This is a genomic window from Sphingomonas crocodyli (assembly GCF_004005865.1).
In the GTDB taxonomy this organism is placed as follows: Bacteria; Pseudomonadota; Alphaproteobacteria; order Sphingomonadales; family Sphingomonadaceae; genus Rhizorhabdus; species Rhizorhabdus crocodyli.
This window is the reverse complement of record NZ_SACN01000004.1, coordinates 56,993-270,341: the sequence shown is the minus strand read 5'-3', so window position 1 is coordinate 270,341 and position 213,349 is coordinate 56,993. Positions and strand designations below refer to the sequence as shown.

Here is a 213,349-nt window from a genome sequence, read left to right as displayed (position 1 = left end):
GCCTTGCGGAGGCTCCGCCTCCGTCCCCTGATCCAACACCTTGGTTGACGCGGGATGGAGCAGCCCGGTAGCTCGTCAGGCTCATAACCTGAAGGTCGCTGGTTCAAATCCAGCTCCCGCAACCAAAGCACAAGCAAACACAACAGCAATAAGCCCCAGAGCACTAAGCTCGTGGGGCTTTCCGCGTTTTGGGGCTCAGCGGTAGGGCATGCGATCCTTGGCCGCGTTGCCGACCACCGTGTGGGCGTAGCTCACCGGGCGAGCGCCGACGGTGTCGAGCGCGGCGACATCTTCGGCGCTGAGCACGAGATCGCTGGCGGCGACATTGTCGCGGACCTGATCGGGGTTGCGCGATCCGAACAGCACGCTGGTGATTGCGGGGCGCTGCAGCACCCAGGCGAGCGCGACCTGTGCAGGGCTGGCGCCCAGCCGGTCGGCGATCGGGCGGAGCACGTCGATCGCGTCGAACAGGCGATCGCGGCCGATGCTGTCGGGCACATGCCCGCCCATACGACCTTCGCCGCCGCCGTCGCGACCATATTTACCGCTGAGCAGCCCGCCGAGCAGCGGACCCCAGATCAGCAGGCCAAGCCCGGCATCGGCGGCCATTGGCATCACTTCCTCGTCAAGGTCGCGCGTCAGCAGCGAATAATGCGATTCCATGATTTCGAAGCGGTGCAGCGCCTCGCGCGCGGCGACGCCATGCGCCTTGGCGAAAAGCCAGGCCGGGAAGTTGGAGCAGCCCGCATAACGGATCTTGCCCGCACGGACCAAATCGTCGAGCGCACGCACCGTCTCTTCGATCGGGGTGGCCGGATCGGCGAAGTGGATCATGTAAACGTCGATATAGTCGGTGTTGAGCCGCTTCAGGCTCGCCTCGACGCCCGCGATGATATGCGCGCGCGAGGCGCCAAGATCATTGGGTGTCTTGCCCATCCGGCCACCGACCTTGGTGGCCAGCACCATATCGCCGCGGGCGATGCCTAGATCTCGCAGCGACTGGCCGACGATCTGTTCGGATTCGCCCGCGCCATACATGTCGGCGGTGTCAATGAAGTTGATCCCGGCCTCATGCGCCGCGCCCACCACCGCATTGGCTGCCGTCTGGTCGAGCGCGCCGAGCGTCTTCCAATTGGCGCCACCGCCGAAGGTGTTGGTGCCCAGGCAAAGTTCCGAGACGAGCAGGCCCGAACGGCCGAGGCGGCGGTAACGCATCGCGATTCTCCCTAGATGGTTCTGGGCGAGACTATTTCTGGCTCCACGAGCCGCCGTCGAGCGTGACCAGATTGCCTGTCATATAGGCGGAATCCTCACTGGCCAGGAAAGCGACGGTGCGGCCGATATCCTCCTCCGGGCGACCAAGGCGGCGGAGGGGGAGTTTGGCGGCGACGCGCTCCTGCACATCGGCCGGCATGTCGAGATCCATTGCGGGCGAGAGGACGAAGGGAACGACCGTGTTCACGCGGATATTATCCGGTCCCCATTCGACCGACGCCGCGCGGCCGATCGTCTCGATCGCGGCTTTGCATCCGGCATAGACGCCATAGTCCGCCGGCACGCGCAGCGCGCCGCTGGCGAAATTGATGATCGACCCGCCACCGGCGGCCTTCATATGCGGGTGGCAGAAACGCATCAGCGCGAGCGTTGCGACCGGACCGGAGGTCCACAGTTCCTGCACCACATCGTCGTCGATATCGAGCAGCCGTGCCGATCGCATTTCGGGCGCCTGTGCCGCGTTCACCAGCGCGTCGATCCGGCCGAATGCCTCGACCGCCTTGTCGACGATCGCACGCAGCGCGGCGCGATCGGTGATGTCGGCGGAGAAGGGCACGGCCTTTGCGCCGCGCGCCTCGATTTCCTTGGCTACGCTTTCGAGCTTCGACAGGGTCCGTCCGACGAGCAGGATCGACGCGCCTTCGCTCGCCATAGCCAGCGCGCATCCTGCGCCCGCGCCTTGTCCTGCCCCGGTCACGATCGCGGCCTTGCCCGTCAGCCTGCCCATCACCCTCTCCTCTATGTCTGCGATTGAACTAGCTCTATTGTCGCAATCCATGCAAGCGAGCGGCTTGACGCGCGTTCCGGCAACGTCGAAACGCGAGAATAATAGTCGCATATGCGAACTGAATGGATGGGAGGACCGAATGGCCGACGTGATGAAGCAGGTTCTGTTGAAGGCGCGCCCGCAGGGTTTTCCTAAGGCCAGCGACTTTACCACCGAAACCGCGCCGATCCCGACGCCCGGCCCCGATCAGATGCTGTTGCGCACGATCTGGCTGTCGGTCGATCCGTTCATGCGCCTCGGCCTCGATGAAAAGCCGCTCGGTGGAAATAACGGCGTGCCGCTCGATTCGGTGATGATCGGCGACGCCGTGTCGGAGGTCGTCGAATCGAATCTTGAGGGCTATGCGCCCGGCGACTTCGTGATCTGCCGCAGCGGATGGCGCGAATATGCCGTGGTCGGCGCTGGCACGCAGAACCTGCGCAAGATCGAGCCGGCGAAGAATGCGCCGCTCTCGGGCGCGATCGGTGCGCTCGGCATGCCGGGGCAGACCAGCTATGCCGGCATGGTCACGGTCGGCCGGGTCAGGGAAGGCGAAACGGTCGTGATCTCGGCCGCCGCCGGTGCGGTCGGCATCATCGCGGGGCAGATCGGCAAGCTGAAGGGCGCGCGGGTCGTCGGCATTGCGGGCGGTGCCGAAAAGTGCGCCGCGGTGGTTGCGGCGGGATTCGATGCCTGCGTGGATTACAAGGCGGCGGACTTTGAGGAGAAGCTCAAGGCGGCCGTGCCCGATGGCATCGATCTCTACTTCGACAATGTCGGCGGCGACGTGACCCACACCGTCCTGCCGCTCGTCAAATATGGTGCGCGCTGGGCGTCGTGCGGCTTCATCTCCAACTATGACGTGCCCGATTACGGGCCCGGCCCCGATCGCATGCCGTGGCTGCTGCGCATGATCATGCTCAAGGGGCTGGAGATTCGCGGCTTCAACGGTGCGATCGTCGGTGGCAAGCCCGCGCTCGATCAGATGCGCGCCTGGGTCGAGGATGGCAGCATCAAGATCAAGCAGACCGTGTTCGACGGTATCGAGAAAGCGCCGGTTGCGTTCGAGAGCCTGTTCAAGTCGAACGCCAATGTCGGCAAGGTCGTGATCAAGGTCGCCAAGGACGCCTGATCCTGTAGCCCTCCTCGGGAAACTCCGGGGAGGGCCGACCTATCTCAGTCTTTCGGCTCCATCTCGATCGCAACGATGCTCGTCGAACAGGATCGGTCGAAGAAGGGCACGTCCGGTGCGGGCAGTTGTGCGAGCACGGCCTGCAGATCGTCGGTCTCGATCTCGTAAAGCGCGACATAGGGGTTGTTCAGCCCCTTCTGCTGCACCGCCTTGAAGCGCCGCGCGGATTTGACCGCCGGGCAGGCGAGCAGATCGGGGACATGGGTCTCATCATACCATGCGTTATAGGCGGCGTCCTCGCCGGGGCTGGTCGGTCCGTTCATGGCCAGCAGGATGTAACGCGCCATTTCCCTCTCCCTCGATGCTCTCGCGCGGGAATAGGGCAGGCCCGGTTCGCGATACAAGAGACCTCTTCGCCATCGCGAATGGACAAGCAATCGAGCGGATCGGCATATCGGAACGGCTTATCCGCCGATTGACTTGATGCGCGCGGGTCGTCTACCGCATTGAACATAAGCCGACACAAAATTCGGCATTTCGAACTTAGGCGGGGTGTCCGAGACTATGCAATCGCCCACGATCACGCTTGCTGAACAGACGTCGCAATATATCGACGGCGCTTATGTCGCCGGCCAGGGCGCGACCTTCACCGTGGAAAATCCCGCCGATCAGAGCGTGATCGCGACGATCGCCGAGGTCTCGGTCGATCAGGTCGGGCAGGCGATCGACGCGGCGCGTCGCGCCTTCGACACCGGCCCCTGGGGCAAGATGGGCCGTGACGAGCGCGTCGCGATCCTGCGCCGCTATGCCGATGCGCTGGCCAAATATGCGGGCGACATCACTGACGTGGTGGTCGCGGAGGCGGGATGCCTGCGCAATTCGCCGATCATGTTCGCGCAGGTGCCGTCGCCGCTGCAGCATGCGCACGACATTCTCGATCTGATGCTGGCGCTGCCCGAGATGGAGGAAAATCCGCTGCCGCTGCGTGAGCGCGCCAATGCCTATGGCATGGTCTCGCAGAGCATGCGCCGCTACACGCCCATCGGCGTCGTCGCGGCGATCGCGGCCTATAATTATCCGTTCATGACGGCGTTGTGGAAGGTGATGCCTGCGCTCGCGACCGGCAATACCGTCATCCTGCGTCCCAGCCCGCTGACCCCGATTTCGGCGCTGTTCTTCGCCAAGGCGGCGGAGGATGCGGGCCTGCCCACCGGCGTCGTCAACGTCGTCCTCGAACATGGGCTGGAAGGCGCGCGGTTGATGACCACGCACAAGTCGGTCGACATGGTCGTGTTCACCGGATCGACCGCGGTCGGCAAGCAGGTGATGATCCAGGCGGCCGACACGATGAAGCGGCTCCAGCTCGAACTCGGCGGCAAGTCGGTCCAGCTGTTCCTGCCCGATGCGGTCGATCAGGCGGGCAATGCTGCGGCGACGGTGTGTTTCGCGCATTCGGGCCAGGGCTGCGCGCTCGGCACCCGCATCCTCGTGCCAGAAGCGGATAAGCCGGCGGTGCTTGAAGCGATGAAGAAATCGCTCGCCAATGTCGTGCTCGGCGACACGCTCGATCCCAAGACCACAATGGGCCCTGTGATCAGCGCCGCGCAGGTCGCGCGGTGCGAGCATTTCGTGAAGCTGGCAACCGATGCCGGCGCGAAGATCGTCGCGGGCGGCAAACGCCCGGCCGGGATCGACAAGGGTTATTTCTTCGAGCCGACCGTCCTCGACGTCGCCGACAACAGCAATCCGGCCGCGCAGGAGGAGATCTTCGGCCCCGTCGTGTGCGTGATCGGCTATCGCGATCTCGATCATGCGGTCGAGATCGCCAATGACTGCGACTACGGCCTGTCGGGCTTCGTGTACGGCAAGGACCGCGCCAAGGCGGTCGAGGTGGCGACGCGGATCAAATCGGGCACCGTCAACGTCAATGGTGGCATGCTCAGCGCCTTCGCCTCGTCGGGCGGGCAGCGGCTGAGCGGTATCGGCCGCGAACGCGGCATCGAAGGTCTGCGCCTGTATCAGCAGGTCTGCGGCCTCAACATCATCGCCTGATCATCGGGGGCAGAATCATGATCAACGAAATCTTCGCCGGCGTCCGCATCGTCGAACTCGCCCAATATGTGTTCGTGCCCGGCGCCAGCGTGCTGATGGCCGATCATGGCGCCGAGGTGATCCATGTCGAGCCGACCGGCACGGGCGATCCCTATCGCACGCTCAACATCGGCGACGGACGCGAGGTGGGCACCGTCAATCTGGCGATGGAACAGAATAATCGCGGCAAGAAGTCGATCGCGCTCGATCTCAAGAAGCCTGAGGGGCGGGAGGCGATGCTCAAGCTGATCGAGACCGCCGACGTCTTTCTCACCAGCCTGCGCCCCAAGGCGATCCGGGGCCTCGGCCTCGACATCGACGATCTGCGCAAGGTGAACCCCAAGCTGATTTATGCGCGCGGCAACGGCTTCGGCTTCAAGGGCGCCGATGCCGATCGTCCGGGCTTCGACGCCTCGGCCTTCTGGGCGCGCGGTGGTCTAGCCTATGCCTTCACGCCTCCCGGCCAGCCGCTGACCCCGCCGCGTGCGGCGTTTGGCGACCATTCGGGCTCGGTCGCGCTCGCCTTCGGGATTGCCAGCGCGCTCTACAAGCGCGCGATGACGGGTGAGCCGAGCGTCGTCGATACCTCGCTGCTGTCGACCGCGACGTGGATGCTGTCGGCCGACATCACCTATTCGCAGTCGCCCGATTATGTTGCGCACAATCCGAACATCCATCGCTTCCCGCTGATGTATGCTTACCCCACCAACGATGGCCGCATGATCCAGCTGATGCTGCTCGATCCGCAGCCCAAATGGCCGGGCCTGTGCAAGATGATCGGGCGCGAAGATTTGATCGACGATCCGCGCTTTGCCGACAACAAGTCGCGCATGGCGAACGGCTCCGCTTTGGTCGAACAGATCGCCGCCGAGATTATCAAGCATGGCTGGCTCGATCATTGGAAGCCGATCTTCGAAGCGTGGGATGCGCCGTGGGAGCTGATACAGACGATCGAGGATGTTCGCGCCGATCCGCAGGTCCATGCCAATGGCATGATGTTCAACATGAAGGCGCCCGACGGCACCGAAGTCAGCGTCATCGCCGGCCCGACCTCGTTCGACGGGCAGGCGGGGCCGCGCGCGCCCAAGGGATCGCCCGGCATGGGCGAGCATACCGAGGAATTGCTGCGTTCGGCCGGCTATGACGATGCCGCGATCGCCCGGCTCAAGGCGGAGGGCGTGGCGCAATAAGCCACCCCATTTGCGCCTGACCATGCACGGAGGAGAGGACGATGCTGGGTGGCCCGCGGATCAAGCATGTCGACGATGTCGAGGAACATGAGGTCGTTCGCATAGAATATGCGGATGGCCGCTCGGCCTCGGTCCATGAGCGTTTCATGGAGATGAGCCCGCGCTTCATGAGCTTCTGGAACCGTTGGGATCCGGGCATGATCCAGCGCAAACACGGCCATCATGGCGATCATGTCGTCTTCATCCTGAAGGGCGAGATGATGGTCGGCGACACGCTCTGCACCGCCGGCAGCCACATCTATCTGATGCATGGCGATACGTTCGGGCCGTGGATCGCCGGGCCGGAGGGGTGCGAGACGCTGGGCATCATCGCGGGGGAGGGATCGTCCTTCTGCGCGGAGCAGGACATGGCCGACTTCCTCGATCTGCTCGCGTCGAAAGGCGCGAAGCAGGGGGCGGTGCCGGCGATCAAAAACCCGCCGCCGTGGAAGCCGCGCGGCATCGTCCTGCCCGGCCCGATCAAGGACGCCTGATGAGCGATATGCAGCGGGTCGCCCCGCCCCTTACCACTCGCACTGCCGATTTCTGGAGATCGGGCGCCGATGGCGTGCTGCGCATCGCGCATTGCCGCGCCTGCAATTTCTACATGCATCCGCCGCAGCCGCTGTGCCGGCGATGCCATTCGACGGATGTCGGCTTCGATCCGGTGTCGGGCAAAGGCACCGTCCATAGTTTCACGATCAATCGCTATCAGTGGAAGCCGGGCATGCCGCCCCCTTATGTCATCGCCGATGTCGAGCTGGAGGAGCAGGCGGGGCTGTTCGTGCAGACGAACATCGTCGGGGTTGCGGTCGAGGATGTGGCAATCGGCATGAAGGTGGCGGTCGAGTTCGAACAGGCCGAAGAGGCTTTCATTCCGGTGTTCCGTCCATGATCGAAGGCAAAGCTCTAATCACCGGAGTCGGTATCTCCGATTGCGGGCGGCGGCTCGGCCGCGATCCGTGGAGCCTGACCGCGCAGGCGGCACTTGCGGCGATCGCCGATGCGGGGCTGACGCCGGCCGAGATCGATGGCGTTTCGACCTATCCCGGCGCGCTGGCCTCGACACCCGGCATGTCGGGCGCGGGGGCGGACGATATGCGCTCACTGCTCGGCCTCAACCTGCGCTGGTATAATGGCGCATCCGAACTGCCGGGGCAGCTGGGCGCGATCGTCACCGCGATGGCGGCGATCGGCGCGGGCCTCGCCAACCATGTCCTGTGCTTCCGCACCGTCTGGGAATCCTCGGCGCAGACTCAGATCGGCAGCCGCTCCGAAACGATGCGCAGCGGCGTGCAGCGCGAGCGCAGCCAGTGGATCGACCCGATCGGCGCCAGCCATTCGACCTATGGCGGCCTGACGATGCAGCGTTACATGTACGAAAGCGGCACGACCCGCGAGCAGATCGGCCAGATCGCTGTGGTCGCCCGCGCCAATGCCGCACTCAATCCGGCGGCGGTCTATCGCGATCCTATGAGCCTCGACGATTATCTGGCGTCGCGGATGATCTCGGATCCTCTGTGCCTCTACGATTGCGACGTGCCGATGGACGGATCGGTCGCCTTCATCGTCTCGCGCGCGGATCTCGTGAATGACGCCAAACGCGGGATCAACATCGCTGCGATTGGTTCCGCGCCCGGTTTCGATGAGGCGGCGGCGATGATGTGGTCGCGCACCGATCTCAAGCCTGCCGATGTCGACATGGCGCAGCTTTACGACGGCTTCTCGGTCCTCACCCTGCGCTGGATGGAGGCGCTGGGCCTGTGCCCGCGCAACGAGGGCGGACGCTTCATTGAGGGCGGCCACCGGATCGCGCGCGACGGCGAACTGCCGCTCAATACGAATGGCGGGCAATTGTCGGGCGGCCGCATGCACGGCTTCGGCGCGCTCCACGAAGCCTGCGTCCAGTTGCGCGGCGAGGCGGGCGAGCGGCAGGTGCCGAAGCGACCGCAGGTCACGGCGGTCAGCAGCGGCGCGGAAGCCTTCACCTCCTGCCTGTTGCTCACCCTCTAATCCTCCATCGTCATCCCCGCGAAGGCGGGGACCCATCCAGTCTCTCCGCGGGTGAAGACACCGGATAGGCCCCCGCCTTCGCGGGGGTGACGGTGATGTTCAGGCCGTGTGCGGCCCGCTGATGCTCCGGAAAATATGGACGGTGCGCGCGATCGACGCGGTGCCCGAACGCGGACCCCAGGCGACGCCCGAAGGGCTCTTGCCCTCGGCGCGGTCGAAGAATTCCTGCAGCGTCGGCTTCAACTCGGCATCGTCGACCTGGATGCCGCCAAGGATCAGCTGGTCGCCGGGGCAATAGCGCACCGGCGGCACCTGCACCTCACACAGCCGCCCGCGCCGCATGCCGACATAGCCGGGCGATTCCGACACTTCGACGCTGTGAACGTCGTCGTACCATTTGTGATATTCGGCCTCATGCCCCGGCGTGAAGTTGGCGAGCAGGAACATCAGGTGGCTCAGCGGGCCCGGCGTGTAGTTCGTGCTATACTTCCACGGATGATACATGCGGTAGCTGTAGGTCCGCTCGGCATCGTCCGCCGCCGTGATCCCCGCCTCGCGCACGTCGGCCAGCAAAGGGGCGATCGCCGGCAGGTCGATCGAGGGATCGGCGAGCGTGAAATTGTAGAGCGTCGCGTGGGTCCACGGCTGGATGATCGGCATCAGCTGGTGCGGCGAGCAGGTGAAACGCTGCACGTCCTTGAACCCGCGCAGCTTCCTGACCGCGGGAACATGCACCTCCTCGAAATGCCGCTCGGCATCGGCCTCGCGGCCCTTGGCAATGTTCGTCAGATGTAGGGTGACATAATCCTGCACGTCGGCCTCTCCCGCCTGTTTGCAGATGACGCTAGACCGCGTTCTGCCCCTGGCCAACCACTAGCCGGGGGCAGAACGGTATCGCGGAAAATCAAACTCCCAGCAGATCCCACCCGCCGCCGTCGACGACGGCGGTGCCAAGCCGCGTGCAGAAGCGCTCGATGATCTGCGGTTCGACGCGCAGCGTGATCGTCCACATGAAGAAGCCGTAGGAGACCGACTGGCGATAGAGCGCCCAGGCTTCGTCCCATGCGGGCGGATTGCCGCCGTACTGCTTCACGCGGTCGAGATAGAAGCGCAGCAGATCCTGCTCGTTCTTGCGCCGATCCTCGACATCGAGCGCGGCGCCGACATGGTAGGCGAAATCGAGCGACCAGTTCGCGCGCTGCAGCACCTGCCAGTCGATCAGGCCGATCTTGCCATCCTGTTCGAAGACGTTGCCCGCATGCGCGTCACCGTGGACGAGGCAGCGTTCGTACTTCTCGTCACGCTCGGCTAGCGCCTTCATCGATGCGAGCACGCGCGCGCCGTCGCGATAGGCGTCGGGCAGGGCGTCGCCGCGCGACCCCTTAAGCAGGTCGGTCAGCTTGCCGGCTTCGAGCCAGGGCAGGCTGGCCAGTTGCGCCATGCGCGGCTTCGCCCAGGGGAAGGGCGCCAACTTGGCGTCGCCCCAGCTCGCACCGTGCAGCCGCGCGATCTGATCGACGCTGCCCGCCGCCTGATCGGCGGTATAGGCCGACATCGCGGTCAGGAAATGCCCGCCCGCCGGGATCAGATCCTCCATGATGATGATGCCGGCCAGCGTCTCCTCGTCGAGCCCGGCATAGAGGCAGCGCGGCGTGTTGAGCGACATGACCGGCGCGCAATCGCGGAAGAAGCCGATCTCGTTCACCTGCGTGCCCTGCTTCAGATATTCGCCGAGCAGTTCGGGTTTGAATACGCCCTTCAGGCAATATTGATCGGGCAGCCCCTCCGGCCGGTTCGCGCCGTAGGTGACCTTGAAGCGGACCTTGGTGGCCGAAGGGCCAAGCTCCTCCAGCACCTCCACTCCGGTCACGTCGACCGGGCCGTTGGCCTGCGACAAGGCCCAGCTGAGCCAGGCAGGCGAAAGCGCTTCGTCGAGCTTGAGCGGCGCTGGGTTCGGCATCCTCTTGGTCCCCTTATCTGTCTTATCAGGCGATTTCTTCGATCACGTCGGCAGGCGCATCGATCCCCAGGGATCGGGCGAGCTGGATCGTGATGATATTGTTGTTGGCGTTGTTGCCGGGGTCCGATGACTTTTCCATGATCAGCTTGCGCGCCATGATCAGAGCGAGCTTGTAGCCAGCCAGAACCTCGTACCACTGGATTTCGGACGTATCGATGCCGGTGCGGCCACGGAAATAGGCCAGCGTCTCGTCGCGCGTGCCCAGCCCTTCGAGCCGCGTGAGACCTAGATTGACGCTGTGGAACGCGTCGAAGAACAGCCACCAGCCAAGATCGAGCAGCGCACCGCCCAGCGACAATTGCTCCCAATCCATCACGCCCGAAATCCGGAAGTCCGGCCCGATCATCATATTGCCGATCCGCGCATCGCCCCAGCTGAGGCCGACCGGCGGATTCTTCGGCTTGTTGGCGATCAGCCACGCCTCGGTCTCGGCGATGATCGGCACGTGATCGGCCTTCGACCAGCGGCACTCGTCGAGCGTCATTTTGAAATGCGCGTCGAAATCGCCGTCGTCGGGATTGTCGGCGAGGAAGGCGACCTTATCGAGCGGGGTCAGCGCTATCTCGCAAAGCTGCTCCATCGCCGATTCCCACGCGGTGCGGCGCTGCGCGACGGTGGCATCGAACAATTTGCCCGCGCTGTTATAGGGCGGGAAGGTGACGGGCACGAAGCCGTCGAGCTTGCCCATCAGGAAGTAAGGCGCGCCGAACGGCTCGGTGCCACCGTCGAAATGGAGCGGGGTGGCGACGCGCACCTTCCCGACTTCGGTCAGCACCTGCATCAGGCGATATTGATCGGCGATGCGCGGATCCTTGAACAGCTGATAGCCATTGGGCGCGATGCGCAGCACCATGCCGCGCTGCTGCGCAACGCCATCCTGCGTCCAGCGCGCGTCGAACAGGATCGTCTCGTTCGAATTGCCCGCGCCGACCGGCAGCTTGAGATTCTCGATCTCGACCGGCACGCCGCCGGCAACATGCTGGCTCACCAGTTCGCGAAGCTGCGCGGCGGTCTCGGCCAGGTCACGGCCGATCGTCTCGGCCACGTTCGACTGTTTGAAGCTGGGATTGGTGGGACGATATTCCTCGGTCGCCGACATGCGCAGCCGTTTCCCTTCGATCTGGCGCGAATGTGCGCCGTTTGAGAGTGCAGAAAAGCGGCCGTCCCGGGAAGGGGCGGCCGCCTTTCGGTTTGGCGTATCGGGCGGTGCTTATTGGCCGATACGGAAGAAGTTGAACGCGTTGCCGCAGATGATGGCGTGCTTGTCCGCCTCCGGAATGCCCGCCATGTCGCGCGCGATCACCGCCGCCGAATCCGGGAAGGTCGTTTCCGAATGCGGATAATCGGACGACCACATGATGTTCTTGGCGCCGGGCATGTGCCGCGTTTCGACCGCGACACGATCGTTGATGAACGACGTATAGACGTTCTGATCCATGTAGAAGCTCGGCGGCTCCTTCAGCGGGCTCTCGGTCCAGTAACGCTGCTTTTCCCAGGTGCGGTCCATGTAGTGCGCCGCGAACGCCATCCAGCCCGATCCGCTCTCGATCGCGCCGAATTTGAGCTTGGGGAAACGCTGGAAGATGCCGCTGAAGATCAGGATCGCGATCGGCTCGGCCATCGCGAACTTGCTCATCACCATGTCGGCGAGGATCTTGTCCTTCTCCGCAAAGCGCACGATGCGCCCGCCCAGGTGGACGGTCAGTGCGATGTCGTAATCGCAGGCCGCGGCCCAGAATTTGTCGAACGACGGATCGTCATAGCGCAGCTCGCCGAACGGATCGCCGGTCAGCGCGGCGGCCTGCGCCCCCATGCTCTGCGAAGCGCCGGTGGCCGACGGGGCGGCGGTGTCCTTCGTGCTCTGCGGGAAGCCGGGAATGTTGACCGTGGTGAAGCCCAAGGCGACCGCTTCCTTGAGCATCGCCAGCCCTTCCTCGGCCGACCGCATCGGCAGATAGGCCGCACCGCACAGGCGGCGGCGATCATAAGCGCAGAAATCGGCCAGGAAGCGGTTATAGGCGCGGAAGCTCTCGATATAGAGTTCCATGTTGAGCGTGCCGAGCGGGCCACCGCCGTAGAGGACCGCCGCGTCCATGCCGTCGAGGTCCATGTCGGCGAGGCGTGCCGCCGGTTCCCAGCCGCCCGAGCGCACGTCCGACAGGCGGCCCTCCAGCTTGAAGTCCTTGCCCTTGCGGCCGGCCTGCTGCCCCATCAGGTTCAGCTTCTTGCGGCTGCCTTCGAAGATCACATAGTCGGCATCGTCGGCATGTTCGATCTTGGGCGCGAGGTCGCGCAGATGCTTGGGTAGATATTCCTGCCAGAAGCTGGGATGCGGGTTCACATGCGCATCGGCATCGACGATCTTGTAGGTGAAGGGCTTGTCCTTCGCGCCCCGATCGAGGGTTTCGACGTCGGCTCCCGTACCTGCACTCATCACGACTCTCCCAAGTCAGAATATTCACTATATCGAATGATGTGTCATGTTTTCATACATGATCGCATTTGGTCAAGCGCAAGGCGTGCATGATCGATTTGCGGTGGGGAAGCATGGACGCCTGATCAGTTTCGGGCCGATTTGCGGTCAATTGGCGACGGGCGCGAACATCGGCAGCCACACATCCTCATCCTGTTCGAAGCGCACCTCGACAGCCATGCCGATATACACCGCCTCGGGATCGATATCGACGATGTTGGTGGTGACGCGCAGGCCCGGCTGTTCGGGTAGCGCCACGACGGCGATGACATAGGGCACCTTCATGCCCTTGCCCCACGGCTTGATGTTGATCGTGAAGGTTTCGACCTCGGCCTTGCCCGACACCGGCTCGGACGTCAGCGCCTCGCTCAGGCAATTGGTGCAGCGCGGCTGGGGCGTGTGAACCCAATATCGGCAATCCCGGCATCGGAGCAGCAGCAGGTGGCCGTCCCTGCCGCCTTGCCAGAAATGGCGGTTCTCGTCTGTCAGGATCGGCAGGGGGCGCTGATAGCTATCGGACATATCCTCGCCTCCCTTATCGCCGCGTCAGCAGCATGCAGCCGGCCTGCGGTCCGCCGCCGGCGGAGGCGATGGCGACTTGCGGGTCACCCGGCACCTGCCGCTCGCCGGCTTCGCGCCGCAACTGGATCACCGCCTCGCGCACGAAGCCGAAGCCGTGGGTGCGCCCGGCCGACAGCTGTCCGCCATGCGTATTGAGCGGCAGTTCGCCGTCGCGCGCGATCCGATGCCCGCCCTCGACGAATGCGCCACCTTCGCCGATCCCGCAGAAGCCCAGCGCCTCGAGCCAGGTGAGCGTGAGGAAGCTGAACCCGTCATAGAGTTGTGCGACGTCGACGTCGGTGGGCTTGAGCGCGGTGCGGCTCCATAACTGCCGGGCCGCATCGTGCGCGCCCATATGCGGCATGTCGGTCTGGTCCCAGCTTGCCGCGCTGTGGAGCGCGCCCGCCATCGCTTCGATGGTGATCGGCGTCGACCGGAGATCGCGCGCGGCCTCGGCATTGGACAGGATGAATGCGATCGAGGAATCGGTCGGCGCATCGCAATCGAGGATGCACATCGGCGTCGAGATCATCCTGGACGCCAGATAATCGTCGATGGTGATCGGATCGCGGAAGATCGCAGCCGGGTTCAGCGCCGCATTGGTGCGGCCGTTGACCGAGATCGCGCCCAGCTGTCGCCGCGTCGTTCCGTACAGGTGGAAATGGCGCTGCATCGACATGGCGACATAGTTGATCACCGTCAGCGCATCGAAGGGCATCAGATATTCGAAGCGATCGCCAACCCGCTGGCGCTGCGCGCTCGGCCCGGCCGCCTGTTGCCAGTAGAGCGATCCGCTGCCCTCTTTGAGCGTGCGGAAGACGATGACGTGACGGGCGTAACCGGCCTTGATCGCGGCCACCGCGTTCAGCAACCCCGCCTGCTGCGCGCCACCCTCGCCACCGCCATTATACCAGTCGAGCCTGAGCTTGAGCGCCTCGATCAGTTCGTGCGTGCCGACGGGGGAGAAGTGGGCGAGGTTGCCGGTCAGCTTGCCCGGATAGGTCGACAGCCCGTCGATATCCTTGCGATCGAGCCCGGCGTCGGCGAGCGCCGCGATCACCGCATCGACCGTCATCGCGATCCCGCTGCGATCGACCTTTCGGCCCACCGCCGACTGCCCGATCCCCGAAATGACGACGTCGACCATGCGCTTCGTCTCCCTCTCCGGATCGATTTCCTAATCGTGTTTTTCGAAATCGCAAATCACGCGCCTCGATCGCGAATCGTCCGTGGGTTCGGAATATCGAAAGAGGGGCCTTCATTTGTGGGGTGGGCGGCTTGCCCGTCGCATAGTCGTAACTTATAGCAACATCGTTTCGAAATAGCGAAAGATGACGATGTCTCGGCTTTCTCCCGCGGTTGCACGTACGGTTGCCGTTCTCAACTTCTTTGCCGATCATCCGGGGCAGGCCTTCACGCTCACCGACATCGTCTCGTCGCTCAAGATCAGCCGCGCGACCTGCCATGCTCTGCTCGCGGCGTTGGTCGAGGCGGGCTATCTCTATCGCAGCAATTCGAAGACCTATCTGCTCGGCTCCGCGCTCGCGCGCCTGGCCGAGGCCGCGCGCGGCAGCCTGTCGCCGCTTCAGGTCGCCGCGCCCGAAATGCGCGCGCTGGCCGACGAATTCGACGTGATCGTCGCAGCCATCTTCCTCGAAAAGGATGAGGCCGTGGTGCGCGAGCGCGCATCGTCGGTCTCACATCTCGGCTGGTCGATCTTTCCGGGCACGCGCATTCCGCTGCGCCCGCCCTTCGGCAGCGTGTTCGTCGCTTGGTCGAGCGATGCGGAGGTCGACGCCTGGGTCGATCGCGCGCTCCCGCCCCCCAGCGATGACGAGCGCCGCAAGATGCGCGAAAGCATCGAGTTCGTCCGCCGCTGGGGCTTCCAGATCGCGCTGCGCAAGGTGCATGTGATGAACGAAGGGCATGCCCAGTCGCTCGTCTATCGCACCGACCAGACCGATTATCTGGTGAGCGAACTCGATCCACAGCGCGAATATAATCTCGGCTCGGTCTCGGCCCCGGTGTTCGATCCGCGCGGCAAGATCGCGTTCGTGATCGGCGTGATGGGCTTCATCCGCCCGATGAAGGGCAGCGAGGTCCAGCATGTCGGCCGCCGCGTCCGCGAAGTCTGCGATCGCGTCACCAATTTTATTGGTGGGCGTATTCCCTAAGCCTGCCAGGCCTCGACGATCGTGTCGGTGGGCGCGATCGTCGCCAGCATCGACAGGGTATTGGTCATCACCGCCTCTGCATAGTCGCGCGGGAAGCCGGCGACCGCGTCCTGCGGCAGGATCACCTGATAGGCGCGGTTCACCGCGTCCATCGTCGTGTTGAGGATCGCGAAGCTCACCGATACGCCCACGAGAATGATCGTCGTGATCCCCGCGTTGCGCAGCAGCGAGTCGAGCGGCGTCCCCGTCATCGGGCTGATCCCGTGATAGCGCGGCAGCACGATGTCGCTGGGGTCATGCAGTTCGGGCAGCGGCGCGTCGCCCGCCGTGGCGTCCCCGCCGCGCACCTTGGCTGCGGTCGCGAACAGCTTGGCGTTGACGTTCTGGCCGAAGCGCCCAGCCAGATTTTCCGCCGTGCAGTGGATCACCGGCGCACCCCGCGCCCGCGCTGCCGCGACCAGCTTGGCAGCATTGCGGACGAGGCCGACACGCTCGGCCTCCTCGCTCAGCGCGGGCCAGGGTGCCGCGGCGCCCATCACGCCGCTCTGCGCCTCGACCAGCACGACGGCCACTTTGCCGGGGGCCAGCAGGCCGGGAAGCCGCGAACTCATCTCAGCAGGCCAGCGGCTGGAGGGGCACGCGATCGGCGGCAAGTGCACGCATCGCCTGATAGGCGGTGTGGACCGCGTCGCCGATCCGCCCGACCTTGCGGCTGTCGCCGACGAGATAGCAGCGCACGCCGGCGGCCACGAGATCGTCGGCGACCTTGTTGAGCGGATCGCGGCCCTGCGCCATCAGCAGGCGGGCTGCCTCGATCACGCGGGTATCGCCATCCTTGCCGCGTACCGTCACTTCGCCATCGGTGATGCGGACGATCTCGCTTTCGGCGACCACCTCGATCGCCGGATTGGCGTTGATCCGCGCGACGAGGCCGAGCCGGTAAACGATCTCCGCCGACCGCGCGAGTTGATGCGCGCCCGATCGCGTGACCAGCACGACGCGCGCGCCATGTTCGGCCATATATTCGGCCGCCTCGCAGCCAGTCTCGCCGCCGCCGTAGACGATCGCGGTGCCGCCGGCCGGCACGCCGGGCAGGGCATGGCCCATCAGCAGTTCATAGGCATCGAGCACCATCGGATCGTCGATCCCGTCGATCGACATCGGCCGCGTGGTGGTGCCCGCCGCGACGAAGACGAGGTCGGGCGCTTCGGCGGCGATCTCGTCGGCGGTCACGCGATGGCCGCGGCGAACCGCAACCCGGCTCTTGGCCAGACGGCGGACCAGATAGTCGCGATACCAGAACAATTTGTCCTTGCCCGGCGGGGTCGCCGACGCGATCAGCCCGCCGCCCAGTTCGTCGCTCGCCTCGTGCAGCGTCGTCTGGAACCCCGCCTGATCGAGCATCAGCGCAGCCGCCATGCCTCCCGGTCCCGCGCCGACGACCACGGCCTTGCGGCCAAGGCCCAGATCGGCGGCGAAGTCCGCATCGAGTTCGCTGCCGGTGCGCGGATTTTCGGCGCAGACGATGCGGTGGAGATTGTCGGGCGCGATGCACCAGTTGCAGCTCGTGCAGGGTCGGATCTCGTCGCGCAGGCCCGCTTCGGCCTTCTTGGGCCATGCCGGATCGGTCAGCGACGGGCGGCCGAGCGCCACGAGATCGCAATCGCCCTCGATCAACGCCGCTTCGCCCGTCTCCGGCCAGCGGATCTGGCCGACGCCAATCATCGGCACATTGGCGGCTTCGCGCAGCTTCTTCGCATAAGGCAGGCGCCAGCCTTCGGGCGCCGACATCGGCTCCATCACCTTATCGAATGCTTCGGGGCCACGCCCGGTCGATGCGTGGAGCATGTCGGCGCCGGCGGCGACGAGGTGCGGTACGATCAGCGCATTGTCCTCGACCGAAAGGCCGCCCTTCAGGAATTCGTCGGCCGAGATGCGGAAGCACAGCGGCTTGTCGCCGATCGCGGCCTTCACCGCCTTGATGACGGCGGTGGGGAAGGCGAGGCGCCGTTCGAAATCGCCGCCCCATTTGTCGTCGCGCTGGTTGCTGAAGGGCGAGAGGAATTGCGACAGCAGATAGCCGTGCGCACCGTGCAGCTCGATCCCGTCATAGCCCGCTTCGGAGGCGAGCGCGGCCGAACGGCCGAAGGCTTCGACGAGGTGCTGGATCTCATCGTCGGTCATCTGCGCGACGACGATCTTGTTCGGATCCTTGCGCGAACGGACCTCCATCGGCCCGCGCACGACGCCGTCGGCCAGATAGCTGCCCTTCGCAAAGCGCCCGCCATGTTGCAGCTGCAGGAACGCCTTGGCGCCCGCCGCGTGGATCGTTTCCACCAGCCGATAATGGCCGTCCAGATTGCGGCGGCTGTCGAGCGAGAGCTGATGCTCCTCGGTGCGGCCGGTCTTCGGATCGACGCAGGTGAACTCGACGATGATCAGCCCGAAGCCACCCAGTGCGCGCTCGCGATAAAAGGCGATCTGCGACGGCGTGACGGCCCCGTCGACCCCGCCCAGCGACGTCGACATCGGCGCCATGACGAGGCGGTTCTTCAGTTCGACCCCGGCGACGGTGAAGGGGCTGAACAGATGCGGATAATGCGGATTGGTCATGGCGATCAGCGCCTCTCATTCTTGATCAGGTCGGCGCCCTTCTCCCCGATCATGATCGTGGGGGCGTTGGTGTTGGCGGCGGGCATATCGGGCATGATCGAGGCGTCGATCACCCTGAGGCCCGACACTCCCCGCACCTTCAGGGCCGGGTCAACCACCGACCGCGCGTCTCCGCCCATCCGGCAGCTGGAAACGGGGTGGAAGCCGATGCCGGCGCGGGCGCGGATATAGTCCTCCCACTCGGCATCGCTCTTGGGCGGCTGTTCGGGCAGGTGGCGCCCGGTGACGTGCTTCGCGAGCGCGGGCGCTTCGAACACCGTCTCGCACTGCTTCATCGCGGCGATCATCGTCGCCATGTCCTCGGGCGAACCGAGCAGGCGGTGATCGACGACCGGCTTTACCGCCGGATCGGCGCTGCGCAGGCGGATTTCGCCGCGACTCTTGGGCGGGGAGCAGTTGACGAAGATCGTCACCCCCGCGCGCTTGTGCGGCTGGCGCGTGTGGCTGTCGACCGCGACCGGCCCGAACGACAGCTTGATGTTCGGATGGTTCATGCCGGGATCGGAGCGCGTGTTCGCGATCGCCTGCACCGGGGGCGAGGTCAGCGGACCGGTGCCCATGAACAGATATTGGAGGAAGTGGAGCGGCAGCTTCATCGAGGTCGCGGCGGTGTTGAGCGTCTCGACATCCACAAAGCGGCTCTGCGGCACGCTGGCATGCTCCTGCAGGTTCTTGCCCACCTCGGGCGCGTCGGCGACCACGTCGATGCCCAGTTCGCGCAGCTCGTCGGCCGGGCCGATGCCCGAACGGAGGAGGAGGGCGGGCGAATGGATCGCGCCCGCGCTCACCAGCACCTCGCGCTTCGCCGTCACCTCGCGCACGACATTGCCGTCGCGATAGCGGACGCCGGTGGCGCGCTTGTCGCCGTCGAACAGCACCTTGTCCGCCAGTACGCCGGTCAGCACGGTCAGGTTCCGGCGCCCCTTGATGGGCTTCAGATAGGCTTCGTAGGTGCTGCTGCGCCGCCCGCTTTTCTGGCTGAAATAGTTGTGGAAGACGCCGTCGACGTCGCCCGCGCAATAATCCTCGATCCGGGTCAGGCCGGTTTCGGCGCACGCCTGGACGAAGGCTTCGGTCATTTCGTGCGGCGTGCGGATCGGCTCGACGCTCAGCGGGCCGTCATGGCCCATGCTGTCGCTGCCGGTGTCCGGCCCGCCATAATTCTCGGCCTTCTTGAAATAGGGAAGAACCTCGTCCCAGCTCCAGCCGGTGCAGCCATTCGCGGCCCAGCCGTCATAATCGGTCTTCGAACCGCGGATGTAGATCGTGCCGTTGATCGCCGAACCGCCGCCCAGCATCTTGCCCGAGATCCACAGCACCTGCCGCCCGTTGATCGAAGGATCGGGCTCGGTCAGGTACATCCAGTCATAATCGGGATTGCCCATCAGCTTGACCGATCCGACCGGCATGTTGACCAGCAACGTATCGCTCTTGCCGCCCGCTTCGAGCAGGACGACGCTCACGTTCGGATCCTCGCTCAGGCGGTTCGCCAGCACGCAGCCTGCGCTACCCGCCCCGATGATCACATAATCCGCCTCGAGCATCCCGTTCCCCACCCGCGAATATTGTTTCGATTGGCTTGGCCATACCGATCGGTTCGGTCAAGGCGCGGCTTGTGGGCCGCACGGCCGATGCGGTAGCCCTCTGTCGATATGGGGGACTATGCAATTTGGGAGGGGCGATGACCGCCCGTTACGACGCGATCATCGTCGGGGCCGGGCATAATGGGCTCGTTTGCGCTTTCTACCTCGCCCGCGCGGGTCTGCGCGTGCGCATCGTCGAGCGGCGCGATGTCGTCGGCGGGGCCGCGGTTACCGAAGAATTCCATCACGGTTTCCGCAATTCTGCGGCGAGCTATACGGTCAGCCTGCTCCAGCCGAAGGTGATCGCCGACATGCGGCTGGCCGATCACGGCTATCGCGTGATCGAACGGCCGATCTCCAATTTCCTGCCGCTGGACGACGGCTATCTCAAGCTCGGTGGCGGCCTCGCTCGCACCCAGGCCGAGTTTGCACGCTTCTCGGCGAAGGATGCTGCGGCGCTGCCGGCTTATTATGACGCGCTGGAGGGCGTGGCCGATGTGCTGCGCTCGCTCGCGCTCCGGGCGCCGCCCAATGTCGGCGGCGGGCTGCGCGCGTTGATCGAGGCGGCACGGCAGGGGCGGGGGATCGCCAGCCTGCCGATCGAGCGGCAACGTGACCTGCTCGATCTCTTCGCCAAGTCGGCGCGGACCTTCCTCGACGGCTGGTTCGAAAGCGATCCCGTAAAGGCCGCTTTCGGCTTCGATGCGGTCGTCGGCAATTTCGCCAGCCCCGATACGCCGGGGTCGGCCTATGTCCTGCTCCACCATGTCTTTGGCGAGGTGAACGGAAACAAGGGCGCGTGGGGCCATGTTGCCGGCGGCATGGGCGCGATCACGCAGGCGATGGCGAAGGTCGTCCGCGCGATGGGCGTCGAGATCAGTCTGGAGGCGCCGGTGGCGAAGCTGCTCGTCGACGGCGGCCGCGTCGCGGGTGTACGGCTGGAAAGCGGGGAGGAGATTGTCGCGCCACTGGTCGCCGCCAATGTCGGGCCGAAATTGCTCTACGAGCGGCTGGTCGACCCCGCCGATCTCGACGCCGATTTCCTGCGCCGCATCCGCAGCTTTCGGGCGGGGTCGGGCACCTTCCGCATGAACGTTGCCTTGTCCGAACTGCCGCGCTTCTCGGTGCTGCCCGAACCCGGCGAGCACCATCGATCGGGCATCGTGATCGCGCCCAGCCTCAATTATATGGACCGCGCCTATCTCGACGCTAAGCGGGATGGGATATCGCGTGAGCCGATCGTCGAGATGCTGATCCCCTCGACGATCGACGACAGCCTTGCCCCGCCCGGCGGCCATGTCGCCAGCCTTTTCTGCCAGCAATTCGCGCCCGTCCTGCCCGACGGCCGCAGCTGGGACGACGAGCGCGAGACGGCGGCGGACCTGATCCTCGACACCGTCGAGCGCCATGCGCCGGGCTTCAGGGCATCGGTGATCGCGCGCCAGATCCACTCGCCGCTCGATCTGGAGCGCAAGTTCGGTCTCGTCGGCGGCGACATTTTTCATGGGGCGATGAGCCTCGACCAACTCTGGTCGGCGCGCCCGGTGCTCGGCCACGGTGCCTATCGCGGGCCGATACGCGGTCTCTATATGTGCGGTGCGGGGACGCATCCGGGCGGCGGCGTTACGGGCGCGCCGGGGCACAATGCCGCGCGGGAGATTTTGCGGGATCGCAGCGTGCTTGGGCGATTGCGGATCTTCTAAACCGTCATTCCCGCGAAGGCGGGAACCTATCCAATCTCTCCGCGAGAGAAGGCTTCGGATGGGCCCCCGCCTTCGCGGGGGTGACGAAGAGTTAGAACAGCCCCGCAGCCCCGCTCGCCACAAACCAGCCGTTCGCGAAATCGACGTCGTCGGCCTGCTGGCGCTTGCCATAGCGCATCGGGGTGCCGTCGATCGACTTGACCATACCGCCGGCTGCGCGGAGCACCGCGTCGCCGGCCGCCGTGTCCCATTCCATCGTCCGGCCGAGGCGCGGGTAGAGATCGGCCAGACCTTGGGCCACCTGACAGAATTTGAGCGAGGAGCCGACCGAGATCAGCTGGCCGACCTTGTAGCGTTCGAGAAATTCCTTGGTCTCGTCGGTCATGTGCGATTTGCTGGCGACCACGTCGATCGGCCCGTCATTGGCCGGGCGCACGGTAATGTCGCTCCACGCCCCGATCACCCCATCGGCAACCGGCGCCATCCGCGCGCCCGCGCCGGCAGCGCCCGCCCAGATCGTCCCGAGCGCGGGCGCATAGACGACGCCCGCGACCGGCGCGTCGCCCGAGATCAGCGCGATGTTGACGGTGAACTCGCCGTTGCGGTTGATGAACTCCTTGGTCCCGTCGAGCGGATCGACCAGGAAGAAGCTGCCCCCACATTCGGGGATGCGCCCCGCCGCGGCTTCCTCTTCAGCCACCACCGGCACATCGGGCGCGACCTGTGCGAGCGCCGCGAGTATAACCGCCTCGGCGCGCGCATCGGCCTCGGTCACCGGCGATCCGTCACCCTTGGTCTCGGTGGTGCAGGCGCCCGCCTCATAGACCGCCATGATCTCCTTGCCCGCATCCACCGCGATACGGACGATCTGGTCGAGGAGCGCGCTCATCCGAGCAGCTTCTCGACGATCAGGTCGGCGGCCTGTTCGGGTGACAACTTGGTCGTATCGATCCGGATCTCGGGCGCGTCGGGTGCCTCATAAGGGCTGTCGATCCCGGTGAAGTTCTTCAACTCGCCCGACCGCGCCTTCTTGTACAAACCCTTCACGTCGCGCGCCTCGGCCTCGGCCAGCGGCGTGTCGATATGCACCTCGAAGAACTCGCCCGCCGCGACCATCGAACGGACCATGTCGCGCTCGGCGCGGAAGGGCGAGATGAAGGCGGTGATGACGATCAGGCCCGCATCGGTCATCAGCTTGGCGACTTCGCCCACGCGCCGGATATTCTCGACGCGATCGGCATCTGTGAAGCCCAGATCCTTGTTGAGCCCGTGGCGCACATTGTCGCCGTCGAGCAGGAAGGTGTGGCGGTTCATCCGCGCCAGCTTCTTTTCGACTAGGTTCGCGATCGTCGATTTGCCCGCACCCGAGAGCCCGGTAAGCCACAGCACGGCGGGCTTCTGGTTCTTCAGGTTCGCATGGTGCGCGCGGTCGATATCGTGTGCCTGCCAATGGACGTTCTGGCTGCGGCGGAGCGCGAAGTGGAGCATGCCCGCCGCCACCGTCGCATTGGTCATCTTGTCGATCAGGATGAACCCGCCCAGCGCGCGCGAATCCGCATAGGGTTCGAACACCAGCCCCTTGTCGGTGGTCAGGTTCGCGACCCCGATCGCGTTGAGATCGAGCGTCTTGGCCGCAAGCTGTTCGAGCGTGTTGACGTTGATCTGATATTTGGGCTGCGAAATCGTCGCGCTGACGGTCTGGGTACCGAGCTTCAGCCAATAGGCGCGGCCCGCCAGCATCTCCTCATCGGCCATCCACACGATCGTCGCCTCGAACTGGTCGGCGACCTGCGGCGGAGCATCTGCGGCGGCAATCACGTCGCCGCGCGAGCAATCGACCTCGTCGGCCAGCGTCAGCGTGACCGACTGGCCCGCGCCGGCCTCCTCCAGATCGCCGTCATAGGTGACGATCGACTTGACCGTGCTGGTCTTACCCGACGGCAGGATGCGCACCGGATCGCCCGGCTTGATCGTGCCGGTCGAGATCTGCCCGGCAAAGCCGCGGAAATCGAGGTTGGGGCGATTGACCCACTGCACCGGCAGGCGGAACGGCTTCGCGCGATCGCTGTCGGCGTCGACGGGCACCGTCTCCAGATGCTCCATCAGCGTCGGCCCCTTATACCAGGGGGTCTTGCCCGAACGCGTCGTGATATTGTCGCCCTTGAAGCCCGAAATCGGCATCGCGGTGAAGGCGGTGATCCCGATTTCGGCCGCGAAGCTGCGATAGCTCATCACGATCCGGTTGAAGACGGCCTCGTCATAATCGACCAGGTCCATCTTGTTCACCGCCAGCACGATGTTCCGGATGCCGATCAGGTGCGCGAGATAGGAGTGCCGCCGCGTCTGGGTCAGCACGCCCTTGCGCGCGTCGATCAGGATGACGGCGAGGTCGGCGGTCGACGCGCCCGTTACCATGTTGCGGGTATATTGTTCGTGGCCCGGCGTGTCGGCGACGATGAACTTGCGTTTCTCGGTGGCGAAGAAGCGATAGGCGACGTCGATCGTGATCCCCTGCTCGCGCTCGGCGGCGAGGCCGTCGACCAGCAAAGCGAAGTCGATCTCCTGCCCCTGCGTGCCCACGCGCTTGCTGTCGGCTTCGAGCGCCGCCAGCTGATCTTCGAAGATCATCTTCGAATCGTAGAGCAGGCGGCCGATCAGGGTCGATTTGCCGTCGTCCACCGAACCGCAGGTGATGAAGCGCAGCAGGCTCTTGTTGCGATGCGCCTCGAGATAGGCGTCGATATCCTCGGCGATGAGGGCGTCGACGACGTAGGTGGGGCTCTCGCTGCTGGCCGGTTCGGTCATCAGAAATACCCCTCTTGCTTCTTCTTCTCCATGCCGGCGCCGCCGGCATCCTTGTCGATCGCGCGCCCCTGCCGCTCGGACGTGGTGGTCAGCAGCATTTCCTGAATGACCTCGGGCAGGGTCGCCGCGGTGCTCTCGACCGCGCCGGTCAGCGGGTAGCAGCCAAGCGTGCGGAAACGGATCGACCGGTCGACCGGCACTTCGCCTGGCTCCAACGGGAAGCGATCGTCATCGACCATCAGCAGCATCCCGTCGCGCTCCACGGTCGGGCGCGGTGCGGAGAAATAGAGCGGGACGATCGGAATGTCCTCCAGATGGATGTACTGCCAGATATCCAGCTCGGTCCAATTGGAGATCGGGAAGACGCGGATGCTCTCGCCCTTCGCCTTGCGGGCATTGTAGAGGTTCCACAATTCCGGGCGCTGGTTCTTGGGATCCCAGCGGTGCGAAGCCGTGCGGAACGAAAAGACCCGCTCCTTTGCGCGGCTCTTTTCCTCGTCGCGGCGCGCGCCGCCGAAGGCCGCGTCGAACCCGTATTTGTCGAGCGCCTGCTTCAGCCCTTCGGTCTTCCACATGTCGGTGTGGAGCGCGCCATGATCGAACGGGTTGATCCCCTTCTCGATCGCTTCGGGATTCTGGTAGATCAGCAATTCCATGCCCGCGTCGCGCGCGGCCTTTTCGCGCAGCTCGTACATCGCCTTGAACTTCCAGGTCGTGTCGACGTGGAGCAGGGGGAAGGGCGGGGGCGCCGGATAGAAGGCCTTCTTGGCCAGATGCAGCATCACCGCCGAATCCTTGCCGACGCTGTACAGCATCACCGGCTTTTCGCATTCGGCCACCACCTCGCGGATGATGTGGATGCTCTCGGCCTCAAGCCGTTCGAGATGGGTCAGGGTTTTCATGCTCGTTTCCATGCGCGCGACGCTATGCCGACGCCGGCGCGCAAGGCGATGGCGCGCTTCGGATTTTCGGACATAACGGAAAAGCTGTTCACAGGCCGACCCATATGGGCGGACCTGCGCGCGCAGGAAGCGGCCTTATCTTAGCGGCTGGAAAGCTGCCCTATTCCTCTTTGGTACCCGCACTGCCGATCGACTGCTCGATCAGGCCGTTTCGCGCCATGATCCAGAACAGGATGATGCCGGGCAAAGCGGCGACGGTCGTGAGCAGGTAGAATTCGACATAACCCATCGCCTCGATCATCGCGCCGGCGGTGGTTCCGGTCACGAAGCGACCGACCACGGAGGCTGCCGCCGAAATCAGGGCGAATTGCGACGCGGTGAAGCGCAGGTCGCACAAGGCGGAGAAGTAAGCGATCACGGTGACGCCGCCGATCCCGCTCGCGAAATTCTCGAACCCCATCGTCGCCGCCATCGCCAGATTGGACGGATGGCCGGAGGCGGCAAGGCCCGCGAAGCTCAAATTGGTCAGCGCCATCAGCCACAGGCTGAGCATAACCGATCGCTTGAGGCCCATCCGCGCATAGAGAATGCCGCCGACGAAGATGCCGGCCAGGAAGGTCCAGAAGCCGACGCCAACATCATAGATGGCGATCGCGTCGTTGCTGTAGCCCATGTCGTTGAACAACAGGCGGACGGTCAGGTTCGCCAGCGTGTCGCCGATCTTGTGGAGCAGGATGAAGGCGAGGACGAGCCAGGCGCCCGATCGCTGGAAGAACTCCGCGAACGGCCCCCAGATCGAAACCACGCTCGCGCGCAGGCCGCGCCGTTCGGTCGGTTCGCGGTGGCGTTCGGGTTCGCCCATCACCAGCGCGGTCAGCATCGCGGGCAATGCGAACATCGTGCAAGCGAGATAGCCGCCAGCCCAGCCCACGCGCGCGGCGAGCAGCAGCGCGAGTGAGGCGGCCAGCTGCGATCCGATCCGCCAGCCATATTGGCTCATGCCCGCGCCGACGCCCAGTTGGTGGGGTTTCAGCATCTCGATGCGATAAGCGTCGATCACGATATCGAAGGTCGCGCCCGCCAAGCCGACGAGGATCGCGGCGACGGCGGTGCGCGTCAGGCTCGCCTGCGGATCGACCAGCGCGAGATTGGCGACCGCCGCGATCACCAGCACGCCCGCGAGCAGCATCCACGACACGCGCTGCCCCATCCGCCCGATGATCGGCAGCTTCACGCCGTCGACCATCCACGCCCATAGCGGCTTGAGATTATAAACGAGGAAGGCGAGCGAGAAGGCGGTGACGGCCTTCTTGTCGATCCCCGATTGCGCGAGCCGGGTCGTCAGCGTCGCGCCGATCATCGCGTAGGGAAAGCCGGAGGATATGCCGACGCACAAAGCCGCCAGCGCCTCGGGCGCGGTATAGGGCTTTATGGCGTTCAGCCAGCCGCGCTTCTGATCGATCGCGGCCGTGCCGCCGTCCCCCGGTTCGCTCATGCACAGACCTTAGCGCCACATCGGCGCTAGGGAAGGGGTCAGTAGAGGCTCAGCCCCTTCGGCACGCGCTTGGGCGCGCCTTCACCGCCCAGCTTCGCCTCGACCGCGTCGAGCGCGAGGCCAAGGTCGCGCTGCTTATAGGGTTTGGCGAGGCATCCGATCGCGATGGCGGGCGCATCGGCGGGGCAGCGCGCGGTGACGAACAGCAACGGCACGCCCGCCGCCTGCGCCGCCAGCGCGACGTCGCGTCCGTTAGACGCGCGCGACAGGGTGAAATCGGACAGGATCAGGTCGATCCCGCCGCCTGCGATCGCATCGCGCGCATCGTCGGCATTGTCGACCGTCGCGATCACGACATAGCCATGTTCGGACAGGAAATGTTCGGTGTCGAACGCGACGAGGGGTTCGTCCTCAACGATGAGGAGCCGCCGATATTTGCGCTCGCGTCGCCCGAACAGCATCCACTCTCCATTTTTGGCCCGTACCTGCCCTTGACCGGGGGCAGATTTCGCCCGACCACTCGTTCTTTCTAATCGGAGACGCCCGTGGCCAAGCGCCTCACCATGTTCATCCTCCTCGCGATGATCCTCGGCATCGCTGTCGGCATCACGCTCAATCAAACGATTGCCGATCCCGCTACGATCAAGAACGTCACGGGCTATATTTCGATCCTCACCGAGCTGTTCCTGCGGTTGATCAAGATGATCATCGCGCCGCTCGTGTTCGCGACGCTCGTGGTCGGCATCGCACATATGGGCGATACATCGGCGCTGGGGCGGATCGGGCTGCGGTCGATCCTGTGGTTCCTGTCGGCCAGCCTGGTGTCGCTGACGCTGGGCCTGATCATGGTCAACCTGCTGCAACCCGGCGTCGGCCTTGGCCTGCCGCTGCCCGATGTGAGCGCGACCAGTGGCGTCACGCAGGCCGATTTCACGCTCAAGACCTTCATCACCCATCTCGTGCCCAAGAGCTTCTTCGAAGCGATGGCGAATAACGAGATCCTGCAGATCGTGATCTTCTCGATCTTCGTCGGTGTCGCGATGACGGCGATCGGCGACAAGGCCGCGCCGCTGCTGCGCGGGGTAGAGGCGCTGGCGCAGGTGATGCTCCAGATCACCGATTATGTGATGCGCTTCGCCCCCTTCGCGGTGTTCGCGGCGGTCACGTCGGCGCTGGCCGAACAGGGGCCGGGCATCCTGATCACCTTCGGCAAGTTCATGGGCGGCTTCTACCTGACGATGCTGGTCATGTGGGGGCTGCTGCTGCTTGCCTGCTTCCTGGTCGCGGGCGGGCGCGCGAAGTTGCTGGTGCGCTACATCCGCGAACCGATCCTGCTCGCCTTCACCACCGCCTCGTCGGAGGCGGCTTTTCCGCGCACGCTGGAGGCGCTCGATCGGTTCGGCGTGCCGCGCCGGATCGCCAGCTTCGTCCTGCCGCTCGGCTATTCGTTCAACCTTGATGGGACGATGCTCTATTGCACCTTCGCGACCGTCTTCATCGCGCAGTCCTACGGCATCGATCTGAGCCTTGGGCAGCAGGTGACGATGCTGCTGATCCTGATGGTCACGTCAAAGGGCGTGGCGGGCGTGCCGCGTGCCAGCCTGGTCGTGATCGCCTCGACCTTGGCCTTCTTCAAGATTCCGGAGGCGGGGCTCCTCCTGATCCTCGCGGTCGATCACTTCCTCGATATGGGCCGTTCGGCCACCAACGTCGTCGGCAATGCGGTGGCGAGCGTGGTCGTGGCCAAGTGGGAAGGCGCGCTCGAGGTCATCGAAGCCCCCGAGATCGAACCACCCCACGCCCCCAGCGACACGATCCACGGCGGCCGCCGCGGGCTGGAGCTCGACGGATCGCAATACGATTGACGGGGCGTCCTTCGATACGCCGCTTCGCCATGCTCAGCGGCTACTCAGGATGAGCGGATTTGCTTTTCACCCCTCATCCTGAGCAGGGCTGAGCGAAGTCGAAGCCCGTCCGTCGAAGGACGCTCAGATAACCTTCAGATAATCGAAATAGGCGCCCACCGGCGGGCCATCCATTGCGGCCATCAGCGGGCCGAAGACGTCCTTGGGCAGCTGGCCGCTCGCGCCCTTGTGATGCTCGATCGAGGCCCACTTCTCGTTGAACAGGAAACGGCCTTCATTGCCGGTGTCGCGCAGCATCTCGACGCCCTCGCACCCGTCGATCTTCCGCACCGCATCGGCCAGCGCATAGAGCGAGGCTTCCATCTCGGCGGCCATGCCGGGCTTGGCGTTCATCTCGTAAAAGCGCGAAACGGTCATGGCAGTCTCCCTTGTTACGGGTGCGATCCTATCAGATGTCCTGCGTCAGTCGCCCGTAAAGTTCGGGGCGGCGATCGCGGAAGAAGCCGAAGGCGGCGCGGTGGCGTTTGGCCAGCGTGATGTCGAGTTCGGCCACCAGAACGCCCGTCTCGGTCGCGCCGAATTCGGCCAGCATGTCGCCGCGCTCGTCGCAGATGAAGCTGTGGCCGTAGAAATGCGCGCTGCCGCCGTCGGGGCCGGTCTCGGTGCCGATCCGGTTGCTGGCCACGACGGGCACCACGTTCGACACCGCATGGCCGATCATCGCGCGCCGCCACAGCCGGCTGGTGTCGAGATCGGGATCATGCGGCTCGTTGCCGATCGCGGTCGGGTAGAACAAAACCTCGGCGCCCATCAGCATCATCGCGCGCGCCGTCTCCGGATACCATTGGTCCCAGCAGATGCCGACGCCCACGGTCGTGCCCTCGGCCGGCCACACCTTGAAACCGGTATTGCCGGGGCGGAAGTAGAACTTCTCCTCATAACCCGGCCCGTCGGGAATGTGCGTCTTGCGATAGACGCCCGCGACCTTGCCTTCGGGATCGATCATCGCGAGGCTGTTATAATGGTGCGGGCCATCGGCTTCGAAGAAGCTGGTGGGGATATGGACCTTCAGCTCGCTCGCCAGCGTCTGCATCGCCAGCACCGCCTTATGCTCGGCGGTCGGCTTGGCGCGCGCGAACAGGCCTTCATCCTCGACGCGGCAGAAATAATGGCCTTCGAACAATTCGGGCGGCAGGATCACCTGCGCGCCCTTGCCCGCCGCCTCACGGACGAGCTTGCTCACCTCGGCAATGTTCGCGTCGATATCGTCGGACAGCGCGAGTTGGAGCGCGGCTACCTTGATCTTGCTCATGCTGCGGGCACCTGCTGACTGATGCAATGGAAGCTGCCGCCTCCGGTTAATATGTGGTCGGCGCGGAAGCCGACGACGTCGCGGTCGGGGAAGATCGCCGCGATCGCCGCCACCGCCGCCTCGTCATTCTCCGCGCCGTAGAGCGGCACGACGACGGTGGCATTGCCGATGTAGAAGTTCATGTAGCTCGCCGGGATCACTTCCCCGTCGCGCAGGACTTCGCCCGGCGAGGGGATCGATACGACCTCCAGCCCGAAAGCGTCGGCGCGGCCGGCGGCATCCTCATAGATCGCGGCATTGGGATCGTCGGCATCGGCCGGCGTCGGGATCGCGATCCGCCCTTCGCCCACGAAGCGCGCGAGATTGTCGACATGGCCGTCGGTATGGTCGTTGGCCAGGCCATCGCCCAGCCACAGTAGCCGATCGATGCCCAGATCGGCCTTCAGGCGCTTTTCGATATCCGCGACGCCCATATTGGGGTTGCGATTGACGTTGAGCAGGCACTGCTCGGTCGTCACGCCCAGGCCGGTGCCGTCGACGTCGATCGCGCCGCCTTCGAACACCCAGTCGCCCTTGCGCACGGGCCAGCCGGTGCGCGCCGCCAGACGGGCGCCGATGCTCTCGTCGCCCTCCAGTGCATATTTCCCGCCCCACCAGTTGAAGCCGAAATCGGTCGCCGCGCGCCCGGCGGCGCCCGTGACGATGATCGGCGCGGTGTCGCGCAACCAGATGTCGCCGAACGGTTCGACGATCACGTCCGCCGCATCGCCCGCCAGTTCGCGCGCGCGATCGGCCGAGGCCTCATCGGCCGTGACCAGCACGACCCGCTCGCCCTTGCCGCCCGCATGGACGGCGCGCGCGAAGGCGATCACCTCGCCCCGCGCGGGCTCAAGGTCGTCTTCCCAAAGTTCGGGATGGCTCGGAAAGCCGATCCAGACGCTGTCATGCGGCGCCCATTCGGCTGGCTGGCGATAGTCTGTCATGCCGCGCAAATAGCGATGCGATGTGACGGGTGAAAGGGGGCGAAGTGGTGCGAATTGTCCTTGCACACCCGCTGCCGCTTTTTCCATGAAGGGTGCGGGGAATATTACGGGCACTTCCATGATCGCGATTTTCCCGGCGGGCGCTGCCGCGCTCGCCATCGTGTCGGGTGCGGCGCTGGCGCAGTCGGCCGATTTCGATGCGGCCAAGGTCTTTGGTGCGCGTGAGGCGATATCGAACCTCAGCCTGTCGCCGGATGGCAGGAAGATCGCCTATATCGTGCCCACAGTTGGCGCGGGGTCTGCGCTTTACACCATCGATCTCGATTCGACCGAACCTGCCAAGCGCGCGCTGGCCGACAGCGGCGATCCGGATCGGCTCCAGAGGTGCAATTGGGTATCGAACACGCGGCTCGTATGCACAGTCTATGGCGTGATCGATAAGGCCTATCTGGAAATCCTGCCCTTCACGCGTACCTTCGCGGTCGATGTCGGTGGCGGCAATCCGAAGATGCTCAGCAACCGTGAAAACGCAAACTCGCTCTATCAGTCGCTGGGCGGTGGCGATGTCGTCGATTGGCTGCCCGATGAAGACGGCATGGTGCTGATGACGCGCAATTATGTGCCGCAGGCCAAGATCGGATCGCTGATCGAGAAAAAGGCCGAAGGGCTGGGCGTGGATCGGATCAACACGTCCACACTGTCGAGCCAGCGGGTCGAACCCGCCCGCGACGGGGCGGTCGAATATATAAGCGATGGTAAAGGCGTCGTCCGCATCGCGGGTTATCAGCATATTCGCGGCGAAACCGGGCAGGCCAGCGGCATCATCAACTATTTCTTCCGCATGAAGGGCCAGCGTAACTGGATCCCCTTCGGCCAGTTCGACAGCGTCAAAGACACCGGCTTCAATCCCTATTCGGTCGATGCGGAACGCGATGTCGTTTATGGCATGATGAAGAAGGACGGCCGCTGGGCCGCCTACGAAATGCCGCTCGACGGATCGGACAAGGCGACGCTGATCTACGCCCATCCCGATGTCGATGTCGGCGGTTTCCGCTACGTCGGTCGGCAGCGTCGAGTCGTCGGGGTCAGCTATACGACCGACAAGACCAGCGTTCATTATATCGACCCGGCTATCGAGAAGTTGCGCATTTCGCTGGAAAAGGCCGTGCCGGGCAAATCGCTGAGCGTAGTCGACGCCAGCCGGGACGAGAGCCGGCTGTTGTTGTTCGGCGGCAACGATACCGATCCGGGTGCCTATTATCTGTTCGATCGGCCCAGCCGTCAGCTGGCCAAGGTGCTCGATGTCCGGCCGCAACTCACGGGCAGGGCGATCGCGGAGATGAAGTCGATCAGCTACAAGGCGGCGGATGGGACGATGATCCCCGCTTATCTCCAGATCCCGGTGGGCATGGAGGGCAAGAAGGTGCCCGCCATCGTCATGCCGCATGGCGGCCCGTCGTCACGCGACTATTGGGGTTTCGACTGGCTGTCGGCCTTCTTCGTCGCACGCGGTTATGCGGTCATCCAGCCGCAGTTTCGCGGATCGAGCGGCTATGGCGACGCCTGGTTTCAAAAGAACGGTTTCCAATCGTGGAAGGTCGCGATCGGCGACGTCAACGATGCCGGCCGTTATTTGATCGGTCAGGGGATCGCCGATCCCGGCAAGGTTGCGATCTTCGGCTGGTCCTATGGCGGCTATGCCGCGCTTCAGTCGGCCGTCACCGAACCGGGCTTGTTCAAGGCCGTGGTCGCGGTCGCGCCCGTGACCGACCTTAACGAGTTGAAGGAAGAAAGCCGCAACTGGACCAACTTCCGCATCGTTTCCGATTATATCGGTAGCGGCCCGCATATTGCCGAAGGGTCGCCCGCACGTCATGCCGATCGGATCAAGGCACCGGTCCTGCTGTTCCACGGCGAGAAGGATCGCAACGTCCGTATTGGCGAATCCCGCCTGATGGACTCGCGGTTGGCATCGGCGGGCGTCCCGCATGAGTTCGTCGCTTATCCCAAGCTCGACCATTATCTGGAGGACTCTGCCGTGCGTGAGCAGATGCTGCGCAAGTCGGACGAGTTCATCCGCAAGGCGATGGGGATGTAGGCGATTCCACGCCAGGCGTTTCGCCCGGCGAAACGGCTGTGCCTGACGCAACAAAAGATGCGTTGACCTGACGGCCCCTGTGCTGCAGCGCAATCCGCGCTCTGCAGGAGGGCCATATGACCAAGGAACGTCTGGAGGAGGGCGAAACACGCTCCCTCTCAAACGCGCCGCAACAGCCGGAACGCACGCTCGAACGTGCGCTCGGGTTGCAGATTCGTCAGTTGCGTCGGCAGAATGATCTGTCGGTGTCCGATCTGGCTGCGGCGTCGAGTATCTCGACCGGCATGTTGTCGAAGATCGAGAATGGCGGCATTTCCGCCTCGCTATCGACCTTGCAGTCGATCGCGGGGGCGCTGAACGTGCCGCTGTCCTCGTTGTTCGCCTCGTTCGAGGAGCGGCAGGACTGCTCCTATGTACCCGCCGAAAAGGGCGTGTCGATCGAACGGCGCGGCAGCAAATCGGGCCACGCTTATCAACTGCTCGGCCATGTGCTGAACGGCGATGTCGTGGTCGAACCCTATCTCATCTCGCTCAGCGAAAATGCGCATCCGCATACCGGTTTCCGGCATGGCGGGGTCGAGATGATCTACATGCTCGAAGGATCGGTCAGCTACCGCCACGGCGCGGAAAGCTACACGCTGACCGAAGGCGACACGTTGTTGTTCGATTCCTCGGCGTTGCACGGCCCGGAATCGCTGATCACACCGTCGAGCCGCTATCTCTCCATCATCGTCTATCCGCGCAACGCGGGCTGAGATGGCCGGGCGTCGCAATGTGAAGCATTGCGACGCAGACGGCGGGCCGATCATTCATATTGCCGCCGCGCTGATCGACGATGGCGCGGGTCGCCTGCTGCTGGTGCGCAAAGCCGGTTCGCGATGGTTCATGCAGGCTGGCGGCAAGATCGAGCCGGGCGAACCATCACTGGCGGCCGTGATACGCGAAGTGCGTGAGGAGATCGGGCTTATCCTCGATCCTGACGACGCATCGCATCTCGGCTGCTTCGTTGCGCCTAGCCCGCGCATCTCGTAAAGGCCGAAGTCTTTCACGTCCGCATAGCGGGTCACATCCCCGCGGTTCTGGCCGAGATCGAAGAGGCTCTCTGGGTCGAGGGGGATGTGGCGGAAAGAATGCCGCTCGCGCCGCTGACGCGCGACCATATCCTGCCGCTGTTCCGCAATCTGAAAGCCTGAAAACAAAAGGGGCGGCCCCGAAGGACCGCCCCCTTGTTCGCCGATATCAGGCCGAGGCCGGATCAGCGCGAATAGAATTCGACGACCAGGTTCGGTTCCATCTTCACCGGATAGGGAACCTCATCCAGGGTCGGGACGCGGACGAACGAAACCTTAGCGGCGCCGTCGGCAGCGATATATTCGGGGATGTCGCGCTCCGACAGGCCCTGTGCTTCGATCACCAGCGCCATTTCCTGCGCCTTCGAACCCAGCGAGATTTCATCGCCCGGCTTCACGAGGCGCGACGCGATGTTGCACTTCACGCCGTTGACGCGGATGTGGCCGTGGCTGACCAGCTGGCGCGCGGCGAAGATCGTCGGCGCGAACTTCGCGCGGTAAACGATCGCGTCCAGGCGGCGCTCGAGCAGGCCGATCAGGTTCTGCGAGGTATCGCCCTTCATGCGCGATGCTTCGACGTAGCTCTTCTTGAACTGCTTCTCGGTCACGTCGCCATAGTAGCCCTTGAGCTTCTGCTTGGCGCGGAGCTGCAGGCCGAAGTCGGACATCTTGCCCTTGCGGCGCTGACCATGCTGGCCGGGGCCGTACTCACGCTTGTTGACCGGGCTCTTCGGGCGACCCCAGATGTTTTCGCCCATCCGGCGGTCGAGCTTGTACTTGGCGCTGTTGCGCTTCGACATATGTCTTTCCTTCAATCGCTACTACGTGGCCCGACGCCTGATGACGCCGGGGTTCTTCCCAGTATTCCGCGCTGCTTGGACCTTGTGGGATCGGCAGGGCCACCGCTTCACTGGGGTACGGGGCCGATTGCGAAGCGGCGCCTATGACGATGAAGCGCCGGATAGTCAAGCGCGAAGGGTTCCGCTAAGCCCCGCGCCATGACCGAAGAAACCCCCGCAAAGCCCGAGATCGTCCCCGCCGCCGATTGCACCCAGATGAGCGAGGTGCGCGCCGCGATCGATTCGCTCGACACGCTGATCGTCAGCCTGCTGGGGGAGCGGATGCGCTATATCGAGGCGGCGGCGCGGATTAAGCCCGATCGCGGCGCGGTGCGCGATGAGGTGCGCAAGGCCGCGGTGATCGCGCATGCGGTGAAGGTGGCCGACGATCGCGGCTTCCCGCCCAAGCTCGCCTATCAACTCTACGACATGCTCGTCGAAGGATCGATCGCGCACGAATTCGCGGTTTACGACGCCACGCGCGAGGGCTGATCGGCCTTCACCTCCGGCACGGGCGCGTCTTCCTCACGCGTCCGGATGCCATAGCGTTCGGGCCAGCTGCCATTGTCGGGCAGGTGGTAGGTGCCGAACAGCTTGTCGACGAAGGGCACCATCGGCGCATAATTGCGGTTGATCGGCCCCAGCCGCGCGTGATGCCAGTGGTGAAAGCGCGGTGACGACAGCACCTTCTCGAACCAGCCGAGCCGCCAGCGCAGATTGGCGTGGATGAAGAAGCTCCAGATCTTGCCGCCGATCAGCAGCAGCAACGGCGCGATCTGCCCGCTCGACGTGTTCGGGTTGCCCAGCCCCAGCAGATAGACCGGCACCAGCCCGCACAGCCGGGTGAAGATAATGTCGACCGGCGATGCGCGCGTGTTGACCAGGAAATCGAGATGCGTCGGCTCGTGATGGACCGCGTGGAAATACCAGAGCGGCCCCCATTCGTGGCTCAGCCGATGGCCCCAGTAAAAGCCGACCTCGCCCACCAGGAAGGTTGCGAGGATCGTCGCCCACATCGGCAGGCTGCCGATCCAGCGCAGATAGGCATCGGGCATGATCTCGTGCGATCCGGCGATCGCCCAGCTGATCGGGATGGCCAGCACCAAAGCGGCGGCGATGCCGTTGAAGAAGTAATAGCCCAGATCCTGCAGGATGGCCGGGCGCCAGATCTTGTTGGGGCGCAGCGCGAACAGCCGCTCGAGCGGAACGAAGATGACCGACAGGATCACCAGCCACGCGCACAGCGCGAGCACTTCACGAAATATCGGCTGGATGTTCGACATCAGCGGATCAGACCTTCACACCGCCTTATAGACAAAGGGCGCGACCACGTCGCGCCCCGTCATTGCCCTGCGATGGGCGGAAGCGTTCAGGCGGCGAGCGCGGGGCGCGTCGTGGCCAGCTTGCCGCCGCGACGGCGCAGCGCACCGCCGACCGCGCCGAAGCCGATCAGCATCATCGCCCAGGTCGTCGGCTCGGGCGCGTCGGTCATCGAAATGCCGTCGAGCAGCGAGAAGGGCGGCTGACCCTGCGGACCGCCGGTCGCCAGGAAGCTGAGCACCTGGGTCGAATTGCTGGCGGTGAAGTAGAAGTCGACCTTGCGCCAGTCGGTGAAGCCCTGGTCCGGGTTCACCACGAAACCCGTATCCTTACAGAAGGAGCAGGCCGGCAGGTTTTCGATATTCGCTTCGGTGTCGTCGAACTGCTCGTTCGGGCCCGAATTGGTCGGGATCACCGTGTCGCCCAGGCCGACGCGGAAGCCTTCGAAGGTCTCGCCGGTAAAGCCGTACTGCTGGGCCGCGGCCCAGTAGAAGGACACCTTGTACATGTTACCGACGGTCAGGCCGTTGATCGTCTGGCTGATCGGCAGGGTCAGGTTGCCGATGTCCGACGTATCGACCAGGTTGCTGTCCATCACCAGGAAGGCGCCGCCCGCCGGGCTTTCGCCGACGAAGCCGTTGTTGACGGCGTTCATGGGCTGATTGGGGCCATTGAGGCTGAAACGATCGCCGGGGCCGGTGCCGCCGCTGAAGTTGGTCAGCGCGCCGATCGAGGCGTTGTCGGCCTGACCGGCCTGGAACACGAAATTATAGCCCGATGTGACCCAGCCGGTCGGCGTCACGCCGCCGGTGCCGCCCAGGACGGCGCCGCGATCCGAAAGCGCGCCGATCTGGTAGTTGCCGGCGGCGACGCTGTCGCCCGCATTGCCCCACGTGCCGTCGGCGATCAGGCTCAGGTCGGTGAAGTTGCCGTTCACGACCCATTCCGCAGCCTGGGCCGATCCCGCGATCGTGAAGGCAGCCATCGCGGCCATGATGGCCCGCTTGATACCCGTCATAATCAGTCCCCGAACCCTAAGCTGCACAAATAATATCGGGGCTGTGGATAAACGAAAATGCCGCAACGCGCAATCCCGGCGCCTAAAACCAAAGGCTGATCGGAAGCCGGGTTCCGCGCCGCCAGCCGCCATTTTTCGGCCATTATCGGGCACTGGACCAGTCGAACGCACAAGTCCCGAAAGATAAGGCCTATTTTTATTCGACTGTCGGAAATCTTTACAGTTTCTCTTCGTTTTTCGGATCAATCACTTCTGAATAGTTAAAATAGCATGCTTAACTTTCGCGGTGAATCGTTTGCGAAGATCCGCGATGTAACAATTCGTCACATTCTGATTTGGGCACTTCTGCACCCTGATTCGAACCGGTTCCGAATCAGTCGCGTGTGCGGGGGCGCTCCAGCGTGCTCAGCACCCCGCGCAAAGTGCGCACCTCCTGCGCATCCCAGGCGGGTTTGGTCAGCAGCGTGCGCAGCATCCGGCGCGTCGTGGGGATGCGATCGGGCGGGAAGAAATAGCCCGCGCCGTCGAGCATGCGATCGAGATGCGCGATCAACCCGTCCAGTTCCTCCTGCGACGCCGGCGGATCAAGGTCGACCGCGGGCGGCTGGGCAAGCGAAACCCCCTTCGACCATTCATAGGCGACCAGGATCACCGCCTGCGCCAGGTTGAGGCTCCCGAACTCGGGATTGATCGGCACGGTCAGGATCGTGCGCGCGACCGCGACGTCGTCGGTCTCCAGCCCCGATCGTTCGGGCCCGAACAGGATCGCGCTGCGCCCCGGTCCGGCGTGGATCGCTTTCGCGGCCTCGTCGGGCCCGACGACCGGCTTCGTCACGCCGCGCTTGCGCACCGTGGTTGCATAGACATGCGCGCAATCGGCGGTCGCCTCGGCGACGCTGTCATAGACTTTGGCTGCCTCCAGCACCTGATCCGCGCCGGACGCGGCCGGCCCCGCATCGGGGTTCGGCCAGCCGTCGCGCGGGGAGACGAGCCGCATCTCGGTCAGCCCGAAATTGAGCATCGCGCGCGCGGCCTTGCCGATATTCTCGCCCAGTTGCGGGCGGACGAGGACGATGACGGGAGGCGGTGCGCTCACTGCTTGCCCGCCTCGGTCACCGCGCCCGCGAAATCCTCGAAGTCCTTTGCCTCGCGGAAATCCTTATAGACGCTGGCGAAGCGGATATAGGCGACGCTGTCGAGCGCCTTGAGGCCTTCCATCACAAGTTGGCCGATCGCGGCGGTGCTGATCTCACTCTCGCCGCTCGTTTCGATCTGGCGCTGGATGCCGGTCACGAGCCGCTCGACCCGCACCGGATCGATCGGGCGCTTGCGGCAGGCGATCTGGATCGACCGCTCCAGCTTGGCGCGCTCGAACGGCTCGCGCTTATTCTCGCTCTTCACCACGGTCAGCTCACGCAGCTGGATGCGCTCGAAGGTGGTGAAGCGCGCGCCGCACCCCTCGCACTGCCTGCGCCGGCGAATAGCCGCCCCGTCGTCGGTAGGGCGGCTATCCTTAACCTGGCTGTCTTCGTGGCTACAGAAAGGGCAGCGCAATCAGAGCTCCGGGTAGATCGGGAAGCGATCGCACAGCGCCTCGACGCGCGCCTTGACGTGCATCTCGGTCTGGCCGTTGCCCTCTGGGCCGTTCTTGGCGACGCCTTCGACGACATCGGCGATCATGTCGGCGATCTCGCGGAATTCGGCGGGGCCGAAGCCGCGCGTCGTGCCCGCCGGGCTGCCGACGCGGATGCCCGAGGTCTTGACCGGGGGCAGCGGATCGTTGGGCACGCCATTCTTGTTGCAGGTGATGCTGGCGCGCTCGAGCGCCTCATCCGCATCCTTCCCGGTCACGCCGACCGGGCGGAGATCGACGAGCGCCAGATGCGTGTCGGTGCCGCCCGAAACCAGATCCATGCCACGCTCCTTGAGGCGCGCCGCCAGAACCTTGGCATTTTCGACCACGGCCGCCGCATAGGTCTTGAACTCGGGCTGCAGCGCCTCGCCGAACGCAACCGCCTTGGCCGCCACGACATGCATCAGCGGGCCGCCCTGCAGGCCGGGGAACACCGCCGAATTGATCTTCTTCGCGATCGCCTCGTCATTGGTGAACACCGCGCCGCCACGCGGGCCGCGCAGCGTCTTGTGGGTCGTGGTGGTCACGACATGCGCATGGCCGAACGGGGTCGGATGCACACCGCCGGCGACGAGGCCCGCAAAGTGCGCCATGTCGACCATGAACAGCGCACCGACCTCATCGGCAATCGCACGAAAGCGCGCGAAATCGATGTGGCGCGGATAGGCCGAACCGCCGGTGATGATCAGCTTGGGGCGATGCTCCTTGGCAAGCCGTTCGACCTGATCGAAGTCGATGCGGTGATCGTCCTCGCGCACGCCATATTGGATCGCGTTGAACCACTTGCCCGACATCGCCGCCTTCGCGCCGTGGGTCAGGTGGCCGCCCGCATCGAGGCTGAGGCCCATGATCGTGTCGCCGGGCTTGGTGAGCGCCAGCATGACGGCGCCGTTCGCCTGCGCGCCCGAATGCGGCTGGACGTTCGCGAACTCGCAGCCGAACAGCGCCTTGGCGCGATCGATCGCCAGCTGCTCCACCTCGTCCGACGGGTGGCAGCCCTGATAGTAACGCTTGCCCGGATAGCCTTCGGCGTACTTGTTCGTGAAGACCGACCCTTGCGCTTCCAGCACCGCCTTGGAGACGATGTTTTCCGAAGCGATCAGCTCGATCTGCTTCTTCTCGCGCGCGATTTCGTGTTGCAGGCCGCCGAACACGGCCGGATCCGCGTCGGCCAGACCTCGGGTGAAGAACCCATCAGGCTGGACCTCGGACAGATTGGCTGTGGGGTTCGTGCTCATGCGGGCTCCTTTGCGAAGCTGGGGTTGGAAAGCTTGTCGCGACGGCCGGCGTGGCGGCCACCCGCGAACGGGGTTTCGATGAAGGCGGTGATGCAGGCCTTGGCCTGCTCGATGCCGATCAGGCGCGCGCCCAGCGCGATCACGTTCGCATCATTATGCTCGCGCGACAGCCGGGCGGAAAGAACTTCGGACACCAGCGCGCAGCGTGCAGCCGGGTGCCGGTTGACCGCGATCGAGATGCCGATGCCCGATCCGCACAGGGCGATGCCCTTAATGGCGCGGCCGTCGGCGACCGCCTCGGCCAGCTTGTAGCCATAATCGGGATAGTCGACCGAACTCGTATCGTCCGGCCCCAGATCGAGCACGTCGTGGCCCGTCTCGCGCAGCCAGCCGACAAGGCTCGCCTTCAATTCGAAGGCGGCATGATCGGATGCGATGGCGATTGTGTCGGCCATGACGGTGTCCTGCTGAGTCGGTTTCGCGGCCCCTCTAGGGCGTTGGGGGCGTTGATGCCACCGTCTTTGGCTTTCTATAGTGGAAGCTCAGCCTTTGGAGTGTCGAATGCGTCACAGTCAGCCCGCCATTCTCGCCGCCGTCCTGCTGCTCGCCGCCTGCGCGCGCGGCGAGAAGGCCGAGCTTCCGGCGAACGGAGTCGTCGCCGAAAATCTTGCGGTCGAGGTGCAGGAAGAGGCCGCGGCGGCGGACAATGCGACGCAGGCCGCGCTTCCCACCGACGCCTGGATCGGCAAGTGGATCGGCGTCGAAGGGCTCGTCCTCGATATTCAAAAGGCGGGCGAGCCGGGCAAATATATGCTCGGCGTCACCCTGCTCGACGGGACCAAGAGCTATGAAGGCACCGCTGACGGCGACCTGATCCGCTTCACCCGCGATGGCCGCCCCGAAAGCGTCCGCGCCGCGACCGGCGACGAAACCGGCCTCAAATGGCTCGCCGGCAAGCAGAACTGTCTGATGATCCAGCAGGGCGAGGGTTTCTGCCGGGACGATCTGACGCCGGCTCCTGCTAGCTGAACTTCTTCTCCCCTCCCTGCCAAGGGAGGGGATTGAGGGGTGGGTGTGCGCGTCTGCGCGCCTGAAGACTCTGCAACCCCGCCTTGAAAATGCCCGGAAACAGGCGTAGCGGCCCCGCCCCATGACCTCCGCCCCGATCAGCCCCGAGGATTTCGCCGCGCGCGCCCGCGCCATCGCCGAGACGATGGCGGGCCATGCCGCGCATCATGCGCTCGATATCCTGACCAACGATGTGCTGCGCGGGCTGGGCTATGGCGAAGGGATCGACATCTTCGAACGCGCTGTCAGCCACTGGCACGCCGCCGCCGATCCCTATCCCTATCGCGGCCCGTGCCCCGATTGCGAAGCCGCGGCCGACAAGCGCGCGGCCGCCTGAATCCCTCTCATCGTCATTGCGAGGAGACGCAGGCGACGAAGCAATCCAGGCCCAAACCGGAGATCGTCGCGAACCTCTCGTCTTCAGAACTGGATTGTTTCCCCCCGGATCAAGTCCGGGGTCGCAATGACGAGAATAGGGAGTGAGGGGCAGCCTTCGGTTTGAAAGCAAGCCGCGGGAAGCATCGCGGCTTGATCCGGCCCATCCTGTGCGCACATTGAAACCGTGCCGAAGGATGAGTCCATGAACGCCATCACTCTCGACCCCCGCTGGGCGCGGATCGTCGCGCGCGACGCGGAGGACGATTTCGTCTTCTCGGTCGCCAGCACCGGCATCTATTGCCGCCCCGGCTGCCCTGCGCGCACGCCCAGCCCGAAGAACATCGCCTTCCACGACAGCCCCGCTGCCGCCGAGGCCGCCGGCTTCCGCGCGTGCAAGCGCTGCCTGCCCGATCAGCCGCCTCTGGCCGAACGCCACGCCGCCTTGATCGCCGAAGCCTGCCGCCGGATCGAGGCGGCCGAGGAGCCGCCGGTCCTCGCCGAACTTGCCGCCGCTGTCGGCCTCAGCCCGCACCATTTCCACCGGCTGTTCCGCAAGATCACCGGCCTCACGCCCAAGGGCTATGCCGATGCCCACCGCGCCGAAAAAGTGCGCGGCGCCTTGCAGGGCGGCGCTACCGTCACCGAGGCGCTCTACGAAGCCGGCTTCGGATCGAGCGGGCGTTTCTACGCCGCCGCCGACGGTGCGCTCGGCATGGCCCCGTCTCGTTTCGCCAAGGGTGGGCAGGGGGCCACGATCCGTTACGGCATCGGCCCCTCGTCGCTCGGCCTCGTGCTGGCGGCGGTCAGCGATCGGGGCGTCTGCTCGATCCTGCTCGGCGATGATGAAGGTGAACTCGAGGCCGAACTTGGGCGCCGTTTCCCCCGCGCCGCCCTCGTCGCCGATCCCGATCTGGGCGATACGGTCGCCGCCGTCACCGCGCTGGTCGAGGCGCCGGGGCGCGGGCTTTCGCTCCCGCTCGACATTCGCGGCACCGCTTTCCAACAGCAGGTCTGGGATGCGTTGCGGGCGATTCCGGCTGGCGAGACGCGCAGCTATGCGGATGTCGCCCGCGCGATCGGCAGCCCGCGTGCCGTCCGTGCGGTGGCGGGCGCCTGCGCCGCGAACAAGCTTGCGCTCGCCATTCCGTGCCACCGCGTCGTCCACGGCAATGGCGACGTCAGCGGCTATCGCTGGGGCACGGAGCGCAAGCGCGCGCTGCTGGCCCGCGAAAAACTGTCATAATCGACGCGATCGTCAGGAACTGATTCACATTAAGCCGCGTTCGACCCGGAAATAGGGAGTCGCCGCGCATGTCCTACGAGCTTTTCTTTCGCGAACCGGCTTCGGGCCGACTGATCGCCCGTCGCGCGCTGATTTCGTGCGATGATGATCAGGTGGCCCTGCGCGAAATGGCGCGGATGGTCGACAGCAGCGATGTCGAACTGTGGGATCATGGCCGCCTCGTCGCCGCGCTTCCCGCCGCCCGCCGTGGCGGCGCCACGATGCGGGCTGGGGCCGTAAGCCTGTGGGATCGGCTGAAAAGCTGGATCGGCGGCGCCCCGCTCAAGGGTCAGACTGCCTGATTTCGCGCTCGTGAAAGCCACGACCTTTGTGGCTTTCACCGTTACATGACGCTCGACTTGACTCTCGCTTGGCTGGAAGGTGTATAAGAACAAATAGAGAACAATCAGCCGTGTGAGTCGTCCTGTTTCATGTCCGCGTCCGATCATCTGCTGGCCTCGCTGCGCGCCCGGGTCGATGCGATCGAAGGCGCGAAGCCGCGCGAGACGAGCCGCTTCACCCTTGGCCATCCTGATCTCGATACCCGCCTTGATGGCGGCCTGCCGCTCGGCCGGCTCCATGAACTGTTCGCGGCCGAGCCGGGGGATCAGGCGGCGGCGATCGCCTTCGCGCTGATCCTTGCGATGCGTGGCGGCAACGGTCCGGTCGTCTGGGTGCGGCAGGATGATGCGGTGAAGGCTGCGGGCCGGCTCCATCCGCCGGGCCTCGTCGATCTCGGTTTCGATCCGTCGCGGCTGGTCGAGGTGCTGGCGCCCGACGAAAAGGCTCTGCTCCGCACCGCGGGCGATGCGGTGCGCTGCACTGATGTCGCCTTGCTGCTGATCGAGCCGGGTCGCGCGCCGCGTGCGATCGATCTCACCGCCACCCGGCGCCTCTCGGTTGCGGCTGAGGCTTCGGGTGTCACCGTCCTGCTGCTGCGCGGTTCGGGCGAACCCGCGCCCAGCGCCGCGCACAGCCGCTGGCGGGTCCGCGCGGTTCCCGCCGTTCCGCTGGCGGCCGATGCCCCCGGCCACAGCGCGATCGACCTCACCCTGCTCCGCCATCGCGGCGGTATCGCCGAATTCAGCCTCACCCTGGAGTGGAACCGTGACCAGCTCGCCTTCCGGGAGCCGGCGCTATCTGGCGCTGTGGTTCCCGTTCCTGCCCACCGACCGGCTATCGCGTGAGGGCGTTCATGCCCTCGCCACGGTGGAAAAGGTCAAGGGCGCGATGCGGCTCGCCGCCGTTTCGGCCGAAGGACTGTCGGTCGGCCTGGCCCCCGGCCTGACCCTCGCCGACGCCCGCGCCCGCATCCCCGGCGTCGCAGTGGCGGATGCCGATCCCTATGCCGACGGCCTCTGGCTCGAACGGATCGCCGATGGTTGCGATCGGTACACGCCTATGGTCGCGATCGACGGCGCGAACGGCCTGCTGCTCGATATCAGCGGCGCGGCGCATCTGTTCAGCGGGGAGGCGGGCTTGCAGGCGGACCTTCTTGCCCGCCTCGATCGGCTGGGGATGACCGCGCGCGCCGTGATCGCCGACACGCCCGACGCCGCCCACGCGCTCGCCCGCCACGGCGACGATATTGGCGCGCTCCCCGTCGCCGCCCTCGAACTCGATTCGGCCGAAACGGTCGCGCTGCGCCGTGCGGGCCTCAAACGGATCGCCGATCTTTCCGCACGTCCCTCCGCCCCGATCGCCGCGCGCTTTGGCGAGGCCGCGACCGATCGGCTCGCGCGGGTGACGGGCGCACGCGACATCCGCATCAGCCCGCGCCGCCCCGAACCCGCTCTGGTCGTCGAACGCCGCTTCGCCGAACCGATCGGCCACACCGATGCAGCGCTCGCCGCAGTCGAGGCGCTGGCGGGGGAGGCAGCGGGGATGCTCGAAGCGCGCCATCGTGGCGGCCGTCGGTTCGAGGCGCGGCTGTTCCGCACCGACGGCCTCGTCCGCGCGCTCCGGATCGAAACCGGCCTGCCGACGCGCGACGTGCCGCTGCTGATGCGGTTGTTTCGTGAGCGGATCGACGCGCTCGACGATCCGATCGATCCCGGCTTCGGCTTCGATCTCGTTCGCCTCGCCGTTCCCCGGGCCGAACCGCTCGCCCCGCTCCAACTCGCGCTCGAAGGCGGCACAATCGCCGAGGACGAACTGGCCCGCCTGATCGATCGCCTCTCCACCCGCCTCGGTCGCGATCGCGTGCGTCGCCACGCCCCACAGGATGCGCATATTCCCGAACAGGCGAGCTTCGCCTTTCCCGCTGCTGCCCCGCGCGCGATCGGCCCCTGGCCCTTGCCTGAACCGGGCGAACCGCCTTTACGCCCCGTCACCCTGTTCGATCCGCCCCAGCGCATCGATGTCACCGCCGGTGTCCCCGACGGCCCGCCCCAGCGCTTTCACTGGCGCCGCGCCGCGCATGAGGTGGTCCGCGCCGAAGGGCCGGAGCGGATCGGCGCTTTGTGGTGGCGTCGCGCCGACAATAAAGGCCGCACCCGCGATTATTACCGGGTCGAAGACAGCCACGGTCGCCGCTTCTGGCTGTTCCGTCACGGCCTCTATGGCCGCGAGACGGCGATGCCCGACTGGTATCTCCACGGCCTGTTCGCATGACCCGCTTCGCCGAAATGGTGGCCGCCACCAATTACAGCTTTCTGCGTGGGGCTTCTCCAGCTTCGGATATGGTGGCCGCGGCGCTGGGGCAGGGGCTGGCGGGTCTCGGCATCGCCGATCGCAACACCGTGGCGGGCGTGGTCCGTGCCTGGGATGCGTTGCGTGATGCCCGAAAGAAAGCGGAGGCCGCAGGCAAAGCCTTCATCCCCTTCAAACTCGCCTCGGGCGCGCGCCTCGTCTTCTGCGACGGCACGCCTGACATCGTCGCTTATCCCGCCACGCGCCACGGCTGGGGCCGGCTCTGCCGCCTGCTGACGACGGGCAATCGCCGCGCGATCAAGGGTGATTGCATCCTGCGCTTGGGCGATTTGCTCGATCATCTCGACGACCTCCTGCTGATCGTGATGCCAACCGAAACCTTCCTGCGCGAAGGCGAGGAAGGGGCACGTCCGCTACCGCCCGAGAAGATGGAAGGGGAGGAGGCTCGTCCCCGCCTATCGCTCGTCAGGCCAGCCCCGGATTTCGATCAATCGTGGGGCGAGGCACTTGAGGAGACGCTCCACCGTCTCAAGCGCCACGCGCCCCGCCGGATATGGCTTGGCGCCACCATCCCTTATGGCGGACGCGATCGGCGGCGGCTGGCGCGCCTCGCCACGATCGCCGGGGACACCGGCGTGCCGCTTCTCGCAACCTGCGACGCGCTCTATGCGACGCCCGATCAGCGCCCGCTCCACGATGTCGTCACCTGCATTCGTGAGGGCGTGAAGCTGGCCGATGCAGGCACCAAAATCGCCGCCAATGCCGAACGGCATATCAAGCCCGAAGCCGAGATGGACCGGATATTTCGCGATTATCCCAAAGCGGTTGACGAGGGGGCGAAGCTGCTCGACCGGATCGAATGGGACATCGGCTTTCTCAAATATGAGTATCCGCATGAGCCGGTGCCGGAGGGCTGGACCCCGCAGCGCTGGCTGATCCACCTCGTCATGCGGGGCGCGCGGGAACGTTATCCGACCTTCACCAAGGCGCATCGCGATCTGATCCGTACCGAGATCAGACTCGTCGGCACGGTGGGCTATGCTTATTATTTCCTGACCGTGCATGACGTTGTGCAGTTTGCGCGCGGTGAAGGGATATTGTGTCAGGGGCGCGGATCGGCGGCCAATTCGGTAATCTGCTACACGCTGGGCGTGACCGCGATCGATCCGGTCGAAAACAAGCTGCTTTTCTCCCGCTTCATCTCCGAAGACCGCAACGAGCCGCCCGATATCGACGTCGATTTCGAACATGAGCGGCGCGAAGAGGTGATGCAGTATATCTTCGATCGTTATGGCCGCCACCGGGCGGGCATAGCCGCGACGGTGATCCACTATCGCCCGCGCAGCACGGTGCGCGAGGTCGGCAAGGTGCTGGGGCTGAGCGAGGACATCACCGCGCGCATCAGCTCCACCGTGTGGGGCAGCTATGGCTCGCGCATGGAGGAGGGGCGCTACGAACAGGCGGGCCTCGATCCGGGCAATGTCGAGATCGCCCGGCTGGGGATGATCGTCGCCCAGCTGCTCGAATATCCGCGTCATTTGTCGCAGCATGTCGGCGGCTTCGTGCTGACCGAAAGGCGGCTCGACGAACTGGTGCCGATCCACAATGCCGCGATGGACGATCGCACCTTCATCGAATGGGACAAGGACGATATCGACGCGCTCGGCCTGATGAAGGTCGATGTGCTCGCGCTTGGCATGCTCACCTGCATCCGCAAGGCGTTCGACCTGATCGATCGGCATGGCGCCCGCAAATATGCGCTGCATACGATCCCGGCGGATCAGCCGGACGTCTATGACATGCTATGCAAAGGCGACAGCATCGGGGTGTTCCAGGTCGAAAGCCGTGCGCAGATCAACATGCTGCCGCGCCTGCAGCCGCGCACGCTCTACGATCTTGCGGTGCAGGTCGCGATCGTGCGGCCTGGGCCGATCCAGGGCGGGATGGTCCACCCCTATCTCAAGCGGCGCAAGGAGCAGCGGCAGCCCAATCCGCCGAAGATCACCTATCCCGCGCCGTCGCGCGAACATGGGGAACCGGACGAACTGGTCGATGTGCTGGGCAAGACGCTGGGCGTTCCGCTGTTTCAGGAACAGGCGATGAAACTCGCGATCGTCGCGGCGAAGTTCACCGATGCCCGCGCCAACCAGTTGCGCCGCGCGATGGCGACCTTTCGCAACGTCGGGACGATGCCCGAGTTCGAAACCGAGATGATCGAAGGGATGGTCGGGCGCGGCTATCCCCGCGATTTCGCGCAAGCCTGCTTCGCGCAGATCAAGGGGTTCGGCAGCTATGGCTTCCCTGAAAGCCATGCGCAGTCCTTCGCGTTGCTCGTCTATGTCTCGTCCTACATCAAGTGCCGCTATCCGGCCGCCTTCGCTTGCGCTTTGCTCAATTCGCAGCCGATGGGATTCTATGCCCCCGCGCAGATCATTCGTGATGCGCAGGAACATGATGTCGAAATCTTCGAAGCCGACATCAATTCGAGTTTCTGGGACAACAGCCTGGAACCTGTCGGCAACATGCTCGCGCTGCGCATCGGGTTGCGGCAGGTCGATGGGTTTCGGGAGGATTGGGCGAAGGCGATGGCCGAGGCCCGCGTCGTGCGCCCCTTCACCAGCGTCGAGGAACTGGCCCGCCGTGCCGGGTTGCCGGGGCGGGCGATGCGGTTGCTGGCGGATGCGGATGCGTTCCGGTCGATCGGGCTCGATCGGCGCAAGGCGCTGTGGGAGGTGCGGCGGCTGCCGACGGGGGCGCTCCCCCTGTTCGATTTCGCGCGCGCGGCCGAATTGGGGGCGGAGCCGGACATGGCCTTGCCCGACATGCCACTGAGCGAGGAGGTGGCCGCCGATTATCAGGTGACGCGCCTGTCGCTGAAGGGGCATCCGATGCAGTTTCTGCGGCCGCTCTTCGCAGGGGAGGGGGTGCTGTCCTGCAAGGAGGCGGACCAGGCGAAGAACGGGAGGCGCGTGCGGGTAGCGGGCGTGGTGCTGGTGCGGCAGCGGCCGGGCGAGGGGAAGGCGATCTTCATCACGATCGAGGACGAGACCGGGATCGTCAACGTGCTGCTCTGGGCGCGCATCTTCGAAAACCAACGACGTCAGGTCATGTCGGCGCGGCTGATGGAGGTTGAGGGCGAGATCCAGCGCAGCCCCGAAGGCGTCGTCCACCTGATGGGCGCGACCGTGATCGATCGCACCGTCGAGTTGGGGCGCCTGTCCGAGGACCATCAGCCGATGATCGAGCCGCTGCGCGCCGACGTCTTCGCCCATCCGCAACTGCCGCGCCATGCGGTACCGCGCGGCCGCCATCCGCGCGACGTGCGGATATTGCCGCCGTCGCGTGATTTTCATTAGTTTGATCCGGTACCGCCCCAAGGTTCAGCTTCGCTGAACCTGCCTCAAGAGCCTATTTGCTTTCGAACTTGTCCTGTGGCGGCAGGCCGGCCCGCGCGCCTTCGGGGCTTTGCAGCCAGCGCAGGGCAGGCTTGTCGTCGTTGAAGACGGCGCGCCAGAAGGCGGTGGTGATCGCGATCACGGTGTCGCGGATATGCGGGGTCGGTTCACGATCGCTGCTGCCCGCGGAGAAGCTCTGGCCGGCGAACATCGCATGGGTGCCGCCTTCCATCACGAGCAGGAATTTGTCGCCCGGCGGCATCAGCCGATAGGGCGACTGGCGCTGCAGCGCGGTCACCGCGATCACGTTCGGGATCGCATCCTGCGTGCCCGTTACCGACAGGAACGGGATGCGGATGTTAGCAAAGGCCGCCTCGGGCGATCCGGTGAGCGGTGGCGAGGGGCTGAAGCCCACGGCGGCGCGAATGCGCGGATCGGCCAGAGGGGGCTCGAACGGCGTCGGGAAGCTCTGACCCACCACGGCCAAAGTGGTCTGCGCGCCAAAGCTGTGGCCGGCCATGCCGATTCGGGTCGGATCGATCCGGCGCAGCTCGCACCTTCCTTCGAATGGCTTGCGGCCGACTTCGTTGAGCGCGAATTGCACGTCGCGGGCGCGGGCGGCAAGCTGGGTGCTGTTGAGCGCCGACTTGAAGTCGGGCTTGCCGAACAGGGCGCTGTCGCTGCCCGCATGCTGCAGGTTGATCACCGCAAAGCCCTGCGTCGCCCAGGCATGCGCCCACATCGTGCCCGCTTCCAGCGAACCGCCCAGGCCGTGGCTGAAGACGATCAGCGGCACCTTGCCGCGGCCGGCGGGCATCCGGATCCGCACCGGCACTTCGCGCGACCGCGCGGCATCGAGCCACACGGCGTCGCACAGGGTGATCGGAAGGATAGCCGCCTGCGCCGCGACCGGCAGGATCAGGGCAGAGAGGATCAGGCACGCGCGTAACAATCGCATGACGCCACTCTAGCCCGAAATCGGACGGATTCGGCAAGCCACAAGCTGGACCGCGGACAAAGAAAAAGGGCCCCGCCGAAGCGGAGCCCTTTCCTGTCCCGAAGGAACCCGTTCCTTAGAAGGAGAAGCGGGCGCCCACGCGGATCGCATAGAGCGACTGACGCGTGTAGATCTGGTCGCTCGGTGCCGACTGCGGCATCGAGTAACGATACTGCTGACAGGCCTGCGCCGTGGTGGTCGCAGCCGTGCCGGTCATGCCCGGCGCCGTCTGCGGCGTGGTCAGGCACTGCACGCGGGCAGCGACGATGTTGTACGGGAACTGATACTCGCGGATCTGACCCCAGTTCTTGTTCAGGAAGTTGGTGAAGTTCTCCACGTCCGCGAACAGGGTGATGCGCGACTTGCCGCCCAGGAATGCCGGGATTTCCTGCGACAAGTGCAGATCGATACGGGTGAACCAGCGCGAGTTGAACTTGTTGCGCGGTGCGATCTTGCCACGGTACTTCTTCAGATCCGAGGAGTTGATCAGGTTCTCCATATAGGTCTGGGTCGCCAGGCTGTCATAGGTAACCAGCGGGTCGTTCGTGCCCGTCGGTACATAGAGCAAGTAGCGCGAGTTGCTGCCGGCCGTGCCGAAGATCGGGCTGCGGGCGTTCGACAGATCCTGGAAGGTCCAGCTGTACGGACGGCCGATGCGGGTTTCACCGAACAGCGCGACAGTCGTCTTATAGTCGCCGAAGAAGGCGTGCTGATAGTCGACGCTATACTTGAACGCATACTTCACTTCGTCGTTCGAAGTGCCGTAGGCCGCGCCATTGGCATCGAGGAACGCGCCATTGCCATAGTTCGACGACGCGGTCGACGACGTGGCGGGGGTGGCGTCCTTGATGTTCTGGTAGGTGAAGCTGAACATGTGGCTCAGCCCGAAGTCCCAGCTCTTGTTGACGCGGGCGACGGCGACGTAGCTGCGGCCCTTCTTGGTGTTGGTCAGGAACAGATCCTGATTGGTATCGGTGAAGGCGATGCCCGGAACATTGGCATAGCGAACACGGCCATCCGGGGTCCGCAGCGCCGTCGGCACCACGCGCAGATCGGTGAAGTAAACCTGGTTCTGCACGGCCGAGTAGAACAGGTCGGCGCCGAAGTTCCAGGTGCCGAGCGTGCTGCCCAGATCGGCGTCATAATCGGCCGAGAAGGTGGCACGCAGCTGCGAAGGAACCTTGAAGTTCGGATCCAGCGCGTTGGTGGGCGCCGCCGCAGAGCTGGTTGCGCTCGACAGAAGGGTATTCGCCGCCGTCGGGATCGTGGTGCCGTTCACGCCGTTCAGGATCGCATTGCCCTGCGCCAGCGTGGCGCCGTTGATGCCGCCGCTGCTGAGACGACGAACGTCGATGCTGTTCGACAGGAAGCCGGTGTTCGAGAAGCTGTTCGAGACGTAAACGTCCGGCGAACCGCCCGAGAAGACACCGACGCCGCCACGGAGGCTCAGACGCGCGGTAGGCTTGAAGTCGATGCCCAGACGCGGCTGCCACACGCCACGGCCCGAAATATAAGCCGTGTTGGCGAAGCCGAAGCGGTTGACGAAGTTCGAGTTGAGCGCCGGACGGCTATGACCACCGAACGTGTCGTAGCGCATGCCGTAGACGATCGTCAGCATGTCGTTGACGCGCCAGTTGTCCTGGATGCCGAAGGTGTAGGACTGATAGCGGAACTGCGCAGCCGCGTCGTCTGGGTTCAGCGACGGCACGGCGTTCTGATAACGCAGGCGCTGGGCATTGCCCGCCTGGAAATCGGCGATCGAGTCGAAATAATAATCGCCGGCGGTGCGCTGCACGAACAGGTTGAAGATCTTCGTGTCCTGAATGTCGGCGAACACGCGGATATCGTGATCGTCCTTCTTCAGGCGCGCCTGAACGAGACCGCCATAGGTGCGGCTGGTGAGCGTGTTCGACTGACGCGAGACATCCGGACCGATCGAGACGCTGGCGAAGCCCGACTGACATTCGGTCGCGACCGCATCGGCAGCGCCGGCAGCATTGCGATCCGAGGTCGGCGCGGTGCAGACCTGCATCTGGGCGAAGCCGCGACCCAGGATCGGATCCTGAGCGCGCTTATAGTCCTTGTAGAAGCCGCGGACTTCGGTGGAGAAATCGTCGCTCCATTCGGAGTTGATCTGCGCGACGCCGGTGTGCAGCCGGTTCCCCGAAATATAGCCGTTCGATTCGAGGCCGAGGCCCTGGGCACCGGTGGTGAAGGCGTTCTGGACGAGCTTAATCGAGTCCTTGTTGTAGGTGTAGGTCAACGAGGCGCGGTGCTGATCCGACAGGTTGGCGTCGAGCTTGGCAACGAGGCGATCGTCGCGATCGTCCGAGTTCTTGAGCACGCCGCCGGCTTCGTAATTATAGCGGCTCTGTGCGATCGACGTGACCTGATCGACCTGTGCCTGGGTCAGGTTCGAGATCGAGGTGCCGCCATTGTTGTCGCGCGGACCTTCGGGGATCGGGGTGCCCGCGCGAACGCGCTCACCGGCGACCATGAAGAACAGGCGGTCCTTGATGATCGGGCCCGAAATCTCGGCGCCGTAATTCTCGACCTTGAAGTTCGGCAGGGTGACACGGCCGGTCGGCGCGCCGGGGCCCGCCTTGGTCTTCTTGCCGGTCAGTTCGTCGGCCGAATAGGAATAGAAGCCGGTGCCGTGGAACTCGTTGGTGCCCGACTTCAGAATGACGTTGATCGCGCCGCCCTGGAAGTTGCCTTCGCGGACGTCATAGGGCGCGACCTTGGTCTGGAACTGGCCAATGGCGTCCAGCGGGATCGGCGAGCGGCGGCTGGGAAGACCATCCGGGTTGAGGCCGAAATTGTCGGTGACCGGCACGCCGTCGACCGAGAAGCGGTTGAAGCGCGCGTTCTGGCCAGCGAACGAAACGGCGCGGCCACCCGACGGGGTGTCATCGAGGCGCGCGAACGGATCGCGGCGCATCAGGTCGCGGACGTCGCGATTGATCGACGGGATCTTGGCGATCTCGCGCTCGGTCAGCAGCGTTGCCGGGCCCTGCGAAACGGTGCGCGCACCCGGCAGCTTGGCCGCGGTCACGACGATGGCGTCGCCTTCGGAGACGAGGTCGACCGGCAGATCATAGGGCTGGCCAATGACCGTGAAAATGTCGGTGACGGTGGTTTCCGGCTTGCCGGGAGCGGCGATGGCGACGTTGAACGGGCCACCGACGCGCAGACCGGCGGCGGTGAAGGTGCCGTTCGCATCGGTCGTCGCCGTGCTCTTTGTGCCCGACGGAATGTGCGTGATGGTGATCGCAGCGTTGCTGACAGCAGCGCCGCCTTCAGTAACCGTACCACGAATCGTGGAGGTCGTTTCCTGCGCCATAGCCGGCGCGGTCGCCACGATGGCGACGGCGATTGCGCCCGCGGCGCAGCCCAATGAGAAATTACGCATTTTATGTTCCCCTGTAGTCCCGAACGACGCGCAACGTTGTGCAGTGCAACAATTTTCTACGTTCGAAGTCGGGCACCCTGCGACAGGCTTACTGCCCTAGGTCCGTGGCCCTAGTGACGATATGTGACAGGTTTGTGGCAAAAAATCGCCACCTCTTTTGCAATGCGGCGAGATTCGTTGCGACGCGGCGGAGTTGGGAGATTTCTGCGATTTATCGATCGGTGCAGATCTGCGGAAACCCGCCCCCTGATGCAAAAATGCCACGCTTCGTTAATGGTCAGACGGGCAGTCGGGTGGTGAGCTTTACCTCCTCCAGCACGGCATAGGTCCGCGTCTCGCGCACGCCCGGCATGGCGGTCAGGATCTCGCCCAAGAAGGTGCGATAGGCGGCCATGTCGCTCACCCGCACCTTCAGCAGATAATCGAATCCGCCCGCGACCATGTGGCATTCCAGAACCTGCGGCACGCGCTGCACATGGCCGGCAAAGGCGGCGAAGACGTCGTCTGTCGTGCGATCGAGCAGCACTTCGATGAAGATCAGCAGCGCCTGATCGAGCTTTTCGGGATCGAGCAGCGCGGTGTAGCCCGATATTACGCCGCGTTCGCGCAGCCGTTTCACCCGATCGAAGCAGGCGGCAGGGGAGAGACCGCACCGTTCGCTCAACGCCTGATTCGTGATCCGCCCGTCTTCCTGGAGGACGCGGAGGAGCCGGCGGTCGACATCGTCGATGGGAAGGTTCTTCGAATCTGCGGCCGGCATTCTTCGATTCCTTCGGTGTGGTGCCCAAACATGCGAAGCACATTCGGCATAATCGCCCCTAAAATCCGGTTCAATCGGACAAATGGAGTGAGCGATGCCGCTGTCGGCCTGGGATGCAATCGACGACGCCAAATATGCGGACGAGGCCGATGTGGTCCGCGCGCTGCTCGACGCGCGCCCGCTGTCGGACGATGCGCGCCGTGCGATCGTTGGTGAGGCGGTGGCGCTGGTCGAACAGGCGCGGGCTTCGACGAAGAAGCAGGGCGTGGTCGAAAGCTTCCTCCAGCAATTCTCGCTGGGCACGCGCGAGGGGCTGGCGTTGATGTGCTTGGCCGAAGCGCTGCTGCGCACGCCCGATGCCGACACGCGCGATCGGCTGATCGCCGAAAAGATCGGATCGGCCGACTGGGCAAGCCATATCGGCAAGTCGGACAGCCTGTTCGTCAACGCATCGACCTGGGGGCTGATGCTCACCGGGCGGCTGATCGACGTCGATGACGAGGCCAAGAGCGACCTCGGCGGCTTCCTGAAGCGGATGACCGCGCGGCTGGGCGAACCGGTGATTCGGCAGGCGGTGGGCGCGGCGGTGAAGATGATGGGCGAGCAGTTCGTCCTTGGCCGCACAATCGGCGATGCGCTCGCCCGGTCGAAGAAGGAGGGCTATCTCTGCTCGTTCGACATGCTGGGCGAAGGCGCGCGCACCGCGGCCGACGCGGCGCGGTATGAGGGCATCTATGCCGACGCGATCGAAGCGGTCGGCAAGGCATCGAACGGGGCGGGGCCGGAACTGGGCCACGGCGTTTCGGTCAAGCTGTCGGCTTTGTCGCCGCGTTATGAGGCGGTGCAGGAGGCCCGCGTCTGGGACGAACTCTATCCGCGTGTGAAGCGGCTCGCGCAAATCGCGGCGCACTATAACCTCAACTTCGCGATCGATGCGGAGGAGGCGGATCGCCTCGTCATCTCGCTCAAGTTGGTCGAGCGGCTGGTGAAGGAGCCGTTCTTCGGCGAGTGGCAGGGGCTGGGTGTGGTCGTTCAGGCCTATCAGAAGCGCGGGCCTCAGGTGATCGACGGCCTCGCGCGGCTGGCGCGCGAGAGCGGCCGGCGGATCATGGTGCGGCTGGTCAAGGGCGCCTATTGGGATAGCGAGATCAAGAAGGCGCAGGTCGCCGGTCGCCCCGACTATCCGGTGTTCACCACCAAGGCAGCCACCGATCTGAGCTACCTCGTCTGCGCCCGCGCGCTGATCGCGGCCGCACCCGATCTCTATCCGCAATTCGCCAGCCACAATGCGCATACGCTCGCGGCGGTCCGGCATATGGCGGCGCAGGCCGGCGTGACGATCGAGCATCAGCGGCTGCACGGTATGGGCGAGGCGCTCTATCGCGCGGCGGAGAAGCACTATGGCCCGCTCAGGCTACGCGCTTATGCGCCGGTGGGCGGGCATGAGGAATTGCTGCCCTATCTGGTACGCCGCCTGCTCGAAAATGGTGCGAATACCAGCTTCGTGCATGCGCTGTTGGACGAGAAGGTGCCCGCCGATCTGGTGGTCGCCGATCCAATCGCAGCGGTCGAGGCGCATCCGCGCGGCCATGCGCGCATCCCGCTGCCCGCCGACATTTACGGCCCGTCGCGTCGCAATCCGCTGGGCCGTGACTATAGCCGGGCGATCGAGCGCGATGTGGCGGATCGATCGGCGGCCTTGATCGGCGGCGAACGGCCCGGCGCGGGCGCGATCGTCGGCGGTCGGTTGATCGCCGCGCATCAATCGCCTGTCACCAGCCCGTCGGATCGCGGGCGCGTGATCGGCTATGTCGCCGATGCGACGACGGCCGATATCGATGCGGCCATCACACTCGCCCGCAAGGCGCAGCCCGAATGGAATGCGATCGGCGGCGCAGGGCGTGCGGCGATGCTGCGGGCGATGGGCAATGCGCTCGATGCGCATATGGACTCGTTCGTCGCCCTGCTGTCGCTGGAGGCGGGCAAGACGCTCAATGACGGCGTGGCCGAAGTGCGCGAGGCGGTCGATTTCTGCCGCTATTATGCCGATCTGGCCGAACGGCAGTTCGGCGCGCCCACACCTTTGCCGGGGCCTGTCGGGGAAACCAACCAGCTCGAGCTGGCTGGGCGTGGCGTCTTCGCCTGCATCTCGCCGTGGAACTTCCCGCTCGCCATCTTCACCGGGCAGATCGCTGCTGCGCTCGCGGCCGGAAACGCTGTCCTCGCCAAGCCGGCGGAGCAGACTCCGTTGGTCGCGGCGAAGGCAGTACTGCTGTTTCATGCAGCTGGCCTCGATCCCGCCTTGCTTGCGCTGCTGCCTGGTGACGGGGCGAAGGTGGGGGCCGCGATCGTCAACCATCCGGGGATCGACGGGGTCGCGTTCACCGGTGGCACCGAGACGGCGTGGGCGATCAACCGCTCGCTCGCCGCGCGCAACGGGCCGATCGTGCCGCTGATCGCGGAGACCGGCGGCCTCAACGGCATGTTCGTCGATACGACTGCGCTGCGCGAACAGGTGGTCGACGACGTCATCCTGTCGGCCTTCGGATCGGCGGGGCAGCGTTGTTCGGCGCTGCGGCTGCTGTTCGTGCCGCATGACAGCGCAGACGAGATGATCGCGACGCTCAAGGGCGCGATGGATGCGCTGGTGATCGGTGATCCGGCCAATCCGTCGACCGATGTCGGCCCGGTGATCGATGCCGAGGCGCGGCAGGCCTTGGTCACGCACCGCGAGCGGCTGGCGCGTGAAGCGACGATCCTGCACGGCTGCGCGGCGCCAGAGGGCGGCGATTTCTTCGGCCCGCTGCTGGCGGAGATTCCCTCGGCCGACTTCCTCGAACGCGAAGTGTTCGGGCCGATCCTGCATGTCGTCCGCTACGATCCGGCCGATCTCGATGCGGTCGCGACCAAGCTGGCGTCGCGCGGCTATGGGCTGACTTTGGGCATCCACAGCCGGATCGAGGGTTTTGCCGAGCGCGTCCGTGCGCTGGTGCCGGCGGGCAACGTCTATGTAAACCGGTCGATCATCGGCGCGGTCGTGGGTGTGCAGCCCTTCGGCGGCGAAGGGCTATCGGGCACCGGGCCGAAGGCCGGCGGGCCGCATGCGTTGCTGCGTTATGCGACCGAACGGGCGCTGTCGGTCAACATCACCGCGCAGGGCGGCGATCCGGCGTTGCTCAACCTCTGAGCCTTGCGCTGCGCGTTGCGACTGGCGAACCGGAAGAACCAGGCGACCAGCGCGCAGCCGATCGAACCTTCCCCCAAAGCTTTTCCCTGCATCGAATACCCCCATATGATGCCGGGGTGATTCTCTCGCACGAACCGGTGACAGCGGCATGACAGGACCGCTTTGGGTGCTGTTCGGCGGCGTGCTGGGGGGCGTGATCGGCAGCTTTCTGGCGACCCTTATCCTGCGCTGGCCGGCAGGGCGATCGATCGCGCAGGGGCGATCGGCCTGCGACGGCTGTGGGGCGCCGATCGATCCGGTGCGGATGGTGCCGATCCTCAGCTTCGCGCTGGCGCGGGGGCAGGCCGGGTGCTGCGGCACGCGGATCGATCCGAGTCATCCGATCGTCGAGATATTGGCGGCGCTGATCGGTGCGCTGGCTTTCACGATCGCGCCGCCGATCGAGGCCGCAGCCGGGGCTGTGTTCGGCTGGCTGCTGCTGACGCTCGCCTTGCTAGACCTGCGCCACTTCTGGCTGCCCGATCGACTGACTATCCCGTTGCTGGCGTTCGGGCTGATCGGAGGGCTGGCGGGCATCGGTCCCCCGCTGGACGACCGGCTGATCGGAATGGTCGGGGGCTATGTGGCGCTGGAGGCGGTGCGGATCGGCTATGCCAAAGTGCGCGGCCGCGAGGGGCTGGGGCGTGGCGATGCCAAGCTGTTTGCCGCGATCGGCGCGTGGCTCGGCTGGCGCGCCATGCCGGTCGTGCTGCTGCTTGCAAGCCTGATCGGGCTGGGCATGGTGTTGGGCCTCATGCTCATGAAGCGTGCGCCGAACCGCACCGATCGACTGCCGCTGGGCACCTGTCTCTGCCTCGCCGCGTGGCCCGTCTGGGGAACGAGCGCGATCCTCTCCGCGTTGTGGCGGTCGCAAACATGAGAGGAGATCGTCATGGCCGAAGTGAAGAGCGACGATCATGTCGTCGTCGAAAAGAGCAGCATGAACGTTGCCGGCATCATCGCCGCGATCGCGCTGCTGTTGCTGGTTCTGGGTATCCTGAAGTTCCTGGGCGTCTCGCCGCTCTGATCGTTCGGGCGGGCTGAATGGCGCATTGGATCGAGGCATCGCCGCGCGGGATCTATGTCCGGCCGGCCGATGCCTGGATCGATCCTTCGACACCGGTCGATCGCGCGCTCGTGACGCACGGTCATGCCGATCATGCGCGCGGTGGGCATGGCAATGTCTGGGCGACGGCCGAAACGCTCGCGATCATGGCGCTGCGTTATGGCACGCACGAAGGCACGCCGGTCGCTTATGGCGAGACGGTGTCGCTGGGCGGCGTCGATGCGACATGGGTGCCCGCGGGCCATGTTCTCGGCTCCGCGCAGATCCTGCTCGAACATGCTGGCGAGAGGATCGTCGTCACCGGCGATTATAAGCGCCGCGCCGATCCGACCTGCGCGCCGTTCGAGCCGATCCCCTGCGACATCTTCATCACCGAGGCGACCTTCGGCTTGCCGGTGTTTCGCCATCCCCCGATCGAACAGGAGATCGACAAGCTGCTGGGCGCGCTCCAAGCCGCGCCCGATCGTTGCGTGCTGGTCGGCGCCTATGCGCTCGGCAAGGCGCAGCGCGTGATCGCCGAACTGCGCGCGCGGGGGCATCACGATCCGATCTACATCCACGGCGCGATGGAACGGATGTGCGATCTCTATCGCGACTTCGGGATCGATCTGGGCGAACTCGCGCCCGCCACCGCCGCCTCGGCCGATCAGATGCGCGGCAAGATCGTGGTGTCGCCGCCGTCCGCGCTCAACGATCGCTGGTCACGGCGGCTGCCCGAACCGATCACTGCGATGGCATCGGGCTGGATGCGGGTGCGGCAGCGCGCTCGGCAGAAGAATGTCGAACTGCCGCTCGTTATCTCCGATCATGCCGATTGGGACGAACTGACCGCAACGATCCGCGAGGTCGCACCGACCGAAACCTGGGTCACGCATGGCCGCGAGGAAGGGCTCGTCCACTGGTGCGAGACGCATCAGATGAAGGCGCGCGCGCTCGCGCTGGTCGGTTATGAAGACGAGGACGAGGGGTGATGCGGGAGGTCTCCTCCCTCGGATCGCAAAAAGTTTCCTATAGGAAACTTTTCCACCGCCCCGGCGCATCCTGAAATGCGGGCCTTTTCCCAACTCCTTGACGGCCTCGTCTATACGCGCTCGCGCAATGCTAAGCTGGCGCTGATCGCGGCCTATATGCGCGATGCGCCCGATCCCGATCGCGGTTGGGCGCTTGCGGCGCTGACGGGCGATCTCAACATTCCGGCGGTCAAGGCATCGGCGATCCGCGCGATCGTCGAAGAACGGGTCGATCCGGTGCTGTTCGCGATGAGCCGCGATTATGTCGGCGATCTGGCCGAGACGGTGTCTTTGCTCTGGCCGAAGCGGATCGATCAGCCTGCCGAGATCGACGACGGTTCGCTCACTTTGTCGGCGGTGATCGATCGGCTGATGAAGCTCGGTCGGGCGGAGGCGCCGGGCGTGCTGGGCGAGATGCTCGACCATCTCGATGCAAGCGGGCGGTTTGCGCTCCTCAAGTTAGCGACCGGTGGCCTGCGTGTCGGCATCTCGGCGCGGCTGGCCAAGACCGGCTTCGCGCAGGCGTTCGGCCTTGATGTCGATGCGGTCGAGGAGGTGTGGCACGCACTCGCTCCGCCTTATGCGGAGCTGTTCGCTTGGGGGAGCGGCGGCGCGAAGCCCGATCCGCGCGGAACCCCCTTCTTCCGCCCCTTCATGCTCGCGCACCCGCTGGAGGATGGCGAGGTCGATCTGGCCGACTATGTCGCCGAGTGGAAATGGGACGGCATTCGCGTCCAGATCGTCGGCACGGGCGATCAGGTGCGGCTCTACAGCCGCGCGGGCGACGACATCACCGCCACTTTTCCCGACGTCGCCGAAGCGTGCGCGGGGATCCACGCGGTGCTCGACGGCGAATTGCTTGTGCAAGGCGAAGCGCAGGGAACGGCGGAGCACGGCGGTGCGGCGGCCTCGTTCAACGCGCTTCAGCAAAGGCTGGGGCGCAAGACCGTATCGGCAAAGATGCTGTCGGATTATCCGGCCTTCGTGCGCCTCTACGACATTCTGCTCGATGGCGACGAGGATCTGCGCGAACTCGGGTGGAGCGAGCGGCGCAAGCGGCTGGAGGGGTTTGCGAGCAAACTTGATCCGTCGCGCTTCGATGTTTCGGCGATCATCGAGGCGGCGGACTTTGCCGCGCTTGCCGACATCCGCCTCGGCAGCCGCGATGCGGCGATCGAGGGGGTGATGCTCAAGCGGCGCGACAGCCCCTATGTCGCAGGGCGGCGCACTGGCCTGTGGTATAAATGGAAGCGCGATCCGCTGACCGTCGACTGCGTGATGATGTATGCGCAGCGCGGGCACGGGAAGCGATCAAGCTTCTATTCGGATTATACGCTGGGCTGCTGGTCGGACGATCCGGCGGCGGGCGGTGAATTGCTGCCGGTCGCGAAAGCCTATTCGGGCTTCACCGACGAAGAATTGAAGTGGCTCGACGGCTTCGTGCGCAACCACACGCTCAACCGCTTCGGGCCGGTGCGTGAGGTGGAGAAATCGCTGGTGATGGAGGTCGCGTTCGACAGCGTCCACGACAGTCGCCGCCACAAATCGGGGGTCGCGATGCGCTTCCCCCGCATCGCCCGCATCCGCCGCGACAAGCCCGCCGAGGAGGCGGACCGGATCGAGACGCTCAAGGCGATGATCAGCTAGCGATCAGTCCAAATAGGCGAATTCGAGATTGCCCCAGCGCCGGCCGCGCACGCGGAACGGCATTGCGATCGACTTGACCGGGCGATAGCGCCCGCCGCCCAGCGGCTGGCGATAGGTTTCGAGCGTGAAGGGCGCGTCGCTGCGCAGGTTCGCCGCGGTCTGATCGTCCATGAAACTGCGGCGGTTGCGGCAATGTTCGGCATTCCACAGCGGGTCCGGCCCCTGCGGCTGCGATTTGGCGCTGATGTGGGTCGGCAGATAGCCGCTCATATCGACCAATGCGGTTGCGAGGACACGCCGATCGGCCTCGACCGCGCGATCGATGATCGGGCGGATACGCGCATCGGCGAAGGGCACGAATCGGGTCAGATATTGTTTGGGGTTCGATCCTTCGATCGGCACATAGCGATTGTCGAACAGGGTCGCCTCGTCGAGTTCGCCGCTGTCCAGCGCATCCTCGATCACGCGTTCGATCGCGCGCAAGGTGCGCCGTGCCTGATCGACGAAGGGGGTGTCGGCGGTCGGCACGCCGGTCTGCGAAACGAGGTTGAGCAGGCCGTTCGACATGCGTTCCAGGCTCGCCAGGCGATCGCTGGCGTTGCGCAGCGCGCCGCTGTTTGTCTGGGCGGCTTCGCTCAGACCAGTCAGGCCGGTTTCGAGATCGTGGACGTTGCGGCGGATCGCGAGCGAGCCCGAGGCGATGTTGTCGGTACGCACGTCGAGTTCGTCGACGAAGCTGAGCGTCTCGCCCAGCATGTCGGACAAGGCGGCGGTCCGCTGCCGCGCCTCGCCGCCGCTGGCAACGCCCGCGTCGATTTCGGCACCGATGCCCTTGGCCTCGCGCGACAGGCGATCGATGGTCTGCGCGATCTTGTCGGTAGCTGCGCGGGTATCGCCGGCCAGTTTTTTGACCTCACCCGCCACCACCGCGAAGCCGCGACCCGCCTCACCGGCGCGCGCGGCCTCCAGCGTCGCGTTGAGCGCGAGCAGGCTCGTCTGCCGCCCGATCGTGTCGATGGTCTGCGCGACCTTCTGGACCTCGCGCAACGCTTCTTCGAGAAGCTCCATCCGATCGCCCAGGCGGACGACAAGGTCGGTCAGGCCGCCGAAGGTTTCGATCGCATCCTCGACGACGGGCTTGGATCCGAGCAGATGGCTGCGCGCCTGGCCCGCATATTCGTGCGCCTGCGCCGAAGCTTCGGCCACTTGCTGCTGTTCGTTGAGCAGCGAGGTCGCCGCCTTCTGAAGCTTGCCGATCAGGTCGGTCTGTTCGGCGATCTCCTCACCGACATGGACGATCTTGCCCCCGACATCGCTGCATTCGATGGCGAAGCGTCCGCACCCGGCCGCGATCCGTTCGATCGCGGTCTGCAACTCGTCCGATGTCACCGGCGTCATGGTCGCAATGGGCGTATGCTTCATCCTTTCGTCTTACCGTCACAAAGGTTAACGGAGTCTTCCGACGCATCGTCACTTTCGCCAAAGTCCGGCGGTTTCGGCGATGGCGGAACCGACCTTCGTCCCATGCTTTGAATCGCCTCCGTCACGTCGGAGGACAAAGCATGGCCGCGCGCGCTTATTGGCAAGGTCAGATCCGCCTCGCACTGGTCTCGATTCCGGTCGAGATCTACAGCGCGACCAAGAGTTCGGCGCAGATCGCCTTCCACCAAGTTCACGAACCTTCGGGCAAGCGGATCAAGCTGCAGAAGACCGTGCCAGGCATTGGCCCGGTCGATGTCGACGAGATCGTGAAAGGTTATGAGATCGAGAAGGGCGAATATGTCCTGCTCGAACAGGATGAGATTGATGCGGTGAAGCTGGAGAGCAAGCGCACGCTCGAACTCACCCAGTTCGTCGACGCGAACGAGATCGACGTCCTCTATTATGAAAAGCCTTATTTCGTCGTGCCGGCGGACGAACTGGCCGAGGATGCGTTCATCGTGCTGCGTGAGGCGCTGCGGAAGACGCGCAAGGTCGGGCTTGGCCAGTTGGCAATGCGCGGGCGCGAATATGTGGTGAGCCTGAAGCCGTGCGGGCGCGGCATGGTGCTGGAGACGTTGCGCTACGCCGATGAGGTCAACAAGGCGCAGGGCTATTTCCGCGATATCCCCGATCACAAGCCCGATGCCGACCTGCTCGAACTGGCCGAGACGCTGATCGAGAAGAAGAGCGCGAAGTTCGACGCGAAGGAATTCCATGATCGCTATGTCGATGCGCTCAAAGGGCTGATCGAGAAGAAGCGCAAGGCTAAGGGCAAGCGGATCATCGAGGATAAGAGCGAACCCGCGCCCGCCGGCCGCAAGGGCAATGTCATCGATCTGATGGCCGCGCTCAAGAAGTCGGTCGAGGGCGGCAAGGCGCCGGCGAAGAAGGCGCCCGCGCGCAAGGCACCCGCCGCCAAGGCGCCGGCCCGCAAGCGCGCCTGATCCGATGGCGAGCCTGGCCGAATATAATCGCAAGCGCGATTTCAGGAAGACGCGCGAGCCCGCAGGAAAGGTCGGCCGGCGCGGGCAGCACCGCTTCATCGTGCAGAAGCATGATGCGACCCGGCTCCATTACGACTTCCGCCTCGAAATGGACGGCGTCCTCAAAAGTTGGGCGGTGACGCGCGGGCCGAGCCTCGATCCCGACGACAAGAGGCTGGCGGTGCGCACCGAGGATCATCCGATCTCCTATGCCGCCTTCGAAGGGACGATCCCGAAAAGCGAATATGGTGGCGGCACGGTGATGCTGTGGGATGAAGGCAGCTGGGCGCCGATCGCGGGCAAGAGCGAGAAGGATCTGGAGAAGGGCCACCTCCACTTCACCCTGGATGGCGCGCGGATGAAGGGCGAATGGCTGCTCGTGCGGATCAAGGGCAAGCCCGGCGAGAAGCGCGAAAACTGGCTGCTGCGCAAGATCGACGACAAGGAAGCCGGCGGCAGCGACGATCTGACCGCGCATGCGCTGACCAGCGTGAAGACCGGGCGGACGATGGCCGAGATCGAGGGCGATGTCGCAGGCGAAACGAGCTTGAAGGGCAAGAAGGGCAAAGCGTTCGACGCGGCGATGAAGACGGCGGATGCGCACGTCGCGAAGGTCGCGCGTGCGCCCAGGCGCAAGTCCGCCGGCAAGCCGCCCGCTTTCCGCAAGCCGCAGCTGGCGACGTTGGTCGATCATGTCCCGGGCGGAAACCAGTGGCTCCACGAGATCAAATATGATGGCTATCGCGCGCTGATTGCGGTCGCGGGAGATAAGGTGACGATCCACACCCGCACGGGCCTCGACTGGACCGATCGCTTCCCCGACATCGCCGAAGCGATCGCCGCGCTCGATCTGCCGCCCGCTTTGATCGACGGTGAGATCGTGAAGCTCGATGCCGAAGGCAACCCCAGCTTTTCGGCGCTGCAGAGCGCGCTGAAGGCGGGGAAGGGGGGCTTCACCCTGTTCGCCTTCGACCTGCTGTCGCTCGATGGTGAGGATCTGACCGCGCGGCCCAATATCGAGCGCAAGGAACGGCTGGCGGCCTTGCTGCCCGACGACGACGCGGTCGTGCGCGTCTCGGATCATGTGATCGGTGCCGGGGAAAAGCTGTTCGCGGCGATGTGCAAGGCGGGGCAGGAGGGGATCATCTCCAAGCGCGCCGATGCGCCCTATCGGTCCACGCGGACGCAGAGTTGGCTCAAGGTCAAATGCATCCGCCGGCAGGAGTTCGTGATCATCGGCTGGTCGAAGAGCGACAAGAGCCGCCGTTTCCGCGCGCTGCTGCTCGGCCAGCATGTCGACGGCAAGCTGGTCTATGCCGGCAAGGTCGGGACCGGCTTCGATCGGGCGACGATGGACATGCTGTGGGACAAGTTCGGCAGCCGCACCCGCAAGACCGCGCCTACACCCGTGCCCAAGGCGGAGGCGCGCGGCGCGACCTGGCTGCGGCCCGATCTGGTCGCCGAGATCGCCTTTGCCGAGTTCACCCATGAAGGCGTGCTGCGCCATGCAAGCTTCGTCGGGCTGCGATCGGACAAGAAGGCGAAGGATGTTGGGCGCGAGGAGCCGGTGGCCGTGGAGGAAGCGCCAGAGAGCGATGTGAAGATCAGCAATCGCGATCGCGTGATCTTTCCCGAGGCGAAGGCGACCAAGGGCGATCTGGCCGATTATTATCAGGCCGTCGGCCCGGTCATCCTGCCGTGGATCGCCCAGCGCTCGGTCAGCCTGGTTCGCTGTCCGCAGGGGCGCGGCAAGCAATGCTTTTTCCAGAAGCATGACGCCGGCAGTTTCGGCGATCATGTCCGCCACATTCCTATTCGCGAGAAGAACGGGAAGAAGGAGGATTATCTCTATGTCGACGATGTCGACGGCATCCTCGCCTGCGTGCAGATGGGGACGATCGAGTTTCACGGCTGGGGATCGCGGGTCGACGATGTCGAAAAGCCCGATCGGATGATCTTCGATCTGGATCCGGATGAAGGGCTCGACTTTGCCGATGTGAAGAAGGCGGCGAAGGATATTCGCACGATGCTGTCGGACATCGACCTTGTCAGTTTTCCGATGCTGTCCGGCGGCAAGGGCGTGCATGTCGTCGTGCCGCTGACACCCGGTGCCGAATGGCCCGAGGTCAAGGATTTCAGCCACCGCTTCGCCGAGGCGCTGGCGCAGGCGGAGCCCGATCGCTTCGTCGCGAACATGGCGAAGGCCAAGCGCAAGGGCCGCATCTTCATCGATTATCTGCGCAATCAGCGCGGCAGCACTGCGGTCGTCCCCTATAGCGTGCGGGCGCGGGAAAATGCGCCGGTCGCGGCGCCGGTGACGTGGGATGAGCTGGATGGGTTCGACAAGGCGGGAGCCTTTACGATCCGCGATGCTAAAAAGCTGATCGACCGCGCATCGTCGAAGGCGCTGCGCGGCTGGGGGCAGGCGGCGCAGACGCTGCCGGATCTGTGACCATGTTCGTCGCGGTCTATTGGTGGCGCGTCCACCCCGGCAAGGAGGAGCAGTTCATCCGCGCATGGGCGCGGGGGACCGACCTGATTCGCGAAATTTACGGCAGCTACGGATCGCGGCTGCATCGCGATGGCGACGGGCGTTTCGTCGGCTATGCCGAATGGCCCGATGAGGCCACGTGGCGCGCCGCATTCGACAAGAAGATGGTCTATGACGATCCCGAAACGCGCGCCGCTTTCGTCGATGCGGTGGCCGAAGTGCCGCCCGATGCGGACCCGATTTTCACGATGACCGTGGTCGACGACCGGCTGACGACGCGGGTCTCGCCGGGGGCTTAGCCGCGGGCCGAACGACTCGAGGAATTCATGCCGAGTTCGAGTTCGCGCGCCCGGCGCTCATAATGTTCGGCGAGCTGGAGATGGGTGCGCTGAAGCTCAGCGGTCGTGGCGCGCGCGGCCGCGCGGCGCTCTTCCGCCGCCCGTTCCCGATACACACCGCTACTGTCACCGATCTCGATCAAAGCTACACGCCCCTGCACTGATCGGACCGCAATAGTCCGATCGGCTGGGCGCGCTACCCCCAATCACGAAGCTTCGCAATTGTTTACATCCGGGACCGGATCGGACCTAATCCGAAAGGATTAGGGCTACGGTTTAACCCTAGGCGTCGGCCCAGCGGCGGAGCAGGTTGTGATAAACGCCGGTCAGGCGAATGATCTCCGGATCGCCCTGGCCACGGTCGGCGGCGATCGTCTGGATCGACTGGTCGAGATCGAACAGCAGGCTGCGCTCGCCATCGTCGCGCACCATGCTCTGCATCCAGAAGAAGGAGCAGATGCGCTCGCCGCGCGTCACCGGCGTCACCATGTGCAGGCTGGACGATGGGTAGAGGATGGCATCGCCCGCCGCGAGCTTGACGCTGTGCGCGCCATAGGTGTCCTCGACCACTAGATCGCCGCCGTCATAGCTTTCGGGATCGGCGAGGAACACGGTCATCGACAGATCGGATCGCACGCGGAAATCGGTGCCCCGGCGGATGCGGATCGCATTGTCGACATGGGTGTCGAACTTCTCGCCGCCCGAATAGCGATTGAACAAGGGCGGGAAGATCTTGAGCGGCAGCGCGCTTGCGATGAACAAGGGCGATCGGCCGAGCGCGTCGAGGATGATGCGCCCCGCCTGCTGCGCGGCCTCGCTTTCCTCGGGCAGTTGCCGATTGCGCTTGGCGAGCGCGGACTGGTGGCCCGAAGTCACATTGCCATCGACCCATTCGGCCGCGTCGATCAGCTTGCGGACATGCGCCAGCGCATCGGCGTCGAGGACGCCGGGAACGGCGATCATCATGAGCGGATCACTTCAACTTGAAGGGGAAACGAACGGCGCCCTGCACCTCGACGGGAACACCGCCGCGCATGAACGGCTTGAACAGCCAGCGGCGGACCGCCTCGAGGGCGGATTGATCCATCGATTTGTAACCGCTGGTGTCGATGATCGAAGCCTGCGCGACGCGGCCCTGCGTATCGATCACCAGCAGCAGGCGGACGATGCCCTCCTTATGCGCGCGGCGCAGCTCGATCGGATATTTGGGCGCTTCGTAGCGCAGCATATTCGACGATACGTCGTCGACAGCGACCGGCCCCGGAGGGGAGGGCGGCGTGACGGGCGCAACCTCGGCCTTGGGCGGCGGCGGGGTCGGCGTGGTGATGACAGGCGACGGTGCGGGCGTGGGAACCTGCACGATCGGCTGCGGGGCGACGATCAGCGACTTCACCTTCTCGACGGGCTTGGCCGTCTCGGTGGGGACGGGCGGCGGCACCGGCGGCTCGATGACCAGATCGATCACCAGCGGGCCGTGCTTGGCCTTCGCCATCGGAATAACGTCGAGTTTGATGAGAGCGCCGATCAGCGCGACATGGCCCAGAACGACCAGGCCGATCGTGCGCCAGCGCGGTCCCGATTGCACGCCATAGACCGACCGTTCGACCGCGATCTCGCGGTCTTCGGGAAAGGTCGTGTGGAAACCTGCCGTCGCCGTTCCACCGCCCGCCATGTCCAGCGTAGCGTGCATTTTTAGGGACTCCCTGCCTGCCGAGGTCGCTACGCCGATTCGTATTGCAAATCAATCGCAATATCGAGCGCGGTTCCGTAATGATTGGGACATGTCGGTCGCAGAAATGCGCGGTTTTTCACATGGTCGGCAAAGGGCTCCAGAAAGGGGAAGGCCCGCCTCCCAGGGGTGAGGCGGGCCTTCTACGTCGGACAGTTGCGGGGCAGCGCCTGCCCGACGTGGGAGCTGTAATCTTTACCGGGGTGGCAGCGGTGAAGCCGTCACCCCCTCTTCCCGACTCACTCTAGCGAGTCTTTATTGCAAATCAATAGCAATAACGTCCGCCGTGACGATTTTCTGCACGAAGGATCGCGCGCAAAGAAAAGGCCCGCCTCTCAAGGGAGAGAGGCGGGCCAGACGCCGATCCGGGGGTTAGCCCACCGGCGAGGAGAGGATTGTTAGAAAGCGTAGTTCAGGCTGAACACCGCCGAGCGGCCCACGCCCGGCTGCGCCCAGCTGCCGGCCACCGCGTTGCGGACGGTCGTCACATACTTCTTGTTGGTGAAGTTCTGGACGTTGACCTGCGCCTTCAGATTGTCGGTGAAGGCATAGGACGCCATCGCACGATGGATCGTGTAGCTCGGCACGTTATACGCGACGTAGGTGTTCGCGATCAGCTGCGCGAGCGTCGGCTGGTTCAGCAGGAACTTGCCCTGGTGGGTCAGGCCGTAGCCGATTTCCAGACCGAAATCGAAGCGGTAGGTCGTGAACAGGCTGCCCGAATGCTTCGGCGTGTTGGTCAGCGAATAACCGCGCGTCGGATCCGGGAAGGCCGCATTGTTGACGCCGGCGCAGGTCGCGACCGCATTGGTGACGCCCGGATTGGCCAAGCAGACGTCGGAGACGCCCTGCTTGATGTCCGACTTCAGGTACATGTAGTTCGCCGAGATCGTCCAGTTCGGGGTGATATTGCCCGAAGCGCCGAGCGAGACGCCTTCCACGCGCTGATTGCCGTCGAGACGCTGGTCGGTCTGGGTCGGATCGTTCGACGCGATGCGGATGCTGTCACGATCGTTGCGGAACAGCGACGCGGTCAGCAGCAGCTTCTTGTCGAACAGATCGGCCTTGACGCCGATTTCGTAGTTCTTCGTCGTCTCCGGCTTCACGTTGCAGTTGTTGGTCGCGCACGAACCGTCGACCGACGTCTGCGACGGCAGCTTGGAGTTGCCGTAAGCAAAGTAGAGGCTGGTGTTCGGCGTGGGCTTGAACACCGCGCCGACGCGATACGAGAAGAGGTTGTCGTTGTTGCTGAACGGCCCGGTCGTTCCCGAAACCTGACCGATGGTCGCGCCGCTCGTCGAATAGCTGATCGTGCGGTTGAAGCCCTTGTTCTTCTCGTAGCGCATGCCGCCGTTCAGTTCGAACCAGTCGGTGAATGCGATCGTATCGAACAGATAGACAGCGTAAGCATTCTGTTCGCCGCGGTTGCGGCTGCCCAGAATGAAGTTGATCGGACCGTTATAGGTGTTGTTGCCGTAAACGCGGCCACCACCCGACGGACCCTGCACGACCGTGCCGGGGTTCGAGATGCTCACCAGCGGGAAAGCCGGGGTCGAACCATCGGGGTTGCGCGGCAGGTTGCCCTGGGTCTGCGCATAATCCTGCAACAGGATCGACGCACCGAGCACGATCGAGTGCTTGATGCCGCCGGTGTCGACTTCGGCGGTCAAGTCGGTCTGGTTGTAGGTGGTCTCGTTGGTGATGAAGCGCTGCACGCCGCGGCCGCCGGTGGGCAGGTAGAAGCCCGGGGGAACCGCCGCGCCGCATGCTGCTGCCGTGCCGCCGATGAACGGCGCCTGCGGCTGCAGACCGGTCGAGGCGAGGCAGAAGGTGCCGTTCGGCTGGCTGGTGACCGTATCCTGGCGGATATGCTCGAAGCGGCTCAGGTTGCGGATCTTCACCTTGTCGCTGAACTCGTGGCTGAAGATGCCCTGGACCGACTTGGTCTTGCTGTTCTGCTTGTCGAGGTTCGCGAAGCCATAATAGCCCTCGCGATCGAACTCGGGCAGGAAGCCGCCGAGGTTGGCGTAATAGCGCAAGCCGTATTGCGGCATCGCCTTGTCGTCCAGATATTCGCCCTGGAGGGTGAAGCTGGTCGGGCTGTCGATGCCGAAGGTGATCGCCGGCGCGACGCCCCAGCGCTTGTAATCCTCGACCTTGCGGCCCGGCACGTCATTCTCGTGATAGACCGCGTTCAGGCGGATCGCGATGAAATCGCTGACGCGCGCGTTGGCGTCGACCGTGGCGCGATAATAATTGTCGGTGCCGACGCCGGCGCTGATGACCGTCTGGTCTTCGGCAAGCGGGCGCTTGGTGACGAGGTTGATCGTGCCGGCGACCGAGCCGCCGCCGTTGACGACCGAGTTGGCGCCGTTGGTGACTTCGACCTGCTCGATATTATAGACTTCGTTGCGGTTGCCGAACGCCTGCGAGCGGACACCGTCGGTGGTCACGTCGTTCTTCGCGTCCTGGCCGCGCAGGATGATGCGGTCGCCATAGCCGAAGCCGCCTTCGCCGGCGCCGAAGGTGATGCCGGGAACGGTCGACAGCACGTCGCGCAGGGTCAGCAGGTTCTGCTGCTGGATCGTGGTCTTGCCGATGACGGTGATCGTCTGCGGCGTGTCGACGAGCGGGCGGGTCGCCTTGGGTGATTCGACCCGATCGACCTTGACTTCGTCAATCGCGGTGTCGGTGACTTCGAAGCTGCCGAGATCCTTGTTGGCCGGCTTGGCGTCCTGGGCATAGCCCGGAGCCGAGGCGATCAGGCCAACGCAGCCGAGCGCCAGGAAAGCAGGCGAGCTGCTCGCCTTGAAAGACGAAGATCGAGACATAATTCCCCCTCTTTTCGCGGATTATTCCACTAGTGAGCGGGCTATTGATAATCACTCGCATCTTAGTCAATCACTAAATTGCAAATGCGTCGCAAAACGACGTTGCTGAAATATGTCGATGTCTGAAACCTTTCGCCCTGTTGCAAAAAAGGCACGAAAGCTTGCCGACGACGCTGTTGGATGGCGCGCGCGGCTGTGCTTGCCCTGCGCAATGCCTTGGCCTATATGGCGCTCATCTCGACATGGGTAACTCTGACGAGGCCGGGAGCGGACGCTTCCGGCGCCGAAGCCCCATGCCATGCACTTTGGGACTCTGAATGACCGATATCGCGGCGCTGACGAAGTTGATCGAACCCGAAGCGGAAGCGCTCGGGCTCGCGCTCGTGCGTGTCGCTTTCTTCGGCGGAAAGAGCGATCCGACGCTGCAGGTGATGGCCGAACGGCCCGATACCCGGCAGCTCGACCTCACCGATTGCGAGGCTTTGTCGCGCCGTATTTCGGAGAAGTTCGACGAGCTTGATCCGATCGAGGACGCCTATCGGCTCGAGGTCAGCTCGCCCGGTATCGATCGTCCGTTGACGCGCGCGCAGGACTGGATCGACTGGTCGGGCTTCGACGCGCGGGTAAAGGTGGCCGAGCCGCTGAACGGCCGGAAACAGTTCGACGGGCGGATATTGGGTCGTGATGGCGACTCGGTCCGACTCGATGTAAACAAGCTTGGTGAGATCGCCGTGCCGCTGGCTCAGATCGCCAGCGCCAAGCTGATCCTGACCGACGCTCTCATCAAGGCCACCGCGCCGCTTTCGACCGAAGGCGCGGACAGTATCAAAACGGAAGGATAAGCATCGTCATGGCCACCGCCATTTCCGCCAACAAGGCCGAGCTGCTCGCGATCGCCGATTCGGTTGCGCGCGAAAAGCTGATCGATCGCGAAATCGTGATTGAGGCGATGGAGGACGCGATCCAGCGCGCGGCCAAGACCCGCTATGGCGCCGAGAACGACATCCGCGCGAAGATCGACGGCAAGTCGGGCGACATGCGGCTGTGGCGCGTGGTCGAGGTGGTCGAGCAGGTCGACGACTATTTCAAGCAGGTCAGCCTGACCGACGCGCAGAAGCTGCAGAAGGGCGCCGCCGTCGGCGACTTCATCGTCGATCCGCTGCCCCCGATCGAATTCGGCCGCATCCAGGCGCAGGCCGCCAAGCAGATCATCTTCCAGAAGGTCCGCGATGCTGAGCGCGAGCGCCAGTATGACGAGTTCAAGGATCGCAGCGGCGAAATCATCACCGGCGTCGTCAAGCGCGTCGAGTTCGGCCATGTCGTCGTCGATCTGGGCCGCGCCGAAGGCGTCATCCGCCGCGATCAGCAGATCCCGCGCGAAGTCGTCCGCGTCGGCGATCGCGTCCGTTCGCTGATCCTGTCGGTCCGTCGCGAAAATCGCGGGCCGCAGATCTTCCTGAGCCGCGCGCACCCCGACTTCATGAAGAAGCTGTTCGCGCAGGAAGTGCCCGAAATCTACGACGGCATCATCGAGATCAAGGCCGCCGCCCGCGATCCGGGTTCGCGCGCGAAGATCGGCGTCATCAGCCACGATTCGTCGATCGATCCGGTCGGCGCCTGCGTCGGCATGAAGGGCAGCCGCGTTCAGGCCGTTGTGCAGGAAATGCAGGGCGAGAAGATCGACATCATCCCCTGGTCGCCCGACACCGCGACCTTCGTCGTCAACGCGCTGCAGCCCGCGCAGGTCGCCCGCGTCGTGATCGACGAAGAAGAGAGCCGGATCGAAGTCGTCGTTCCCGACGATCAGCTGTCGCTCGCCATCGGCCGTCGTGGCCAGAATGTCCGTCTCGCTTCGCAGCTCACCGGCTCGGCGATCGACATCCTGACCGAGGCCGACGCCAGCGAGAAGCGCCAGAAGGAATTCGTCGAGCGTTCAGAGATGTTCCAGAACGAACTCGACGTCGACGAGACGCTCGCGCAGCTGCTGGTCGCCGAAGGCTTCGGCGCGCTGGAAGAAGTCGCCTATGTCGAACTCGACGAGCTCGCCTCGATCGAGGGCTTCGACGATGAGCTCGGCCAGGAGCTGCAGAGCCGCGCGCAGGAAGCGCTCGATCGCCGCGAACAGGCTGCGCGCGACGAGCGCCGTGGTCTGGGCGTCGAGGATGGCCTGGCCGAAATGCCCTACATCACCGAAGCGATGCTGGTGACGTTGGGCAAGGCGGGCATCAAGACCCTCGACGACCTCGCCGATCTCGCGTCGGACGAACTGGTTCTCAAGAAGCGCGCCGAGCAGCGTCGCCGTGGCCCGGACAAGAACGACCGTGGCGATCGCAGCCCGTCCGAAGCCGACAAGGGCGGCGTGCTGGGCGAATATGGCCTGTCGATGGAGCAGGGCAACGAGATCATCATGGCCGCGCGCCACGCCGCCGGCTGGTTCGCGGAGGATGACGCCTAAAATGTCGTTCGCTCCCATCATCGGCTTGAAGCCGTCGCAGGAGGTCGCTCCCGCGAATGGCAAACGATGAGCATCTCGAAGGCGTAACCGAAGCGGAAGCGGGGACGGGCGACAAGCACGTCCCCGAGCGCAAGTGCGTCCTGACCGGCGCGCATGACGCGCGCGCCAATCTGATCCGGCTCGCGCTCGGGCCGGATGGCGCGGTGCTGCCCGATCTGCGCGCCAAGGCGCCGGGGCGCGGCGCGTGGATCGGCGTGGACAAGGCTGCGCTCGAAACCGCGCTGGCCAAGGGCAAGCTCAAGGGCGCGCTCGCCCGTGCGTTCAATACCGGCGACCTGAAGATTCCAGCAGACCTGCCCGACATGATCGAGCAGGGGCTGCAGCGCCTTGCGCTCGATCGACTCGGGCTGGAGAATCGCGCGGGGGCCGTCCTCGCCGGATCGGATCGGATCGAGGAGGCGGCGCGTCGCGGGCAGGTTCACCTGCTTCTCCACGCCGCGGATGCGGGCGCCGACGGCAATCGCAAGCTCGATCAGGCGCTGCGTGTCGGCAGCGATCGCGAGGGTAGCGACCTCAGGGGCTTGGTAATCCCCGCATCGCGCACCATATTGTCGATGGCGTTAGGGCGGGAAAATGTGGTACATATCGCCTTGACCGCGCCGGCTTCCGCCGCGCGCGTCGCGCAAGCGTTCGCCCGCTGGTGCGGCTTTATTGGACGATACGATGCGCCCGTACCTTGCGAAGAGACTTCGCAGGGTCCATCGGCGCTACAAGTTTTGAAGTGAAGGGTTCGGTTTACTGATGAGTGACGACAACAAGCCGAAACTGGGCATGCGCGCGCCGCTGGGCCTCAAGCGTACGGTCGAAACGGGCCAGGTGAAGCAGAGCTTCAGCCACGGCCGTTCGAACACCGTCGTGGTCGAGGTGAAGCGCCGCCGTGTCCTCGGCCGTCCCGGTGAGGCCGAACCGCATGTGACGGAAGAACCGCAGGTTCAGGCCGCGGCCCCCGCGCCGGCTCCTGCGCCCGCGCCCGCTGCTCAGGCGCCGGCTCCGGCCCCCGCGCCGGCCGCGCCCGCTCCGGCGGCTGCCGCGCCGCGCCCGGCCGCGCCTGCACCCCAGCCGCGCCCGGTTGCGCCCTCGCGCCCGCTGACCCCGCTTGAGCGTCGCGAACAGCTCGAGCGTTTCCAGCGCGAGGCCGAAGAAGCGCGCATGGCCGCGCTCGAAGAGACCCGCCGCCGCGAGGAGCGTGCGAAGGTCGAGGCGAACGAGGAAGAAAAGCGCCGCGCCGAAGAGAATCGCCGCGCCGAGGAAGAGGCGCAGCGCGCCGCTGCCGAGGAAGCCGCCGTTCGTGAGGCCGAGGCTGTCGAGGCCGCTGCCGCTGCGGAGGCTGCTCCCGAAGCCGCGCCGCAGACCGATGCGGGCGAAAGCCGCCCCGCGACCAACGCCGCGCCGCCGCCGCGCCGCTTCACGCCGGTCACGCCGGCACGTCGCCCCGAGCCGGCCAAGCCGGCGCGTGATCGCAAGGGCGATGATCGCCGCCAGTCGGGCAAGCTGACCGTTACCCGCGCGCTCGACGACGATACGGGCGGTGCGCGTGCGCGTTCGCTCGCCGCGCTCAAGCGCGCCCGCGAAAAGGACAAGCGCGCCCATCAGATGGGCGGCCCGGCTGCCAAGCAGGTCCGCGACGTTGCCGTGCCGGAAACGATCACGGTCGGCGAACTCGCCAACCGTATGGCCGAACGCGGCGCCGACCTGGTGAAGGCGCTGTTCAAGATGGGCATGCCCGTCACGGTCAATCAGTCGATCGATCAGGACACGGCCGAGCTGCTCGTCACCGAGTTCGGGCACAACATCAAGCGCGTGTCCGACAGCGACGTCGATCTGGTCACCACCGATGACGTCGATGCGGCCGAGACGCTGAAGCCGCGTGCCCCGGTCGTCACGATCATGGGCCACGTCGATCACGGCAAGACCAGCCTGCTGGACGCGCTGCGCGGCACCGATGTCGCGTCGGGCGAAGCCGGCGGCATCACCCAGCATATCGGCGCCTATCAGGTGCAGATTAAGTCGGGTGACAAGATCACCTTCCTCGACACGCCGGGCCACGAAGCCTTCAGCGAAATGCGCGCACGCGGTGCGAATATCACCGATATCGTGGTGATCGTGGTCGCCGGCGACGATGGCCTGCGTCCGCAGACGATCGAGGCGATCAACCACACCAAGGCGGCCGACGTGCCGATGATCATCGCGATCAACAAGATGGATAAGCCGGGGTCGAACGCGCAAAAGGTGCGTGAGGCGCTGCTCCAGCACGACGTGCAGGTCGAATCGATGGGCGGCGACGTTCAGGAGGTCGAGGTTTCGGCGCTCAAGAAGACCGGCCTCGACGATCTGATCGAGAAGATCCAGCTGCAGGCCGAACTGCTCGAACTCAACGCCAATCCCGATCGCCCGGCCGAAGGCACGGTGGTCGAGGCGCAGCTCGACAAGGGCCGTGGTCCGGTCGCGACGATTCTGGTCGGTCGCGGCACGCTCAAGGTCGGCGACATCTTCGTCGTCGGCGCGGAGAGCGGCAAGGTTCGCGCGCTGATCGACGACAAGGGCCGCAACGTGAAGGAAGCGGGCCCGTCGCAGCCGGTCGAAGTGCTCGGCCTGTCGGGCGTCCCCGGCGCCGCCGACAAGCTGTCGGTGGTGGAAAGCGAAGCGCGTGCCCGCGAGATTGCGGCCTATCGTGCCGGCGTGATCCACGCCAAGCGCACCACCAACGCGCCCGCCACGCTCGAATCGATGTTCTCGGCGATGAAGGCCAAGCAGGCGCAGCAGTTCCCGGTGGTCGTGAAGGCGGACACGCAGGGTTCGGTCGAAGCCATTGTCGGCTCGCTCAACAAGATCTCGACCGACGATATCCAGGTCCGCATCCTGCAGGCCGGCGTTGGCGGTATCACCGAAAGCGATGTGACGCTGGCCGCCGCCTCCAAGGCGCCGATCATCGGCTTCCATGTCCGCGCCAATGCCAAGGCGCGCGAGATCGCCACGCGGGATGGGGTCGCGCTCAAATATTATGACGTGATCTACGATCTGCTCGACGAAATCCGCGCCGCGATGGCGGGGCAGCTTGGTCCCGAATATTTCGAGACCGTGGTCGGCCGCGCCGAAATCCGCGAAGTCTTCTCTGCGGGCAAGCATGGCAAGGCAGCGGGTCTGCTCGTCACCGAAGGTATCATCCGCAAGGCGCTCAAGGCGCGCATCACGCGCGAGGATGTCATCATTTACAATGGCGAGATCGCCTCGCTGCGTCGCTTCAAGGACGATGTCGCCGAAGTGCGTGCGGGTCTGGAATGCGGTGTGACGTTCACCCAGAACTTCACCGACATCAAGGCCGGCGACTTCCTCGAAACCTTCGAAGTCGAGGAGCGTGCTCGCACGCTGTAATCTCAACCCTCCCCCGTTCGCGGGGGAGGGCTTGGATCTGAGAGATGCGTAAGAACGAAACCCCCGAAGGCCGTTCGGTCCGCCTGCTTCGCGTCGGCGAACAGGTGCGCCACGCGCTGTCCGAAATCCTGACGCGCGGCGAAGTGCATGACGAGACGCTGGCCAAGCATATGGTCTCCGTCACCGAAGTTCGCATGTCGCCCGATTTGAAGCACGCCACCGTCTTCGTGAAGCCGCTGCTCGGCCGCGATGAGGAAATCGTGCTCAAGGCGCTGCGCACCAACACCGCCTTCTTCCAGAGCGAAGTCGCGCGCCGCGTGAACACCAAATATGCCGCAAAACTGAAGTTCCTCGCCGATGAGAGCTTCGACGAAGGCAGCCATATCGAGGCCCTGCTGCGCAAGCCCAGCATCGCGCGCGATCTGGATGAGGATCAGGCGGATCAGGCCTGAGGCTCAGGCCTCTACGGGCAGCCTCAGCCGCGCTGCGGCCCCCGTCTCGTTCGACAGGGTGAAGGTTGCCTCCAGCTGTTTCGCAAGCATGCGAGCAAGGCCCAGGCCCATGCTGCGGCTTTCCGCCAGATCGAAGTCTTCGGGCAGGCCATGCCCGTCATCGACCACGGTCAGATCGATATAGTCCTGCTCGCGCCGCACATGGATGGCGATCGTGCCGGTGTCGCGATCGGCAAAGCCATGTTCGAGCGCATTGGCGATCGCCTCCGCGATGATCAGCGCCACCGGGATCGCAGCATCGGGCGGCAGCGCCACCCCGCTGTCGGATTCGACCGTGCAGATGATGCCCGGCTTGCCGCCCGCATCGATCAGGTCGCCCGCAATCTGGCGCAGATAGGCAGGCAGGCTCAACTGTTCGCCGCTCGGCTCGTGAAGCTGGCGCTGGATACGACCGATCAGCCCCAGTCGGCGTGCGGCCTCGTCCAGCGCAGCACGGGCCGTCTCATCGTCGACTTCGCGTCGCTGGAGCGTCAGCAGACCGCTGACGACCTGCAGATTGTTCGAAACGCGATGCTGCAACTCGCGGAAAAGGATCTCGCTGCGCTGGGCGAGCGCGGCGTTGCGTTCGCGTTCGAGGATCAGCCGACGGTTGGTCCTTTGTAACCATTCGACCAGCACGATGTCGACGATCGCGACGAAGGCATAGAAGCACAGGGCGAAGCCGACCTGCGGATCGAACTTGAAGGTTCTGAGCGGCGGAATGAGGAAATACCAGGCGGCCAGCGCGCCCAGCACGGCGGCCAGCGTTCCCGCCCGCCAGCCGAACAGGAAGGCCGTCAGGATGATGGCCGGGAAGAAGCTGACATAGGGATAGCCCGTGGGCATGACCGGGCTCGCCGCCAACCGGATGCACAGGGCGAGCGCGATGACGGCAATCGCCGCGAACTGGCCCAGCCAGGGCTTGTCGGCGGCCAGTGGCAGCCGTTCGAGGAAGCGTTTATCTTTCACCGGCCGCGAACTTCGTCCAGCAGGCGGCGCGCGCGCACATAGAGCTCGACGCGGTAGAGCGTCAGCACGCCGATCGCGAAGCCCACGAAGATGTCAGTGACGAGGGCGGCACCCATGTGCCAGCGCGCGTCGCCCATCGCGACCGCCGATCGCAAGATCCAGCGCACGCCGATCAGCGCGACGATGAAGATCAATGCGGCGGGCGACGTCGTCTGGTTGATCTCATGCGTGACCGGATCGACCCCGATGTGGATCAGTCGCGCCCGCTGCCAACCGATCACGCCGCCCAGCGCCCCCGCCACCGCCACCCACAGCCAGCCAAGTCCGACCGGCGGCATTTGCGAGAAGATGAAGCAGGCGAAGGCGATGAACAGGGTGGGGATGATCCACAATGTCTCGAGCCGCAGCCGTCGTGCCTTGCCGATAGTGCGCAGACGCATGAACAGCACGAAGGCGATGATCGCCCCGGTGATCGCGTAGCGCGTCAGTTCGGCCGCACTCAGGTCCATCTCCGGGCCGCCCCCCGTTTGCGCGGCGGGCGAGACGTAACATGGCTGTGAATAGCACCGAAACAAAAAAGGAGGCTCCTTTCGAAGCCTCCCTTTCCGTTCAACACTCTAGAAGAACGATCAGTCGTCGTCGCGCTTCAGGAAAGCGGGGGCGAACTCCGGCGCCGGGCCGTCGTCATTGCCACCTTCCGAACGCTCGCGGCGCGGACCACGATCGCCGTCGCGGCGCGGGCCACGACCACGGTCGCCATCGCGACGCGGGCCACGATCGCCATCACGGCGCGGACCACGATCACCGCGCGGCTCGCGCGGTTCGCGGGCCGGGCGGGTGTCTTCCAGCTCTTCGCCAGTTTCCTGATCGACGACGCGCATCGACAGGCGAACCTTGCCGCGCTGGTCGATCTCGAGAACCTTGACCTTGACTTCCTGGCCTTCGGTCAGGGCGTCCGCGACCTTTTCGACGCGCTCGTTCTTGATTTCCGAGACGTGGACGAGGCCGTCCTTGCCGCCCATGAAGTTCACGAACGCGCCGAAATCGACCAGGTTGACCACCTTGCCGGTATAGATCTTGCCGACTTCGGCCTCGGCGGTGATGCCGATGATCCAGTTCTTGGCGGCTTCGATCTTCTCCGGCTCGGACGAGCTGATCTTGACGGTGCCGTCATCGTCGATGTCGACCTTGGCGCCGGTGGTGGCCACGATCTCGCGGATCACCTTGCCGCCCGTGCCGATCACGTCGCGGATCTTGTCCTTGGGGACCTGGATCGTCTCGATGCGCGGCGCATGCGCCGACAGCTCGGTGCGGGTGTGGTCGAGCGCCTTGGCCATTTCGCCCAGGATGTGCGCACGGCCGTCCTTCGCCTGGAGCAGCGCGGTCTCGAAGATCTCCTTGGTGATGCCGGCGATCTTGATGTCCATCTGCATCGTGGTGATGCCTTCGGACGTGCCCGCAACCTTGAAGTCCATGTCGCCGAGGTGATCCTCGTCGCCCAGGATGTCGCTGATCACCGCGAAGTCCTTGCCTTCCAGGATCAGGCCCATCGCGATGCCCGAGACGGGGCGCTTGATCGGCACGCCGGCGTCCATCATCGCGAGCGAACCGCCGCACACCGTCGCCATCGACGACGAGCCGTTGGACTCGGTGATGTCGCTGGTCAGGCGGATCGTGTAGGGGAACTCCTCCTTGGTCGGCAGGACGGCGTGCAGCGCGCGCCAGGCGAGCTTGCCGTGGCCGACTTCACGACGACCCGGAGCGCCGAAGCGACCGACTTCACCGACCGAATAGGGCGGGAAGTTGTAGTGGAGCATGAAGTGCTCGTACTTCAGGCCGTTCAGGCCGTCGATCATCTGCTCCGATTCCTTGGTGCCCAAGGTGCAGGTGCTGATCGACTGGGTCTCGCCGCGGGTGAACAGCGCCGAACCATGCGCGCGCGGCAGGAAGTGCGCTTCCGCGACGATCGGACGGACCGTCTTGGTGTCGCGGCCGTCGATGCGGCGGCCTTCCTTCAGGATCGCGGTGCGGACGATTTCCGCCTCGAGCTTCTTGACCAGCTTCTGCGCGGCCATCTGCTCCTGCGGGGTCTTGTCGGCCATCGCGGTCTTCGCCTTGGCGCGGGCCGCGTTGAGCAGGTTCGCGCGCTCGGACTTCTGCGTGATCTTGTAGGCGGCCTCGATGTCCTTGCCGATCAGCTTCTTCAGCTCGGCCTTCACGGCCGAAGTGTCGTCGGCTGCCTTCAGCTCCCACGGATCCTTCGCGGCCTTTTCGGCCAGCTTGATGATCGCGTCGGCGGCGGTGCGGCAGGCGTCATGCGCGAACAGCACGGCGCCGAGCATGACCTCTTCCGAAAGCTCCTTGGCTTCGGATTCGACCATCATCACCGCGTCGTGCGTGGCGGCGACGACGAGGTCGAGATCGCCTTCGGCAACCTGGGCATCCGTCGGGTTCAGCTGATATTCGCCGTCCTTGTAACCGACGCGCGCGGCGCCGATCGGGCCCATGAAGGGCACGCCGGAGATCGTCAGCGCAGCCGAAGCCGCGACCATCGCGAGGATATCGGGCTCGTTCTCGCCATCATAGCTGAGAACCTGCGCGATCACGTTGATCTCGTTGTAGAACCCTTCCGGGAACAGCGGGCGGATCGGGCGGTCGATCAGGCGGGAGACCAGGGTCTCCTTTTCGGTCGCGCCGCGCTCACGCTTGAAGAAGCCGCCGGGGATGCGACCCGACGAGAAATACTTCTCCTGATAATGGACGGTCAGCGGGAAGAAGTCCTGCCCTTCCTTGACACTGCGCGCCGCGGTGACGGCGCAGAGAACGACGGTTTCGCCGAGGGTCGCGAGCACTGCGCCGTCGGCCTGGCGGGCAACACGGCCCGTTTCCAGCGTGAGGGTCTTTCCGCCCCACTGGATTTCTACCTTCTTGGTATCGAACATTGGTTTTCCTTGTCTCCGGACGCCCTATGCGTCCGGGGCCTATGCCGGGGCTCGTTCAGGAGCCACCGTGTGGGGCGATCCGTCTGAGGATCGCCGTGGCGGGATCTTGTGCCCGCCGTCCCGCCCCGCGCCGGATTGCAGGGGGCCGGAAAGAAGAACGGCCCCGCGAAGGGGGCCGTCCGGTCAAGTCAGGCTTACTTGCGCAGGCCCAGCTTGGTGATGAGAGCGGTGTAGCGTTCCGCGTCCTTCTTCTTCAGATAGTCGAGAAGGCTGCGGCGCTTGTTGACGAGCATCAGCAGGCCGCGGCGCGAATGGTTGTCCTTCGCGTGGGTCTTGAAGTGCTCGGTCAGGTTGGCGATGCGCTCGGTCAGGATCGCGACCTGGACCTCGGGGCTGCCGGTGTCGCCCGAAGCGCGGGCATTGTCGGCGATGATGGCGGTCTTGCGCTCGGCAGTAACGGTCATGTCATTTCCTTCGACATCTTTTCACATGTTGATGCCGCGCACGACTTTCGTCTCCGGCCCTGTAATCTCGACGAGCGCGACGGGCGTCTGCCCTTCGATCGCAAGATGGAGGCCCGCCTGCGCGGCGATCCCGATCAGCTTCCGCCCCTCGCGGAGCGCCCTTGCCTGATCGGGGGTGACGGATAGAGCCGGGATGTCGTCCAGCCCCGCCGTCAGCGGCAAGAGGAGTTGTTCAAGGCGCTGGGCCTTAGCGAATTCGTCCAGCTTGTCCAGTTGATTCGCCTGATCGAGCGTGAACGGACCCGCCTTCGTGCGCCTCAGCATCGTCACATGGCCGACGCTTCCGGCCGCCAATGCGATGTCGCGCGCGAGGCTACGAATATAGGTGCCCTTGGAGACGCGGGCGGAGAGGGTGATCTCCTGAAGCTCCTCCCCGGTACGGGGAGGGGGACCATCCGCAGGATGGTGGAGGGGGCTGGAGACGGGCGGTGACGCTTGGGGCGAACCCCCTCCACCGCCTTCGGCGGTCCCCCTCCCCGTACCGGGGAGGATTGTGAGGCTGTGGATCGTCACCGCGCGGGTCTTCATCTCGACCTCCTCGCCCGCGCGGGCGAGGTCATAGGCGCGCTGGCCGTCGATCTTGAGCGCCGAATAGATGGGCGGAACCTGCTCGATCGGCCCGGTGAAGCGCGGCAGAACCGCCTCGATCTGAGCCAGCGTCGGCCGAACATCCGATTCCGCGATCACCTTGCCCTCAAGGTCGAGCGTATCGGTCTGGACGCCGAAGCCGATCGTAAAGTCATACCCCTTGTCGGCGTCGAGCATCCGGCCGCTGAGCTTGGTCGCCTCGCCGATCGCGATCGGCAGCACGCCCGAGGCGAGCGGGTCGAGCGTCCCGCCGTGGCCGACCTTATATTTGCCGTAACCGCCGGTGCGCAGCGCGCGCTTGACCGCCGATACCATCTGGGTCGATCCGGGGCCGACATGTTTGTCTAAAATAATCCAGCCATGCATGGCGCGCGCCCTTAGGGTCTGAACTCAATTACGACAACGGCCATGACGAGGTCGATTTGGCGCAGGAGGAGGCGCGAGGAGGGAGCGATGGCTTTCCATCGTGACCGACGAGCAACGCTCTCCTGCGCCAAATCCACCTCGCCGCTTTGCGGTCGGCATGAGAAGGCTGCTGGCGGCGTCGAACGACTGGCGCCTAGCTTTGGCTAGGCGTCTGCGCCGTCCTCCTGGCCAGCAGCCTTCTCATGCCGATCCTGGCCATTGGCGTAATTGAGTTCAGACCCTAACGCGCTCGGGCGCTCGCGTCGATCAGTTCACCGGTATCTGCGCCTTGATCCGCTCCGCGTCGGGCGTCAGCTGCTCGACGGTCTGGCGCGGGCCGCCTTTCTCGCCCCAGGGCTGGCCCCTGTAGCGTGGGATCACATGGACATGCAGGTGGAAGACGGTCTGCCCATAGGCGTTGTTCTGTTCGATCGAGAAGCCGTTGGCACCCAGCCCCTTCATCTGCGCCTGCCCCACGCGGCGCGCGACGGCCATGATCTTGTCGAGATCGGCCAGATCGATTTCGAGCAGGTTGCGCGCTTTCGATGTCTTGGAGATCACCAGCACATGCCCGCGCTCGACCGGCGCAATGTCCATGAAGGCGACGACTTCGGCATCCTCATAGACCTTGGCGGCGGATGCCTCGCCGCGGATGATCTTCGCGAAGATGTTGTTGTCGTCATAGGCGCCGGGGATCAGCGCCTGAACCTGCGCAGGCGTGGTCACGCGCGGCTCGATCGGCGATTGCGTCGCCGTCGCGCAGCCGGTCAGCGCCAGCGCCGCTGCGACTATCGTGATCCGTGTCCTGATCATGCCGTTCTTCCCCCGGTTCCCGCCCAGCCCATCTGTGCCATGAAATGGCGGCGGCACAGCGCCACATAGCGTTCGTTGCCGCCGACTTCGATCTGCGCGCCTTGTGTTACGGCCCTGCCATCGGCGTCGACGCGCAGGTTCATCGTCGCCTTGCGCCCGCACGCGCAGATGCCCTTGAGTTCGACCAGCGAGTCCGCGACCGCGAGCAACGCGGCGCTGCCCGGAAAGAGTTCGGCGCGGAAATCGGTGCGCAGGCCATAAGCGAGGACGGGTACGTCGAGTTCGTCGGCGATGGCGGCAAGCTGGAACACCTGTTCACGGCTCAGCCACTGCGCCTCGTCGACCAGCACGCAGCCGAGCGGCCCTTCGGCCAGCGCGGCGGCAACGCTCGCGAAGATATCGCTATCGCGTTCGATCGAGTTGGCATCGGCCTGCAACCCGATCCGTGAGCTGATCGCGCCGGTGCGGAATCGGTCGTCGAACGCTGCGGTGAACAGCATCGTGCGCATGCCGCGCTCGCGATAGTTGAAATCGGCCTGCAGCAGCGTGGTCGATTTGCCGGCGTTCATCGCGGCATAATAGAAATAGAGTTTGGCCATCGCCGCCGGTGTAGCGACGCCGCTTGGTGATCGGGAAGGGGGAAAGTGGGGAGCTTCTGTTGCTCGGTGCTCCGAGTCGTCGGAGGGTCGGGGGGTTCTGTTGCTCGGCCCCCCCGGGGCCGCCGGATTCCGCTTCTGTTGCCCGGTGCGGACCGAACCGCGCTTAAGCCTTGTAACGTCGTCCGTTAGGACTCAGTTACGCGGCAATCGCGAGCGCCTCGTTGTCGTTGGCACTTGTAGGTTTTGAACGGTTTAACGGCTCATTCAGGCCGGGCAAAAATACCGTCTTTGAACACACGTCGATCCTAGTTCGGCCCCATCATGAAGCCCGGAAAACCGGGCTTTGTGGTGGAGCCGCCGGGTACCGCCCCCGGGTCCGCTGCATCTATTACACGGCACACTTTATCACCATAGCCGGCAAGCCGGCACCGACCGATATAGGATGCAGCGGCGCGGATTTCAAACGGATCGCGTCAGCCTTTCTTCTTCAGCTCCGCCAGGATCTCACGCAGCAGCACGACATCCTCGGGCGGGGCGGCGGGTGCCGCGGGCTTGGCTTCATCGACCTTGTCGAGCTTGCGCACCGCGCGAACCAGCAGGAACATCACGAAGGCGACGATCAGGAAGTTGACCGCGACGGTGATGAACTGCCCGAAACCGACCATCGCGACGCCGGCTTTCTTCAGGTCGGCATAATTGGTCGCAGACCCCACGAAATCGGCCGGAACCGCGCCTAGGCGCACGAAATAGCTCGAAAAATCGAGCCCGCCGAAGACATAGCCGATGATCGGCATGATCAGATCGTCCGTCAGCGACGACACGATCTTGCCGAAGGCCGCGCCGATGATGACCGCGACGGCCAGGTCGACGACATTGCCCTTGTTGATGAACGCCTTGAAATCGTTCAGCATATGCTCGCTCCTCCGATGCTGCGCAGCGCCCCAGCATCGCGCTCGTGCAACAAAGGTCAAGTTCGGCCATTGAAGCCGTAACGAACCACGCTTACCTACCTACGCGGCTAACACAGCCGGTTTCAGGGATTCACGCCAGATGACCGATCGTCGTTTCTCCGTCCTCATGCTCGCCCCCGTCGCCGCGATCTCCGTGGCCGGCTGCGGCATTAACTCGGTGCCCGCCGCGCAGGAGGAAGCGAAGGCCAAGTGGGCCGACGTGCAGACCCAGTATCAGCGCCGCGCGGACCTGATTCCCAATCTGGTCAACACGGTGAAGGGTTATGCCAAGCAGGAATCGACCGTCCTCACCGACGTCACCAACGCCCGCGCCCGCGCGACCGGCATTCAGCTTTCGGCCGACGACCTCAGCGATCCGGCCAAGGTGAAGGCGTTCGCCGATGCGCAGGGCCAGCTTTCGGGCTCGCTCAGCCGCCTGCTCGTCGCGTCGGAGAACTATCCCGACCTGAAATCGTCGGATCAGTTCATGGCGCTGCAGAGCCAGCTTGAAGGCACCGAGAACCGCATCGCGATCGCGCGCCGCGATTATAACGAGTCGGTGCGCGGCTATAATACGCTGATCCGCACCTTCCCGACCGCGATCGGCGCCAAGGTGTTCCACGGCGCGCAGCCGATGCAGCCCTTCGAGGCGGCCGCGGGTTCGGACAAGGCGCCGAGCGTCAGCTTCTAAGATGACCGCTGCGATCCTCCCCTCTTCCCGTCTGGGGAGAGGGCCACTGTGGTTGGCGGCGGCGCTGTTGATGGCGCTGCTGCTGGCGATGCCTGCCTTTGCGCAGACCTTCCCCAAGCTCAGCGGCCGTGTGGTCGACGAGGCGAACCTGCTCAGCCCCGAGCAGCAGGCGTCGTTGACCACCAGGCTCGAAGCGCTCGAACAGCAGAGCGGGCGGCAGATGGTGATCGCTACTGTGCCGAGCCTCGAAGGTTATGACATCGCGGACTATGGCTATCGCCTCGGCCGCGAATGGAAGATCGGCGAGGCCAAGGTCAACAGCGGCCTGCTGCTGCTCGTCGCGCCCAACGAGCGCAAGGTGCGGATCGAGGTCGGCTACGGCCTCGAACCGATCGTCACCGACGCACTGTCGAGCGTGATCATCCAGCGGCAGATCATCCCCCGCTTCAAGCAGGGCGACATGGCCGGCGGGATCGAGGCGGGCGCGAATTCGCTGCTCCAATTGCTCCAGCTTCCGCCTGCGGAGGCCGAGGCGAAGGCGCAGGCGATGGTCGCGGCCGACAAGAAGGCGCGCAAGAGCGGGGGCGGCGTTCCGCTGTCGCTGATCTTCTGGATCATCGTCATCATCTTCATCGCGCTTTCCAGCCTGCGTCGCGCGGGCGGACGGCGCTATCGCAGCGGCGGCATTCCGCCCGTCATCATCTGGCCGTCCAGCGGTGGCGGCTGGGGTGGCGGTTCCGGCGGCGGTGGCTGGGGCGGCGGAGGCGGTGGCGGCTTTTCGGGCGGCGGCGGATCGTTTGGCGGCGGCGGATCGTCGGGGAGCTGGTGATGCGCGTAACCGAAGCTGATATCCAGCGCGTCACCGAGGCCGTGACCGCGGCGGAAGCGACCACCGATGGCGAGATCGCGACGATCGTCGCGCACCAGTCCGACAGCTATAACGACGTCCCCTGGGCGTGGGCGGCGCTGGTCGCGCTGCTGGCGCTGTCAGTCTATGCCGCCTTTCCGGATTTCTACCTTGGCCTGCTCGATCGGATGAGCGGTGGCTGGCATGTCTGGAAGATGCGCGAATGGCTGACGGTGCTGACCGTTGCAACCGCGATCAAGCTGCTGGCGACGCGCTACATCATCGGCTGGTGGCCCGCCCGTATGGTCTTCACGCCGGGCGCGACCAAGACCCGCCGGGTCCATCGCCGCGCTCTCGAACTGTTCCGTGCGACCACCGAGCATCGGACGAAGACGCGCACCGGCGTGCTCATCTATCTCTCGCTCGCCGAGCATCGCGCCGAGATCGTCGCCGACAAGGCGATCGCCGCGAAGGTCGACGACACTGTCTGGGGTGACGCGATGGCCGCGATGATCGTCGAACTGAAGGCCGGCCATCCCGGCGAAGGCATGGCGGCGGCGGTCGCGAAGGTCGGTGCGGTGCTGGCCGAGCATTTCCCGCATACGGGCACCGACCCGGACGAGATACCCAACCGGATGCTGCTGCTGTGAGCGATCCTATCGAGACGATGTGGCAAGGCCGCTTCATCACCGCCAAGCGCGAGGGGAAGTGGGAATATGTCGGCCGGGCACGGGGCATAAGGGCCGCGGTGATCGTCGCGGTCGACGACGGCCATGTCCTGCTGGTCGAGCAGTTCCGCGTGCCGCTGAAGAAGCAGTGCATCGAACTGCCCGCCGGCCTGATCGGTGACGAGACCGAGGGCGAGGCGGTCGAGATCGCGGCCGCGCGCGAGCTGGAGGAGGAGACCGGCTATCGCCCCGCCGGGATCGACGTGATCGGCGAGTTCGCCTCGTCGCCGGGCATGGTCTCCGAAACCTTCACCCTGGTCCGCGCGACCGGGCTGGAGAAGGTGCATGAAGGCGGCGGCGTCGATGGCGAGGACATCATCGTCCACCGCGTGAAGCTGTCCGACGTCGCGGCGTTCGTCGAGGCCCAGCGTGGCCTCGGCAAGATGATGGACGTCAAGCTGCTCCTGCTGCTCGGCGCCGGGATCCTCGAAGCTTAAAGGATCGTGTAACCCGGCTCGATCGCACCGACGTTGAAGTTGTCGGCATAGGCCTGATACTTCACCGTGCGCGCAGGGGCGGGGACCACCGTGGCGGTCAGGCCGTTGCGCGCGGCATAGTCCTGCGCGGCTTCGAGCGTCGGGAAGCTGAGCTTCACCTGACCATTGGTGTCGCCCGATCCGGCCCAGCCGGTCAGCGGATCGGGCTGCTTCGCCTCGGCGGGCTCATGTTCGAGCATCCAGGTCGCCGTGCGGGCGCGGCCCGACTGCATGGCGTTCTTGAACGTCTGATAGATACGCGCCTGGGTCATGATCCACTTCCCGAAAAGTCGGTTCGCAATTGCAGCAAATGGCCTTGGATCGTCAAGGCCGTTGGCTCGCCTTCTTGGTCCGAAGCGTCGGATCGGCGGCCGCCGGATCGTCGGGCCACGGGTGGCGGGGATAGCGCCCGCGCATCTCCTTGGCGACCGATGCCCAGCTTCCGGCCCAGAAACCGGGCAGATCCTTGGTCGTCTGGATCGGCCGCCCTGCGGGGGAGGTGAGGCGCAACGTCAGCGGCACGCGGCCCCCGCCGACCATCGGATGCGTGGTCATGCCGAACAGGGTTTGCGGTCGCATCTCGACCGCTGGACCGCCCTCGGCCGCATAGTCGATCGGATGCTTGGAGCCTGCGGGCGTACCGAGATGCTCGGGCGCGAGCCGGTCGACCGCCTGCCGTCCGTCCCAACCGAGCAGCCCATCAAAGGCCGAGGCGGTGATCGCGGGCAGGCGGCGCTGGCCGGATACGAGCGGGGCGAGCCAGTCGTCGAGGCTGGCGATCAGCGTCTCGTCGCACAGATCGGGCGCGCTCTCGTCATGCTGGCGGGCGAAGAGGGCGCGGGCGCGCAAGGCGGTGGCGCCTTCGGACCAGTCGAGCAGGCCAAGGCCGCGCGTGCGGACGGCGTCGACCAGCGCCTCGGCAATCTCCTGAGCATTGGCGGCCTCGTCGCGCCCGCTGGAGAGGATGATCGCGCCCAGCCGCTTCTCGCGCCTTGCTTCGACCGCGCCGGTCGCGGGATCGAAGCGGGCGGTGCGCTTCGTTTCGATCCGGTCGGCGAACAGGCGCTCGACCTCGCGCGCGTCGATCGGCGCGGCGGAAAGGATGCGCGCGCCGGCGGCCGACCCTTGCGTTTCGGCGACCGCCAGCCATTCGGCTCTGGCGAGCGGGGAGGTGGGATCGAGCCGGAAGCCGCGTCCACCGCTGCTGATCCAATCCTCGCCCGAGGCCGAGCGGCGCTTCGCAATCCGATCGGGGAAGGCGAGGGCGACACAGGCAGCCAGATCGCTTTCGTCGGCATCGCCCGATGCCTTGACCAGCGACAGCCAGCGGCGCGCCAACTGCCGCGCGCCTTCGGCCCTTTTGCCGCGCTCGCCCCGCCAGCGGCGCAGGCGCAGGTCGAGATCGGCGTCACTGCCGCCCAGCCCGCGTTCGGACAGGAGGACTGCGACGGCGGCGGCCGTCGGCGCCATATCGCGCTCGGCCGCGCGCAGCATCATGTGGGCGAGGCGCGGTGGGAGCGGGAGCGCGGCCATCGCCTTGCCGTGCGCGGTCGGGCGGCCATCGGCATCGATTGCCTCGAGCGAGGTCAGCCGGGCGCGCGCCTCGGCGATCGCGGCGGCCGGTGGCGGATCGATCCATGCGAGCGAGGCGGGATCGGCCACGCCCCACAAGGCACAGTCGAGCGTGAGCGCGGAGAGGTCCGCCTCCAAAATCTCGGGCGGGTCGAAGCGGGGGAGGCCGGCGGTCGCGGCCGCCTCCCAAAGCCGATAGACGACGCCCGGCTGCTGGCGGCCCGCGCGGCCTGCGCGCTGGGTGACGGCGGCCTGGCTCGCGCGTTCGGTGACGAGCCGGGTCATCCCCGCCGCGCGATCGTAGCGTGGGCGGCGGGCGAGGCCGGAATCGACCACGATGCGCAGCCCGTCGATCGTGATGCTGGTCTCGGCGATCGACGTCGCGAGGACGAGTTTGCGGAATCCAGCGGGCGATGGCGCGATGGCGGCGCGCTGTTCGGCGGGGTCTAGGCTGCCGTGGAGGCGGTGGAGGATGACGTCAGTGGGCAGGCGATCCAATCGTTCGGCGGTGCGCTCGATCTCGGCGACGCCGGGCAGGAAAGCGAGCAGGCTGCCACTTTCCTCGGCCAGCGCCTTGCGGATCGTCGCGGCCATATCGTCCTCGATCCGGCGCTCGGCGGCGCGGGGGGCGTGGCGGATCTCGATCGGATGGCTGCGGCCTTCGCTCTCGATCAGGGGGGCGTCCCCCATCAGGGTCGCGAAGCGATCGCCGTTGAGCGTCGCCGACATCGCGACGAGGCGTAGGTCGGGTCGTAAGGCCGCTTGCGCATCGAGCGCGAGGGCGAGGCCGAAATCGCTGTCGAGACTGCGTTCGTGGACTTCGTCGAACAGCACGGCGGCGATGCCGTCCAGTTCGGGATCGGCCTGGATCCGCTGGACGAAGATGCCTTCGGTGACGACGAGGATGCGGGTGGCGGCCGACTGTTTGCTGTCGAGCCGGGTCGCATAGCCGATTGTCCGCCCGACCGGCTCGCCCGCCAGCTCGGCCATACGCTCGGCCGCCGCGCGCGCGGCAAGGCGGCGGGGGGAGAGGAGCAGGATCTTGCGGCCGTCGACCCACGGGCGATCGAGCAGGGCGGGCGCCACCGCGGTCGTCTTGCCCGCGCCCGGCGGGGCGACCAGCACGGCGTTTGGCCCGGCATCGAGCGCCGCGACCAGATCGGGCAGGACAGCGTCGATCGGGAGGGCCATCACAATCCTCCCCGGCCCGGGGAGGAATAAGGGGGATTCGGTGACGCAAAATGACCCTCGCCGGGGCCAAAGTTGTGAAAGTTGTCACTACGTCGGCTTCGGAATCGCTCCCGGCAATGGGGCGGCGATCGGGCGACAGGGGTGAGGGGAGGGGCGACGCGCAGGGCATGGCCGAACCCGCCTGACAGAGAAAATCCTACATGGAAAGAGCCTGTCGGTTTTTCCCTATTTTCCGCCAAAAATCGGGATCGATCGCAGAGTGTTAACGGCCGATCGAAACGACGGCGCAACAATGGCAACCATCGAAACATCCGGCGCCTTCGCATCTGCGAGATCATGGGGGCGTTGCGATGCACGCTTATCTTGTCCGCATAGCCACCAAGGCGCCCGTTTATGCGCGCGATCTGATGGCGCGCCCGAGCTGGCTGCTGATGTTCATATTCGGCAGGTTCACTGTGTTCCGATCGTTCTACGTCCGGCGATGGCAGCGCCGCACCCGCAAGCCGCCCGCGCATCCCGCATCGGGCGAAGCACTGTCGACGCGCCGCCCTTCGGACATCGCCGATATATTGCGCCGCGACGGGCTGGCATCGGGCCTGATCCTGCCCCGGCGGGTGAGCCGGGACATCGCCGAGTTTGCAGAACGCGCGCAATGCTACGCCTATATGGATCGCGCTATGCCGTTTCTGGCCGGGCATCATGCCGAGGCCGAGCAGCGCTATGGCCAGTCGATCCTGGTCGGCCATTTTCTGGACGGCACGATGCAATGCGCGGCGGCGCGCGAGGTGATCACCAATCGATGGATCCGGCAGATCGCGTCGGACTATCTGGGTGGCGCCGCGCGGCTGATCTCGTCGCGCCTGTGGTGGAGCTTCCCCGCGAAGCAGGAGCCGCGCGCCGACCAGCTGTCGATCGCGTCGCAGGGCAAGTTTCATTACGATCTGGACGATTGGGGTCAGGTGAAGGTCTTCTTCTACCTGACCGATGTCGACGGCCGGACCGGCGAGCATGTCTATGTGCGCGGCAGCCACCGGTGCCATCCGCTGGCGGTGCAGTTCAGCCCGTTCGTGGGGGTGAGCCGCCGGCTGGTCGAGCGCTTCTACGATCGCGCGGCTATCGTCGGCGTGCGGGGCCGGCGCGGTTCGGGCTTCGTCGAAGACCCGTTCGGGCTGCACATGGGCACGGTGCTGGAGGCGGGGCGCCGGCTGATGCTCGAACTGTCGTTCGGCACCAGCCAGCTTATCCCGCGTCGCCGTTATGGTGAGCTGCGGCCGGGCTAGGCGCGCGGCCGTGCGCTTCGATCAGAAGTCGAAGGTGGCCGACAACCAGTAACGGCGCGGTTCCTGCGGGTTGGCGAAGGCCGCGGCATAGACCGTCGTCGCGCCGCTCGCATAAGGCAGGTAGGGCGTGAAGTCCTTGTCGAACACGTTGTACACCGCCGCGCTCAGGCGCAGGACCGGGGTCAGCTGGTAATTGCCGCCGACGTGGAACTGCTCATAGGCGCGGAAGCTGCCGAGGGCAGTCTGGGCCGCGCCCGCGCCGCGATAGCGCTTCGAACGATATTCGCCGCGCACCCAGGTGGACAGCTTGTCGTTCACCTTCCAGCGCAGATTGCCGTTGATCATATGCTTGGGCGTGTTGACCAGAGGCTCGCCGGCCTCCGCCCCACTCTTCTGCTCGCTTTCGGTATAGGTGTAGTTGAGGCCCAGCGAGATGGCAGGGGTGAACTCGAACTTCGCCGCCGCCTCGATGCCGCGCGTCACCGCGCTGTCGACGTTGATCGTCTGGCCGAAATTCTCGGCACGCGGGAATTCGCCGATGTTGAGGCAGCCCGGCCGGTTGCGCTGCACCGACCAGGTGCAGTTCGGGATCGGCGGTGCGCTGGCGATCTTGTCCTTGAACTTGTTGTTGAACAGCGTGACGTTGCCCGAGAACAAGCCGCCATCGTCATAATAGACGCCCAGTTCGGTGGTCGTGCTGATTTCGGGCTTGAGTCCGGGCGTGCCGATCAGCGGGATCGTGCCTTGCCCGCCGAAGCCGACGATGCCGGGCGCGATCTGATCGAGGCGGGGCGTCTTGAAGCCGCGGCTGACGCCGCCCTTCACGGTCAGGCCCTGCGCGGGCTTGAACACGCCATAGGCGCGCGGCGAGAATTTGCTGCCAAAGGTTTCATGGTCGTCGTAACGGCCACCCAGCGTCAGCGTGAAGGTGTCGACGATGTCCCACGCGGCCTCGGCGAACGCAGCCCACTGGACGAATTCATATTTGTCGACCGCGACGCCGTCGACCATCTCGGCCTTCCAATATTGGCCGCCGATCGTGGCGTTGACCCGGCCGAGCGGCACGACCGCGCGGCTGTCGAGGATCGTGTTGGTCGCCTTCAGCTCGCGTTCGGCGCCCGGCGTCTTGCCCGGCGTGCCCGGCGGGATGGTGCGGCCCTTATTGTCGGTGATGTTGCGGCTGAGCGTGGTGTCGATCTGCGCGAAGCCCGCGCGCCAGGTGTGGGCCAGCGCGTAATTGTCGCGGTTGAATCGCATTTCCGGCCCGTAGCCGCCCTGAACGGTGCCGGTGCCCAGCTGCGACTGCGAATTGTCATACCACTGACGGTTGATGTCGGCTTCGAACCAGATGTCGTGATCGGGATGCGGGGTCAGCGTGATGCGGCCGCCCAGCGTGTGGGTGCGCGACTTGACCGGGCTGGGGCCGCGGGTGCTGATCTCGACCGGCTGGCCGTTCACATTGTCATAGGTGAGCGCCGCGGCTTCGCGCTTGAAATAGCTGCCGCGCAGGGTGAGGCCGATCAGGTCGCGGACGATCGGGCCCTGGATGTAGCCGTTGCCCGAATACATGTTGCCGTACTGGCCGTCTTCCTGAAGCGTGGTTTCGGCGGTGACGGTGCCGGCCCAGCGATCGCCGACCTTGCGGGTGATCAGGTTGATGACGCCGCCCATCGCGTCGGACCCGTAGAGGGTCGACATCGGCCCGCGCACCACCTCGATCCGGTCGATCGCGGAGAAGGGCGGCAGGAAGCTGGTCGACGTTTCGCCGAAACCGTTGGGGGTGACGTTGCCGGGCGCATTCTGGCGGCGGCCGTCGACCAGGATGAGCGTGTAATCGCTCGGCATGCCGCGGATCGAGATGTTGAGGCCGCCGGTCTTGCCCGCAGTCTGGCCGACGTCGATGCCCTCCACGTTCACCAGCGCCTCGGCGAGGCTGCCGAAGCGGCGCTCCTGCAGTTCGGCGCGATCGATCACGCTGATGCTGGCTGGCGCGTCGATGATCTTCTGTTCGAAGCCCGCGGCGGTGACGACGATGTCGCTGCCGTCGGTGGTGTCGGCGGGTGCCGCATCCTCGGCGATCGCCTGCGCATGGAGAAGTGCGGCGAGCGCAACAAGGTAACCGCGCCCGACAAGGCGCGCCATCTTCAAACCGGTCATCTAAGCCCCCGCTATTAGGAATGATTATCAGTAGCGCGGCGGCTGGTGGGTCCGTCGTGGGATCAGGTCAACGCCAATATCGGCGGAATTTCGCGGAGAAACCATTTGTCACGAAGTGGAACGATTAACATCAATGTTAGCCACATGGCGACAATTGGTTATACAATCGGGACGTAGCCGGCGGGCCGCCCGCGCTGTCGCGGGACGGCCCAACCGGTTGATCGGACGGCTTATTCGCCCTTCTTTGCTTCGGGCGCCGGGATCGGGCCGCCGGTGACGGCGGGCGCGCCCTTCAGATAATGGGCGAGCCAGCCCTGGACCTCGCGGTAGAACTGGCGGCTGTCCTCTGGCTTGGTGATCCAGTGCCAGGCGTCGGGGAAGATCAGCAGGCGGCTGGGCACCTGCTGGCGCTGCAGCGTCACCCAGGTTTCGAGGGTGTTGGGCAGGGGGACGCGATAATCCTTTTCGCCTGCCGTCAGCAGCATCGGCGTCTTCCACTGATCGCCGTAGGAAATCGGGCTCTGATCGCGCCAGATCTTGCTGTCGCCCCACGGCGCGCCGCCGCTCGAAAGCTCGCGCCCATAAGCGAAGTCGCTGGTACCCCACTGTGTGAGCAGATCGACTTCGCCCGCATGGCTGACGAGGCATTTGTAACGGGTGGTGGTCGCCTCGATCCAGTTGGTCAGGTGGCCGCCATAGCTGGCGCCGCCCGCGCAGGCATTCTTGACGTCGATGAACGGATAGAGGCGCGCGGCCTCGTCAACCGCCTCGTCGATTTCGTTGGCCGGACCCCGCAAGGGATCGAGGTTGATCGCGCGGGAGAAGGCCTCACCGTAACCGGTCGATCCCTTATAATCGGTCAGCAGCACGACATAGCCGGCGCTGGCGAGCAGGTGATAATTCCAGCGCAGGCCGATCTGGTCGGGATTGGTGCTGGCCGGGCCGCCGTGGATCAGGACGAAGAGGGGATATTTCTTCTTCGGATCGAAGTTGGGCGGGGTGACGATCATGTTGTGGATCTTCAGCCCGTCCTTGGCCGTGAACCAGAAATGCTCCGGCGAGGACCAGTCGATCGAGGCGGCCAACGCGGTGTTGACGTTGGTGAGATTTGCGTGTCGCTTTGCGACCGGATCGATGCGGACGATCTCGGCCGGGTTCACCGCGCTGCCATAGCTGCCGACGAGGATCGTCGAGGCGGCGTCGGACGGGATGTCGAGCGAGGTATAGCCGCCGACCTTGGGCGCGATGACGACGGCGGGCGTGCCGCCGGCGGCGGGCAGGCTGTAAAGGTTTTCCGCGCCCGCATCGGGCACGATCGCGTAGATGGTGCTGCTGTCGGGCGTGACCGCATATTGATCGATCTCGCGATCGAAGCCGGGGGTCAGCACGGTCGCGGCGCCGCCGGCGGGCCAGGCGACCCGGTTCAGGCGGGCGAGATCGTAAATCTCGTTACCCTGCGTGTTGAACTTGAACAGCAGCGACTTGCCGTCGGGCGAGAATTTCAGGTCGCCATATTCGCCCTCGGTCGGGGTCGCGAGCTTCGGCTCGCCGCCCGTCGCGGGCATGCGATAGAGGTTGAAGTTCACGCGCGCGCGCGCCGCCTGCCAACGCTGGGTGGTGGCGGTGAAGACGATCTCCTTGCCGTCGGGGCTCCACACCGGATTGAGCGTATTGCCGCCGTCGCTCTGCGCATTGCCGCCAAAGCCCTCGGTCTGGCCAAGCTTGGTGGACGACAGGATGTCGACCGCTTTCGCGCCGGGCTCGAGCGACTGGACCCACAGGGTCGGGCGGCGCTCGTCGATCCAGTCGTTCCAGTAGCGGATCGGGAAATGTTCATAGACGCGCATGTTGAACTTGCGCGCCTTCTTCTCGGCCGCCGCCTTCTTGTTCGCCTCGGCATCCATCGCGCCGGGCCATGCCATCGCCTCGAACAGGATCGCCTTGCCGTCGGGGCGCCATTGCGGCGCGCTCACGGCGAAGGGCAGGCTGGTGACGCGCTGCGCCTCGCCGCCTGCCAGATCGAGGATGTATATCTGCGCGTCGTCATCGCCTTCGCGCTTGGCGGAAAAGGCGATGCGGCGGCTGTCGGGCGCCCAGGCGGGACCGCTTTCGCCGGCCTTGCTGCTGGTCAGGCGGCGGGGTGCGGCCGAACCGTCGACGGGGACGAGCCACAGGTCGGTCATCGCCTTGTCGGCTTCGTAATTCGGCTCGTTGAGCGAATAGACGACCCACTTGCCATCGGGGCTGACGACGGGCGCGCCGACGCGCTTCATCATCCACAATGTCTCGTGCGTCAGCACTGCTTTCGGGGCGGCCGCAGCGGGCGTCGCCATGATCGCGGCGATCGCGCCGGCGGCGGTGAGCAGCAGCGTCGAAACCTTCTTCAAAACCAGTCTCCGTTCGGTGAAATTCATTCGGCCGCTTGATTGGGCATCAGCAGCGGATCGTTCGTTGCCTGATCGGCGACGCCGCAGAAACGCTGCGCATTCGCCTGCGATTCCTTGCCCCGGCAATAGATCTGGAACGCCTTGTCGCTGATCGGGCGCACGCGGCGCACGCTTTCGGCCATGTCGAGCACGGCCTTGCCGTCGGTCAGCTTGTAATCGGCCATCTTCATCCGGGCGATATCGATCTTCATCAGGAAGACGTTGGCGCGGGTGCGGTTGCCCTTGCTGTCGGTGATCTGCTGCGTGACCTGAAAGATGATCCACTTGCTGCTGCTCGACACTTCCTGCGCGCCGCCCTTGATCGCGCGGCCGGCATCGCGCGCGACAAGGCCCGCCTGGATGATCGTATCGTCGGCATTGGGGAAGGTCGGCAGGTCGACATTGGCGTAGAGCGCGCCGTTGGCGGCGACGACCTGCGAGATATAGCTGTTCGACGCGCTGATCGATCCGTCGCCGGTTCCGGAATCGCCGCGCGGCCATGCGGCGAACAGCAGGATCGCGATCACGACTGCCGACACGCTGGGGATCACCAGCATCAGCCGGCGGCGCTTGCGCCGACGCTCGCGGATTTCCGCGCGCCACTGATCATTCACCCGATGCCCGCAATAACGGCAGGTCAGGTCTTCGGGGCTGGTGGCGGCGCCGCATTTGCGGCAGCGCGTCATCGTCGTCAAAGCGGCGCCTCATTTTGTGGGAAGCGGCGCGAACGTGGCGCGGGCCGACATGAAATTCAATCGTTTTCCCGCTGGAATGTCTTGGCTAGTGTCCTGCCATCCGCGCGGCCAAAGCGCGCGCATCAGAACAGGGAAAATCCCACATGATCAAAACCACCCGGACCATCGCCCTGCTGCTCGCGGGCCTGTCGAGCGCGGCGATTGCGGCGCTGCCCGCGCCCGCTTTCGATACCGCGCGCGTCAGCCAGGACATCAAGACGCTGTCGAGCGACGAATATGAAGGGCGCGGCCCCGCAACGCCGGGCGAGACCAAGGCGGTCGCCTATATCGTCGATCAGATGCAGAAGGCGGGGCTGAAGCCCGGCGGCCCGATCGTGAACGGTCAGCGGACGTGGACGCAGGACGTGCCGCTGCTGATGTCGGACATCACCGGCACGCCGAAGCTGTCGCTGAACGTCGCGGGCAAGGCGACCCCGCTGACGCAGGGCGCCGAGATTGCGGTGCGCGCGGCGATGACCGGGCAGAACGGCGTCGTGATCAAGGACGTTCCGCTCGTCTTCGTCGGCTATGGCGTGAAGGCGCCCGAGCGCAACTGGGACGACTATAAGGGCGTCGACCTGCGCGGAAAGATCATGGTCCTGTTCGTCAACGATCCCGATTTCGAAGGCGGCGAAGGCGACTTCGGCGGCAAGGCGATGACCTATTATGGCCGCTGGACCTACAAGTATGAAGAAGCCGCGCGACAGGGCGCGGCCGGCGTGCTGGTGATCCACGAATATGAGCCGGCATCCTATGGCTGGGCGACGGTCAAGAATTCGAACACCAACACGATGTTCGACATCGTTCGGCAGGATCCGCGCGCCAGCCACACGCAGATGGAAGGCTGGATCCAGAAGGATCTCGCCGCGCAGCTGTTCAAGGCGTCGGGCCTCGATTTCGACGCGATGAAGAAGGCCGCGCAGCGCCGCGACTTCAAGCCGGTGCCGCTGAAGGCGACGATGAGCGCCGATTATCAGGTTGCCGCCAAGACGATCATTTCGAAGAACGTCCTCGGCCGCATCGACGGCAAGACCCACCCGGACGAAACCGTCGTCTATTCGGGCCACTGGGATCATCTGGGCGTTGGCCAGCCCGACGCGAAGGGCGACAAGATCTATAACGGCGCGCTCGACAATGCGTCCGGCATCGCCGCGCTGCTCGAACTTGCACGCGTCTGGGCGAAGGAGCCGCAGCCCGATCGATCGGTCGCCTTCCTCGCGGTGACGGCGGAGGAAAAGGGGCTGCTCGGTTCCGAGTTCTACGCCGCCAATCCGGTCTATCCGCTGGGCACCACCGTAGGCGTGCTCAACATGGACGGACCGTTCGGCTGGTCGAAGACGAAGGACGTGACGATTTCGGGCAATGCCAAGCTCGGCCTGCTCGACATGCTCGTCGCCGACGCTGCCAAGCAGGGCCGCCGCTACACGTCGGACAGCAAGCCCGAGGCGGGGCATTTCTACCGTTCGGATCACTTCCCCTTCGCCAAGCGCGGCGTGCCGGCGATCAGCTATTCGGCAGGCAACGATCTGGTGAATGGCGGCGTGGAGCGCGGCAAGATGCTCGACGAGGCCTACACCAAGGATCGCTATCACCAGCCGGCGGACGAATGGTCGGCCGACTGGGATTCGTCGAGCGTGCCCGACGATCTGGGCCTGCTCTACAATCTGGGCCGCGAGCTGGCGGACTCGCGCCTGTGGCCGGATTGGAGCGCGGACTCCGAGTTCAAGGCTGCGCGCGACGAGAGCAAGGCGGAGCGGAAGTGATCTAATCCTCCCCGGAACGGGGAGGGGGACCAGCGTAGCTGGTGGAGGGGGCTGGAGGCGAGCGCAGCGCTTGTGACCAGCCCCCTCCGTCGCCTTCGGCGCCACCTCCCCGTACCGGGGAGGACTTAAAGGGCGTCCAGGCCCAGCGCGATCGCACCCATCGGGCCGGCCTGATGGCCTAGCGCCGGGGCCTGCAGGAAATCCTCGATCCCGGCGGCGATCGCCGGGGCGGCGCCATAGCCCGCGAGACTATCGACCAGGGCCGACCGCAGGCGCGGCAGCAGGCTCGGCTGGCCACCGAACACGCCGCCGCCGATCAGGATGCGTTCCGGCGCGGCGGTGAGGACGAGGTTGTGGAGCATCGCAGCCAGCGCCGCGACCACAGGCGTCCAGGCCGGATCGTCGGCGCTCAATGCTTCGCCCGGCTTGCCCGCCCGCGCCGCGATGGCGGGGCCGGATGCCAGCCCCTCGACGCAATCGCGGTGATAGGGGCAGACCCCTGCGAAATCGTCGCCGGGCAGGCGGGGGATGCGCAGGTGCCCCGCCTCCGAATGGCCAAGGCCGCGCACCGTTTGGCCGCGAACGACCGTACCGATCCCGATGCCGGTCCCCACCGTGACATAAGCGAAGCTGCCGAGCCCTTGCGCAGCGCCCCAGCGTCCTTCGGCCAGCGCGGCGCCATCGACATCGGTGTCGAAGCCGAAGGGCAGGCCGGTCGCCCGCGCAAGGCCGACGATGTCGGCGCCATCCCAGCCAGGCTTGGGCGTGTTGACGATCTGCCCATAGCGCGGCGACCGATCATCGAGGTCGACGGGGCCGAAGCTGGCAAGGCCGATCGCCTGCGCGTCCGTCCATTCGGCCAGCACGGCGGCGATGGCGGGCAGGGTTTCGGCGGGGGAGCGGGTTTCGATCCGGCGTTCGTCGCGGATGTCGTCGGGGCCGCTTGCCAGCACGCAGACGCATTTGGTGCCGCCGAGTTCTACACCGGCGACGAGTGCGCTCATTCGGCGAGATCGTCGGGCAGCGGATCCTTGCCCGAGATGCGCTTGGCGAGCGCCTCGGCCTCGGGGAGGGCGCGATGGCCGGGCAGGTCGATCACGCCGTCGGTGATCGGTCCGCGGATCATCAGCGCGGCGACCGGCTGGCCATCGAGCGTGATCGTCAGCGGCTTGCCCGCGAGTGCGGTCGAGAGCTTCTGGAGGCGCTTGGCGGCCTCGGGTGTCAACGTGATCAGCAGCCCCGCGCCGCCGCCGATATCGGGCATGGCGCGCGCATCGAGCACTTCGGCAGTGGCGAATGCCTCGCCACCGATGACGAGCTTGCCCGCCTCGATCGGCTGGACCGCAGCCGCAAGGGCGAGGAGCGCGATCAAGCGTAACGCTCGGCAGTCGCGCGGATCAGCGCGATCATGTTGGGAATGCCCTGGGTCCGGTTCGAACTCAGCTGGTTCTTCAGATCGAACGGGGCGAGCGCCTCAGTGATATCCGTGTCGCGGATCTCGGACGCCGGCCGATCCTGCACGGCGAGGAGGACGAGCGCGATGATCCCCTTGGTGATCGCGGCATTGCTGTCGGCCAGGAAATGGAGCGACCCGTCATCCTTGGCGACCGGATAGACCCACACCGCCGCCGAACATCCGCGCACCAAAGTCGCGTCGGTCTTGAGCGGGTCGGGCATCGGCTCGAGCGCGCGGCCCAGATCGATCAGCAGGCGATAGCGATCGTCGGCGTCGAGCAGTTCATATTCTTCGTAGGTATCGGCCAGCGTGGTCATGGCCGCTTGCGCTAGCGGGTTTTGCGGGGCGGGGGAACGGGGCTTGTTCAATCCTCCCCCTCCCCTTCCAGGGGAGGATCTGAAATTACAGATCCACGCCCGCGGCGATCGCTTCAAGCTTGCGGACGCGTTCCTTGAGGTCGGCGAGTTCGATGCGGGCCGCCGCCGGCTGGGCCGGGTGCATGCCGCGTTCGATTCCGCCGCCGCGCTGGGCGAGTTCGGCGCGCTGGAGTTCGATCCAGCTGCGCCAGCCCGACAGAGCCGCCGTCAGCGTCAGCCCAAGGCCGATCAGCCCCGCGCCGCTCATCACCATCCAGATCATCGGATCGTTCATGGCCTTCGTCCTTGGGTTCAGTCGCGGGTCCGCAGAGCTTCGATCTCGCGATCGAGCTGCAGGCCGCGATCATTGTCGGTGGCGATGCGTTCGAGCACCGCGACGCGATCCTTCAGCGCCCGCAGCTCATCGCGCAGGCGGGCATTTTCGGCATCGTCTGTGGCCGGGCGACCGACATAGTCCTCGCCCTTGTTGCGGCGGACGACGCCATATTTGGCGCGGAAGATGCTGGCGATCGCGGTGATCGCGACGATCAGCACCACCATTTCGAACGGGTTCATTGGCGTATGTCCCTTTTCAAAATCAGTTGAGCGGCGCGTCGCGCAAGCGATCGATCTCGTCCGAGAGCGTGGTCGACCTGTCGGTCAATATCCGCTCCAGCACGGCGACGCGCTGTTCGAGCCGTTCGGTCTTCGCCGCATATTGCGCGGCCTTTTCTGCGGCCTCGGTCGAAGCGAGCGTAAGCTGCTTCTCCTTGAAGGCGATCCATTTGCACGCGGTGCGCGAGGCGATGAAGACCACGGGGATGCTGACCCCGATGATCGGCACGAGCAGGCCCATCGTCGACATGATCCCGCCCCCCTCAGTTCGCCGGGCCGCGCAGCGCATCGATCTCGCGATCGAGGCGGTAGCTGCTGTCGGTCACGATCCGCTCGACCGTGGCGAGCCGATCCTTGATCGCCGAAATCTCGGCGCGAAGCTGGGCGTTTTCGGAGGAGACGAGCTTCACGCGCTCGACCATCTCCTCATTCTGCTTCGGATAGACCGATTTGCCCCAGCTGTTTTCCAGCGGATAGCCGTTCTTGATACGCAGCCAAGTCGTGAACACCCAGCCGCCGACTGCCGCGAGACCCACCAGGGTCGCGACCGGCGCGATTGCTTCAAAAGGAATAACCATCGTCCAAATCCCTAAACTTTGAGCCGATAGGCTGTTCGAAAGTGTTGCAGCTTGTTTTCGACGAACGGCATGGCCGTTCGATCAGCGTCAGGAACCCGTGTTCAGCGCAGCGCATCGATCTCGTCGCTGAGCCGGCCGGAGCGGTCGGTCGCGATCCGTTCGAGCACCGAAATCCGTTCCTCCAGCCGCGAAACCTTGGCGGTCAGCGCCTCGTTTTCCGCGGAAAGCAGCTCGATCTTGCGGCTGGCGTCGGGGCCGTCGCCCTTGTGCGACAGGCCGCCCCATTCGCCTTCCACCGGATAGCCATGCCGCGCGCGGATCGCGGTGGTGAACATCCAGCCCACCGTGCTGATCGCGATGATGGCCAGGACGAAAAGCGGTGAACCCCAGGACATGATCGGCCTCCTTGTCGGATCAGGATCAGCGCAGCGCGTCGATTTCGCGCGCCAGCGCCGAGTTCTGCGTGGTGACGTGCGTTTCGATGTCGGCGATGCGGCGATCGATGTCGCGGAACTTGGCGCGGACGTCGCGGACCGAGGCGCCGGGGCGGGCACGGACCGTTTGCCAGAACTTTTCGTCCTCGCGGGTCATGCTGTTGAACTCGCTGGGGCGATCGTCGGCGAGCCAGGCGACCATCCAGTAGGCGATCAGCGTCCAGGGGAAGCCGCCGATCAGGGTGAGCAGGACCACGCCCACGCGCACCAGGGTGACGTCGATGCCGGTATAATCGGCCAGACCCGAACACACGCCCGACCATTTGCGGTTGCGCTTGTCGAGGTAGAACTTGGTGCGGCGAGCGGACATTTCGAACTTTCCTTCCTGATCTTGTCGTTGGTGGGGGCGGTGCCGCGGTCAGTTGTCGCGGCGCCAGTCATCCCCGTGGGTGCGGTCGGGGCTCTGGCGGGGCCGCCAGGTCGGATCCTCGGCGTTGAGGATCCGTTCCAGCGTGGCCAGCCGATCGTCCATCCGACGCGCCATCTCATGCAGGTCGTCGAGCGCCCGTTCGTCTTCGACCGTGAGGCTGCCATTCTTCTTCCACTGGGTGATGTAGTGGAAGATCAGCCAGGGCAGGCCCAGGAAGATGACCGGGATGACGACGATGGGGACGAGCACGTCTTCCATGACGATCAGCCCTCCTTACCGGCCTGCTTGGCCTTCAGGGCGGCGAGCTCGGCCTCGACCTTGTCGGACGAGCGCAGCTCGGCGATCTCTTCCTCGAGCGTCTTGGGCGCGGCGCCCATGCCGGCCGCATCGGCGCGACCTTCGGCATAGTCGACCCGGCGTTCGAGCAGCTCGAAGCGCGAGAAGGCGTCGTCGATCTTCGGACCCGCATACATCTCACGCATCTTCGCGCGGTTGTGCGCCGATTCGAGGCGGGTGACGATCGAGTTCTGGCGGGCGCGCGCCTCGCGCAGCTTGCCCTGCAGCTTGGCGATATCGGCTTCCGACGCCTTGAGCGCGTCATCGAGCAGGCCGATCTCGTCGTTCAGCTGTTCGGCAAGGTCCGCCGCCTTCTGCTTTTCGACCAGAGCGGCCTTGGCGAGATCCTCGCGGCCCTTCGACAGCGCCAGCTCGGCCTTCTCGATCCAGTTGGCCTGCACCGTTTCCAGCTTGCTGATCTGGCGGCGCATTTCCTTCTGGTCGGCGATCGTGCGGGCGGCCGACGCGCGAACCTCGACGAGGGTTTCTTCCATTTCGAGGATGATCATGCGGATCATCTTCGAAGGATCCTCGGCGCGATCGAGCAGGTCGGTCACGTTGGCGGCGATGATGTCGCGGGTTCGGGAAAAGATACCCATCTTGTCGGCACTCCTTGGGGCTACGCGGTCTTGTCGTTTCCGGGCGATGCCGGTTGCAAATATCATTGCAGAGACCGTGCCAATTTCGAAAAGCGCCGGAATCCGGGCTTTGGCATGGCCGCATCGGCGGGTTGGCGGATTTCGCTTGCGATAAGTTGGGAAAATACGCCAACTGTCCGCGTGGAGCGGGATAATGCCTTTATCGGCCAGTCGCTGGCCTTTCTGGACTCGGTCGAACGCGCGAGCCGCGCGGCCGCGTTGAACCGCCCTGTGCTGGTGATCGGCGAGCGCGGGACCGGCAAGGAACTGGTCGCCGAGCGCCTCCACCGCCTGTCGGGGCGCTGGGACGGGCCGCTCGTCACGATGAACTGCGCGGCGCTGCCCGAAACGCTGATCGAAGCCGAACTGTTCGGGCATGAGGCAGGCGCCTTCACCGGCGCCACCAAAGCGCGCCAGGGCCGGTTCGAGGAAGCCGATGGCGGCACATTGTTCCTCGACGAACTCGCGACCCTGTCGATGGGCGCGCAGGAACGGCTGCTGCGCGCGACCGAATATGGTGAGGTGACGCGGATCGGATCGTCACGGCCGATCCGGGTCGACGTCCGCATCGTGGCGGCGACCAACGAACATCTGCCGGGGCTGGTGGAAAAGGGGCGGTTCCGCGCCGACTTGCTCGATCGCTTGTCGTTCGAGGTTGTGACGCTGCCGCCGTTGCGCGCGCGCGAGGGCGACGTGCCGGTGCTGGCCGATCATTTCGGGCGGCGCATGGCGGCCGAACTGGGCTGGCCCTATTGGCCGGGCTTCGGCCCCGATGCGGCGAAGCTGCTCGCTGACTATGACTGGCCGGGCAATGTCCGCGAATTGCGCAACGTGGTCGAGCGCGCGGTCTATCGCTGGGACGATCCCGAAAGCGCGGTGGGCGCGATCCATTTCGATCCGTTCGAAAGCCCGTGGCGGCCGAAAAGCTCGCCCGTCGCAGCATCCGCGCCTGCGGCGACGCCGATTGCGGCGGGGCCGATGAGCAATGATCCGGAGCCCGCGCCGGTTGCCGCACCCACGGTCGAGATCGACTGCGACGATTTCCGTGCGGCGTGCCTGAGCCATGAAAAGCTGCTGCTCGAAGCCGCTCTACGTCGCTGCCGCTTCAACCAGCGCGCGACCGCGACCGCGCTCAAGCTGACCTACGACCAGTTGCGCCACGCGCTGCGCCGCCACGATTTGCTCGATCGGGCCGGCTGATGCTCGCGGACCGATTGTTCGCGAGCTTCGATCACCTCTACGTCATCAATCTCCCCGCACGCACCGATCGCCGCGACGAGATGGCGGGCGAATTGCGGCGGATCGGGACGGGCTTCGACGATCCTCGCGTGACCCTGTTCGCGGCGGTCGCGCCGGATGAGGCGAGCGGCTTTCGCAGCATCGGCGCGCGGGGATGCTTCCTCAGTCATCTGGGCGTGCTGCGCATGGCGCTGCAGGCGGGGCATAAGCGGATTCTGCTGCTGGAGGATGATTGCGATTTCGTCGCGCGGATCGATGCGCTGCTGCCCGTCGCGCTCGACGCCTGCGATGCGGGCAAGTTCGGGATTTTCTACGGCGGCCATCATATGGCCGCGCCGCCGATCGAGGCGCCGGTGACGCGCGCGGATCCGCAGGACGTGGTCGGGCTTACACACATGATGGGCTTCGATCAGTCGACGATCGCCCGCGCGATCCCCTATCTCGAGCTGATGCTGACGCGCCCGGCGGGAAGCCCCGATGGCGGGCCGATGGATGTCGATGGCGCCTATGGCTGGTTCCGCGCGGCGCATCCCGAAATCGCGACGGGGCTTGCGGTTCCCCAACTGGGCGTCCAGCGCCCGTCGCCGACCGATATTTCCCCGCCGGGGATGCTGGATCGGCTGCCCCTGCCGCGACCGGCACGGGCCTTATTGCGCGGTGCGCGCAGGGCGTGGCGGCGGAGAATATAATCCTCCCCCGGAGGGGGAGGGGGACCGCTGAAAGCGGTGGAGGAGTATTGGCCGCTAGCGGGACGCTGCCGGCCAATACCCCTCCGTCATATCTGCGATATGCCACCTCCCCCTCCGGGGGAGGATCGTCGTTGCCTCAACCCAGGTTCGCGTTGGTCATCGCGTAGAGCATCGGGATCGAAAGCAGGGTGTTGGTGCGCGAAAACAGCATCGCCTTGCGCGCATTCTTCGCCTTCGCGTCCGCATCCGCCTCGACCAGGCCGAGCGCGATCTTCTGCGCGGGCCAGATGAAGACCCACACGTTGAACGCCATGATCAGCGCCAGCCACATGCCGATGCCGATCAGCAGATAATCATGCTGCAGCATCAGCGCCTGATGCAGATAGCCGGTGACATGCGCCACCGCGAGGCCGGTCAGCACGGTGAAGGCCGCACCCCAGCGGAAGAAGAACAGGGCCTTGGGCGCGATATATTTGGTGACGCCCGGCTTCAGTTCGGCGGGGACCGACGGCATGGTCGGGATCTGCACGAAGTTGAAATAGTAGAGCAGGCCGATCCAGGTGATGCCGAAGAAGACGTGCAGCCAGCGCAGCACATAATTGGCGGTCACATAATCGTGATGCACGCCCAGCATCAGCGCGATCGCAGCCAGAAGGCCGACGACCAGCACCAGGTGCAGATTGCCGAAAAACTTGTCCATGCTCCCATGTCCCCTTGGTCTTTTGGCCGCTTCCCACCGGCCTGTCGGAACAGTCTATGGCGCGGGGAGTCGTTTGTCACAGGAAATGAGCGATCGTCGTTTTTTCGTTGCGCTGCGACAATGAGGACCGATCGGAAAATTTTGTTGGACCTCAGCCGATTTCAGGTCGTTGAGGAGGCCGGTCCTCATGCACTTTTCCAGGGAGTTTTGTGCAATGGCTTTCATTCTGCCCCCGCTGCCTTTCGATAAGGCGGCGCTCGAGCCGGTCCTTTCGGCCGAGAGCTTCGATTTCCATCACGGCAAGCATCACAAGGCCTATGTCGACAAGGTCAATGGCTGGATCGACGAGAAGGGGCTGGCCGGCAAGTCGCTGGTCGACGTGACCAAGCTCGCCAAGGAAAAGGGCGACAAGGGGCTGTTCAACAACGCCGCCCAGATCTGGAACCACACCTTCTACTGGAATGGTCTGGCGCCCGAAGGTTCGACCAAGCCGTCCGAAAAGCTCGCCAAGCTGATCGAAGACGCCTTCGGTTCGCAGGCGGGGCTGGTCGAGAAGATGGCGGCCGAGGCCGTCGGGCACTTCGCGTCGGGCTGGGCGTGGCTGGTGCTCGAAGGCGACGCGCTCAAGATCACGTCGTGGCACGATGCCGACACGCCGATCGTCAACGGCGCGACCCCGCTGCTGACCCTCGATGTGTGGGAACACGCTTATTATATCGACTATCGCAACGCCCGGCCGAAGTTCGCCGAGGAAGTGCTGTCGAAGATCGTGAACTGGGACTTCGTGTCGCAGAACCTGGACGGCAAGGGCATCGACCGCGCCGACCAGCAGCAATAATCGCTCGTCAGAGTTGATGAAGGGGCCGGTGCGGCGACGCGCCGGCCCTTTTCATTTTCGGCCTACGCCGCCTGAACCTCATCCAGAAAAGCGGTCAGCCGCTGCTGCAGGGTCGCGGCGCTGCCGGTCAGCTGGGTCGCGACCGCGGCGATGGCGTGGGCTTCCTGGCGCGAACCTTCGGCGGCGTCGTTGATCGCGGCGGCGTTGCGGCGGATCAGGTCGTTCGCGGTGGCGGCATCGTCGACATGCGACGCGATCGTGCGGGTCGCCGCGCTGTTGCGGGTCACGGCGCGCTCGATCCCTTCGGAAAGCCCGCGCAAATTGGCGATCACATCGGTCAGCCCATGATGGCTGTCGGTGACGTTGCGGACGCTGGCATGGACGGCGGCGAGCTTCGTGGAGATCAGGCTGGTCGCTTCGCGCGATCGGTTGGACAAGGCCTTTACCTCGGCTGCCACCACGGCAAAGCCGCGCCCGGCATCGCCCGCGCGTGCCGCCTCGATCGTGGCGTTGATCGCGAGCATGTTGATCGTTCTGGCGATCTTGTCGATCGCGGCGGTGACCTGTTCGATCTCGACCGCGGCGATGGCGAGTTCGTCGGCGCGGCGCTCGCCCTGGTCCATCAGGTCCGACGCGCGGATCGAGGAGGCGTGCGCGGCGGTCGCCTCGTCGCCCAGCCGATCGAGTTCGCCCGCCAGCGCGCGGCCTTCGGTCGCGATATCCTGCACGTTGGTGACCGCCTGTTCGGCAGCGGCGGCGACCGAGAGGCCCTGTTGCCCGACCTCTCCCGCGCGCACGCCGGTTTCGTCGGCGGCGGAGAGGAGGGTGGCGGCGATGGTGTCGATCTCAGCAGACAGTGCGGCGGCCTCGGCGCGCATCGTGGCGCTGGCGGCACCGATCCGGGCGAGGCGCACCGCGCGCTCGGCGCCGATCGCAGCCTCCCGGTCGGCCGCCAGCCGCAGCATCGCGCCGCTGCCGATCAGCCCCAGAAACCGGCCCTCGCGCGTGACGGCAAGCGCGCTTTGCCCGCCCTCGGCCGAAATGAGCGCGAGCATCGGACTGAGCCCCGCATCGATCTCGGCGGTCGGTACGGGCCGCACGAAGGGGCGCAGATCGCGCTTGAGCGCGGGGTTCTGGATCAGTGCATGGGCGAAGGGGTTGAGCAGGAAGGCGCGCACGTCGATCTCGCGAATCGCGCCGATCGGGCGGCGATCATCGTCGAGCACCGCCACGGTCGCGGTTTCGGCGTCCTGCGAGAGCAGTTCCACCACGGTCTGGAACGGCGCATCGATCCCCACGGCGTGGCCGACCATCGCGGCTTCGACGGCCTCGATATCACTTTGGCTGGCACTGATCGCGGCGTGGAACATGCATATCTCCCTGCGACCTTCGGCTAATCCGGGAGGGTCAACAGGGGGTAAATTTTGTGTGACAGTTCGGTGAAACCGAACGCAATTCTGCGATTTTTTGATCAGCCCTGCGGCGGCAGGCTAACGTCCTCAGGCTTCTCGCCGCTGAAGCCGTGGCGGCTGAGCATCGGCAGGTTGGCGAGCATGAAGACCATCGTCGCGGGCATCGCGCCCCAGAGCTTGTAGCCGAGCCAGAATTCGGTCGAGGTGGTGCGCCAGACCGCTTCGTTGGCGACGGCCATCGCGACGAAGAAGAAGGCCCAGTTGCGCGTCAGCTTGCGCCAGCCAAGGTCGCTGAGGCCGGGGAAGGACGAGCCCAGCACCATCTTGAGCGTCGGCCGGTCGGTCCACAGGCCAAAGCCCAGGATGCCGGCGACCAACAGATAATAGACGGTGGGCTTCATCTTGATGAAGGTCGCGTCCTTGAGCCAGACGGTCAGCCCGCCCAGCACCAGCACCATCACGCCCGAAAACCACAGCATCGCCGAAACGCGGCCGTGGAGCAGCTTCGACGCGAGGATCGATCCGGCGGTCGCGACCATGAACACCGCGGTCGCAAGGATCACGTTCTTAGTCAGCGCATAGGCCGCGAAATAGGCAACCAGCGGGCCGAGATCGATCGCGACCTTGGCGAGCGGGCCGGGTTCCTTCGGTGCCTTCAGGGCGACGTCGTTCACTTGGCTATCCTCTCGATCCCCGCGATCGCGCGGGCGACTTCGCCGGCGTCGAAGGGTTTCAGGTCGTCCACGCCTTCGCCTAAACCGATTGCGTGGACGGGCAGGCCATATTGTTCGGCCGCGGCGACCAGGACGCCGCCCTTGGCGGTGCCGTCCAGCTTGGTCATCACGAGGCCGGTCACGCCCGCCGTCTCCTTGAATATCCCGATCTGGCTTAACGCATTCTGACCCGTGGTCGCATCGAGCACGAGCAGGACGTCATGGGGCGCCGCCGGGTTGAGCCGCCCCAGGACTCGACGGATCTTCGCCAGCTCGTCCATCAGGCCAGCCTTGTTCTGCAGGCGACCGGCGGTGTCGACGATCAGCACGTCGATGCCGCTCGCCACGCCTTGCTTGACGCCTTCGAAGACGAGGCTTGCGGCATCGCCCCCCTCGGCGCCGGTGATGATCGGCACGTCGATCCGCTCGGCCCAGACCTTGAGCTGCCCGATCGCGGCGGCGCGGAAGGTATCGCCCGCGACGAGCATGACGTTGTAATCCTGCTCTTTCAGCAGATGCGCGAGCTTGGCGATCGTCGTGGTCTTGCCCGAGCCGTTGACGCCGATGACCAGGATCACCTGCGGGCGCGGAAAGGCTTCGATCTCCAGTGGCTTGGCGACGGGGGCGAGGATCGTCTCGATCTCGTTCGCGACGATGCGGCGGATATCGTCCTCGGTCACCTTGCGGTCGTAGCGGAAGGCGTCGATCCGGGCGCGGATGCGCGCGGCGGTGGCGGGGCCGAGGTCCGACGCGATCAGCGCCTCTTCGATCTCGTCGAGCTTTGCGTCGTCGAGTTCGGCGGCGGTGAACAGGCCGGTCAGGTTCTGTGCCAGCCGGTCGCTGGTGCGCCGGAAGCCGCCGAACAGCTTGTCCTGCCAGGTGGGTTCGCTCATTCGGATATGCCTGTCAGATGGGGGCCGGCGACGCCGGTGATGCGGAGGGGTTGGACGCTGCCTACAGCGAAAGTTTCCCATAGGAAACTTACCGGCGCGAAGTTTGGTGCGTGGCCGGTGCCGCCGCGCTCGATCAGAACCGGCTGCACCGTGCCCACGAGCGAGCGAAGCCAGTCCGCCTTGCGACGTTCTGCCGCCTCGCGCAGCGCGGCGGCGCGCGCACGGATGGTGTCGCGCGGCACTTGCGGCATCCGCGCGGCCGGCGTGCCGGGGCGGGGCGAGTAAGGGAAGATGTGGCCGAAGACGATGTCGCAATCGTCGATTAGTGCGAGGCTGTTCGCGGCCATCGCGTCATCCTCGGTCGGGAAGCCGGCGATCAGGTCCGCGCCGATCGCGATGTCGGGGCGCTTCGCCTTGAGGCGTTCGACGACGGCGACGGATTGAGCACGCGAATGGCGGCGCTTCATCCGCTTGAGGATCATGTCGTCGCCGGCCTGCAGCGACAGATGGAGGTGCGGCATGATCCGCGCCTCACCGGTGATGAGGTCGAACAGCCGATCGTCGATCTCGATCATGTCGAGCGAGGAGAGGCGTAGCCGCTGAAGCTTGGGAACGTGGCGCAGGATGCGCTCGACAAGCTGGCCCAAGGTCGGCGCGCCGGGAAGGTCTGGGCCGTAGCTGGTGAGGTCGACGCCGGTCAGGACGACTTCGGCCTGCCCCTGATCGACGATCTCCGCGATCCGATCGATCACCGCGCCGGCCGGCACCGATCGGCTGGGGCCGCGGCCCAGCGGGATCACGCAGAAGGTGCAGCGATGGTCGCAGCCATTCTGCACCTCGACGAAGGCGCGCGTCTGATCGGCGAAGGCGGCGGCCATGTGTGGCGCGTTGCGGCGGACGCCCATGATGTCGGCGACATGGACCTCGGCCACGTCGGGTCGGTCGAAGCGGAAAGCCTGGGGCTGCTGCTTCTCGCCATTGCCCAGCACGCGGGCGACTTCGGGCATCGCCGCGAAGGTGTCCGGCTCGATCTGCGCCGCGCAGCCGGTGACGACGATGCGCGCTTCGGGGCGCGCGCGGGCCGCCTTGCGGATTGCCTTCTTCGCCTGACGCACCGCCTCGGCCGTCACGGCGCAGCTGTTGACGATGATGAGGTCATCCTGATCGGCGGCGGCCGCGCGCATCGCCTCGCTCTCGGCGATGTTCAGCCGACAACCCAGCGTGATCAGTTCGGGGCCGCTCATTGGAAGGCGCTGATATCTGCCTCGGCCGTGAAGACATGCGTTGCCGGGCCGGCCATGTTGACCGGGCGGCCGGGCGCCCAATCGATCACCAGCGTGCCGCCGGGCATGTCGATCGTCACCGGACCCTTCATCAGCCCGCGCCGGATCGCCGCGACGCCGGTCGCGCACGCGCCGGTTCCGCACGCGCGGGTCAGGCCGACCCCGCGTTCGAAGGTGCGCATCTTGAGATGGTTCGGCCCGACGACCTGCGCGATGTTGACGTTGATCCGCGCGGGGAACAGCGGGTCGGTCTCGATCTGCGGGCCGAGGATATCGAGCGGCACGGCATCGACATCATCGACGAAGAAGACGACGTGCGGATTGCCGACATTGACGCCGACCGGATCGGTCAACTCGTCCCAGCCCACCGGCATGCGCGCGGTGTCCATCGCATAGGCCAACGGGATCGCGTCCCAATCGAAGCGCGGCTCGATCAGGTCGACCGAGACGGTGCCGCCGATCGTGCGCCCGTCGAGCAGGCCGCCCAACGTTTCGACCGTCGCTTCGCCGCCCAGCAGGCTGACGACGCAGCGCGTGGCGTTGCCGCAGCTTTCGACCTCACCGCCATCGGCGTTGAAGATGCGCATCTTCGCGGTGGCGACGGCGGACGGCTCGATCAGGATCAACTGGTCGCAGCCGATGCCGGTCTTGCGATCGGAAAGGGCGCGCGCGAGACCATCGGTCATCGTGACCGCCTGTTCACGCGCATCGATCACGACGAAGTCGTTGCCGAGGCCGTGCATCTTGTGGAACCGGAGCGCCATAGCGCCCGCGATCTAGGGATTGCCGGGGGCTGAGTCCATAAGGGGGCCTCTATGCGACGTTGGCTGATCGGCGGACTGCCGCTTCTGCTTGTGGGCTTTGGCGCCACCTGGTGCGTCGGATCATGGCTGGTTCGGGGCTACGGTGGCCCGGTTCCGTCGGCCGTCGCGCCCGCGCGGGACATCCGACTGACCGCCAGCGACGGCATTTCGATCGCGGGCACGTATCGCCCCGGCTGCACGGTCGATGCGCCCGCCGTGCTGTTGCTCCACCCCAAGGGCGGCGGGCGGGCGGCGATGGCGGGCAATGCCAAGTGGCTGTCGGCGCGCGGCTTCGCGACCCTGGCGATCGATCTGCGCGGGCATGGCGAATCGACGATCACCGACCTGAGCTATGGCCTCCACGAAAGCCGCGATGCGCGCGCGGCGTTCGACTGGCTCAAGGTGCGGCAGCGGGGTGCGCCGGCTGCTCTGGTTGGCAGTTCGCTGGGCGGGGCGGCGGCCTTGCTGGGCGATGAGGGGCCGATCCCGGCCGATGCGCTGGTGCTGCAGGCGGTGTTTCCGACGATCCATGACGCGATCTTCAACCGGATCGCCAGCCGGATCGGCCGTGCGCCCGCGCTGCTGCTCGAACCCTTGCTCAGCGGGCAGACCTGGCTGCGGATCGGGGTGCCGCCGTCGCGCCTGGCGCCGATCGATGCGGTCGCGCGCTATCGCGGCCCGCTGTTGTTGATCGGCGGGGCGGAGGATGAATCGACCCCGCCTGTCGAGGTGCGGGCGATGTTCGCGCGCGCCAATGATCCCAGGGCGATCTGGTTTGCACCGGGCCTCGATCATGCGGCGACGGCGGGGATCGAGACGCCCGCCTATCGCGCGCGGCTGCTCAACTTTCTGACGCGATCGATCGGCGCGCCGCGTTGCGGTTTGCCCACAGGCGGCCCACCAGATCGAACGACAGGAACACCAGCATCGAAAAGATGATGTAGCGATAGCGCATGATCGGCTGCACGATCATGTAAGGCAGGATCGGCAGCAGCAGCATCGGCAGGATGTAAATATAGCCGCGGCCCACCCGCCACAGCCCATAAGCCAGCCCCAGCAGGCCAAGGGTCGATGCGATCCAGTTGATCGCCAGCTTCACGATCGTGCCGGTGCTGCCCGTGCTCGTGGTGATCCCCGGCGAATCCCAATACCAGGCGGGGGGGAACATGAACTCGACCAGGTGGCGGGCGCACAGATAGGCGAAGTCGCCGGGATGCGCCTTGATCCATGCCCGGTTCTCGCGCGCCAGTTCGTCGAAATAGGGGAGTTCGCCGCCGGCCGCTTTGAACCGCGCCCAGCCTGCGGGGCGGGCCGGGTGCACCACGTAATAATGGTCGGTGAACGCCTTGAAGCGATCGGCGTCGTGGACCATCCCGTCATGGTTGGCGAGCGCCATTTCGACGGGCAGGTTGCTGCGGAACGGAATGGCGCGGCCCATCACCACCGCGTTGCGGATCGTCCACGGCGTCAGGACAGCCAAGGTCGTCACGGCGACGATCAGCACGGTTTTGATCCAGGCCGGGCGGGGCACCTTGCGGACCATCAGGATCGTGCCGGCTGCATAGGCGCCCAATCCCGTCGGCGGATTGATCAGCAGGCAAAGCGACGCCAGCAGCGCCATCTTCCACATATCGCCGGTCGTGATCGTCTCACGCCGATCCAGCTTCAGCAGATGGAGCAGATAGAGACCCGCGATGACGACGGTGATACCGCCTTCCCAGATCCGGAAATTGACGATCTCGGTATAGAAATTGAGCGGCATCATCGCGAGCAGCCCGAATGCGCCGAGCCGCGCCAAGGGCGGGGAGCCGAGTTCTTCGAAGATGCGGTAACAAAGCCAGAAGGCGAAGAAGATGATCGCCAAAGCCCATGCGGTCAGCACGGCTTCGGACAGAGGCGTTCCATAGCCGAATAGGAGATAGACCCCGCCGGCGATCGCGGGGGACACGGGACTGAGATGCGCGGTCGGGCCCTGGCCGGGCTGGTAGGAATCGGCGAAGCTGTGCTGTTCGGCGATGGCGCGGGCGATGTTGCCGGCCTCCGCCGTGCCTCCTTTCAGCCAGTAATCATGGCCGATCGTCGCGAGCCAGCCGAGCCGGAAGGCGACCCCGCCCAGAATGAACAGGACGATGATGATCGTCGTCCAGCGCCGGTCCAGCGACCCCGATTGCGTCATCGTCCAAGCTCCCCCTGCTTAGCGAACTGCCTATCGCAAGGCTGGCTGCGCGCCAAGGCGCGCTTGCCCTTTCGGGCCGAAATCGCTAGAGGCCGCCCCGTCGTTCCAACACGAACGCAAGATATCAGCGTCCACGGACGCCCGCTGGCCGGCGAGGTTTCGCCCGCCGGCGTATTTTGCGTTTGGCCCTGGAGCATCGGTTTAACGGGCCTTTTCACAGGCTGGGAGTAGTGCATGTTCGATAGTCTGAGCGATCGGCTGAACGGCGTCTTCGACCGCCTGCGCGGGCGTGGCGCGCTCAGCGAATCGGACGTGCGCGCCGCGATGCGCGAGGTTCGCATCGCGCTGCTCGAAGCCGATGTCGCGCTGCCGGTGGTCCGCGAGTTCGTCGACAAGGCGACCGAGCAGGCGGTGGGCCAGCAGGTGCTGCGTTCGGTCACGCCGGGCCAGCAGGTCGTCAAGATCGTCAACGACGCGCTGGTCGAAATGCTCGGATCGGACGCGGTCGATCTGAACGTCGACGTCACCCCGCCCGCGATCATCATGATGGTCGGTCTGCAGGGTTCGGGTAAGACCACCACGACCGCCAAGATCGCCAAGCGCCTCACCGAAAAGGGCCGCAAGAAGGTGCTGATGGCGTCGCTCGACGTCAATCGCCCGGCCGCGCAGGAACAGCTGGCGACTTTGGGCACGCAGGCATCGGTCGCGACCCTGCCGATCGTCGCGGGGCAGCAGCCGGTCGACATCGCCAAGCGCGCGCTGCAGGCTGCCAAGCTGCAGGGCTATGACGTCCTGATGCTCGACACGGCGGGCCGTCTCCACGTCGATCAGGCGCTGATGGACGAGATGAAGGCGGTCGCCGGCGTCGCCGATCCCGAGGAAATCCTGCTCGTCGTCGACGCGCTGACCGGCCAGGACGCCGTCAACGTCGCGTCGAGCTTCTCCGAACAGGTGCCGCTGACCGGCGTGGTGCTGACCCGTATGGACGGCGATGCGCGCGGCGGTGCGGCGTTGTCGATGCGGCATGTCACCGGCAAGCCGATCAAGTTCGTCGGCACCGGCGAAAAGCTGGACGGGCTGGAGCTGTTCCAGCCGCAGCGCGTCGCCGGCCGCATCCTGGGCATGGGCGACGTCGTCTCGCTGGTCGAAAAGGCCGCCGAGACGATCAAGGTCGAAGAGGCCGAGGCGCTCGCCGCGCGGATGGCCAAGGGCCAGTTCGACATGAACGACCTGCGCAACCAGCTGAAGCAGATGCAGCGTATGGGCGGCCTTTCGGGCCTCGCCTCGATGCTGCCCGGCATCAAGCAGGTGAAGCAGGCGGTGGCCAACGGCGCCGCCGACGACAAAGTGCTCGTCCGTATGGATGCGATCATCGGTTCGATGACGCCCAAGGAACGGACCAAGCCCGAACTGCTCAACGCCAAGCGCAAGATCCGCGTGGCCAAGGGATCCGGCACCACGGTGCAGGAGGTCAACAAGCTCCTGAAGATGCATCAGGACATGTCGACCATGATGAAGAAGGTGAAGAAGATGGGCGGGCTCAAGCAGCTCGGCGCCCTCTTCGGTGGCGGCGGCGGCCTTGGCGGCATGCTCGGCGGTGGCGGGGCAGGTGGCCTGCCCCCGATGCCGGGCGGCGGCAATCTGCCGGGCCTCCCCGGTGCCGGCGGCCTTCCGCCCGGCTTCCAGAATTTCCTGAAAAAGAAGTGATTTAACCCAATTCGAATACCCAGAAAGGACTGACTACAATGGCCGTTTCCATCCGTCTCGCCCGTGGCGGCGCCAAGAAGCGCCCCTATTACCGCATCGTCGTCGCCAACTCGCGCGCTCCGCGTGACGGCGCCTTCATCGAGAAGATCGGCTCGTACAACCCGCTCCTCGCCAAGGACGACGCCAACCGCGTCGTGCTCGACACCGAGCGCGCGAAGCACTGGCTCTCGGTTGGCGCGCAGCCGACCGATCGCGTCGCCCGCTTCCTCGACGCCGCCGGCATCAAGGAGCGCCCCGCGCGCAACAACCCGAAGAAGGCCGAGCCGGGCGACAAGGCCAAGGAGCGCGCCGAGGAGCGTGCCGAGAAGCTGAAGGCCGCCGAGGAAGCCGCCAAGGCTCCGGTCGTCGAAGAAGCGCCCGCCGAGGAAGCTCCCGCCGCGGAAGCCGCTGCGGAAGAGACCACCGAGGCGTGATTTTAACGGGGTGGCCCCGCGCCACCCCGTCCCCGGAGATTGTGTTTGGCTGACGATCGTCCCCTCACGCTCGCCGTCATCATCGGCGCGCATGGCGTGACGGGTGAGGTGCGGCTGAAGCTCTTCACCGATGAGCTGAAGGCCTATCCGAAGCTGACCGGCAACGGACGCGCCTTCACGCTCAAGTCGGTTCGCCCCGGCCCGAACGGGGCGGTCGCGCGGCTGGCCGAAGTGACCGACCGCAATGCCGCCGAGGCGCTGCGCGGTACTGAACTGACCGTGCCGCGTTCGGCCCTCCCCCCGCTGGAGGAGGGCGAATATTATCATGCCGACCTGATCGGCCTGCCCTGCGTCGCGGGGGATCGCACGGTCGGCACAGCCGTCCTGATCGAGGATTTCGGTGCGGGCGACGTCATCGAAATCGAAAAGCCCGATGGTAAGCGTTTCATGGTGCCGATCGCCGCCGCGGTGACGATCGAGCCCGATCGCCTGCTGATCGACCCGGAGTTCGTCGAATGAATCCAGCCGTCGTCTTCGGCCTCGTGGCGGCCGCATATCTCGCGGTCGTCGCTTATGGCGTCGTCGGCACGCGTAAACGCGGCCTTCCCCCGCGCCTGCGCCTTGTTTCGGCTGCGGCGCAGGTGGTGTTGCCGCCGGCCTTGCTGTTCGTGATCCTGTTCGCGACCGCCGATGCCTTTGCGGTCGGCGGCTGGGGAATCCTGCTGGTCATGCTGATGATCGCGGGCGCCCTGCTGGCAATCTGCACCGATCTTGTCGCGCGGCGGGTGTTGTAGTATATACATCGCGTATATACGGAGGCGATGGTGGCCGAGGAATATCGCGCCAAGGTGTTCAAGTCGGGTAATTCGGTTGCGCTCAGGCTGCCGAAGGATCTCGGTCTCAAGGAAGGGACCGAGGTGCTGCTGCGCGAGGAGCATGGGCAGTATAGATTCGCGCCGATCGACGCGCCTAAGCGTAAGATCAGTGGTGAAGGCTGGATGGGCAAGATGCCCTGGCTCAAGCCGCTGACGCCCGAGGAGCGCGAGTTCGACGCTTCGCCGCGTGTATGGGATGATCCTGACTGGCCGGATTGGGCTGAGCGGAAATGAGATATCTGCTGGATGCGAATATCTGCATCCGTCTGTTCTCCGGTGATCATCCACGTTTGACGGCGCGCATACTCGATTGCGACGAGGGCGATCTGGCTGTGTCCGCGATCGCCTTCGCCGAAATCGCCTATGGAAGCTCCCAAGGTAAATTGCCGCCTATGGAGGTGCTCAACGCCTTCCTTCGCGATGTCGCCTTGCTGTCGTTCGACGAGGCGGCGGCACGGGCCTATGCGCGCCTGCCGTTCAGGCGTGGCAGCTTCGATCGCCTGATCGCGGCGCACGCATTATCGCTCGACCTTGCGCTCGTTACCGATAATGAGCGCCACTTCGCCGACATCCCCAATCTGCGCATCGAAAATTGGCTCTGATGACCTTCGCTGCCACCATCCTCACCCTCTACCCCGAGATGTTCCCCGGTCCGCTCGGCGTGTCGCTCGCCGGTCGGGCACTCGCGGAAGGGAAGTGGGCGTGCGATCCGGTGCAGATCCGGAATTTCGCGACCGACAAGCATCGCTCGGTCGACGATACGCCGGCCGGGGGCGGGGCGGGGATGGTGATGCGGGCGGATGTGCTGGCGCGCGCGGTGGATCATGCGTTGGAGCGGCAGCCGAACGCGCCGATCCTGGCGATGAGCCCGCGGGGCGCGCCGCTGACGCAGCAGCGCGTTCGCCAGCTTGCGGACGGCGCCGGCGTCACGATTCTCTGCGGTCGGTTCGAAGGGATCGACGAGCGTCTGTTCGAGGCGCGGCCGATAGAACTGGTGTCGATCGGCGACTATATTCTTTCGGGCGGGGAAATGGCCGCTTTGACGCTGCTGGATGCTTGCATTCGGTTGCTTCCCGGCGTAATGGGCGCGCCCGATAGCGGTGATGACGAGAGCTTCGAAACCGGGCTTCTCGAATATCCGCATTATACCCGACCTGCTGAGTGGGAAGGGCGCACGATCCCCGAGGTGCTGCGATCTGGGGATCATGCGAGGATTTCGGCATGGCGCAAGTCGATGGCCGAGACCGATACAAGGCTAAGGAGGCCGGACCTTTGGGAGCGCCATGAGGGCGCTCGGGTTCAGTCTCCCTCTGGCGCGCGGCGACAGAAGAAGGAGCGATGAGCATGAACCTCATCCAGCAGCTCGAAGCCGAGCAGATTGCCAAGTTCAATGCGGCGAAGAAGATTCCCGAATTCCGCCCCGGCGACACGCTGAAGGTCGGCGTGAAGGTCGTCGAAGGCGAGCGCACCCGCGTTCAGGCTTATGAAGGCGTCTGCATCGCCCGCGCCAACAAGGGCATGGGTTCGTCGTTCACCGTCCGCAAGATCTCGTTCGGCGAAGGTGTCGAGCGCGTTTTCCCGCTTTATTCGCCGAACATCGATTCGATCGAAGTCGTGCGTAAGGGCGTCGTGCGTCGCGCGAAGCTCTACTATCTGCGTGGCCGCCGCGGTAAATCGGCGCGTATTGCAGAGCGTCGCGACAACCGTCCGGCCGCCGAGGCCCAGGAAGCCTAAGACAGGCTCTCCACAACCAAACCTCGCAAGCGGCCGGCTCCCTCGGGAGACCGGCCGTTTGTTTATCTGCCTCACCTCCGGTCCTCGGGGGTGCCGATACACCGAAGGAACAACTGATGGGTTATCGTGTCGTCGTCGCCGGAGCCACGGGCAATGTGGGCCGCGAAATGCTCAACATTCTGGCGGAGCGGGAATTCCCGATCGACGAGATCGCCGTGCTCGCCTCGGCGCGCAGCCAGGGCGACCAGATCGAGTTCGGCGAAACCGGCAAGATGCTCAAGGTCCAGAATATCGAGCATTTCGACTGGGCGGGTTGGGACATGGCCCTGTTCGCCATCGGCAGCGACGCGACCAAGATCTACGCGCCCAAGGCGGCGGCGGCGGGCTGCACCGTGATCGACAATTCGTCGCTCTACCGGATGGAGCCGGACGTCCCCCTGATCGTGCCCGAGGTGAACCCCGAAGCGATCGACGGCTACAAGGTCCGCAACATCATCGCGAACCCGAACTGCTCGACCGCGCAGATGGTGGTGGCATTGAAGCCGCTGCATGACGCCGCGAAGATCAAGCGCATCGTCGTTTCGACCTATCAGTCGGTTTCGGGCGCGGGCAAGCAGGGCATGGACGAGCTGTTCGAACAGAGCCGTAACATCTTCGTCGGCGATCCGGCCGAGCCCAAGAAGTTCACCAAGCAGATCGCGTTCAACGTGATCCCGCACATCGACAAGTTCCTCGACGACGGTTTCACCAAGGAAGAGTGGAAGATGGTCGTCGAAACCAAGAAGATCATGGACCCGAAGGTGAAGGTGGTCGCCACCTGCGTTCGCGTGCCCGTGTTCGTCGGCCATTCGGAAGCGATCAACATCGAGTTCGAGAACGAGTTGTCGGCCGAGGACGCGCAGAAGATCCTGCGCGAAGCGCCGGGCGTGATGCTCGTCGACAAGCGCGAGGATGGCGGATACGTCACCCCGGTCGAATGCGTCGGCGACTTCGCGACCTTCGTCAGCCGCGTCCGCGAGGATCCGACCGTCGAGAACGGCCTGGTCCTGTGGTGCGTCAGCGACAACCTGCGCAAGGGCGCCGCGCTCAACGCGGTGCAGATCGCGGAACTGCTGGGACGGCGGCACCTCAAGAAGGGCTGACCTTTCAATCCTCCCCCGCCAGGGGGAGGTGTCAGCGCCACCTCCCCCTGGCGGGGGAGGATGGGGGGCGATAGCCACAATTATCCCATGACAATCTAAGGCCGCTTTCCCGCTACCCGCTTCCCCCGCATGATCGCGCTCAAAGGGGGACTGCTCATGCCATCGACCGGACATTGGATCGCCTTCGCGCTTGTCTGCCTCGGCATGGTGCTGACGCCGGGGCCGAACATGATCTACCTGATCTCGCGCTCGATCTGTCAGGGGGCGAAGGCGGGGCTGGTGTCGCTGGGCGGGGTCGCGGTCGGCTTCGTGCTCTATATGTCGATGGCGGCGTTCGGGATCAGCGCGCTGATGATGGCGGTGCCCTTCGCCTATGACGTGCTGCGCTCCGGCGGCGCGCTCTATCTGCTGTGGATGGCGTGGCAAGCGGTGCGGCCCGGTGGGAGCTCGCCGTTTCAGGTCAGGGATCTGCCGGTCGACGGGCCGCGCAAGCTGTTCCTGATGGGGCTGATGACAAGCCTGCTCAATCCCAAGGTGGCGATGCTCTATCTGTCGCTGCTGCCCCAGTTCATCGATCCCGAGCGCGGACACATCCTCGCGCAGTCCTTCGTGCTGGGCACCACGCAGATCGTGGTGAGCGTGGCGGTCAACGCGATGATCGCACTGGCGGCGGGTTCGATCGCCTTGTTTCTCGCCACTCGCCCCGGCTGGGCGGCGTTCCAGCGTTATCTGATGGGCTTCGTCCTGACCGGCCTCGCCATCCGCATGGCGACCGAGGCGCGACGTTAGAACGCATCATATTTGCGCGGTTCCGGTACCGCGTAATCCATCGTTGATGTCTGCCCCGAACTCGGCAAAAACCTCTTTTATAATGCGCTATAAAAAGGATGCCGAGGATGGGATTCCCGACCGATCAGAAGATCATCGATCTGATGCTGTCGCTGCCGTCGAACAACAAGGGCGTGTATGACAGCTTCAAGCCGCTGCTCCGCGACAAGGAGAGCCTGAGCGCGTTCGATTTCCCGGCGCAGTATATGTTCAAGGACGTACCCGATCATGACGGCGTCACCGATCGCATCGGCTGGCTGCTGAACGTGATGGACCGCTACAATATCGAGCGCGCCTTTACCGGCGTGAACCCTGCCGATCCCGACTGGCAGACGATCCAGGCGAAGCATCGCGATCGTTTCCTGTTCTGCGCGCATGTCGATCCCAATGGCGGCATGGAGACCTATGATCTGCTGCGCGAATGGCATCGCGACTATCGGATCGACGGGGTGGGGGTGTTCCCGGCCGGTTGCGTGCCGCAGGTGCCGATCGACGATCGGCGGATGTGGCCGATCTACGCCTTCTGTTGCGAAAAGGATCTGCCGATCTTCATCAATGTCGGCGTGCCCGGCCCGCGCGTGCCGCTGGCGTGCCAGCGGGTCGAACTGATCGACGAGGTGTGCTGGTTCTTCCCCGAACTCAAATTCGTGATGCGGCACGGGGCGGAGCCGTGGCAGGATCTGGCCGTCAAGCTGATGCTGAAATATCCGAACCTCTATTATTCGACCTCGGCCTTCGCGCCGAAGCACTATCCCAAATCGATCATCGATTATGCGAACACGCGCGGCGCGGATAAGATCATGTATTCGGGCTATTCGGCCGGTTTGAAGATGGAACGCATCTTCGACGAATTGCCCCGCGTGCCGTTCACGGACGCGGTGTGGCCGAAGTTCCTCTACGAGAACGCGGCCAAGCTCTTTAAGCTCTAATAGCCCGCATATCGGCCGGGGCGGTGGTTGACCATCAGCACCCCGGCGATCGCGGCGGCGCTGGCGACCGACAAGAGCCATTGGGTCGCGTTCGCCATCACCGGGATTGCGGCGAGCAGGATGATCGCGTCGCAGGCGAGCTGGGTGCGGCCCATGTTCCAGCCTTCGCGCTTCTGCAGCCACATGGCGAGGACACCGATGCCGCCGACGCCTGCGCCGTGGCGGGCGAGGGCGAGGACGCCCATCCCCGCGATCGTCCCGCCGAACAAGGCCGCGAACAGAGGATCGAGTTGCGCGAAGCTGAGGACGTGGGGCGCCAGCAGCGCCATCACGCTGATCGTCACGTTGGCGATGATCGTCTTGATCGTGAACTCGCGCCCCAGCACGCGCCAGGCGAGCAGGAAGAAGGGCAGGTTGAGGACGGTCAGCACGATCCCCGCGGGAACGGGCAGAACATAGGAGACGAGCAAGGCGATCCCGGCGATCCCGCCCGTCACCAGCCCGGCCTTGTTCAGGCAGATCAGCCCCAGCGTGATGAACGACGTGCCGATCAGGATGGCATAGCCATCCTCGGCGGGGCTGTGCGGAACGGGCGGGGGCGTTGCCATCGCGACGCCATCTCACGACGCGCGCTGCGCCGCAACATCAGCCGATGAGCGAACGCCGCGCGTAGAGGCCGAAGGCGAGGATCGCGGCGTAACAGATCGCCGGAATAATGAGCGCGGCGTGCAGGCCGGTCGCGTCGGCCATATGCCCCGTCACCCACGGCACGATCGCCCCGCCGACGATCGCCATGCAGATCAGGCCCGATCCTTCGGCCGCGCGATCGCCCAGCCCTTCGCAGGCGAGGCTGAAAATGGTCGGGAACATGATTGCATTAGCCAGGCCGACCGCGAGCAGCGCCCAGCCAGAGGCGGCGCCCGTCGTCTCGGCCGCGACTGCGAGCAGCAGCAGCGCGGCGATCGCGACGGTCGCCAGCACCTTGCCCGGTGCGAAGCGGCGCAGGAACCAGGCGCCCGCGAAGCGCCCGACCATCGCGCCGCCCCAGTAGAAGGGGACATGCTTGCCCGCATCGACTTCGGCGAGGCCCAGCACGTCGGGCTGCATCAGGAAGTTGACCAGCAGCGATCCGATCGCGACCTCGGCGCCGACATAGACGAAGATGCCGAGCACCCCGAAGGCGAAACGCGGGCGCTTCAATAGGTCAAACGATCCGAGGATCGAGACATGATCGGCGCGCGCCTCGCGCAGCTTGTTCCGCTGCATCCATACGAGCGCGGCGATGACTACGAGTGCGAGAGCGATGCCGAGATAGGCAACGACAATGACGTGAGATTCAGCTGACATATGGGCATCGAGGGCATAAGCTGGACCGGCATCGGCTTCTATTCTGGCTATCGAACCGAGAATGAGGATCGATCCGAAATAGGGAAAGAGCGTGGTGCCGAGCGAGTTGAATGCCTGCGCGAAGGTGAGGCGGCTGTGCGCGGTGCGCGGATTGCCGAGCATCGAGATCAAGGGATTGGCGACGACCTGGACGATCGTCACGCCGCTCGCCAGCACGAACAAGGCACCGAGGAACATCGCGAAGCGGCCGGAGGAGGATGCCGGCACGAACAGCAGGCACCCCGCCATCATCGTCAGCAGCCCGACCACCGCGCCACGCATATAGCCGATCCGGCGCACGATCAGCGCGGCGGGGATCGAGACGATGAAATAGGCGGCGAAATAAGCCGACTGGACGAGCATCGCCTGCCCATAGGTCAGCGTGAACAGCCCCTTCAGCTTGGGGATAATCACGTCGTTCAGGCTGGTGATGCCACCGAAGATGAAGAACAGCGCGAAGACGAAATAAGCGAGCGAGGCAGTGCCCGGCCCGGCCGATCCGTGCTCCTCTTCGGGCAACGGATCGGTAGAGCTTGCTTGCGGGATGTTGAGCGCCATTCTTGTCCTTCCCTCACCGTCACCCCCGCCTGCGCGGGGATGACGGTGGGTGTAGTCTTTACTCCGCCGCCTGCGCCAGTGCGGCATCCTTCCACACCAGCACCGGCTTGCGCGCGGCGGCCGTCTCGTCGAGGCGGCGGCGCGGGGCGAGGGCAGGGGCGGCCTTGAGCGCGGGATCGCCCTGCTTGGCGCGGTTGGCGATCGAACGGAGCGCGCCGATGAACTGGTCGAGCGTCGCCTTGCTCTCGGTCTCGGTCGGCTCGACCAGCATGGCGCCGTGGACGACCAGCGGGAAATAGACCGTCATCGGGTGGAAGCCCTCGTCGATCAGCCCCTTGGCGATGTCGATCGTCGAGAAGCCCTCGGGCAGGCCCTTATCGCTGAAGATCGCTTCGTGCATGCACGGGCCGAACTTGGCGAAGGGCGCGTCGAGCACGTCCTCCATCGCGCGCAGCACGTAATTGGCGTTGAGCACCGAATCCTCGGCTACCTGGCGCAGACCGTCCGCGCCGTGGCTGAGGATGTAGGTCAGCGCGCGGGTGAACATGCCCATCTGACCCTGGAAGGCGGTCATGCGGCCGAAGGTGTGCGGATGGCGATCGCCGACCGTCTCTTCCTCGACCAGCGTGATGTGCCCGTCGGCATACAGCTCGGTGAAGGGCAGCGGGCCGTAGGGCGACAAGGCCTCGGACAGCACGACCGGGCCGGAGCCGGGGCCGCCGCCGCCATGCGGAGTCGAGAAGGTCTTGTGCAGGTTGATGTGCATCGCGTCGATGCCGAGGTCGCCGGGGCGGACCCGGCCGACGATCGCGTTGAAGTTCGCGCCGTCGCAATAGACGTAGCCGCCTGCCGCGTGGACCGCGTCCGAAATCGCCTTCATGTCGCGTTCGAACAGGCCGCAGGTGTTGGGGTTGGTGATCATCACACCCGCGACATCCGGCCCCAGCCGCGCCTTGAGCGCCTCCAGATCGACGCGACCGTCAGGAGTCGCGGGAATGTCCTCCACCGTGAAGCCGGCGAAGGCGGCGGTGGCGGGGTTGGTGCCGTGCGCGCTGGTGGGGACGAGCAGGATGCGCCGATCCTCGCCGCGCGCTTCCAGCGCGGCCTTGATGCACAGGATGCCGCACAGTTCGCCATGCGCGCCGGCCTTCGGCGTCATCGCGACGCCGTGCATCCCGGTCAGCGTGATCAGCCACTGCGCCAGTTCGTTGATGACGCCCAGCGCGCCCTGCACCGTGTCGACCGGCTGGAGCGGGTGGATGTCGGCGAAGCCGGGCAGGCGCGCCATCTTCTCGTTCAGGCGCGGATTGTGCTTCATCGTGCAGCTGCCGAGCGGGAACAGGCCCAGGTCGATCGCATAATTCTGGCGGCTGAGGCGGGTGTAATGACGCACCGTCTCGGGCTCCGACAGGCCCGGAAGCCCGATCGTGTCGCCGCGCTCCAGCCCGCCGAGGCGCGAGGTCGCCTTGGGCGCGGTGCCGAAATCGACGCCGGTCGTCTCGGTCGATCCGATTTCGAAGATCAGAGCCTCTTCGAGCATCAGCGCGCGATTGCCGGTGAAGGTCACGTCGTCGCCTGCCGCGCCCGAAGCCTGCGGCGTGGTGGGGCGCCAGCCCGACGGATTGAGATTGCTCATGCCAGCACCTCCTCAAGCGCGGAGGCAAGGGTTTCGACGTCCTCCGGGGTGGTGGTTTCGGTGACCGCGACGACGAGGCCGTTGGCGAGATCGTCGACGCCCGGATAGAGGCGGCCGAGCGACACGCCCGCCAGAATTCCCTTGTCCGCCAGTGTGCGGACGATCGGGCGCGCTTCCTTCGACAGCTTCAGCGTGAACTCGTTGAAGAAGGTGGGGGTGATCAGATCGACCCCCTTCACCTGCGCCAGCCGATCGGCAGCGGCCGATGCGCCGGCATGGTTGATCGCCGCCAGATCGCGCAGCCCCTTTTCGCCCAGCAGAGTCATGTGGACCGACATGGCGAGCGCGCACAGCACCGAACTGGTGCAGATGTTCGACGTCGCCTTTTCGCGGCGGATATGCTGCTCGCGGGTCGAAAGCGTCAGCACGAAGCCGCGCTTGCCCTCGGCGTCGACCGTCTGGCCGCACAGGCGCCCCGGCATCTGGCGCACCAGCTTTTCGGAACAGGCGAACAGGCCGACATAGGGCCCGCCGAACTGCAGGCCGACGCCGAGCGACTGGCCTTCGCCGACGACGATGTCCGCGCCCATTTCGCCCGGCGACTTGATCGCGCCCAGCGCCACCGGCTCGGTCACGACCGCGATCAGCAGCGCCTTCTTGGCGTGCGCGGCTTCGGCGAGCTTGGAGAGATCGGCGATGCGGCCGAGGATGTCGGGATATTGGACGACGACGCACGACGTATCGTCGTCGATCTGCGCGATCAGATCGTCGGTGTCCGGGGTCGGGCTGAACGTCGGCAGCGAAGTCGCCAGCTGGTCGCCCGTATATTTGGCCATCGTGTTGGCGACCGAGACATAATGTGGGTGCAGGCCGCCCGACAGGATCGCCTTGGCGCGCTTGGTCACGCGGCGGGCCATCGTGATCGCCTCCCAGCAGGCGGTCGACCCGTCATACATCGATGCGTTGGCGACATCGCAGCCGAGCAGCCGTGCGATCTGCGACTGAAACTCGAACATCACCTGCAGCGTGCCCTGCGCGATTTCGGGCTGATAGGGCGTGTAGCTGGTCAGGAACTCGCCGCGCTGGATGATGTGATCGACGCTCGCCGGCACATGGTGGCGATAGGCGCCGCAGCCCAGGAAGAAGGGCGCTGCCCCCGCCGACAGGTTTTTGGTCGCCAGCGCGGTCATGTGCCGTTCGACCGCGATTTCGGACGCATGGAGCGGCAGGCCGGCGATCGGGCCGGACAGCCGCGCCTCGGCGGGCACATCGACGAACAGATCGTCGATCGACTTCGCGCCGATCACGCCGAGCATCGCGCTCCGGTCGGCTTCGGTAAGGGGCAGGTAGCGCATCTTTCGCTCCTTCACCCCTCCCTGACAGGGAGGGGTCGGGGGTGGGTCGCGGAGCCAGAGGCTCGATGCCTCTGGCGTAGCTTGTGCGGTGAGGTGGGAAGGCTCCGCTGACGCTGCGCCACCCACCCCCAACCCCTCCCTTGGCAGGGAGGGGAGTTCAATCAGAGCCCGTCGCAGAAGGCCTTGTACTGGGCGGCGTCCATCAGACCTTCGAGCTCGGCCGGATCGGCGAGGGTGAGCTTGAAGAACCAGCCATCGCCTTCGGGCGCGCTGTTCACCAGCGAGGGATCTTCCTCCAGCGCACTGTTCGCCTCGGTCACCTGGCCGGTGACGGGCGAATAGACGTCCGATGCGGCCTTGACCGATTCGACGACTGCGGCGTCGCCGCCCTTGCTGAGCTCGCGGCCCGATGCGGGCAGTTCGACGAACACGATGTCGCCCAGCTGGGCCTGCGCATAATCGGTGATGCCGACGGTGGCGCTGCCACCCTCGACGGCGATCCACTCATGCTCTTCGGTGTAGAAAATGGACATGGGTCAGCTCCCTCTGACGTAGCGATGGGGGACGAAGGGCATGGGCACGACAATGGCGTCGAGCCTTTTGCCCCGGACGTCGATCTGCAATGCGGTGTCGGTGGCGGCATGCGCGGCGGTGACGAAGCCCATCGCGATCGGCGCCTGCAGGCTGGGGCTGAACCCGCCCGACGTCACCTTTCCGACGAGCATGTCGCCCGCATAGATTTCCGCGCCTTCGCGCGCGGGCTGGCGGCCGGCGAGCTTCAGGCCGACGCGCTTCGTGGGCGCGCCTTCGGCCAGATGCTTGATAACGGTCGTGGCGCCCGGAAAGCCGCCTTCGGTGCGGCGGCGCTTGGGGATGGCGAAGCCGAGGCCGGCCATTGCGGGGTCGATCGCGGTATCGAGATCGTGCCCGTAGAGCGGCAGCCCCGCCTCGAGCCGCAGCGAATCGCGTGCGCCGAGACCAATCGGCTTCACCTCGGGTTCGGCGCAGAGCATGTCGGCGACCCGCTCGGCCTCTTCGGCCTGGACCGAGATTTCGTAGCCGTCTTCGCCCGTATAGCCCGATCGGCTGATCCACGCTTCCGTGCCCGCCAGATCGAACTTGCCGCAGGTCATGAACACCAGCTTTTCGACGCCGGGCGCGAGGCGGCTCAGTGCGTCGACCGCCTTCGGCCCCTGCAGCGCGATCAGCGCGCGCTCGTCGAGATGGTTGATATTGATCTCTTCGGGCAGCGCCTCGTGCAGGTGGGCGATGTCGTCCCACTTGGTCGCACCGTTGACGACCATGTAGATGCCGCCCGGAAAACGGCTGAACATCAGGTCGTCGAGGATCCCGCCATTCTCATCGAGCAGCAGCGAATAACGCTGGCGGCCTTCGGTCAGCCCGCTCACGTCGCTGGGCAGCACGGCTTCGAGCGCGGCGTCGAGCCCGTCGCCCGTCAGGAACAGTTGGCCCATGTGCGAGACATCGAACAGGCCCGCACTTTCGCGTGTCCAAAGATGTTCGGGCATGATGCCTTCATATTGGATCGGCATGTGATAGCCCGCGAAGGGCACCATGCGGGCGCCGCGTTCGCGGTGCCAGTCGTCCAGCGGCAGGGTCTGGATGATGTCTGCTGGTTCTTCGTCGCTCATATTGGGCCTCCGTGCAGTGACGACGGCGCGGCAGGCGGAATCCGCCTTTCGAAACCGTCGCCCCCTCTGTCACGGAACCTGAGAGCTTTCGCCGGAAGGACCGGCTTACCCCTTCGGTGGGACGGCACAGCCGCCCGCTTTCCAGAGCGTCGCTATGTCCATGCGGTCCTTTGACCTGAGAGATTCCGGGGCGGTTGCTCCTTCGGCGGCTCCGGTTGCCCGGCGCACTCTCCCGCATGGCCATCCGCCGGTTGCCCGGCGGCGACGTCCCTACGCTTGGCTATGGTGCAGTGCGGAGTCAACGCGCTTATGATGGCGCGTGCCAGAAAGCTGGGGAAAAGCGGTTAGGCCAGCGCCCCGGCGATCGCCTCGCCAAGCTGCGACAGTCTGTAAGGCTTGGCGACCAGCGGCGATCCGACGAATCCGCTGTCGGCGGGCAGCCCGTCATAGCCGGTCGCGAACAGGAACGGCTTGCCCTTGTCGCGCAGCAGGGCGGCGACGGGCAGGCTCGATTCGTCCTTCAGATTGAGGTCGAGCAGCGCGATGTCGAAATCGGTATCCTCGGCGCGTGCGAGCGCTTCGGTCAGAGTCGCGGCGGTTGCGGCCGTGACGCAGCCGAGCTCGTCGAGCATGTCTTCGGCCGTCATCGCGATGATCGCGTCATCCTCGACGATCAGCACGCGTGTGCCCGCAGGCGGTTCACTCACCGTCAGTCCCTCATCCGTTCGGGCATGCCCTCGAACAAGCTGTGACGCAGAAAAGGCCGGCGGGCAAGTGCCCGCCGGCTGTGGCGATCGATCAGCCGAGGCGGCCGAGGCGATGATAGAGGTTGGTGAACTTCGACGATTCGGGCTTGTCCTGAATTTCGCGCGCATAATGGGCAACCGCCTGCTTGAGCAGCGCGAAATCCTCGGTCGAGAACACGGGGCGGGCCTGGGCGGGCTGGGGCATTTCAATCTCCTATATGCATGACGCCATGTGGCGCCTCATGGGTGAGGAGATAACCGGCGACATTGGCAAAGGCGGCCTGCCATGCGGCGAAAAAGATGTGCCAATGTAAGGCCGATTGAAAAGTCACCTGACGATATGTAAAGTTCCTTACATGGAAAAGGCAGGCATCTTCGCAGGGCCGCGCATCCGCCGGTTGCGGCGCGAACAGGCGCTCACGCAGACGGCGATGGCCGAGCGGCTGGGCATTTCGGACAGCTATCTCGCGCTGATCGAGGGCAATCGCCGTCCGCTGACCGCGACCCTGATCCTAAAGCTCGCCGACCTTTTCGACTTCGACGTGCGCAGTCTGGCGCAGGACGAGCCGGGCGGTGGATCGGCGGCGTTGCGACGGCGGCTGTCAGATCCGCTCTTTTCCGACATATCGATCGACCGCGCCGAACTGGAGGCGTGGATCGACAATGCGCCGGGCGCGGCCGAGGCGTTCAGCCGCCTGTTCGATCGCTGGCAGCAGGGCGGGCAGGCGAGCGGGGGCGAGGGCGACGAGGTGATGCTCGCCGTCCGACGCGAGATTGAGCGCTGGCGCAACCATTTCGCCGATCTCGATGTGGCGGCCGAGGAACTGGCCGACGAACTGCGCATGGGATCGGCCGATCTGTACGGCGCGATCTCCGAACGGCTGCGCACCCGGCACCAATTGTCGATCCGCATATTGCCGATGGAGACGTTGCCCGATCGGCTGAGCCGGCTCGATCTCCATGCGCGCCAGCTGCAATTGTCCGAAATGCTCGATCCGGCGGCGCGGACCTTTCAGGTCGCCTATCATCTCGCAGGGATCGAGGCGGCGAACGAAATTGCCGGGCTGGTGAAGGGCGCGGCCTTCGGCAATCGCGCGGCGGAGCGGCTCTATCGCCGCCACGTCACCGCCTATTTCGCGGCCGCCCTGATGATGCCTTATGGCCGCTTCCTGCGCGCCTGCGAGGCGAGCGGCTATGACGTCGAACTGCTCCAGCGCCGCTTCGGCGCGAGCTTCGAACAGGTCGCGCACCGGCTGACATCGCTCCAGCGCGTGGGCGCGCGCGGCCTTCCTTTCTTCATGCTGCGGATCGATCGGGCGGGGCAGGCGTCCAAGCGCTATGCGGGCGCCAGCGCGTCACCGCTCGTCGAAGGCGCGCAGCGTTGCCCGGTCTGGGGCATCCACCGCGCCTTCGATCGGCCCGGCGAAATCGTCGTGACTCTCGCAGAACTGGAGGACGCCGCCCGCTGGGTGACGCTGGCGAGCGCGGTACGGCGCCAAGCGGGCAGCGTCGGCGCGCCCACCGCAGAGTTTGTCGTGGCGCTGGGCCTGTCGGCGGCGCAGGCGGGCACGCTGGCCCATGCCCGCGGCCTCGATCTGGGCGCGGCACCCGCCGAGCCGATCGGGCTTGGCTGCCGCCAATGCCTGCGCGCCGACTGCATCCAGCGCGCCCGCCCGCCCGCCGGTCGACCGATGACGATCTCCGACCGCGAGCGGGCGATGGCGCCCTTCAGCTTCGTGGGCGATTGAAAATCCTCCCCGGAACGGGGAGGGGGACCGCGAAGCGGTGGAGGGGGCGAGAGGCCAGATGCGTCGCCCGTGGCCAGCCCCCTCCGTCACGCCTGCGGCGCGCCACCTCCCCGTGCCGGGGAGGAGCTTGAACGGTCAATCCACCGGAAACGGCGTGTCGAGCGTGATGTGCGCGCGCGCCTTGAGCTGTTCGACGACGCGCTTGACCTCCTGGCTCGATCCGCGCGGCAGGATCATCACGGCGTCGCGGGTCGCGACCACGATCAGATCCTTGACGCCCACGGTCGTCACCACGACGCCTTCGCCGCGGATCAGGCAGTGCGAGGTGTCGATCGCGACGACATCGCCGTGGATGACGTTGCCGGCGCCGTCATCGTCGCCCAGCCCGTGCAGCGCATCCCAGCTGCCGACGTCGGACCAGCCCATTTCGACCGGGACCACGGCGACGCGATCGTCCTTTTCCATGATCGCATAGTCGATCGATTCGGATGGCGACCCCAGGAAGGTCTCGCGTTCGGGTGTTACGACCACGCCGTCGCGCGATGCGCCCGCCATCGAAGCGCGTGCGGCCTCGGCCATTGCCGGCGCATGGCGCTCGAGCGCGGCCAGATAGGCGTCGGCGCGGAACAGGAAGATGCCGCCGTTCCAGCTATAGTCGCCCCGCGCCAGATATTCCTCGGCGCGTGCGCGGTCGGGCTTCTCGACGAAGGCGGCGACGCGGTGGACGCCGTTGGCGATCGCTTCGCCGCGCTGGATATAGCCATAGCCGGTCTCGGGCGCGTCGGGGGTGATGCCGAAGGTGACGAGCCAGCCTTCGGCGACCAGCGGCAGTGCATGCTCGATCGCGGCATGGAAGGCAGGAACGTCGCGGATCACATGATCGCTGGGCATCACCAGCAATGCGGCGTCGGGCTGCGCCTCGATCGCGGCCAGCGCGATGGCGGGCGCGGTGTTGCGCCCGGCGGGTTCGGTGATGATCGCCGCCGGGGCCTGGCCCGAAGCGGTCAGCTGCGCGCCGATATCATCGGCATGGGCGGCATTGGTCACGATGATCGGCTTGCCGAAGCGGCCGCCGTCGACGCAGCGACCCGCCGTCATCTGCAGCATCGTCTCGCTTCCCGTCAGCGCGAGCAGCTGTTTGGGTCGCTTCGACCGCGACAGCGGCCACAGCCGCGTGCCGGATCCGCCGGACAGGATCACCGGCGTGATGAGGGTCGTCGAAATGGGGATCTCCATCGTTTGCAATCTGGACGTCTAAAGCAGATGAATCATCATGTGGCTGCCGCTATAGTCATCATCGGTTTGGGGGAACATCGTCTAGTGTTCGCGTCGTGATCCGCGTTTTCAAACATTATGTGCCTTATGCGGTGCTGCTGCTGTGCGTCATCGACTTTGCGATCCTGATCGCATCGGCGGAGGCGGGCTGGCTCATTCGTCTGCGGCAGCTGGGTAGCATGCCCGCCCCGGTGGGCGAGCGGGTGCCGCAGTTGTTGAGCTTCGCCTTCGCGATCCAGGCGTCGATGATCGGCGTCGGTGTCTATACGCCCGAAGGGCTGCAGACGCTGCGTTTCGCGGCCGCCCGGCTGATGGTCGCGATCTCGCTGGGCCTCATCCTGATCTCGATGCTGTTCTTCCTGTTGCCCGAACTCACCCTGTGGCGATCCAATTCGATCTACGCGGTGCTGATCGCCTTCACCCTGCTGATCTCGGCGCGCGCCTTGCTGGGCAATTGGGTGGTCGGCGATACGTTCAAGCGGCGCGTGCTGCTGTTGGGCGCGGGCAACCGCGCGAAGCGGGTGATGGACCTGTCGATGCGCCCTGGATCGGGCTTCACCATCGTCGCCGCGGTCGACATGAAGGATGCGCCCCCGCAGATCGAAACCGCGATCTGCCGCACCGACGTGCCCAGCCTCACCGGCCTGGTCGACCGGTTCGACGCGAGCGAGGTGGTCGTCGCGCTCGATGAGCGGCGCAACACGGTGCCGGTGAACGATCTGGTCCGCGTGAAGACCACGGGCGTCCACGTCACCGACATTTCGAACTTCCTCGAGCGCAATACCGGCCGGATCGATCTCGATACGGTGCGCCCGTCGACCCTGATCTTCTCGGACGGTTTCTCGTCGGGCCGGTCGCTGTCGCTGGTGGTGAAGCGCGCGCTCGACATCTTCGTGTCGGCGCTGATCCTGATCATCGCCGCGCCGATCATCGCCATCACCGCGATCATCGTCCGTCTCGAAAGCCCCGGCCCCAGCTTCTACCGCCAGATCCGCGTCGGTCGCTACGGCAAGGAGTTCTCCATCCTCAAGCTGCGATCGATGCGGCAGGATGCCGAGGCGGGCGGCGCCGCGATCTGGGCGCAGAAGGGCGACGCGCGCGTGACGCGCGTAGGCCGGATCATCCGCCTCATCCGCGTCGACGAACTGCCGCAGGTGTGGACCGTGCTGAAGGGCGAGATGAGCTTCGTCGGCCCGCGCCCCGAACGGCCCCAGTTCGTTGCGGAGCTGGAGGATCAGATCCCCTATTATGCCGAACGGCATATGATGAAGCCGGGGATCACCGGCTGGGCGCAGATCAACTATCCCTATGGCGCCAGCCTCGACGATGCGCGCCACAAGCTCGAATATGATCTCTATTATACCAAGAATTATTCGATCTTCCTCGACGTGCTGATCATCCTCCAGACGCTGCGCGTGCTGCTCTGGGCCGAGGGCGCGCGCTGATCCGATGATCGGGCTGGTCATCGAATGGGGGCATGGCCTCGCGGCCTTCCTGTTCGCGGCTCTGGTGGTGTGGCAGGCGACGATGCGGCAGGTGGGCGGCGCGCGGATCGCGCTGACCGTCGCCTGCGCCAGCACCGCTCTGTGGTGCCTGCTGGTCACCTTGCGCGGGCCGCTGGGGGTTGCGGCGGGGCTGGGCGGCAATCTCAGCGATCTGGGCTGGATCGGCTTCATGGCGGCGATCCAGCCGACGATCGCCGACGATGGGCGGCGGCGCACCGTTTTTGCGATCTACGGCATCGTCATCGCCGCGATCCTGCTGGGCATGCTGCTGCGGCTTCTGCCCTTCCTGTTCGTCGGATCGCCCCGCATTCAGGATCTGATCGTCGTCGCGATCGTGGCGCTGCGCATCGTGGTGACGATGGGATCGCTGCTGATCGCGCACAATCTCTATGCGGCGGCGGCGCCCGAGGCGCGCTGGCGGATCGGATCGCCGATGGCCGCACTCGCCGCGATCTGGGCCTATGATCTGAACCTCAGCACCGTCGCCTATCTGGGGCAGCAATGGCCCGATGAGCTGTTTGCATTGCGCGGCTTCTTCCTCGCTCTGGTTGCGCCCCTGCTCGTGTCGGTCAGCCGCGCGGCGGAGGTCGATCGGCTGCCGCCCGCACGATCGGCCGCGTTGCGCTTCCTGCCGCTGACGGCGATCGCGATATATGTCGCGGCGATGGTGCTGCTGGCGCGGCTGCTCAACCTCACCCACCAGATCGATCGGCTGGGTCAGGTGACGATCGCGATCGGCTTTTCCGGGCTCGCGCTCGCCTTCTTCCCGTCCAGCAGGATGCGATCGGTGGTCAAGCAGGGGCTGTCGCGTCACCTGTTCCAGCATCATTATGATTATCGCGTCGAATGGCGGCAGTTTACCGATACGCTCGGCGTGCCGGGTCGGGACGATCGCGCGCTGGGCGAACGGGTGGTGCAGGCGATCGCCGACATTCCCGATGCGCCGGGCGGGCTGCTGCTGCTCGCGGCGGCGGACGGCGCGCTTGAATCGGCGTCGCGCTGGAACTGGGCCGATCTGGATGCGCCGCAACGCGCCGCCGAACCCGCATTTGGACGCGCACTGCTCGGCGCGGGCACGGTCGAGATCGCCAGCCCGCCCGAGGCCTTCGCGCTACCCGACTGGATCGCCGCCACCCCATCGGCGTGGCTGGTCGTCCCGCTTACCCATTATGATCGGCTGCTGGGCGCTGTCCTGCTCGAAAAGCCGCGGCGCCCGCGCGCGCTGGAGGCCGAGGATCACGATCTGCTCCGCCTCGCCGGGCGGCAGGCGGCGAGCTATCTAGCCGAGGCGCTGGGGCAGGAGGCCTTATCCGACGCCCGCCGCTTCGACGAGTTCAACCGCCGCTTCGCCTTCATCATGCACGACGTGAAGAACCTCGTGAGCCAGTTGAGCCTGCTTGCGCGCAATGCGGAACGGCACGCCGACAATCCCGAATTTCGCAAGGACATGGTCGCCACGCTCCAGTCGTCGGTCGGCAAGATGAACGATCTGCTCGCGCGCCTGTCGCAGCATCATCGCGCCAAGCCCGAGGAGCCGACCCCGCAGCGCCTGCTGCCATTGGTCGACCGGATCGGATCGCGTCGCGATGCGCCGGTCGAGATTTCGGGCGATGCCGATCTGATCGCGATGGTCGATCCCGCGCGCCTCGAACAGGCGCTCGGCCACCTGATCCAGAATGCGATCGATGCCAGCCCGGCGGGCGCGGCGATCGAGATCGTTGTCGGCGTGCGTGAGGGCATGGCGGCGATCGATGTGATCGATCATGGTGTCGGCATGTCGATCGAATTCGTCCGCACTCGCCTGTTCCACGCCTTCGCATCGACCAAGGACGGAGGCTTCGGTATCGGCGCGTTCGAGGCGCGCGCGCTGATCGCCGCAATGGGCGGGCGGATCGATGTGCAGAGCCGCGAAGGGGAGGGGACGCGCTTCACCGTGTTCCTGCCGATCGCGCGCAAGACGGAGGCCGTTGCTTGATCCTGCCGAAGAAGCCGATTTTGCTTGTCGTCGAGGATGATGAGGGGCTGCAGCGCCAGTTGCGCTGGGCCTATGAGGATTATGAGGTGGTGATTGCGGGCGACCGCAAGGCCGCGATCGATGCGCTGCGCGCCAACGAACCCGCCGTCGTCACCCTTGATCTGGGCCTGCCGCCCGATCCCGACGGGACGAGCGAAGGCTTCGCCATCCTCGAGACGATCCTGTCGCTGAAGCCCGACACCAAGGTGATCGTCGCCTCGGGCCACGGCGCGCATGAAGGCGCGCTGCGCGCGGTCGCGATGGGTGCATACGATTATTACCACAAGCCCGTCGACATCGATGAGCTTGGCCTGATCGTGAAGCGCGCGTTTGAGCTATCCTCGCTCGAACAGGAAAATGCACGGCTGGCGGCAGAGCAGGCGGGGGAGGGCAATCCGGGCGGCTTCATCACAGCCGACCCGGTAGTGCTCAAGGCGCTGAAGACGATCCAGCGGGTCGCGGCGACCGACGTGTCGGTGCTGCTGCTTGGCGCGTCGGGAACCGGCAAGGAGGTGCTGGCGCGCGGGCTGCATCAGGCGTCGCCGCGTCGCGAGGGAGAGTTTGTCGCGATCAACTGCGCGGCCATCCCCGACACCCTGCTCGAAGCCGAACTGTTCGGTTACGAAAAGGGCGCGTTCACCGGCGCGGTCCGCACGGCCGAGGGCAAGATCGAACTCGCGCAGGGCGGCACATTGTTCCTCGATGAGATCGGGGACGTGCCACTGCCGCTGCAGGTCAAGCTGCTGCGCTTCCTGCAGGAGCGTGTGATCGAGCGGATCGGCGGGCGCAAGGCGATCGAGGTCGACACGCGGATCGTCGCCGCCACGCATCAGGATCTGCCCGCGATGATCGCCGACGGGCGCTTCCGCGAAGATCTCTATTATCGCCTCGCCGAGATCGTCGTGACGATCCCGCCGCTTTCCGAACGGCCGGGCGATGCGGTGCTGATCGCGCGCCAGCAGATCAAGCGATATGCCCGCGAGCTCAACCCGCAGCTGCGCGGCTTCACGCCCGAGGCGATCGCCGCGCTCGACGCCTGGAGCTGGCCCGGAAATGTCCGCGAACTGGAGAACCGGCTGAAGCGCGCCGCGATCATGGCCGAGGGCAAGATGGTCACGGCCGACGATCTCGATCTGTCGCCGGGGCGCGAGGATGGCGGCTTTCTCAACCTGCGCGCCGCGCGCGAACAGGCCGATCGCACCGCGATCACCCGCGCGATCGCGCGTGCCGAGGGCAATATCTCGAACGCCGCCAAGCTGCTCGGGATCAGTCGGCCGACGCTCTACGATCTGCTCAAGCAGTACGGGATTTCGGCTTAGCCACCCCACCTCGTCATTGCGAGAAGCCGCAGGCGACGAAGCAATCCAGGCCCGTACTAGAGTTAGATTACGAGCCTCTCTCATGCGGGCCTGGATTGCTTCGCTACGCTCGCAATGACGAGGTGGGTTGTGGCGCGCGCGTGACGACCCTATCCCCGCGGCATGACCGAGGAACTGCTCGCCCGCATCGCCGCCGCGCTGGAGCGGATCGCACCGCCGCCCGCGCCCCATGCCGATCCGGCGCTGCACCCCGCCTATGTCTGGCGTGACGGCGGGCTGGCGGCCGCGCGCGATTTCCGGCCGCTGCCGATCGATCTGCTGACCGGCATCGACGCGCAGAAGGCGGTGGTGCTCGACAACATTCGCCGCCACGCGACTGGTCTTGGCGCGCATGATGCCTTGCTGTGGGGCGCGCGTGGGACGGGCAAGTCGGCGCTCGTCAAATCGGCGGTCGGCGCGCTGCAGATCGAAGGGCTCGACGTCGCCCTGATCGAGATTGCGGCGGAAAAGATCGAGACGATGCCGCGCCTGTTCGATCTGATCGCAGGCGTGGAGCGCGCCTTCATCCTCTTCATCGACGATCTCGGTTTCGACGAGGGTGCGAGCCAGGGCGCGCGTCTGCTCCGATCGATGCTGGAGGGCGGGGCGGAGGCGCGGCCGGCCAATGCACGGCTCCACGTCACCGCCAATCGCCGTCACATCGTGTCGCGCGACCTGAAGGAGCAGGACAGCCCGATCAATCCACGCGACGTGATCGACGACAAGATGGCGCTCGCCGATCGCTTCGGCCTGTCGATCGGCTTCCATGTGGTCGATCAGGATCATTATGTCGCGATGGTCGGCGCCTATGCCGCGCAATATGGCCTCGCCTTCGAACCGCTCGACGCGATCAGTTGGGCGACCCAGCGCGGCGGCCGTTCCGGCCGCGTTGCGTGGCAATATGTGGTCGAGCTAGCCGGGCGGCAGGGGAAGTCCGTGTAGGAAGTTTCCTATAGGAAACTTTTCGCGTGTCAGACCGCCGCCGGCAATCGCACGCGCACCATCAGGCCGCCCAAATCCTCGCTCTCCTCGAGCGAAATCGTGCCGCCGTAAATCTCGATCACGTCGCGCACGATCGCCAATCCCAGCCCCGTTCCCGGCTTGCCGGTGTCGAGCCGCGCCCCGCGTTCGAACAACTTGCCGCGCTGGTCTGCGGGGATGCCGGGGCCGTCATCCTCGATCTGCAACTCGACGAAGCCCGCATCCTTGACCACGGTCACGAACACGCGGCCATTGCCATATTTGGCGGCATTTTCGATCAGGTTGCCGAGGATTTCGTCCAGATCCTGCCGCTCGACATGGATCGCCGCATCCTGCGCGCCGGCAAGGTCGACCGTGACGTGGCGGTGCATCCGCCCCATCGCGCGCTCGACGGCCTTGAGTGATGGCCACACTTCGGACCGCGCCTGCGTGTTCGCACGCCGGCCGACCGCGCGGGCGCGGGCGAGATGGTGGTCGACCTGCCGGCGCATCGTCGTCGTCGCGCGGATGACGATGTCGGGCAGGTCGGCGGTGGGCGATGTCGCCTCGTTCATCAGCACGGTCAGCGGCGTCTTGAGCGCGTGGGCGAGGTTGCCGGCATGGCGCCGCGCCTCCTCCGCCTGCGTCTCGCTGTGCTGGAGCAGGGCGTTCAACTCCTCCACCAGCGGCGCAACCTCGTCGGGCAGGTGGACGTCGACGCGTGAAGCCTCGCCCGACCGCACCGAAGCGACTGCGCGGCGCAGCGTGCGCAGCGGCAGCAGCCCGAACACCGCCTGCAATGCGGCCAGCACGATCAGACCCATGCCAAGGATCGCGAAGGCGCGCACCAATGTCCGCCGCAGAATGGCGATCTGATCGTTCAGCGCGTCGCGATTGGCCGCGACCTGGAAACGCCATGCGGCGGGCGATCCGGGCAGGCGCACCTCGCGATCGATGATGCGCAGATCCTCGCCCTGAAACTCCTTGCTGTCGTGGACATGATCCTCGGCACCGGCATGATCCGCCGATTGCTGGAGCGCGCGATCCCACAGGGATCGCGACCGGAACGGATCATGGCCGGGGGCGGAAACCTGCCAGTAGAGGCCCGAATAGGGTTCGAGGAAGCGTTGATCGCCCAGCGGCCGATTGAAGCGCACCTCGCCATCCGGGCCGACTTCGGCCGATGCGACCATTGCGGTCAGCGCGTAGGAAAGCTGGCTGTCGAAGTTGCGCGTGATCGCATCGGACAGCACCCGATCGAGCGCGAAGCCGCCACCGATCAGCAGCACGCTGATCCACAGCGCGGCAATGCCGATCATGCGGCGCGTCAGCGATCCGGTCGATTGCCGGTTCGGATCGCGCGGCCGGCCTTTCAGCACCGCGCGCGCGATCGCCAACCGGCGTTTCAGGCCACCCATATCAGGCGTCGGGATCGTCCAGCGAATAACCGAGGCCGCGGATCGTGGTGATCACGTCCTGGCCCAGCTTCTTGCGGATGCGGGTGACGAACACTTCGATCGTGTTCGAATCGCGATCGAAATCCTGATCGTAAATATGTTCGATCAGCTCGGTGCGGCTGACGACCTTGCCCTTGTGGTGGAGCAGATAGCTGAGCAGCTTATATTCCTGCGCGGTCAGCTTCACCGGCTCGCCGGCCTTCGTCACCTTGCCCGAACGCGTGTCGAGGCGGATGTCGCCCGCGGTCAGTTCGGACGATGCATTGCCCGACGCGCGGCGGATCAGCGCGCGCAGGCGGGCGATCAGTTCTTCGGTCTGGAAGGGCTTGGCCAGATAATCGTCGGCGCCGGCATCGAGCCCCGCGACCTTGTCCGACCAGCTGTCCCGCGCGGTCAGCACCAGAACGGGCGTATCCTTGCCCTCGCGCCGCCAGCGATCGAGCACGGTCAGCCCATCGACTTCGGGCAGGCCGAGGTCGAGGATCACCGCGTCGTAATTTTCGGTGGAGCCGAGATAGTGGCCGTCCTCGCCATCGGTGGCCAGGTCGATCGCATAGCCCGCGCCTTCCAGCGTGGCGCGCAGCTGGCGGCCCAGATTGGGTTCGTCTTCGACGATCAATACGCGCATTCGAATCCCTTCTTTCGTCGGTCTTTCGGGGTCAGTCCCCGATACGGCCGATCTCGCGTCCGGTGCGGCCGTCCATATCGACCCAGATCACCGATCCGCCCCGCTGAAACTTGAAACGATAATGGCCGGTTCCCGGATCGAATTCCGATCCGATCATTTGCCCGCCGCTGACGCTGCTCTGCGCCCGCGCGCGCATTTCCTGATAGGGCAGGATCGCGCCGGAACGCACACCCTGGCGCAGCATATCCTGCTCCGGCGTGCGCCGATCGGCAAACGCGGGCGCGGAAAGGGTGCCGGCAATTGCCAGCGCGGCGAGAAGGTTACGCATTACCATGAACTGTGGCATAGGGGCGACGCGTTGAATAGGGCATGAATGTGCCGGTATAGGCGCCCAGCCCCGACAACCTTCTCAGACTGTTGCACAATGTCCGCACCCATTCTCGCCTTCCAGGATCTCGGCCTCAATCAGGGTACGGGCTGGCTGTTCCGCCACCTCGACATCGGCATCGCCCCGCGCGATCGGCTTGCGCTGATCGGTCGCAACGGGGCGGGCAAGACCACGCTGCTCAAACTGCTCGCCGGGACGATCGATCCCGACGAGGGGCGGCGCGTGATCGTGCCGGGTACGCGCGTCGTCCTGCTGGAACAAGAACCGTCGATGGCCGGTCACGCTACCCTGCGCGATTTCGCGCTGTCGGGTGCCGATGCGCCCGCCGCGCATGAGGTGGAGGCGATCGCCGACCAGATCGGGCTGGACCTGGGCCGCGACGCCGCGACCGCATCGGGGGGCGAGCGCCGTCGTGCCGCCATCTGCCGCGCGCTGGCGATGGAGCCCGACGTGCTGCTGCTCGACGAGCCGACCAACCATCTCGATCTCGCCGCGATCGAATGGCTGGAAACCTATCTCAGCCGTTTCGGCGGCGCCTTCATCGTTATCAGCCACGATCGTACCTTCCTGACGCGGCTGACGAAGAACACATTGTGGCTCGATCGCGGATCGATCCGCCGCGCCGAAGTCGGCTTCGGCGGGTTCGAGGCGTGGATGGACAAGATCCATGAGGAAGAGGCGCGCAACGCCGAACGGCTCGACGCGAAGCTGAAGATCGAGGAGCATTGGAAGCTGCGCGGCGTCACCGCGCGGCGCAAGCGCAACCAGGGGCGTCTCACCAAACTTTACGAAATGCGCGCCGAACGCAAGGCGATGACGGGACCGCAGGGTACCGCCAAGATCACGATCGCGGCGGAGGACACCAAGACCAAGGTCGTGATCGACGCCGAGAACGTCACCAAGACGTTCGGAGACCGCACGATCATCCGCGATTTCTCACTGAAGGTGACGCGCAAGGACCGGATCGGCGTGGTCGGCGCGAATGGCGCCGGCAAATCGACCCTGCTCAAGCTGCTGACCGGCGAACTCGCGCCCGACAGCGGCAAGGTGAAGCTCTCCAACACGCTCAACGGCATCATCATCGATCAGCAGCGCAAGCTGATGGCGCCCGAAAAGACGGTGCGCGACGTGCTGGCCGATGGGGGCGACTGGATCGAGGTGCAGGGGGTGCGCAAGCATGTCCTCGGCTATCTCAAGGACTTCCTGTTCGAACCCGCGATCGCCGATGCGAAGGTCGGCTCGCTTTCGGGTGGGGAGCGCAGCCGCGTGCTGCTCGCGCGCGAATTCGCGCGACCGTCCAACCTGCTCGTGCTCGACGAACCGACCAACGATCTCGATCTCGAAACGCTCGATCTGCTGCAGGAGGTGATCGCCGATTATGAAGGCACCGTCCTGATCGTCAGCCATGATCGCGACTTCCTCGATCGCACGGTCACGGTCACGCTCGGCCTCGACGGATCGGGCAAGGTCGACGTGGTGATCGGTGGCTATGAGGATTGGGAAAAGCAGCGCGGCGGCAAGGTGGAGAAGTCGAAAGCCGCGGCCGTGGCGAAGGCCGATACCCCCGCCGCAGCCCCCAAGGCGAAGACCAAGCTCAGCTACAAGGACCAGCGCGACCTCGATCTCCTCCCGCAGGAAATCGAGAAGCTGGAGGCCGCGATCCTGCGCGACGAAGCCGCCCTCGCCGATCCCGATCTCTACGCCAAGAATCCCGCGAAGTTCGACACGCTGATGAAGGCGATCGAAACCGCGCGCACGAAGAAGGACGAAGCCGAGATGCGCTGGCTGGAATTGGCGGAAATGGCCGAGGGACTGGCTTAATTCATCCCGTCATCCCGGCACCCGCCTTGCGATGGTGATGAATCACCTCGTCGATGATGAAGCGCAGGAACTTCTCCGAAAAATCGGGATCGAGGTTCGCGCTTTTCGCCAGCGAGCGCAGGCGCTCGATCTGGATCGATTCGCGGTTCGGATCGGCGGGGGGCAGGCCGGTCTTCGCCTTATGCTCGCCTACCGCCTTGGTGATCTTGAAGCGTTCGGCCAGCATGAAGACCAGCGCCGCGTCGATATTGTCGATGCTCTCGCGATAGCGCGCCAGCGTGTCGTCGGTCATGCAATCGTCCCCGAAACCCGTATCCGTCGCCTTTTGTTGGCGGATGGCCTCGAACGCAAGCCATGATGCTTGCCTTTCGTTCCGGGCGGGACCATCTGCACGGCCATGACCGCAACTGTCACGCCGATCCGCCGGGCCGCCACGCCCTCGCTCGATCCGATCATGCAGCTTGTCGCTGCCGATATGAACCAGGTGAACGGTGTGATCCTGGCGCGCATGCAGTCGGACGTGCCGTTGATCCCCGAACTGGCAGGGCACCTGATCGCGGGCGGCGGGAAGCGGATGCGGCCAATGCTCACGCTCGCCTGCGCGAAGCTGCTCGATTATCATGGTACGCGTCACCACAAGCTTGCCGCGACGGTGGAGTTCATTCACACTGCGACCTTGCTGCACGACGATGTCGTCGATCAGTCGGGGCTGCGGCGCGGGCGGCGCACAGCGAACATGATCTGGGGCAATGCCGCCAGCGTCCTCGTCGGCGATTTCCTGTTCAGCCGCTCGTTCGAACTGATGGTCGAGGACGGTTCGTTGCGCGTCCTCAAGATCTTGTCGAACGCATCGGCGGTGATCGCGGAGGGCGAGGTCAATCAGTTGACCGCGCAACGCCGGATCGAGACGAGCGAGGAACGCTACCTCGACATCATCACCGCCAAGACGGCGGTTTTGTTCGCCGCCGCCTGTCGCATCGCCGCGGTGGTGGCGGAGCGCGATGCCGCGATCGAGGAAGCGCTCGATCAGTACGGCCGCTATCTCGGCGTCGCTTTCCAGCTGGTCGATGACGTGATCGACTATGAGTCGGACGGCGCGACGATGGGCAAGGATGCCGGCGACGATTTCCGTGACGGCAAGGTCACCTTGCCGGTCATCCTGGCCTATGCGCGCGCGGGTGAAGAGGATCGCACCTTCCTGCGCGAAGCGATCGAGGGGCTGCGCAACGACGACGAGGATCTGGCGCGGGCGACCGCGATCCTCCACGCGACCGGCGCGCTTTCCGATACGGCCGAACGCGCACGCCATTATGGCCGCCGCGCGATCGACGCGCTGGCCGCCTTCCCGAACGGGCAGGCCAAATCGGCGCTGATCGAAGCGGTCGAATTCGCGGTTTCGCGCGCTTTCTAAGCGGATTTTGGGGCGTGATTTCCGGCTGCAGATAAGCGCGCTTGCCAATGTTCTTGTTTTGTTCTAAATGGGTGCGACTCCAACGGGAGATGCGCCATGACGAAGCTGCGTAGTTACGACACGGACGAACTGGTTCTCCATCGGCTGTTCTTCGCGCTGAAGCCGAGCGAGGAGGCGATCGGCGAGATCGCCGAGATCCGCGACGGGCTGGGGCCGGTCCAGTCGCATATCCCCGACGAAAAGCTGCACATGACCCTGTTCGTCCATGATCGGCCGACCACGCCCGATCCGGAGCTGATCGATCGGATGAGCAAGGTTGCGGCGAAGATCGCAGGGCCGGCGATGCGCGTGGCGCTCGGCGAACTGATCGGCAATGTCAGCAACGTGCTGCTGCGGCCGGGCGATCATATGCCGGTGCTGGGCGCCTTCCGCGACAAGCTGGCTTATGGGCTGGCGGTGGCGGGCGTGCCGTCGATGCGCGGCTATCGTTTCGATCCGCACGTCACGATCGCTTATGGCATGCGCGACAGCTTCCGACGCTCGGTGCCGCTGATCAGCTGGCGCAGCGACGAACTGGTGCTCGTCCACAGCCTCGTCGGCCTGACCGAGCACCGCATTCTGGGCCGCTGGAAGCTGGGTGATTAAGCCCTGAGCGGCAGCACGCGCGGATTGCGCAGGATTGCGGCGGAAACCAGCGAGACTATGAAGCCGACCGGGAAGACCTCACAAAAGGTCATCGGCAGGCGGATCAGCGGGTTGGCATATTGGACCCGCATCGCCTCGAGTTCGGCGATCTGCCCGGCCAATTCGGCGCCCTTGACGCCCGCCGCGCGCTGGGCGGCGATGGTCGAGGCGATATAATCGTCCATGAAGCGATATCCGGTCGCCGCCAGATAGCTTTCCCAGATCGCGACATAGGCGATCCCCGCCACCACCGCGATCGCAAGGCCGGTGCCCAAGGCGGGCAGGAAGCGGATCACCCCGCCTTTTTCGATGTCGCGATAGCGCTTCACGCCTACGAAGATGAAGGTCAAGGCGGCCAGCATCACCAGATAGCCGAACCACATCGAATGGCCGATGCCGCCCACATTCATGCCGGCGATCAGGATCGCGATGATCACGATGCCCGACAGCAGGCCGTAAATGGCGGCGTAACGCAGGATCGGGTGGGTGGTCATGGTGCAGGCTCCCTGTGATTGGTCTTATCGGTCGCCCGCAAATGCCGGCCCGTACGATGTCCTGCTATCGCCCGGATGGGTGATTTGGCCCGGACGACGCGGCCTTTCACGGTAACAGTCATTCGATGAGAGCCAGCATCCGCGCCTTCTCGATCGCCTCGATCCGCCGGCCGACGTCCAGTTTGTCGAACAGGCGGGCGAGGTGGGTCTTGACCGTGTTGGGCGATATGCCCAGCTCGCGCGCAAGTTCCTTGTTCGACCGGCCCGATGCCAGCAGCGCCAGCAATTCGCATTCGCGTGGCGAAAGGCCCAGCGATCGGATCGCGGCATCGTTGCGTTCGAACGGAATCGCGGATGCACGCCGCCGCGTCAGCCGATTCCCCGCCCACAGCCCCAGCGCCATGAACCCGATCGCCAGCACCGCGACGTAGATATCGCCCGGCATCGATCGGATCGCATGCAGATAGTCGAGCCATTGGAGCAAGGCGGCGGTCCCGCCCAGAATCACCGCATAGCCGAACAATCTCCACCCCATGCACGTCAGCCTGCCATAGCCTTAGCCCAAAAGAAAACGCCCGCGGCTGGGGGCCGCGGGCGCGTTTCAGGTGATGCCGGACGTTTTAGAATTCGACCGTCAGGTCGACGCCGTAGGTCCGGGCGCGCTCGTAATCGGCGCTGTAGATGCTGATGAAGCCCGGCGTGTAGCTGATCTCCTTGGCGTCGAAGATGTTGCGGCCCCAAAGAGCTACGGTCGCCTTCGTGCCGCCCAGATCGATCTTCTGCAGCGCGAGGCGGCCGTTGACGAGCCAGTAGCCCTTGATCAGCTGCAAATCCTTCAGGCGCGCCTGCTCCGCCGGGGTGATCCCGAACAGCGCCAGATTGGTGCCGGTCGCCAGCGGGATCGCCGAGATGCCGTTATGCTTCGACTTATAATTGCCGTCGATGCGGGCGATGAAGTTGGCGTCGCCGAAGATTGGGTCGGACTCATATTGCGCCGAAACGCTGCTCGTCCACTTCGGCCGTTCGTGCACCAACGTCTCGGCAACCGCGGCGACAAGCCGCGGATCGATCCGCGTATATTTGAAGTTGGTGTAGCCCAGTGAGGCGTTGAACGTCAGCTGGCGGATCGGCGAGATCGTCGATTCGAACTCGAAACCCTTGGCGCGCGCATCGCCCGCATTCACCACCACCTGGGTGATCGCGGTGTTGTTGATGCCCACGTTCGGGCCGGTCGACGTCAGCTGCAGGTCGCCATATTTCACCGTGAACAGCGACAGGTTGGTACGCAGCCGGCGGTCGAACCAGTCGGCCTTGATGCCGCCTTCCCACGACTTCGCGGTTTCCGGATTGAACGGCACGCTGGCGAAGAAGCCGCCCGAAATGAAGCCGGTGACGTACTTACCATAGACCAGGATGTCGCTGGTCGGCTTGTAGTTATAGCCCAGATTGTAGGTGAACTTGCCCTTCGAATATTGGATCGGGAAGGAGCTGGTGGCCAGCGGGGTTGCCGCCGACACGATCGTATTGTCGCGGCCATTCTTCTTGTCGTGCGTGTAACGGCCGCCGGCGATCAGATCGAGGCCGGGCATGACGTGGAACTCGCCCTGGCCGTAAACGGCCTTCGACACCACCTTCACATGGCCGTCGATCGCGCCATAGGTGTTAGGGCGGCCCAGGAACGGCACCTGGAAGTTCGGATAGACCGCGAAGCCGGCGGAACGGGCCTTGCCGATCGGGCTGCTGTCCGAACCGGTCGAGCCGCGGCGGGCACGCTGCTGGAAGTAGAGGCCGCCGACGGTCGCGGTGATGAAGTCCGATTCATAGTTGAACTGGAGTTCGTCCGACCACTGCTTGTCGATGCCGCGGGTCGACGTCGACTGGATGAAGAAGGGCTGCCCGATCGTCGAAGCCGCCACCGCCGGGGTGAGCAGTGCCGCGCCGAGCGGGAAGGCCACCGGGCCCGGATTGACCAGGCCACCCGCGCCGTCGATCTGCGACAGCGGCGCCGCGAAGGTCGCGCGGCGATAGGCGGCGATGTTCTTGACCGAAATGCTGTCGGTCAGGTCGCTGGTCAGCGTGACATTGTGGCCCTGCGTCTTGATGCGGCTGGGCACGGCGCCGGCATTATTCACCGCCTTGGGTCGCGTCTTCGACACCGGCGTCAGCTTCGCCTGATTGGCGGCGGGCTGCGCGGCGCGCAGCTGCTGCGCGAAGCGCGATTCGAACCAGATGCCCTGGCCGTTCGCGGTCAGCACCGTATCCGACCAGTCGAACTTGTAGATCGCGCGGAACTTCTCGCCATCATAGAGCAGGTTGGCGCTGGCGGCGTCGGTGTTGAAGCCACCCAGCGTCTTCGGCGAGGTGTAACGCTTCCCGCCGACCTGCGAGAAATCCCACACCGTGCCAGCGCCCAGATTCTTGATGTCGCCGTCGCGCTGGGTGTGGACATAATTGAACGAGGCGCTGAAGTCGCCGAAGCTTGGCGTATCGACATGCGCCACGGCGCGGAACTGATCGTAATTGCCGTAGCTGAGCGTGCCGCGCATCCCGAACGTGCCCTTCGGGTCGCCCGACGTGATGCTGATGCCGCCGCCGGTCGAGTTACGGCCGAACAGGGTGCCCTGCGGCCCGCGCAGCACTTCGATCCGCTGAATGTCACCCAGTTCGAAGATCTGCCCCTGCGCATTGCCCAGGAACACGCCGTCGACATAGACCGCGATACCACGGTCGACGCCGATCGACGAACCGATCGAAACCACGCCGCGCATCGAGTAGCTGGGCAGCTGGCCGCCGCCGACGATCTGGCGAACGGTGAGGTTCGGCGAAACCGAGTCGAGATCGCGCACGCTGGTGATGCGGTTGGTCGTCAGGTTCGCGGTGGTCAGTGCCGTGATGGCGACCGGCACTTCCTGCAGGCGCTGTTCGCGGCGCTGCGCAGTAACGACGATGTCCTGGACGCCTGAAAATTCGGATTGTGCCTGCGGTTCGGTCTGTTCGGCCCACGCCGAACCTGCAGCAAGCAATGCAGCAGCAATCGCGACGGAGGAACCCGCCGCCTTACGGTACTTACCCTTCATGTTACCCACCCTCCCATTAGGTTTTTCGCTATTTTTCTTTGAAGGCTATTCTTGCGGGACGGATTGTCAACGAACCGGGATGAACGGTCCGATTGACGGAAAATCTAAGGCGATGCAGCGTAATCGAACCGTGCAGTTCGGCAGATTGGCGGTTTTGTCCCGGCTTTTCGCGCAAGGATATTTGCTGCAACTGCGCTGCACGCGCAACTATGCAACAAAATGCATAGTGGTTACGCAAATTTCACGGAGTTGACCGTCATCGGTCAGAGGCCTTGGCTGGCGTGGATCGGACACGGCCGAGGAGAATTGGCGGCGTCCCTTCGAAAATCGCAACCGTTGGGAGACCTGCGATGGACGCCTTCGTCAAACCCGCCGCGCTGACCGGCATTCCCGTGATCGACGCCGATACGCATCACGCCGAACCCTATGATCTTTGGACGACGCGTGCGCCGGCCAAGTACAAGGATCGCGTGCCGCAGGTGAAGGAGGTCGACGGCGAACTCTGCTGGGTGATCGATGGCGACAAGCGCATGGGGCCGGCCTTCCCGACCTGCACGATCCGTCGCGACGGCACCAAGGCCTATGGCATGGAGCTGACCACCTGGAAGTTCGATGAGGTGTTCGAAGGATCGCACAACGCCAAGGCGCGCGTCGCCTATATGGATTCGGCAGGGATCAGCGCGCAGATCTGCTATCCCAACCTGCTCGGCTTCGGGAACCAGAAGGGGATGGGCGTCGATCCCGATCTGCGCCTCGCCACCACCAAGATCTACAATGATGCGATGGCGGAGATGCAGGCCGAAAGCGGCAACCGCATCTATCCGATGGCGCTGCTGCCGTGGTGGGACATGAAGGAGACGGTCGCCGAGGCCGAGCGCGCCCGCGCGATGGGCCTGCGCGGCGTCAATACGCACAGCGAGCCGCAGAATAACGGCTATCAGGTGCTCAGCGGTGAGTATTGGACGCCGTTGTGGGATTTCCTCGAAGACACCGGCATGCCGCTCAATTTCCACATCGGCGGCGGCTTTTCGTCGCACGAATGGTTCGGCGAGGGTTATTGGCCCAACCAGACGCCGACCGAGAAGCTGGCGTTCGGATCGTCGCTTTTGTTCTTCGCCAATTACCGGCTGTTCGCGAACATCTTCATCTCACGCTGGCTCGAAAGCCGGCCGAAGCTCAAGATCGTTTCGGTCGAAAGCGGGGTGGGCTGGATCCCCTTCCTGCTGGAAAACATCGAGTATCAGATGAAGGAAGCGAGGAGCGACTATCAGGCGTCGCCGACCGAAATCTTCAAGCGGCAGATCTATGCCTGCTCATGGTTCGAACGGAAAAACCTGGTCGAGGATGCGCGCCGGATCGGCACCGACAATGTGATGTTCCAGACCGATTTCCCCCACCCGGTCTGCCTCTATCCCGACGCGCTCGATTATATGAGCGAGGCGGCCGCGACCTTCACCGAAACCGAGCGCCGCAAGGTGTTCGGCGGCAATGCCGCGCGGGTTTATAGTATCGATCTGGAGTCGTTAGGCTGATCGAAGGGCCGGGGCGCCTGATTGGCGCCCCGGTATTTCCCGTCAACCCCGCCCCAGCAGCGCCCGCAACTCCGCCGGCTTGGTGATCGAGGGCACGTCGGTGCGGCCCGACCAGCTGGGGGAGGGGGCTTCGTCGATCCGCGCCCAGGCGGGCGATGCCGGCCAATAGCCGCGCAGCATCCGCGATTCCTTCGTATGCGCGCCTGCGCGTTCGCATGCGGCGGCATAGTCGATCGCGGTCTTGCGCGCGCCCGAACGGTCCCAATAATCCTCTTCGCTGCAGAAGCGCCCGTCGCCGCCATAACGCAGCACGGAGAGGCCGGGGAAATCCCAGTAAGCCGGCCCTGTCTCGCCCGGCTTGCCGTAATTCGGATTGTCGCGGCGGTTCTGGCAATGGAACACCACCACATCGTTATCGATCGTGTACCAATCGAGCACAGTGTAGATTTCGGGCACGCCCTTCATCACCGCCTCGATCCAGATCGACACCTCTTCGCGGCCCTTCAGTGGACCCCAGAAATGATCGACATAGTCGACATCGGGGGTGAAGCTGTCGAGCCAGGCGTTCCAGTCCTCCTTGACGCAGCCTTCGTACCAGAAGCGCTGGAAGGCGGCCTCCACCTCGGCGCGTTCCCATGTCTTCTCGCTCGGCCCGCGGGTCGTGAAGTCGATGCTGGGGGTGCTGCTCATGCGTCTCTCCTCGATTCTATCTTGGATTGGATGCTGCGCCACGCGGGCGCGGCTGGCGAGGGGCTTCCCGCATGACATCAGGCATAACATAGTCGCGAAATTGCGAACTGCGCGGTTCGGCGCGATCGCCTAGAGAGGATGTGAAGCCCCGAAAAGCGGGCGAAGGGAGAAGCTATGAGCGGTCAGTTGGGAACCGGCGAACTCGTCAGCGGTGGCACGGTCGCCCCGCATCTGCGCGATCTGGCGGAGCTTGAGGCGACGCTCGAACGCTGGCTCGCCGAACGGATGCCGCAGGCGCGCGACCTGAAGATCACCGACTTCACCTATCCCAAAGGCGCCGGCCTCTCGCACGAAACGATCCTGTTCGATGCGGCGTGGACCGAGGATGGCGTGGCGAAGAGCCGCGGCATGGTGATCCGCATCAAGCCGATCGAACATACCGTCTATCAAGACGATATGTTCGTCGAGCAGTACGAACTGATGCGCGCGGTCCACCGGCTGGGCGCCACCCCGGTCGCCGAGCCTTACTGGATCGAGCATGACGCGAACGTCGTCGGCGCGCCCTTCTTCGTGATGGAGAAGAAGCATGGCCGCGTGCCGGTCAGCTTCCCGCCATATTCGCGCGAAGGCTGGATGACCGAATTGTCGACCGGCCAGCGCGAAAAGCTGTGGGAAAATGCGATCCGCGCGCTCGCCGGTATCCAGAAGCTGCCGGTTGCCGAAGCGCGCTTCCTCGAACCCACTGGCCGCTTCCCCGACGGGTTCGAACAGGAATGGGATCGCTGGGATCGCTATTTCGCCTGGGCGAAGGACGGGCGCGACTTCCCTTTCCTCGAGGATATCTGGGCGCGTCTGGGCGCAAGCCGGCCGACCGCGCGGCAGCCCGGCATCGTCTGGGGCGACAGCCGCATCGGCAATGTGATGTTCGATGCCGACATGAAGGTTGCCGCGGTGATGGACTGGGAACAGCCGAGCCTGGGCGGCGCACTCCACGATCTTGGCTGGTGGACCTTGTGCGCGCGGCTTGAATCGACCCAGCAGGGGCTGCCGCGTCTCGCCGGCATGGGCACGCGTGAGGAGACGATCGCGCTGTGGGGCGAGGCGAGCGGCATCGATACGTCGGATATCGAATGGTATGAACGCTTCGCCGCGTTCAAGCTGAGCTGCCTCGCCATCCGCACCGCCGAACTGCGCGGCGTCAACCGCCCCGGCATGAACGCGATCGACAATCCGCCGGTGCGCGTGCTGGCGGAGTGGTACGGGCTGGAATCGCCGAAGCCGTAAAGGCCCCTTATCCTCCCCCGCCAGGGGGAGGTGTCAGCGGTAGCTGACGGAGGGGGAGGGCGGCGGCCAATATGAGGTATCGCATCCTCCCCCTCCGTCGCCTTCGGCGCCACCTCCCCCTGGCGGGGGAGGATTTTTAGGCGACCACGCCACCCTCACGCAGCGCCGCAATCCTCGCATCGTCGAGCCCGAGTTCGCGCAGCACCGCGTCGCTATGCTCGCCGATCGTCGGTGCGCGCATGACCGACGGCGCGGCGCCATCGAACTGCGCCGGGCTGGCGACCAGCGCGTAATCGCCGGCCTGCCCTTCGACGTGCATGACGTAGCCATTGGCTAGCACCTGCACGTCCTCGCTCGCCTCGCGCGCGGTCTGGATCACGGCCCAGGGGATGCTGACGCCTTTCAGCTTCTCCTTCCATTCGGCGAGGTCGTGCTTCGCGAACATCGCGTCGAAAATCTCGATCGAGGCGCGGGCATTGGCCTTGCGCGATGCGAGGTCGGCAAAGCGCGGGTCGCTCGCCAGTTCGGGGGCGCCGAAGGCGGTGGCGAGTTCGGCGAAGACCTTGTCGCTCGGCACGCCCGCAAAATAGATCTCACGCCCGTCGCGCGTGCGATAGGCGGCGACGGTGGCGGCGGGCTGATCGGCGTGGCGCAGGCGCGGGATCGTGTCGACGTCGAACAATTTGCTCGCGACGATGCCGGGCGCGAAGGCCCAGGCGGCCGAGGACAGCAGCGACACGTCGACCACGCCGCCCTTGCCCGTCCGCTCGCGCCGGAACAGGGCGGCGGCGATCCCGCCCGCCATGAACATGCCCGACGTGCTGTCGCCCAATGCCGGCCCCGGCTGCGGCACGAACTCGTCGGAGGCGAGGCTGGCGGCGTGCGCCATGCCCGATCGCGCCCAGAAATCGGTGTGGTCGAAACCGCCCAGCGGCGCTTCCGGCCCCTTCGCGCCATGCCCCGATGCGCGCGCGTAGATCAGCTTCGGGAAACGCGCCGTCAGATCGTCGACATCGATCCCCAGCCTCCTGCGCGCATTGGGAAGCAGGTGGGTGATGAAGACGTCGGCCTCCTCCAGCATCCTGAACAGGATATCGCGCCCCTCGGGCGTGGCGACGTCGAGGACGATGCAGCGCTTGCCGCGATTGAGCTGCTCCCACATGAAGCTGATCCCGACATCCTTGTCGGGCAGGCCGGCGATTCCCTTGGGGTTCGCCATCGGATCGCCCCCCGAAGGCGGCATGATCTTGACGACTTCCGCCCCCCAGTCGGCCAGCACGGCAGCGCAGGAGGGGGCGAAGGCGTACATCGCCAGTTCGACCACCTTCACCCCGGCGAGCATGTCATAGGCCATCGATCATCTCCGTCAGATATTGGTCGCGCGCGCGATAGGCGGCGGACAGGCGCCGCATCGCGAACGCGAGCAGCAGCAGGCAGGGCGGCAAGGCCGCATAAGGGCTGAGCATCGCGATGCGCAACGAGCCCGAAAGATCGGCGACCTTGCCGATCATGTACGGGCCGGCCGACATGCCGATCAGGGTCAGCGACACGGTGTAGAGCGCCGCCACGCGCCCGCGCATCGGGGTGGGGATCAGATCCTGTACCAGAGCCGCGATCCCCGGCGCCCACATCGTCGTCGCGATCATGAAGCCCGTCACCGCCACGGCATAAGCGGCGGGATCGCGCACGTTGATCATCGCGACCGTCGCCGCCGCCGATCCGACCATCGAAAACCCCGCGACCCAAAGCGCCGCTGCCGGATTGCTGCGCCGCCAGCGATCGGCGATCAGACCGCCCAGCAACGTCCCGCTGATCGATCCACCCGCGATGCACAGGCCCAGCACCCTGCCCGCTTGCGCATGATCCATCCCGATTTCACGCAGCGCGAAGGGGATGCACCAGAAACCGATCGCGCCGCTTGCCGTGCCGACCAGAGCCGCGCCCAGCACCGCGCTCAGGAAAGCGGGCGATCCGGTCGTCAGCGCGTGGACCGCCGGATCGCGATGATATTGCCCCTGCGCCCACGATCCGAGTGCATAGAAGGCCGCGCCCACGCTGATCCACTGGACCCAATCGCCCGTCATCGCGATCAGCACGCCTGCGATCCCGACGACGATCGCGGCGATCGTCAGGTTGATGCGCAAGCCCCGCGCTCCCGCCAGCTTGCCCGCGACGATGATCGAGAAGGGGGGCAGCAGCGCCACAATCTCGCGCATCGCCACCGCGCCCGGCCGCGCATCCCGGCGCGTCAGCGCGTCGCCCGCCGGATCGCGGATGAAGGCGGCGAGCACTGCGAAGATGAGGCCCGGCACACCAAAGACGAAGAAGGGCACCTTCCACGCCGCGACTTCGCACAGCCCCAGCGCGCCGCATTGCTGCGGCCAGGCCTGCACGATCCCGCCCGATATGGCGAGGCAGGTCGCGATACCGACCGACGGCGCGCAGAAGAACAAGGCGAAGGCGCGCCCGCGCCCCTCGGCGGTGAAGACATCACCGATCAGCGAATGGCTGACCGGGCTGCCCACCGCCTCGCCCAGCCCCACGCCGATCCGCGCGAGCGCCAATTGAACGAAGCTGGTCGACAAGCCCGACAAGGCAGTCAGCGCGGACCACAGGCCAACCCCCACCGCGAGCAGCCGGTTGCGCAGCCATCCGTCGACGATCGCCCCCATCGCCAGCCCGGCAATGCTGTTGAGCAGGACAAAGAAGGTGCCCACCAGCATCCCGATCTGCGCGTCGGTGAGCGCCAGATCGTGCTTGATCGGATCGGCGAGCATGCTCAGGATCGATCGATCGGCGAAGTTGAGTACGTTCACCGCGAACAATACGAACAGGACATAAGCCTGATAGGTGGTGCTTCCCCGGCGCCCAGTGTCCGCCGTCATCGTCTCTCCCTTTCGCTGGTCCCTTGCGTTGGTTTGGGCCGGCTTTTCGCCAAGGAAGCCTGTCACGGAGGCGAAGGCAATCCGCCGCGCTGCGATCGATCGCGAGACCGATGTTCAAAAATGGACATATCGGCCGACTAATCCCTGTTATGCGATCGGGATTGGACATTGTGACGGGCCCGGTTAAGTCGCTGATATGGTCAAATCTCCCGACGTCCGCACTTTGGCGCAGCGCAGCTTCACGCGCCGCCTGTTCGGTCTCCTCACCATCGGCTTCCTCGCCCTGCTCGGCGCAGCGGCGGCGGTCGCGTGGCTGCAATCGCAGAATGAGGACAATGCCAACTGGGTGCAGCACACCCTGTCGGTCGAGGCGCAGATATCCGACTTCGCCAGTGGGCTCGAACGGATCGAAACGGCGCGGCGCGGCATCCTGCTGACCGGCCAGCCCGAGTTCGGCAAGATCATGGCGGAATCGCTCGCCACGACCCGTGCCAGCCTCAAGCGTCTCGTCGAGCTGACGATCGACAATCCGGCCCAGCGCCAGCGCACCGAACGTATGGCGGCGATCCTGGATGGCCATGAAGCCGCCGAACGGCGCGCGGCCGCCGCCACGATCGACGAACGCCGCGCGATTGTCCGGGGGTTCCGGACCGATCCGGGCGTGTTGCTCACGCGCGAAGCCCGCGCGGTGGCGCAGCAGATGCTGCATGAAGAACGCGCGCTGCTCGCGTCTCGCGATGTGCAGCAGGCGGAGACGCTGACCTTCTTCTACGGCGTGCTGAGCCTCGCCGGGTTGATGATCATGCTGGTCGCGGCCGTCACGCTGACGATCATGCTGCGCTACACCCGCGAACTCGATGCCTCGCGCACCGAACTGCGCCGCCTCAATGACGACCTCGAACTCATCGTCTCCGAACGCACGGTCGAGTTGCAGCGCGCGAATGAGGAGATCCAGCGTTTCGCCTATATCGTCTCGCACGATCTGCGTTCGCCGCTCGTCAACGTGATGGGCTTCACCGCCGAACTCGATGCCGCGCGCAAGACGGTGGGGACCTTCGTCGACAAGCTGGCCGAGGATCAGCCCGATCTGGTCGATAGGGACGTGAAGCTCGCGGTCGACGAGGATCTGCCCGAGGCGATCGGCTTCATCCGCACGTCGACGCAGAAGATGGACCGCCTGATCAACGCGATCCTGCGCCTGTCGCGTGAAGGCCGCCGCACGATCGCGCCTGAACGGATCGAAGTGACCGCGCTCACCCAGTCGATCGTCGACAGCCTGCAGCACAAGGTGACGGAGAAGGGCGCCGAGATCGAGATTGAGGCGCTGCCCGCCATCACCACCGACCGCTTCTCGCTCGAACAGATGCTGTCGAACCTGATCGAGAATGCGCTCAAATATCTCCAGCCCGGCCGCCCCGGCCATATCCGCGTCACCGGCCGGGTCGATCGCGATCGCATCGTCTATGAGGTGATCGACAATGGCCGCGGCATCGATCCGCGCGATCATGATCGTGTCTTCGATCTCTTCCGCCGATCCGGCGCGCAGGATCAGCCGGGCGAAGGCATAGGGCTGGCGCATGTGCGCGCGCTCGCGTATCGCCTCGGCGGGCTCGTCGATGTGCGGTCGGAGCTTCATCATGGTTCGACCTTCCGGCTCTCCCTGCCGACGGTCTTGAAGACAGGGGACGTGGACGCATGACGGAGCATCAGCCGGTCAACATCGTGATGATCGAGGATGACGAAGGTCATGCTCGCCTGATCGAAAAGAACATCCGCCGCGCGGGCATTTCGAACGTGATCCGTCACTTCATGGACGGCACTTCGGCGCTCGAATATCTCTACAACGCGCCCGATGGCCCGGCGAAGAACGGCCCGGCGCTGATCCTGCTCGATCTCAACCTGCCGGATATGTCGGGCACCGACATCCTGGCGAAGATCAAGGCGGAGGGCAGCCCGCTCAAGCGCACGCCCGTCGTCGTCCTCACCACCACCGACGACAAGATCGAGATCCAGCGCTGCTACGATCTGGGCTGCAACGTCTATATCACCAAGCCGGTGAACTATGAGAATTTCGCCGATGCGATCCGCCAGCTCGGCCTGTTCCTGTCGGTGATCCAGGTGCCCGAGCCGGAGAATGCCGGTTGAGCGATCCCGCTCCGCACATTCTCTACATCGATGATGACGCGGGGATACGGCGCCTCGCGGACAAGGCTTTGTCCCGTCGCGGCTTCACCGTCAGTCTCGCCGAATCCGGCCCGCAGGGGCTGGCGATGGCGCGCGAGGGCGCGTTCGATCTGATCGCGGTCGATCATTATATGCCGGGGCAGGATGGCCTCACGACCATCAACGCGCTCCAGGCCGTCCCCGATTGTCCGCCGATCGTCTATGTGACGGGGTCGGAAGAAAGCCGTATCGCGGTCGCCGCGCTGAAGGCGGGGGCGGCCGACTATGTCGTGAAGGCGGTCGGCGACGATTTCTTCGATCTGCTCGCCTCCAGCTTCCGTCAGGCGCTCGAGCGCGTCGCGCTGCTCGGCGCGAAGGAGGCGGTGGAACAGGAATTGCGCGCGTCCAACGCCCGGCTCGAAACCCTGCTGAAAGAGGTCAACCACCGCGTCGCCAATTCGCTCCAGCTCGTCTCGGCCTTCGTCCGGCTGCAGGGTTCGTCGATCGCCGACGCTGCGGCGCGCGAGGCGCTGACCGAGACCGAGCAGCGTATTCAGGCGATCGCGCATGTCCACCGCCGGCTCTATTCGTCGGACGATGTCGAATATGTCGCGATGGACGACTATCTCGACGCGCTCGTCGCCGAACTGGAGGCGACCTGGTCCGCCTATGACGGGCATCGTCCGCTGCGGCTGACGGCGGAACCGGTGCGGCTCAAGACCGACCGTGCCGTGTCGCTCGGCATCATCGTCAACGAACTCGTCAGCAACGCGTGCAAATATGCTTATGCGGTCGACACGCGCGGCGAGGTGCGGATCACGCTCTCGGCCTCGGGCGACCGCTTCGTGCTCAGCGTCGAGGATGATGGCGCGGGCCTTCCGGCGGACGGCAAGATCCGCGGCACGGGCCTGGGCACCAAGCTGATCCGGTCGATGGCGTCGAGCCTGCAGGCCGAGATCAGTTACGACAGCGCCCACAAGGGCGTCCGCGCACTGGTCAGCGCCCCGCTATAATCTTGATCCTCCCCCGGAGGGGGAGGGGGACCGGCGCAGCCGGTGGAGGGGTATTCGCCACAGGCGATGCCTTCGCTGCCGGCCAATACCTCTCCACCACCCTGCGGGCGGTCCCCCTCTCCCTCCGGGAGAGGATCTAGAAGCCTACCGGCGGCCGATACCCCCCGAACGCCTCCTCGATCAGCCGCGCGAAGCGGATCGGGGTGCGGTCCTCCAGCGATGGGCCGATGATCTGTACGCCGATCGGCAGCCCGCCTGCCGTCTGCGCGATGGGGGCGGAGGTGGCGGGCAGATGGCCGAAGGTCGCCGGCGCGATCCAGCCGATCTGATTGAAATAGGGGCTGTCCTGTCCGTCGATTGTCAGAACGCGCTTCATCGGTTCGGCGTCATTATGCGGGAAGGCGGCCGTCCCGAACACCGGGCTCAGCACGATATCGACTTGCCGGAAGGCGGCTGCGAAGGCCCGCTGGAAGCGCGCCTGATGGTTCAATATCTCGATCCAGCCATGCGCGTCGATCTGGGCGGGCTGGCCCGATCGTGCGCTCGTGATCGTCGTCACCATCGTTCCATAGGCCGCACGCGCCGCGACCAGGTCGGGCAGGATCGATGCGTCGCGGATAATCGTCACGCCCGCCTTCGCCAGCCGATCGACCAGATCGGACAGCGCACCCGTCACCTCGCCGTCGATCGGCAGATCGCCGATGCGATCGACCACCAGTACGCGATAGTCGGACAGCCGCTCCCCACGCGGTTCGCGCAGCGCGAGTTGGTAGCCCGCCGCCATATCGCTATCCGGCCCGGCCAGCACATCGAGCGCGATCTCCAGATCGCGCGCGGTCCGCGCCATCGGGCCGACGACGGACAAGTGTGGGAAGGCGCCCGGTTCGCCGGCGGGCGGCACATGGCCGCGTCCGGGGATCAGTTGCCAGCTCGGCTTATGGCCATAGACGCCGCAAAAGGCGGCGGGCACGCGGATCGATCCGCCGATGTCCGATCCGAATTCCAGCGCCACCATCCGCGCCGCGAGCACGGCCGCCGATCCACCCGACGACCCGCCCGGTGATCGCCCGCTGTCATAAGGGTTGGTGGTGCGGCCGTAGATCGGATTGACACTCTGCCAGTCGGCCAGCCAGGTCGGCACGTTGGTCTTGCCCAGGATGATCGCGCCCGCCGACCTCAGCCGCTCGACCCCCAGCGAGTCGGTGTCGGCGATGGCGTCGCGGAACGGTTCGAACCCCCATGTCGTCGGCAGGCCCGCGACATTGTGCGATTCCTTGACCGTCATCGGCAGGCCCAGCAGCGGGCGACGATCACCGCGTGCGATTGCAGCATCGGCCTCGCGCGCCGCCGCCAGCGCGCGATCGAAGTCGCGCACCACCACCGCATTGACCACGCCATCGCGCGCCTCGATTCGCGCGATCGCCGCTTGCATCAGCTCGACCGCGCCGACTTTGCCCGCAGCAAGGGCCGTGACCTGTTCATGCGCCGACAGGTCCAGAAATTCGTCCGCCACCATCCCCTCCTCTTTTGCCCCAAGGGGTGCAGCATAGGCGGGCGGCGATCAACCCTATCCCTGGAACAGCCCCTGCGTCCGCGCCCAGGCGAGGAACAGGTCGGGCCATTGCGCGGCGGGCTTGCCCATCGCGCGGCGTATGCCGAAGCCGTGGCCGCCGTGGGTGAACAGATGCGTTTCCACCGGCACCTTTTGCGCGCGCAATGCTGCGCGCAGCAAAAGCGCGTTTTCGACCGGGACGACATCGTCATCCTCGGCATGGACGATGAAGGTCGGCGGCGCGTTGGCGGGGATGTTGCGGTCGGGCGAATGCGCGCGTTCTGCCTCCGCGCTCGAGTTCGCGCCCAGCATCTTTTCGCGCGATCCGGGGTGCGCGAAGGGCAAGCTCATCGACACGACCGGATAGATGGGCGCGGCGACGAAGGGGCGGGCCGACAGCCGATCGGCCTTATCGACCGCAGCATAAGTCGGCGTGTCGAACCGCGCGAGCAGATCGGCGCACAGGTGCCCGCCCGCCGAAAATCCCATCGCCGACACCCGCGCCGGATCGATCGCAAACTCGCCCGCCCGCGCGCGGATCAGCCGCATCGCGCGCTGTGCGTCGGACAGGCACACATCCGGCCCCGCCGCCCAGCCTTCGTGCGGCAGGCGGTAGAACAGGACGAAGCAGGTGATCCCGGCGGCGGCGAACAGGGCGGCAAGCTCATAGCCCTCCTTGTCCACCACCACCCATTTATAGCCGCCGCCCGGCGTGATCATGATTGCCGCGCCATTGGGCCGCAGCGGGCGAAACACGGCCAAACGCGGGCGGCTGATCCCCCAGACGGCGCGGTCGTTCAGCTGCTTGTCGGTGCTGCGCTCCTGCACCGTCTCGGTCAGCGGCGTCGCCGGCATGCCCGGCGCGCCCTTGGGCCACAGGTCGATCGTCTCGGTCGGCTGGGGCAAGGCGGCGGCGAAATTGTCGCTGCCCGGCGCTGCGGTCTGCGCACGCGCGGTGCCGGCAGCCATCACGCCCGCCGCACCCAGCAGCCCCGCCATCGCGCTCCGTCGATCCAGCGTCATCGTGCAGTCCTTCCAAAAGAAAACGGCCGGACGCTGGGAGCGCGTCCGGCCGTTGCAGGTATCAGATCGGGGTGGGGGCCGATCAGAACTTGAAGCGTCCGCCGAAATAGAACTGGCGGCCGGTATGGTGATAGACGCTCAGGCGATCGGCCGAGCTGTCGATATACTGATCGACATATTGGTCGGTCAGGTTGATCGCCTCGACGGTCAGCGTGACATATTCGTTGATCTTCACCGAAGCCGACATGTCGACGTTGATCGTCGAATGCACGCCTTCGACGTCGTTGAAGGTCGGCTGGCCCGCATTGGTGTTGAAGTTCGGGCCTGCGCCCGGCGCCACGCCGTTGCGGCCGGGCACGCCGCCCGCCTGCAGATAGCCGCTGCGATAGGCGACCGAGCCGCGCAGGCTGAAACGCTCGTCTTCATAATAGAGCGTGCCGTTGGCGCTGTGCTTCGAAAGATCGGTCAGCGGCTGCTTCACCACCGGCGCGCCGGCGGCGGTCGCCAGCGGATATTCGATCGTCGACTTCACATAGGTGTAGTTCGCCTGGATGCCGAGGTTGCTCAGGAAGCCGGGTAGGAAGCGGAACGGCGTCTGGAAGCCGATTTCGGCGCCCTTCAGCGTGCCGCCCTTCGAATTGACCGGCTGCGTCACGGTGACGAGGTCGGTCGGCAGCGCGCCGGTGCCGGTCAGCAGCGAATTGGGCAGGCCCAGCTGGTTGAACGGGATCGACTGCGCGGTGTTCGCGACGAAGCTGGAAATGTCCTTATAGAACAGGCCGACGACGATCGCCGATTCCTTGGCGAAATACCATTCGAACGACAGGTCGTAATCGGTCGCCAGCGTCGGTTCGACGTCGGGGTTACCGATATTGTAGGTGCGGTTGCCACCCGACACCGCGAAGGCGCCGGTGGGGTTGAGGTTGCCCAGGTTCGGACGCGTCATCACCCGCGCGACCGCTGCGCGGACCACGAAGTTGCGATCAAACTCGAAGCTGACATTGGCCGAGGGGAGCCACTGGCCATAGCTGCGGCTGTCGGTGACGAGCAGCGCGGCCGCACCGCCGGTATAGCCCGACGAGGTCTGCTTGGTGTCGACATAGCGCACGCCCGCGTCGCCGCGGATGCGGGCGAAGTCGGTTTCGACGTCCCACGCTGCCTGGATATAGCCGCCCAGATCACGTTCGGTGATCGCGCGCCAGTTGCCCTGCGCGTTGGTGTTGGTCGTACCGGTCAGCGCATAGGTGCCGCTGTTCGAATAGATGCCCAGGCTGTCCGCGAAAGCGTTCAGATTGGGGATGGTGAAGGCGCGCGGGGTGCCGCCGGTCGGCGTGTCCGGGCTCATCGCGTAAGTGGTGGTCAGCGCGGCGAGCTGTGCTGCCGTCAGCGTCGGCACCGCCGTTTCGCTTGCGCGGCGATATTCCTGCGAATCGAAACCGTACTTCTTATAATCGCCGCCGACGCGCAGCTTGATCTGGTCGGTCGCGTCGAACTCGAACTGCGCGCGGCCGACCTTGAAGTCGTTCTGCACGAACTGCGGGCGCAGGCGGATTTCGGCGAGCGTGTAGGCGTTCGGATTGGCGGGGTTCAGATTGCCATAGTTGAACGTCGGGTTGCGCCCGTTGGTGAAGTCGTAGCTGTAACCCTGGACGTTGTTCGCATCGAGCGCGACGGTCGTCTGGATCGGGTTGGAGAAGTCCGACTTCGAATAGCCGCCCAGCACGTCGATCCGCGCGCGCTCGCCCAGATCCTGCTTCAGCGCCAGCGTGTACTGCTGGAACTCGGTCTGCAGCTCGTCATAGCGGCTCTCGACGCGGACATCGACGTTGTTGAACGTGCCCTTGACCAGGCTGTTCGTGCTGTCGACGACGGCGCCCGGCAGGATCACGGTCTGCGGCTTGCCCGTGCCCGAACGGCTGAAGCTGATCGCCTCGAGATACTGCTCTGCACGCTTCGACTTGAAGCGCGAATAGAGCGCGTCGAAGGTCAGCAGGGTCGCGTCGGTCGGCTGCCACTGGAGCGAGCCGGTCAGGCCCAGACGCTCGGTCTTATAAACCAGGCTGTCGTAACGCGGGATGCGCGGGTGGAAGAAGGCATAGCCCTGGCTCGCGCCCTGCGGCAGCGTGGAGGCGGCGGCGAAATTGCCGTTGTCGGTGCCGCGTTCCCAACGGACGGTCGACGGACCCTCTTCGCGGATACCGCGCTCGCTATAGGCGGCTGAAACGAGGATGCCGACCTTGCCGTCGGCCAGCTTGGTCGAAATCAGGCCGGCCAGCTTGGGGTCGACCGCGTTCGAGAAATCGTTGAGGCCGACGGCGCCCGAACCGGCGATCGTCAGATCGTCCTTATAGTCGAACGGGCGCGCGGTCTGCAGGTCGACGGTCGCGCCCAGCGAGCCTTCCTCGACATCGGCCGACGCGGTCTTGCGCACGGTGATCGAGTTGAACAGCTCCGACGCGAAGGTGTTGAAATCGAACTGGCGGCCGCGGTTCGCGCCGCCCGAGCTGTCGGTGCCGCCGGTGGTCGAGAGGCCCTCGATCCCGTTGATGCGGACGCGGGTGAAGATCGGGCCGAGGCCGCGGACCGAAATGTTGCGGCCTTCGCCCTGATCGCGGTTGATCGCGATGCCGGGGATGCGCTGGATCGACTCGGCCAGGTTGTTGTCGGGGAAGTCGGCGATGTCCTCGGCCTTGATGACGTCGACGACGCCAGTGGCTTCGCGCTTCGCCGCGATCGCCGAGTTCAGCGACTGGCGGAAACCGGTGACAACGATTTCCTGTGCGGTTTCGTCAGCGACCTCGGCCGGCGCTTCCTGCGCGAAAGCGGGCGTGGCGCCCAGCGTGATGGCGGCAACCGATGCTGCGGCCAGCAAATACCGGCGCGAATCGATACGCGAGGAGCGAATAACCTTCATCATGACATCCCTTTCAGCCCTGTTCCCGGTGCATTTCTGCCGTCTGTCGCGTCAGCTTCTGGCCTGGCTGGACCGTTCACAGACACCGGTGTCAAAACCCCTTGCTCCTGTGTTGCGGGGATGTCAAGAACATGACGGGAAGAGGAGTAATGATGAAGCGTCGCTCAAAACTCGGTCTGCTGCTCGGCGCGGTCGTGCTGGCCTCCAGCGGACTTTCCGCCGCACAACCAAAGCCTGTGTCCGGTGTTTCTGCTGCGCCGATCGCCTTTCCCGGCGCGGTCGGCTGGGCCGCGAAAACCCCCGGCGGACGGGGCGGACGGATCATCCGCGTCACCACGCTCGCGTCCGATGGCCCTGGCAGTTTCAAGGCCGCGATCGAGGCGAAGGGCCCGCGCATCGTCGTGTTCGAAGTCGCCGGCGTGATCGATCTGGGGCGGCAGGGTCTCAAGATCACCGAACCTTATCTGACGATCGCCGGCCAGACCGCGCCGTCGCCGGGTATCACGCTGATCCGCACCGGCATCGACATCGCGACCCACGACGTGATCATGCGCCATATCCGCGTGCGCACCGGCGTCGATGGCCAGCCGCATCTGAGCGGGTGGGAGGCGGACGCGCTTTCCACCGTCGCCGCATCGAACGTGATCATCGATCACTGCACCTTCGGCTGGGCGATCGATGAGAATATGTCGGCCTCCGGCCCGCGTTTCACCGGCAAGACGCCCGAGGAATGGCGCAAGGGCACCTCGCACGACATCACCTTCAGCTATAATATCGCGGCCGAGGGACTGGCCAATGCCAGCCACCCGAAGGGCGAGCATTCGAAGGGCACGCTCCTTCACGACAACGCCACCAACATCCTGATCTATCGTAACATTTACGCGCACAATAAGGAGCGCAATCCGCTGCTCAAGGGCGGCGTCCACGCCGAGGTGGTGAACAACATCATCTATGATCCGGGTGAGCGCGGCATCCACTACAACCTCATGGCGCTCGAATGGGGTGAGCATCCCTATCAGGACGGGCAGTTGACCGCGATCGGCAACGTCCTGCGCGGCGGCGTCTCGACCGCGCCGGGCATGCCCTTCCTCATGCTCGGCGGCGACGGCGATCTGCGCTATTTCGGCAAGGACAATATCGCTGTCGATAAATGGGGCGCAGCCCTGCCGATGTTCGGCCGCTACGGTGAAACCCGCGCGAAGCTGATCGAGGAGAAAGCCCCGCCGACGGCGTGGGATGGGCTCGATATCCTGCCGTCGCGCGACGTCGAAACCCATGTCCTCTGGCATGCCGGCGCGCGCCCCTGGGATCGTGATGCCGACGATCTGCGCGTCCTGTTCTTCGTCGCCGAAGGGCGCGGCGAGATCATCGACGATGAAAAGCTCGTCGGCGGCTATCCGCAGTTCAAACCCACCAAGGCCCCCTTCGTCGAGGCCGACTGGAACCTCGACACGATGGAGCCGAAATCGGGCCGCTATCCCGGCCAGAAGGAAGCGATCGCCGAGCATCTGTCCGATCGCGACAAGATGATGCGGCAAGGTGGTCAGTAACGATTGTTTGCCGGTAACGATGGGAGGACAGTGACATGACCCCTTTAATCGCCCTTATCCTCGCTGCCGCGCCGCCAATGGCGGTCATTGACGAGCGTGACGTGATGCGGGACGAACCGGTGCCGCACGGCGCAATCGGCATGAGCACCGCCTATCGCATCAGCGACGCGGTGCCCCAGCCGCGCACGATGGAGTTTCGCAAGCGCGTCCTCCACGTCGGTGCCGCGATCGGCCTCCATCCTATCGCGCATGACGAGGTTTATTATGTCCTCTCGGGCGAGGGTGTCGTCAGTTCGGACGGGGTCGACAAGCCGCTCAAGCCCGGCATGGCCGCCTATCTCTACACCGGCGCGAATGTCGGAATCCGCCAGACCGGCAAGGAGCCGCTGGCGCTGATCATCAGCTATCCGGTGGCAGCGAAATAGCCTTCTTTCGTCATCCCGGCGGAGGCCGGGATCTCAGGCGCCTCCTGCGTCGTGCTCATCTCCCAATCTCCTGAGATCCCGGCCTCCGCCGGGATGACGGTTATAGGGAGCAGGACAGGCCGATTGCACCGCGGGATAAGCCGATGTGGTATATTTGCCACAAATTATCGTTCATTTTCAGTTAATTGAACAAAGTGCTCCAGCGCCGGTTCTGATGCCCGTGCTCGCAACGCAACAGCAGCGCGCATCGGAAGATTAAAGTAGTTGGAGAATACCCCATGAAAATTGCTCTCATCGCAGCCGCGCTTGCGGCGTCGATCGGTTCTGCCGCTTATGCGCAGGATACGTCGCCCGATGGCAGCGAACCCGCCGTCGGCTTCGAACCCTATGTCGGCATCCTCGGCGGTTATCACAGTCTCGATCGCGACAGCGAGTTCGGCAGCGTTCCCGGCCGTGCCGGCATGGGCGGCGCGCTGATCGAGGGTGTGGCAGGCGTGAACATGCCGCTCGGCCCGGTCTTCGTCGGTGTCGAAGGCAATGTCGCCAAGGGCTTCAAGGATATCGACTGGGAATATGGCGTGAAGGGCCGCTTTGGCGCGCGCGCGGGCCAGAGCGGGCTGATCTACGCCTCGGTCGGCTACCAGTGGGTCAACGGCCGCAAGGGCTTCGGCGATCGCAGCGACATGATGTACGGCGTCGGTGTCGAAGTCGGCCCGAAGGATATCGGCCTCGCCGGCGTCCTGGGTGAAGGCGGTCCGCGTCTGCGCTTGCAGGCCGACACTTATGATTTCGATTCGATCCGCCCGATGGCGGGCGTCGTCTTCGCCTTCTGAACAGGCATGGGGCGGGGGAGCAATCTCCCGCCTCAACTCCCCGGCTGGATATAAGGCGCCCGCGCGAACAACTCACGCTCCCAGCCACGCGGATCATTTTCCACCCGCGACACCGCATCGAAGATCATCGTCGATCGCGTATCGATCCGATATTGCGGCCAGCCGGCATCGCCGCTCCGCGCGAAGCCGATGAAGCGATCCATCATCGCCTTGCTCGCCGCCCGCGCACCTTGGCCCGTTCCCGTTAGCGATCCCGGCGCATCGAGTGTGCCGAACGCCAGCGCGATATCCATCATGTGCGGCGCGCCCTTCCACGGTTGCGTGGGTGACGCGAAATCGACCTGATAGACCCAGGTCGGCGCCTTGGCCTTCGCCCGCGCCTCGGCCTCGATCACCTGCCCGGGCCAGCTCCGACCCGCCGTCGTCGCGGCATAGAAGATCCGCTCGGGCGACCAGTCCGGAAAATGCGCGCGATATTGCGCGACGATCCATTCCGGCAGCAGGTCGATTCGCAATTCGGGCTGCATCCGCGCCGCCAGATTGTCCCAGCTCAGGCCCGCCAGCTTCGGCCCGCGCGCGTCGATGAAGGCGCGAGTCTCGTCATGCGTATTGCCCAGCATCATTGGAATGGCGTTCGATTGCGGGTTCGCATCGGGCCAGAAGGGGTGGCGGGTCAGCCACTTCATGTCGAGCACCGGCCCCATGTAGAGCCCGCCGCCCAAGATCGGATCCTCGGCCGCCAGTGCCTCGATCAGCCGCTCGACCGGCATCGTCAGCAGCGGGGACATATCGTTCGTCCGCACGCCCAGCTTCGCCAGAAAAGCCTCAGTCCGCCGCCCGGCATTGATCGGTCCCGACGCCGTCACCTGCTGCCCCGACATCGTGATTGCGCGGTGGAAAAGCCCCTCCGCCGCCGGCATCCCCATCATCGTCGCGATCTTCGCGCCGCCGCCCGACTGACCGAAGACCAGCACCTTGCCCGGATCGCCCCCGAACGCCGCGATATTGTCGCGCACCCATTGCAGCGCGAGGATCAGATCGAGCTGCCCCACATTGCCGCTGTCCGCAAAACGCGGATCGAGCCGCGCGAGATAGAGATAGCCCAGCGCGTTGAGCCGGTGGTTCACCGTCACGACGACGACATCGCCTGCCGCCGCGAGCCGATCGCCATAATTGAGCGGATCGACGACGCTGCCGTTCGAATAGGCCCCGCCGTGGATGTAAAGCAGCACCGGGCGCTTCGCCGCGTCGATCCCCGGCGTCCAGATGTTGAGACCGAGGCAATCCTCGCCTTGCGCGCCGACTGCGCTCGCCTGCGGGCAGGAGGGCGTGAAGGCGGTCGCGTCGCGCGCGCCACTCCACGGCCGCACCGGCTCGGGTGCCTGGAAACGGCGACGGCTGGTGTCCTCGCCATATCGCACGCCCCGGAAGACACAGAGGCCGCCCTCGCGCGTGCCCCGCAATCGGCCCGCCATGGTCGCGACGATCGGATCGCCGCCCTTCGCCTGCGCCGGAACCGCGATGCTCGCGGCCATCGCCGTTAGAAACGCCCGCCGATCAACGGCGGACATCAAGCTCCCCGCTCAGGAAGGTCGCGATATCCTCGCGTCCGAACAGGCTCGCATCGCCGGGCAGCGAATGCTTGAGCGCGGTCAGCGCCAGCCCCGCCTGCGCCGCGCCCTGAATGTCGCCGGGCTGGGTCAGCAGGCCGTGCAGCACGCCCGCGGCAAAGGCATCGCCCGCGCCGATCCGGTCGACGATGCCGCTGATCGTCACCTCGTCGGTGCGAAAGGCCTGCGCCGGCGTGTCGATCCGCGCGGCAAGGCGATTGCTGTCGGCATCCTCGACATGGCGCGCGGTCGACGCGATCAGCTTCAGGTTCGGGAAGGCGTCGAACCCCGCCAGCGCCGCCTCGCGCCGCCGCTCCGATCCGTCGCCGCTGAACGGGCGATCGAGCAGCAGGGCGATGTCGCGATGATTGCCGAACAATATGTCGGCCATGCCGATCAACTCGGTCAGGATCGCGCGCGGATTGCTGTCCCACGCTTCCCAGAGCCTTGCCCTGTAGTTGCCGTCGAAGATCAGCGTCAGCCCGCGCGCCTTGGCCGCCTTCGCCGCTGCGATCGCCGCCGCCGCCGACTTCGGCCCCAGCGCAGGGGTGATCCCCGACAAATGCAGGTGGGTAGCGCCCGCAAAGGCGGCGTCCCAGTCGAAATCCTCCTCGCTCGACAGCGCGAAGGCGGATCCTGCGCGATCATAGACGATGTCCGACGGGCGCATCCCCGCACCGGGCGTCAGGAAATAGAGGCCCATCCGCCCCGGTGCGCTGGCGACATGGCGCACGTCGAGGCCCGCCGCCGCCAGGCTGCTCCGTGCCATCTGGCCCAGCGCATTGTCCGCGACGCGGCTGAGCATCGCCGTGTCGTGGCCAAGGCTGGCGAGGCCGATCGCGACGTTCGCCTCGGCGCCGCCGACATGGAGATCGAGGCTGCGTGCCGATTTGAGCAGCAGCTTGTCGGGCGGGGAGAGCCGGATCAGCAGCTCGCCGAACGCGACCAGCCGGGTCATCGTGCGAGCCAGCCGCCGTCGACCGCCAGGATATGGCCGTGGACATAATCGGCCGCCTTCGATGCGAGGAACACGGCGGCGCCCCCCATATCGTCGGCATCGGCCCAGCGCCCCGCCGGGATGCGATCGAGGATCGACTTGTTGCGATCGGCATCCTCGCGCAGCGCGGTGGTGTTGTTGGTGGAGACATAGCCGGGGGCGATCGCGTTGACGTTGACGCCCTTGGCCGCCCATTCGTTCGCCAGCAGCTTGGTGAGACCGCCAACGCCGCTCTTGGACGCGGTATAGCTCGGCACGCGGATCCCGCCCTGGAAGGTCAGCATCGACGCGATGTTGATGATCTTGCCGCCACCGTTCGCGATCATGTGCCGGCCGGCGGCCTGACACAGGAAGAAGGTGGTCTTCAGGTTGGTGTCGATCACAGCATCCCAATCGGCCTCGGTGAAATCGACGCTGTCGGCGCGGCGGATGATCCCGGCATTGTTGACCAGGATGTCGACCCCGCCCAGCTTTTCGATCGTCTCGTCGACGACGCGCTGGACCGGCTCGATCGAACCGAAGTCGGCTGAAATGATCTCGGCGCGGCGGCCGAGCGCCTTCACCTTGGCGACCGTCTCTTCGGCGGGGGTGCGCCCCGCTGCGGCGATGTCGGCGCCGGCCGCGGCCAGCGCGACCGCGATCGCCTGACCGATGCCGGTGTTCGCGCCGGTGACCAGCGCGACACGGCCCGTGAGATCGAACATGCTCATATCAATCCTCTCCCGTGCCAGTCGCTTAGCGCAGCTGGCAGATGTCGAGCACGTTCATGTCGGTATAGTCGAGATTCTCGCCGCCCATCGCCCAGATGAAGGCATAGCTCTTGGTGCCCGAACCCATGTGGACCGACCACGGGGGCGAGATCACCGCTTCCTCATTCTCGATCACGATGTGGCGCAGTGCGTCCGGCTCGCCCATATAATGGAACACGCGGTCGCCGCCCTGCAGGTCGAAGTACAGGTAGATTTCCGAACGGCGGTCGTGGAGGTGCGGGGGCATCGTGTTCCACACGCTGCCGGTCTCCAGCACGGTCAGGCCCATCAGCAGCTGCGCGCTCTCGCACACGCCGGGGATGACGAGCTGGTAGATCGTGCGGTGGTTCGAATTGGCCAGGTCGCCGCGCTCAAGCGGGTTCGCCTGATCGAGCGTGATCTTCTTGATCGGGCACACCTTATGCGCGGGCAGCGACGCGATGTAGAAGCGCGCCTCGGCGCCTTCGAAGCTCACCTCGACCGAGCCCATCGGGACGTAGAGCGTTTCCTTGTTGCCGAGTTCGAAACGCTCGCCGTCGACGGTAATCGCGCCGGGGCCGCCGATGTTGACGACGCCCATTTCGCGGCGCTCGAGGAAGGGCTTGCCGGCGGCCGACGGCGGCACCTGCTGTTCGGGCAGCGTGAGCGTCTTGCCCGCGGGCACCGCGCCGCCGATCACGAAGCGTTCGTTGTGCGAATAGTTCAGCTTGATCTCGCCGGCCACGAACATGTCCGGGACCAGATAGCGGTCGCGCAGCGAATCATTGTCCACGCACTCCATCATGTCGGGGTGGGTGGCGTGATAGGTCTTCTCGAACATGATCCTCGTCCCTTGCGGCAGCAACTCCGGCTGTCTTTGTCCATTGTCAGACACCGGTGTCAAATCGAGGCGGCTCTATCAGTCCCTTGGCGGGGGCGCAACCGATGCGCGGCGGATCAGGGTCGAACTGAAGGTCGATGGCTCGCTGACGTCATGCCCTTCGCCGATCGCGGTGCCGATAAGCTTGAGCGCAGCCGCGCGGCCCATCGCGACGATCGGCCAGCGCACGGTGGTCAGCGGCGGCCAGACGCGCGACGTGATCGGCGTATCGTCGAACCCGATGATCGAAAGCTGGTCGGGCACCTCGATCCCGCGCAGCCGCGCGGCATAGAGCACGCCCGCTGCCATTTCGTCGTTCGATGCGAAGATCGCGGTGGGGCGGGGGGACAGGTCGAGCAGGCTTTCGCACGCCGAAACGCCGCTTTCGAACGTATATTGCCCGTCGGCGACCAGGCTGCGCGGCAGCGAGATTCCCGCCTCGCTCAGCGCCAGTTCGAAGCCCTCGCGCCGCTCCTTGGCCGATCGGAAGCCGTGCGGCCCGGCGATCAGGCCGATGCGCTTATGCCCCTGCTGGATCAGGTGCCGCACCGCTTCGGCCACCGCATCGCGATCGTTGGAAACGACCATATGTTCGGGATCGTCGAGCACCGCCGATCCCATGCGGACGTAGCGGCAGCCTTCCTCGTCGCAGATCCGCGCGATCGCGTCGTTCTCGGACAGCGGCGGCAGGATGATGACACCGTAGAGCCGCTGGCGGACGATGAAGCTTCGAATATCGTCCATCACCTTGGCCGAACCGCGATCGACCGGGCGGATCACCAGTTCGAATTCGGTGCCGTGCAGCGCCTCCAGCGCGCCGCGCTGCATGTTCAGGATCATCTGCTGGTTCGGATTGTCATACACCAGGCCGATCAGGAAGTTGCGGCCCAGCGCCAGCGCGCGCGCCTGCGGATTGGGCGTGTATCCGGTCTCGCGGATCACCGCCTCGACCTTTTCGCGGGTCGCCTGGTTGAGCAATGGCGATTGGTTGATCACGCGGCTGACGGTCTTTTTCGACACGCCGGCAAGCGCCGCAATGTCGTTGATCGTCAGCTTCGGGGCGTTGGCATCGTCCGGTGTCGGCTTGGGCATAGCCCGTCTTATAACGCCGCATCAGCTATGCGCCAGCGATTGCGCGTCCATCATGGCTTGTCATTGACACCGGTTTCCCATAATCGTGCCGCATCATCGGAGAGGGGCGAAAGACAGGCTGTGAAAACGCCGGAAGAATTGAAAAGCGTTGCAAAGAGCTTCGTTGGCGCGCGTCGCAGCGCGACGGGCCTTGCCGAATATCCGGGTGAAATGCCCGAGTCGCTGGCCGAAGCTTATGCGATTCAGGATGAAGCGATCGCGCTGGTGGGCGAAGGGATTGGCGGCTGGAAGGTCGGCCGCATCTGGCCGCCCATGTCCGAACGCTTCGGCGCGGGCCGCCTGGCCGGCCCGATCTTTGTGGGACAGGTGATCGCGCCGGGCGCCGATGGGCTGATCTTCACCGCAGGTTTCGGCGCGGCTGAGGCCGAATATCTGCTGCGGATCGGCGCCACGCCCGAAGCCGGCAAGACCAGCTTCACGCTTGAAGAAGCGGCGAACCTCATCGACGTCGTCCATATCGGGATCGAAATCGCCAGCTCGCCCTTCGCGGAAATCAACGAACATGGCCCCGCGGTCACTGTGTCCGATTTCGGTAATAATAACGGCCTGATCGTCGGTCCCGAAGTGGTCGACTGGCGTTCGGCGGGGATCGATGATGTCGATATTACCAGCCGGATCGACGGCGAGGTCATCAACACCGCGCGGTCCAGCGGTTTCCCCGATGGCGTCATCGGGTCGGCACGCTTTCTGATCGAGAATATGGTGGCGCGCGGAATCGCGATCGAGCCGGGCTGGTGGATTTCCACCGGCGCGATCACCGGGGTCCACCCGGTGAAGGTGGGGCAGCATTTCGAGGCCGATTTCGGTCGCTTCGGCACGCTGGCCTGCACGATCGCGGCGCAGCCAGCGATCACGGCAGCGGCCGAATAGGGGCGGCAGACCCCACGGGAGAGCGAGGAACGATATGGTGACGCAGTTGACCGAAGTGCCAAAGGTCGGACGATATCGCTGGGTCGTGGTGTGGCTGCTCTTCGCCGCCACCGCGATCAACTATATCGATCGCCAGATGATCGGGGTGCTCAAGCCCACTTTGTCCGCCGAACTCGGCTGGACGGAGACCGATTACGGCAACATCGTCTTCTGGTTCCAGGCCGCCTACGCGCTCGGGTACATCAGTTTCGGCCGCATCGTCGACGTGATCGGCGCGCGGCTGGGCTATGCGGTCGCGGTCGCGATCTGGACGGTGGCGCACGTCGCCCACGGCGGCGTCCACAGCGTGCTGCAATTCGCTCTGGTCCGCTCGGGTCTGGGCATCGGCGAATCCGGAAACTTCCCGGCGGGCATCAAGGCCGTCACCGAATGGTTTCCGCAGAAGGAGCGCGCCTTCGCGATCGGCCTGTTCAATGCGGGCGCGAATATCGGCGCGATCATCACGCCCTTGCTCGTGCCGTGGCTGACGATCGCTTATGGCTGGCGCTTCGCCTTCGTCGCGACCGGCATCTTCGGCGTGGTCTGGCTCGCCGCCTGGCTCCTCCTCTATCGCCGCCCGACCGAGCATAAGAAGGTCACGGCGGGCGAACTCGCCTACATCCAGCAGGATCCCGCCGATCCGGTCGTGCCGATCGGCTGGCGCAACCTGATCGGGATCAAGGAAACCTGGGCCTATGCGCTCGGCAAGTTCTGCATCGATCCGATCTGGTGGTTTTTCCTGTTCTGGCTGCCCGGCTATCTGGGCAAGCGCTACGGCCTCGATCTGGTCAGCTTCGGTCCGCCTTTGGTCGTCATCTATCTGCTCTCCGACGGCGGCAGCATCTTTGGCGGCTGGATGTCCGGCCGGCTGATGAAAGCGGGCAAGAGCGTCAACGCGGCACGCAAGCTCACCATGCTGCTCTGCGCCTTCGCGGTGCTGCCGATCTTCTTCGCTCAGTCGATCGACAATCTGTGGGTTGCCGTGCTGGTGATCGGCATCGCGACCGCCGCGCATCAGGCGTTCTCGGCCAATCTCTACACCTTGCCGTCGGATCTGTTTCCGCGCGGCGCGGTGGGATCGGTCGTCGGCATCGGTGGCACGGTCGGCGCGGTCGGCGGCATGCTGATGGCCAAATATGCCGGCTATGTCCTTGATACGTTCGGCAGCTACGTCCCGCTCTTTGCGGTGGCGGGCAGCGCCTATTTCATCGCTTTGCTCGCTGTTCACCTGCTGTCGCCTCGCCTTGAGCGGGTGACGGTGGACGCCTGATATCGTGCCCCAGGCCGTTCAGGTTCACCCGAGCGACAATGTCGCGGTCGCCTTGGCCCCCCTAGTTGTCGGGGCGACCGTGGTAGTGGCCGGCAGGGAGGTCTTCCTGGCCGATGACATCCCTGCCGGCCACAAATTCGCGCTCACCCCGATCGCATCCGGAGAGGACGCGATCCGCTACGGCTTCCCCTTCGGCCGCGCGACCGCCGACATCGGCGTGGGCGCGCACGTCCACAGCCACAATGTTGCGACGACCCTGGGGCTGGAGGGCGGCCACGCCTTTGGCGGCGCCCCCGCGCCGCGTGCACTGGCAAATGCGGATCGCACCTTCCTCGGCTATCCCCGGCCCGACGGATCGGTCGGCACGCGCAACGAAATCTGGATCATCCCCAGCGTCGGCTGCGTCGGCCGCACCGCCGAACGGCTCGCGACCCTCGCCGGCCGCGCCCTGCCGCCGGGGATCGACGGAATTCATGCCTTTCCTCACCCCTTCGGCTGTTCGCAGCTGGGCGACGATCTCGACGGCACGACCCGGCTGATCGCGTCGCTCGCATGCAATCCCAATGCGGGTGGGGTACTGCTGCTGGGCCTCGGCTGCGAATCCAACCAGCTTTCGGGCGTGATGGACCTGATCCCCGAGCAGCGCCGCGACCGCATCCGCATCGTCGGCGCACAGGCATCGAGCGACGAGATCGCCGACGGCCTCGCCGCGATCGCCGAGCTGGCGACGCTGGCCGCCGCCGAACGCGAAGAGGTGCCGCTGTCGGCGCTGCGCCTCGGCGTGAAGTGCGGCGGATCGGACGGGCTGTCGGGCCTCACCGCCAACCCGCTGATCGGCCGGATCGCGACCGCGGTCGGCGATGCGGGTGGCGCGGTGGTGCTCACCGAAATCCCCGAAATGTTCGGCGCCGAACAGATCCTGCTCGATCGCTGCGTGGACGAACCGACGCATGACGCGCTCGAGGCGATGGTCGACGGATTCAAGCGTTACTTCGTCGATCATGGCGAGCCGGTCTCCGAAAATCCCAGCCCCGGCAACATCAAGGGCGGGATCACCACGCTGGAGGAAAAATCGCTCGGCGCGGTGCAGAAGGGCGGGGCGGTGCCGGTCACGCAGGTGCTGCATTATGCCGATCGCGCCGCGCAGCAACCGGGTCTCGCGATCGTCGAAGGGCCGGGCAATGATGCGGTATCGACCAGCGCGCTCGCCGCAGCCGGCGCGACGCTGACCCTGTTCTCCACAGGACGCGGCACCCCGCTGGGCAGCCCGGTGCCCACGCTCAAGATCGCGTCGAACAGCCCGCTCGCGCTCAACAAGCCCGGCTGGATCGATTTCGACGCGGGTCAGGCGCTGGAGGCGGGGATGGACCCGGTCGCCGACGCCCTGCTCGATCTCGTGATCGCGACCGCCTCGGGTCAGGCCGCACGCAACGAAATCAACGACGAACGCGGCATCGCCATCTGGAAACGCGGCGTCACCCTGTAACGGACTTTGACATGACCAAGCCCCTGCGCCTCCACCCCGATCGCCTGTTCCCGGCCGATCCGACGATCCGCGGCATCGCCCGCGCGCTCTATGCGCCGATCAAGGATCTGCCGATCATCAGCCCGCACGGCCACACCGATCCGAGCTGGTTCGCAGGCGACGAGAATTTCGCGAACCCCACCGATCTGCTGATCATCCCCGATCACTATGTCTTCCGCATGCTCTACAGCCAGGGCGTGAAGCTGGAGGAACTGGGGATCTCGTCGAAGGACGGCACCCCGGTCGAGGCGGACTCGCGCAAGATTTGGCGGCGGCTGGCGGAGCATTATCACCTGTTCCGCGGCACGCCGTCGCGCATGTGGCTCGACTGGGTGTTCGTCGAGATGTTCGGGCTGGACGTGCGGCTCGAACCCGCGACCGCCGATCTCTACTACGAGACGATCGACGCCGCGCTCGCGACCCCGGCGTTCAAGCCCCGCGCCCTGTTCGAAAGCAACAATATCGAGCTGCTGGCGACGACCGAAAGCCCGCTCGATCCCCTGATCCACCACCGCGCGATCCGCGAGAGCGGGTGGGGCGGGCGCGTCGTCACCGCCTATCGCCCCGATCCGGTGGTCGATCCGGAGCATGATGGTTTCGCCGCGAACCTGATCCGCTTCGGCGAGATAGCCGGCGAAGATATCTCGACCTGGGAGGGCTATCTCAACGCCCACCGCAACCGCCGCGCCTATTTCCGCGAAGCGGGCGCGACCTCGACCGATCATGGCCATCCGAGCGCGGCGACCGCCGATCTCTCTCGTGCCGACGCCGAGGCGCTTTATGCGAAGGTGCTGGCCGGCCCGGTCAGCCCGGCCGAGGCCGAACTGTTCCGTGCGCAGATGCTCACCGAAATGGCGCGCATGTCGATCGACGACGGGATGGTGCTGCAGATCCACCCCGGCGTGCTGCGCAACCACAATCCGTCGCTGATGGCGCGTTTCGGCCGCGACAAAGGCGCCGATATCCCAACGCCGACCGATTATGTCCGCGCGTTGAAGCCGCTGCTCGACGCGCACGGTTCGGATCCGCGTCTGTCGATCATCCTCTTCACGTTGGACGAGACGAGCTATTCGCGCGAACTCGCGCCGCTCGCCGGCCATTATCCGTCGCTGCGCATCGGTCCGCCCTGGTGGTTCAACGACAGCCCGGAGGGGATGCGCCGCTTCCGCGAGCAGGTCACGGAAACGGCCGGTTTCTACAACACGGTCGGCTTCAACGACGACACCCGCGCCTTCCTGTCGATCCCGGCGCGGCACGATGTCGCGCGGCGGATGGACTGCGTGTGGCTCGCCCAGCTCGTCGCCGAACATCGGATCGAGGAGGATGAGGCGCACGAGGTCGCCCGCGCGCTGGCTTATGATCTGGTGAAGGCGGCGTACAAACTGTGACCACCCGCCTTTCCGCCGCGACCGCCGGCCCGCTCGCTTACGACCGCGCCGCGATCAAAACCGGCGTCGTCCATCTCGGCATCGGCGCCTTCCACCGCGCGCATCAGGCGCCGGTGTTCGACGCCGCGATCGCGTCGGGCGATCCGCGCTGGGGCGTGGTTGGCGCGTCGCTGCGTTCCCCCGGCGTGCGCGATCAGCTGGTGCCGCAGGACGGCCTCTACACGCTCGTCATCCGTGACGGCGCGGAGGAAAGGCTGCAACTGATCGGCGCGGTGCGCGATGTGCTGGTCGCGCCCGAAGATCCGGCGGCGCTCGTCGATCTGATGGTCTCGCCCGATGTCCACATTGTCTCGCTGACGGTGACGGAAAAGGGCTACAAGCTCGATCCCGCGACCGGCCGTCTGCTGACCGACGATGCCGATGTCGCCGCCGATCTCGAAAGCCTCGATGCGCCCCGCACCGCGCCGGGCTTCATCGTCGCCGCACTCGCACGTCGCAAGGCGGCAGGGCTGGCGCCGTTCACCGCAATGTCGTGTGACAATATCCCGCACAATGGCGCGCGGCTGCGCGATGCAGTGCTGGCGATTGCTGCGCAGCATGATCGGACGCTCGCCGACTGGATCGCGAGCCACGGCGCCTTCCCGCAGACGATGATCGACCGGATCGTGCCGGCGACCAGCCTCGACGACATCATCGCGCTCCACGATCGCACCGGGTTGTGCGATCAGGGCATGGTCAAGGCCGAACCCTTCACCCAGTGGGTGATCGAGGATCGCTTCGCCGGCCCGCGCCCGGACTTTGCCGCCTTCGGTGTCCAGCTGACATCGGCGGTGGCGCCGTGGGAGGAGGCGAAGCTGCGCCTGCTCAACGGCGCGCATTCGTCGATCGCCTATCTCGGCGGCCTCGCCGGGATCGAGCATGTCGATGGCGTCGTGGCACTTCCCGAAGCGCGCGCCTTCGTCGAGGCGTTGTGGGACGAGGCGGAGGCGACGCTCAATCCGCCCGCAGAACTCGATGTCGCCGCCTATCGCACCGCCCTGATGGCGCGCTTCGCCAATCCCGCGCTCCAGCACCGCAATCGCCAGATCGCGATGGACGGATCGCAGAAGCTGCCGCAGCGGCTCGTCGCGCCGATCGTCGCGCGGCGCGCGCGCGGCCTCCCGGTCGATGCGCTTGCGCTCGGCGTCGCTTCGTGGATGCGCTGGCAGCTTGGCCGCGATGAGGCGGGACAGCCTTATGTGGTGGACGATCCGCTCGCCGCGGTGACGGCGCAGAAGCTGGCGTCGAAATCGCATCCCGAAGGGATGGTGCGCGCCCTGCTGTCGATCGACGCGATCTTCCCCGCCTCGTTCGCCGAAGATGCGGTGCTTGTCGACACGCTGACCGGCCATCTCGCCAGCCTGCTCGCCGGCGGCGCGATTGCAACGCTCAAGGCGCGCTGACGAACCGCTCGCGATAATCGGCGAAGACGTCGGCCAGTTCGGGATCGGACAGGCCGAAATGCTCAGCTGTATAGCGATGCTCGCCCCGCACGCCCTTGCGGTTCTCGGTCGCCCAGCCGGCGAGCGCGGCTTCGGCGGTCGCGTCCATCGATCGACCGAGCCAGTCGTAGATGCGGCTGACCTCGCCCATCGGATCGGCGTTGAACGTCTCGTGCCTTATATCGATGAAGCGATCCTCGCCGAAGCGGCGGCGGAAATCACTGGCGCGCGACAGGCTGATCTGCAGATGCTCCATGATCTCGCGGCCTAAGGCGATCGGATCGATCGCCTCCTTCGGCATCACCGTGGCGTAGGATGTTTCGAGCAGGCTCGCGACCGACGGGATCGTCTTCACCGGATCGCGATGCGTCATGATGAAGCGCGCGTTCGGATAGGTCGCGACCAGTGCATCGAGGTGGAAATTGTGCCACGGTGCCTTGATCAGCCAGCGGTTCGGCGGGCGATCATGCTGCAGCAATTTGAGCGCGCGGGCATGATAGGCATAGGTGCCCGCCATGTCGCAGTCGCGCCACCAGCGCGTATAATCCCAAGCCGGCCAGCCCAGTTCCTGATTGCGAAAGCTCAGCCGCAGCAAGGCTGCGTCGTCGACCGGCCCGCTCGCCTGATGGATATGCTGGCCGCGAAACGTGGTGTCGCTGGCGATGAAGGCGCGTTCGGCGGCGGCGCGCGGGTCGCTCGCCTCGGTCGCGATGTCGGGCGGCGGCACAGGCGCGCCCGCTTCCCAACTGCGCACGAAGCGCCAGCTCGCGTCATTGGCGAGCAGGTTGAGTAGGGCGGTCGTCGCGGTGCGCGGCAGGCCGATGATGACGACGGGACCGTCGATTGCGCCATCCCCATAAGTCGGGTTGCGCGCGATCCAGTCCTCGATCTTGAGGCGCGCGGCCAGCGTGGCGACCAGCCGCGCCTCGACGCGTGCGATGCCCTCGGCGTGGAGTGGTTGCGCAGACAGCGCGGCAACGAGGCGATCGAGACCCTCCTGCCAGCCGCCAGCGCCGAAATCGCCCAACCCGGTCTGCGCCTGCGCGCGGTCGATATAATCCCGCGCCCTCACAGGCGACTCCATCGGCTCGTGAACGGTGCCGCGTAACGCCGCGCAAAGCCGCGTGCACGAGCGGCGAGGGTGGCGGCGCGCTCGTCGGGCGTGACGCGCGGCGCATCGGGCAGCAGGCGATCGAGATCGGCAAACTTCACCAATGTCGCGGTCGCGGGCGGGCGGCTGTCGGTCTTCACATAACGGAAGGTCATGCAGCCGCGTTCATGCCCAGCGGTGTCGAGCCAGTTGGCGAGGCCGGGGTCTTCGTGCGCGATCACGAGGCGATAGCGGCCGTCGGGATCGATCGCCGCCTGATGCCCGTTCAGGCTCGACTGGCGGTGTGACGGATCGATCGACCGGAACCAGACGTCGCCCAGCGCGACCGACCAGAACAGCCCGTCCGGCGGATCGAACTCGAGCAGCAATGCCTCGTCGGCGGCAAGGTTGAACATGCCCTTGGGCGCCGCGCGCACCGCGCTCTTGCCCGACACGGCCAGCGGCTGTTCGCTCGCGATCCGGTTGTCGCCAGCTTGCGCAAAACTGCGCGTATAATCGAGCCAGAAGGCGACCTCGTTGACCAGAGTGTCGGCCAGCGATTCCAGTTCCTCCCCAACCCATTCGGGCTTCGGCACCGTCAAACATTCATAGGTGTCGCCGTCGCCCAGATGCTCGATGGTCAGGTCGGTCAGCGGCGTGTCCCAGTCATATTGGATCAGCCGCACGAACAGGCCCTGCGTGTCGGGGTGGAGTTGCAGCCAGTTGCCCGGCGCGCTCTGCGCATCGAGCGTCAGTTCGAACCGCCCGTCCGCGCCGATCGCGAAGTCGTGGAGATAATGGTTGGCGAGCGTGCCCTTCGCCGCGAACTGAACGAACTCGACATAGCGTTCGCCGCCCGCACGGCCGGTGATGCGGTAGCGACGATGCCCGTCGATCCGCGCCGAGAAGCTGTTGATCCCGTCCGGATTGTCGAGGCCGATCTTGATGATGTCGTCCATGCCGCGCACGAAGGCCGGACGATCGGGGCCGCAGGCGTAGAGGAGCGCATCGATCCGCGCGGCGACGAGGCCCAGCAGATAGCGATGCCCCTCCGCCAGATCGCGATCGTCCTGCGCGAGGCCCGATTCCGCGATCATCGGCCCGAGTTTCGCGATGGCCTGCCCGAACAGCCGCCACGCCGTCCCGTCGCGCAGCTTCGCGGTGTAATCCTCCGCATTCGCAGCCGCCCGTTCGCGCCGCGCGGCGTCGTAGCCGAGCGAGATGATCGTCCGATCATAATCGCGCCAGCGGTCCATCGGTCCCGTCATGCGGGCACATCGACTCTTGCGGTGAACAGCTTCGCCTTGGGCGCTTTCACCCGTTCCTCATGATGATCGCGGTTCGCCGCGCAGATCAGCAATGTGCGCCCATCCTCGCCGCCGAGACCGCAGGCATAAGCGGTATAGTCTGGCGGCAGCGCGACACCGTCGACCACCTCGCCGCCCGGCGCGATCCGCCATGCGCCCGCCGAACAATCGGCGGCCCAGACATGGCTTGCCGAGTCGATATCGCACCCGTCGAACAGATATTTGATCTTGTCCGTCCGCTTGCCTGACAGGTTTGCCCAGTCGCTGCGCGGTCCCAGATCGCCGCCTGGCCCGATATCATAGGCATAGAGGCAGGCGGCGGCGGTGTCGGCCAGGATCAGGCGGTTGCCCGAGAACATGATCGCATTGGGGAATTGCAGATCCCGCGCCACGATTCGCGCGCTGCCATCGGGCTCGACGCACAGCAGTCGCCCCTTGTCGCTGGGAAAGCCGCACAGCTTTATATCGGGATCGAAGCCGATATAGGCCCGACCCTCTCCATCCACACGCATGTCGTTGATGAAGCCGGGCACGTCGGCGGTGATCGGGTTCAGATCGGCATGGATTTCGGGTGCGACGGCGCCGGGCGCGAGGCGCAGCAGCAGGCGCTTCTCCATCGATACGACCAGCAGCGATCCGTCGGGCATCCAGCTGAGGCCCGAGGGGCGATCCTCGATCCGCAATTCGTCGCGGCCTTCGCCCTCGGGCGTCCAGCTGCGCACGACATTGCCGTGCATGTCGGACGTCCACCAACGCCCGTCGCGCCAGCGCGGCCCTTCGAAGAAGTAACCCGGTTCGCCGAACGGCTCCGCCTCGCGCATCCCTCATCTCCTATATTTGGGCGGAAGGATGCGCGACGCGGCGTCAAATCAAAAGGCGATTCCGGGCCGCAGGATGCACTGGAAAACCAGCAATATTGCCAGCAACGCCGCGAAGGGCAGGGCGAGCGCAGGGCGACCTTGGACCGGTGGTGCCTTTACGGGCGTGAAGCTCGCGCCCAGCATCACCCATCCCGTGCCGATCAGGTGGACGACGATCGGGATCAGCACGACCTCGATCGGATCGCGGGGCACGCGGAAGGGGATGATCAGCAGGATCGACAGCGCCGCGGGCAGCAGGATCGCCGGCCGATCGATCCGAACGAGCGCCTGGCTGGCCTTCGCCATCAGGATGCCGACGATCGGCAGCAGCATGCCGCGCGATGCGTTCGACATGCCCAGCCACGTCAGCGCACGACCGACATCATTGCCGGGAATAAGCGCGCCGATCGCAAACTGGCTGGCCGATTGGAAAAACCCTTCGAACGCCATCCACCATGCGAACAGCCGTGCGGTCGGCCGGGTCGCGCGCCGCGCGATGAACAGGAAGGCGATGCCGCTCACCAAGGTCGAGATCGCGCCTGTGCCCTGCAGCAGCTCGACGATCGGCGCGGTGCCGGTCCAGTCATGGTCGTTATGATAGAGGATCGGGTGCAGCCCCGGCGTCATCGCCTTGGGCAGGACCAGCCAGATTTCCTGCCAGAAGAAGGTCAGGTTGAAGGCGAGCGCAGCGAGGATCGTCGATGCGGCGATTGCGCGGCGATCGATCGCGGCCGGATCGCGCCGCAGCCGCACGATCCCGACGATCAGCGGCACCACGCCGATCGCGATCAGGAGCAGGACTATGGTGGTCATGCCGGCGGTCTAACACACCGCCGCGCATTCACGGTATCAGCGCGCAACCTCGCGCAGCTGGAGCGTCCGGCACCGATCGCAGCGGTGAATCTCGCTGGTCTGCCCGATCGAGGCCAGGATCATGCCCCACCGGTGAAAGCCAAGAACGCAAAGCAACTTCATGGGAATGACAATCCTCAGGCGACGATCGGCGCGAGGATCACGACCCACAGAGCGGTCGTCAGCAGGGCGATCATGCCGCCCGCCTGGATGGTCGAAGCCTTTTCGGTGGTGGTGAACATCGTCTGCAATCCCTTGCCCATGCGGCGGATCGGCGCCGTCGTTGGCAGGGCATTTACAGCGGCTCGGCTCGGGGTCCGAGTAAAGCAATGTAACGCCGCGGCGCACAATGTCCGCGGCGTTAGACCTTTGGATTAGACCTTGGGAAGTGGCGCCATCCGCATTTCGTTGCCTCCGTCCACCGCGAAGCTTTGTCCTGTCAGCCACGCCGCTTCCGGCCCCGCCAGGAAGCGCACCGCCTCCGCGATATCGTTGGGCACGCCGGTGCGGCCCAGCGGGATCAGCGGCAGGAAGCTGTCGGTATAGCCCGGCCGCTGGAACGCCGCGTCCATCCCGTCGGTATGCGTCAGGCCAGGACGCACGCAGTTCAGGCGGATGCCCTGCGGCCCCAGTTCGTTCGCGGCGGTGCGCATGAAATGATCGAGCCCCGCCTTCGATGCGCAATAGCTCGTCAGGTTGACGAAGGGCATTGCCGCCGCGGTCGACGAGATGAAGACGAAGGATGATCCCGGCTTCATCAACGGCACCCCATGCTTCACCATCATGAAGGCGCTGCCGACATTGACCATATAGTCGCCGACGAACGCCTCGACGCTCACCTTGGAGATCGGGCCATAGCCGGTGCCGCCGCCCACGGTCGGCACGACGATGTCGATCCCGCCGCCATGCTCGACTGCCTTCGCGATCGCCGCCTTGACGTCATCCTCCCTGGTCGCGTCGCCCGCGATGATCGCGAGCTTCGCGTCGGGGACTTCGCTCAACAGCCAGTCGCGCGCCTTCTCCAGAGTCTCCTGCTTGCGGCCGGAGAGCGTGACCGCCGCGCCGTCGCGCGCCAGCAGCTTGGCCACCGCCTTGCCGAAGCCACCGCCACCGCCGGTGACGAGCGCCGATTTACCTTCGAGTGTCCGCCCCATATCAGCTCACCGAAACGCCGCCGTCGACGCTGAGCGTCTGGCCGACGGTGAAGCCCGCATACGGCGAGCAGAGATAGACCGCCGCCGCGCCGATCTCCTCGGGCCGGCCGATCCGCCGGGTCGGGTTGCGCCCCGCGATGAAGTCGACCGTCATGCCGCCCGGCTCCAGATTGGCGAGCGCCATCGGGGTTTCGATGAAGCCCGGCGCGATCGCGTTGATGCGGATGCCGTTCTTTGCCTGCGCCAGCGCCGCCGATCGGGTGATGCCCACCACGCCATGCTTCGCCGCACAGTAGAAGGGCTTATTGGGCACGCCCACCACGCCCGCCATCGACGCGAGGTTGACGATGCAGCCGCCGCCCGCCGCCTGCATCGCCGCAATCTCCGCCTTCAGGCACATCGCCACGCCGCGCAGGTTGATGCTCAGGATGCGATCGAGGACGGTGATGTCCCAATCGGATTCGGGGGTCACTTCGGGGTCGACCGCGGCATTGTTGACCGCATGGTCGATCCGGCCGAAGCGATCGACGACGGCCTTCACCATCGCCTCGACCGATGCCTGATCGGACACATCGGCCTTCTGGAACGCCGCGGTTCCGCCCGCCGCCTCGATCAGCTTCACCGTCTCCTCGCCGCCCTTGGCGTCGACGTCGGCGATCATCACGCGCGAACCCTCGGCCGCGAACGCCTGCGCGATCGCACGGCCGATCCCGCTGCCGGCGCCCGTGACGAGCGTCGCCTTACCTTCGAATATCGCCATCGTCAGAATCCTGCGGGGAGGGGGTTCATGCGGGTTTCTTGGCCCCCGTCGACCGCGAAGGTCTGCCCGGTCAGCCACGCCGCCTCGGGGCCGGCGAGGAAGCGGACCGCTTCGGCGATATCGTTGGGCACGCCGGTGCGGCCCAGCGGGACCAGCGGCATGAACGCATCGACATAGCCCGGCCGCTCGAACGCGGCCTCGAGGCCGTCGGTCTTGGTCAGGCCCGGACGCACGCTGTTGAAGCGGATGCCCTTCTTTCCATATTCGTTCGCGGCGGTGCGCATGAAATGGTCGAGGCCCGCCTTGGCGGCGCAATAGCTCGAAAGACCCACGAACGACATCATCGCCGCGGTCGACGAGATGAAGACGATCGACGATCCCTCCTTCATCAGCGGCACCGCATTTTGCGTGACCAGGAAAGCGCTGCCGACATTGGCGAGATAGTCGCCCATCAATTTGTCGAGCGACCATTCGTCGATCATGCCGCGCCCGCTGCCGCCGCCGACCACCGCGACGACGATGTCGAGCCCGCCGCCATGCTCGACGGTCTTGGCGATCGCCGCCTTGACGTCGGCCTCCTTGGTCGCGTCGCCCGCGATGATCGCGATCTTCGCGTCGGGGAACTCGCCCAGCAGCTTTTCACGCGCCTTTTCCAGCGTCGCGAGCGTGCGGCCGGTCAGCGTCACCGCCGCGCCGTCACGCACCAGCAGCCGCGCCGAAGCCTTGCCGAACCCGCCGCCGCCGCCGGTGACGAGCGCCGATTTGCCGTCCAAAATCTTGCCCATGATCCGCTCCTCTGACTGTGCTTATTTGTAGGCTTCGACGATCTCTTTCTGCGCGCGATCGACGTCGTTGCGGCGATAGCCAAGTTCCGCCACCTCGGCCGGATCGGGATCGTAGAACAGGTCGTTGCCGCGGCCCCAGAAGATCGATGCGTCGCGCGCGAACGGATGTTCCTCGTTGCGCACCTCCAGCGGATTGGCATCGCCCGCATGGCGGAAATAGCCGCCGAAATAGTCCTGGAAGCTGAGGTTCTCGTCGCCGATCAGATAGGCCTTGCCGTTCTGCCCGCCATTGAGCGCGCCGACGATCGCGTCGGTCAGCGTGGTCGCGGTGATCACGTTGACGCCGCCGGGGATCATGAAGCGCGGCACCGGCGATTTGCCCGTCGCCCAGTTGACGAAGGCGGTGAAGCCCGGCTGCACCAGCCCGTCGACATGGCCGATGATATAGGGCGCATTGAGCACGATCACCTTGAAACTGTCATCGGCCAGCGCGCGGGTGCCGCGATCGGCGGCGTCGCGTGAATCGACATAGGGGATCTTGCCGAGCAGGTGGGGCGCCGCCTGCGGATAGAAGCTGCCGATCAGGATGAAGGTCTTCACCCCCGCTGCCTTCGCGGCCTTGGCGAAGGCGGGCACGGCTTCGCTGTTCACGCGGTGCCAGTGCTTGTCGGGATCGCCATCCTTCGGGATGTGGCGGATGTCGTTGCCCGCCGCGAAGACGATCGCGTCATAGCCGCCCAGCCAGGCCGCATCGGGCGTGTCGTTGACATAATCGAGCGTGTGGAACGGCATCTTCGCCATCGGCGTGGTCGCCTGCGGCGCGCTGCGCGATGCGATTTCGACATCATGCCCCAGCGACTGGAGCCGGATCGCGGCATCGCCGCCCACCATGCCGCCGCCGCCCACGATCAGGATCCGCATCCTCATTCTCCGATAATTCTATTGCAATGACGATAGGTCCATCATAATGAGTTAGTGGTTTCACCTCGTCAAGGGATTCGCTTGGCCCGTCCTGCCCTGTCCGGTTCGCGTGCGTTGCAAGTCATCGATGTGATGGCGGGCGCGCCCGATCGCGCCTTCACGCTGTCCGATCTGGTGCGCGCGACCGAGTCCAACTTCGCCTCGTGCCATGCGGTGATCTCGATCCTGGTCGCGCGCGGCTATCTGCTGCGCGACGATGCGACCAAGACCTACCGGCTCGGCCCGGCTTTGTTCGCGGCGGGGCAGGCGATGGCGAAGCATGATCCGCTGTTGAGCGCGCTGCGCAGCGCATCCGACGCGCTCACCGAACGCACGGGGCTGAGCATCAGCGTCTCGGCGCGCGCGGGCGACGAACTGGTCGGCGTCTCGCGCCACGGCCAGAACCGGCTGCTCGCGCAGGGCATTCGCGTGGGGCAGCGCGTGCCATTGAAGCCCCCGATCGGCGCGACCGTGCTCGCATGGTCATGCGACGAGGATATCGACAATTATATCGCGCGCGGCGGCATCGCGCTCGACGCGCCCGAGGCCGCGCAGCTGCGCGACGAACTCGCCGCGATCCGGCGGCGCGGCTATCTCGCGACGCTCAACACCGACAGCTATGCCGCGATCAGCAAGGCGATGGCGCAGCGTTATGCCGAGGAAGATCGCAAGGCGCGCGCGGGCCAATTGATCTCCGGCCTCTATGGCGGCCTGTTCCAGCCCGAGACGATCGAGCCGGCGGGCAGCTACGATCTCGCCTTCATCGGCGCCCCCATTTTCGACCGGCGCGGCTATCCGCTCTATTCGGTCGTGCTGTCGGGCTTTGGCGGGCGGATCAGCGGCGCCGCGATCGAGGATTATGCCGCGCAGCTTACGCGCATGTGCACCGATGTGATGCGGTCGGGCGCAGCCACCTGACACCATAAGGGAGAGAGACATGCCGATCGGAATTACGGGCAAGCGCATCATCGTGGCGGGCGGCGCGCGCGGGATCGCGGCCGGCGCGGTACGCGTGTTCGCGCGCGAAGGGGCGCATGTCGTCTCGCTCGATCGGCTGGTCGACGAAGGCCGCCAGGTCGCCGAAGCCGCAACCGCCGAAGGGCCGGGCAAGGTCGATTTCCTCGAGGTCGATCTCACGAAGCGCGCCGATGTCGTCGCGGTGGTCGATGAAGCGGTGAAGCTGCTCGGCGGGATCGACGCGGTGTTCAACATCGCCGCGATCGAACGCACCGCCAAGGCGCATGAAATCGGTGAAGCCGGCTGGAACGAGATGCTCTCGATCAATGTCGGCGGGGTCGTATCGATGTGCGAAGCGATCTTCCCGCACATGAAGGCGGGCGGCGGCGGCGCGATCATCAACTTCTCGTCCGATGCCGCGAACCAGCCCTATCTCAACGGCGCGCATTATTCGGCGTCGAAGGCGGCGGTGATCTCCTACACCCGCACGCTCGCGCACGAATGGGGTCGCTTCAACATCCGCGCGAACTGCGTGATGCCGCTCGCCTGGACCCCGATGTTCGACGAACGCCGCGCCCGCTTCAAGACGCCCGAGGAACTGGCCGCCTATGATGCCCGCATCGCCTCTTTGATCCCGCTCGGCCGGATGGGCGATCCGGAAAGCGATCTGGCGCCGGCGCTGGTGTTCCTCGCGTCGGATGCCGCGCGCTATATCTCGGCGCAGAATCTGGGCGTCAACGGCGGCTCGGCCTGGGGGCGTTAGTTCCCAGCACAAACCAACTCGTCACCCCGGGCTTGACCCGGGGTCCCGCTTCTTCTTCGAACGTCGGCCAAAAGCGGGACCCCGGGTCAAGCCCGGGGTGACGTTGAATATTTAGGCAGCGATGCGGTTGAGCGCGATGGCCCGCTTCTCCAGCAGCACCGCCGCGCAATTGTACGTCCGCTCATTATCGACATCGATCGCGTGCGAACCATCGGCCAGCACCACCGGCGCGATCCGCAGCCTGAACCGCTTGCCCAACCGTGCGAGCGCCCTCTTCAACGATAATTGCTTCGTCAGCATCAGCACGACGTTGACCACGCCCACCGCCGCCAGCAACCGCATCGGCTTCTTCGCAAACTGCCCGCCCGATCGGAAGCTCTCCGCCGCCTTGATCGCGTGCGCTCCGCCAAAGCCATACAAATTGCAGTTCGAATATTCGTCATCGGCGAACTTGTAGAAGCGGCGCTGTCCCTCGGGATGCGCGGTCAGCACCGCATATCTGGTCGCCATCGCCACGCCGACATCGGCGATCGTCGTGATCGTGCGCAGCATCGCGCTGACCGCGCCGGGCGTCAGCAGGACATTGTCGGCGGTGGTGACGATCAATGGACCGTCCACCCCTTCGGTTGCCGCGAACACGCTGTCGGCCAGATTGTCGGCGGCGGGCACGAAGTCGACCTTCGTCGTCGTCACCGGCAACAAGGCGCGCAACCGCGCATCCATGTCCGGCTCGACCACGATCCGCACCCGCGCGATTCCCGGCGTCGCCAGCAGCGCCTCGACCGCGTGGACGATCAGCGGCTTGCCCCCGATCGGCACCACGCATTTGTGGGAGACGCCGTGCGCCTCCGCCAGCGGATCGACCACGCCCGCGCGCTGCGCCGCCAGTACGACCGCCGTGAACGTGGGATCAGGCAGCAAGCTCGTAACTCCCCGCCAGCAGACCGTGGCGGCGCAGGCTTTCGGTCAGGATCGTCTCGATCAGTTGGTCGTGGTTCCATCCGATCTGCGACGCCGCCATCGCGATCGTCTTCTTCGACCACAGATTGCAGTTGAGGTTGACCTCCATGAAGCGCAGCTCGCCCGTCGCCTCGTCCAGCCGATATTCGAACCGCCCATAATCGAACGGCTGGAATTCGCGCATCATCTCGCGCGACATGCGCTCGGCATCGCCGATCAGCCGCGCGTCGTGCAGCGGGCGGATCATATAGGCCTGCCCACCCACCAGATTGCGCTTCTCGGCATAGGTGCGCAGGTAGCTGGGATCGTCCTGCTCGACGATCTGGGTCGGCAGGATGAAGGGCTCGCCGTCGATCGTGACGACCGAGACTTCGATGTCGTGGCCGGGAATGAACGGCTCGACGATCGCGTCATGGCCCTGTGCGTGGAGCGCGATAACCTGCGCGCGGATCTCGTCGCGATCGTGCGCCATGCCGATCCCCCAGCTGGCCGAGGAGGCGTTGGGCTTCACGACATAGCGGCGCGCGCTGGGGCAGATCGACAGGTCGATCGGGCCACCGCGACGGAACACCGCCCACGGCGCGGTCGGCAGGCCGCGCTGGAGCGCGATCCGCTTGCACAGATGCTTGTCGTCCGAAAGCCCGCGCAGGATCGGGCTGGCGCCCAGATAGGGGATGTTCAGCCGCTCGCACAAAAGCGGCAGCATCATTTCGGAATTGAGGAAACCACCTCGATTGAGCAGCGGAAAGACGAAGTCGGCGTCGGTGGGCGTGAACAACGCCTGATAGCTGTCGGCCAGCATCAGATCGACGCCGATCCGCTCGAGCGCCTGCCGCATCTCGCGATGATAGAGCGCGTGGCTGCCGTCGCTGGGGTGAAGGCCGTCTTCCCAATGGACATGCTTGGCGATCAGCAGAATGCGCAGGGCGCGTTTCGCCGCCGCCGGAAGCGCGCGCGGCGCGACCGTCGTCTTCATCGTCGGACCTCCACTTTCGATCGGCGGGCCTTAAGCGACCCTTCCGTTCCGTCCCGATGACAATTTAGCGTTCGCTTGTGACGACGAAGCTACGGTTCGGTTGCGATAAATGGTGCGCGATCAACGCGCCGTAGCGCGTCTCGCCCAAGCCTCGTCTGGCCGCACGCTGCGGCATCAGCACGCCCGGCTTGCCATTGCCTTCGATCAGGATCGGGCCGTTGGGCGTCAGCGCGACGTCCCACCCGACGATCACATAATCGTCGAAGGCAAGCGCGTGGGCGCGGCGGACCAGGTCGGTCGCCAGTTCCCAGTCGGGCAAGGTGCGGCCCATGATCGCGGCGCTCGTCACCGGATGGACGATATGATCGCCGCCGCCATAGCCCATGCACGCGATGCCCAGCGTCCCCGTCGCCAGCTCGACCGGCACGATCAGCCCGCCCGCCTTCATATTGTCGACCCGCGCGCCGACCTTGCTTGCACAACGGAAGGTCGCGCTCACCACTTCGGGCGCGCCCGCCTCATCGAGGATCGTGACGATCCGCACGGTGGGCAGCGCATCGAGCGCGATGTCGGCGATGTCGGCGTGGCAGGTGATCAGCGGCTGGACGAGGGCCTTGCCCTGTGTCGAACGCAGCGCGGCTTCGGCCGATGCGGTTTCGGCGAACGGGCCGATCATCCGCACGCCGTCGCCCCCTTCGCCGTCACAGGGTTTCACGACGAGCGCGCGGTTGGTGATCTCACCGGTGATCGCAACCGTGCCGCCCGCGATCGTTGCGACCGTATCGGCGTGCGGCAGGCCGGCGGTGCGGCAGCGTTCGGCAAAGCGGGCCTTGTCCGCCAGCGCGCAATCCATCGACCAGCCGAGCGGGTTGAGGCGCTTGTTGATCGCAGCATCCTCGAACCGGCGGATATAAAGGCCGATCTCGTCCGCCTCGCCGATCCGGAACAAAGCGATGTCATTGGGATCGGCGAAGCGTTCGTGCGCGATCGCGGTTGCGCGGCGGCGCCATGCGGCGTCCAGTCCGAACTTGCGCTGCACCTTGCGCGCGCGGATCGGCACCCAGGCGTGGAACAGCGTGCCGATCACCGCGTCGATCGCCGCACGCGCCGCCGTCCGTCCCACACGCCGATCGGCATAATGCGGGGCCAGGAACGGGCCCGACACCGGCCGCACCACGCCCGGATAGAGCGCCCAGGCCTTCTTCAGAAAATAGAGGCGGTCATAGCCGGCCACGAGCATGTCCCCGTCGAAAGCCCGTCATATATCGCGGCTAGCATGACGCTTTCGGGTCGGAGCGCGTGCCGGTGACGGACATCATCATCTACGTCCATGATCTGCGGTCGAGCGGGGTCGTGCGCGATGCGATCCGGCTGGCCGATCATTGCGCCGAACGCCATCGGGTGACGTTGGTCGCGGGTCACGGCGACGGCTTCTTTCGGGAGGCGGCAGGGCAGGGGCGGCACGATTTCGTGGCGCTTTGCGAAGGCTGCCGATCGCCGGTCGCGATGAAACTGCATGCCGCCGCCGCGTTTCGCCGCTGGCTGGCGGGGCGGCGGCCGTCGCTGATCGTATCGATGGGCAATATGGGCCACGCGACGCCCTTCCTCGCCTGCCTGGGATCGCGCCGCCACGCCCGCGTCTATCGGATCAGCAATGAGATTGCGCGCGGCGACGGACTGCGCGGGGCGCTGCGCACGATCTGGATGAAGACGTTGATCGCCGACGCCGTGTCCGTCCCGCTGGTCGGCGCGGCGCTCGCGCGCAATCCGATCTTTGCGGAAGCGCTCGCGGATGGCCGCGCGGTCGAGATGCGCAGCGGCGTCGATCTGGCCGAAGCGCGCGATAAGGCGAAGGCGCCATCGCCGCATCGTTGGCTCGACGAGGATGTGCCCGTGGTCCTCGCGATCGGCCGTCTGCGCCCGCAGAAGAATCACGAACTGCTGATCGCCGCGATGGCGCGCATCGATCGTCCCGCCCGCCTCGTCATCCTTGGTGGCGGCAGCGAGGAGGAGCGCGCGCGCTACACCACACTCGCTGCTACCGCCGGGCTAAGCGATGACCGCTTCCTGCTGGCGGGCGAGACCGACAATGTCTTCGCCTGGCTTTCGCGTGCGCAGCTGTTCGCCTTGCCCTCGCGCTGGGAAGGATCGTCGGTCGCGTTGATCGAGGCGATGGCGGTCGGCACGCCGATCGTCGCCTCCACCCTCGCGGGTGACGCGGGCGTGGTGCTCGATAACGGCCGCTACGGTCGCCTGTTCGGCGGCGAGGATCCCGACGCGCTCGCCCGCGCGGTCGAGGATCAATTGTCCGATCGCGTGATCCGCCCCGGCGACCGTGCTTCGGCCTACGGATCGCCCGACGACGCCTATCGTGCGCTGTTCGAACAACTGTTGGCCGCAAAAACTGTGGATGAAAGCTCGATGACGCGCGCCGTCGCGGAATTGTCGTCGAACTGAAACCGATCCTTGCGACATGCGGACATATAGCGCGGCCCGAAACGCGATCAGATCAGGAGCATGGCGTGGCGTTGGCAATGAGCACCGATGGCGTGAGCCAGGCCTATGGGCGCTGGGCGCCGGTCTATGATCTGGTCTTCGGCCCCGTCTTCAAGAAGGGCCGTTCGGAGGCCGTGATCGCGGCCGAAAAGATCGGCGGCCGCATCCTGGAGGTCGGCGTCGGCACCGGCATCTCGCTGCCCGAATATAGCCGGTCAAGCCGGCTGGTCGGCATCGATATTTCCGATCCGATGCTCGACAAGGCGCGCGAGCGCGTCCGCAAGCTCAAGCTCCACAATGTCGAGGATATCCGCGTCGGCGATGCCGAGGCGCTGGAGTATGAAGACGAAAGCTTCGACGTTGTCGTCGCGCAGTACGTCATCACCTCGGTCCCGAACCCGGAAAAGGCGCTCGACGAGTTCGCCCGCGTCTGCCGCGTCGGCGGCGAGATCGTGATCACCACCCGCGTCGGCGCCGAAACCGGCGTGCGCGACAAGATCGAACGCGCGCTGATGCCGATCACGAGCCGGCTGGGTTTTCGCACCGAATTTCCCTTCTCGCGCTACACCGATTGGGCCGCGGGCCGGGACGATATCGAACTGGTCGAGCGGCGCGAGCTGCCGCCGCTGGGGCATTTTTCGCTGGTCCGCTTCGCCAAGCGTGCCGTTGATGGGGGGAAGGCGTAATGGTTGCGCTTCGCAAATTGCAGTTTGAAGCCGACGACGGCACCGCGGGCTTCCGCGCGCAGCTGGCCGAACAGCGCTGGGATGATCACCGTTTCTATCATCACAGCCTGATCAACCAGAGCCTGCACTTCATCAGCGCCTGCACCTTCCTGACGGCCTATGTGCTGCTGTTCACCGATCCGGCGCTGGCGAGCCTGCTCGCTTGGGGCGTCGCGATGACCAGCCGTCAGGCCGGCCACTTCTTCTTTGAGCCGAAGGGCTACGATGTCGAAAACCAGGTCACGCAAGAATATAAGGAAGACGTGAAGGTCGGGTACAATTTGTTCCGCAAATATGTGCTGATGAGCCTGTGGATGGCGATCCCCGTCGTCCTGGCGGTCTCGCCGACCCTGCTCGGCACGATCCCCGCGCCCGACGGCTTCGTCGGCTATCTGCGCCATGTCGGCTACGCCTGGCTGGTCTTCGGCGTGGTCGCCCTGCTGTTCCGCGTGTTGCAGCTGTGGATGCAGCGCGATTTCGAAACCGGGATCGTCTGGGCGACCAAGATCGTCACCGATCCGTTCAACGACTTCCGCCTCTACAAGAGCGCGCCCGCCAAGCTGATGAAGGGCCAGCGCTTCGATCAGCCGCGGCATTGAGGCGGTTCTAAATCCTCCCCCGGCGGGGGAGGTGGCATATCGCAGATATGACGGAGGGGTATTGGCCGGCAGCGATGCGCTTGTGGCCAATACCCCTCCACCGCTTTCAGCGGTCCCCCTCCCCCTCCGGGGGAGGACTTATTGTTTTCCGAATCTTGCGCGGAGCGTCTCGCGCAGCACGCCGCGGCGGAGCAGCTTGTTGGTGACGCCGGCGCCCTGCCACCACCATCCATCGTCGCGCATCGCCTTCGCGGCGGCCACGAAGCGGCGGACGATGTCGTCGAACATATCCTCGCCGATATCGAGGCTGAAGATCAGCCGCCCGGTGCCGACCCAACTGAGCGCCAGTCCTTCGGCACGCAGATAATATTGCAGCATCCAGTTGTAGCGCGAGGGCGCCGTGTAGAGCACCGTCCAGATCGTCGAGAGATTCTTCACCTCGACCGGCAGTCCCTCGGCCGCCAGCGCCGCGTTCAGTTTCGCCGCCCGCGCATCGAACCGCTCGTCCAGCCCGTCATAGACCGCCCGCACCTCGGGCGTCTCCAGCCGGCGCAGGAAGGCGTTCATCGCGCCCATCACATAAGGATGCGAGTTGAACGTCCCGCGCGCGAAGCAGATGTCGACCGGCCGATCGTCGCGCCACCGCTTCATCAGCTCGGCGCGTCCGCACAGCACGCCCACGGGCAGCCCGCCGCCCAGCGTCTTGCCGTAGGTGATCATGTCGGGCTCCACGCCGAAATATTCGGCCGCACCGCCGGGGGCGAGGCGGAAGCCGACGAACACCTCGTCGAAGATCAGGACGATGCCCGCCTTCTTGCAGGTCGCCGCCAGCTTGCGCAGGAAATTGCCATAGGCCGCGCGATCGAAGCCGGCCTTGCGCCCGCTGTCGACCAGCGAATTGTCGGACGGCGCGCCGCCATTGGGGTGCAGCGCCTGCAGCGGGTTCACCAGCACGCAGGCGATGTCCTTGCGGGTCGCCAGCACCTTCAGCGTCTTGTCCGACATGTCGGCAAGGGTCAGCGTATTGTCCGCCGGCGTCGGATTGCCGATCCCCGGCTGCACGTCGCCCCACCAGCCATGATAGGCGCCGCAGAAGCGGACGAGGCGGCGGCGCTTGGTGTGATAGCGCGCCAGCCGCACCGCCTGCATGACGGCCTCGGTGCCCGACATGTGGAAGCTGATCTCGTCCAGCTTCGAAAGCTTCGCCAGCCGTTCGGCATTGTCGAGCACGACCGGATGGTAGGATCCGAGCACCGGCCCCAGATCCTCGACCATCGCGGCGCCTTCGCGGATCGTCTCCTTGTAGAAATCATATCCGAACAGGTTGACGCCATAGCTGCCGGTCAGGTCGATCAGGGCATTGCCGTCCAGATCGTACACCACCGGCCCTTCGGACCGTTCGAGGAAGCTGCCGGTGCCCAGGTTCGCGCGGACATAAGCGGCGAACTGGAACGGGACGCGATAGCTGCCGGTGAATTGCAGGTCGGAAAGCAGCGATCGCGCCGCCTTCGTCATCGCCACGCTCTTGCCGAAGCGATCGGCATAGATCGCCGCCAGCCGGTCGAACCCCGCCCGCCGCTGCGCCGCCACATCGGCGGGCGCATCGTCGGCCGCGAAGAAGCGATCCGCGTCATATTGGTAGAAGGGGATCTGCCCGGCGATCCGCTTCGCCATGCGCACATGCCCCATCAGCGACGGATGCTTCGCGCGCGAAAGTGTCAGCCGCTTGTAACCCTGGGCGGTTACGGCGATCCCGATCGCGCCACCCAGCGCGCCTGCAAGGAGAGTGACCATGACTCCCCACACCGCAAAGCCGTGACGTGGCGATGACAATGCGCAACAGCCTGATGAAATTTCTGTTGCAGGAGGACGTGAACTTCCTCCTGACCAACCGCCTGCCGCGCCGCGCGCTGACCACCACGATGGGGCGGCTGGCGAAGGTGGAAAATCCGCTGCTGGCGAAACCGATGATGGGCGCGTGGCGCTTCTTCTCGGGCGCCGATCTCTCGGAGGCCGCCGAGCCGCATTACAAGAACCTGCGCGACGCCTTCGTCCGCGCGCTGAAACCGGGTGCGCGGACCTATGATCCCGATCCGAACATCCTCGCCAGTCCGTGCGACGCCAATGTCGGCGCGTGCGGCACGATCGACGGCGACAGGCTCTATCAGATCAAGGGCGCCCCTTATGCGCTGTCGGATCTCATCCCCGATCCCGCGGTGGCGGCGAAGGTGCGCGACGGGCGCTACATCACGCTGCGGCTGACGGCGGGCATGTATCACCGCTTCCACGCGCCCAGCGACATGCGCGTCACGCGCGTGACCTATTTGTCGGGCGACTGTTGGAACGTGAACCCGATCGCGCTCAAGCGCGTGGAGAAACTGTTCTGCAAGAATGAGCGCGCGGTGATCGAGGCGGAGCTTCCGGACGGCATGCCCGTCCTGCTCGTCCCCGTCGCCGCGATCCTCGTCGCGGGCATCCGCCTCAACTTCCTCGATACCGAAGCCCTGCTGCGCGAACAGGGATCGACCCCGCGTCGCTGCAACGCATCGGTCACGCGCGGGGAGGAGATGGGCTGGTTCGAACATGGATCGACGATCATCCTGTTCACCCCGCCCGGCTTCGAACTGGCCGACGGCATCAGCGAGGGCAGCGCGATCCGTGCCGGCCAGGCGCTGATGCGGCGTTCCTCTTAGATCCTCCCCCGGAGGGGGAGGGGGACCGGCGTAGCCGGTGGAGGGGTATTCGCCACAGGCGATGCCCACCGCTGCCGGCAAATACCTCTCCACCACCTTCGGTGGTCCCCCTCTCCCTCCGGGAGAGGATTTACTTAAGCCCCGCCACCGCCTCGGCCAGCTCGGCCTCTCGGAACGGCTTGGTCAGGCGGGGCAGGTCGGGCGCGATGCCGTCGACATCGGCATAGCCCGATATGATCAACACCGGCATGTCGGGCCAGCGCGTCCGGATCAGTCCGGCCAGTTCGGCGCCCGACAGGCCGGGCATCAGATGATCGGTGACGATCAGGTCGAACCCCGCATCCTTCTCCAGAAGGCTGAGCGCCACCTGCGCATCGGCGGCCTCGTGCGTCTCGTAACCCAGGCTTTGCAGCATATCGACGGTGGTCATCCGCACCACCGCCTCATCGTCGACCACGAGCACGCGCCCGCTGAAGCTCGCATCCTCCGCCCGCACCGCGGCGTCGGGCCGGGCAGGGGGCACGATGTCGCTCGCGGGCAGGCTCAGGTCGATCCGGGTGCCTTCGCCCGGCGCGCTCTCGATTGTCATCGCGCCGCCCAGCTGCAGCGCGAGGCCGTGGACCATCGACAGGCCAAGGCCCGTGCCCTTGCCGATCCCCTTGGTCGAATAGAAGGGCTCGATCGCGCGTGCGGCGGTTTCCGCGTCCATGCCGATCCCGGTGTCGATCACCGACAGAAGCACATGCGGGCCGTCGTGATCGGCGGGCGCGGTCGCGATCGTCAGCTGCCCGCCCTCGGGCATTGCGTCGCGCGCGTTCACGCACAGGTTCAGGATCGCCATTTCCAGCTGGTTGGGATCGGCCAGCGCGGGCGCAAGGTCCGGGGCCAGATCGGTCACGATCCGGATCTGCGGTCCGCATGTGCTGGCCAGCAATTCGGTCATCCCGCCGACCAGCGCGGCCAGATCGACCGGCGCCGGCTGCAACGGCTGGCGCCGCGCAAAGGCCAGCAGGCGCTGGACGAGCATCTTCGCCCGCTCGGCCGATTGCAGCGCGCCGTCGATCAGCCGCATCTCGCGCGGGCCGAGCCCCACCTTGCGCTGAAGCAGGTCGAGGCTGCCCATGATCGGGGTCAGCAGATTGTTGAAATCGTGCGCGACACCGCCGGTCAGCTGGCCCATCGCCTCCATCTTCTGGCTCTGGCGCAGCGCCTCCTGCATCTGCGCCATGTCCGCCTCGGCGCGCACCCGCTCGCTGATGTCGGTGCCCATCTGATAGGCGCCGATCGTCTGCCCTTCGGTATCGCGCAGCACGTTGAAGCGCATTTCGTAATGGCGTTGCTCGGCCACGACGTTCGGGTCGCCGAACGCATCGACGGTGATATATTCCTCGCCGGCCAGAGCACGTGACCACATCGCCTTGATATGCTCGCGCTCGACGGGATCATCGATCATATCGAGAATATGGTCCCCGGCTTCAGGCCGGCCCCCGAAGATCGCCTCGAACTCGTCGGCGGCCGCGCGGTTGATGCCGAGCCAGCGATAATCCGGCCCGATGATGTTCACGAAGCTGTCGGTTTCCTCGATGATGCGCGCCAGCAGATTGCGCTCCTCGGTGCGTTCGCGCACCCGCGCCTCGAGCGTGGCGTTGAGCGCGGCGAGCGCATCCTGCGCCGCGCGCCGCTCGGTCACGTCCTGCACCACGCCCAGGAAGCGGACGGGGCGGCCCGCATCGTCATTCTCGAATTCGCCGCGCCGTTCGATGCAACGGATCGTGCCGTTGTCGGGGCGGCGGATGCGATATTCGACGTGCAGGTCGGCCGAAGCGTCGGCGCGCCCGTTCGAATTGGAAATCCTGTCGCCGTCGACGGGGATGACGAGATCCTCGATCATCGATGCGGGGATCACCGTGGCGGCGGGCAGGCCGAACAGGCGGAAGAATTCGGCCGTGCCGCGCAGTTCGTTGGTCGGGATGTCGATGGTGAACAGGCCGATCCGCCCCGCCTCCTGCGCCAGCCGCAGCCCTTCCTCGGTCTGGGCCAGCGCGGCGGAGGCGGCCTGGCCGGCACGGTCGCGCAGGACATGTTCGGTCGTCTCGGTCGCGATGCAGGTGACGCCCTGGATCTCGCCGTCGATGTCGTGTGCGGGCGAATAGGAAAAGGTCCACCATGTGTCGTGGGGGGCGCCGCTGCGCGCGAGCGGCATGTGGATGTTGACCACGCGGATCGCTTGTCCGCCCTTCGCGCGCTTGTAGAGCGGGGCAAGCTGCGGAAAGGCTTCGGCCCACACCGTGTCGAAGCGCATCCCCATGCCTTCGCGCGCCCGCGGGCCGATCACCGGCAGGCAGGCGTCGTTGAAGAAGAAGACCGGCGGCTCGCCCCACAGCAGGAACATCGCCTCGGGCGACGCCAGCATGTTGCGCACCATCATGCGCAGCGAAGGGGGCCAGTTTTCGGGCGGTCCCAGCGGGTGCGCAGCCCAGTCGACCGCGTCGAGCAGGGCGGCGGCGGTGCCGTCGCTATGCCAATCGAAATGGCCATCTGATATCGGCGTCGAAGCGGCCATCGTCCCCTGCTCCGCGCGCGGCCATTCGATCGCCCGCGAACATCCTATTTACCCGCACATGGCTGCGCGAGGCAATCAGCCTTCGAGGAGCGCCTTGAGCGTATCGAGATCCTTTTCGACCATCGTCGTATCGCGTTCAAACATGGCGTCGTCCATTTCGGGCTGGCGGAACAGCCACAGGCTCACTTCGGTCCCTTCGCCATTCGCGATCATGCGCAGCGGAATATAGATGTCCTGCCCGTCGGGCAGCAGGACATGATGGTCGAGCACCCCGAAATCGTTGCGTGGCGAAAAGCGCACTTCCGCTGCGCCGGTGGGCGTCTGCGCGATCCACGCGTCGCCCTCGCGGTGCAGGCTGCTCGCCAGACCTGCGGCCCACTCGGAAAAGAATTCGGGGCGATGCGCGCGATCATAGGCCGACTCAAACGGGCAAGCGATCGATCGGGTGATGATGCGGACGGGAAGCATTTAGGGGGAACGCGGGAGCTGCCCTCTTGATCCTCCCCCGCCAGGGGGAGGTGTCAGTGTAGCTGACGGAGGGGGAGGGCAGAGGCCAACTCGTTTGAGTCGTATCCTCCCCCTCCGTCGCCTTCGGCGCCACCTCCCCCTGGCGGGGGAGGATTATGGATCAGCGAGGAAGCGCCGCCGCCTCGCGCGCCAGCCGCTCGGTTTCCTCGGCCGTTTTGCCGACCACCCAGCTGCCGCCGACGCACAGCACCGGATCGAAGGCGAGCCAGTCGGGCGCGGTCGCCGCGCTCACGCCGCCGGTCGGGCAGAAGCGCGCCTCGTGGAACGGGGCGGCCAGCGCCTTCAGCGCCTTCAGCCCGCCCGACGTTTCGGCGGGGAAGAATTTGAAGTGGCGCAGGCCCAGTTCATAGCCGCGCATGATGTCGCCTGCGGTCGCGGTGCCGGGCAGGAAGGGAATGCCGCTTTCGACGATCGCCTTGCCCAGCCGCTCGGTCAGCCCCGGCGTCACGATGAACTCGACGCCCGCGTCGGCCACCTTGCGCAGCTGCTCCTCGCTGACGACCGTGCCCGCGCCGACGACCGCGCCGGGCACCTTCTTCATCTCCTGGATCGCTTCGATCGCGGCGGGGGTGCGCAGCGTGACTTCCAGCGCGGTGATCCCGCCCTTCACCAGCGCCTCGGCCATCGGGCGCGCTTCGGCGGGGTCCGAAATGACGATCACCGGCACCACGGGGGCCAGGCGCATGATCCGTTCGATCCCCATCTATATTCGCTCCTGCAAAGTATCGGCGTTGTTTTGACACCGGTTTCCTAGCACCCGTCCGATGGCTTTGGCGAGCGATTCCGCGCCATAGGGTTTTTGCAGGATCGCGAAGCCCGCCGCCTCGCCATTGGTCACTTCGCGCGAATAGCCGGTGGCGAGCAGCACCGGCAGATCGGGCTTGTCGACCCTGAGCCGCCGCGCGAGATCGAGCCCGCTCTCGCCCGGCATCACGATGTCCGAAAAGACGACGTCGTAATTGTCGCGCGCCAGCATCGCGTCCGCCTGCTCGACCGACGCTGCCGGCGTCACTACCGCGCCCAGCTCGCGCAGCATCGTCGTCGCGAACTGGCGGACATTGGCATTGTCCTCGACCAGCAGCACGACCAGCCCGGTCCAGTTCACCGCGCTCGCCACCTCTTCGGACGGCGCGGTCGGCGCCCTGTCGGTCCACGGCAGGATCAGCGAGACGATCGTGCCCTCGCCCTGCACCGATGCGACCTCGGCATGGCCGCCGGTTTGTGCTGCGAAGCCGTGGATCTGGCTCAGCCCCAGCCCGGTGCCCTTGCCCACCGGCTTGGTGGTGAAGAAGGGCTCGAACACATGCTCGAGCAATTCGGGCGCGATGCCCTCGCCATTGTCGCGGATTTCGATGCGGACATCCTCATCCTCGTTGCGCGCGGCGATCACGATCTCGCCGCCGCCGGGCATCGCGTCGCGCGCGTTGAAGGCGGCGTTGACGATCGCGGTCTCCAGTTCGGCGGCGTCGGCCTCGATCGGGCGAACGTCGGGCGCGATGTCGAGCGTCAGGCGGATATGGCTGCCGATCGTGCGCGCCAGCACCTCGGCGATCGCATCGAGCCGCAGGTTGAGGTCGAGGATTTCGGGCCGCAGCGCCTGCCGCCGCCCGAAGGCGAGCAGCTTGGCGGTCAGCGCGGTCGCGCGATCGGCGGTGTCGACGATCGCATTGGCATAACGCAGCCTTTTCTCGTCGCTCAGTTCGGCCTTCTGCAGCAGTTCGGCCGAACCGCGCACCACCGTCATCAGATTGTTGAAGTCATGCGCGATCCCGCCGGTCAACTGGCCCAGCGCCTGCAGCTTCTGGCTCTGGAACAGCTGCGTGCGCGCTTCCTCCAGTTCGTCGGCGATGCGGCGCTTTTCGGTGATGTCGCGGGTGATCTTGGCAAAGCCGACCAGCGTGCCCGTCTCATCATAGATCGGATCAATGACCACGCTCGCCCAGAAACGGCTGCCATCCTTGCGCAGCCGCTCCGCCTCGCGCTCATATTTCCCCTCGGCGCGCGCCGTCGCGAGCGCCAAAGCGGGTTCGCCGCGCAAGCGATCTTCCTCGGTATAGAAACGGCTGAAATGCTGGCCGACGATCTCGTCTTGCTGATAGCCCTTGATCGCCTCCGCGCCCGCATTCCAGTTGGTCACGATCCCGTCGGCGTCGAGCATGTAGATCGCATAGTCGCGCACGCCCTGCACGAGCATGCGGAAACGCTGCTCGCTCTCGTACAGCGCGCGTTGCGCCGCACGCCGTTCGGTCACGTCGCGGGTTATCTTGGCGAAGCCGAGCAACGTGCCGTCCTCGCCCCGGATCGGATCGATGACGACATGGACCCAGATTTCGGTCCCGTCCTTGCGGACGCGGCGTCCTTCCTCCTCGAAACGGCCTTCGGCGGCGGCGATGCCCAATATCTGCGCGGGTTTGCCCGCCGCACGATCGGCCTCGGTGAAGAAGCGCGCGAAATTCTGCCCGATGATCTCGTCGGGCTCATAACCCTTAAAGCGTTGCGCCCCTGGATTCCACGTCAGCACCACCCCGTCGGGGGCGAGCATGTAGATCGCGTAATCGCTGACCGCGTTGACCAGCAACTGGTATCGCTGCTCGGTCGCAAGGGCGTCAAAGTCCATCGGGCGGTCATATCCCTGGCCAGCCCCAACCCCTCTGGCCGCCAAGTGAAGGGCGGCCATCTTACGCATTGCCGGCCATAGGGCAACATGATCCAGACTAATTAGCGCGCGAGATCGTCCTGCGTCTTGTTGACGCCGCCGGTGCCGGCGACGCCGTCATCGTCGCCCGGGGGCGTCAGCGGGCTTTCGTGATCTTCCACATCATCCTCGGCGGGCGGCGTGGCGGGATCGGGCTTTTGCGTGTTTGTCATGTCACTCTCCATTCATCGCGAAGGCGGCGTCACCATCCGTGGCGCGCGTCTGACGGTCGATTGCGCGCGCGGCGAGAAAGTCGATCAGCGCAACGCCGGCGACGATGCCGACCGCGATCAGCGCGCCCTTGCGGCGGGGATTGGGCCGCGCCGCCACCACGCCCAGCGTGGCGAGATCGCCCAGATCGGCGGCGAAGCGGGCCCAGACCGGCTTGCTGCTCGTCGGGTTCGCAAGCCCCGCTATGCCGGTCCCGATTTCGCGCAGGCCGGCCGCCTGAAAGACTTTGGCGTCCGTCCCGACGCTCGTGGCCAGCATATAGGCATAGAGCGTGTCGAAAATCCCGAAGGTCAGGCTCGCCGCGCCGATGCTGCGGCCGATCGTCGCGGCCTGCATCAGCGGGTTCGCCAGACGTATTGCGGCGCGGCGCTCGCATCTTCAAATCGCGACGATCTTTTCGTTGCCGGCATCCACCGTCTCCTTCGTCCGCATAAGCGAACGGCACGGCGAGGCGTTCCGCAAACTGCGGACGAAAAATGACGCCAGGTCTATAACTTAACCTGTGATAATCTCCCGATGGACCCATCGGGAGATTGGATTGGTCAGGCGTAGCGCGTGTCCAGCTTCGTCAGCTGGCTTGTGTAACCTTCCACCGACATCTGTGTCCAATGCGGGTCGAGATGCGGGTGGAGCGTCGTGATCATCCGGGTGTGATCGCCGTCGGGGATGAAATCGACCTCGATCTTGGTCTCATACGGCTCCATGCCCGGCACGAAATCGATCATGTGGAGCAAGGTGACCTTGCTGTGCGGTTCGAAGATGCCGAACCAGCCGTGCGTCATGTGCGACACGGGTTGCCCCATCTGCTTCATTGCGGTGACGGCCTCGGGTGTGTCGGCGATCATGTCGTAATCGATCTTGCCGCCCGCATGCGGCTCCAGCTTGTGCACCTCGACGCGGAAGCTTTCCGGACCCCACCAGGATTCGAAGCCGTCCCTGGTGGTCCACAGCGCCCACAACTCCTCGGGCGCGGCCTTGTATCGGCGCTCGATCACCACGGCGGCCTGGATCGTCTCGGTCATTTCTCGGAATCCTTCCTTTTCTCCAGCGCGGCGCCGAAGCGATCGAGCCGCGCCTCCCAAAGCTTGCGATAGTCGGCCAGCCACGCATCGATTTCGCGAAACGGGTCGGGTTCCAGCGCGTAGAAACGCTTCTGCCCCTCGGGCCGCACCGACACGAACCCCGCCGCCTGCAATATCTTCAGGTGCCGCGACACGCCCGACTGGGCGATCCCCGCCTGCGCGACGATGTCGTTCACCTGCCGCTCGCCACCGCGCAACGCTTCCACGATGCGGCGACGGGACGGGTCTGCGAGGGTTTCGAATATCTCCATATGCGAATCGGTGTATATACACAGAAGAATATATATTCAACCCATCGTCATCCCGGCGGAGGCCGGGATCTCAGGCGTCTCTTGCGCGCCGCCTATCTCCTGAGATCCCGGCCTCCGCCGGGATGACGGATTCGATAGCAAGGACCGGGAAGCCGCCGCGCCGTCCGCTGCTAGACCACACCCATGATCAACGACCGATATGACTGGCCCGCCATCGCCCACAGCCTCGATGAAAAGGGCTGGGCGGTGCTGCCCGCCCTGATCGACACCGCCGCATCCGACGGCATCGCCGCTTTATACGGCCCGTCGCCCGCCTTCCGCAGCCATGTCGTGATGGCCCGCCACGGTTTCGGGCAGGGCGAATATCGCTACTTCGCCTATCCGCTCCCGCCGCAGGTCGCGGCACTACGCGCGGCGCTCTATCCCCGGCTCGCGCCGATCGCGAACCGCTGGCACGACCGGATGGGCTTTGCGGAGCGTTTCCCCTCCGATCATGCCGCCTTCCTCGATCGCTGCTACGGCCCCGGTGACTATAATTGCCTCCATCAGGATCTGTATGGCGACCATGTCTTCCCGTTGCAGGCGGCCGTGCTGCTTTCGACGCCCGGCGAGGATTTCGAAGGCGGCGAGTTCATCCTGACCGAACAGCGCCCGCGCATGCAGTCGCGCGTCTCGGTTGTGCCGCTGGGGAAGGGCGATGCGGTGATCTTCGCGGTCAACGCCCGCCCTCGCGCCGGCTCGCGCGGCGACTATCGGGTGACGATGCGCCACGGCGTCAGCGAGATTATTTGTGGTCAGCGCCACATGCTCGGCCTGATCTTCCACGACGCACGCTGAGCGGCTGTCCTACACGCGCCCTTCGTGTCACCGTCGCACTATGCCGCCTCACCGAGATACGATCCGCATTCGCCCGATGGGGACGTGCGTTGAGAATCTCTCGCAACGACGTAGTGACAAGTTTGACAACTTTCGCCGCTTTTCGCAGCCGAATCAGTGCCTTTGCTTCACCTTCGCCTGCGCCCAATAGAAGGCGACGCTGCCCATCACGACGATGATCAGCCCGGCGATCTCGGCCCATTCGGCGAGCGCGGTCAGCACGATCATGCTGGCCATGCCCAGGATCGCGGCCGCGCCCATGCCGCGAAAGCCCAAAGGCTTGCCGAACAGGGCCACGCCCTCACGCGTCAGCTTCCACGCGGCGGCGCAGGCGAGGAAATAGAGGCCGGCGGTGGCAAGGGTGGAAAGGATCGCCAGCGGTTCGAACGTGCCGGTGATTGCCAGCGCGGCGGCGATCGCGGCGTGGATCAGGATCGCGACATGCGGGGTCGCCGCCGTCGGGTGCAGCGCGCCCAGGAAGCCCGGCAAAGTCCCGTCGCGCGCGAAGGCGAAGAGGACGCGCGGCGCGCCGAACAGGTCGCTGCCGATCCACACGAGGCGGGAGAAGGACGCGCCGATCAGGATGACGAAGCCCAAAGTCGGGCTCACCACCGCCATCGCGTCCGCAATTGGGGTCGCGGAGCCGGCGAGCTTCGGCCCCAGCAGCCCCTGGGCCACGAACTGGATCGCGACATAGAAGACCACGACGAACCCCATCGAGATGAACAAGGCGCGCGGGATCGTCTTCTGCGGCTCGGCCACCTCGCCGCTCACCGCCAGCGGGGTTTCCATCCCGCAAAAGGCGAAGAGGGCGAGGATCAAAGCCTTGCCGAAATTCTCGCCCGTCGCCGGCGCATAATCATGCGCGGGCATCTCCGCGATCGCGAAGGCGCCCAGAATGACGAAGAGAAGCAGGGGGATCAGCTTGATCGCGGTCATCACGCCGATCGCGCGCGCGGCCGGATCGACCCCCTTGATGTTGATCCAGCTGAACCCGCCGATCACGCTCAGGATGATCAGGGTGCGCGCCGCGATATTGTCGACTGCGGGCACGAACGCCGCGATCCCGTCGGCCAGCGCCGCCGCGATGCCGCCGCACGCCAGCACGCTCGCCAGCCAGGTCAGCACGCCGGTCACGAAACCCCAGAGCGGCCCGAATGCCGCATCGACATAGCCGTAGGCGCCGCCGCTGGTCGGGATCCGGCTCGCGGCCTCGGCAAAGCAGATCACCACCGCCGCCATCGCGATCGCGCACAGCACATAGGCCAGCGCCGCCTTGTCCCCCGCCGCTGCGGTCATCGCGGATGGCAGCGAGAATATGCCCGCGCCCACCACGCCGTTGACGATGCTGAAGGCGAGGCCCCACGTCCCCACCGCCCGGATCAGGCCCCGGTCGCGCGCGACCTCCTGTGCTGCCACTTCGGCGGTCGTCGCGGTGTCGGTCAGGTCGGCCTCCCCCCAAAGGCTGTGCGGATAAAGGCAGCTTGCCTTGATTTTCGCGGGTCGGCAACTCGCCCGCGCCTACCCTGAATAGAGTTGATTGAATTGCCCCGGCTCTGTTAGCCGCGACGGGAAGACAGATCGGAGGGGATCGGATGAATCAGGTGTTGGCGGGTGTGCGGGTGCTCGATTTCGGGCGCTTCATCGCGGCCCCCTGGGCGGGGGCGATCCTGGCCGACATGGGCGCCGAGGTGATCCGCGTCGAAAAGCGCGAAGGCGGCGAGGATCGTTATGTCCAGCCGGTCGCCCCCAGCGGCGGCGCCACCTTCCTTCAGTGCAACCGCAACAAGCAGTCGATGACGCTCGATACGACCACCGAGGAGGGCAAGACCATCCTCGCCAAGCTGGTCGCCACCGCCGACATCGTCATCGCCAACATGCCCGACGCCGCGATGCGCGCGAACGGCCTCGATTATGATGCGCTGAAGGCGGTGAAGCCCGACATCATCCTCGCCAGCGCGACCGCCTTCGGCAATGGCGGCCCGTATAGCGACCGCGTCGGTTTCGACGGGGTCGGGCAGGTCATGTCGGGCGGCGTGTGGCGCTCGGGGCTGCCCGAACAGCCGATCCGTTCGGTCGTCCCCTATGTCGATTTCGGCACCGCCATGTCGCTCGCGATCGGCACGATGATGGCGCTGTTCCACAAGCGCACCACCGGGCAGGGCCAGCATGTCGAGGCCGCGTTGCTGCCGGTCGCGCTGATGATGACCAACGGCATGCTGATCGATCAGGCGGTCCTGAACTCGAACCGCCCCCGCGTCGGCAATGCCGGCACGGCGGCGGGTCCGTGCGATCTCTACAAGCTGTCGGACGGCTGGATGCTGATGCAGGTCTCCGGCCAGCCGATGTTCAAACGCTGGTGCCGCCTGATGGGGCGTGAGGAGTGGTTCACCGATCCGCGCTTCCTGACCGACGAGCTGCGCGCCGATCATGGCGAGATCCTCAACGGCGCGATGCAGGCGTGGTGCGATGGTAAGACGATCGCGGAAGCGGTCGCCCTGCTCGATGGCGCGCGCATCCCCGGATCGCCCCTGCTCACGCCGCAGGGCGCGATCGACGATCCGCATGTGCAGGCGATGGGGTTCCTGAAACCGATGGACTATCCGGGCATGCCCGTCCCCGCGCCGGTGATCGAAACGCCATTCCGCTTGTCCGAAACCCCCGGCACCGTCCGCATGCGCGCGCCGACGCTGGGCGAGCATACCGACGCGGTGCTCGGCGCTTTGGGCTATGATGCGGCGGCGATTGCGGGGCTGCGCGAGCGGGCGATCGTCTGACGCCATTGTTCGCTATTTCGAACAAACATTCCCGACTGTTGACGCGAATCGCTCTTTCACCGAAAAAGGCGGGGTGACGAAGTGGATTCGACGCGCCTCAGGGCAGTGACGCGTCGTCGGGAGAGCAGAAAAATGCCATTCTTGCGCAACGCCTGGTATGTGATCGGTTTCCAGACCGAGTTCACCGAAAAGCCGATCCGCCGCCAGATTCTGGGCGAATGGATGGCGATCTTCCGTGACGAGAACGGCACCCTCTGCGCTGTCGAGGATCGCTGCCCGCATCGCTTCGTGCCGCTGTCGATGGGTAAGGTTGAAGGATCGCAGATCCGCTGCGGCTATCACGGCCTCGCTTTCTCCGGCCATGACGGCAAGTGCACCGATCGCCCGATGGACGATGAAGGCCCGATCCCGCCCAAGCTGTGCATCAAGGCTTATCCGACCGTCGAAAAGCACCTTGTCGTCTGGGCGTGGATGGGCGCGAAGGAAAAGGCCGATCCGGCTTTGATCGCCGATTTCGGGCTGCTCGATAATCCGAACTTCAAGTCGGTCCCCGGCTATATCCACATGAAGGCGAACCAGGGCCTGATCGCGGACAATCTGCTCGATCTCAGCCACGTCCAGTTCCTGCACCCGCATATCGCGAGCCAGGGCGATCTCAGCCAGTTCCAGAACAAGGTCGAAACCGAAGCGACCGCCGTATGGTCGCGCCTTTACCGGCCCAGTGTCATCCCCAACATGTTCCAGAAGAAGATGTGGGGTTCGGCCTCCGAACGCGGCGACAGCTATGGCGACGTCCGTTTCTCGGTGCCCGGCAACATCATGGCCTACACCTCGGTGGTCGAGGAAGGGCAACCGTGGGACAGCGGCCTGATGGTCCCCTCGGCGCATTTGCTGACGCCCGAAACCGAATATTCGACCCACTATTTCTGGACGGCCGGCCGCAACGCGCTGCAGGAAGACGAGGCGCTCGACAAGATCCTGCACGATGCGGTGTACGAGGTGTTCTCGACCCAGGACGGCCCGATGATCGAGGCGCAGCAGGAGGCGATGGGCGAAAGCACCGACTTCCTCGCCCACAACCCCGTCATCCTGAAGCCCGACGCCGCCGGCATCCGCGCGCGCCGCATGATGAACAAGCTGATCCGCGAGGAACAGGCCGGCGAAAATCTAAGCGCCGTCGCGGCGGAATAATCGCCGCCCGATCGCGTCAGCCGATCGCGCGGTTCGCCGCGAGCACCTCGTCGACCCGCGCGGTGGCGAGGGCGAGTGGGTCGGCTTCGCCGAGCAGGTCGAAGCTGCCGTTGAGGGCGAAGGCGCAGTGGCCGTGGACGGTGGCGATCAGCGATCGTCCAAGGCTCGCTGCGCTGTCGGCGTCGAGCGCGGGGAGGGCGATCGCGACTTCGCGGATGACGATGTCGGTCAGGTGCGCGCGCTGTTCGGCGAGATCGGTGGGCAGGACCATCCCATCGGGAAGGCGATGCTCGTAGATCGCACTCCACAGATTGCGGTGCCCCTGGGCGAAGGCGAAATATCCGCGCACCAGCGCGTGAATGCGGTTCGCGCCGGCACCGTCGAGTTCGCGCGTCAACATGTCGGCCCATAGAAGGAAGCTGCGGCTGTTGATCGCCAGCACGAGCCCGTCGACGCTGCCGAACAGGTTCATGATCGTGCCGACCGAATAGCCGATCCGTTTCGCCACCTCGCGCGCCGAGAAGCGCGCGAAGCCGGTCTCGGCCATCAGCCGTTGCCCTTCGTCGAGTATCAGTGCGACCAGTTCGTCGCGGCTATGATCGGATCGCCTGCCCATAGCCCCTCATAGCGCGTAATTATACGCTGTCTAATTTATCAATTGCACGCTGTTCAATTTCTGATAGTCAGAGTCGTCCGTGATGTGGGGATGATCATGACGCTGATCCTGTTCGTGGCTCTGGTGGTGGTGGGTGCGCTGCTGTTCGATACGCGCCGCCGTTTGTCCGAAGCCGAAGCCCAAGCCTCCGAAGCGCTGTCGATCGCGCAGGCCGCGATGCGCAAGGCCGAAGAGGTTCGCACTGTGCCGGTCGCAGCGCCGGTGGCGCCACCGGAGGAACAGCCAGCGCCGCCGCCCGAGCCGCGCGAGGTCTCCGCGCCGGTGGTTCGGCGAGCGGCGTATCAGGCCCCGCCGCGCGCGCCGGTCGTCGTCCATGTGACTCGGCCGGTCGAGCCGATGGCTGAGCCGGTCGTCGAACCGGTCGTGTCGCATGCCGACGAGGAAGCGTCGTCGGGTTTCGAGGATCTGTTCGGTCGCAAGCTGCCGATCTGGGGCGGGGGCATCACGCTGCTCGTCGCGGCGGTGCTGCTGGTGCGCTATTCGATCGAGGCGGGGCTGCTGTCGCCTTTGGTCCGCACGATCGGCGGCTGGCTGTTCGGTCTGGGCCTGATCGGTGGCGCCGAGGCCGCGCGCCGAATCCGCATCGTCGCCGACGATCCGCGCGTTGCACAGGCGCTGGCCGGTGCAGGCATCGGCAGTCTCTATGCCGCGACGCTCGCCGCCGCCAATCTCTACGGCCTGATCGGTCCGGGGCTGGCCTTCGGCGCGCTGACCGCGATCACCGCACTCGCGCTCGGTCTCGCGCTCCGCTTCGGGGTGCCCAGCGCGATCCTGGGGCTGGTCGGCGGCGTCGCGACGCCTGTGCTCGTGCAGAGCGATGCGCCCAATGTGCCCCTGCTCGCCGCCTATCTGGCGCTCGTCATCGGCGGGCTGACCCTGCTGTCGCGCCATCAGCGCTGGTTCTGGCTGGGCGTCAGCGCGCTGATCGGGGGCGCAGGATGGAGCGCGCTGCTCATCATCGCGGGTGGCCTTGGATCGCTGTCGACGGCGTCGGTCGGTATGCTCGTGATCGTGCTGGGCCTCGGCCTGCCGCTGTTCGGTCGCGACGACGATCGTGCGTGGATGGTGCAGGGTGCGACGGCGGCCGTTGCCGCGCTCCAGCTCGCGATGCTCGTCGCGAGCGGCGGCTTCGCGCTGCTCAACTGGGGGCTCTACGGGCTGCTCGCGATCGGCTTCGTCGGCCTGACGATATGGCAGGCCGCGCTGCGCCCGCTGATCCTGCTGCCGCTCGTTACCGCGCTGATCCTCGCCGCGATCTGGCCCGAGCCCGCGATGACGCATCTCGGCGTCGTGATGGTCGGCATCGTCCTGATCTTCGGGGGCGAGGCGCTGTGGCGGCTGTGGCGCGCCGATGGCGGCATGCTCGAGGCGGGGCGGATCGTCGCGCTTTCGGTCGGTGGCTACGCCGTGTGCCACTGGCATGTGCTGGGCGTGGAGTGGGCGCGCGATATCCGCTTGTCGCTTGTCGCCGCCGCCTTCGCGCTGCTGCCGGTTGCCGCCCTGGCGATAGGGTGGCGTCGTGCGGATCGACACGACGATCTGCGTTTCGGCACGCTCGGCATGACGGCTGGGGCGATGGCGATCGTCGTTGCATTGATGGCGCTGCCCGGCTGGCTCGCGCCGGTCTCGATCGCGGCGATTGCCGTAGGTTTGTTGCTGACCGCCGAACAAGCGGGCGATGCCCTGCTGGCGCGCAACGCCGCTGCCTATGCCGTGGTGGCGGCCCTGTTCGCGCCGCTGACCGATCCGGCGTTGGCGGAAACGAGTCGGCTGTTCGGGCTGACAGTATCGACCGACATGATGTCCGCGCTGCTGCGTTGGGCGGCACCGGCTTTGGCGGGGGCTTTCTTCACCTGGCGGCTGTGGGATCAACCGGTCGCGCGTCCTCTGGCCGGTTTCGCGGCGCTGCTGGTTTATGGTGCGGCGGCGCAGGTCATTCCCGCTACCGCGTTGGCGCCGGCCGTTGCGCTGGGGCTTGTGGCGATCGCCGAAGTGATGCGGCGGCGATATGCGGCCGAACTGCTGCCCGCATTCGGCGTGCTGGGTCTGATCGCATGGGGTTGGGCGCTGCTTCCGCTCGGTGAGTGGTTCCTGCCGGCGGGTGCGTCGCTGTTCGGCGATCCCTTCCTCGTCAGAGATCTGCCCTCGCTCGCCTCGTCGATCGAGCGGGTGCTGGCGCCCGCCTTGCTCGCCGGGATGGCATTGTTCCGTCTGCGCGGCTTTTCGGATGCGGTCAGTTGGCGCGCCGCCACCGCAGGCGCTGCCGCAGCGGCGATGATCGGCGTGCACATGGCCTACAAGCATCTGTTCGCGATCGACGACGCGCTGATGTTCGAGAGCCTTGGCCTGGCCGAGCGCACCGTTTGGCAAGTGCTGCTGCTCGGCGTCGGCGTGGTCGCATGGCGCGCGAAGCTGCGCTGGTGGGCTGCATTGCCGCCCGTTGCGATGGCGCTGGTCCATGCCGTCTATTACTCGCTGTGGCTGCACGATCCCTTATGGGCGCCGCAGGCGGTGGGGCCGTGGCCGGTCGCCAATCTGATCGTGCCGATGGCGGCGCTCATCTTCGGCGCGTTGCTGCTCGCCGAGCGGGTCGCGCCCCAGATCGCGACGCGCGCCGCCCGGCCCATCACGATCCTGCGGATGGCCACCATCCTGTTCCTCGGCCTCGCAAGCCTGCGACAGATCTTTTGCGGCAGCCTGTTCGCGCCGGTGCCGATGGGGTCGGTCGAGGATATCGGCCGCTCGGTGATCCTCATCCTGATCGCGATCGGTTTCTTGCTGTGGGGCATCCGCGTCCGGGCGCGCGACTGGCGGATCGGTTCGCTCGTCCTGATGTTGGCGGCGGTGATGAAGGTGTTCCTGGTCGATGCGTCGGGCGCCGAAGGCCTGCTGCGCATCGCCTCCTTCCTCGCGCTGGGCTTCAGCCTGATCGGGCTCGGCTGGCTCTACAGCCGATATCTGCGCGTGGACGCGGACAGGGGGGTGATGTGACGGCCCACAACTTCCGCCGCCTTGGCGTTGACCAGGTGGCGGTGGTTGTGGCACTTGGCCGTCGATCGCGGGTGTAGCTCAATGGTAGAGCAGAAGCTTCCCAAGCTTACGACGAGGGTTCGATTCCCTTCACCCGCTCCAGTTTCCCAAGCAGCCATTCGCACAGTTCGCCCATCGCGGTGCGGACCGACGGGACGTAGGGCACCCAGCTGAAGAAACCGTGCGGCATGCCCGCATAGCGCCGCTTGACGGTGGGAACGCCGGCGGCGGCGAGCAGGTCGGCATAGGCTTCGCCCGTATCGCGGGTCGGATCGCATTCGCCGCTGGCAACGAAGGCGGGCGGCAGCCCTGCGTGGCTGGTCGCATGCGCGGCGGCGGCATCGGGGTTGGTGCGGTCGGCGGGGTCGGGGAGGTAATGGCCCCAATAATAGATCGCCTCGTCGCGCGTGATCAGCGGCCCGTTCGCATGTTCGTTGAACGAGGGCAGGGTGAGATCGGGATAGGCCGGCGCACCGTACATCAGCACCTGCGCGGCCAGCGGCAGGCCGGCCGCCCGCGCCCGCAACGTCATCGACGCGGAGATGTTGGCGCCCGCGCTGTCGCCGGCGACGGCGATGCGCGCCGGATCGCCGTTCAGATCGGCGGCATGATCGACGATCCAGTTGAGCGCATCCCACGCATCGTCATTGGCGGCGGGGAAGGGGTGTTCGGGCGCCAGACGATAATCGACCGACACCAGCACCGCGCCGGTGCCCGAGGCGATCGCCCTGCAGATCGCATCGGCAACTTCGAGGTCGCCGATCACGAAGCCGCCGCCATGATAATAAGCGACGATCGGAAAGGGGCCGTCGCCCTGCGGCGTATAGATGCGGATGCCGATCGACCGGCCGGGCAGGTCGATCGTACGATCGGCGACCGACGCGAGCGGCACGTCATACCGGGGCGCGGCGGCAGTCGCGGCGTTGATCGCGGCGCGATAGGCCGGGATGTCCGCGCCGATGATCGACGGGGTGCGCGGCGTCGCCTCCAGCAGCGCCTTGATCGCGGGATCGAGGGTCATGCGCTGGCTCCATGCTTGGCTTCGGACCAGCGGACGTTGCTGGTCGTATCGCTCGCGCCCGCAATCGCCGGGCCCATGTCCTTCAGGCGCTGCTCCAGCTCCTCCATCATCGAATAGGGCGTATGTTTGGCGACGCGCGCGGTGAGCGCGGCCGCATGGCTTGCCCAGCTGTCAGGAGATTCGGGGCGGTCGACCGCGAAGCTGTC

At 65.6% G+C, this 213,349-nt stretch carries 204 protein-coding genes, 2 tRNA genes, 1 other RNA gene and 1 riboswitch (1 of these 208 only partly in view); of the genes, 87 read left to right on the top strand and 120 right to left on the bottom strand.

Features of this window, described 5'->3' with window-relative positions; translation table 11 throughout:
• Window positions 1-48 precede the first annotated feature (48 nt).
• A tRNA-Met gene (locus EOD43_RS21290) sits at window positions 49-125 on the top strand.
• A 70-nt stretch (window positions 126-195) separates the two neighbouring features.
• Here the strand turns inward: EOD43_RS21290 and EOD43_RS21285 are convergent.
• Window positions 196-1,215, bottom strand: a complete 1,020-nt coding sequence (locus EOD43_RS21285) for an aldo/keto reductase (RefSeq protein ID WP_127746186.1) — start codon at window positions 1,213-1,215, stop codon at window positions 196-198.
• Window positions 1,216-1,246: 31 nt separating this feature from the next.
• The gene (locus EOD43_RS21280; protein ID WP_164857385.1) at window positions 1,247-2,002 is read right to left on the bottom strand and encodes an SDR family NAD(P)-dependent oxidoreductase; all 756 of its coding nucleotides are present in this window, start codon (window positions 2,000-2,002) and stop codon (window positions 1,247-1,249) included.
• A gap of 139 nt (window positions 2,003-2,141) precedes the next feature.
• On the opposite strand from EOD43_RS21280, the gene EOD43_RS21275 reads away from it, so the two are divergent.
• Window positions 2,142-3,173 (top strand): NADP-dependent oxidoreductase, encoded by a 1,032-nt coding sequence (locus EOD43_RS21275; protein ID WP_240653440.1) that lies wholly within the window; start codon window positions 2,142-2,144, stop codon window positions 3,171-3,173.
• A 44-nt stretch (window positions 3,174-3,217) separates the two neighbouring features.
• On the opposite strand, the gene EOD43_RS21270 is transcribed toward EOD43_RS21275, so the two are convergent.
• Window positions 3,218-3,520: a DUF4286 family protein gene (locus EOD43_RS21270; protein ID WP_127746182.1), complete on the bottom strand. Its 303-nt coding sequence runs from the start codon at window positions 3,518-3,520 to the stop codon at window positions 3,218-3,220.
• 217 nt (window positions 3,521-3,737) lie between these two features.
• On the opposite strand from EOD43_RS21270, the gene EOD43_RS21265 reads away from it, so the two are divergent.
• The 5 genes from EOD43_RS21265 to EOD43_RS21245 are packed head-to-tail and all read left to right on the top strand — an operon-like array spanning window position 3,738 to window position 8,506.
• Window positions 3,738-5,225 (top strand): aldehyde dehydrogenase family protein, encoded by a 1,488-nt coding sequence (locus EOD43_RS21265; RefSeq protein WP_127746211.1) that lies wholly within the window; start codon window positions 3,738-3,740, stop codon window positions 5,223-5,225.
• Window positions 5,226-5,242: 17 nt separating this feature from the next.
• Window positions 5,243-6,454, top strand: coding sequence for a CaiB/BaiF CoA transferase family protein (locus tag EOD43_RS21260; RefSeq protein ID WP_127746180.1), 1,212 nt, complete (start codon window positions 5,243-5,245; stop codon window positions 6,452-6,454).
• 41 nt (window positions 6,455-6,495) lie between these two features.
• Entirely contained in the window at window positions 6,496-6,987 is a 492-nt protein-coding gene (locus EOD43_RS21255) for a hypothetical protein (RefSeq protein WP_127746178.1), read from the top strand.
• Window positions 6,987-7,388, top strand: a complete 402-nt coding sequence (locus tag EOD43_RS21250; RefSeq protein ID WP_206363617.1) for a Zn-ribbon domain-containing OB-fold protein — start codon at window positions 6,987-6,989, stop codon at window positions 7,386-7,388. Before EOD43_RS21255 ends, EOD43_RS21250 begins: the two co-directional genes overlap by 1 nt.
• Complete coding sequence (locus EOD43_RS21245; protein ID WP_127746176.1) at window positions 7,385-8,506, top strand: thiolase family protein; 1,122 nt, start codon at window positions 7,385-7,387, stop codon at window positions 8,504-8,506. Before EOD43_RS21250 ends, EOD43_RS21245 begins: the two co-directional genes overlap by 4 nt.
• A 99-nt stretch (window positions 8,507-8,605) precedes the next feature.
• Here the strand turns inward: EOD43_RS21245 and EOD43_RS21240 are convergent, their stop codons facing one another.
• The 6 genes from EOD43_RS21240 to EOD43_RS21215 all read right to left on the bottom strand — a co-directional run bounded on the left by EOD43_RS21240 (window position 8,606) and on the right by EOD43_RS21215 (window position 14,707).
• Complete coding sequence (locus tag EOD43_RS21240) at window positions 8,606-9,319, bottom strand: hypothetical protein (protein ID WP_127746174.1); 714 nt, start codon at window positions 9,317-9,319, stop codon at window positions 8,606-8,608.
• A 91-nt stretch (window positions 9,320-9,410) separates the two neighbouring features.
• A complete protein-coding gene (locus tag EOD43_RS21235) occupies window positions 9,411-10,466 on the bottom strand; it encodes a phosphotransferase (RefSeq protein ID WP_127746172.1) in 1,056 nt (351 codons plus the stop codon).
• Window positions 10,467-10,491: 25 nt separating this feature from the next.
• Window positions 10,492-11,625, bottom strand: a complete 1,134-nt coding sequence (locus EOD43_RS21230; protein WP_127746170.1) for a phosphotransferase family protein — start codon at window positions 11,623-11,625, stop codon at window positions 10,492-10,494.
• A gap of 111 nt (window positions 11,626-11,736) precedes the next feature.
• Window positions 11,737-12,960 carry an amidohydrolase family protein gene (locus EOD43_RS21225; RefSeq protein ID WP_127746168.1) on the bottom strand — a complete coding sequence of 408 codons (1,224 nt, stop codon included), beginning with the start codon at window positions 12,958-12,960 and terminating at the stop codon, window positions 11,737-11,739.
• A gap of 147 nt (window positions 12,961-13,107) precedes the next feature.
• Window positions 13,108-13,521 carry a Zn-ribbon domain-containing OB-fold protein gene (locus tag EOD43_RS21220; protein WP_127746166.1) on the bottom strand — a complete coding sequence of 138 codons (414 nt, stop codon included), beginning with the start codon at window positions 13,519-13,521 and terminating at the stop codon, window positions 13,108-13,110.
• Between the two features lie 13 nt (window positions 13,522-13,534).
• Window positions 13,535-14,707, bottom strand: a complete 1,173-nt coding sequence (locus tag EOD43_RS21215) for a thiolase family protein (protein WP_127746164.1) — start codon at window positions 14,705-14,707, stop codon at window positions 13,535-13,537.
• 190 nt (window positions 14,708-14,897) lie between these two features.
• Here EOD43_RS21215 and EOD43_RS21210 point away from each other — a divergent pair, with 190 nt between their 5' ends.
• Entirely contained in the window at window positions 14,898-15,734 is an 837-nt protein-coding gene (locus tag EOD43_RS21210) for an IclR family transcriptional regulator (RefSeq protein ID WP_164857384.1), read from the top strand.
• Here EOD43_RS21210 and EOD43_RS21205 read toward each other — a convergent pair.
• Genes EOD43_RS21205 through EOD43_RS21195 form a run of 3 tightly spaced genes read right to left on the bottom strand, consistent with a single transcriptional unit; the run spans window position 15,731 to window position 19,951 of the window.
• Window positions 15,731-16,345, bottom strand: coding sequence for an isochorismatase family protein (locus tag EOD43_RS21205; RefSeq protein WP_127746160.1), 615 nt, complete (start codon window positions 16,343-16,345; stop codon window positions 15,731-15,733). The genes EOD43_RS21210 and EOD43_RS21205 overlap by 4 nt on opposite strands.
• Window position 16,346: 1 nt before the next feature.
• On the bottom strand, window positions 16,347-18,347 hold the full coding sequence (locus EOD43_RS21200; RefSeq protein ID WP_127746158.1) for an oxidoreductase: 2,001 nt from the start codon (window positions 18,345-18,347) through the stop codon (window positions 16,347-16,349).
• 5 nt (window positions 18,348-18,352) lie between these two features.
• Window positions 18,353-19,951: a GMC family oxidoreductase gene (locus tag EOD43_RS21195; RefSeq protein ID WP_127746156.1), complete on the bottom strand. Its 1,599-nt coding sequence runs from the start codon at window positions 19,949-19,951 to the stop codon at window positions 18,353-18,355.
• Between the two features lie 137 nt (window positions 19,952-20,088).
• Between EOD43_RS21195 and EOD43_RS21190 the strand changes: the two genes are divergently transcribed.
• Complete coding sequence (locus tag EOD43_RS21190) at window positions 20,089-21,693, top strand: phytoene desaturase family protein (RefSeq protein WP_127746154.1); 1,605 nt, start codon at window positions 20,089-20,091, stop codon at window positions 21,691-21,693.
• Between the two features lie 91 nt (window positions 21,694-21,784).
• Here EOD43_RS21190 and cysQ read toward each other — a convergent pair whose 3' ends face one another.
• From cysQ to EOD43_RS21165, 5 genes are all read right to left on the bottom strand, one after another.
• Window positions 21,785-22,582 carry a 3'(2'),5'-bisphosphate nucleotidase CysQ gene (cysQ, locus tag EOD43_RS21185; protein ID WP_127746152.1) on the bottom strand — a complete coding sequence of 266 codons (798 nt, stop codon included), beginning with the start codon at window positions 22,580-22,582 and terminating at the stop codon, window positions 21,785-21,787.
• The gene (gene cysN / locus EOD43_RS21180) at window positions 22,579-24,498 is read right to left on the bottom strand and encodes a sulfate adenylyltransferase subunit CysN (RefSeq protein ID WP_127746150.1); all 1,920 of its coding nucleotides are present in this window, start codon (window positions 24,496-24,498) and stop codon (window positions 22,579-22,581) included. The genes cysQ and cysN overlap by 4 nt, the downstream gene beginning before the upstream one ends.
• Complete coding sequence (cysD, locus tag EOD43_RS21175) at window positions 24,498-25,400, bottom strand: sulfate adenylyltransferase subunit CysD (protein WP_127746148.1); 903 nt, start codon at window positions 25,398-25,400, stop codon at window positions 24,498-24,500. Before cysD ends, cysN begins: the two co-directional genes overlap by 1 nt.
• A 160-nt stretch (window positions 25,401-25,560) precedes the next feature.
• Window positions 25,561-26,895 carry an AmpG family muropeptide MFS transporter gene (locus tag EOD43_RS21170; protein ID WP_127746146.1) on the bottom strand — a complete coding sequence of 445 codons (1,335 nt, stop codon included), beginning with the start codon at window positions 26,893-26,895 and terminating at the stop codon, window positions 25,561-25,563.
• 38 nt (window positions 26,896-26,933) lie between these two features.
• Window positions 26,934-27,356: a response regulator gene (locus tag EOD43_RS21165; protein ID WP_127746144.1), complete on the bottom strand. Its 423-nt coding sequence runs from the start codon at window positions 27,354-27,356 to the stop codon at window positions 26,934-26,936.
• An 84-nt stretch (window positions 27,357-27,440) separates the two neighbouring features.
• On the opposite strand from EOD43_RS21165, the gene EOD43_RS21160 reads away from it, so the two are divergent.
• On the top strand, window positions 27,441-28,760 hold the full coding sequence (locus EOD43_RS21160) for a dicarboxylate/amino acid:cation symporter (RefSeq protein WP_127746142.1): 1,320 nt from the start codon (window positions 27,441-27,443) through the stop codon (window positions 28,758-28,760).
• Window positions 28,761-28,883: 123 nt separating this feature from the next.
• Here the strand turns inward: EOD43_RS21160 and EOD43_RS21155 are convergent, their stop codons facing one another.
• Genes EOD43_RS21155 through EOD43_RS21145 form a run of 3 tightly spaced genes read right to left on the bottom strand, consistent with a single transcriptional unit; the run spans window position 28,884 to window position 31,055 of the window.
• On the bottom strand, window positions 28,884-29,177 hold the full coding sequence (locus EOD43_RS21155; RefSeq protein WP_127746140.1) for a putative quinol monooxygenase: 294 nt from the start codon (window positions 29,175-29,177) through the stop codon (window positions 28,884-28,886).
• 31 nt (window positions 29,178-29,208) lie between these two features.
• The gene (gene aguB / locus EOD43_RS21150; protein ID WP_127746138.1) at window positions 29,209-30,072 is read right to left on the bottom strand and encodes an N-carbamoylputrescine amidase; all 864 of its coding nucleotides are present in this window, start codon (window positions 30,070-30,072) and stop codon (window positions 29,209-29,211) included.
• Window positions 30,069-31,055: an agmatine deiminase family protein gene (locus EOD43_RS21145; RefSeq protein ID WP_127746136.1), complete on the bottom strand. Its 987-nt coding sequence runs from the start codon at window positions 31,053-31,055 to the stop codon at window positions 30,069-30,071. Before EOD43_RS21145 ends, aguB begins: the two co-directional genes overlap by 4 nt.
• 118 nt (window positions 31,056-31,173) lie before the next feature.
• Between EOD43_RS21145 and EOD43_RS21140 the strand changes: the two genes are divergently transcribed.
• The 3 genes from EOD43_RS21140 (at window position 31,174) to EOD43_RS23925 (ending at window position 34,185) form a co-directional block, all read left to right on the top strand.
• On the top strand, window positions 31,174-33,153 hold the full coding sequence (locus tag EOD43_RS21140; protein ID WP_127746134.1) for an alpha/beta hydrolase family protein: 1,980 nt from the start codon (window positions 31,174-31,176) through the stop codon (window positions 33,151-33,153).
• A gap of 116 nt (window positions 33,154-33,269) precedes the next feature.
• A complete protein-coding gene (locus tag EOD43_RS21135) occupies window positions 33,270-33,908 on the top strand; it encodes a helix-turn-helix domain-containing protein (protein ID WP_127746132.1) in 639 nt (212 codons plus the stop codon).
• A gap of 1 nt (window position 33,909) precedes the next feature.
• Window positions 33,910-34,185, top strand: a complete 276-nt coding sequence (locus tag EOD43_RS23925) for an NUDIX hydrolase (protein WP_206363616.1) — start codon at window positions 33,910-33,912, stop codon at window positions 34,183-34,185.
• Window positions 34,186-34,408: 223 nt separating this feature from the next.
• Here the strand turns inward: EOD43_RS23925 and rpsD are convergent, their stop codons facing one another.
• Window positions 34,409-35,023: a 30S ribosomal protein S4 gene (rpsD, locus tag EOD43_RS21125; protein WP_127746130.1), complete on the bottom strand. Its 615-nt coding sequence runs from the start codon at window positions 35,021-35,023 to the stop codon at window positions 34,409-34,411.
• Window positions 35,024-35,221: 198 nt separating this feature from the next.
• On the opposite strand from rpsD, the gene EOD43_RS21120 reads away from it, so the two are divergent.
• Window positions 35,222-35,554 carry a chorismate mutase gene (locus tag EOD43_RS21120; protein ID WP_127746128.1) on the top strand — a complete coding sequence of 111 codons (333 nt, stop codon included), beginning with the start codon at window positions 35,222-35,224 and terminating at the stop codon, window positions 35,552-35,554.
• Here the strand turns inward: EOD43_RS21120 and EOD43_RS21115 are convergent.
• From EOD43_RS21115 to rpiB, 6 genes are all read right to left on the bottom strand, one after another.
• Window positions 35,530-36,345, bottom strand: a complete 816-nt coding sequence (locus EOD43_RS21115) for a sterol desaturase family protein (protein WP_127746126.1) — start codon at window positions 36,343-36,345, stop codon at window positions 35,530-35,532. The genes EOD43_RS21120 and EOD43_RS21115 overlap by 25 nt on opposite strands.
• 86 nt (window positions 36,346-36,431) lie before the next feature.
• Window positions 36,432-37,400 carry a PEPxxWA-CTERM sorting domain-containing protein gene (locus EOD43_RS21110; RefSeq protein ID WP_240653439.1) on the bottom strand — a complete coding sequence of 323 codons (969 nt, stop codon included), beginning with the start codon at window positions 37,398-37,400 and terminating at the stop codon, window positions 36,432-36,434.
• Window positions 37,401-37,773: 373 nt separating this feature from the next.
• Window positions 37,774-38,496, bottom strand: coding sequence for an RNA methyltransferase (locus EOD43_RS21105; RefSeq protein ID WP_127746122.1), 723 nt, complete (start codon window positions 38,494-38,496; stop codon window positions 37,774-37,776).
• Window positions 38,493-38,954, bottom strand: a complete 462-nt coding sequence (nrdR, locus tag EOD43_RS21100; RefSeq protein WP_127746120.1) for a transcriptional regulator NrdR — start codon at window positions 38,952-38,954, stop codon at window positions 38,493-38,495. The genes EOD43_RS21105 and nrdR overlap by 4 nt, the downstream gene beginning before the upstream one ends.
• Window positions 38,955-40,271, bottom strand: coding sequence for a serine hydroxymethyltransferase (gene glyA, locus EOD43_RS21095; RefSeq protein WP_127746118.1), 1,317 nt, complete (start codon window positions 40,269-40,271; stop codon window positions 38,955-38,957).
• Window positions 40,268-40,726 (bottom strand): ribose 5-phosphate isomerase B, encoded by a 459-nt coding sequence (gene rpiB / locus EOD43_RS21090; protein WP_127746116.1) that lies wholly within the window; start codon window positions 40,724-40,726, stop codon window positions 40,268-40,270. The genes glyA and rpiB overlap by 4 nt, the downstream gene beginning before the upstream one ends.
• Window positions 40,727-40,832: 106 nt before the next feature.
• Here rpiB and EOD43_RS21085 point away from each other — a divergent pair, with 106 nt between their 5' ends.
• From EOD43_RS21085 to EOD43_RS21055, 7 genes are all read left to right on the top strand, one after another.
• Window positions 40,833-41,300, top strand: coding sequence for a hypothetical protein (locus EOD43_RS21085; protein ID WP_127746114.1), 468 nt, complete (start codon window positions 40,833-40,835; stop codon window positions 41,298-41,300).
• 121 nt (window positions 41,301-41,421) lie between these two features.
• Complete coding sequence (locus tag EOD43_RS21080; protein WP_127746112.1) at window positions 41,422-41,676, top strand: hypothetical protein; 255 nt, start codon at window positions 41,422-41,424, stop codon at window positions 41,674-41,676.
• Window positions 41,677-41,919: 243 nt separating this feature from the next.
• On the top strand, window positions 41,920-42,960 hold the full coding sequence (gene ada, locus EOD43_RS21075) for a bifunctional DNA-binding transcriptional regulator/O6-methylguanine-DNA methyltransferase Ada (RefSeq protein WP_127746110.1): 1,041 nt from the start codon (window positions 41,920-41,922) through the stop codon (window positions 42,958-42,960).
• Between the two features lie 68 nt (window positions 42,961-43,028).
• The gene (locus tag EOD43_RS21070) at window positions 43,029-43,301 is read left to right on the top strand and encodes a hypothetical protein (protein ID WP_127746108.1); all 273 of its coding nucleotides are present in this window, start codon (window positions 43,029-43,031) and stop codon (window positions 43,299-43,301) included.
• 129 nt (window positions 43,302-43,430) lie between these two features.
• On the top strand, window positions 43,431-44,186 hold the full coding sequence (locus tag EOD43_RS21065) for an ImuA family protein (protein WP_127746106.1): 756 nt from the start codon (window positions 43,431-43,433) through the stop codon (window positions 44,184-44,186).
• Window positions 44,107-45,612, top strand: coding sequence for a Y-family DNA polymerase (locus EOD43_RS21060; protein ID WP_127746104.1), 1,506 nt, complete (start codon window positions 44,107-44,109; stop codon window positions 45,610-45,612). The genes EOD43_RS21065 and EOD43_RS21060 overlap by 80 nt, the downstream gene beginning before the upstream one ends.
• Complete coding sequence (locus EOD43_RS21055) at window positions 45,609-49,007, top strand: error-prone DNA polymerase (RefSeq protein ID WP_127746102.1); 3,399 nt, start codon at window positions 45,609-45,611, stop codon at window positions 49,005-49,007. The genes EOD43_RS21060 and EOD43_RS21055 overlap by 4 nt, the downstream gene beginning before the upstream one ends.
• 52 nt (window positions 49,008-49,059) lie before the next feature.
• Here EOD43_RS21055 and EOD43_RS21050 read toward each other — a convergent pair whose 3' ends face one another.
• The 3 genes from EOD43_RS21050 to EOD43_RS21040 form a co-directional block, all read right to left on the bottom strand.
• Complete coding sequence (locus EOD43_RS21050) at window positions 49,060-50,004, bottom strand: alpha/beta hydrolase family protein (protein ID WP_127746100.1); 945 nt, start codon at window positions 50,002-50,004, stop codon at window positions 49,060-49,062.
• A gap of 115 nt (window positions 50,005-50,119) precedes the next feature.
• Window positions 50,120-53,455 (bottom strand): TonB-dependent receptor, encoded by a 3,336-nt coding sequence (locus EOD43_RS21045; protein ID WP_127746098.1) that lies wholly within the window; start codon window positions 53,453-53,455, stop codon window positions 50,120-50,122.
• A 277-nt stretch (window positions 53,456-53,732) separates the two neighbouring features.
• Window positions 53,733-54,215: an Lrp/AsnC ligand binding domain-containing protein gene (locus tag EOD43_RS21040; protein WP_127746096.1), complete on the bottom strand. Its 483-nt coding sequence runs from the start codon at window positions 54,213-54,215 to the stop codon at window positions 53,733-53,735.
• A gap of 94 nt (window positions 54,216-54,309) precedes the next feature.
• Between EOD43_RS21040 and putA the strand changes: the two genes are divergently transcribed.
• From putA to EOD43_RS21020, 5 genes are all read left to right on the top strand, one after another.
• Window positions 54,310-57,402, top strand: a complete 3,093-nt coding sequence (gene putA, locus EOD43_RS21035; RefSeq protein ID WP_127746093.1) for a bifunctional proline dehydrogenase/L-glutamate gamma-semialdehyde dehydrogenase PutA — start codon at window positions 54,310-54,312, stop codon at window positions 57,400-57,402.
• 148 nt (window positions 57,403-57,550) lie between these two features.
• Entirely contained in the window at window positions 57,551-58,321 is a 771-nt protein-coding gene (locus EOD43_RS21030) for a prepilin peptidase (RefSeq protein WP_127746091.1), read from the top strand.
• 12 nt (window positions 58,322-58,333) lie between these two features.
• Window positions 58,334-58,468: a hypothetical protein gene (locus EOD43_RS24105; protein ID WP_276318215.1), complete on the top strand. Its 135-nt coding sequence runs from the start codon at window positions 58,334-58,336 to the stop codon at window positions 58,466-58,468.
• 17 nt (window positions 58,469-58,485) lie between these two features.
• Complete coding sequence (locus EOD43_RS21025) at window positions 58,486-59,478, top strand: ligase-associated DNA damage response exonuclease (RefSeq protein ID WP_127746089.1); 993 nt, start codon at window positions 58,486-58,488, stop codon at window positions 59,476-59,478.
• A 75-nt stretch (window positions 59,479-59,553) separates the two neighbouring features.
• A complete protein-coding gene (locus EOD43_RS21020; protein WP_127746087.1) occupies window positions 59,554-61,164 on the top strand; it encodes a cisplatin damage response ATP-dependent DNA ligase in 1,611 nt (536 codons plus the stop codon).
• 3 nt (window positions 61,165-61,167) lie between these two features.
• Here the strand turns inward: EOD43_RS21020 and EOD43_RS21015 are convergent, their stop codons facing one another.
• Window positions 61,168-62,586, bottom strand: coding sequence for a methyl-accepting chemotaxis protein (locus tag EOD43_RS21015; protein ID WP_127746085.1), 1,419 nt, complete (start codon window positions 62,584-62,586; stop codon window positions 61,168-61,170).
• Between the two features lie 140 nt (window positions 62,587-62,726).
• Here EOD43_RS21015 and ku point away from each other — a divergent pair, with 140 nt between their 5' ends.
• The 3 genes from ku to EOD43_RS21000 are packed head-to-tail and all read left to right on the top strand — an operon-like array spanning window position 62,727 to window position 66,419.
• Window positions 62,727-63,590: a non-homologous end joining protein Ku gene (gene ku, locus EOD43_RS21010; RefSeq protein ID WP_127746078.1), complete on the top strand. Its 864-nt coding sequence runs from the start codon at window positions 62,727-62,729 to the stop codon at window positions 63,588-63,590.
• Window positions 63,591-63,594: 4 nt separating this feature from the next.
• On the top strand, window positions 63,595-66,081 hold the full coding sequence (ligD, locus tag EOD43_RS21005) for a DNA ligase D (RefSeq protein WP_127746076.1): 2,487 nt from the start codon (window positions 63,595-63,597) through the stop codon (window positions 66,079-66,081).
• 2 nt (window positions 66,082-66,083) lie between these two features.
• Entirely contained in the window at window positions 66,084-66,419 is a 336-nt protein-coding gene (locus EOD43_RS21000) for an antibiotic biosynthesis monooxygenase family protein (RefSeq protein ID WP_127746074.1), read from the top strand.
• On the opposite strand, the gene EOD43_RS20995 is transcribed toward EOD43_RS21000, so the two are convergent.
• From EOD43_RS20995 to EOD43_RS20980, 4 genes are all read right to left on the bottom strand, one after another.
• Window positions 66,416-66,601 (bottom strand): hypothetical protein, encoded by a 186-nt coding sequence (locus tag EOD43_RS20995; RefSeq protein WP_127746072.1) that lies wholly within the window; start codon window positions 66,599-66,601, stop codon window positions 66,416-66,418. The two genes, EOD43_RS21000 and EOD43_RS20995, sit on opposite strands and share 4 nt — an antisense overlap.
• Before the next feature lie 139 nt (window positions 66,602-66,740).
• Window positions 66,741-67,424, bottom strand: coding sequence for a Fe2+-dependent dioxygenase (locus EOD43_RS20990; RefSeq protein ID WP_127746070.1), 684 nt, complete (start codon window positions 67,422-67,424; stop codon window positions 66,741-66,743).
• A gap of 7 nt (window positions 67,425-67,431) precedes the next feature.
• Window positions 67,432-68,148, bottom strand: coding sequence for an energy transducer TonB (locus EOD43_RS20985; protein WP_127746068.1), 717 nt, complete (start codon window positions 68,146-68,148; stop codon window positions 67,432-67,434).
• Window positions 68,149-68,585: 437 nt separating this feature from the next.
• On the bottom strand, window positions 68,586-71,018 hold the full coding sequence (locus tag EOD43_RS20980) for a TonB-dependent receptor (protein WP_127746066.1): 2,433 nt from the start codon (window positions 71,016-71,018) through the stop codon (window positions 68,586-68,588).
• A gap of 317 nt (window positions 71,019-71,335) precedes the next feature.
• Here EOD43_RS20980 and rimP point away from each other — a divergent pair, with 317 nt between their 5' ends.
• From rimP to rbfA, 5 genes are read left to right on the top strand one after another with little or no spacing between them, the layout of a single operon-like run.
• Complete coding sequence (rimP, locus tag EOD43_RS20975) at window positions 71,336-71,860, top strand: ribosome maturation protein RimP (protein WP_127746064.1); 525 nt, start codon at window positions 71,336-71,338, stop codon at window positions 71,858-71,860.
• A gap of 8 nt (window positions 71,861-71,868) precedes the next feature.
• Window positions 71,869-73,473, top strand: a complete 1,605-nt coding sequence (nusA, locus tag EOD43_RS20970) for a transcription termination factor NusA (RefSeq protein WP_127746062.1) — start codon at window positions 71,869-71,871, stop codon at window positions 73,471-73,473.
• 56 nt (window positions 73,474-73,529) lie between these two features.
• Entirely contained in the window at window positions 73,530-74,258 is a 729-nt protein-coding gene (locus tag EOD43_RS20965; RefSeq protein ID WP_127746060.1) for a DUF448 domain-containing protein, read from the top strand.
• 16 nt (window positions 74,259-74,274) lie between these two features.
• The gene (gene infB / locus EOD43_RS20960) at window positions 74,275-76,905 is read left to right on the top strand and encodes a translation initiation factor IF-2 (RefSeq protein ID WP_127746058.1); all 2,631 of its coding nucleotides are present in this window, start codon (window positions 74,275-74,277) and stop codon (window positions 76,903-76,905) included.
• Between the two features lie 44 nt (window positions 76,906-76,949).
• The gene (rbfA, locus tag EOD43_RS20955) at window positions 76,950-77,357 is read left to right on the top strand and encodes a 30S ribosome-binding factor RbfA (RefSeq protein WP_127746056.1); all 408 of its coding nucleotides are present in this window, start codon (window positions 76,950-76,952) and stop codon (window positions 77,355-77,357) included.
• Between the two features lie 3 nt (window positions 77,358-77,360).
• Here the strand turns inward: rbfA and EOD43_RS20950 are convergent, their stop codons facing one another.
• The 9 genes from EOD43_RS20950 to mscL all read right to left on the bottom strand — a co-directional run bounded on the left by EOD43_RS20950 (window position 77,361) and on the right by mscL (window position 85,147).
• Complete coding sequence (locus EOD43_RS20950) at window positions 77,361-78,365, bottom strand: sensor histidine kinase (protein WP_127746054.1); 1,005 nt, start codon at window positions 78,363-78,365, stop codon at window positions 77,361-77,363.
• On the bottom strand, window positions 78,362-78,874 hold the full coding sequence (locus tag EOD43_RS20945) for a CcdC protein domain-containing protein (protein ID WP_240653438.1): 513 nt from the start codon (window positions 78,872-78,874) through the stop codon (window positions 78,362-78,364). Before EOD43_RS20945 ends, EOD43_RS20950 begins: the two co-directional genes overlap by 4 nt.
• Window positions 78,875-78,994: 120 nt before the next feature.
• Window positions 78,995-81,307: a polyribonucleotide nucleotidyltransferase gene (pnp, locus tag EOD43_RS20940; RefSeq protein WP_127746052.1), complete on the bottom strand. Its 2,313-nt coding sequence runs from the start codon at window positions 81,305-81,307 to the stop codon at window positions 78,995-78,997.
• 194 nt (window positions 81,308-81,501) lie between these two features.
• Window positions 81,502-81,771: a 30S ribosomal protein S15 gene (rpsO, locus tag EOD43_RS20935; RefSeq protein ID WP_127746050.1), complete on the bottom strand. Its 270-nt coding sequence runs from the start codon at window positions 81,769-81,771 to the stop codon at window positions 81,502-81,504.
• A gap of 21 nt (window positions 81,772-81,792) precedes the next feature.
• Window positions 81,793-82,785 carry a tRNA pseudouridine(55) synthase TruB gene (truB, locus tag EOD43_RS20930; protein ID WP_127746048.1) on the bottom strand — a complete coding sequence of 331 codons (993 nt, stop codon included), beginning with the start codon at window positions 82,783-82,785 and terminating at the stop codon, window positions 81,793-81,795.
• A 306-nt stretch (window positions 82,786-83,091) separates the two neighbouring features.
• Window positions 83,092-83,637 carry an HIT family protein gene (locus tag EOD43_RS20925; RefSeq protein WP_127746046.1) on the bottom strand — a complete coding sequence of 182 codons (546 nt, stop codon included), beginning with the start codon at window positions 83,635-83,637 and terminating at the stop codon, window positions 83,092-83,094.
• Window positions 83,634-84,236 (bottom strand): thymidine kinase, encoded by a 603-nt coding sequence (locus EOD43_RS20920; RefSeq protein WP_127746044.1) that lies wholly within the window; start codon window positions 84,234-84,236, stop codon window positions 83,634-83,636. Before EOD43_RS20920 ends, EOD43_RS20925 begins: the two co-directional genes overlap by 4 nt.
• 124 nt (window positions 84,237-84,360) lie before the next feature.
• Window positions 84,361-84,703, bottom strand: a transfer-messenger RNA (tmRNA) gene (gene ssrA, locus EOD43_RS20915).
• Window positions 84,704-84,709: 6 nt separating this feature from the next.
• Window positions 84,710-85,147: a large conductance mechanosensitive channel protein MscL gene (mscL, locus tag EOD43_RS20910; RefSeq protein WP_127746042.1), complete on the bottom strand. Its 438-nt coding sequence runs from the start codon at window positions 85,145-85,147 to the stop codon at window positions 84,710-84,712.
• Window positions 85,148-85,286: 139 nt separating this feature from the next.
• Between mscL and EOD43_RS20905 the strand changes: the two genes are divergently transcribed.
• The 4 genes from EOD43_RS20905 to EOD43_RS20890 all read left to right on the top strand — a co-directional run bounded on the left by EOD43_RS20905 (window position 85,287) and on the right by EOD43_RS20890 (window position 87,889).
• Window positions 85,287-85,877 carry a LemA family protein gene (locus tag EOD43_RS20905; protein ID WP_127746039.1) on the top strand — a complete coding sequence of 197 codons (591 nt, stop codon included), beginning with the start codon at window positions 85,287-85,289 and terminating at the stop codon, window positions 85,875-85,877.
• Between the two features lie 70 nt (window positions 85,878-85,947).
• Complete coding sequence (locus tag EOD43_RS20900) at window positions 85,948-86,706, top strand: TPM domain-containing protein (protein ID WP_240653436.1); 759 nt, start codon at window positions 85,948-85,950, stop codon at window positions 86,704-86,706.
• Window positions 86,706-87,374 (top strand): TPM domain-containing protein, encoded by a 669-nt coding sequence (locus tag EOD43_RS20895; RefSeq protein WP_127746035.1) that lies wholly within the window; start codon window positions 86,706-86,708, stop codon window positions 87,372-87,374. The genes EOD43_RS20900 and EOD43_RS20895 overlap by 1 nt, the downstream gene beginning before the upstream one ends.
• A 17-nt stretch (window positions 87,375-87,391) precedes the next feature.
• Entirely contained in the window at window positions 87,392-87,889 is a 498-nt protein-coding gene (locus EOD43_RS20890) for an NUDIX hydrolase (protein WP_127746205.1), read from the top strand.
• Here the strand turns inward: EOD43_RS20890 and EOD43_RS20885 are convergent.
• Window positions 87,886-88,200: an ETC complex I subunit gene (locus tag EOD43_RS20885; RefSeq protein ID WP_127746033.1), complete on the bottom strand. Its 315-nt coding sequence runs from the start codon at window positions 88,198-88,200 to the stop codon at window positions 87,886-87,888. The genes EOD43_RS20890 and EOD43_RS20885 overlap by 4 nt on opposite strands.
• 52 nt (window positions 88,201-88,252) lie before the next feature.
• Window positions 88,253-90,691 (bottom strand): ATP-dependent helicase HrpB, encoded by a 2,439-nt coding sequence (gene hrpB / locus EOD43_RS20880; protein WP_127746032.1) that lies wholly within the window; start codon window positions 90,689-90,691, stop codon window positions 88,253-88,255.
• A 350-nt stretch (window positions 90,692-91,041) separates the two neighbouring features.
• On the opposite strand from hrpB, the gene EOD43_RS20875 reads away from it, so the two are divergent.
• Window positions 91,042-91,971, top strand: a complete 930-nt coding sequence (locus tag EOD43_RS20875; RefSeq protein WP_127746030.1) for a hypothetical protein — start codon at window positions 91,042-91,044, stop codon at window positions 91,969-91,971.
• Window positions 91,972-91,992: 21 nt separating this feature from the next.
• Here the strand turns inward: EOD43_RS20875 and EOD43_RS20870 are convergent, their stop codons facing one another.
• The 3 genes from EOD43_RS20870 to EOD43_RS20860 form a co-directional block, all read right to left on the bottom strand.
• Window positions 91,993-94,128, bottom strand: a complete 2,136-nt coding sequence (locus tag EOD43_RS20870; RefSeq protein ID WP_127746028.1) for a TonB-dependent receptor domain-containing protein — start codon at window positions 94,126-94,128, stop codon at window positions 91,993-91,995.
• Window positions 94,129-94,358: 230 nt separating this feature from the next.
• Window positions 94,359-96,515, bottom strand: coding sequence for a S9 family peptidase (locus EOD43_RS20865; protein WP_127746026.1), 2,157 nt, complete (start codon window positions 96,513-96,515; stop codon window positions 94,359-94,361).
• 23 nt (window positions 96,516-96,538) lie between these two features.
• Window positions 96,539-97,249 (bottom strand): zinc ribbon domain-containing protein, encoded by a 711-nt coding sequence (locus EOD43_RS20860; protein ID WP_127746024.1) that lies wholly within the window; start codon window positions 97,247-97,249, stop codon window positions 96,539-96,541.
• A 143-nt stretch (window positions 97,250-97,392) separates the two neighbouring features.
• Here EOD43_RS20860 and EOD43_RS20855 point away from each other — a divergent pair, with 143 nt between their 5' ends.
• Window positions 97,393-99,051, top strand: a complete 1,659-nt coding sequence (locus EOD43_RS20855; protein WP_127746022.1) for a M28 family metallopeptidase — start codon at window positions 97,393-97,395, stop codon at window positions 99,049-99,051.
• Window positions 99,052-99,176: 125 nt separating this feature from the next.
• Here EOD43_RS20855 and EOD43_RS20850 read toward each other — a convergent pair whose 3' ends face one another.
• From EOD43_RS20850 to pspA, 11 genes are all read right to left on the bottom strand, one after another.
• Entirely contained in the window at window positions 99,177-100,055 is an 879-nt protein-coding gene (locus EOD43_RS20850; protein WP_127746020.1) for an ROK family protein, read from the bottom strand.
• Window positions 100,052-100,423 carry a SecDF P1 head subdomain-containing protein gene (locus EOD43_RS20845; RefSeq protein WP_127746018.1) on the bottom strand — a complete coding sequence of 124 codons (372 nt, stop codon included), beginning with the start codon at window positions 100,421-100,423 and terminating at the stop codon, window positions 100,052-100,054. The genes EOD43_RS20850 and EOD43_RS20845 overlap by 4 nt, the downstream gene beginning before the upstream one ends.
• On the bottom strand, window positions 100,420-100,824 hold the full coding sequence (locus EOD43_RS20840) for a SufE family protein (protein ID WP_127746016.1): 405 nt from the start codon (window positions 100,822-100,824) through the stop codon (window positions 100,420-100,422). Before EOD43_RS20840 ends, EOD43_RS20845 begins: the two co-directional genes overlap by 4 nt.
• An 85-nt stretch (window positions 100,825-100,909) precedes the next feature.
• Complete coding sequence (locus EOD43_RS20835; protein WP_127746014.1) at window positions 100,910-101,158, bottom strand: hypothetical protein; 249 nt, start codon at window positions 101,156-101,158, stop codon at window positions 100,910-100,912.
• A 17-nt stretch (window positions 101,159-101,175) separates the two neighbouring features.
• Entirely contained in the window at window positions 101,176-101,439 is a 264-nt protein-coding gene (locus EOD43_RS20830) for a hypothetical protein (protein WP_127746012.1), read from the bottom strand.
• Between the two features lie 22 nt (window positions 101,440-101,461).
• Entirely contained in the window at window positions 101,462-101,728 is a 267-nt protein-coding gene (locus EOD43_RS20825; protein ID WP_127746010.1) for a hypothetical protein, read from the bottom strand.
• A 13-nt stretch (window positions 101,729-101,741) separates the two neighbouring features.
• On the bottom strand, window positions 101,742-102,056 hold the full coding sequence (locus tag EOD43_RS20820; protein ID WP_127746008.1) for a hypothetical protein: 315 nt from the start codon (window positions 102,054-102,056) through the stop codon (window positions 101,742-101,744).
• A gap of 101 nt (window positions 102,057-102,157) precedes the next feature.
• Window positions 102,158-102,451 (bottom strand): coiled-coil domain-containing protein, encoded by a 294-nt coding sequence (locus tag EOD43_RS20815; protein ID WP_127746007.1) that lies wholly within the window; start codon window positions 102,449-102,451, stop codon window positions 102,158-102,160.
• A 25-nt stretch (window positions 102,452-102,476) separates the two neighbouring features.
• Window positions 102,477-102,860, bottom strand: a complete 384-nt coding sequence (pspC, locus tag EOD43_RS20810) for an envelope stress response membrane protein PspC (RefSeq protein ID WP_127746005.1) — start codon at window positions 102,858-102,860, stop codon at window positions 102,477-102,479.
• A gap of 48 nt (window positions 102,861-102,908) precedes the next feature.
• Entirely contained in the window at window positions 102,909-103,178 is a 270-nt protein-coding gene (pspB, locus tag EOD43_RS20805; protein WP_127746003.1) for an envelope stress response membrane protein PspB, read from the bottom strand.
• 5 nt (window positions 103,179-103,183) lie between these two features.
• Window positions 103,184-103,855 (bottom strand): phage shock protein PspA, encoded by a 672-nt coding sequence (gene pspA / locus EOD43_RS20800; RefSeq protein WP_127746001.1) that lies wholly within the window; start codon window positions 103,853-103,855, stop codon window positions 103,184-103,186.
• A gap of 180 nt (window positions 103,856-104,035) precedes the next feature.
• Here pspA and pspF point away from each other — a divergent pair, with 180 nt between their 5' ends.
• Window positions 104,036-105,094 (top strand): phage shock protein operon transcriptional activator, encoded by a 1,059-nt coding sequence (pspF, locus tag EOD43_RS20795; RefSeq protein WP_127745999.1) that lies wholly within the window; start codon window positions 104,036-104,038, stop codon window positions 105,092-105,094.
• Entirely contained in the window at window positions 105,094-105,822 is a 729-nt protein-coding gene (locus EOD43_RS20790; RefSeq protein WP_127745998.1) for a glycosyltransferase family 25 protein, read from the top strand. The genes pspF and EOD43_RS20790 overlap by 1 nt, the downstream gene beginning before the upstream one ends.
• Window positions 105,823-105,958: 136 nt before the next feature.
• Here the strand turns inward: EOD43_RS20790 and EOD43_RS20785 are convergent, their stop codons facing one another.
• Entirely contained in the window at window positions 105,959-106,522 is a 564-nt protein-coding gene (locus tag EOD43_RS20785) for a urate hydroxylase PuuD (RefSeq protein ID WP_127745996.1), read from the bottom strand.
• Between the two features lie 214 nt (window positions 106,523-106,736).
• Here EOD43_RS20785 and EOD43_RS20780 point away from each other — a divergent pair, with 214 nt between their 5' ends.
• Window positions 106,737-107,360: a superoxide dismutase gene (locus EOD43_RS20780; RefSeq protein WP_127745994.1), complete on the top strand. Its 624-nt coding sequence runs from the start codon at window positions 106,737-106,739 to the stop codon at window positions 107,358-107,360.
• 62 nt (window positions 107,361-107,422) lie between these two features.
• Here the strand turns inward: EOD43_RS20780 and EOD43_RS20775 are convergent, their stop codons facing one another.
• The 5 genes from EOD43_RS20775 to dapF all read right to left on the bottom strand — a co-directional run bounded on the left by EOD43_RS20775 (window position 107,423) and on the right by dapF (window position 112,425).
• Window positions 107,423-108,730 carry a methyl-accepting chemotaxis protein gene (locus EOD43_RS20775; protein ID WP_127745992.1) on the bottom strand — a complete coding sequence of 436 codons (1,308 nt, stop codon included), beginning with the start codon at window positions 108,728-108,730 and terminating at the stop codon, window positions 107,423-107,425.
• A 101-nt stretch (window positions 108,731-108,831) separates the two neighbouring features.
• Complete coding sequence (locus EOD43_RS20770) at window positions 108,832-109,446, bottom strand: septation protein A (protein WP_127745990.1); 615 nt, start codon at window positions 109,444-109,446, stop codon at window positions 108,832-108,834.
• The gene (gene ftsY, locus EOD43_RS20765; RefSeq protein WP_127745988.1) at window positions 109,443-110,378 is read right to left on the bottom strand and encodes a signal recognition particle-docking protein FtsY; all 936 of its coding nucleotides are present in this window, start codon (window positions 110,376-110,378) and stop codon (window positions 109,443-109,445) included. Before ftsY ends, EOD43_RS20770 begins: the two co-directional genes overlap by 4 nt.
• Entirely contained in the window at window positions 110,375-111,622 is a 1,248-nt protein-coding gene (mtaB, locus tag EOD43_RS20760; RefSeq protein WP_127745986.1) for a tRNA (N(6)-L-threonylcarbamoyladenosine(37)-C(2))-methylthiotransferase MtaB, read from the bottom strand. Before mtaB ends, ftsY begins: the two co-directional genes overlap by 4 nt.
• On the bottom strand, window positions 111,619-112,425 hold the full coding sequence (gene dapF, locus EOD43_RS20755) for a diaminopimelate epimerase (protein ID WP_127745985.1): 807 nt from the start codon (window positions 112,423-112,425) through the stop codon (window positions 111,619-111,621). The genes mtaB and dapF overlap by 4 nt, the downstream gene beginning before the upstream one ends.
• A gap of 51 nt (window positions 112,426-112,476) precedes the next feature.
• On the opposite strand from dapF, the gene EOD43_RS20750 reads away from it, so the two are divergent.
• The gene (locus EOD43_RS20750; RefSeq protein WP_127745983.1) at window positions 112,477-113,403 is read left to right on the top strand and encodes an alpha/beta hydrolase; all 927 of its coding nucleotides are present in this window, start codon (window positions 112,477-112,479) and stop codon (window positions 113,401-113,403) included.
• Here the strand turns inward: EOD43_RS20750 and EOD43_RS20745 are convergent.
• Window positions 113,306-114,640 (bottom strand): hypothetical protein, encoded by a 1,335-nt coding sequence (locus EOD43_RS20745; RefSeq protein WP_127745981.1) that lies wholly within the window; start codon window positions 114,638-114,640, stop codon window positions 113,306-113,308. The two genes, EOD43_RS20750 and EOD43_RS20745, sit on opposite strands and share 98 nt — an antisense overlap.
• Window positions 114,641-114,874: 234 nt before the next feature.
• Between EOD43_RS20745 and ffh the strand changes: the two genes are divergently transcribed.
• The 11 genes from ffh to EOD43_RS20690 all read left to right on the top strand — a co-directional run bounded on the left by ffh (window position 114,875) and on the right by EOD43_RS20690 (window position 122,328).
• On the top strand, window positions 114,875-116,347 hold the full coding sequence (gene ffh, locus EOD43_RS20740; protein WP_127745979.1) for a signal recognition particle protein: 1,473 nt from the start codon (window positions 114,875-114,877) through the stop codon (window positions 116,345-116,347).
• Window positions 116,348-116,385: 38 nt separating this feature from the next.
• Window positions 116,386-116,820: a 30S ribosomal protein S16 gene (gene rpsP, locus EOD43_RS20735; protein ID WP_127745977.1), complete on the top strand. Its 435-nt coding sequence runs from the start codon at window positions 116,386-116,388 to the stop codon at window positions 116,818-116,820.
• Between the two features lie 45 nt (window positions 116,821-116,865).
• The gene (gene rimM, locus EOD43_RS20730; protein WP_127745975.1) at window positions 116,866-117,339 is read left to right on the top strand and encodes a ribosome maturation factor RimM; all 474 of its coding nucleotides are present in this window, start codon (window positions 116,866-116,868) and stop codon (window positions 117,337-117,339) included.
• Complete coding sequence (locus EOD43_RS20725) at window positions 117,336-117,614, top strand: hypothetical protein (RefSeq protein ID WP_127745973.1); 279 nt, start codon at window positions 117,336-117,338, stop codon at window positions 117,612-117,614. Before rimM ends, EOD43_RS20725 begins: the two co-directional genes overlap by 4 nt.
• 30 nt (window positions 117,615-117,644) lie before the next feature.
• Window positions 117,645-117,929, top strand: a complete 285-nt coding sequence (locus EOD43_RS20720; protein WP_127745971.1) for an AbrB/MazE/SpoVT family DNA-binding domain-containing protein — start codon at window positions 117,645-117,647, stop codon at window positions 117,927-117,929.
• Window positions 117,926-118,297, top strand: coding sequence for a type II toxin-antitoxin system VapC family toxin (locus tag EOD43_RS20715; RefSeq protein WP_127745969.1), 372 nt, complete (start codon window positions 117,926-117,928; stop codon window positions 118,295-118,297). The genes EOD43_RS20720 and EOD43_RS20715 overlap by 4 nt, the downstream gene beginning before the upstream one ends.
• Window positions 118,297-119,037 (top strand): tRNA (guanosine(37)-N1)-methyltransferase TrmD, encoded by a 741-nt coding sequence (gene trmD, locus EOD43_RS20710; protein ID WP_127745967.1) that lies wholly within the window; start codon window positions 118,297-118,299, stop codon window positions 119,035-119,037. The genes EOD43_RS20715 and trmD overlap by 1 nt, the downstream gene beginning before the upstream one ends.
• Before the next feature lie 2 nt (window positions 119,038-119,039).
• Window positions 119,040-119,429, top strand: coding sequence for a 50S ribosomal protein L19 (rplS, locus tag EOD43_RS20705; protein ID WP_127745965.1), 390 nt, complete (start codon window positions 119,040-119,042; stop codon window positions 119,427-119,429).
• 116 nt (window positions 119,430-119,545) lie between these two features.
• Entirely contained in the window at window positions 119,546-120,571 is a 1,026-nt protein-coding gene (locus EOD43_RS20700; RefSeq protein ID WP_127745964.1) for an aspartate-semialdehyde dehydrogenase, read from the top strand.
• A gap of 156 nt (window positions 120,572-120,727) precedes the next feature.
• The gene (locus EOD43_RS20695) at window positions 120,728-121,360 is read left to right on the top strand and encodes a LysE family translocator (protein WP_127746203.1); all 633 of its coding nucleotides are present in this window, start codon (window positions 120,728-120,730) and stop codon (window positions 121,358-121,360) included.
• 107 nt (window positions 121,361-121,467) lie between these two features.
• Window positions 121,468-122,328, top strand: a complete 861-nt coding sequence (locus EOD43_RS20690; RefSeq protein WP_127745962.1) for an amidohydrolase family protein — start codon at window positions 121,468-121,470, stop codon at window positions 122,326-122,328.
• On the opposite strand, the gene EOD43_RS20685 is transcribed toward EOD43_RS20690, so the two are convergent.
• The 8 genes from EOD43_RS20685 to EOD43_RS23840 all read right to left on the bottom strand — a co-directional run bounded on the left by EOD43_RS20685 (window position 122,325) and on the right by EOD43_RS23840 (window position 129,866).
• Complete coding sequence (locus EOD43_RS20685) at window positions 122,325-122,936, bottom strand: YitT family protein (RefSeq protein ID WP_127745960.1); 612 nt, start codon at window positions 122,934-122,936, stop codon at window positions 122,325-122,327. The genes EOD43_RS20690 and EOD43_RS20685 overlap by 4 nt on opposite strands.
• 37 nt (window positions 122,937-122,973) lie before the next feature.
• The gene (locus EOD43_RS20680; protein WP_127745959.1) at window positions 122,974-124,272 is read right to left on the bottom strand and encodes a sugar MFS transporter; all 1,299 of its coding nucleotides are present in this window, start codon (window positions 124,270-124,272) and stop codon (window positions 122,974-122,976) included.
• A 58-nt stretch (window positions 124,273-124,330) separates the two neighbouring features.
• A complete protein-coding gene (gene gcvPB, locus EOD43_RS20675; protein ID WP_127745957.1) occupies window positions 124,331-125,908 on the bottom strand; it encodes an aminomethyl-transferring glycine dehydrogenase subunit GcvPB in 1,578 nt (525 codons plus the stop codon).
• The gene (gene gcvPA / locus EOD43_RS20670; protein ID WP_127745955.1) at window positions 125,905-127,263 is read right to left on the bottom strand and encodes an aminomethyl-transferring glycine dehydrogenase subunit GcvPA; all 1,359 of its coding nucleotides are present in this window, start codon (window positions 127,261-127,263) and stop codon (window positions 125,905-125,907) included. The genes gcvPB and gcvPA overlap by 4 nt, the downstream gene beginning before the upstream one ends.
• A gap of 161 nt (window positions 127,264-127,424) precedes the next feature.
• Window positions 127,425-127,796 (bottom strand): glycine cleavage system protein GcvH, encoded by a 372-nt coding sequence (gene gcvH, locus EOD43_RS20665; protein WP_127745953.1) that lies wholly within the window; start codon window positions 127,794-127,796, stop codon window positions 127,425-127,427.
• A gap of 3 nt (window positions 127,797-127,799) precedes the next feature.
• A complete protein-coding gene (gcvT, locus tag EOD43_RS20660) occupies window positions 127,800-128,915 on the bottom strand; it encodes a glycine cleavage system aminomethyltransferase GcvT (protein ID WP_127745951.1) in 1,116 nt (371 codons plus the stop codon).
• Between the two features lie 153 nt (window positions 128,916-129,068).
• Window positions 129,069-129,160, bottom strand: a riboswitch (glycine riboswitch).
• Window positions 129,161-129,259: 99 nt separating this feature from the next.
• Window positions 129,260-129,622 (bottom strand): response regulator, encoded by a 363-nt coding sequence (locus EOD43_RS20655; RefSeq protein WP_206363614.1) that lies wholly within the window; start codon window positions 129,620-129,622, stop codon window positions 129,260-129,262.
• A gap of 91 nt (window positions 129,623-129,713) precedes the next feature.
• Complete coding sequence (locus tag EOD43_RS23840) at window positions 129,714-129,866, bottom strand: hypothetical protein (RefSeq protein ID WP_164857382.1); 153 nt, start codon at window positions 129,864-129,866, stop codon at window positions 129,714-129,716.
• 151 nt (window positions 129,867-130,017) lie between these two features.
• On the opposite strand from EOD43_RS23840, the gene EOD43_RS20650 reads away from it, so the two are divergent.
• Complete coding sequence (locus EOD43_RS20650; protein WP_127745947.1) at window positions 130,018-131,409, top strand: helix-turn-helix domain-containing protein; 1,392 nt, start codon at window positions 130,018-130,020, stop codon at window positions 131,407-131,409.
• 135 nt (window positions 131,410-131,544) lie between these two features.
• Here the strand turns inward: EOD43_RS20650 and EOD43_RS20645 are convergent, their stop codons facing one another.
• The gene (locus tag EOD43_RS20645) at window positions 131,545-132,645 is read right to left on the bottom strand and encodes a mannose-1-phosphate guanylyltransferase/mannose-6-phosphate isomerase (protein ID WP_127745946.1); all 1,101 of its coding nucleotides are present in this window, start codon (window positions 132,643-132,645) and stop codon (window positions 131,545-131,547) included.
• 95 nt (window positions 132,646-132,740) lie between these two features.
• On the opposite strand from EOD43_RS20645, the gene EOD43_RS20640 reads away from it, so the two are divergent.
• The 4 genes from EOD43_RS20640 (at window position 132,741) to EOD43_RS20625 (ending at window position 138,503) form a co-directional block, all read left to right on the top strand.
• Window positions 132,741-134,129, top strand: a complete 1,389-nt coding sequence (locus EOD43_RS20640; RefSeq protein ID WP_127745945.1) for a TIGR03013 family XrtA/PEP-CTERM system glycosyltransferase — start codon at window positions 132,741-132,743, stop codon at window positions 134,127-134,129.
• 4 nt (window positions 134,130-134,133) lie between these two features.
• Entirely contained in the window at window positions 134,134-136,164 is a 2,031-nt protein-coding gene (gene prsK / locus EOD43_RS20635; RefSeq protein ID WP_127745944.1) for an XrtA/PEP-CTERM system histidine kinase PrsK, read from the top strand.
• Between the two features lie 2 nt (window positions 136,165-136,166).
• Window positions 136,167-137,522, top strand: coding sequence for a PEP-CTERM-box response regulator transcription factor (gene prsR, locus EOD43_RS20630; protein WP_420822469.1), 1,356 nt, complete (start codon window positions 136,167-136,169; stop codon window positions 137,520-137,522).
• A 162-nt stretch (window positions 137,523-137,684) separates the two neighbouring features.
• Window positions 137,685-138,503 carry an ATP-binding protein gene (locus tag EOD43_RS20625; protein ID WP_127745942.1) on the top strand — a complete coding sequence of 273 codons (819 nt, stop codon included), beginning with the start codon at window positions 137,685-137,687 and terminating at the stop codon, window positions 138,501-138,503.
• 29 nt (window positions 138,504-138,532) lie between these two features.
• Here EOD43_RS20625 and EOD43_RS20620 read toward each other — a convergent pair whose 3' ends face one another.
• The 3 genes from EOD43_RS20620 to EOD43_RS20610 are packed head-to-tail and all read right to left on the bottom strand — an operon-like array spanning window position 138,533 to window position 140,934.
• Window positions 138,533-139,939, bottom strand: coding sequence for a sensor histidine kinase (locus EOD43_RS20620; protein ID WP_127745941.1), 1,407 nt, complete (start codon window positions 139,937-139,939; stop codon window positions 138,533-138,535).
• Between the two features lies 1 nt (window position 139,940).
• Window positions 139,941-140,606, bottom strand: a complete 666-nt coding sequence (locus EOD43_RS20615; RefSeq protein WP_127745940.1) for a response regulator transcription factor — start codon at window positions 140,604-140,606, stop codon at window positions 139,941-139,943.
• A gap of 31 nt (window positions 140,607-140,637) precedes the next feature.
• Complete coding sequence (locus tag EOD43_RS20610) at window positions 140,638-140,934, bottom strand: PepSY domain-containing protein (protein WP_240653435.1); 297 nt, start codon at window positions 140,932-140,934, stop codon at window positions 140,638-140,640.
• Window positions 140,935-141,030: 96 nt separating this feature from the next.
• On the opposite strand from EOD43_RS20610, the gene EOD43_RS20605 reads away from it, so the two are divergent.
• The gene (locus EOD43_RS20605; protein WP_127745938.1) at window positions 141,031-142,815 is read left to right on the top strand and encodes an ABC-F family ATP-binding cassette domain-containing protein; all 1,785 of its coding nucleotides are present in this window, start codon (window positions 141,031-141,033) and stop codon (window positions 142,813-142,815) included.
• Window position 142,816: 1 nt separating this feature from the next.
• Here EOD43_RS20605 and EOD43_RS20600 read toward each other — a convergent pair whose 3' ends face one another.
• Entirely contained in the window at window positions 142,817-143,107 is a 291-nt protein-coding gene (locus EOD43_RS20600; protein WP_127745937.1) for a chorismate mutase, read from the bottom strand.
• A gap of 105 nt (window positions 143,108-143,212) precedes the next feature.
• Between EOD43_RS20600 and EOD43_RS20595 the strand changes: the two genes are divergently transcribed.
• Together EOD43_RS20595 and EOD43_RS20590 are read left to right on the top strand one after the other, a co-directional pair.
• Entirely contained in the window at window positions 143,213-144,226 is a 1,014-nt protein-coding gene (locus EOD43_RS20595; RefSeq protein ID WP_127745936.1) for a polyprenyl synthetase family protein, read from the top strand.
• 96 nt (window positions 144,227-144,322) lie between these two features.
• Window positions 144,323-144,871, top strand: coding sequence for a 2'-5' RNA ligase family protein (locus EOD43_RS20590; protein ID WP_127745935.1), 549 nt, complete (start codon window positions 144,323-144,325; stop codon window positions 144,869-144,871).
• Here the strand turns inward: EOD43_RS20590 and EOD43_RS20585 are convergent.
• From EOD43_RS20585 to EOD43_RS20575, 3 genes are all read right to left on the bottom strand, one after another.
• A complete protein-coding gene (locus EOD43_RS20585) occupies window positions 144,868-145,404 on the bottom strand; it encodes a DUF4199 domain-containing protein (protein ID WP_127745934.1) in 537 nt (178 codons plus the stop codon). The genes EOD43_RS20590 and EOD43_RS20585 overlap by 4 nt on opposite strands.
• 118 nt (window positions 145,405-145,522) lie before the next feature.
• Window positions 145,523-145,939 carry a response regulator transcription factor gene (locus tag EOD43_RS20580; RefSeq protein ID WP_127745933.1) on the bottom strand — a complete coding sequence of 139 codons (417 nt, stop codon included), beginning with the start codon at window positions 145,937-145,939 and terminating at the stop codon, window positions 145,523-145,525.
• A gap of 85 nt (window positions 145,940-146,024) precedes the next feature.
• Complete coding sequence (locus tag EOD43_RS20575) at window positions 146,025-148,481, bottom strand: TonB-dependent receptor (protein ID WP_127745932.1); 2,457 nt, start codon at window positions 148,479-148,481, stop codon at window positions 146,025-146,027.
• A gap of 350 nt (window positions 148,482-148,831) precedes the next feature.
• Here EOD43_RS20575 and EOD43_RS20570 point away from each other — a divergent pair, with 350 nt between their 5' ends.
• Window positions 148,832-150,013, top strand: a complete 1,182-nt coding sequence (locus EOD43_RS20570; protein ID WP_127745931.1) for an amidohydrolase family protein — start codon at window positions 148,832-148,834, stop codon at window positions 150,011-150,013.
• Between the two features lie 42 nt (window positions 150,014-150,055).
• Here EOD43_RS20570 and EOD43_RS20565 read toward each other — a convergent pair whose 3' ends face one another.
• The gene (locus EOD43_RS20565; RefSeq protein WP_164857381.1) at window positions 150,056-150,703 is read right to left on the bottom strand and encodes a nuclear transport factor 2 family protein; all 648 of its coding nucleotides are present in this window, start codon (window positions 150,701-150,703) and stop codon (window positions 150,056-150,058) included.
• Window positions 150,704-150,877: 174 nt separating this feature from the next.
• Between EOD43_RS20565 and EOD43_RS20560 the strand changes: the two genes are divergently transcribed.
• Window positions 150,878-151,987, top strand: a complete 1,110-nt coding sequence (locus tag EOD43_RS20560; protein WP_127745929.1) for a phosphotransferase family protein — start codon at window positions 150,878-150,880, stop codon at window positions 151,985-151,987.
• A 136-nt stretch (window positions 151,988-152,123) separates the two neighbouring features.
• On the opposite strand, the gene EOD43_RS20555 is transcribed toward EOD43_RS20560, so the two are convergent.
• Window positions 152,124-153,341 (bottom strand): CaiB/BaiF CoA transferase family protein, encoded by a 1,218-nt coding sequence (locus EOD43_RS20555; RefSeq protein WP_127745928.1) that lies wholly within the window; start codon window positions 153,339-153,341, stop codon window positions 152,124-152,126.
• Window positions 153,331-154,872 carry an MFS transporter gene (locus EOD43_RS20550; protein WP_127745927.1) on the bottom strand — a complete coding sequence of 514 codons (1,542 nt, stop codon included), beginning with the start codon at window positions 154,870-154,872 and terminating at the stop codon, window positions 153,331-153,333. The genes EOD43_RS20555 and EOD43_RS20550 overlap by 11 nt, the downstream gene beginning before the upstream one ends.
• A gap of 196 nt (window positions 154,873-155,068) precedes the next feature.
• On the opposite strand from EOD43_RS20550, the gene EOD43_RS20545 reads away from it, so the two are divergent.
• Genes EOD43_RS20545 through EOD43_RS20535 form a run of 3 tightly spaced genes read left to right on the top strand, consistent with a single transcriptional unit; the run spans window position 155,069 to window position 158,048 of the window.
• Window positions 155,069-156,571, top strand: a complete 1,503-nt coding sequence (locus EOD43_RS20545; RefSeq protein WP_127745926.1) for a sensor histidine kinase — start codon at window positions 155,069-155,071, stop codon at window positions 156,569-156,571.
• Window positions 156,568-157,017 carry a response regulator gene (locus EOD43_RS20540; RefSeq protein WP_127745925.1) on the top strand — a complete coding sequence of 150 codons (450 nt, stop codon included), beginning with the start codon at window positions 156,568-156,570 and terminating at the stop codon, window positions 157,015-157,017. The genes EOD43_RS20545 and EOD43_RS20540 overlap by 4 nt, the downstream gene beginning before the upstream one ends.
• A complete protein-coding gene (locus tag EOD43_RS20535) occupies window positions 157,014-158,048 on the top strand; it encodes a histidine kinase dimerization/phosphoacceptor domain -containing protein (protein WP_127745924.1) in 1,035 nt (344 codons plus the stop codon). The genes EOD43_RS20540 and EOD43_RS20535 overlap by 4 nt, the downstream gene beginning before the upstream one ends.
• A 136-nt stretch (window positions 158,049-158,184) precedes the next feature.
• On the opposite strand, the gene EOD43_RS20530 is transcribed toward EOD43_RS20535, so the two are convergent.
• The 3 genes from EOD43_RS20530 to EOD43_RS20520 form a co-directional block, all read right to left on the bottom strand.
• Window positions 158,185-159,561: an amidase family protein gene (locus EOD43_RS20530; protein WP_206363613.1), complete on the bottom strand. Its 1,377-nt coding sequence runs from the start codon at window positions 159,559-159,561 to the stop codon at window positions 158,185-158,187.
• Window positions 159,562-159,615: 54 nt separating this feature from the next.
• Window positions 159,616-160,623 carry an alpha/beta hydrolase gene (locus EOD43_RS20525; protein ID WP_127745922.1) on the bottom strand — a complete coding sequence of 336 codons (1,008 nt, stop codon included), beginning with the start codon at window positions 160,621-160,623 and terminating at the stop codon, window positions 159,616-159,618.
• 82 nt (window positions 160,624-160,705) lie between these two features.
• A complete protein-coding gene (locus EOD43_RS20520; RefSeq protein ID WP_240653433.1) occupies window positions 160,706-163,540 on the bottom strand; it encodes a TonB-dependent receptor in 2,835 nt (944 codons plus the stop codon).
• A gap of 146 nt (window positions 163,541-163,686) precedes the next feature.
• Here EOD43_RS20520 and EOD43_RS20515 point away from each other — a divergent pair, with 146 nt between their 5' ends.
• From EOD43_RS20515 to EOD43_RS20505, 3 genes are all read left to right on the top strand, one after another.
• On the top strand, window positions 163,687-165,087 hold the full coding sequence (locus EOD43_RS20515; protein ID WP_420822468.1) for a pectate lyase family protein: 1,401 nt from the start codon (window positions 163,687-163,689) through the stop codon (window positions 165,085-165,087).
• Between the two features lie 35 nt (window positions 165,088-165,122).
• Window positions 165,123-165,512, top strand: coding sequence for a cupin domain-containing protein (locus EOD43_RS20510; RefSeq protein WP_127745920.1), 390 nt, complete (start codon window positions 165,123-165,125; stop codon window positions 165,510-165,512).
• A gap of 278 nt (window positions 165,513-165,790) precedes the next feature.
• A complete protein-coding gene (locus tag EOD43_RS20505; protein WP_127745919.1) occupies window positions 165,791-166,345 on the top strand; it encodes an opacity protein in 555 nt (184 codons plus the stop codon).
• Window positions 166,346-166,377: 32 nt separating this feature from the next.
• On the opposite strand, the gene EOD43_RS20500 is transcribed toward EOD43_RS20505, so the two are convergent.
• From EOD43_RS20500 to EOD43_RS20480, 5 genes are all read right to left on the bottom strand, one after another.
• Window positions 166,378-167,916: a carboxylesterase/lipase family protein gene (locus EOD43_RS20500; protein WP_127745918.1), complete on the bottom strand. Its 1,539-nt coding sequence runs from the start codon at window positions 167,914-167,916 to the stop codon at window positions 166,378-166,380.
• Window positions 167,903-168,913, bottom strand: coding sequence for a sugar kinase (locus EOD43_RS20495; RefSeq protein WP_127745917.1), 1,011 nt, complete (start codon window positions 168,911-168,913; stop codon window positions 167,903-167,905). Before EOD43_RS20495 ends, EOD43_RS20500 begins: the two co-directional genes overlap by 14 nt.
• Window positions 168,910-169,662, bottom strand: a complete 753-nt coding sequence (gene kduD / locus EOD43_RS20490) for a 2-dehydro-3-deoxy-D-gluconate 5-dehydrogenase KduD (RefSeq protein WP_127745916.1) — start codon at window positions 169,660-169,662, stop codon at window positions 168,910-168,912. The genes EOD43_RS20495 and kduD overlap by 4 nt, the downstream gene beginning before the upstream one ends.
• 25 nt (window positions 169,663-169,687) lie before the next feature.
• Complete coding sequence (gene kduI / locus EOD43_RS20485; RefSeq protein WP_127745915.1) at window positions 169,688-170,521, bottom strand: 5-dehydro-4-deoxy-D-glucuronate isomerase; 834 nt, start codon at window positions 170,519-170,521, stop codon at window positions 169,688-169,690.
• A gap of 78 nt (window positions 170,522-170,599) precedes the next feature.
• Entirely contained in the window at window positions 170,600-171,652 is a 1,053-nt protein-coding gene (locus tag EOD43_RS20480) for a LacI family DNA-binding transcriptional regulator (RefSeq protein WP_127745914.1), read from the bottom strand.
• Between the two features lie 120 nt (window positions 171,653-171,772).
• Here EOD43_RS20480 and EOD43_RS20475 point away from each other — a divergent pair, with 120 nt between their 5' ends.
• Genes EOD43_RS20475 through EOD43_RS20455 form a run of 5 tightly spaced genes read left to right on the top strand, consistent with a single transcriptional unit; the run spans window position 171,773 to window position 178,246 of the window.
• On the top strand, window positions 171,773-172,582 hold the full coding sequence (locus EOD43_RS20475) for a 2-keto-4-pentenoate hydratase (RefSeq protein WP_206363612.1): 810 nt from the start codon (window positions 171,773-171,775) through the stop codon (window positions 172,580-172,582).
• Window positions 172,583-172,616: 34 nt separating this feature from the next.
• Window positions 172,617-173,891 (top strand): MFS transporter, encoded by a 1,275-nt coding sequence (locus EOD43_RS20470; protein ID WP_127745913.1) that lies wholly within the window; start codon window positions 172,617-172,619, stop codon window positions 173,889-173,891.
• A gap of 4 nt (window positions 173,892-173,895) precedes the next feature.
• Window positions 173,896-175,377, top strand: coding sequence for a UxaA family hydrolase (locus EOD43_RS20465; protein WP_127745912.1), 1,482 nt, complete (start codon window positions 173,896-173,898; stop codon window positions 175,375-175,377).
• 11 nt (window positions 175,378-175,388) lie between these two features.
• Window positions 175,389-176,804 carry a glucuronate isomerase gene (uxaC, locus tag EOD43_RS20460; protein WP_127745911.1) on the top strand — a complete coding sequence of 472 codons (1,416 nt, stop codon included), beginning with the start codon at window positions 175,389-175,391 and terminating at the stop codon, window positions 176,802-176,804.
• Window positions 176,801-178,246, top strand: a complete 1,446-nt coding sequence (locus EOD43_RS20455) for a mannitol dehydrogenase family protein (protein ID WP_127745910.1) — start codon at window positions 176,801-176,803, stop codon at window positions 178,244-178,246. The genes uxaC and EOD43_RS20455 overlap by 4 nt, the downstream gene beginning before the upstream one ends.
• Here the strand turns inward: EOD43_RS20455 and EOD43_RS20450 are convergent.
• From EOD43_RS20450 to EOD43_RS20415, 10 genes are all read right to left on the bottom strand, one after another.
• On the bottom strand, window positions 178,233-179,357 hold the full coding sequence (locus EOD43_RS20450) for a sulfotransferase family protein (RefSeq protein WP_164857380.1): 1,125 nt from the start codon (window positions 179,355-179,357) through the stop codon (window positions 178,233-178,235). The two genes, EOD43_RS20455 and EOD43_RS20450, sit on opposite strands and share 14 nt — an antisense overlap.
• Window positions 179,354-180,643, bottom strand: a complete 1,290-nt coding sequence (locus EOD43_RS20445; protein WP_127745908.1) for a DUF1214 domain-containing protein — start codon at window positions 180,641-180,643, stop codon at window positions 179,354-179,356. The genes EOD43_RS20450 and EOD43_RS20445 overlap by 4 nt, the downstream gene beginning before the upstream one ends.
• The gene (locus tag EOD43_RS20440) at window positions 180,640-181,503 is read right to left on the bottom strand and encodes an SMP-30/gluconolactonase/LRE family protein (protein ID WP_127745907.1); all 864 of its coding nucleotides are present in this window, start codon (window positions 181,501-181,503) and stop codon (window positions 180,640-180,642) included. Before EOD43_RS20440 ends, EOD43_RS20445 begins: the two co-directional genes overlap by 4 nt.
• A gap of 48 nt (window positions 181,504-181,551) precedes the next feature.
• Complete coding sequence (locus EOD43_RS20435; RefSeq protein ID WP_127745906.1) at window positions 181,552-182,355, bottom strand: hypothetical protein; 804 nt, start codon at window positions 182,353-182,355, stop codon at window positions 181,552-181,554.
• Window positions 182,356-182,391: 36 nt separating this feature from the next.
• Window positions 182,392-182,517, bottom strand: coding sequence for a hypothetical protein (locus EOD43_RS24100; protein WP_276318214.1), 126 nt, complete (start codon window positions 182,515-182,517; stop codon window positions 182,392-182,394).
• 14 nt (window positions 182,518-182,531) lie between these two features.
• A complete protein-coding gene (locus tag EOD43_RS24095; RefSeq protein ID WP_276318213.1) occupies window positions 182,532-182,657 on the bottom strand; it encodes a hypothetical protein in 126 nt (41 codons plus the stop codon).
• Window positions 182,658-182,768: 111 nt separating this feature from the next.
• A complete protein-coding gene (locus EOD43_RS20430; RefSeq protein WP_127745905.1) occupies window positions 182,769-183,548 on the bottom strand; it encodes an SDR family NAD(P)-dependent oxidoreductase in 780 nt (259 codons plus the stop codon).
• 1 nt (window position 183,549) lies between these two features.
• The gene (locus tag EOD43_RS20425) at window positions 183,550-184,308 is read right to left on the bottom strand and encodes an SDR family NAD(P)-dependent oxidoreductase (RefSeq protein WP_127745904.1); all 759 of its coding nucleotides are present in this window, start codon (window positions 184,306-184,308) and stop codon (window positions 183,550-183,552) included.
• A 2-nt stretch (window positions 184,309-184,310) separates the two neighbouring features.
• Entirely contained in the window at window positions 184,311-185,093 is a 783-nt protein-coding gene (locus EOD43_RS20420; protein WP_127745903.1) for an SDR family NAD(P)-dependent oxidoreductase, read from the bottom strand.
• 21 nt (window positions 185,094-185,114) lie between these two features.
• Entirely contained in the window at window positions 185,115-186,014 is a 900-nt protein-coding gene (locus EOD43_RS20415; protein ID WP_127746194.1) for an NAD-dependent epimerase/dehydratase family protein, read from the bottom strand.
• Window positions 186,015-186,095: 81 nt separating this feature from the next.
• On the opposite strand from EOD43_RS20415, the gene EOD43_RS20410 reads away from it, so the two are divergent.
• A complete protein-coding gene (locus tag EOD43_RS20410; protein ID WP_127745902.1) occupies window positions 186,096-186,971 on the top strand; it encodes an IclR family transcriptional regulator in 876 nt (291 codons plus the stop codon).
• A gap of 19 nt (window positions 186,972-186,990) precedes the next feature.
• A complete protein-coding gene (locus EOD43_RS20405) occupies window positions 186,991-187,773 on the top strand; it encodes an SDR family NAD(P)-dependent oxidoreductase (RefSeq protein ID WP_127745901.1) in 783 nt (260 codons plus the stop codon).
• Between the two features lie 111 nt (window positions 187,774-187,884).
• Here EOD43_RS20405 and EOD43_RS20400 read toward each other — a convergent pair whose 3' ends face one another.
• The 3 genes from EOD43_RS20400 to EOD43_RS20390 form a co-directional block, all read right to left on the bottom strand.
• The gene (locus EOD43_RS20400) at window positions 187,885-188,694 is read right to left on the bottom strand and encodes an NTP transferase domain-containing protein (RefSeq protein ID WP_240653430.1); all 810 of its coding nucleotides are present in this window, start codon (window positions 188,692-188,694) and stop codon (window positions 187,885-187,887) included.
• Entirely contained in the window at window positions 188,684-189,709 is a 1,026-nt protein-coding gene (locus EOD43_RS20395; protein WP_127745900.1) for a D-alanine--D-alanine ligase family protein, read from the bottom strand. Before EOD43_RS20395 ends, EOD43_RS20400 begins: the two co-directional genes overlap by 11 nt.
• A 64-nt stretch (window positions 189,710-189,773) precedes the next feature.
• Entirely contained in the window at window positions 189,774-190,949 is a 1,176-nt protein-coding gene (locus tag EOD43_RS20390) for a sugar-transfer associated ATP-grasp domain-containing protein (RefSeq protein ID WP_127745899.1), read from the bottom strand.
• A gap of 65 nt (window positions 190,950-191,014) precedes the next feature.
• Here EOD43_RS20390 and EOD43_RS20385 point away from each other — a divergent pair, with 65 nt between their 5' ends.
• The 3 genes from EOD43_RS20385 (at window position 191,015) to EOD43_RS20375 (ending at window position 193,529) form a co-directional block, all read left to right on the top strand.
• Window positions 191,015-192,166 (top strand): glycosyltransferase, encoded by a 1,152-nt coding sequence (locus EOD43_RS20385; protein WP_127745898.1) that lies wholly within the window; start codon window positions 191,015-191,017, stop codon window positions 192,164-192,166.
• Window positions 192,167-192,243: 77 nt separating this feature from the next.
• Window positions 192,244-192,891 (top strand): class I SAM-dependent methyltransferase, encoded by a 648-nt coding sequence (locus tag EOD43_RS20380; RefSeq protein ID WP_127745897.1) that lies wholly within the window; start codon window positions 192,244-192,246, stop codon window positions 192,889-192,891.
• On the top strand, window positions 192,891-193,529 hold the full coding sequence (locus tag EOD43_RS20375) for a hypothetical protein (RefSeq protein ID WP_127745896.1): 639 nt from the start codon (window positions 192,891-192,893) through the stop codon (window positions 193,527-193,529). Before EOD43_RS20380 ends, EOD43_RS20375 begins: the two co-directional genes overlap by 1 nt.
• A 138-nt stretch (window positions 193,530-193,667) precedes the next feature.
• Here EOD43_RS20375 and EOD43_RS20370 read toward each other — a convergent pair whose 3' ends face one another.
• Window positions 193,668-195,323, bottom strand: a complete 1,656-nt coding sequence (locus tag EOD43_RS20370; RefSeq protein WP_127745895.1) for an aminotransferase class III-fold pyridoxal phosphate-dependent enzyme — start codon at window positions 195,321-195,323, stop codon at window positions 193,668-193,670.
• 38 nt (window positions 195,324-195,361) lie between these two features.
• Between EOD43_RS20370 and asd the strand changes: the two genes are divergently transcribed.
• Window positions 195,362-196,222, top strand: a complete 861-nt coding sequence (gene asd / locus EOD43_RS20365) for an archaetidylserine decarboxylase (protein ID WP_240653429.1) — start codon at window positions 195,362-195,364, stop codon at window positions 196,220-196,222.
• 130 nt (window positions 196,223-196,352) lie between these two features.
• Here the strand turns inward: asd and EOD43_RS20360 are convergent, their stop codons facing one another.
• The 8 genes from EOD43_RS20360 to EOD43_RS20330 form a co-directional block, all read right to left on the bottom strand.
• Window positions 196,353-198,785 carry a PAS domain-containing protein gene (locus EOD43_RS20360; RefSeq protein ID WP_127745893.1) on the bottom strand — a complete coding sequence of 811 codons (2,433 nt, stop codon included), beginning with the start codon at window positions 198,783-198,785 and terminating at the stop codon, window positions 196,353-196,355.
• A 75-nt stretch (window positions 198,786-198,860) separates the two neighbouring features.
• Complete coding sequence (locus EOD43_RS20355; protein ID WP_127745892.1) at window positions 198,861-199,253, bottom strand: SRPBCC family protein; 393 nt, start codon at window positions 199,251-199,253, stop codon at window positions 198,861-198,863.
• A gap of 160 nt (window positions 199,254-199,413) precedes the next feature.
• Window positions 199,414-200,016, bottom strand: coding sequence for a bifunctional 4-hydroxy-2-oxoglutarate aldolase/2-dehydro-3-deoxy-phosphogluconate aldolase (gene eda / locus EOD43_RS20350; protein ID WP_127745891.1), 603 nt, complete (start codon window positions 200,014-200,016; stop codon window positions 199,414-199,416).
• Window positions 200,017-201,930, bottom strand: a complete 1,914-nt coding sequence (locus tag EOD43_RS20345) for a hybrid sensor histidine kinase/response regulator (RefSeq protein ID WP_127745890.1) — start codon at window positions 201,928-201,930, stop codon at window positions 200,017-200,019.
• A gap of 101 nt (window positions 201,931-202,031) precedes the next feature.
• A complete protein-coding gene (locus tag EOD43_RS23835; RefSeq protein WP_164857379.1) occupies window positions 202,032-202,181 on the bottom strand; it encodes a hypothetical protein in 150 nt (49 codons plus the stop codon).
• Window position 202,182: 1 nt separating this feature from the next.
• Complete coding sequence (locus EOD43_RS20340) at window positions 202,183-202,575, bottom strand: hypothetical protein (protein WP_127745889.1); 393 nt, start codon at window positions 202,573-202,575, stop codon at window positions 202,183-202,185.
• Between the two features lie 206 nt (window positions 202,576-202,781).
• A complete protein-coding gene (locus tag EOD43_RS20335) occupies window positions 202,782-203,261 on the bottom strand; it encodes an SRPBCC family protein (RefSeq protein WP_127745888.1) in 480 nt (159 codons plus the stop codon).
• Entirely contained in the window at window positions 203,258-203,572 is a 315-nt protein-coding gene (locus tag EOD43_RS20330; protein ID WP_127745887.1) for an ArsR/SmtB family transcription factor, read from the bottom strand. The genes EOD43_RS20335 and EOD43_RS20330 overlap by 4 nt, the downstream gene beginning before the upstream one ends.
• Window positions 203,573-203,755: 183 nt before the next feature.
• Here EOD43_RS20330 and EOD43_RS20325 point away from each other — a divergent pair, with 183 nt between their 5' ends.
• The gene (locus tag EOD43_RS20325) at window positions 203,756-204,409 is read left to right on the top strand and encodes a 2OG-Fe(II) oxygenase (RefSeq protein WP_127745886.1); all 654 of its coding nucleotides are present in this window, start codon (window positions 203,756-203,758) and stop codon (window positions 204,407-204,409) included.
• A gap of 153 nt (window positions 204,410-204,562) precedes the next feature.
• Here the strand turns inward: EOD43_RS20325 and EOD43_RS20320 are convergent, their stop codons facing one another.
• Window positions 204,563-205,867 (bottom strand): APC family permease, encoded by a 1,305-nt coding sequence (locus EOD43_RS20320; protein WP_164857378.1) that lies wholly within the window; start codon window positions 205,865-205,867, stop codon window positions 204,563-204,565.
• A gap of 176 nt (window positions 205,868-206,043) precedes the next feature.
• On the opposite strand from EOD43_RS20320, the gene EOD43_RS20315 reads away from it, so the two are divergent.
• Both EOD43_RS20315 and EOD43_RS20310 read left to right on the top strand, forming a co-directional pair.
• A complete protein-coding gene (locus tag EOD43_RS20315) occupies window positions 206,044-207,225 on the top strand; it encodes a CaiB/BaiF CoA transferase family protein (protein ID WP_127745884.1) in 1,182 nt (393 codons plus the stop codon).
• A 132-nt stretch (window positions 207,226-207,357) separates the two neighbouring features.
• A complete protein-coding gene (locus EOD43_RS20310) occupies window positions 207,358-208,416 on the top strand; it encodes an aromatic ring-hydroxylating dioxygenase subunit alpha (RefSeq protein WP_127745883.1) in 1,059 nt (352 codons plus the stop codon).
• Between the two features lie 16 nt (window positions 208,417-208,432).
• On the opposite strand, the gene EOD43_RS20305 is transcribed toward EOD43_RS20310, so the two are convergent.
• Window positions 208,433-209,032, bottom strand: a complete 600-nt coding sequence (locus EOD43_RS20305) for a TetR/AcrR family transcriptional regulator (RefSeq protein ID WP_127745882.1) — start codon at window positions 209,030-209,032, stop codon at window positions 208,433-208,435.
• A 96-nt stretch (window positions 209,033-209,128) separates the two neighbouring features.
• Here EOD43_RS20305 and EOD43_RS20300 point away from each other — a divergent pair, with 96 nt between their 5' ends.
• The gene (locus EOD43_RS20300; RefSeq protein WP_164857377.1) at window positions 209,129-212,083 is read left to right on the top strand and encodes a DUF2339 domain-containing protein; all 2,955 of its coding nucleotides are present in this window, start codon (window positions 209,129-209,131) and stop codon (window positions 212,081-212,083) included.
• Between the two features lie 67 nt (window positions 212,084-212,150).
• Window positions 212,151-212,224: transfer RNA gene (locus EOD43_RS20295), tRNA-Gly, on the top strand.
• Here EOD43_RS20295 and EOD43_RS20290 read toward each other — a convergent pair.
• Together EOD43_RS20290 and EOD43_RS20285 are read right to left on the bottom strand one after the other, a co-directional pair.
• Complete coding sequence (locus tag EOD43_RS20290) at window positions 212,190-213,143, bottom strand: alpha/beta hydrolase (protein WP_127745880.1); 954 nt, start codon at window positions 213,141-213,143, stop codon at window positions 212,190-212,192. The genes EOD43_RS20295 and EOD43_RS20290 overlap by 35 nt on opposite strands.
• A protein-coding gene (locus EOD43_RS20285; protein ID WP_127745879.1) for an SDR family oxidoreductase crosses the window boundary here: on the bottom strand, window positions 213,140-213,349 show its 3' portion. 738 nt of this gene lie beyond the right edge of the window; 210 of the gene's 948 nt are visible here — the last part of the coding sequence; its start codon lies off the right edge, out of view — the gene reads right to left on this strand; the stop codon is at window positions 213,140-213,142. Before EOD43_RS20285 ends, EOD43_RS20290 begins: the two co-directional genes overlap by 4 nt.

Excerpts from the sequence above, each read along its gene's own strand:
- EOD43_RS21285 (WP_127746186.1), bottom strand. The coding sequence starts at position 1,215 with ATGCGTTACCGCCGCCTCGGCCGTTCGGGCCTGCTCGTCTCGGAACTT.
- EOD43_RS21280 (WP_164857385.1), bottom strand. The coding sequence starts at position 2,002 with ATGGGCAGGCTGACGGGCAAGGCCGCGATCGTGACCGGGGCAGGACAA.
- EOD43_RS21275 (WP_240653440.1), top strand. The coding sequence starts at position 2,142 with ATGGCCGACGTGATGAAGCAGGTTCTGTTGAAGGCGCGCCCGCAGGGT.
- EOD43_RS21270 (WP_127746182.1), bottom strand. The coding sequence starts at position 3,520 with ATGGCGCGTTACATCCTGCTGGCCATGAACGGACCGACCAGCCCCGGC.
- EOD43_RS21265 (WP_127746211.1), top strand. The coding sequence starts at position 3,738 with ATGCAATCGCCCACGATCACGCTTGCTGAACAGACGTCGCAATATATC.
- EOD43_RS21260 (WP_127746180.1), top strand. The coding sequence starts at position 5,243 with ATGATCAACGAAATCTTCGCCGGCGTCCGCATCGTCGAACTCGCCCAA.
- EOD43_RS21255 (WP_127746178.1), top strand. The coding sequence starts at position 6,496 with ATGCTGGGTGGCCCGCGGATCAAGCATGTCGACGATGTCGAGGAACAT.
- EOD43_RS21250 (WP_206363617.1), top strand. The coding sequence starts at position 6,987 with ATGAGCGATATGCAGCGGGTCGCCCCGCCCCTTACCACTCGCACTGCC.
- EOD43_RS21245 (WP_127746176.1), top strand. The coding sequence starts at position 7,385 with ATGATCGAAGGCAAAGCTCTAATCACCGGAGTCGGTATCTCCGATTGC.
- EOD43_RS21235 (WP_127746172.1), bottom strand. The coding sequence starts at position 10,466 with ATGCCGAACCCAGCGCCGCTCAAGCTCGACGAAGCGCTTTCGCCTGCC.
- EOD43_RS21230 (WP_127746170.1), bottom strand. The coding sequence starts at position 11,625 with ATGTCGGCGACCGAGGAATATCGTCCCACCAATCCCAGCTTCAAACAG.
- EOD43_RS21225 (WP_127746168.1), bottom strand. The coding sequence starts at position 12,960 with ATGAGTGCAGGTACGGGAGCCGACGTCGAAACCCTCGATCGGGGCGCG.
- EOD43_RS21220 (WP_127746166.1), bottom strand. The coding sequence starts at position 13,521 with ATGTCCGATAGCTATCAGCGCCCCCTGCCGATCCTGACAGACGAGAAC.
- EOD43_RS21215 (WP_127746164.1), bottom strand. The coding sequence starts at position 14,707 with ATGGTCGACGTCGTCATTTCGGGGATCGGGCAGTCGGCGGTGGGCCGA.
- EOD43_RS21210 (WP_164857384.1), top strand. The coding sequence starts at position 14,898 with ATGTCTCGGCTTTCTCCCGCGGTTGCACGTACGGTTGCCGTTCTCAAC.
- EOD43_RS21205 (WP_127746160.1), bottom strand. The coding sequence starts at position 16,345 with ATGAGTTCGCGGCTTCCCGGCCTGCTGGCCCCCGGCAAAGTGGCCGTC.
- EOD43_RS21200 (WP_127746158.1), bottom strand. The coding sequence starts at position 18,347 with ATGACCAATCCGCATTATCCGCATCTGTTCAGCCCCTTCACCGTCGCC.
- EOD43_RS21195 (WP_127746156.1), bottom strand. The coding sequence starts at position 19,951 with ATGCTCGAGGCGGATTATGTGATCATCGGGGCGGGTAGCGCAGGCTGC.
- EOD43_RS21190 (WP_127746154.1), top strand. The coding sequence starts at position 20,089 with ATGACCGCCCGTTACGACGCGATCATCGTCGGGGCCGGGCATAATGGG.
- cysQ (WP_127746152.1), bottom strand. The coding sequence starts at position 22,582 with ATGAGCGCGCTCCTCGACCAGATCGTCCGTATCGCGGTGGATGCGGGC.
- cysN (WP_127746150.1), bottom strand. The coding sequence starts at position 24,498 with ATGACCGAACCGGCCAGCAGCGAGAGCCCCACCTACGTCGTCGACGCC.
- cysD (WP_127746148.1), bottom strand. The coding sequence starts at position 25,400 with ATGAAAACCCTGACCCATCTCGAACGGCTTGAGGCCGAGAGCATCCAC.
- EOD43_RS21170 (WP_127746146.1), bottom strand. The coding sequence starts at position 26,895 with ATGAGCGAACCGGGGGACGGCGGCACGGCCGCGATCGATCAGAAGCGC.
- EOD43_RS21165 (WP_127746144.1), bottom strand. The coding sequence starts at position 27,356 with ATGCTGTTCGGGCGACGCGAGCGCAAATATCGGCGGCTCCTCATCGTT.
- EOD43_RS21155 (WP_127746140.1), bottom strand. The coding sequence starts at position 29,177 with ATGACCGTTTCGCGCTTTTACGAGATGAACGCCAAGCCCGGCATGGCC.
- aguB (WP_127746138.1), bottom strand. The coding sequence starts at position 30,072 with ATGAGCAAGATCAAGGTAGCCGCGCTCCAACTCGCGCTGTCCGACGAT.
- EOD43_RS21145 (WP_127746136.1), bottom strand. The coding sequence starts at position 31,055 with ATGACAGACTATCGCCAGCCAGCCGAATGGGCGCCGCATGACAGCGTC.
- EOD43_RS21140 (WP_127746134.1), top strand. The coding sequence starts at position 31,174 with ATGATCGCGATTTTCCCGGCGGGCGCTGCCGCGCTCGCCATCGTGTCG.
- EOD43_RS21135 (WP_127746132.1), top strand. The coding sequence starts at position 33,270 with ATGACCAAGGAACGTCTGGAGGAGGGCGAAACACGCTCCCTCTCAAAC.
- EOD43_RS23925 (WP_206363616.1), top strand. The coding sequence starts at position 33,910 with ATGGCCGGGCGTCGCAATGTGAAGCATTGCGACGCAGACGGCGGGCCG.
- rpsD (WP_127746130.1), bottom strand. The coding sequence starts at position 35,023 with ATGTCGAAGCGCAACAGCGCCAAGTACAAGCTCGACCGCCGGATGGGC.
- EOD43_RS21120 (WP_127746128.1), top strand. The coding sequence starts at position 35,222 with ATGACCGAAGAAACCCCCGCAAAGCCCGAGATCGTCCCCGCCGCCGAT.
- EOD43_RS21115 (WP_127746126.1), bottom strand. The coding sequence starts at position 36,345 with ATGTCGAACATCCAGCCGATATTTCGTGAAGTGCTCGCGCTGTGCGCG.
- EOD43_RS21110 (WP_240653439.1), bottom strand. The coding sequence starts at position 37,400 with ATGACGGGTATCAAGCGGGCCATCATGGCCGCGATGGCTGCCTTCACG.
- glyA (WP_127746118.1), bottom strand. The coding sequence starts at position 40,271 with ATGAGCACGAACCCCACAGCCAATCTGTCCGAGGTCCAGCCTGATGGG.
- rpiB (WP_127746116.1), bottom strand. The coding sequence starts at position 40,726 with ATGGCCGACACAATCGCCATCGCATCCGATCATGCCGCCTTCGAATTG.
- EOD43_RS21085 (WP_127746114.1), top strand. The coding sequence starts at position 40,833 with ATGCGTCACAGTCAGCCCGCCATTCTCGCCGCCGTCCTGCTGCTCGCC.
- EOD43_RS21080 (WP_127746112.1), top strand. The coding sequence starts at position 41,422 with ATGACCTCCGCCCCGATCAGCCCCGAGGATTTCGCCGCGCGCGCCCGC.
- ada (WP_127746110.1), top strand. The coding sequence starts at position 41,920 with ATGAACGCCATCACTCTCGACCCCCGCTGGGCGCGGATCGTCGCGCGC.
- EOD43_RS21070 (WP_127746108.1), top strand. The coding sequence starts at position 43,029 with ATGTCCTACGAGCTTTTCTTTCGCGAACCGGCTTCGGGCCGACTGATC.
- EOD43_RS21065 (WP_127746106.1), top strand. The coding sequence starts at position 43,431 with ATGTCCGCGTCCGATCATCTGCTGGCCTCGCTGCGCGCCCGGGTCGAT.
- EOD43_RS21055 (WP_127746102.1), top strand. The coding sequence starts at position 45,609 with ATGACCCGCTTCGCCGAAATGGTGGCCGCCACCAATTACAGCTTTCTG.
- EOD43_RS21050 (WP_127746100.1), bottom strand. The coding sequence starts at position 50,004 with ATGCGATTGTTACGCGCGTGCCTGATCCTCTCTGCCCTGATCCTGCCG.
- EOD43_RS21045 (WP_127746098.1), bottom strand. The coding sequence starts at position 53,455 with ATGCGTAATTTCTCATTGGGCTGCGCCGCGGGCGCAATCGCCGTCGCC.
- EOD43_RS21040 (WP_127746096.1), bottom strand. The coding sequence starts at position 54,215 with ATGCCGGCCGCAGATTCGAAGAACCTTCCCATCGACGATGTCGACCGC.
- putA (WP_127746093.1), top strand. The coding sequence starts at position 54,310 with ATGCCGCTGTCGGCCTGGGATGCAATCGACGACGCCAAATATGCGGAC.
- EOD43_RS21030 (WP_127746091.1), top strand. The coding sequence starts at position 57,551 with ATGACAGGACCGCTTTGGGTGCTGTTCGGCGGCGTGCTGGGGGGCGTG.
- EOD43_RS24105 (WP_276318215.1), top strand. The coding sequence starts at position 58,334 with ATGGCCGAAGTGAAGAGCGACGATCATGTCGTCGTCGAAAAGAGCAGC.
- EOD43_RS21025 (WP_127746089.1), top strand. The coding sequence starts at position 58,486 with ATGGCGCATTGGATCGAGGCATCGCCGCGCGGGATCTATGTCCGGCCG.
- EOD43_RS21020 (WP_127746087.1), top strand. The coding sequence starts at position 59,554 with ATGCGGGCCTTTTCCCAACTCCTTGACGGCCTCGTCTATACGCGCTCG.
- EOD43_RS21015 (WP_127746085.1), bottom strand. The coding sequence starts at position 62,586 with ATGAAGCATACGCCCATTGCGACCATGACGCCGGTGACATCGGACGAG.
- ku (WP_127746078.1), top strand. The coding sequence starts at position 62,727 with ATGGCCGCGCGCGCTTATTGGCAAGGTCAGATCCGCCTCGCACTGGTC.
- ligD (WP_127746076.1), top strand. The coding sequence starts at position 63,595 with ATGGCGAGCCTGGCCGAATATAATCGCAAGCGCGATTTCAGGAAGACG.
- EOD43_RS21000 (WP_127746074.1), top strand. The coding sequence starts at position 66,084 with ATGTTCGTCGCGGTCTATTGGTGGCGCGTCCACCCCGGCAAGGAGGAG.
- EOD43_RS20990 (WP_127746070.1), bottom strand. The coding sequence starts at position 67,424 with ATGATGATCGCCGTTCCCGGCGTCCTCGACGCCGATGCGCTGGCGCAT.
- EOD43_RS20985 (WP_127746068.1), bottom strand. The coding sequence starts at position 68,148 with ATGCACGCTACGCTGGACATGGCGGGCGGTGGAACGGCGACGGCAGGT.
- EOD43_RS20980 (WP_127746066.1), bottom strand. The coding sequence starts at position 71,018 with ATGTCTCGATCTTCGTCTTTCAAGGCGAGCAGCTCGCCTGCTTTCCTG.
- rimP (WP_127746064.1), top strand. The coding sequence starts at position 71,336 with ATGACCGATATCGCGGCGCTGACGAAGTTGATCGAACCCGAAGCGGAA.
- nusA (WP_127746062.1), top strand. The coding sequence starts at position 71,869 with ATGGCCACCGCCATTTCCGCCAACAAGGCCGAGCTGCTCGCGATCGCC.
- EOD43_RS20965 (WP_127746060.1), top strand. The coding sequence starts at position 73,530 with ATGGCAAACGATGAGCATCTCGAAGGCGTAACCGAAGCGGAAGCGGGG.
- infB (WP_127746058.1), top strand. The coding sequence starts at position 74,275 with ATGAGTGACGACAACAAGCCGAAACTGGGCATGCGCGCGCCGCTGGGC.
- rbfA (WP_127746056.1), top strand. The coding sequence starts at position 76,950 with ATGCGTAAGAACGAAACCCCCGAAGGCCGTTCGGTCCGCCTGCTTCGC.
- EOD43_RS20945 (WP_240653438.1), bottom strand. The coding sequence starts at position 78,874 with ATGGACCTGAGTGCGGCCGAACTGACGCGCTACGCGATCACCGGGGCG.
- pnp (WP_127746052.1), bottom strand. The coding sequence starts at position 81,307 with ATGTTCGATACCAAGAAGGTAGAAATCCAGTGGGGCGGAAAGACCCTC.
- rpsO (WP_127746050.1), bottom strand. The coding sequence starts at position 81,771 with ATGACCGTTACTGCCGAGCGCAAGACCGCCATCATCGCCGACAATGCC.
- truB (WP_127746048.1), bottom strand. The coding sequence starts at position 82,785 with ATGCATGGCTGGATTATTTTAGACAAACATGTCGGCCCCGGATCGACC.
- EOD43_RS20925 (WP_127746046.1), bottom strand. The coding sequence starts at position 83,637 with ATGATCAGGACACGGATCACGATAGTCGCAGCGGCGCTGGCGCTGACC.
- EOD43_RS20920 (WP_127746044.1), bottom strand. The coding sequence starts at position 84,236 with ATGGCCAAACTCTATTTCTATTATGCCGCGATGAACGCCGGCAAATCG.
- mscL (WP_127746042.1), bottom strand. The coding sequence starts at position 85,147 with ATGCTGAACGATTTCAAGGCGTTCATCAACAAGGGCAATGTCGTCGAC.
- EOD43_RS20905 (WP_127746039.1), top strand. The coding sequence starts at position 85,287 with ATGACCGATCGTCGTTTCTCCGTCCTCATGCTCGCCCCCGTCGCCGCG.
- EOD43_RS20900 (WP_240653436.1), top strand. The coding sequence starts at position 85,948 with ATGGCGCTGCTGCTGGCGATGCCTGCCTTTGCGCAGACCTTCCCCAAG.
- EOD43_RS20895 (WP_127746035.1), top strand. The coding sequence starts at position 86,706 with ATGCGCGTAACCGAAGCTGATATCCAGCGCGTCACCGAGGCCGTGACC.
- EOD43_RS20890 (WP_127746205.1), top strand. The coding sequence starts at position 87,392 with ATGTGGCAAGGCCGCTTCATCACCGCCAAGCGCGAGGGGAAGTGGGAA.
- EOD43_RS20885 (WP_127746033.1), bottom strand. The coding sequence starts at position 88,200 with ATGACCCAGGCGCGTATCTATCAGACGTTCAAGAACGCCATGCAGTCG.
- hrpB (WP_127746032.1), bottom strand. The coding sequence starts at position 90,691 with ATGGCCCTCCCGATCGACGCTGTCCTGCCCGATCTGGTCGCGGCGCTC.
- EOD43_RS20875 (WP_127746030.1), top strand. The coding sequence starts at position 91,042 with ATGCACGCTTATCTTGTCCGCATAGCCACCAAGGCGCCCGTTTATGCG.
- EOD43_RS20870 (WP_127746028.1), bottom strand. The coding sequence starts at position 94,128 with ATGACCGGTTTGAAGATGGCGCGCCTTGTCGGGCGCGGTTACCTTGTT.
- EOD43_RS20855 (WP_127746022.1), top strand. The coding sequence starts at position 97,393 with ATGATCAAAACCACCCGGACCATCGCCCTGCTGCTCGCGGGCCTGTCG.
- EOD43_RS20850 (WP_127746020.1), bottom strand. The coding sequence starts at position 100,055 with ATGAGCGCACTCGTCGCCGGTGTAGAACTCGGCGGCACCAAATGCGTC.
- EOD43_RS20840 (WP_127746016.1), bottom strand. The coding sequence starts at position 100,824 with ATGACCACGCTGGCCGATACCTACGAAGAATATGAACTGCTCGACGCC.
- EOD43_RS20835 (WP_127746014.1), bottom strand. The coding sequence starts at position 101,158 with ATGAACGATCCGATGATCTGGATGGTGATGAGCGGCGCGGGGCTGATC.
- EOD43_RS20830 (WP_127746012.1), bottom strand. The coding sequence starts at position 101,439 with ATGAACCCGTTCGAAATGGTGGTGCTGATCGTCGCGATCACCGCGATC.
- EOD43_RS20825 (WP_127746010.1), bottom strand. The coding sequence starts at position 101,728 with ATGTCGACGATGGGCCTGCTCGTGCCGATCATCGGGGTCAGCATCCCC.
- EOD43_RS20820 (WP_127746008.1), bottom strand. The coding sequence starts at position 102,056 with ATGGTTATTCCTTTTGAAGCAATCGCGCCGGTCGCGACCCTGGTGGGT.
- EOD43_RS20815 (WP_127746007.1), bottom strand. The coding sequence starts at position 102,451 with ATGTCCTGGGGTTCACCGCTTTTCGTCCTGGCCATCATCGCGATCAGC.
- pspC (WP_127746005.1), bottom strand. The coding sequence starts at position 102,860 with ATGTCCGCTCGCCGCACCAAGTTCTACCTCGACAAGCGCAACCGCAAA.
- pspB (WP_127746003.1), bottom strand. The coding sequence starts at position 103,178 with ATGGAAGACGTGCTCGTCCCCATCGTCGTCATCCCGGTCATCTTCCTG.
- pspA (WP_127746001.1), bottom strand. The coding sequence starts at position 103,855 with ATGGGTATCTTTTCCCGAACCCGCGACATCATCGCCGCCAACGTGACC.
- EOD43_RS20790 (WP_127745998.1), top strand. The coding sequence starts at position 105,094 with ATGCTCGCGGACCGATTGTTCGCGAGCTTCGATCACCTCTACGTCATC.
- EOD43_RS20785 (WP_127745996.1), bottom strand. The coding sequence starts at position 106,522 with ATGGACAAGTTTTTCGGCAATCTGCACCTGGTGCTGGTCGTCGGCCTT.
- EOD43_RS20780 (WP_127745994.1), top strand. The coding sequence starts at position 106,737 with ATGGCTTTCATTCTGCCCCCGCTGCCTTTCGATAAGGCGGCGCTCGAG.
- EOD43_RS20775 (WP_127745992.1), bottom strand. The coding sequence starts at position 108,730 with ATGTTCCACGCCGCGATCAGTGCCAGCCAAAGTGATATCGAGGCCGTC.
- ftsY (WP_127745988.1), bottom strand. The coding sequence starts at position 110,378 with ATGAGCGAACCCACCTGGCAGGACAAGCTGTTCGGCGGCTTCCGGCGC.
- mtaB (WP_127745986.1), bottom strand. The coding sequence starts at position 111,622 with ATGAGCGGCCCCGAACTGATCACGCTGGGTTGTCGGCTGAACATCGCC.
- dapF (WP_127745985.1), bottom strand. The coding sequence starts at position 112,425 with ATGGCGCTCCGGTTCCACAAGATGCACGGCCTCGGCAACGACTTCGTC.
- EOD43_RS20750 (WP_127745983.1), top strand. The coding sequence starts at position 112,477 with ATGCGACGTTGGCTGATCGGCGGACTGCCGCTTCTGCTTGTGGGCTTT.
- EOD43_RS20745 (WP_127745981.1), bottom strand. The coding sequence starts at position 114,640 with ATGACGCAATCGGGGTCGCTGGACCGGCGCTGGACGACGATCATCATC.
- ffh (WP_127745979.1), top strand. The coding sequence starts at position 114,875 with ATGTTCGATAGTCTGAGCGATCGGCTGAACGGCGTCTTCGACCGCCTG.
- rpsP (WP_127745977.1), top strand. The coding sequence starts at position 116,386 with ATGGCCGTTTCCATCCGTCTCGCCCGTGGCGGCGCCAAGAAGCGCCCC.
- EOD43_RS20725 (WP_127745973.1), top strand. The coding sequence starts at position 117,336 with ATGAATCCAGCCGTCGTCTTCGGCCTCGTGGCGGCCGCATATCTCGCG.
- EOD43_RS20715 (WP_127745969.1), top strand. The coding sequence starts at position 117,926 with ATGAGATATCTGCTGGATGCGAATATCTGCATCCGTCTGTTCTCCGGT.
- trmD (WP_127745967.1), top strand. The coding sequence starts at position 118,297 with ATGACCTTCGCTGCCACCATCCTCACCCTCTACCCCGAGATGTTCCCC.
- rplS (WP_127745965.1), top strand. The coding sequence starts at position 119,040 with ATGAACCTCATCCAGCAGCTCGAAGCCGAGCAGATTGCCAAGTTCAAT.
- EOD43_RS20700 (WP_127745964.1), top strand. The coding sequence starts at position 119,546 with ATGGGTTATCGTGTCGTCGTCGCCGGAGCCACGGGCAATGTGGGCCGC.
- EOD43_RS20695 (WP_127746203.1), top strand. The coding sequence starts at position 120,728 with ATGCCATCGACCGGACATTGGATCGCCTTCGCGCTTGTCTGCCTCGGC.
- EOD43_RS20690 (WP_127745962.1), top strand. The coding sequence starts at position 121,468 with ATGGGATTCCCGACCGATCAGAAGATCATCGATCTGATGCTGTCGCTG.
- EOD43_RS20685 (WP_127745960.1), bottom strand. The coding sequence starts at position 122,936 with ATGGCAACGCCCCCGCCCGTTCCGCACAGCCCCGCCGAGGATGGCTAT.
- EOD43_RS20680 (WP_127745959.1), bottom strand. The coding sequence starts at position 124,272 with ATGGCGCTCAACATCCCGCAAGCAAGCTCTACCGATCCGTTGCCCGAA.
- gcvPB (WP_127745957.1), bottom strand. The coding sequence starts at position 125,908 with ATGAGCAATCTCAATCCGTCGGGCTGGCGCCCCACCACGCCGCAGGCT.
- gcvPA (WP_127745955.1), bottom strand. The coding sequence starts at position 127,263 with ATGCGCTACCTGCCCCTTACCGAAGCCGACCGGAGCGCGATGCTCGGC.
- gcvH (WP_127745953.1), bottom strand. The coding sequence starts at position 127,796 with ATGTCCATTTTCTACACCGAAGAGCATGAGTGGATCGCCGTCGAGGGT.
- gcvT (WP_127745951.1), bottom strand. The coding sequence starts at position 128,915 with ATGAGCGACGAAGAACCAGCAGACATCATCCAGACCCTGCCGCTGGAC.
- EOD43_RS23840 (WP_164857382.1), bottom strand. The coding sequence starts at position 129,866 with ATGCCCCAGCCCGCCCAGGCCCGCCCCGTGTTCTCGACCGAGGATTTC.
- EOD43_RS20650 (WP_127745947.1), top strand. The coding sequence starts at position 130,018 with ATGGAAAAGGCAGGCATCTTCGCAGGGCCGCGCATCCGCCGGTTGCGG.
- EOD43_RS20645 (WP_127745946.1), bottom strand. The coding sequence starts at position 132,645 with ATGGAGATCCCCATTTCGACGACCCTCATCACGCCGGTGATCCTGTCC.
- prsK (WP_127745944.1), top strand. The coding sequence starts at position 134,134 with ATGATCGGGCTGGTCATCGAATGGGGGCATGGCCTCGCGGCCTTCCTG.
- EOD43_RS20625 (WP_127745942.1), top strand. The coding sequence starts at position 137,685 with ATGACCGAGGAACTGCTCGCCCGCATCGCCGCCGCGCTGGAGCGGATC.
- EOD43_RS20620 (WP_127745941.1), bottom strand. The coding sequence starts at position 139,939 with ATGGGTGGCCTGAAACGCCGGTTGGCGATCGCGCGCGCGGTGCTGAAA.
- EOD43_RS20615 (WP_127745940.1), bottom strand. The coding sequence starts at position 140,606 with ATGCGCGTATTGATCGTCGAAGACGAACCCAATCTGGGCCGCCAGCTG.
- EOD43_RS20610 (WP_240653435.1), bottom strand. The coding sequence starts at position 140,934 with ATGCGTAACCTTCTCGCCGCGCTGGCAATTGCCGGCACCCTTTCCGCG.
- EOD43_RS20605 (WP_127745938.1), top strand. The coding sequence starts at position 141,031 with ATGTCCGCACCCATTCTCGCCTTCCAGGATCTCGGCCTCAATCAGGGT.
- EOD43_RS20600 (WP_127745937.1), bottom strand. The coding sequence starts at position 143,107 with ATGACCGACGACACGCTGGCGCGCTATCGCGAGAGCATCGACAATATC.
- EOD43_RS20595 (WP_127745936.1), top strand. The coding sequence starts at position 143,213 with ATGACCGCAACTGTCACGCCGATCCGCCGGGCCGCCACGCCCTCGCTC.
- EOD43_RS20590 (WP_127745935.1), top strand. The coding sequence starts at position 144,323 with ATGACGAAGCTGCGTAGTTACGACACGGACGAACTGGTTCTCCATCGG.
- EOD43_RS20585 (WP_127745934.1), bottom strand. The coding sequence starts at position 145,404 with ATGACCACCCACCCGATCCTGCGTTACGCCGCCATTTACGGCCTGCTG.
- EOD43_RS20580 (WP_127745933.1), bottom strand. The coding sequence starts at position 145,939 with ATGGGGTGGAGATTGTTCGGCTATGCGGTGATTCTGGGCGGGACCGCC.
- EOD43_RS20575 (WP_127745932.1), bottom strand. The coding sequence starts at position 148,481 with ATGAAGGGTAAGTACCGTAAGGCGGCGGGTTCCTCCGTCGCGATTGCT.
- EOD43_RS20570 (WP_127745931.1), top strand. The coding sequence starts at position 148,832 with ATGGACGCCTTCGTCAAACCCGCCGCGCTGACCGGCATTCCCGTGATC.
- EOD43_RS20565 (WP_164857381.1), bottom strand. The coding sequence starts at position 150,703 with ATGAGCAGCACCCCCAGCATCGACTTCACGACCCGCGGGCCGAGCGAG.
- EOD43_RS20560 (WP_127745929.1), top strand. The coding sequence starts at position 150,878 with ATGAGCGGTCAGTTGGGAACCGGCGAACTCGTCAGCGGTGGCACGGTC.
- EOD43_RS20555 (WP_127745928.1), bottom strand. The coding sequence starts at position 153,341 with ATGGCCTATGACATGCTCGCCGGGGTGAAGGTGGTCGAACTGGCGATG.
- EOD43_RS20550 (WP_127745927.1), bottom strand. The coding sequence starts at position 154,872 with ATGACGGCGGACACTGGGCGCCGGGGAAGCACCACCTATCAGGCTTAT.
- EOD43_RS20545 (WP_127745926.1), top strand. The coding sequence starts at position 155,069 with ATGGTCAAATCTCCCGACGTCCGCACTTTGGCGCAGCGCAGCTTCACG.
- EOD43_RS20540 (WP_127745925.1), top strand. The coding sequence starts at position 156,568 with ATGACGGAGCATCAGCCGGTCAACATCGTGATGATCGAGGATGACGAA.
- EOD43_RS20525 (WP_127745922.1), bottom strand. The coding sequence starts at position 160,623 with ATGACGCTGGATCGACGGAGCGCGATGGCGGGGCTGCTGGGTGCGGCG.
- EOD43_RS20520 (WP_240653433.1), bottom strand. The coding sequence starts at position 163,540 with ATGATGAAGGTTATTCGCTCCTCGCGTATCGATTCGCGCCGGTATTTG.
- EOD43_RS20515 (WP_420822468.1), top strand. The coding sequence starts at position 163,687 with ATGATGAAGCGTCGCTCAAAACTCGGTCTGCTGCTCGGCGCGGTCGTG.
- EOD43_RS20510 (WP_127745920.1), top strand. The coding sequence starts at position 165,123 with ATGACCCCTTTAATCGCCCTTATCCTCGCTGCCGCGCCGCCAATGGCG.
- EOD43_RS20505 (WP_127745919.1), top strand. The coding sequence starts at position 165,791 with ATGAAAATTGCTCTCATCGCAGCCGCGCTTGCGGCGTCGATCGGTTCT.
- EOD43_RS20500 (WP_127745918.1), bottom strand. The coding sequence starts at position 167,916 with ATGTCCGCCGTTGATCGGCGGGCGTTTCTAACGGCGATGGCCGCGAGC.
- EOD43_RS20495 (WP_127745917.1), bottom strand. The coding sequence starts at position 168,913 with ATGACCCGGCTGGTCGCGTTCGGCGAGCTGCTGATCCGGCTCTCCCCG.
- kduD (WP_127745916.1), bottom strand. The coding sequence starts at position 169,662 with ATGAGCATGTTCGATCTCACGGGCCGTGTCGCGCTGGTCACCGGCGCG.
- kduI (WP_127745915.1), bottom strand. The coding sequence starts at position 170,521 with ATGTTCGAGAAGACCTATCACGCCACCCACCCCGACATGATGGAGTGC.
- EOD43_RS20480 (WP_127745914.1), bottom strand. The coding sequence starts at position 171,652 with ATGCCCAAGCCGACACCGGACGATGCCAACGCCCCGAAGCTGACGATC.
- EOD43_RS20470 (WP_127745913.1), top strand. The coding sequence starts at position 172,617 with ATGGTGACGCAGTTGACCGAAGTGCCAAAGGTCGGACGATATCGCTGG.
- uxaC (WP_127745911.1), top strand. The coding sequence starts at position 175,389 with ATGACCAAGCCCCTGCGCCTCCACCCCGATCGCCTGTTCCCGGCCGAT.
- EOD43_RS20445 (WP_127745908.1), bottom strand. The coding sequence starts at position 180,643 with ATGACGGGACCGATGGACCGCTGGCGCGATTATGATCGGACGATCATC.
- EOD43_RS20440 (WP_127745907.1), bottom strand. The coding sequence starts at position 181,503 with ATGCGCGAGGCGGAGCCGTTCGGCGAACCGGGTTACTTCTTCGAAGGG.
- EOD43_RS20435 (WP_127745906.1), bottom strand. The coding sequence starts at position 182,355 with ATGACCACCATAGTCCTGCTCCTGATCGCGATCGGCGTGGTGCCGCTG.
- EOD43_RS24100 (WP_276318214.1), bottom strand. The coding sequence starts at position 182,517 with ATGAAGTTGCTTTGCGTTCTTGGCTTTCACCGGTGGGGCATGATCCTG.
- EOD43_RS24095 (WP_276318213.1), bottom strand. The coding sequence starts at position 182,657 with ATGGGCAAGGGATTGCAGACGATGTTCACCACCACCGAAAAGGCTTCG.
- EOD43_RS20430 (WP_127745905.1), bottom strand. The coding sequence starts at position 183,548 with ATGGGGCGGACACTCGAAGGTAAATCGGCGCTCGTCACCGGCGGTGGC.
- EOD43_RS20425 (WP_127745904.1), bottom strand. The coding sequence starts at position 184,308 with ATGGCGATATTCGAAGGTAAGGCGACGCTCGTCACGGGCGCCGGCAGC.
- EOD43_RS20420 (WP_127745903.1), bottom strand. The coding sequence starts at position 185,093 with ATGGGCAAGATTTTGGACGGCAAATCGGCGCTCGTCACCGGCGGCGGC.
- EOD43_RS20415 (WP_127746194.1), bottom strand. The coding sequence starts at position 186,014 with ATGCGGATCCTGATCGTGGGCGGCGGCGGCATGGTGGGCGGCGATGCC.
- EOD43_RS20405 (WP_127745901.1), top strand. The coding sequence starts at position 186,991 with ATGCCGATCGGAATTACGGGCAAGCGCATCATCGTGGCGGGCGGCGCG.
- EOD43_RS20395 (WP_127745900.1), bottom strand. The coding sequence starts at position 189,709 with ATGAAGACGACGGTCGCGCCGCGCGCGCTTCCGGCGGCGGCGAAACGC.
- EOD43_RS20390 (WP_127745899.1), bottom strand. The coding sequence starts at position 190,949 with ATGCTCGTGGCCGGCTATGACCGCCTCTATTTTCTGAAGAAGGCCTGG.
- EOD43_RS20380 (WP_127745897.1), top strand. The coding sequence starts at position 192,244 with ATGAGCACCGATGGCGTGAGCCAGGCCTATGGGCGCTGGGCGCCGGTC.
- EOD43_RS20375 (WP_127745896.1), top strand. The coding sequence starts at position 192,891 with ATGGTTGCGCTTCGCAAATTGCAGTTTGAAGCCGACGACGGCACCGCG.
- EOD43_RS20370 (WP_127745895.1), bottom strand. The coding sequence starts at position 195,323 with ATGGTCACTCTCCTTGCAGGCGCGCTGGGTGGCGCGATCGGGATCGCC.
- asd (WP_240653429.1), top strand. The coding sequence starts at position 195,362 with ATGCGCAACAGCCTGATGAAATTTCTGTTGCAGGAGGACGTGAACTTC.
- EOD43_RS20360 (WP_127745893.1), bottom strand. The coding sequence starts at position 198,785 with ATGGCCGCTTCGACGCCGATATCAGATGGCCATTTCGATTGGCATAGC.
- EOD43_RS20355 (WP_127745892.1), bottom strand. The coding sequence starts at position 199,253 with ATGCTTCCCGTCCGCATCATCACCCGATCGATCGCTTGCCCGTTTGAG.
- eda (WP_127745891.1), bottom strand. The coding sequence starts at position 200,016 with ATGGGGATCGAACGGATCATGCGCCTGGCCCCCGTGGTGCCGGTGATC.
- EOD43_RS20345 (WP_127745890.1), bottom strand. The coding sequence starts at position 201,930 with ATGGACTTTGACGCCCTTGCGACCGAGCAGCGATACCAGTTGCTGGTC.
- EOD43_RS23835 (WP_164857379.1), bottom strand. The coding sequence starts at position 202,181 with ATGACAAACACGCAAAAGCCCGATCCCGCCACGCCGCCCGCCGAGGAT.
- EOD43_RS20340 (WP_127745889.1), bottom strand. The coding sequence starts at position 202,575 with ATGCAGGCCGCGACGATCGGCCGCAGCATCGGCGCGGCGAGCCTGACC.
- EOD43_RS20335 (WP_127745888.1), bottom strand. The coding sequence starts at position 203,261 with ATGACCGAGACGATCCAGGCCGCCGTGGTGATCGAGCGCCGATACAAG.
- EOD43_RS20330 (WP_127745887.1), bottom strand. The coding sequence starts at position 203,572 with ATGGAGATATTCGAAACCCTCGCAGACCCGTCCCGTCGCCGCATCGTG.
- EOD43_RS20325 (WP_127745886.1), top strand. The coding sequence starts at position 203,756 with ATGATCAACGACCGATATGACTGGCCCGCCATCGCCCACAGCCTCGAT.
- EOD43_RS20315 (WP_127745884.1), top strand. The coding sequence starts at position 206,044 with ATGAATCAGGTGTTGGCGGGTGTGCGGGTGCTCGATTTCGGGCGCTTC.
- EOD43_RS20310 (WP_127745883.1), top strand. The coding sequence starts at position 207,358 with ATGCCATTCTTGCGCAACGCCTGGTATGTGATCGGTTTCCAGACCGAG.
- EOD43_RS20305 (WP_127745882.1), bottom strand. The coding sequence starts at position 209,032 with ATGGGCAGGCGATCCGATCATAGCCGCGACGAACTGGTCGCACTGATA.
- EOD43_RS20300 (WP_164857377.1), top strand. The coding sequence starts at position 209,129 with ATGACGCTGATCCTGTTCGTGGCTCTGGTGGTGGTGGGTGCGCTGCTG.
- EOD43_RS20290 (WP_127745880.1), bottom strand. The coding sequence starts at position 213,143 with ATGACCCTCGATCCCGCGATCAAGGCGCTGCTGGAGGCGACGCCGCGC.